This window comes from Candidatus Dependentiae bacterium (genome assembly GCA_003511165.1).
Taxonomy (GTDB): domain Bacteria; phylum Babelota; class Babeliae; order Babelales; family UBA12411; genus UBA12411.
Genome location: DOJW01000004.1, coordinates 1 through 204,037, shown reverse-complemented (window position 1 = coordinate 204,037; position 204,037 = coordinate 1). Strand labels below are relative to the sequence as shown.

The following is a 204,037-nucleotide window of genomic DNA, read 5'->3' as shown; positions in this document are numbered from 1 at the left end:
TAATTATCGAGTTCGCGTTAATTTATCAAAAATAGGAAAACAATTTATGAACTTAAAAACAAAATTTTTAATATTTTTGGCATTGATCGCTATTCCGATAGCAACACCTATCTGTACTAGCTGCGCAGATTATAAGCTAAGAATAGAGAACAATGGACAACAATCTGTCAAATCTATTAACAATGAATTTATAAAAACACTTCCAAACGCACAAAAGCAAAATATTATAAAAACAGAATCGTTAACATTACGCACAGAAAGCGGAATCGAATTTCCAACAATTTTTATCAATAACAACAGTTCCCATATTTTAGTCCTTGGGCAAGGATTTCCTGGTGGCAAAGAGTCAATGAAATCATTTATTGATTATCTTGGATCTGATTTTGACTATATTATTTTTGATTATCGATGGACACAAATATTTAAATTTATGTGCAAACCTTCTACTTTAATTCATCCTTTCCAAAAACTATTATGCGAAGAACAAGAAGAACTTTTTGCGATCGCAAAATATATTCGCTTAAAAGAAAGGGAAAGAAATCGTACTTATAAAGAAAGAATTGCTCTAGGAGAATGCTATAGTAATTTTGTCTTCGTTAAATCACAAGTTTTATCTCAACAACAAGGTAATGCTATTTTTACAAAATTGATTCTTGACAGCTGCTGGCTATCATTAAAAGATTTTGTAGACAGCATTTGTTTTGACCCTTATTTACCATGTTCACCACAAGAAGGAGGTACTCCTCTTTGGATAAAAAGGATTCTGACTTTAAAATGGATTCACGCTCCCATTTCCAAAATAGCGCGCTTACTAACCCCGCAAATTTCTATAAGTCCATATTTAGCTCAGCTTGAAAACATTCCTGTTTTGTTTATACATGGCACAAATGATTTGATGGTCCCGCGCAAACATTTTGACAAAATATGGGAAGATACCGCAACACACCAAAAAGCTGCCTTCATTACACCTCATGCTCACTCTGACAACTTCAAAAAAGAATCCCGCCATTTATATAAATATTTGGTTAAAACTTTTGCTTACTCTAATTTTGATGAATTTTACCAAAATGTTGAGGAAAATTCAGATTGATTTTTTATGTTTTACTATATTAAACAGCACAAAATCTTATACCTAAAATGCTTTTTTTTGTATAAATCCAATAGAAAAACACTATTTTTCATAGTTTTTCATACTATTTTACTTACACCATTTTTCTTCATTAACTAAAGCTAATATGCTCTTTTATATGGAAAAATAACCCCTAATTTATCAAAAGAGGAAACAAGCTTATGAATTTAAAGTTAAAAGTTTTTATATTTATGGCATTAATTGCCATACCATCAATATTTTTAGGCAAAAAAGTCTTTAGATATTTCACGTTTAACGAACTGCCAAAAATTAATGTTTTAGGCGTAGAAGAAAATAAGGTTTATAAAGACAAAATCAATTACGAAATACAAGCAATTTCTGACTATAAAATTGCACAAGTAAAAGCTAGTTTAAATAACACAAAATTAGAACCAACATCTTTTAGCAAAATTGGAGAAAATGTATATCAATCTCACTTTGAAATTGATACAAAAAATTTGGCCAATGAAAAATATTTGCTTGAAATATCAGCACAAGATTCTAGTTTTGCTAAAAACAAAGCTACTTCTTTTATGAATATCTTTGTGGACAATACTCCACTCTCTACAGCACTTGTAAAATCCGAGTTTAAATCAGAGCAAGGCAAAACAGTTAAAATCGAATTGAACTCAAACAAAAAACTTGCACAAGCAACTGCCAATATTTTTTCTAAACAATTTAATTTTGCACAGCAATCTGACAACTCAACAAATTATGTCTGCTTCATTCCAATTGATTGTGAAGAAGAAGTAAAAACACATTTACTAGCAGTTGATGTAATAGACTTACCAGGAAACAACAGTAAATTAGTAGGAAATATCGAAGTGCTAGCCGCACAATTTCCAAAGCAAGTAGGCTTTTCTGTTTCACAAGAAAAATTGATGGAAGAAAAACAAAAAGGAAATCCTGATCATTTCCTTGCAGAAACTTTGGTAAAAGCGATCGCAGAATCACCAAAAGAAAAACTATGGAAAACTGCTTTTGATTTACCTATGAATGTACAAAAAATTACCACTCCTTTTGGAGAGCGTAGACAAACTCCACAAAAAGGAAAATATCTTCATAAAGCTATAGATTTGATTAATTTCCCAAGGTCAACAGTTTGGGCAAGTAATGATGGAAAAGTGATCGTAAAAGATAGATTTTTCATGTCAGGAAACACCATCGTTTTAGACCATGGATGTGGGATATTTACTCTTTATTATCATTTAGACAGTTTCGCATCTGACATTTCTGTAGGTGACTTTGTAAAAAAAGGAAACCCAATCGGAAGACTTGGCAAAACAGGATATTCATCTGGATATCATTTGCACTGGGAAATGCGAATAAATAACGTTGCAGTTGATCCATTACAATGGGTAGAAAACAAATTTTAAACCAACTAATTTGAGCTAAGCAGAATTTGCTAAATTCATACCAAAAAGATGTACGTCTACCTTTTTACCGCGCAGCTGATGCATTCCTAAATCTGTAAACTTATTTTTTAAATCCACAGATAAAAAATCACAAATAGATTTTGATATCAATATTCTATGTTTTAAATCTTTTGCTAAACCTTCTAACCTGCTTGCAATATTCACAGCATCACCAACATAAGAATATTCAAAACGATCAACCGAACCAACCACCCCAGCTATCACTTTGCCAAAATTTATCCCACAGCGATTTAAAACTGATTTTCCGTCAGGAATTTTTACGATTGTAGCTATTTCACACATTTGAATAGCACATTGAATAATATTGTTCATAAATTCTTCTTTAGACTGTTTTTCATCAAATTCAAAAACAATCATAAGACCGTCACCCAAAAATTTGTTAACAATTCCTTTATGCTTATTAACAATCTCAACCATCTCATTAAAATAAGAATTTAAAAGCGCCAAAACATTCTTAGACCCTATTTTTTCACTAGTCTCTGTAAAACTGCAAATATCACAAAAAATCACGGCAGCTTCTATCAATTTACCTTTTCGAAGTTCATCCCAATCTTTATTTAAAATATTTTGCGTAGCTTCTTTACCGACCATACAGTTTAATAAAGATAAATCTGCACTTTGAAATACCAATTTATTTTCACATTTAAGTTGAAAATCATTTTTATTTGGAATTATAAATTTAATCTGCAAAAAGATAATTAAAGACAAAAATAAGAATTTTTTCACTTACCCCTCCCATACCGATATATTATTTTTAATTTATTAGAAGAATAGAGGTATTTTCAATGATTTCAAGACAAACTACCCAAAGATAATAAATCCTGATGAATTAATTTTAACTTTCTCATTTTTTATCACAAAAAATAATTAAAATATTGTTTTTAATAGTTCAACATTTTTAATAATACTTTGATTTGTCGATTTATCTTTTTTTATCTCAAAATAACAATCTTTAGTGTATTTTTTCACCACATCAGCATCGTGGCAAACAACCGTTATTATCAAATCGCTTGTTATTGCTAAATAATTTAGAAATGCAAAAACCATTTCGACATTTTGTTCATCAAGCGCTGCGCTAGGCTCATCTAACAATAAAATTTTACAACTCTTTTGCAAACTCATAATGATCGCTAAAATCTGCCGCTGTCCTCCGGAAAGCAATGAAACCTTTTTTTGTAAATCTAAATTAAATTTATCAAACAGATGATTATCAAACTTTTTTTGGCTTAACATTGCTAATTTTGGAAACATACCCACATTTGCAAGCCTCAAATTTTCTTCTACTGTCATATCTTTTGCAAGCATCAGGTCAAAATTTTGCGGAACCATTTTCGTATATTTTTTAAAAAATAACGGAAAGTTTTTATCTGTTACTAAATATTTCTGCTCCTCAAAATAAAAACTTGCATTCAGAGCATCTCCACAATTTAATTTTCCAAATAAAATTTTAAGCAACGTCGATTTACCCGAGCCGTTCGCACCTTTGATAAAATTCAATTTTTCAGTTTCAAATTCTACCTGCTGATTTTCAAAAAAATATTTTATTTGCCCTGCGAATTTAAAATATAAATTTTCAATTTTGAACTTCATAACTAAAACCCCAAATTATTTAACATTTTTTTAAAATTAACTTCATTGAATTTCAGATTCAAAAACAAAAAACATAAAATCAAAATTGCCTGCAGCATAGTAAAATACTTCGTATCAAAACCAAATTGCATCATTAATTGTTGGAGTAAAATGTAACTACATACCCCGAGTACAGGAACAAAAATCGAAACTCTTTTTTTGAATCGATTAAAAAAATTACCAAACAAAATAACAGCAATGCATAAAAGCGCGATCCCGCTACCCATACCAATATCAACAAAACCACTCGCCTGCACAATCAAAAAACCCGAAAGACCTGCAAGCGCATTACTCAAAATAATTCCTACAAAATAAACATACTTTTTAGAAATATTATAAAAACTAAAAAATTCGCCATTAATTCCAAAAACAACAAGACAATATCCAAGCGACGTTTTAAAAAATAAAAAACCAATCAAAATTAATAACATAAAAATCAAAAAACCAACTAAAAATTCTGGGTAATTTTGAAAAATTATTATTTTATTTATCACTAGATCTACAGATGCCAAAGAAATATTGCTGCAACCTAACACTATTTGATTTATTCCTTGAAACATACCGATAGTCAAAATAGCAGAAAGCATATGTGGTAATTTTAAAAAAATAGAAAGCGAACTCGAAATAAAACCTACAAGCGCGCCCCCAAGTAAACTAGCAAATATTACAAGCAGATATTTTAGTAAACTTTCGCCACCAAAGATCAAAGCAGTTTTCGATGCCAAAATGGCACCGAAAACATACGCAGCTTCTATACTCAAATCTGGAAGACGCATTAAAGAAATGCTTATATAACCTCCAACCATCAATGGAAAATATAGAAAAGAAAACTCGATCAAATTCATTAAAAAATTCATTATTTAACTCCCCTTTTAAATTATTTCGCTATTTTGCATAAGCAAAAACAGTTTTGCATCTAAAACAAGACCTTGCTGTGCAGCAACTTTAGAATTTATTTTTAATTTGAAACCTTCAGCAAGGCTACTTGGTATCTGTGATGGTTTTTTACCTTTTTGCAAGATTTCAACAGCTTTTTTGGCAGTCGAAACACCAATATTATATTCAGAAACACCAAATCCAATAGCCGCACCTTTTTCGACAGAATCAAGATCCGAAACAAGCAAGGTTATATTGTTGCGGTTGCACAATTTTATTAATGCATCAATTGCAGAAACAACCGTGTTATCTTTCAAAACAAAAACAACATCTACTTCATGCAGCGCACTAGAAATTTTTTCAAAAATTTCATTAGGACTAAAAACTTTTAACAATTTTAAATTCAAATTTTTTGCATTTGTAATCTGCTGTATTTCATTTTTTTGATCTTCCAAATCAGGATGGTAAACAAGTAAAATATTTTTAACATCCGGTTTTAACGCAAGTAAATATTCAATTTGTTTATCATTTGGAACAGAATCGAAAACCCCAGTAAAATTATTTCCTGAATTTTCTATAGACTTAATGATTCCTGCGTGCAAAGGATAGCTAACACCACTATAAACAACAGGTACATTTTTATTAATTTTTGCAGAAAATTCTTTCACAAGTTGCGCGGTAACAGTTGTAATCGGTACAATCAAATCATATTTTTCACTAATAACTTGTTTAGCCTGCATCATCATAAGCGAGCGATTTCCATTTCCGTTAAAAACATCAAATGAAAATTCTCCGCAATTAGCCTGCTTGATACTGTCAATAAAACCTTGTTTTATTTTTTCAAGAGATGGGTGAGAAACTGGAAGTAAAATCGCAATTTTACGTTTATTTGCGGATTCACTTGAAAACTGCGAATTCAAATTAACAAATAAAATTGCACAAGAAACAACAACGACATTAAAAAACAGACTTAAATATAACTTTTTCATAAGTTTTCCTTATAAATTAAAAATCAAAAATAGAGATCTAACCGCATAATCTGCAGTTAAAACAAAACCATCAACGGTTGAATAAACTAAAAAATGTAATGTGATAAAAAAAGATATTGAGGGCTTAAGCCCAAAGCCAAGAATTCAAAATTAAAGAAGAAATAAAGGAAAAACCAAAAGATAAACTTTGGTTATAAATTGAAAATTTATTTAAAAACGATAAATTCGGACATTTTTCTTTCATAAAAACCTCTTTTTTGAAAGAATCCTTAAAATAAACATAAGCTATGTTTACATTAAAAATATTTTGAAGTCAAACGGTGTGTTTTATTGAACGTCTACCATTATCTGCAAATATAATTTTTTGCTTAGATCGACAATTGAACCAGCCATTGGCTTTTGATCGATAACAAACAACTTTTCTTTTTCAAATCTTGATTCTTCACTTTTGAAAACAACATTTAAAGAAACATCATTTTTTTGAGCAAAATCTTCAATATCTGAAAGCTTGCTGTTTTTAAAATTTGGAATAATAACAACTGGATTACTACCCAAAGAAATGTAAAGAATCATTTCCTTACTTTCAATTCTTTCATTTGGGGATGGAAATTGAGCAAAGCAAGAATCTTTTGGATAAATTGAGGGAGAAGCTATAAGACGATATTTGATACCAAGCTCGTTTAGTTTTGATTGTACGTCAGATATATTTGCACCCAAGAAATTTGGACTTGTAGAAGTTCGATGTGTTTTAGCAATAGAAATAAAAATTGAATTATTTAACTGAACGAACATTCCAGGTGCTGGTTGCTGCTCTAAAACAATTCCTTGTTTAAAATCTGAACCTTCAACTTCTTTCAAAAGACGCATATTTAAACCGTTTTCAGATAAAATAGCTAAAGCTTCTTGGATACTTTTACCTACAACCGAAGGTGTAGAGATTTGCTTTTTGTGCAAAAGAAGTCGCAAGCCACTATACCCTAACAAAAAGGCAACAAAGGGAAGAAACCAGATATAACCATTTAAATTCTTAAAACGTATCATATTTATTCATCCAAAAATAAAAAACGTAAACATGTAAGCCGGATTCTGTACATTTTGTTTGATCAAAATGTGGTAACCATCTATCTAAGCGACATACCCATAGGTAACAGTAAGAACAGGAAACTTTGACCTACTTATTTTGTCTTGCTCCAGGCTGGGTTTACCGTAACAAACACATCACTGCATTTGACCGTGCGCTCTTACCACACGTTTTCACCCTTACCCAAAATAAATTGGGCGGTATATTTTCTGTGGCACTTTCCGTAGGATTACTCCTCCCTTAGTTGAAAAATCTCCTAAGGCGCCTATCCTGTTTGGAGTCCGGACTTTCCTCTCTTCGCCAAGTTTTTGCCTGACAAAAAGCGATTACCCTGTTTACGTATAAAATTTCTAAATATCAAAAAAACACACATTGAAATTATGTTAATAGATAAAACATACATTGTCGAATACCAAGGAACCATTTTATGAAGAATGCACTGTTTCACTAAAAAAATTTCTATAAAAAGTGCTAAAACCAGCAAAATATAATGAAAAACATTGAAATATATTAAAAACACCAATCTTATTAAATAAGCAAGCAAAATTATTGGAATAATATAAGAAAAAGCCAAACCAAAACGATCGTTTTGAATAAAATCTTCTAAAAGCAGAAAAATTATATAAAAATTGATTCTTCCAAAAAAACCAATTTTATAATCTTTTTTTAGTTGGTTAATGATAAATCCAACAAGCAAAAAATTGAAAATCCATTGATCAAAAATTGAAAGAGCTATTAAATCCATTAAAAAAAGAATAAATGAAATCATATCTACATATATTTAGGTTTATAATTTTGAATTTTTAAGTAAAGAGGCAAAAGTTGTGTGCTAATACCTTCTTTGTTTATCCATCGCTTCAAAGCAATTTCCCCAATAACTTTAGAACTAGCAACATCAATATTTTGCTGCTGTAAAATAGCCTTATTCTCTAAAACATTTGAAATTTGTTCTTTAAAAATTTCTACTCCATTTCCGCAAAACAAAAATTTATTTTGAGGAAAACTTTCTTTTAAAAATAGCAAAAACTGTTCAATGTTTTTGTATCCTTTTTCTACTTTACAAGAAATCTCATTATTTGAATTTATCTGGTAACCCCCGAAAAAAATATCGCCATTAAAAGCGTTCAAAATTGGAATTATCAAAACATCTTGTTGTAAATCATGTTTCTCTAAACATTCCGTAGCCAGAGCATCTAAACCATCAACGCCAATCAGCGAAATATTACTTGAAAAAGATATAGAATTTAAAGAACTTATTATGACTCGCAACGCGGTGAAAGACCCAGGTCCAATGTCGGCGGCAATAAAACTAATATCCGACAAAGATGTTAGATTTTCTTTTAATATTTGATCAACTAAAGAGAAAAAAAGAGAACTTGCTTTGATATCATCTTTTTGTATACAGCAACACAGTTTAGAATCTAAAAATAAACTTATTTCTAAACTTTTATAACTACCTTGAACGCTAATAAAATTTGTTTTCATTAATTTTAGTTATCATCGCGATACTTACTTTTTTGCCTTTGATAAAACAAACTGAAAGCATCTTCTTTTAATGTTTTTTCTTTTTTCTCGATTATCTTTCCACAATTCAAACACCGCCATCCCTCAAAATTTATAAAATGGCTGAAGAATGATTGTGTTATAAGCAAACCTCCACACTTAGGACACTTCATACTACCCTCTCTCCCAAAACCGGTTTTTTGAACAGTCCTTTTTTTAATTGTAAATATTTTTTTCTAGTTTTAAAAGAGCAAATTTTAAATGAATCTAAAAAAACAATATTATTATCGAATTTTCCAATGTAATATTTACAAAAAAATTTTTAAATTTAAAAAGAAAGTGATTTAAAATCTAAAAACGTCTGCAGTATAAATGCTGCTGCTATAGAATGTTCTTTTAATTTATCATCTACCCCTTTTTTTCTTCCTTCTATGCTGCCAGCTCTTTTACTACTAAGACGCTCATCCCACAAAACCCACTTAATTTCTCGTCCATTAATTTGCGCAAATATTGTCTCCAATTTCTCTTTCACTTGCACCGTCTTTTTCGTTTGATCGCTTTCATTTCCTTTTAATGTTTTAGGATAGCCAACAACTACCGTTGATATAGGCTCTGTTTTCAAAGCCTCTTCTAAAAATTTATTTAACATTTCTATTGATACAGTTTTGTAAGGCTTGCATGTCAAACCGATAGCATCTGAAAGAGCAGATCCTACCCATTTATCACCAATATCTAGCGCTAAAGTTTTCATATAATTTACTGCTGTTTTTGTTTCTTTGTAATTTTATACTACTTAAATAGTATATCATGATATAAAATCATTAATATTTTAAATAAAAGGATTATTAAGTGTTAGATTTTAAAAATTTATTAGTAACATGTCATACAGATTTTGTAGGTAAAAATTCAACTTTTGTAGCAATCAAAGGTTTTAAAACTGATGGTTTTGACTTTATAGAAGATGCTATTAAAAAAGGTGCAAAAGAAATAGTTTTTGATCAATCTAGAGATATTTCAAAAATTTCCTCCAAATATCCCTCTATTAAATTTTTACCAGTAGAAAATACACGCAAATCACTCGCGCTTATTGCAAGCGAAAGACTAGGTAATCCTCATAAAAAATTAAAGTTAATTGGTGTAACAGGAACAAAAGGTAAAACAACTACAACTTTTTTAATAGAACATTTATTACAAAAAATTGGTTTCAAAACCGCTCTTTTAGGTTCAATCAAAAACAAAATTTTACATAGCGAAGTCCAAAGTCCGCTTACAACATTAAACGCTGATATGCTACATGCATTTTTCCATGAATGTGTTACAAATAATGTCGATTATGTAGTTATGGAAGTATCTTCACATGCATTAAGCCTTGATCGCATTTACGGTGTAGAGTTTGATATTGCATGTTTTACCAATCTCGCACCAGAACATATGGATTTTTATAAAGATTTGAATGATTATTTTGAAGCGAAATCTATACTCTTTAATCAAATAAAACAAAATGGTCATGCCATAATAAATACTGATGATACTTTTGGTGAAAAATTGGCAATTATGTTAAACACAAAAAAGAATAAATTTTCAGTCAACACCTACGGACAAAAAAAACAAAATTTTTCAAATTTTCATCAGTTTACAATTCTACAAAACTCACTTGCCGGACTTAAGGTATCAATCGATCATAAAGAATTATTATCACCGCAACTTTTTGGCGAATTTAATGCCTACAATATGTTAATGGCAACTCTTGTAGGATTCACTATCAACAAAAACTTACAGTTAAATATCTTTGAAGATTTTAAGGGCGTACCAGGCAGACTACAAAAACATATTTTAAAAAATGGAGCTTTTGCATTCGTCGATTATGCACATAATCCTTCATCTTTTGAAGCAGTCCTAAAAGCGCTTCGTCCTCTATCAAAACACTTGATAGTCCTATTTGGATGCGGCGGAGATCGTGACAGAACCAAGCGACCGATGATGGGACAAATTACAGCTAAATATGCAGATGAAGTCATAATCACAAATGACAATCCAAGAACAGAAGATCCTCAAAATATCATTAGTGAGATATTACCAGGAATAGAAGGACTAATAAAATTAACTATAGAACCAGACCGTAAAAAAGCGATAGAAATAACAGCATCTAAATCAAACAAAAATACTGTAATCGCGCTACTTGGAAAAGGGCATGAAAATTATCAAATATTAGGCACGAAAAAAATACACTTTGATGATTTTGAAGAAATTTCGAAGTTTTAAATTAAATTTTAGAAAACTTTTTCAAATATCCCCTTTTTAAAATTTGCATTATTTGTAATACTTAACAGAATCTAAATTTAATAAAATTGCCCAGCACGGCAGTTTATAGCGGATAAATAAGTTCAACGTATTCATGTAGCAGGAGTTTTTATGAGTTTTGATTTATATTCATTGATATTTTTAGCGGTAACAATTCTAGGTGGAGTTGTAACTACAATTTTATTCAAAAATGTTTCAAAAACAAAAGTTGAAGACAAAAAAGCTGCGCACATAGCAGAAATTATAAGACTCGGAGCAATGACCTTCTTAAGACAAGAATATTCAATTCTTGCAGGCGTCATTTTGATCGCATTCATCACACTCACATATTTTTTTAGCGTTACAGCAGGATTTTCATACACAGCCGGAGCACTATTTTCAATGTTTGCAGGTTATATAGGTATGAAAGCAGCAACAGCAGCAAATGTAAGAACCGCTATCGCAGCCAAAGAAAAAGGTGAAAGAGCAGCTTTTTTCAACGCTCTTTTAGGTGGAGCCGTTATGGGATTCATCGTTGCAACTCTTGGTCTTGCTGGCCTTGGTGGATTATTTTATATATTTGTAGATAGTAAAGATTATTTGACTATTATTACCGCTTTTGGTGTCGGCGCAAGCTCAATCGCATTATTTGCTAGAGTTGGCGGTGGAATTTATACCAAAGCTGCAGATGTTGGAGCAGATCTAGTAGGAAAAGTTGAAATGGGTATTCCAGAAGACGATCCTAGAAATCCTGCAGTTATAGCTGACAACGTTGGAGATTGTGTAGGCGATACAGCCGGAATGGGCGCAGATATTTTCGAATCTTATGTTGGAGCTGCTATCGCAGCGATTCAAATCGCATTTTTCACTTTTCCAGGAAATTATTCATATATATCGTTACCAATAATGCTTTCAGCAATAGGCTTAGTATCGTCTCTTATCGGTTTAGTCGCTATATTCTTTCTTAGATCAAGTTTAGGAGTACTACTTCAAGCTGCAACTTACATTTCTATCGGAGTATTTACAGCCATTTCCTATTTCTACATTGCATATGCAGGAATAGATATGCATATCTTTGGCGCAATAGCTCTTGGCGGCCTACTTGGAATTATAGTCGGCGTTTTAACAAATCACTACACAAACGGATCTCCTATCAAAAGACTTGCAGCAGCGTCGCAATCTGGACCAGGAACAAACTTAATTTACGGATTATCTCTTGGTTTTGAATCTACAGTTGCTCCTGTAATGATAATGGGACTATGTATATATGTTGCATTCACATTTTTTGGCGGACTTTTTGGAGTTGCTATCACAGCAGTAGCTATGCTTTCGACTGTTGGAATAACAATGACAGTAGATGCATATGGACCAATTGCAGATAACGCAGGTGGCATTACTGAAATGGTTGGTTACGGTAAAGATGTAAGAAAAATTACCGACAAACTTGACTCTCTTGGTAACATGACCGCAGCTCTTGGAAAAGGATTTGCAATAAGTTCCGCAGCGCTTACAGCTCTTGCTATGTTCTCTGCATATTGTGAATCTGCACATATTTCAATTTTAGATTTAAAAGATCCTATGGTTATAACGGGCCTTTTCATTGGAGGCGCAATGCCATTTTTGGTCTCTGCTTTTACAATGCGATCAGTTGGTAACGCAGCCTGGAAAATGGTTGAAGAAGTTCGAAGACAATTTAGAGAAATTACAGGATTAATAGATGGTAAAGCTGAACCAGACTACAACCGATGTGTTGCAATCAGCACAAGATCAGCTCTTGTCGAAATGCTTCCAGTAGGAATCATAACCATCGCATCTCCAATTTTGATCAGAGTTCTTTTTGGATCTGCTGGCAAAATTGCTCTCGGTGGATTTTTAGCCGGTACAACTCTTTCTGGAGTTGCACTAGGGCTTATGATGACAAATACTGGCGGAGCATGGGATAATGCTAAAAAATATATTGAAGCTGGACATTTTGGCGGCAAAGGTGGAGATGCTCACAAAGCTGCCGTCATTGGTGACACTGTTGGTGATCCGTTCAAAGATACATCTGGACCATCACTTAATATTTTAATCAAATTGATTTCTGTTATTTCACTGCTCATCGCAGTTTTGTAATAAAATAATTTAAATAAAAATCGGGTAGAAAAAGCCTATATTTCAAGGCCTTTTTCTACCCGATTTTTATTTATAATTTAAACCATCAGATTTTTCGTCTTGATGCCAAATTTAATTCATCTTGGTATCTTTTTAATGCTACTAATTTATCCAGCTTTTCTAACATTGTTACCATTGATACTGCTTCCCTTGCAGATTGCAGTGCAATTGCTGCTTGTTGCAATATCATTGCCAATGCCATATCTTCATCTGCTCTAGTCTTATCTAATTTTGCCTTTAGTACCGCTTTTCGTTGTTCAACCTTGTCTTTATATGTTTTACTCGCTAATGAGCTTAACGCAAAACCCAAAACCATACTTGATAATGGTATACTGACTAAAGTTGTTGTTCTACTAATAGGTAGATAGTCAAGCATTTTAAGTGCTACTAAACCAGAAACGCACGCTCCTGAATATGCCCAAATAATTCGATTTTTATCTACAGCAATTAAATCTTTAAAACCCCAATTTTTTGTAGAATCTGAACAGCTTATACCCATATTGCAATTTGAAATAATTCCACTTAATACTAAGGCTAAAATTATCTTTTTAAACATGAAATTAATACCCCCAACAAATTTTATAAAATTAATAAGATTAAAATATAAAATTAAGTTAAACAGGCGATATTTTTTTGTAAAATGCCTAGTTCTTCTCTTTGATTTTTGTGTAAAAAGTAAGTTTTTAAGGATAATGATGAGTTTTAAATGTATTTCTATCTAATTTCTGTACTTTTTTATTTTATTTTCCAAATAAAATTTCATGGGAGATTTTAAATCTCCCATTTTTCATTTCTACAAACAAATCAAACTATTTACTTGCACAAACAAATTTCTTTATATTTCCCATATGCTTTTAACTCTTTTGGAAATTTTATTAAAAATTGGAGAATGTAACATGTTCAAAAATTCTAAACGCATTTATCTTTTTTTACTTATTCTATTTTTTTCAATATCAACTTTATTTTATTTAAAACATAAACAAGAAATATCTTTATTTATAGAACTAGGAATAGATTCATATAACACTTCTAAGGGCTTACACAAAATAAAAAAATTAAATAAACCAGTAGTTACTTTTTTCGGTGGATCGAGAATACCTAAAAATGATTTTTATTATATCCAAGCAGAAAAATTAGCATCGCTTCTCGCGGATAAAGGCTTTGTAATTATGTCAGGCGGCGGACCCGGAATAATGGAAGCTGCAAACTCTGGCGCTATAAAAAATATGAAAAACAAAGAAGAAATTCGTAGCATTTCTGCAAACTTACATTTGCTTACAAATTTTGAAAGATCATCTAATCCATCACAATTAAAATTTTTACATGATAAATTTTGGAGTAGAAAACTTTTATTAATAAATAATTCTAATGCCTTTATAGTTTTTCCAGGAGGAACTGGAACTATAAACGAGTTAAGCGAATTATTAGTTTTAATGGAAATAGGCGCATTAGCAAAAAAAACAATAATATTGTTTGATTCTAAATACTGGAAAAAATTTATTGATTGGATGAATTTTGCAAAAACAAAAAATTTAATCTCTCAAAAGGCTTTCGATTTGATTCTCATAAAAAACAACATAGAAGAAATATTTAATTGTTTAATAAAAGAAAACTCCCACTGATAAAAAATAAAAATAGGCAGAAAAATTTCTGCCTATTTTATTAATCTTATTTGCTGCAACATTGTTTATATTTTTTGCCCGATCCACAAGGACAGGGATCATTGCGTCCAATTTTGTCAGCCTGCCTTCTAACCACTTTAGCTTCAGGATTTTCTCCTTGGCCTTTATGAAAAGATTCAATATCTGCAAGCTCTCGACGTCTTTCTTGTTCTATTTCCTTAACATTTACAGCTTCTACATCTGTTTTCTTTAATCTAAAAATATGTTGTACAATGTCACCCTTGACCTGTTCCATCATTTTTTCAAAAGCATTAAAAGATTCTCGTTTGTATTCTACAAGTGGATTTTTTTGTGCATAACCACGAAGGTGAATTCCTTCTTTTAACTTATCTAATGTTTGCAAATGAAGTCGCCATTGTTGATCAATCGTTTGCAGCAAAATCCATTTTTCAATATCTTTTACTACATCTTCCGGATATGCACCCCGATATTGATCATATTGATAAAGCAAAAATTCTGATAATACAGTTTTTACCGCATCAACATTATTATTTTTAAAGTTTAAATTTTCAAATTCACCTTTTGAAATTCCAGTTAAATTTTCAAGTGATGTAAATAACTCATCCATAGATTCTTTTGCAATATTAGGACGAGGACAAAAAATAGCTATCGATGCATATAAAACATCCAATATCATCTCTTTAATCAATTCTTGCAAAGAATCTGATTCATCTAAAATATCGCGACGATATTCATAAACAACTTTTCGCTGTTGATTTAATACATCATCATATTCAAGAAGATTTTTTCGTATATCATAATTATGTTTTTCAACTTTTTCTTGTGCTTTTTCAATTCGCTTTGAAATGAACGGATGTTCTATACAATCACCCTTTTCCATACCAAAACGCATCATACGTTGTTTTAATTTTTCACCTGCAAATATTCTAATCAGATCATCTTCTAGCGAGATATAAAATTTGGAAGATCCAGGATCTCCCTGTCTTCCAGATCGACCACGAAGCTGATTATCAATTCTGCGACTTTCATGCCTCTCTGTTCCAATAATACGTAAACCACCAAGAGCATTAACACCTTCTCCAAGTTTTATATCTGTACCTCGGCCAGCCATATTAGTTGCTATTGTGACCTTTCCTCTATCTCCAGCTTCTTTAACAATATCAGCTTCACGAGCATGATTTTTTGCATTTAAAACATTATGAGGAACACCTGATTGCGTAAGCAAATAACTTAAATATTCGGATGTTTCAATAGCAATTGTACCTACCAAAACGGGTTGGCCTAGTTTATGACAACTTTTAATATCTGCAATAACAGCTTTAAATTTATCTTCTCTATCCAAATAAATCGCATCTGCTTCATCACGTCGAATCATCTGTCTGTGCGTTGGAATAGAAATAACGGCTAATTTATAAATATCATAAAACTCTGCAGCTTCTGTCATTGCCGTTCCTGTCATACCTGCAAGTTTTTTATAAATTCTAAAATAATTTTGTAGAGTAATAGATGCTAATGTTTGATTTTCTCTTTCAATTTTTACATTTTCTTTTGCTTCAAGCGCTTGATGAAGTCCATCGCTATATCTTCTACCAGCGAGTATTCGTCCGGTAAATTCATCAACAATTAAAACTTGCCCGTCTTTAACAACATAATCAACATCCCGCTTAAAAAGTGAATTTGCCTTTAAAGCTTGAGTAACATGATGAAGTATAAAAATATTTTCAGGAGCATATAAATTATGAATTCCTAAAACCTTCTCAACCTTATCATTTCCATCTTCTGTCAAATGTACAGATTTAGCTTTTTCATCAATCTCAAAATCTGTGTCGCGTTTAAGTTTTAAAACTGCATAATTTGCAGCTGCATACAAATCAGCACCCTTTTCGGATGAGCCAGAAATAATAAGAGGAGTTCTTGCTTCATCGATCAATATAGAATCTACCTCGTCAACAATTGCATAATGTAAATCACGTTGAGCATAGTCCGCAAGATTGAATTTCATATTATCGCGAAGATAGTCAAAACCAAACTCATTATTTGTTCCATAAGTAATATCTGCGTTGTATGCTTTTTTACGATCTTCATCGCTCATTTCATTTTGGATTACTCCAACCTCAAGACCAAGATGATTATAAATTGGACGCATCCATTCACTGTCACGCCTTGCAAGATAATCGTTTACCGTTACAAGATGGGCACCTTTTCCAGATAATGCATTTAAATAAAGAGGAAGTGTCGCGGCTAATGTTTTTCCCTCTCCTGTTTTCATTTCAGAAATTTTACCTTCATGGAGAACAACGCCACCAATAAGTTGTACATCAAAATGCCGCATATTTAATTTTCTATTACTAGTTTCTCGCACAAGAGCAAATGCCTCAGGTAAGATACTATCAATAGATTCTCCGCGCGAAATTCGCTCTCTAAATTCATTTGTTTTCGCAGTTAAATCAAGATCAGAAAGTGCCTGCATTTTTTCTTCAAGTAAATTTATTTTATGAACTAAAGGTTGAATTCTGTTTAATTCCCTTTGATTTTTTGTTCCAAATATTTTGGCTAAAATTCCAGCTATCATAATCTGGTTCCCCACTTATAAAAATATTTTATTTTAAATAAAATAAAGTAAAATTTAATTTCATTGCAGACTATACTTTAACATAAATCCAAAAGTTTATAATAGCCTTTTTCCGAAAACTAAAATACTCTTTTAAAGAGCAGTAAAGTTATAATAAAATTAAGGAGAAGTTAATGAATTTTGTTAGAAAAGTATATGATTGGATGGGTGAAAAAGTACATGCAAAATATTCTTTATTTTGGCTTTTGCTTTTAACATTTCTTGAATCATTCATTTTTCCAATTCCAACGGATCCCATGCTCATTTTGTACTGTATCGAAAAACCTAAAAAATCAATTTATTTTGCGGCTCTTTCCACATTAGTTTCAGTTGCTGGGGGTTTATTTGGATATTTTATTGGTGCTTTTATGTGGAACATTGTAGGACAATATATAATTAATTACATTATTTCTCCTGCAGCTTTTGAAGCAGCAAGAGCAAAATATGTAGCATATCAAATGTGGGCAGTATTAATCGCCGGATTCACGCCGGTTCCATATAAAGCAGTTACTCTTTCAGCCGGATTTTGTCACCTTCCAGTAACACCATTTATAATTTTTTCAATAATAGGAAGAGGTGGCAGATTTTTTCTGGTTGCAGGAGCAATTCAAATATGGGGTGCACAAATTAAAAATTTTATAGACAAACATTTCAACAAACTAGCTGTTTTATTTGTGTTTTTAGTCTTATTTTTTATTTGGCTAATTAAGTAAAATTTTTTAAAAATTTTTGAAATAAAAAAGAGCCTTTTTGGAAACTTCGTTTTCCTTGACATGCATATACCAGGTTGATACCATGTTGCAAGATTTAGAAAATTATGACGATAGTGTATAATAGAAATTAAGTTGTTCTTTAAATTTTCAAAACGTCCCTAAATGGACAATACCCATCTGGTATTGTTCGCCCCCCCAACCCTCCGACTTGTTCTAAGTTGGAGGGATTTTATTTGGAGCATTTTTCACAAATTATTTTGCTTGCTGGGCCTACAAAAATTTTCCCATCAACATCAAAAACACCCCGAACAAAATAACACCACAAATATTTTTTAGAAGGAGATTCTTGGAATAGATTTTCTTTAATTGGTTTGCGATTTATTGGAGTTTCATTTGCAAAACCATTTCTTGGAAATCTGTAAACATTATATCCAACGAGAATGACATTTTTTTTCACAAATTCATTTTTGGGATGGTTAGAATAATTAAATTCAATTTCATAAGAAGGTTCTAACTTTCCCCATTCTAAGACTCTTTTGGTATCAACAATCTGCAAACTCAAACACTTAATGGCTGGAAAATACAAACTATTGATATTTATATCTTGTTTTTTGTCCCTAAATACAAAAATATTTCTAGGTTTTCTTCCACAAGAAAAAAAAGTTCCAAAAACCAAAATTAATAAGGTAAATTTGTAAAAAATAAATTTATTCTGCATAAATTTATTTTTTCAAAAATGTAATTTTAAATTCTTGTGCATATTTTCTCAATGCTGACTGAGAAATTTGATCCAGATCTTGCGTCTTATTAATTTGCTCATAAACCTCAAAGTAAACTTCTCTAACATAACTTGCAAAAAGAATTGCAAATTTTTTAACATCTTCAAAACTTAAATCATCTAAAAAATTATCTTTCAATAAAAATAAGAAAATTGTTTGGTCAACAAAAGAGTAATGATCATGCACTGGTTGTTTTAAAAGCTCAATAGATCGCTTTCCCCTGTCCAAGATATGCTGACTTGTTTTATCAAGCTCGGAACCAAATTGAGCAAATGCGGCAATCGAATCATATTGCGCAAGCTCCAATTTCAAAGAACCACAAACCTTCCTCATTGCTTTTGTCTGAGCCGCGCCTCCAACTCTTGAAACTGATAGTCCAGTACTGATAGCTGGCCTTATTCCCATATTAAATAAATTTGTATCAAGCACAATTTGCCCATCTGTAATCGAAATCAAATTTGTTGGAATATATGCAGTCAAATCATCACCTTGGGTTTGAATAATTGGAATGGCGGTTAAAGAACCCCCTCCAAGCTCATCCGAAAGCTGACAAGACCTCTCTAAAAGTCTTGAATGTAAATAAAAAATATCTCCCGGGTATGCTTCTCGTCCAGGAGGTCGACGTAAAAGCAATGAAAGCTCTCTATATGCAATAGCATGATTAGTTAAGCTATCATAAATTATCAAAACATCTTTACCTTTATTCATCAAGTATTCACCAATCGTACATCCAACATATGGAGCAAGATATAAATTAACAGCTGTTTCTTTTGCATCAGCATCAATAACAATTGTATAATCCATAGCCCCATTACGCTCAAAAAGATCTACCATTTTAGCAGTACTTGATTGTTTATGTCCTATAGAAACATAAATACAGATAACATCTTTACCTTTTTGATTTAATACCATATCTAATGCTATTGTAGTTTTTCCTGTATTTCTATTTCCGACTAAAAGCTCTCTTTGCCCTTTACCAATAGGTATTAAAGCATCAATAAATGTTATACCCGTCTCAAAAGGACGGCTAACAGGTTTTCGCGCAACTATTCCAGGAGCGGTCTTTTCAATAGATACTTTTTCTGTATATTCTAATTCACCAATAGAATCTAAAGGTAATCCAGTTGCTCCTAAAACTCTGCCTACTAATTTTTCACCAACAGGAATTCGCAAAACGTTTCCAGTTCTTCTGGCAACTTCTTGTTCATAAACAGGAATATTATTGTCGAGCAAAACAACAGAAACAAAATCTTCATCTAAATCTAAAACAATTCCACTGCTACCCGATTCAAACTCTATTAACTCACCATACACCGCATTGGTAAGTCCATAAACTCTAGAGATTCCGTCCCCAACTTTTATAACTCTTCCAACCTCTTCCAATTTTTCTTGAGGTTCTGAACTCAAAGATTTTTCAAATAATGATATAAGATCGGTATCTTTTACACGCATGATAATCCCTTTTTAGAAATGATTTTTTTTGCCTCAATAAGCTCTTTTCTTATTGAACGCTCCCACAATAATGTAAGACTCTCCATTCTTAAACCAACGATTAAAGATGGATCCACAAGAAATTGCGTCAAAACCTTTTTATGTAAAAAATTATTTAAAGTTTTTTCAGCTATATCTTTTTCCGCTTGGGATAACGAGTGAGAGCTCATGATCTTAAAACTCTCAATGTTTTTAATTTTTTTATACTGATTCCAAATATTTTTTAAAACTAAATCTAAAATATCGATTCGACCCGACTTTAAAAGTAAAATGATTAAATTTTTTAAACATTCTTTTAATCCAAAAAACTTAATCATTTTTGACACTACAAATTCTTTTGTTTCAAACAAAATCCCTGGAATAGAAAGAGAGACATAAAAATACCCCCTGTCTTTTAAAAAAAATTCAAAATTCGAAATCTTTTGCATATCGTCAAGAGTCAATTGATCCGAATATAAATCCAAAAAAGCAACCGCATATTTTTTTGCTACAGAATTTTTACTTTCTATCATAATTTATTTTTTAAGTTTTAACTCCAGCTTTTTCATCAACTCTTGAAGTAAAACAGCACCCCTATCCCCTCCAAAATTTTCACTCATTTCTCTCTGAGCTTCAAAAACAGCAACAGGAACCACCTCTTGCTGCAATTTTGCTAAATATAACTCTTTTGATTGAAACTTTTTTTTCTCTATCAAATTATTTTTTAATATACCGTTTTCTTTTTCTAACTCTTTACTGCGTAATAAAACAGCATTATGCCACTTTTCAATTTTGTTTTCTAAAGAAATAAATTTAACATTTTGCTCTATTAGATCTTTTTCGACTTTACTTTTTAATCTTAAAAGACTTCCTAGCTTTTCCTCTAAAGCGCGCCAATGTTTTCTAGCAGCTCTGATTTCTTGAATTATTATTGGCAAAAGCATAGAGCGAAACAAATTAAAAATAACTATACAAAAAAGAAAGAATAAAGTTAGTTGAAAGGCGACATGTAATAAAAAATCATAATCAACGAACACGCGACACCTCTTTGATCAAAACATTTTTAAACTGCTTGATCGAATCCTCTACCTCTTTTTGGTTTCTTTGATATGTAACAAAAGTAGAAATTTTGACCGGTTCTTTTATCAATTCAACCGTTTTTGTATGCATTTTTTGTTGAAAATTAAAAAGTTTTAATTCTTTTTGTTGTTGCATTTCATCTATAACCTTTTCTTCCGTTTGCAAAGAAACAGTTAAAACTTTTTCTTTATTTTTTTTCTGCTCTAAAAAATTCAAAACAGGCCTAAAAACAAATTTATTCAACAATTGATAAGTAATTATAAAATTTATGATTTGAATGAAAATAGTGAAGTTAAATTCTATAAGAGTTTTTTCCATAACAATGGGCCTTTCTCTTCTTTAAAAAGGCAAAGGGTGAAGAGATGTTCGCATTTAACTTATGTTATAAAACTATCACCCTAAAAGAATCAATAATATTGCTATTACAAAACAATAAATAGCTGCAGATTCTATTATTCCTATAGCAACAAGCATTGTGCGCATTATTAATCCGGCGCTTTCAGGTTTCTTGGCTATAGATTCGCAAGCCTTTGCACCAACAAAACCCTGCCCCAAAGCTGGACCAAGCGCTCCTAACCCCATACATAATCCCGCGCCTAAAAGAGCCGCTACCCTGACCCAATTAATCACTTCTATAGCTTCAGACATTTCTTTCCTTCCTAAAATTTCAATCTCTTCTTTTACTAAAAATTTTCTTAGTTATTTAAAACATGATTATGAACGGTTGTCTAAACTTTTGTCAAATAGTCAGATGAATAAACTATAGTTATACAGCGAATAAACCATTTCATAACGAATAAGGTGCTAAATTAATAAGCTAGAGAGGAGATGTAAATTTAAGAATTAATATAACACCTTATTCTTATAGCAGTTTCAACCAAAATAAAATAAAGCGAATTTTGCATTAAAATCGAAGGTCATTATTTCAATCTTTATTTTATAGTACCAAAATTCCATTTGGTAAGAATAATTCTGTCATAAAAATAATCCTCCGCAATCTTACATATTAACAAATAAATTCATGCAACATCAAAACCTTCATTTATAAATAGATTTTACAAAAAAGAATGATTTGATTTAAATAAAATTTAAACGCAACAAGAAACAATGACAACAAAAAAAAGCACTAATATTTATTTTTTTTGAAGATAAACATAAGAAACCCATAAAAACCAGAAGGCAATAAGAGCATAAAAAAGTGAAACAATACTCACAAAATTAAAAAGAAATAAAATTGCAAAAATTGAATAATATATTGCAAAAACCGAGGTCATTAACAAAATTTTGTATTTGCTTAATTTTTTAGCCAAAAGAAAAGACGCTATATGATGCGGACTCCCTCTGTAAAAAGGAATCCCTAAAAAAGTTCTTATCAGAATTAACATGGTAACTTCACTAAGAGGAACTATTAAAATCAAAATAGGAACAAAAAAACCAAATTCATTTTTAGAACTCCAACAAAAAAGCAAGGGAACTGCTGCTAAAAACCCGCCTAAAAACAATGATCCGCAATCTCCCATATAGATCTTTGCCGAAGGTTTATTATAAATAAAAAAGACAAGCAGTGGGGCAATAAAAGTGATTAGCAATAAACTCAATAAATACTGCTTCATTAAAATAGCTATTACAAAAAAACTAGTTGCTGCAATTATCGCTAAAGAAGTAGATAAACCATCCATCACATCTACCAAATTAAAAGCGTTAATGATCAATAACATCCAAAATCCAGAAATAGCTAGACTCCAAAAATCAGAAAAAAATGCTTCTTTTAAAGACAGCCCGCCTCTTAAAAAACATATTACAGCTACAACTTGACCAATAAGTTTTTGCAATGGAGAAAAATTTATAAGATCATCAAAGAATCCTACAAATAAAATCAAAATACAACCAATAACTAGCCATAAAATAGAATTTTTAAATGGATAAAATAAGCCTAAAGTACAAATAAAGGAAACAAAAATCGCAATTCCACCAAGGTATGGTACACCTCCATCATGTTTTTTTATTTTCCCATCAGGAAAATCCATAATAGAATATTTGTAAGCAATCTTGGTAACGATTTTTATGAGATAAAAAGTGAAAATAAATGCAAAAACAAAAGATGCTATGTGAAGAATCAAAAAATTCATTCTAAACTCCCTTTTATACTGAAGATTTTAATCAAATTTTAATAAGATTAAAAAATAAAATTTCCTCTTCCTTGTTTAAAAAATCAAATGAAATATCTAAAAAATATATTTTTTTTAATAACTTAGGATCTAGCTCTGAAAAAAAATTACAGATTTTTACCCAGTCTTTTAGAGTTGTTATTACACCAAACGCATCTAGACTATCCGATATCTCTAATATCTTGATTACCTCTTGAATAGAATATTGATGATGATCTTCAAATTCTATCGATTTCACTAAATTAATTTTTGTTTTTTCTAGCGATCTGCAAAAACCACTAAAAGAGCCTATTCCGGCAAAAGCAACAAACCGCTTCGATTCAAAATCATCAATTAAAAATCTTTTCATTTCAGAATTCATAAAAAAACTTAAAGCATGTTTTCCAAAAAATATATTTTGTTTTTTTATTCCACGTTTTAGCTCTAAGCGTTTTTTATCATCAATTTCATCCGCATGTGTAAATATAATAATATCGGCACGATTTATATCTTTTTCACGCAGCGGGCCAGCAGGTAGACAATGATTATTGCCAAAAGGATTTCGAGCATCCAGCAAGAGTATTTCATAATCTTTTTTAAGAGCAAAATTTTGATATGCATCATCTAAAACTAAATAATTACATCCTAAATTATTTAGCAAATCCACCGATTTGCTACGATTTTTACCTATAACAACAGGAATCTTTAAAGAAGACGCTAGCATGAAAGCTTCATCGCCACAAAAATCCGATTTACAAAAAATATTATTGCCATCCGAAACTAAAAAACTTTTCCCTGTTTTTTCATTTTGGCTTTTGTATCCTCGCAAAAGAATAGCCCCTTTAGCTTTAATATTTTCAATCAAATATCTAGCCAAAACAGACTTTCCCGTGCCCCCACAAGAAATATTACCAATAGATATAACTTTGAAATTTGTTTTTAAAGGCTTTCCAAAATTTTTATTCCAAAAAATAAAACCTTGAAAAAATATTTTATAAAAAAATTCGAAAATAAATAAAAAATACAGAATTATTTTATTAAAAAAGGATAAAGACTTTTCATCTTTATCCCATAAATTAATAATTTTATTTTTTATACTAAAGAGTTTATTACTCAGATTTCTCCACAAAGCATTCAATGATATCATCTACTTGCCAATCTTGAAAATCATGACAGAAAAATGCAAACTCTAATCCTACACCGACTTCTTTTACGGTGTTTTTATCTTTTTGCAAGCTTACAATTTTGCCACCGCCAACAATTCTACCATTTCGTAAGCATTTAACATTTCCTTCTCTTACAAAAGAACCTTCTCTAACCCTAGCTCCTGTAATGAGACCTTTACCCTTTATATCAAAAACTTTAAGTACAACAGCGGATCCTGTTTTAACGTTGGTAATTTTAATTTTCTTCTTTGACTTTATAAGATTTTCTAGATACTCAACAAATTTATAAATTATTTGATGAAGCTCTATTTCCAAATGATTAAACCGCGCTAAAACAGCCGCGTTTCGTTCAACTTTTACATTCATCCCTATAAGAATTGACTGCGAATTTACAGACAAATCAACATCTTTTTCTGTAATATCCCCGACACTGCAATGAATTACACGAACTTGCGAAAAGTCACTTTTATCATATTTTTTTGATAATTCTTTTATCGTACCCAAAATGGCTTCTGATGTTCCAAAAGTATCACACTTGATAACTAAATTTATATTTTTTTCTTCAGTAGCAAATAAATCAACAGAAGGTGTTATTTGAACAGTTTGCGCACTCTTGTTTAAAATCAAATCTTTTTCTTTTTGATACTTTTCAAAAACAACTACTTCTAATTTTTCGCCCGAAGATGGAATTTTATCAAACCCAATTAATTTAACAGGAACCGACGGACCAACTTGACTTAAACGGTCTCCGGTTTCATTTATGATCAATCTTACTCTTCCAGAAGTCGATTCACCCAAAAAGTAATCCCCTACTTTCAAAGTTCCCTCGAGACCCATAACAGTTGCGACCGAACCATAACCTTTTTCAATGCTAGACTCTAAAACAAAAACTTTAGCAGGATTTGAAGGATATGCTTTTAAATCCATCATTTGAGCTTGCAAAACAATCATTTCTAAAAGCTCTTCGACGCCTTTTCCTGTTTTTGCAGAAATAGGAACCGCAACGGTAGTACCACCCCAGTCTTCAGTTGTTAATCCATACTGAACCAACTGTCTTTTTACTCTTTCTATATAAGTAACTGATTCAATTTTATCTATTTTGTTTATAGCTACAATAATAGGAACTTCTGCCGCTTGGGCACATTTAATAGCCTCAACTGTTTGCGGCATTATTCCATCATCTGCTGCAACTACTAAAACAACCAAATCTGTTATTTTAGCACCGCGACTTCTCATATGCGAAAAAGCCGCATGTCCAGGAGTGTCTAAAAAAACAACCTTTCCATGAGCAGAATCAACTTCATAAGCGCCTAGATGTTGAGTAATACCACCTTTTTCTTTTGCCGCAACGCGAGTCTTTCTAATAAAATCTAAAAGAGTTGTTTTTCCATGATCAACATGTCCCATAACTACAACAATCGGCCAGCGATTTACAGAGTCATTAGACTCTTTTATTTCAGATTTTAAAGAAAATTGAGCAGAATCAAATTTGTTTTTTAGAACAACATTTAAACCGAATTCTTTTGCAAGCGACGCTATTAAATCAGCAGAAAGCACAAAATTTCGATTATAAACCATACCCTTTTTCATCAAAGATAAAATCAAGTCGCCCGAAAGTTTTCCCATAAGATCTGCAGCTTCAAAAAGAGGCATATCTTTGTCTATAATAATATCTGTAAGCATCTTTTTCTTTTCAGGAAATACAGAATGTTTTTCTTCTTTTTGAAATTCCACTGTTTTTTTAACAACAGGTTGTTGAATTGGTGAAATTGGTTGAATTTTCAAAGGTTGTTCTTTTACTAAAGTCTTTTTAGGCTCAGGTTCTTTTTTTTCTTCAATTAAACTTGATTCAACAAGAGCTTTCTTTGATTTTGGCTTTTTTTCTAAGCCGGTTTGTGTTGTTTTAATTTTGTTATCTTTCAATTTTTTTTGTTCAATATCGTCTTGAGTAATATTTGAATTTTTACTTTTATTAAAATGATCTTGCAAATAAAGTAATGCATCTTCTTTTAAAACAGAAATGTGCAAATAAGGAGAAAATCCAGCTTTTTCCAAAAGTTGAATTAAATCTTTACTGGATAAACCCATTTGTTTCGCAAGCTCGTAAATACGCATAAAAATCCTAAATTTCTAAAATCTTTTTAATTAATCTTCGGTGTCGCTTTCAAGAAGCGAATCTTCTAGCTTGTTATCTTTTTCAGCATCAGAAGAAACTTGTTGTAAATTTATTTCAACCCCAGTTAACCTCGAAGCCAAGAGAATATTTCTTCCTAGCTTGCCTATAGCCAAAGATCGTTGGTCTTGAGCTAGCCAAACCATAGCTGTTCTATCATCAACAATCTCAACCTTATCCACCTCGGCAGGTTTCAATGAATTTTTTACAAGATTTTCAAGAGAATTATCCCATTGAATTACATCAATTTTTTCACCACTAAGCTCTTTTAAAATAGGCTTAATTCTAACACCATCGACACCCACACACGTTCCAACAGGGTCAATTTCTTTTCGGTGAGAGGCTACGGCTATTTTTGTTTTATATCCAGGAACTCTAACAATTTTCTTTATCTCAACAATTCCCTCAAAAATTTCAGGAATTTCTATTTCAAAAAGTTTTTTAACAAAATCCGCAGATGCGCGGTCTAAAATTAACTGATAATCGCTTCTTGGAGTTCTTAAAACTTCTGAAAGTAAAGCGCGAACGGGCACGCCCATTCTAAAAATCTCTCCTGGAATTACTCCGGAAAGAGGAAGTAACGTCATTACATCTCCAAGCTGTACGACATATCCGGAGCGCTCTTTTTTATGAACAATTCCGTTAACAATTGTATTTGCCTTGTCTTCAAACTCTGCAAAAACAGCATCTTGTTCAATTTTTCTAATTTTATTTGCGATAACTTGTCTTGCGACCAAAATTTCAATTCTGCCTATTTTTTCTTCAAATGGCACTTCTATTTCTTGGCCAACGGACGCTTCGGTGTTTATTTTTTTAGCTTTTTTTAGCAAGATTTGAGATTCTTCGCTTTGAACATCTTCAACAATTTGTTTTTTAGTGAAAACTTCAGGTTCTCTGGTTTTTTTATTAAAACTTACAGAAAATTCATATTGTGGAAATTTTTTATTGTATGCAGCAAGGATTCCTTCGCATACCGCTATTATAACTTTTTCTCTATCAAGTCCACGGTCTTCGACCAAACCTTCAATAACATCATCTAGTTTCACAGAATTATCTCTTTTTGTTTTAATAAACCCTAACAAATTACCTTAAGCTTCAAGTTTAGATCTTTTTTCAAAAAAGTGAAGCAACTTACTTTTTACTTCTGGTTTTCTTACTTTATTTTTGAGTTCTCTTAATTAACTTAATAGTTATATAAATATAAAGAACGTTGTTAGTGAGTATAGAGGTAAATTGTGGATAACTCAGTCGCAAAATCGAGTTTTATTTGATTACTAGAGGGGTTATGGGTTTGCGAGAATTGTGGATAACCTGTGGATAACTTGTGGATAAAGTGTGTATAAGTTATTTTTTAGTATAAATTAACACCTTCAATTCTGTTATTGAATCGCATTTTATAAAAACCGCCCAAAGCGCGCCATTTGGTTTTAGTTGATTAGATAGGTTGTTTCGAAAGGTTATCCACAAGTTATCCACAAGTTATCCACAAGTTATCCACAAGTTATCCACAATGATTATTTCCAGGTGAAATTATTTTTAATGATATTTTCATATAGAAATATTGCTAAGCTTTTCTATTATTTTTTGCATATCTTCCCATACTTTTCTCTTTTCTTCTGGATTGCGTAAAAGATAAGCAGGGTGATAAGTTGGCATAACTAAAATGTTATCAAATGTATGAAAATTTCCACGAGCTTTGCCGATGCGAATTTCTTCGCCGAGCAGTGCTTGAGTTGCGCAGCTGCCAAGTGTGCAAATTATTTGTGGTTTAATAATACTTATTTCTTTAAATAGATATAAATTTTTGCAAATTTGGCTTTCGGATGGAAGTGGGGTTCTGTTTTCTGGTGGGCGACATTTTACGACATTCGAGATATATACATCTTCTCGTTTTAATTTCATAGCTTCTATGATTTTTGTTAAAAGTTTTCCGGCGCGTCCGACGAATGGTTTTCCTTGAGCATCTTCATCTCTTCCTGGTCCTTCGCCAACAAACATTAATTTTGTGTTAATGTTTCCATATCCAAAAACTGTTTGAGTTCTTCCTTGTTTTGCTAGAGGACATTTTGTGCAAGTACTACATTTTATTGTAAGGTTGTTTAACTCTTCTCTCTTTTCGGAGGTTGTTAGTTTTGATGAAAATTGTATCTGCGATTCTTTTAATAAATTTTTTATTTGTTCCATTTTTTCCTTTTATTTATTTTGGTTTTGCATGAAAAATCCAAGTGCAAATGTAATTCCAAAGCTTAATTGAAAATCCACAAAAAATATCTGATACGGGTCTAACATTAATATTGTTAAACATATCAAAGTTAACATATGCAAAAAATTTGATCTTCTATTTATTAGTTTCCCTATCTCATAAGATAAAAAAATTAAAATAGCGCGTATAAATGTGATGCTTGGGTAGCTGAGTAGTGAATACGATATGCTAAAAAGTAATAAGAGAAGATGTTTTAGATAAAAAGATATTGGAAGCAATCCAATTAATATTTTCCAAGCAAAAATTAACATTGTTAAATGTATTCCTGCCCTTGCTAAGTAATGAGTTATTCCCCAGTAGTTATACATATGCCGCGTATGTTTTATATAAAAATAGTTTTCTTTTTTTTCGCCTAAAAAAATGCATGAATACATAGATATTGCGTGAGGTGATAATTTTTCTTTTATTGAATGCAAAAGATTAATTCTTTTTTGAGCTATCCATCTTTTAAATGAATACTCGGGTCTATTTAAAAGTTCATAATTTAATTCTTTTGGGAAAATGGTAGTCGCTATATCTTCTTTGACCAAATAGTCTTTGAAGGTTTGATTTTCTGATAAATTTCCTTTTATCTCGATTGGTTTTATTTCGATGTTGTTTATTTTTATAGAATCTGAAACTTCTAGATTCGAATCTTCTTTTAGATAAAGCAAAATATTAAAATTTTCATTTTTAAAATCAAAGTCGTTTTCTTCTTTAATTTTATTTATTTTTAGCTTTAATATTTCTTTTAAAAATGGAGATTGAATTGCTTGCTTGTCTTGTATTGTGCCAACCATTGTAACTGTTTTGCCATCGATTTTTTGGCAAATTTCTTCCATATCATCTATTTGTTTTTGGAAAAGATAAATTCCTGCAAATAAAAAGAAATAAAAAATAGAAAAATAAAATAATAGATCAAAAATTTTTGACTTTGTTTTAAATTTTGCAAAAAATGCAGTAACTAAAGATAAAACTGCTAAAAAAGAAAAAAGGGTTATATTTTGAAAGTTGTAACTTTTTTGTAACAATATTCCGATAATAAAACTTGTTAGTGGAAATAAAAGTGGAGGGACTTTATATTTTTTGTACATATGTGAAAATTGGGATTTTAAGTAGTTTTTATATTTTTAGTAACGAAGTAGTATAGCAATTATATTTTGAAAAGAAAGGAGATTTTTTTATGAAAATTAAGAAGATATCAGGACGAGAAATATTGGATTCTAGGGGTTTTCCTACTGTTGAGTGTAGTTTGAATTTGGAAGATGGACATAGCGTTATTGTTAGTGTTCCTTCAGGCGCGTCGACTGGAAAATATGAAGCTGTAGAGCTTCGCGATGGAGATCAAAATTGGTATTTTGGTAAAGGGGTAAAAAAGGCGATTAACAATTTAGAAAATAAAATTGCGCCACTTTTAGTTGGCAAAAATCCAGACTTTATCAAAATGGACCAAGAGATAATTAATCTTGATGGGACGGACAATAAATCCAGTTTAGGTGCAAACGCTACTCTTGCTGCGAGTATGGCTGTTGTAAGGGCGCAAGCGCATTGTGAAAAATTAGAACTTTTTGAGCTTGTCGCAAAATATTTTGGCGTGAAACCTTCAATTCCTGTTTGCATGTTTAATGTTTTGAATGGCGGAGTTCATGCAAATAACGGTATAAATTTTCAAGAATTTATGATTATTCCAACTGGTGAAAAAGATTTTTCTAAATCTTTAGAAAAAGTTGTAGTTGTTTATCAAACATTGAAAAAACTTTTGGTAAAAAAAGGATTTAATTCGAATTTGGGAGATGAAGGTGGATTTGCTCCTGTTTTTGCAAAAGGCGCAAAATTACCAGAAGAATTGGCTTTAGATTTTATTGTAGAAGCGATAAAATCTGCAAATTTAGAAGGCGAAATAAAAATAGGCTTGGATGTTGCAGCTTCACAATTTTTTGATGAAACAAATAATTTTTATGATTTTTATGGGAACAAATTTAGTGGTAAAGATTTAATCGATTTTTATGAAAACTTGTTAGCAAAATATCCTATAATTTCAATCGAAGATGGATTTGCAGAAGATGATTGGGCTACTTGGGAGAGTGCAACTAAAAAATTAGGTGGGAAAGTTCAATTGGTTGGGGATGATCTTTTCGTTACAAATCAAAAGCGAATTAAATATGGCGTTGAGCGTCATTGTGCAAATGCTGTTTTGATCAAGCCAAATCAAATTGGAACTGTTAGCGAAACTATTGAAACTATCAAATATTGCAAATCTATAAATTATAAAACGGTTATTTCACATCGCTCTGGAGAAACTATAGACACATTTATCGCGGATTTAGTTTTTGGATGTAATGGTGGGCAATTTAAATGTGGAGCTCCGGCAAGAGGTGAGCGTGTAGCAAAATATAATAGATTGTTGCAACTAGCTAGATGACGCTTTTTCGAGTGTTTTCACTTCAACTATTTCTTCTTCCTCTTGTTTTTCAAGCCTGCGCTCAATTCGTTTTTGTCGCTTGAGTTGTTTCTTTGGATCTGTAATTTTAGAAAATGTTGGATCCAAATCGATGAGCGTTTCTTGAGGAATATCTTTTGCATTTGTGAAATTTAAGACATCTTTTATATCTTCATCCTTTATTTCTGCAAGCGTTTTGAATCTTTCTTGAGAGGGATGGAACATCATTTTATCAATAGGATCTTTAGATAAAAGGAAATCTTCTTGGCGTTGGATTTGCAGTTTTGCATAATCGAGTTTTAATTGAGTATAGTCACAAGGTCTACCTTCAAATCGAGGTTTTATTAATGTTGGCCTTATGAAGATAAACAGATCCTTTTTTTCAATAGTAGCATCTTTATTTTTAAATAGATAACCAAGTATAGGAATAGCTTCTAGGGGACTTGTTTTATAAACATTGTTCTCTTTTTTATTTTGGCGTAATCCACCAACAACTAAAACCTCACCATCGCCTAGCGTTGATCTTGTTTCAATATTTCTATTTGTTCTAGCATTAAGATTGCCTGTAGAATCTTCGAATTCTGCTATATTGATTGTGATTTTTAAGTCTATTATTCCGTCTAAGTTTATGCGTGGAGTTAATTTAACCATAGTAGAAGCTTTTACAGGTTCAGTTTTTTGGACAGGCGTTGTTGAGCTGTAATCTATTTGTCCGTTTATTAATCTTTCTTCTTCAAAGTTGAAAATACCTTCTGTTTGATTTTTTATAACAAGATAAGGTTGTGATAATATTTGTGTAGTTTCATCTGTAAAGTAAGTTTTTATCATAGCGTATAAATTTCCGGTTCGACCTAGGGATAGGAAGTTTCCATCAGAAACTCCTAGAAATTTGTTTGTGTTTGGGGTGGATCCAACGGGAATATTTATCAAATTACGCATCCCGGACCATCCAGACCCAGCTTGTATATGTGCAGTCGCGAATTGAGCATGTTTAGATGAATTTTTGCTATGAATTTGTGCGCCAAGTTCTGCTTCTTTATCTACTCTTACATCTACAAAGAATACTTCTATAGCAACCTGTGGTTGGGGTTTGTCTATCTTGTCTATAAAATCTTCTATTCTTCGCCAGTCGTCTCTGTTGCAGGCAATGATTAATCTATTTCCAGATCCAATGCTTATTGTTGTTTTAGAGTCTCCTGAGCCAGATGTTTCTTGAGATTTTTCTGCGACTACATTAACATCTTCGAAATATTTTACTTGACCAACTATTAAGGTTTTAGAGTCTTTTGTTGGAGGAGAGACCATATCTTTGAGCAATGTTTCGATGGACGAGGCATCGACATATTTTAGTTCTTTGATGTGAAGTCTAGAGTTTGGAGATACTATGGATTTATCAAGATTTTTTTCTATAAAAGTTTTTACTGTTTTTAAGTTGTCAGAAGGCCCTAGTAATATCAGTCTGTTTAAGCGAGAATCGGGAATGATTTTTATAGCTTTAGAGAAGAAAGCAATTCTTTTTTGAGGTACCATGCGCATTATCTGCATAGCTTTTGCCTCTTGAGATTGGCCTAATATTTCATCATTAAATTTTTTTGCGATATCATCCGCATTTGCTTCTTGCAGTTGAATAATTTGTAAATCTTCTCGAAGTCCCCCTGTGTCGAGCTCTTTTATGATTTTCATTGCAGCTTTTATATTCAAACTAGATTCAGTAATCAAAAATGCATTTAAAGTTTGATTATCCATGTAGCTTCCAGGGGATAAAAATTTTTCGAGCAAAGGTGCAGCATCTGAAGATTTAATATTTTTAAATATATAAATATATCGAATTTGCGAATTATTATTTGGAAGAGTTTCTGGATCCGTGTCTATAAAATGAGGAAGAGGATTAGATTTGCTTAAATTGCTTGGAACAATTCTATATAAATTGTTTACATTTATGAGAGAAAAGTTGTTGGAGTCTAAAAGTGTTAATAAAACATTCCATGCTTGGGTAAGGGTCAAAGGGTCTCTGGTGGACATTGATACTTTGATATTGTCCAAATCTTTATGTGGAATAATATTTATATTTTTTTGATCAGCAATGTAGTTTAAAACTTCTTTGAGCGATGTGTCTTGCAAATTTAAATAAATGTTACCCTTTTCAGTTTCCTTTGGGGTAATATTTGCATTAATTATTTGTGGTTGCTCTTTTTTTTCAACATTGGTGGTTGAAGTTATTGTTTGGCTTAAATTTTCAATCGAAGAATTAGAAGGTGACGGTTGTTCCGATTTAAATTGAAGGTTAATCAGCATGGTTGAGAATATAGATAAATAAAAAATCTTTTTTATTTGTTTCATAATTTCTCCATTTTATCTTTTATCTACCTGTTTATATTTTAAAGTTCCTATCATTATATCAATAGAAAGTGTTTTGTTTTCTTCTCTTGTTATTTTTAAATTTTTTACATAGATATTATCTTTTTCTTCTAGCTCTTTAAGTATAGAAACAAGCTTTTCCATCGTTAAATTTTTGAAAGTTGCTTGCAGCGACGTTTCTTCCAGAAGGTCATTACCAGCGATAGATATTGTTGCAAATGTCCAATTGCCATCAGATTTTATTTTGTTTGATCTTGTAAAAGATTCAAAAAATCCTTTGATATCAAAATCTTGCAGAGAATCCAAATTTTTTTGTAGCTTTGATTTTTGATTTTCTACGTTTTGAAATTTGATAATTAATTTATTACTGTTTATAGCAGCTCTTTGAGCTGCTTGTATTTGGTTTATCAATGAGCTACTTTTACTTTGGATAAAGAAAAGCGCGCTGCCAATAATGAAAAGCAATACACCAATTAAAATTATTAAATATTTTTTAAAATTTTCTTGATCAAGTTGATTTATAAAATTTAAAATTTTTTCAATTAATTTACTTATCATTTTTTTATAAATTTTCTTTTTGTTTAAATGTTAATGTGAATTTAACTCTACCATCACCCTCATCTCCAAGATCACTATCAGAGGAAGCTAAATAAAGAAATTCGGAAATATTTTTTTCTGTAAGTTGTTGCTGAAACTTCGCAAAATCTTGGAAATCTTCACCTTCATTTTTTGACTTAAAGAATCCTATAACGTCTATTGTTGGTAAAATTTCTTGATTAACAGACATGTTCATTTCTTTGATTGTAATATTAAATTTTTCTCTATCTATGATTTTTACAAGCTCAGCTAAAACTTCGAGTGTTGGAAATTTTAATTTTTTCAAAAGTCCCCAGGAGTTTTCTTCTAATCCTATGATTTCGGACAGTTGTTTGTTTAAACCTCCTGTTACCACTCCTTTTTCATTCATAGTTTCCAGATTGGATGTTTTTAATGCTTTTTCTATTTTGTTTTTTAAAGATTTATCAGTCGTTTTTAGAGCTAGACTTAGTTGTTTATGGACTTCAGATGCTTTTTGATTTTCTAAGTTGCTTAACTTTGAGTAAAGGCTATAGATTTCAAAACTTCCATATGCTGCGATAAATATTGCTAATGATCCCAATAAGATCAATGCGGAATTGATTTGTTTGATAACCAAATTTTCTTGATAAATTTCGAAAAATTTTCTTCGTAAATTAAATTCGGGTTGGTTTGACGGTTGGAAAACAGCCCCTATAGCTATGGCATATTTTGACCAAGAGTCGGTAGGATTTTCTTTTTGGATCTTTTTATCAGATAGCAGTTTTTCTGCTTCTAAATATTCACATTTTGTTTGCAAAACATTGCTTGCGAAGTCGGTGAAATTTTTTATAGGATCGCTTGGCCAATTGAAAAGAATTTTTTCGATCTCTTTGTAGTAGCTTAATTTGGAAGCAAATGAGTTTAAAGTAAACTGTATATCATTTAAAAAAGATATAAGGTGTTTTTCTATTATTTGGCTTTGTGGGTTGTGATTGTTTGTGATAATCCCATTTTTTATTAACTCTTCCAAAATTTCATTTGGCTTTATATTTATTTCTTGGCTTATCGAATTAACAATCGATTGGATTCCTTTAGGTATATTTCTTATTAGTCGTAACTCTCCGTTTTGTAGAAAGGCTACTCTTGTTGAATATTGTTTTACATCTATGATGGCTGAGCCTAGTTTTAAATCTTTGTAATCAGGAATTTGTTGATAAAGATTGTATAAAGCAAATAAATCTATTGTGACTTTTGTAGCAGATATTCCTGCTTGCTCGTATATATTTATAATATCGCCTAGCTCTTCTTTCTGTATTGCTGCAACTAAAATCTGAGTTTCAAGATCTTCTTTTGATTGTTTTGTTATCCTAAAATCTAAAACAGATTCTTCGACGGGGAATGGGAGCATAGGAGCTATTTCATTTTCCAAAACAAGTCTTATTTTTTCAGGATTTTTGAGAGGAATTGTTAATTCTTTAAAAACTACACTTGAGGCTGGAATGGTGATATTAATTTCGTCATAAGAAGTTTTGATAGAACTAATTACTTTTTTTATAGCTTCGATAGCTCTTTCTTTGAAAGCTGAGATATCGCCTTCTGCAAGATATTCAGTTTTTAAATCTAATATTTCTGTTTTAGATCTTGATATAGAAATAATGGCTGCGCAGCATGCTTTTTCATCTAACGAAAAGGACAAAACCTTTTTTGGGATTAACTGCATTCCAAATATTTTTTCAGGTAAAAATATTTTAGCGATCATTGTGAATTATCCTTACTGTTTGTGGATTTTTCTTCAGATGCGATTTTTTGTTCTTTTTGTTCACGTTCTATATCTTTTTTATAAAGGCCGATGTCGAGTTCTTCTTCTTGTTCTGTTTTAGATCGATAGTAGAGATCGTTTTTGATATCTACAGTAACAGGTTGATATCTTGCATTTGCAAAATCATCCACTTTTCTAGCATATGTTTTTCTGTCTGGATTAAAGAACCACTCATTAAGCGGATCATGAGAGCTTTGAAGTTCTGAGGATTCTGCAAGAGCAGTTTTCGCTTCATGCATTTTCATTCTAGAATATAACTCTATACCGGCGGTTGTTCGAGGTTTGAGAATTGTAGGGCACATGAAAATCAAAACATTTTTTCTATCAAGTGTTTTTGATTTATTTTTGAACATCCATCCTATGACTGGTAAAGATCCTAAAAGAGGTTGTTGTTTTTTGGATTCTGTATTTTTGGATTTTACAAATCCTCCCAGCGCTAGCACTTGTCCATTTGCTATAGACGCGTGTGTTTTTAAATTTCTATTAGTTTTATTACTGGTTTCACCTATAAATTCATTATAAGAAATATCAATATCTAGATTTATAACTCCATCAACATTTATGAGAGGAGTTACTTTTACGGTCATATCAGCAGTGTCATCGGTTTGTCCAGAAACACCTTGACCTCCAGCTGCTGTTATTGTTGTTTGTGATGTTACTCGTTTGGTTTCACCGATTGTCAAAGAAGATTCGTATTTATTTGAAACAGTTAAAAATGGTCTTGCGACTATGCTAGTGTAAGTGATTGATTGAAGCATTTGGAAAATCATCCAAATATTATTTGTAGCTGCATTTCCAAATGTTAAAACAGAAGATCCTAATGATCCCGAAATATCATTTATTAAGTTACCAAGTAGAGATACTGGATTACCAGTAGAAAGACCATTGTCTGTTTTTAAAATAGTATTATTTATGCCCGTGCTTTGATATGCAGGATAATGTCCAAGGCTATTTTCTTTAGGATTTCTAACATGTCCACCGAGCATTTTGTTGTCTACCCTGTCGACAATGACTATCAATGTTTCGATTGCAACTTGAGGTTGAGGTTTGTCCAGTTCGCGAATTGTTTCCTTGAGCAAAAACCAATCTTTTTTATCAGGGCATGATGCTAAAACTCTGTTTCCTGTTTTATCGGCTCTTAAAGTTATATTTTTGAAATATTTTACACCGCTTCTTACTCCGCCAAACTTGGATGCTTGTTGTCCTGTGGGAGATTCTGGCTGAGTTAAAGCCTCTTTTAATAAATCAACTACTTGTTGCGCATCAATATATTTTAATTCATACACATGCAGAGGTGATTCTATTTCGTTTTCATATTTTTTATCTAAAATTTCTTTTATAAATTTTTCTATTTTGTCTACAGCATCTTGGCTGCCGAGCAAAATCAGAGAATTTGTTCGTTCGTCAGCTATTATTTTGGTACCAGAAGGAAAATATGAAGAAGAGTCGTCTTGGCGTTTTTGCCCAAACAGAAAACCGAGCTGCGCAAGTCTTGGATCTTCTTTTTTTCCATCCATCAAAGCATTTAAAAGATCTTTTACATCAGTTGCATTTGCTTGTTGCAGTGTGATAAAAGCATAAGTTTCTTTTTTATCAGTTTTATCTAACTCTTGAACGATTTTCATAGCGGATTTTATGTTGTAGGACTTATCGCTTAAGATAAGAGCATTAGCATTAGGAAATGTTAGTGCTACATGGGGATCTCCGAGCATTTTATCAACCCAAGGAATAACATCGTCAGCTCTAAGATTAGCAAGGAAAGAAATGTAGCGAATATTTTCATCACTATCGGGCAAACTTTCTGCAGCAACTCCAATATAAGCTGGGAGAGGTTGTGCAATTTTTTTATCTTTTGTGATTATTTTGAAAACTTCGCCAATCTTTACAATGCTAAAACCAGATAAATCAACGATAGTTTGTAAAATTCTCCAGGCTTGATCTTTAGAAATTGGTTCTCTGATTGTTAAAGATATTTTGTTTCCGGTTAACGTTTTGTCAGGAATGATATTTATTTTTTTTAATTCTGCTATGTAATCTATAAAATTTGTTAATTCTGCATTTTCAAAGTTTAGATAAATTTTATCATTGCTATTTTGATCCGTTGATTCTTTGACTGTTTCGTGTAAATTTTGTTTTGGAGTTTCTTTGATAATTTTGTCTACTTGATCGTTTTCGTTTATGCCTTTTACCATATTTGCGAGTTCATTTTCAATGATATTTTGTGCCATGATATCATTTTGTACAAATTTTTGATTTTCTACTGGATAGCTTGGTGAAGGGTTTTCGATTAAATTTTTACTTAAATCAAGGATATTTTTTCCCATAGCTTTTCGTGATCTAGCGTCAACAAAAGGGATTTGTAGCGAAAATAATAGTAAAAAATTTAAAAATTTAAAAATCTTATTCATGAATCAAAACCCTTTGTTAATAAATTCTCATATTTTTTTCTCTTAAGTTTAAATTCTCAAGATATCGCTGTCTTAAAAGCATATTCAATTCTTGCATATTTATTGGATGTACTTCTTGAAATTTTCTTTTTTGTTCGGAGCGCATTTGCTCTCGGCTCATTTGGAAAATGTATTGTGGCTTTTCTGGAGATGGTGATCCGAACTTTTGTATTTTTCTTTCAAGATAAGCGAGTTTATAATTTATTGTTAGATCTTGATTAGATCTTTTTAATTGAACTTTTATAATATCATTTAATTTTGCATGTGTTATGGCGTCAAAAACTTCATATCTATTTGCTGATGAAGTGACATTTAAATCATTTATAGAAATAATGACATCTTTTTCTTGAAGCCCCAACATTACTCCAACGTCATTGCTTGAAAATTTTCCGATTTGAACGCCGAAAGGTGATCCTTGAGAATAAATAGTTGCAGGATCAACCGCATCTAAAAATTGTCCTAATGTTTGTATTTTTTCTTTGAAACTGTTTGGATTTATAATGTAATTTGTTTCATTAACTTTTTTGATTATTCCGTCCCATCTTTCATTTTGTTGAGCATTTAAGAAATTATCTTCATTTCTTAAAAAGATAGATTCTTGTTGTGCATTGCTGCGTAAAATTATAACTTTTTCTTTATTGATTTTTATGATTTGACCATCTTTGATTTGGTCGTCTAAGTAGTAACTTAATTCTTTTCCTGTTTCATCTTCTAGCAGTACTACGCTTTTATCAGGATCGCTAGAATATAAAATTCCTTTTAATTTTATATCTAGTGGAGCTAAAAATTCTGGAGGTTTTATAGGAGGGATTGCTACCATTTTAGGAGGTTTTGGATCCGGTATTGGCCCAAACAATGGTTCTTCTTTAGGTTTTTCGGCAGCAGCATAAGTGTCAAATAAATCTTTTTTATAAATTTCTTCAAGAGAAATTTTTTCTTCGATTGGTTTTTCTACAATCTGTGAAATTTTTGCAGCAGGAATAAATTTTATGAACGGTGCTTGTTTTTTTACAACAAAAGAAACACCAAGTGTGATGATGAAAATCAAGAGCAACGAACTATTCAATTGCCAAAGTTGTTGCCTCATTTAAATTACCCTTCTTTTAAAATTTATATGAACAAAGCTACTCATTAAATATTTGCCATGTCAAGTAAAAAAATATTCGAAATTATATGACGCAAGAATGTTTTTTTGTTTTGAAAAATATATTATACATTTATTTTATTTAAAATGAATAATTCAAAAATGTAATTGAGAAAAATGCTTTGAAACATTATGAAATTTAACGGTTGACTATCGGGCCTTCTGTTAGTCCTCTGATAAATTGATAAATGTAAGGATTTTTACTTTCCCATATTGTTTTTGCATCGCCTACGAAAACTATTTTTCCACCATGTAACATTGCAACGCGATCTGCGTATTTGAAAATTTCTATATCATGAGAAATTACAATAGAAGTTGTTTTAAACTTTATTTGTGTTTGTTTGATAAGTTCGTGAATTAATCGAACAGTAATAGGGTCTAAACCTGTTGTAGGTTCATCGTAAATTATAATTTGTGGGTTCAACATTAATGTTCTTGCGAGCCCAACTCTTTTTTTCATTCCACCAGAAAGCTCATGTGGATATTTATATAAAGTATCTTCTGATAAACCAACATCTTTTATGCGCTTCAAAACTGTTAGCTTAACTTTTTCTAAATCTTCTTCATTTTCAATAGGTGATATACCAACATTTTCGAAAACATTTAAGGAGTCTAAAAGTGCTGCAAATTGAAAAACATAACCACATTTTTTATAAACTTTTTCGCGTTCATGTTTTGTTAATTTTGTTATATCTTCACCGTCTATGATTACTTGTCCGCTATCAGGTTTTATTAATCCGATTATTTGTTTCAATAAAACAGATTTACCTTCTCCTGATCTTCCTATGATCGCCAAAAATTCACCAGAATTTATTTGGAGGTTGACTCCATCGATAATTTTTTTTGCGCCGAAAGATTTTTTCAAATCTATGAGTTCTATCATTTTATTAACTTTTTAAAACATTAAAGCTGTTAAAATATAATCAGCGATGAATATTGAAAGACAGGCATAAACAACGCTTTGGGTTGTAGAGAGACCGACGCCTTTAGCGCCACCTTCTGTTGTGTATCCTTTGTAAGTTGCTATCCAAGATAAAATAAATCCAAAACATGCAGCTTTTATAAGTCCACTTGTTATATCAAACATTTCTGTATGTTGTTTTATCATGCGCATGTACATTTCAGAGTTTACATTAAGTAAATAAATCGAAACTATATATCCGGCAAGAATTCCAAACAAAGAGCAAAACATTGATAAAAAAGGCATTATAAAAGTTGTTGCAACTATTCTTGGGATCATTAAATATTGACTTACATTGATACATAGAGTTTGTAGCGCATCAATTTGTTCTGTGATTTTCATAGTTCCTATTTCTGCAGTCATAGCTGAACCTGCTCTGCCGGCTACCATTATTGATGATAAAACGGGACCAAATTCTCTAACCATTGATATGAAAACGATTGGTGAAATAAATTGTTCTCCGTTGAATCTGTGTAATGCGCTATAGGTATGATAAGCTAAAATACCTCCAACGCAGGCGCCAGTAAGCGCGACTACGCTCAGAGAATTTACTCCAATGTGATTGATTTGATATACAACTTTATTAATTTTTAATTTAGTTGTAAAAAATGAAATAAGAGTTTCATACAAAAAAATTCCTGCCAGCCCCATATTGTGACAGTATTCGATTGCAATTTCGCCAATGGAATCAACAAATTTTAATAGCATATTTAGCAACCTACGACCAAAGTGAAATTAAAAAAACTGGTTTAAGGTTAAACAAATTGTTTTTCAAAAGAAAGCTTTTTAAGATTTTTTTGTTTCAGTTGTTTCTGCTGGAATATCTGTGGGGTTTTGCTGCATTTGCTTAGGCATTTCTTTTGTTTCTGGAATTGCAGGGATTGTTTTTTGCATTGGTATTGAATAGTCACTGATGATAGATTTTTCTCTAGTGTGTGTTTTTAGCAATGCTAAACCCAAAGCCCCTAAAATAAAAATAGAACCTAATGTCCATGTTATTTTTTCAAAGAAATCTTGACCGCCAGATCCTCCAAACAACATTTGATTTCCGCCAAGACTACCAAGCCCCAAGTCACCTTTTCCTTTTTGTATGAAGATAAAAATTGCTAGAAAAAAGCAAACGATAATAAATAAAATCATTAAAAATGTCATCATAATTAATATTCCTTTTTATTTTATATTTTAATAATCAATTCCTATAAGATAACTCATTTTATTTTTTTAGTTTAGATATAATTTTTACAAAGGATTCAAACTCTAGACTTTTGTTCCCTATCAAAAATCCATCAATGAAGTTTATTTTTTTGATCATGTCGATTGAATCTTCGCTGACGCTTCCTCCGTAAAGTAATTTTACTTGGCTCATTGAGGCGTTTTTTTTACAGATATTAGCAAGCCATGCAAATACCACTTCAAGGTGTTTTTTGTCGGGAATATCTCCGGTACCTATTGACCAAGTTGGTTCATAAGATATGCAGGGAGTTAATGTTTTTTTTACGAAATTGGAGTTAAATAATTCGAGGACATGCTTTAGTTGTTCCTCTAATATTTTGAATGTTTGTTTTGTTTCAAACTGTTCTTTTGTCTCTCCAATGCACAATATTGGATTTATATCAAAATTTATCAAATGGAAAAATTTTTGTACGATTTCTTCGTCTTTTTCATTATTATATTTTCTTCTTTCGTTGTGTCCGATTATGCAAAAATCACATGAGATTTCATGCAAACATTCGGCAGATATTTGACCGGTATAACTGCCTTTAAGATGAGACGAACAGTCTTGGGATCCTATTTTTATACTTGTATCTTTGAATATTTTAATAAGGGGATATAATCCTAAAAAAGATGGACATAAAATTATAGAAACAGGCTCAGTTTCGGATATTTTTATTAAACTTTCTAAGTTGCTTGTGCAAAATGTTAAAGCATCATTGATGCATTTATTCATTTTCCAGTTAGATACGACAATGTATTTTTTATCCATTAGATTCACTTTGTAAATATTTTCTAACCATACAGCCTTGTTTTTTAATTTTTTCCATATTAACATTTTTGGTTTGTTAGTCCAATTTTAAATTTGGGATGCAATTTGTTTTAAATTTATGGTTAATTTTTTATTTCAAAAATATTTTTTCTTATGTAAATTAATGCATGCGTTTATTTTCTGAATAAAGTCTAAGAATATTAATAAAAAACAGAAGATAAAAAAGATAAGTTCTTTAAAAAGTTTTTAAGTTATAGGTTTGTTGTAATGGTAAAATTTAGTCTTAAAAAATTAGCATCTTTATTAGCTTTAATAAGTGTAAGCATTTTTTTAAAGCCAACACACAATGCAAATAGATATTTTCCTTTTCTAGAGAAAACTCCTACTTATCCAAAATACAAACGGCTTGCTTCTTTTGAAGCATCTGCATTTGTGTCATCATCTACTCGAGCATGGGGTTGGGGTGACGATAAGGTGATAGGAATTTATGATCTTACAAATAGATATGACTTGAAAAATGTTATAAATAGTTTGAAAGATTATACCGAAAAAATAGAAATGGGGACCTTTAAAAACCCATTTCTAGATGACTTTGTAGGTTCTGATAAATTTGTAGATAAATCTATTAAATATGATATAGCAGGTAAAGCTCGAGCTGAGGGTGGAATTTTTAATTTTGAGCAATATTTGCCTTGGAAAGGTTTATCTCTTGGAATTTGGTTTCCGATTATGAGAGTTTCATCTCACCAAAATTTTATTTTAAATGAAAACGATTCTGCTCTTGGTTTTCCTTTGCAAGATGGTGAAAAAATAGAGGTTGATAGAGTTAGAAGAAATGTTCATGCACAAATGGGATTTACAGGGCCAGATTATGTAGAAACTGGTGTTGGTGATTTAGATTTATATTTTAGATTGGGCGGTTCTTGGCCATATACTCATTTTATGCATAGTATAAATTTTAGTTTAAAAAGTGGTCTTATTATTCCAACTTCAAATACGAGAGAGGCTAATCAACCAGCGTCCATTCCTTTTATGGGAGATGGGCATGGCGGTGTTTATGTAGATGTTATGCCGGAGCTTGAATTTAGAGAAAATTGGAAATTTGGATTAATGCTTGGATTTTTACATCAGTTTGATAAACAAAAAGATACAAGAATGCCAAGTGGTGATGAACCAATGATTTTCAGCGCATTAAGAGGAAAGATGCGAGTTGAACCTGGTCTGCTTTTTAAATTTTCTCCTTATTTGGATATTTCAAATTTAGCAGATGGCTTAAATTTGCAACTTAGATGGACATATTTAAGGCATGAGCATGATGATTTATATGATGTTCGTCCGGAGTGGGAGAAGGCAAAGTTAGCATCAAATTTATTTCCTCAAGAAAGCTTTACAGAATGGAGAGCGAATTATTTGACATTCCAAGTGGCATATGATTCTTATGAAGCAATGAAGAAATGGCCTCTGAATCCGAAGTTCTTTGCAGTATTTGATTTTCCTTTCAATTGGATTGGTGGGAAGTACGTTCCCAAAAGTACTCAATTTACAATCGGGGCGGAGTTTAACTTTTAATTTACGGAATGTGTGATTTTTTAGTTGTGCGATGGAGTTTTTATGAAATTTTTTCCAGCAAAATTGTTTAGTTTTTTTTCAAATGATCTTGCGATAGATCTTGGGACGGCTAATACAGTTATTTATGTCAAAAATAAAGGTGTCGTTTTGAATCAGCCATCTGTGGTTGCTGTTAAAAATGGTACTAATGAAGTTTTGGCTGCCGGTTTTAAAGCAAAAGATATGCTTGGCAAAACACCAGAAAGTATTGTTGCATGTCGCCCTATGCGTGATGGTGTAATTGCAAATTTCGAGCTTACAGAAAGTATGCTTCGATATTTTATTAGAGAAGTTCACAATAATAGATCCAAGCTAGTTCGTCCTAGAATGATTATTGGAGTTCCATCAGGAATTACTCAAGTTGAACGCAGAGCGGTAGAAGATTCTGCAAGACAAGCTGGAGCAAGAGAAGTTTATACAATAATGGAGCCGATGGCTGCTGCAATAGGCGCCGGTTTGCCTGTTGAAGAACCTGCTGGAAATATGATTGTTGATATTGGTGGTGGAACTACAGAAGTTGCTATCATTTCGCTAAAAGATGTTGTTTACTGCAAGTCGGTTAGAGTTGGTGGCGATGAGATGGATCAAGCTATTGTTCAGTACATTAAGCGAAAATATAATTTGCTTATTGGTGAAAGAACCGCAGAACAAATTAAAATAAAAATAGGGAATGCTATTTTGGGAACAGAAACTAAATCGACAGAAGTTAAAGGACGAGATCTTGTTTCTGGTATTCCAAAAACAATTACTTTAACAGAGTCAGAGGTTTTTGAATCTTTATCAGAACCTATTTCCGTAATTATCGATGCTATAAGATCTGCTCTTGAAAATGCTCCTCCTGAACTATCTTCAGATTTAGTTGATAGAGGTATTATGATGTCTGGTGGGGGATCACAGCTTAAGAATCTGGATTTATTAGTTTCGAGAGTTACTGGTTTACCTGTCAAAATAGCAGAAAATGCTCTTTTAAGTGTGGTTTTAGGAGCTGGAAAAGTTTTGGATGAACTTGACACGTTCCGCGACGCGCTTATGAAATAACTTATTAGGGCAGCGCTCTAAATTTTAGAGCGCTGCCCTAATTTTTTTTTGTGGGGTATTTTTAGGATTTTTTATTCTGGGGGTTAAAAAAATGATTAAAAGTTTTTGTTCAAAATATTTTCAAAAAAATTTAGCACATGCATTTTCAAAAATATCTCTTAATCAAATTGCTTTGACGATTGCTTTATCTTGGATATATGCAATTTCTTCACAATTTATTATTCCGATCGGAATGGTTCCATTCACGCTTCAAGTATTTACGTGCGCTTTATTGCCTTTAGTTTTTGGATATTATGCTTTTTCAGCATATATTTTGTATCTTTTGCAAGGTGTTTTGGGTTTACCCTTTTTTTACCATGCAAATAGTGGCTTATTACATTTATTAGGTCCAACTGGTGGATTTTTAATTGGTTGGTTTTTTTCAATTTTTTTTATAGTGGTTAATAAAAATTGGGGTCAAAAATCTTTTATTTTAGCGTTTTTCAAGCTTTTTTTAGCTCAGATTTTGCTATTTTCTTTTGGTTTGTTACATTTATCGATGTATGTGAAGGGAAATAACCTTTTAAATATAGGGTTATATCCTTTTTTGGTGGGTGATTTTATAAAAATAATTGTAGCTGCTTTCATCGGTAGCAGAATTAATCGTTTAAAAAATTAAAAAATAAGAGTCTCTTGTGTTCAAGCGTAAATTATTAATTTTTAGTATTATCTTTCTGTTTATTTTTTCAGGTGCTGCTTTCTACATTTTAGAAGAAGAATGGGTAGATTTTTCTGTTCTTTCGCAACTTAAAAGCCATAACTCTTCTATGATTCTTGATGACGAAGGCAAGGTTCTTGCTTACTTTGAAAACGAGCGTCGAGAGTATGTTCCTTTTAACAAACTTCCTAAAATTTTGGTAAATGCATTTATCGCAGCAGAAGATCATAGTTTTTTTGATCATAATGGAATTTCTTTCAGAGGAATTTTACGCTCTGTTTGGGTTAATCTTAAAAGTGGTAGAAGATTGCAAGGTGCAAGTACAATCACACAGCAAGTAGCAAGATTATTATTTTTGAATAGCGAAAAAACTTTTTTGCGAAAATTTAGAGAAATTTTCCTTTCCGTTCAGCTTGAAAAACAACTTACAAAACAACAAATTTTTGAACTTTATGCAAACAACATTTATTTCGGTCGTGGAATCTATGGCGTTGAAGCTGCATGTAAAAGATTTTGGAATAAATCTGTAAATCAAATTGATATTGCACAGGCGGCGACGCTTGCTTCGGTTGCAAAATCTGCCCAATTTTATTCTCCATTAAATGACCTTGAAAAATCTAAAAAAAGAAGAAATTTGATTCTGCAAAGTATGAATTCGCTTGGAATGATTTCTCAAAAAGAGTTTGAATCTTCATGCAATGAACCTCTTGCTATTCATGGTTCTATGATTGGAGGACCAATGCGTCTTTATGTTCAGGAATGGGTAAGGATCTGGGCTGAGAATAAATGGGGAAAAGATTTTCTTGAAAATAAGGGAATAAAAATTTATACAACGCTTAATCGTCAAACTCAAGAAGCGGCAGAAAAATCTTTTGCAGAAATAATTCAGCAATGGCGAGGCTCTCTTGGTAATAATTTAAATGGTGGATTAGTTGCTGTAGAACCAAGCAGTGGCAGAATAAAAGCTTTTGTTGGGGGTTTGAGTTTTAGTGAATCACAGTATAACAGAGCATTTCAGGCTACTCGTCAAATGGGGTCATCATTTAAACCTTTAATTTATGCAGCGGCATTGCAAAGAGGTTTATCTATGAAAACTGTTTTTGTTGATGAACCAATTTCGATTGAAATGCCAAATGGTGATAATTATGAACCACGCAATTGGACACATAGGTTTGATGGTGCGATGACTCTCTTGAAAGCTCTTACAATATCAGACAATATTGTGGCGGTTAAAACTCTTTTAGAAGTTGGTTATAATCCTGTGATAGAGCTTGCAAAATCGTGCGGTCTAAATAAACAGCTTTTGCCATACCCTTCTCTTGCGCTAGGTATTTGTGAATCTACAGTTTTAGAAAATGTTGCAGCATTTAATATTTTTGCAAACAATGGGGTTTATGTTGAGCCATATTTTATAGAATCCGTGAAGGATGCAAGGGGTAAAGTTTTATGGCAATCATCAGATGCTCCTAAACATCGAGTATTGGATTCAAAAATTAATTCCAAAATGATGCATGCACTTTCCTGGAGAATGAGACGAGCAAAAACTCTTTATGGCAATTGGATAGATGCCGAATCGATTGGTAAAACTGGTTCTACAAATGATTCTACGACTAACTGGTTTGTTGGAGCTACTCCAGAGTTAACTACAGCTATTTATGTTGGAAGAGATGACGCAGTAGGTATGGGAAAAGATGTGTTTGGTAGTCAAACGTCATTTCCAATATGGTTGAATTTTTATAGACGTTTACAGTTTAAAGAGAAAAGTTTTTATGTTGATCCAGATCTGCATGAAGTTGCGATAAATTGGACAACGGGTCAAAACGCTAGTGATATGCAAGATCCTGATACAGCAACAATCTTAGAGTAAAAAAAGAGGCCGGTATAAAACCGGCCTCTTTTTTATCAAATTTATTTTATAATTTTAGTGTTATTTATTTTTAAGAGCAAGTTGTCCGCAAGCTCCGGAGACATCTTTGCCTTTGCTGCGGCGGACTGTTGTGACAAATCCTTTTGACCATAAATATTTTATAAACTTGTCTATTTGTTCTTCTGTCGACGGTTCATGATTGAAGCTCTTTGTAGGATTGAGCGGTATTAAATTGATTTTTACTTGTATTCCACTTAGTAAATAACCTAATTTTTGTGCATCAAGGAAGGTATCATTTACGTCTTTTATCATGATATATTCGATTGTTATAAAATCTCTTTTGCTTAATTCTATTCTTCTAAGAGTTGCTACCAATTCGCCAAGTGGATATTTTTGGTTGATTGGCATGAACTGTGAGCGTTTAGTATCATCGATAAAATGTAGAGATACTGCGACTCTTACTCTGAATTTTTCTATTAATTTTGCAATTTTGTCTGTTATTCCAGCGGTCGAAACTGTTATCTTTGTGTGAGGAAATTGGAAACCCCATTGGCTAATTAAAATCTCTATACTTTTTTCAACATTTATAAAGTTTAATAAAGGCTCTCCCATTCCCATGTAAACGATATTTGTAATCTTTTTTGCAAGATTTTTTTCTTTTATAAAATTTTGAATCGTTAAGATTTGGCCTAATATTTCACCAGCATCTAAATTTCTCACAAATCTCAAATCTGATCCGGTCGCACAAAATGCGCATTTTAAAGGACATCCTATCATGCAAGATACGCAAACTGTTGCACGGTCTTCTTGTAGCATAAGAACGGACTCTATAAACTGTTCGTCATGCGTTTTGAAAAGAAATTTGTAAGAATTGTCTATTTGAGATTCACTAATTTTGTGTATTTGCGGCATTTCTATTGTAAAAGTTTCTTTAATTTTTTCTTTTAGCGATTTTGAGACGTTTGACATCAAATCAACATCTAAAACATTTTTTTGATAAAGCCATTCACAAAGTTGTTTTGCTCTAAATGATGGTTCATTTAATTCGACAAATAATTTTTCAAATTCTGATAAAGTTAATCCAAATATATTTTTTTTCATAAAAACCTCTATTTTTCCATTATAAATCAAATAAAAAATAAACAAAGTGGATAGACTTTAAAACAAATTCTAAGTGAAAAACTATTCCAATTGTGTCTTATTAGTGCCGCTTTTGTAAATAGAATTTTATTGACAAAAGCTAGATTCTATTTAAATATGTGTTGTCGTTTACCTATCTAAGAATTTTCTGATCTCTTTAGATAAGCCTTTATTCTAGTAAAAAAAATAAATAATGCAAGGAGATTAAATGTTAAAAAACAGTACTAAAAAAGCGATCTGTTTTGGTCTATTTGGTGTTTCTTTACTCGCTGCAAGCGAGCCTGTAAAAAAAATTAAAAAAACCAATACTACAACGATTGAAAAAGAACGCGCAGAAGATACTTCTGGCGCAGGGTTGATCGAAAAAGGAAATTTATCTATCAAAAACGGAGATATAGAGCTTTCTTTTGGTGGTCGAACAAAAATAGAAACTTATCAAACAAAAAATGTTGTTTTATTAAATAAACATGTTCCAGATAGATTCAATTACTTTAAACAAACAGTAGATATGTCAGGCGACCTTACTTTTGGAAAAGAAAAGTACGGATATAAAGCTGTAGAAGTATTTACCAATCTTCGAGCAAAAGCTGTTTGGGGAGATAGTGGAAAAGCATTCTCTACTGTTGAAGAACCTATAAAAATTGACGGTTTAGATACAGTTGTTGGAGAGCACAGTCATAGAGCTTTAGTTCCTTTTATAGGACTTCGAGAGGGATGGTTACAATTTAGCCTTAATCCTCTTATGAAAAGCGAAGATGAAAGATTGCAATATCTTAAATTGGGTTTATTCCCATTTTCACTTGGTAGAGGGATTGCCTTGGGTGATATTTATGGTCCAGGAGGCAAGGAGTTTTTGGGAATTTCTTCTGGGTATAACACGGATCAATTCGCACCGGGTATTAATCTTTATGGCGATATCGTAAGAAACCGTTTGAGTTACGATTTGTACTATGCAAGGCTTGAGGAAAATTCAGACACTCTTTCAAAAACTTTTAACCATATCAAATCAAACGTTATAGGTAGAAAAGCTACTCCTTATAGAGGTTATGGAAAAGATAATGAGTTATTTGCAGCAAGATTCAAATGGAAAGCGGTTGATACTGGAAGCTTTGGAGTTTTAAATTTAGAACCATATTGGATGTACAACGAAGGTTCAGACAGATGGATAGAAACTGACGGTGATGGCAAAAGCGAATTAGGAGCAACGGGTCTTGGTTTTGAATATGCAAAAGGCGATTTTGAATTTGGAATGGAAGGCGCATTCAACTTTGGTCGCGAAACTGTTTATGCTATCGATAGGAATATTTTAGAACTTTCTACCAACTCTGATGGTGTAGTTGTTCGAAGATATAGCAAAGTTTTAACATCACAAGGTGGAAGTGCTGCTGTTGCAACAAGTGCTGTTCAATCTTCTGTGTCGATTAATACCGACTATGTTGATAGTGCATTTAATATGGCAAGCTCGGATGATTTGAGAGCTTTGAATAATTATCAATTTGCTCCGGGTCTTTGGAACGCAACAGACCGATATCGTCCTTCTTACAAAAATAAATATGTAGGCTGGATGTTTGTAGCAGATGCTGCTTATACATTTAAAAAACAAGATTTGAAAGCGGCGCTTGCTTATGGTTTTGCATCTGGTGATAAAAACCCTCATTTGCCTAAAAACTCTACAACAGAAAGAGACAAAAAATATAAAGGTTTTATAGGTATTCAAGAAGGTTATTCTGGATCTAGAGTGCCGAGCGTATTTGTTTTGGATTCTAGAAAGCTTAAGCGTCCTATGTCAATTCAGCCAAATGATAGAGAGGCTGGAGATGACGGCTCGTTTACAGATATGCAATATTTTGGTACAGGTTTGACATGGTTTCCGCTTGAACATGATATTAAAAAATGCATGATTCAAACTAACGTTTTAGGTTATTTTAAGAATTTCAAATCACACAAATATAATGCCACAACTGACGGTTATGATCCAAATCATTTTGCAAGCAGATTCCTTGGTGTTGAGTTGAACTTTAGAGTTAAGTATTTAATGCTTAAAAATTTAAACTTCTTCACCGATTTTGCAATTTTCTTGCCTGGAACATATTACAAAGATATGAAGGGTTTACCACTTCGAGGCGATGTATTTGCAAAACTTGATTTGAAAGATAAATCAGGAATAAATTCCGCAAACTATCGTTTGAGCAATAATACTGCTTATTTATTGAACGCAGGTATTGATTATAAATTTTAAAAAACATAGAAAAATAAAAAAGGGCGGAAATTTTTCCGCCCTTTTTTATTAGTTTATTTATTATAATAAGTTTAATAGCTCGGGATGTCTTGCCGTTATAATGTTTCGGCATTTATCAGCTTCTTCAAAAAATCTCTTTATCGCATATTCAAGTGATGCTCCTTCTGGGATTTGGCTTTCGTCCATCATAATATTTAAAGAGTTTTGGAGGGCTTTAATATATAAAATTGATTGCATTTCTTCTGGTGAAACACCATATAATACAGATTGTTCTATGCTTTTATCGCGAGCTTCTCTTTGAAGTCTTTCAAGAATGCCATTTACTTGTCTTTCGAGTTCAATGCGAGTTCTATCTTCCGCTTCTCTCAAGGCATCTGCGGCAACAAAAGGTCGTCCTGCTTGTGGCATAATTCGGAGAATTTCAGATGCTTCTACATGTCTTCTACATGTTGGACAAGTATGATGTCCTATTACCCATGGGTGTATACAATTAAAGTGAAAAAAGTGTGCACAAGGTAAAAATCCTAGCTCTTGTAATTCTGTTGCATTATCAGCGATCATAGCCACAGAACAAATTGGACATTCACGAACTTGTTCTCCTTTTACGTCGTCTTTTGTAACTCTAAGACGGTCCTGCAAGCGAGAAGGCATGGTGCCTGCTGTGACAACTCTTCTTGCCGCTATAACAGATTGCATAGCCATGGCTGAATCTGAAATACTTTGCATTTCGCGTGGCAATATAGATCTAGTTGGGTCTGATGGAGCTGCTTCTTCAAGCCTTTCCGGTCTTGGAGAGCTTGATGAAGAAGAGGCTGCTGCTTCTCGGCGCAAGCGCGCGCGTGGTGCCGGTGCTGGCATTTCTCGTGTATCAGAAGTATTTGGTAAGGTGGCATATTGTGTTGCGCTTGGGAACTCTATCAAATCACTAAAAGATTTGATGGCTGCTTCATCTCTGGGCTCTGTTGCTGACCCTTCTTCTCTTCTATAAAAAGAGCTTGATGAAGAAGAGGCTGCTGGCTCATGTTGTGGGGCGAATGCGCTCGATTCTGCGGTAGAATCTGGTTCGGATGGCATAACTGTTTCTGGTTGCTCAAAAAATAATACCTCGTGGATGTTTCGTGTAGCTTGTGAAGCTTGTTCTTTCATGTGAGTTATTTCATTTACTTGAGCTGGTGATAAAAAATTTGCTTCTAGGAGATTATTTATATCTGCTACTATAGAACCTAAATGGTTACTAATTATTTCAAATGCTCGAATATTACTTGTTCCTCTTATATTAAATAAACCTGATGCTATAATCTCCCAGTCAAGAACTGGGCCATCAAAAGAAAGATTGCAATTAATTAGGTTTAAGCCTGCAGCAATTCTGGCAAAATTACCCGTCAATTTTCTCCGGCTGATATCTAATAGATCGTTCTTTAAAAATCTTAAACCGTTATTTAGGCGATATATTGAATTCAAGTCTCCCCGTTCTGGTTCTCTTGAGAATCCGCATTCATCTTGGAGTGGTCCTCCCAAAATCATTGGTGCTTGCAATGAAAGTAAGGCGCAAGCCAAAAATATCCATTTTAATGTGTTTTTCATAAATATTTCCTTAATTAAAATTAAAATTCAAGATTAGCTTTAAGTTTTTCCAGGAGTATTATTAATAGTCTATATTAAAAAATTCAATTTGCAATACACTCCCGGGTCGCGTTAAAATTTAACGTTTTTTAATAAATATCCTTAAATAATAATAGTATTTTGTAAGAAAATACATTTTTTCATACAATTTATAAAATCCAAGAGATTTTGACTAAATTTTATTATTTTTCCCCAAAATATTGATATTTACAATCACCTTATTTCAAAAGACTTTAAAATTTTTTTATGTTATAAATTTTTATTGTTGGCGAAATTGAAAATTCAATTTTTGAGGAGTTAAAAAAATGCAATTTAAGCGTACATCTTATTGTGGAGAAGTTTGCGAAAAACTTCTTGGTAAAGAGGTTAATTTAGTAGGTTGGGTGAATACAAAAAGAGATCATGGTGGACTTGTTTTTGTCGACTTGCGAGATCGAACAGGTTTAGTTCAGTTGGTTTTTAATCCTCAAACACTCCCAAATAATATTTTTGATTTGGCACAAAGTTTAAAACATGAATATGTGATTTCTATAAAAGGCAAAGTAATAAACAGAGCTCCAAATTTGATTAACGAAAAGTTGAAAACTGGAAAATTAGAAGTCCAAGTTGATGAGTTATCTGTTTTGAGCTTGTCCAAACCCCTCCCATTTCAATTTGATAACATAGAAAAAGTTGATGAAGAGCTTCGCTTGAAATATCGATATTTAGATCTTAGATATCAAAAGCATCATGATATTATCAAACTTCGACATGATGCGATTTTCGCAATTCGTCAGTATATGAACGATCAAGGTTTTTACGAAATCGAAACTCCAATTTTATCCAAAAGTACATCAGAGGGCGCGCGCGACTTTTTGGTTCCTTCCCGTCTGATGCCAGGTACTTTTTATGCCCTACCCCAATCGCCTCAAGTTTATAAACAGATTCTTATGGCTAGCGGAATGGATAAATATTTCCAGATTGCTAGATGTTTTCGCGATGAAGATTTGAGAGCAAATCGTCAGCCAGAGTTTACTCAGCTTGATCTTGAGATGTCTTTTGTAGAAGAAAATGATGTTAAGGCTGTAGCTGAAGGAATAATTGCATCAATTTGGGAAAAAGTAAGAGGAATAAAAATACAACTTCCACTTGCGTCTATGACATTCGATGAAGCATTTGCAGGTTATGGCAATGATAAGCCGGATTTGAGATTTGGTATAAAAATCAATGATGTCACAGATGTTTTTGCAAACACTGATGTGAAGTTTTTAAAATCGGTTGTTGAAGGCGGAGGCAAAATTGGTGCGCTTGTTGTGAATGATAAAAAGTTTAGCCGCTCAGAGCTTGACCGATGGGTTGATTTTGCAACCTCTCAGCTAAAAGTTGCCGGCCTTGTATACATTCGCTTCAATGAAAATGGTGAGCCAGAATCTGCAATTTCTAAATTTTTGCCAAAAGATTTTTTAACTCAATTTAAAAATATTGTTTCTGAAGTTACAAAAGATTCCACAATTTTTATCATCGCAGGAAAATACAAAGATGCTTGGACTGCTCTTGGTAAATTACGACTTGAGTTTGGCAAAGCTTTTGATCTGATGGACGGGGAAAAATTTGCATTCACTTGGGTTGAACGGTTTCCAATGTTCGAGTGGAATGAAGAAGATAAGCGCTGGAAAACTGTTAACCACCCTTTTACTCAACCGCAAAAAGGTTGGGAAAATATGGAGCTTGAAGATATTAGATCTCGTTCTTATGATCTTGTATGTAATGGTGAAGAAATTGGTGGCGGAACAATTCGAATTTATGATAGCGAAGAACAGGCTAAAGTATTCAAAGTTATTGGAATGACACCAGAGGTTGCACAAAAAAGTTTTGGATTTTTGCTTGAAGCCCAGAACTTAGGTTTTCCTCCTCATGGTGGTTTAGGTTTTGGCATGGATCGAATAATTATGATACTTGCAAATACCAATTCAATTCGCGATGTTATTGCATTTCCAAAAACACAGACGGGAACATGTCTTTTGATGCAAACTCCATCAACTGTTGATGAAAAGCAATTAAAAGAGTTACATATCAAAAGTACTTTGAAACCAAAAGAATAAAAAGGAGTTTGATATGGATAAAATATACGCTCCATGGCGTGATTCTTATGTTGCGCAAGTAACTGGCGACAAAAATAAATTTACAGATGACAAATGTGTTTTTTGTGAAATTTTTAAGCAAAAAAATGATGAACAAAATTTTGTACTGCGCAGAACTGCTGATACTGTAACTGTGTTAAATCTTTATCCTTACAATGCGGGACATTTGATGGTTTTGCCGCTTGATCATAAAGCTCAGCTTTCAGATTTACCCCTTGATGTTCGATCTTTGATTATGGAAGAGACAAATTTAGCTGTTGAAATTATTAAAGTAGTTTTTAAACCAGAAGCTTTTAATATCGGTATAAATATGGGCAAAGTTAGTGGCGGTGGAATACCAACTCATATGCATGTTCACATAGTTCCAAGATGGAACGGCGATGCTAATTTTATAGCAGTAATTTTTGATACAAAACCGATTTCTTTTGATTTAAAAGATATTTATAAAAAATTAAAAGAAGAGTTTGATAAATATTAATTTAATACGAATTTAATAATTAAATTTAATAAAAAAATGAAAAATAATGTATCTGAAGATTATAAGATTATTTTAATAAGTATAATTCAAAAATATTTGCCATATTGCACCATATATCTATTTGGATCGCGCGCTAGGGGTACTAATCAATCTGGAGCAGATATAGATTTAGCCTTAGATAATAAGCAAAAAATTCCATTTGATACAATTTTATCAATTTATAATGATATTGATGAAACAACTATCCCCTTGTTTGTAGATATTGTGGATATAAATAGTGCTTCGCTTGATTTAAAAATGGAGATAGAAAAAGAGGGTATAAAATGGACGAATTAAAAATAAAATATAAAAATTTAGAAAGCGCTTTAAAATCATTGGGTAAAGCTTTTAATAATTTAGAGAAACTTGAATCGAAAAAAGATTCGCCCTCTTTGTTTTTGGAGTACAACGAATTATATAAATCTTTGCGCGATTCTTTGATTCAACGATTTGAATTTTCAGTGGATCTTTTTTGGAAATATTTAAAAAAATATTTAGAAAAAAGAGGAGTTCCAACTTTAGAAGTTAGTTCTCCTAAGCCGACTTTAAAAAGCGCATGTAAAGCAACTTTATTGACCGAGCAAGATACAGATGTTGCATTAAAAATGATTGATAGTAGAAATTTAACTTCTCATATGTACAAAGAAGAATTTGCAGAAATGTTGCTTCATCAAATTCCTAGTTATTATCAAATAATGAAAAAATATTCAGAAAAGTTATATCCAGATAAGTAAAAAATATAGTGTAAAAAAATAAGGGATCATAAAGATCCCTTTTATTATTTCTTAAAAACTAATTTTTTAATTTTCAAAACAGTTTCATCGATATAATCAGTTACTTTTGTAAGACCTATCATACGAAGTCCGAAATAAATGCAGATTAAACCAAGTCCAAGAATGATCGAATTTATTATAATTTCGCGTGAATTGATTATTAAAAATAGACCCAAAAGTAAGATCCCAATGCCGAGCAATAAGCTTTGATTTTTTCTCATCCAGATCAAAGATTTTGTATAAATTTCTTTTATATCCACCGTTTCTCCTTTTTTATTTTGAATATGTTTTTGCAATGGGTTATATGTCAAATAGAATATTACCAAAGAAAAACATTAAGAAACAAGAATAAAACTAAAAGATTAAAATATTTGTTTTTATGAAAGAAAATTTATTTTGAAAGCTTGTGGTTGGCTTTCACTTTTTGAAGATGTTTTTGAAGTTTACAAATTTATAAGAATGAAAAGATGTAAAGTTGTTTGAGTTGTTTATTGAGATTCCGATCAATATCAAAATGATACCAAGAATAAGTGCGATAAGTTTTAAAACTAAATCAGCAGCGAAGAAAAATATTACGAAAATTCCGGCTAAAATAAGTAAGAAACTTTTGATTTGATTGTTCATTTTTTAGATTTTATTTGGATTGTTTTTATTTTGGTACCCCCAAGGGGATTCGAACCCCTGTTACAGGAATGAAAGTCCTGTGTCCTAACCAACTAGACGATGGGGGCATTTATTTTAATTTTGGTGAGCCGCACAGGGATCGAACCTGTGACCCACAGCTTAAAAGGCTGTTGCTCTACCGACTGAGCTAGCGGCTCATGCCCGTTATTTGTGTATTTCAAAAATGTCACATGTAGACAACTCTACTGAAGATAGTTTTTCATGTCAAGAAAAAGCTTAATAAAAATGCGAGAATTATTATTTTAAATTCTAATTTGATGAGATAAAAAAAGGCTTGCGAAATTTCGCAAGCCTTTAAATTTTGATTAAAGTTGTTTTTAATGAATATCAAGCGATATAACAATTGCAGAACAGTTGTCGGTAGAATGTTTTTCGCGGCTCAATGCTTTATCAACTAAATCTTTTGCAATATTTTTACTTCCAGCTTGCGATTGTGCTAAGACAAATTGCGCAACTTCTTCATTTCTAAAGACGTCCCAAATTCCATCACAAGCTAAAACTATAAATTTGTCAGTTGGTTGTAATTGTACAGCAGTTACATTAGGGATAGGAGAAACTAAATATTTATTAATATCAATTGTACCATCACCTTGCACAGGTTTAAAAAAATAGTCTCCAAACGCCCTAGAAACCGCTAGATTACCATTAACTCTATTAGAAAACACGCATCCACCAGCTCCTTCAATTCTAGCTTGTTCTTCTGGATTATTGGGTTTATGATCTTTTGTGCTAAAATGGACTCCACCGTTTTCTGTTATTAAAATAGTTCTGCTATCTCCAAGATTTGCAAAATACGCAATTCTAGTTCTTTTATCAATAAAAACAGTAGTCGCACATGAACCTACATAACCAGCACCGTCTTCTATATGAGCATCAACTTGATGAATCATTTTATCTACTTCTAAAAATGCTGCTGAAATGTTTTCTTTGAATGTGCCAACTCTTATATTTTGAAGAATCTTCTCTTTTAAATTTTGTTTTAAATACTTAGCAACTTCGTCTCCGCCATGCCCATCATAAACAGCTGCAAAAATATACGTTTTTTCAGGGGAACAATCGGTATCAACCTCATCTTCCATGGTAAGCCTTATACCTCGCTTTGCAAAAGAAATAACTTGCGAACAAAGTACAGTCCCATCACCTACGTTTGGACTAACACCTGAATCGGCTACTGGTCTACTATCTTCAGGGCTTACTATAGGAGATTTAGACCTACATAATGAAGGATTATGGGTTATTCGTAAAGGGTTAAGGGTTATTGGTTGATTTAATGATTTCGTTACAGATGTTTTAGTAGTTATTGGTAGCGGTAAAGTAGATTCACTTTCAGGTTCTCCACAAGATGCAAAAAACAAAACTGAGCCAACAACTGTGGCAAGTAAAAAAAGTTTAGCAATATTTAATTTTTTCATATTTTTCATAAAATTACTTTCGTTAAAATGTTGTTATGATTTTAACCATTTTAAATGTAATTTGTTTTATTGCAAAGGGTCAACTATTCACAGATGGTTTTTCAGTAAAAACGTGGTTTTTAGTTCAAAATCTAATAAAAACACAAATTTATAGTTAAATTTCAATAAAATGTTAACAAAAGTGCGAAAATTTCTATTTGGCAATCAAGACCCCTTGTTTAGGTTGAAAATAGCTGTTAAGATAAGGCTTTTAGGATTATGACTTTTGGGGGCTTTTTTTATGGATATGATAAAGATTCGTGGTGCAAGGCATCACAACTTGAAAAACATAGATTTAGAGATTCCCAGAAACAAGCTTGTTGTGATAACAGGTGTTTCTGGATCTGGTAAATCTTCTCTAGCTTTTGACACACTTTATGCCGAAGGTCAAAGACGTTATGTCGAAAGTTTATCAAGCTATGCACGCCAATTTTTGGGCGTTATGGACAAACCTGATGTGGATTCTATAGAAGGTTTAAGCCCTGCTATTTCCATTGAACAAAAATCTGCTTCTAAAAATCCTCGAAGTACTGTTGGTACAACTACAGAAATTTATGATTATTTAAGACTTTTGTACGCACGAATTGGCAAGCCTCATTGTCCAAACTGCGGAGATTTAGTCCAAGCACAAACTATTGATGCGATCCTAAATAATATTATGCAGTTTGAAGGCAAAGAGATTGAGATATTGTCTCCAATCGTTCGTCAGAAAAAAGGAAGTTTTCAAAAAGTTTTTGAAGAACTTGATAAATCTGGATTTTCAACCGTTTTAGTTAACGGAACACAATATTTTTGCTCTGATACAATTGAGCTAGATAAAAATAAAAAACATGACATTTCAGTGATTGTGGATCAATTAGTTGTCAAAGATCGTGTGCAGATTTCAGATTCGATCCAAACCGCTCTTGCTCTTGCAAAAGGATATTTGCAAATTCGAATAAATTCTGGAAATAAAAAAATTGAAAAATTATATACCAATCATCTTGCATGTTTAAAGTGTGAGATTTTCCTACCAAATTTTGAGCCTCGAGATTTTTCGTTCAACTCTCCTTTTGGTGCTTGTGAAAACTGTAGTGGACTCGGCGCAAAATATAGCTTTGATGAAGATTTGGTTGTGCCTGATAAAACATTAGCTATCGCTGATGGTGCTATCAAAGGTTTGCGTGCAGCTCTTGGCGAAAATTTTAGAATTGAGCGAATTACTTCGATCAGCAGAATATGTGGATTCAATATTTTCCAGCCATTTAAAGAGATTGATAAAATAGTTCAAAAAATTATTTTGTATGGGCTTGATACAAACTTAGAAAAAGAACTTTTAAAAAAGAAACGTTTGAGTGCGAAAGAACTTAATTATTTATCTGGATATGAAGGTGTTATACCTATGCTTTTGCGACTTTATAACCAATCGGAAAAAGATTATCGCAAAAGAGATTTTGAAAATTATATGCGAAGCAATTTTTGCGAAATATGCCAAGGTAAACGTCTGAAGAAGGAAGTGCTTTCTGTTTTGGTTGGTGGCAAAAATATTATCGAAATTACAAATTTAGATATTTACTCTTCGCTCAAATTTTTCGAAGATTTAAAGCTTAATAAAACAGATTCAACTATTGCAGAACTTATTTTGAAAGAAATAAAAACAAGATTAACATTTCTGCAAGATGTTGGACTTGGGTATTTGAGTTTATCAAGAACTATGGAAACTTTATCTGGTGGGGAAGCACAACGAATAAGGCTTGCGACGCAAATTGGTTCCAACTTGATGGGTGTTATGTATGTTTTGGATGAACCGTCAATTGGTCTACACCAGCGTGATAATGCCAAACTTATCAATACTCTCAAAAGATTACGTGATCTTGGAAACAGTGTCATAGTTGTCGAACATGATGAAGAAACAATTTTGGAAGCAGATTTTGTTGTAGATATTGGTCCGGGTGCGGGTGTGCATGGCGGAAATCTGATTGCATTTGGTACGCCAAAAGATGTGCAAGATAACAAAAATAGTTTGACTGGAAAATATTTGAGTGGCGCTATAAAAATCGAAGGCAGCGATAAAAAACGACAGCCCAAAGATTTTTTTGAAATAATTGGCGCCAAAGAAAATAACTTAAAAAATATTAATGTTAAAATTCCGACAGAAGTTTTGGTTTGTGTAACCGGTGTTTCTGGTTCTGGTAAATCAACGCTTGTTAACGAAATTTTAGCAAAAACATTGTCACAAGAGTTTTATGGATCTAAAGATTTACCAGGTAAATGTGATGCTATAAAACATAATTTTAAAAATCTAGTAAATATTGATCAAATGCCTATAGGGCGAACTCCGCGCAGCAACCCTGCGACTTATGTAAAATTGTTCGATGACATTCGTAAACTTTTTGCATCTACCAAAGAGTCGCAAATAAGAGGCTACAGAGAAGGAAGATTTTCTTTCAATGTAAAAGGTGGAAGATGCGAAAAATGCCAAGGTGATGGAACGATATGCATGGAGATGCACTTTTTGCCAGACGTTTATGTGAAGTGTGAAGAATGCCAAGGTAAACGTTATAATCGCGAAACATTAGAAATTTTATACAAAGGCAAAAATATTCACCAAGTTTTGACAATGAATGTTGAAGAAGCGGTGAAATTTTTTGATTCGATCCCAAGTATCAAGCGAAAACTTCAAACATTGTTTGATGTAGGCCTTGGATATATTGAACTAGGTCAAAGTGCGACAACGCTTTCAGGTGGAGAGGCACAGCGAGTAAAACTAAGTAAAGAATTATCCAAAATTTCGACCAAAGATACGCTTTACATTCTCGATGAGCCAACAACAGGGCTTCATTTTGATGATGTGAACAAATTGCTCGGAGTGCTTAATCGACTTGTGAATAAAGGCGCAACATGCCTTGTTATAGAACATAACTTAGACATTATTAAAAATGCAGATTATGTGATTGATTTGGGACCAGAAGGTGGTCGTGGTGGTGGCGAAATAGTTGCATGTGGAACTCCTGATGAAATTGCGAAAAACAAAAAAAGTTTTACAGGTCAATTTCTTAAAAAAATATTACAAATAAAATAAGTGGATTATGGAGGTCATTTAAATTATGAAAAATATATTAAAAAAAATATTTTTGTGTCTTTTACTTATAACAAGTTTTTTATCAGCGGGTGGTAAGTTTGATGAATTTTCATATGAACAGTTAGAAAGCATGAAGCAAACATTGCAGCATGTAAAAGCGTTACATGAAAAAGTTTTTAAAGGTTGCTATGTTGGTCTTGAACATTTTACAAATAAAGATGGAGAATTTGACGATACAGAATTTAAAGCTGATTTAAGTTTTGTTACAGAACAGATGCATTGTGATGCAGAATTGAAAAAGATATGCAAAATTTGGAACATTATGCTCCTGCCTTTATATAAATATTTAGAAGGTAAGCAAAAAATTCTTACAGATTATAGCGTTCGAGAAGATTGGTTTAGGCTTCAGCCTAATTTAGAAAAAACTCAGAGAGATTATGAGCTCTTTTTTAGAAAAAGGAAGCAAGAAAACCCTGATGCAGATGAAACTCTTTCAGATGCTTGTGAGGTAATTTATAAAGGTTTTTTGGGGGTGGATTCTCCAATTGATACTTACAAAGAACATTGCAAAAGAGCGGAAAAAGAATTTTCAGAAAATGAAGCAAAAATGCAGATGGAAGAATCCTTAGCTGGAATGTTATTAAAAGCGAGCTCAGATAAACATGGCGCGGTGGCTGCAGTATCTGCTAGAGCTCGATTGCAAAGGAAATTGGTCGAAAAAAATAGAACAGTCGTTACCGAAATGACCGCGGATGGAACTTTTAGTCTTTTTAAAAGAGCTTTTCTTTTGTTGCGGGAGTGGAGTTTAAAACAAATTGAGGAAGAAGATAACTCATATTTAGAATTTTATAAAATTTTCTCGATTAAAAAACTTTCGCGTGAGGAAAGTTTTTCTCCTATAGAAAAATTAATGCGACTTCGCAGCGAAATTATTTTAGAGCAGGTTGTAAGAAGAAAACAGGCAGAAAAAGTTAAAGATATAAAATTTGTTCCTACAGATCCAAAAGTGTTAGAAAAGGAAAAAAGAGAAGAGCTAGATTCAGCTTTTAGACTTGCAAAAATCAGTGGAATATTCTCTGCACAACAAGAAGCGAATGTAGAACAATCTAAATTTCTTAAAATTTTTGATCCAAAAATGATTGAAAGAGAACATAATCCAATATCTTTTACGGATAGATTTTGTGATTGTGAATACTCAATAACTTTGTTTGACTTAAGAAAATACTTCCCTCAAGAAAAAAGATTTTTACCAATTCCAATTTTATCAAGGACATCTAGCTCTACAGTTATGAACTCTTCTCAAATTGAAGAGTATAGAGCAGATCGTTCTGCTACTTTAGCGCAAATAGATATGTATGGATGTAGAGTTCCTTGTATTAGGATTGATGATCAAATGGTTGAGCGAGCGGATTTATTGCATGCATTTTCAGACCAAGTTGATATAAATATCGAAAATTATGGAGTTTGCGAAAAATCTTGGGAGCAAGTTCTAAATGAAATAAGTCGAGACGTTTTAAGAATTTCTATTTTGGGAATCATTACTCTTCCTTCGCATGAACAAGTTTTGGGAATATTTGAATATTTAATAGATCCAACTATTAATGTTTGTTTCCATAGATGTTTTAAACCAATCAGAAGTTTAAATTTTGAAAGTCCTGAAAGTATAATTTTGTTAAATGCAATAAAAGATTGTTTAACAGATTTAAGAAATGCTCAAAAAAAAATAGATGGTGGAGCTTCAAGTTCCTCAGGGATTTCACTTTATGATATTTATTCAGAAGCTATAAGAACGTTGAATCCTGTTATTGCGGCAAAAAGTCAAAATTAAAAATAGAGAAAAATATTTATGAATAAATTTGAGTTAGTTAGCAATTTTAAACCTGCAGGCGATCAGCCAAAAGCTATTGAAAAATTAGCTGATGGATATGAAAAATATCCACTTCAAGTTTTGCATGGTATCACCGGAAGTGGTAAAACATTTACGATTGCTAATGTCGTAGCTCAGATAAATAAACCAACTTTGGTTTTAGTTCACAATAAAACTTTAGCTTTTCAACTTTACAGCGAACTCAAAGAACTTTTTCCAAAAAATCGTGTTGAATATTTTGTTTCATATTTCGATTACTACCAGCCTGAATCTTTTATCCCTGCGACAAACACTTATATCGAAAAAGATTCTAGAGTAAATAAGCAGATCGAACTTATGCGACTCAAAGCTACAGCATCTCTCATGACTCGAAATGATGTGATTATTGTTAGCAGCATTTCCTGTCTTTATGGCATAGGAAGTCCTTCGGATTGGAAAGCTATCGCTTTTGAAATTAAGGTCGGACAAACAATTGATCGTATGGAGTTTTTTAGAAAATTGGTAGCCTTGCAGTATGACCGAAATGATATTGCACTTGAGAGTGGACGCTTCCGCGTCAAAGGCAACACTGTGGATTTAATTTTGGGTTACGAAAAAAACATTGTACGTTTTAATTTTGTTGGAAATAAAATAGTTCGAATTGTGGAAATAGATGCAGTCAGTGGTAGTCCGATTGGCGCTTTAGAAAAAATAATGATATTCCCAGCGAGACATTATATTGTTCCCGAAGATCGAATTGAAGGAGCGTTAAAGTCTATCAAAAAAGAGTTGAAAGTTGCGGCTCCACTTTTGCCCGAGCTGGAAGGCAAGAGATTAATTCAGCGAACAAATTATGACATGGAGATGATAGTTGAAACCGGATATTGCAACGGAATTGAAAACTACTCTTCTCACTTTGAAAATCGAAAAATTGAAGACCCACCATTTTGTTTGCTCGATTTTTTCCCAAAAGATTTTTTGCTTGTTATCGATGAAAGTCACCAAACTCTTTCACAATCACACGCTATGTATTTTGGTGATAGATCACGCAAAAAAAATTTGGTAGAAAATGGTTTTAGGCTTCCAAGCGCTTATGGCAATCGCCCTTTGAAATTTGAAGAGTTCGAAAAATATTTCAATCATGTGGTTTGCATTTCTGCAACTCCTGCTGAATATGAGTTGCAACATGCTGGACAAATTGTTCAGCAATTTATTCGCCCTACAGGGTTGCTCGATCCTATTTTGGAAATAAGACCGGTCAAAAATCAAGTTGATGATTTGATAAATGAAGTTCAAAAATATGTTAAAAACAATCATCGTATTTTAGTAACAACTCTGACAAAGCAGATGGCAGAAGATTTGACAGAATATTTGAGCAAAGCTGGCGTCAAAGTGCGATATCTGCACAGCGAAATAGATTCGATACAGCGAACGGAAATTATAAGACAACTTCGTATCGGAGCTTTTGATGTTTTGGTTGGAATTAATTTACTACGTGAAGGTCTTGATATTCCGGAAGTTGCACTTGTTGGGGTTTTGGATGCGGATAAAGCAGGATTTTTGCGCGATGAGAAAAGCTTGATACAAACTATCGGGCGTGCTGCAAGAAACGCGGAAGGTAAAGTAATTTTGTATGCAGATAATATCACAGACTCGATCCGAAAAGCATATGATATTACAACAAAGCGAAGAGAAATGCAGGAAGCTTTTAACAAAGAAAATGGAATTACTCCAAAAACAATTTATAAAGCTATTCCAGAAAGCGAAATCAAAATCAAAACTGTTAAACATTTGGCAAAAGGTGATGTTGCAAGATATATTGCGGAGCTTGAAGGCGAAATGTATAAAGCTGCAGAGAATTTGGAATTTGAAAAAGCTATAGAAATTCGTGAACAAATAACTGTTTTAAAAAAGCAGAATGTAGATAAATGAAAAATGTAAAAGATTTTCCATCATCTCCAGGTGTGTACATTCACAAAGATGTACAAGGAGATATTATTTATGTCGGTAAGGCCAAAAATCTGCGTAAGAGAATTGCAAGTTATTTCAATGAAAGCCGACTTGATCCAAAAACAACAATTTTGGTTTCTAATATCAAATCTACAGATTACATAATTACCAATAATGAACTCGAAGCTCTTTTGCTTGAGAATCAATTAATCAAAAAACATAGACCAAAATATAATATTCAACTAAAAGATGCTGCCAAATATTTTTATATCAAAATTACTAAAGAAGATTTTCCACAGGTTTTGGTCGCGCGCAAAACAAACAAAAAGGATATTTTTTTCGGACCTTATACATCTTCAATCAGAGGATTTACCAAAATATTGCGAGATTATTTTAAGATACGAAGTTGTGGATTTATCATGCCCAAAAAATCATGCCTTTATAAAGATCTTGGTATCTGTAGCGCACCTTGTGTCGGAAAAATTTCAAAAGAAGATTATAAAAAAATAATTGATGATGTGATTCATTTTATCCGTCATGGAGATGAATCACTTTTGAGTGAATATCAAGAAAGAATGGAAACGCATTCAAAAAATTTAGAATTTGAAAAAGCTTTAGAGTTTAGAAATAAAATAAATTTATTGCATCGTTTATTGCAAAAACAATGTGTCGACTTGATCCATCGCAGTGACACCGACGCAATCGGTATCGCTACAATAAATAATAAATCATACATTTCTGTCTTGAGTACAAAAAATGGTGTTTTGCTAGAAAAAAATAATTTTACCTTTCTTACAAGCGACGACATTTTGAGCGAATTTTTAAAAATTTATTATACCCGCTACCCTGCTCCAGATGAAATTATAATTGATGGTGAATTTGATAGTGCCATCGAAAATTATTTACAAGAAATTTGGAACAAAAAAGTAACTATTAGCAATGCAAAATATGGTAGAAAACTGGAGCTCATAACTCTTGCGAAGAAAAATGCATACACACAAATAAATTGCCAAGATAATTGTTCAATCGAAATTAAAGAGATGCTTGCACTTGCTACCATTCCACACATTATAGACTGTTTTGATATTTCAAACTTTGGTGAAGATGTGATAGTTGGCGGTTGTGTGCAGTTCAAAGGTACGCAGCCCAACAAATCACAATATCAATATTTTAATATCAAAGGCGATTTCGGTCAGGATGATTTTCGAAGCATTCATGAGGTTGTAAAGCGACGTTACGCAAAATATTCACTTCCTGATTTACTTTTAATCGATGGAGGAAGTATACAAGTTGATTTTGCACAGAAAGCATTGAAGGAACTAAAACTCAACTGCCCAGTTATTGGTCTTGCAAAAAAAGAAGAAACAATCATATTTCCCGATGGTAAAAGTTTACGTCTCAATCTCAAAAAAGATGGTGCAAAACTTCTTATCAAAATTCGTGATTCTGTTCATAACTTTGTGATTGCACAAAGTCGCAAAGTTTTCAAAAAATCTTATAAACATTCAGCTCTTGATGATATTGTTGGAATTGGTGAAAGTACAAAATTTAAACTTTTGCAGTGTTTTGGCTCTGTAGAAGCCGTGCAGAAAACAAATTTAGAGCAACTTACTGATTGCATTGGAAAATCTAGGGCCGAAGTTGTTTATAAATTTTTTCATTAGAAGTTCCTCCTTATAAAGATTTAAGGATTTTGTTGTAAAGAGTTGTATTATTGGAATTTAAATTGAGAGTAGCATTTTGAAGAGATAATTTTGAAGCAATATCTGTGCTGCTTAGTAAAGCTTTGTAACGTCCATAAATTGAAAATCCAGTTACTAAAAATGTATCATCATGGCTAATTTTAAAATGAGCTAGACCTTCAGTACCATCCAAATTATCATAAGATATTGGAGTTAGTGTTTCACCATTGAATCTAAAAATATTTAGAGTTGCGCCATATGAAGCAAATATATAATTTGTTTTAAATGACCAGTCATATCTTTCGTACTGTTCTGTAAATGTAGTTACTAAAGATAAGCTTTCACCATCAAAATAATAAATTAGTCCTTGGGAATAATCTAATCTTGCGCGTATTAAATATTTACCGGTAGAGCTCCATTGAGCTGAATAACATTTAGCTCCTACTGAGTCATAGGTAGATGTTCTTTGTGTCGCTGTAGTTCCATCAAAATATAAAATTTTTAATGGATAAACGCCTGGGGTTTCAAAACCGTTTGCCCAAGCTAAATATTTACCATTAGGGGTCCAGTCTAGAGTATTATAATAAGCAGGATTAGTAGTATTCCAAGCATCGTTTTCAAAGCTAGTGATGAGATTTAATTCTGCACCATCAAAGCTATAAAATCTTAACCATTGGTGGTCGCCTGATTCAGTAGCAATATATCTACCATCAGGACTCCATCTGATATTGTAATTGCTTTCAGGAGAGGTGCTTGTTGCATCTGTAACAGTACTTACGCTGCATAACTCAGAAAGTAATGTTCCGTTAAAGGTATAAATGCGGACATTTTTTTTAGGAGATCCTGCATTTTCTCCCGACACCGCTAAATACTTTCCATCAGGGCTCCAATCGGCGCCAATTGATGTTACGTAACCATCGCCATATGTGCCGGATGTAATATAATCCATATTTTTATTATAAATTCTTACAGTATTAGGGTTTCCGTCTGGATGGTCAGCGGATGCGTATTTTACTAAAGCGTAATATTCGTTTGAAGAAGTAAGTGCATTATCTAAAGCATAACTGTATTCACTAAAATATTGTTTACTACTTATTTTCCCATTGAATAATGATAAAGTTTTACCATTGAAAAAATTTGTGCTTGTTAAGTCTAAATTTAAAAAATAATTATTTAGATCTAGGCTATTTATTATTTCAAAGTTTGCATTAGCATTTACGTTGATGGTTGCTTCTGTTGAAATATTAAGGCTATTAGGATCGCCATTATTAATTATTAATCCTGCATTATTAATATTTAATTTAGAATTGTTTTTAATTTGTAAAACACAATCTTCTGCGGAGAGGCTAACTCCAAGTTGCAGTGCATTCATAGTGTTGGTGGATGCATTATCTATCGTACAGTTTCCATCTATGATTAATTTTCCACCTACAAAAAGTGGTCCATTGTCGCTAGAAGTTGTTGAATTATAATTGATATAGTCAACTTTGAGGGTAGAATTTAGAAGATAAAGCGAAGAAAGAGAATTAGAAAAAGTAACAAGTTTGATATTTTTTTGCGGTGGCTGCATGACAAAAGTAGTATTGTTAAATTTGAAAGTAGCGCCGTCATCGATCAAAATATAATGTCCTTGCGTTGTGAATTTATTGTTGTTACTTCCGATAAGGCTATTGCCTTTGACGATCATTGAGCCTTGTGTCATTGTGTAGTCGCTGCTCAAATAAAGTTTTGCATTTTCCAAAATTAGTTGTGACGTAGAGTGGTGCATGATAATGTTGTTTGCTCGTATATTATTTACTTGTCCATTTTTAATTGTGTAACTGTCACCTTCGGGGATATAAATAGATTGGGTAGGAGTTAAGTCTAAAACTCTACCTGCAAGGTCGTAAACTATGGTTCCTGCGTTTAAAAATGAGTCGATAAATAACGTTGTTATGATTAGAAGCGAGGTGTGAATTTTTAATTTAAATTTTTTCATTAGACGCTCCTTTTTATAAAGTTCTTAAGGTTTTGTTGTAAAGAGTTGTATTATTGGAATTTAAATTGAGATTAGCATTTTGAAGAGATAATTTTGAAGCAATATCTGTGCTGCTTAGTAAAGCTTTATAGCGTGCAAGAATTGAAAATCCAATTACTAAAAATGTATCATCATGGCTAATTTTAAAACGAGATAAACCTTCAGTAGTATCAAAAACATTATAAGATATTGGAGTTAGGGCTTCACCATTGAATCTAAAAATATCTAGTTTACCGCCATATGAAGCAAAGATATGATTTGTTTTAAATGACCAGTCATATCTTTCGTACTGTTCTGTAAATGTGGTTACGAGAGATAAGTTTTCACCATCAAAATAATAAATTAGTCCTTGGGAATAATCTAATCTTGCGCGTGTTAAATATTTACCGGTAGAGCTCCATTGAGCTGAATAACATTTAGCTCCTACTGAGTCATAGGTAGATGTTCTTTGTGTTACTGTAGTTCCATCAAAATATAAAATTTTTAATGGATAAACGCCTGGGGTTTCAAAACCGTTTGCCCAAGCTAAATATTTACCATTGGGCGTCCAGTCTAGAGTATTATAATAAGCAGCAGTAGCAGTATTCCAAGCATCGTTTTCAAAGCTGGTGATGAGATTTAATTCTGCACCATCAAAGCTATAAAATCTTAACCATTGGTGGTCGCCTGATTCAGTAGCAATATATCTACCATCAGGACTCCATCTGATATTGTAATTGTTTTCAGGAGACGTACTTGATGCATCTGTAACAGTACTTACGCTGCATAACTCAGAAAGTAATGTTCCGTTAAAGGTATAAATGCGGACATTTTTTTTGGGGGATCCTGCATTTTCTCCCGACACCGCTAAATACTTTCCATCAGGGCTCCAATCGGCACCAATTGATGTTACGTAACCATCGCCATATGTGCCGGATGTAATATAATCCATATTTTTATTATAAATTCTTACAGTATTAGGGTTTGCGCCAAATCCTGGGGCGGCGTATCTTACTAAAGCGTAATATTCGTTTGAAGAAGTAAGTGCATTATCTAAAGCATAACTGTATTCATCAAACCATTGCTTACTACTTATTTTCCCATCGAATAATGATAAAGTTTTACCATTGAAAAAATTTGTGCTTGTTAAGTCTAAATTTAAAAAATAATTATTTAGATCTAGGCTATTTATTATTTCAAAGTTTGCATCAATATTTACGTTGATGGTTGCTTCTGTTGCAATATTGAGGCTATTAGGATCGCCATTATTAATTATTAATCCTGCATTATTAATATTTAATTTAGAATTGTTTTTAATTTGTAAAACACAATCTTCTGCGGAGAGGCTAACTCCAAGTTGCAGTGCATTCATAGTGTTGGTGGATGCATTATCTATCGTACAGTTTCCATCTATGATTAATTTTCCACCTACAAAAAGCGGTCCATTGTCGCTAGAAGTTGTTGAATTATAATTGATATAGTCAACTTTGAGGGTAGAATTTAGAAGATAAAGCGAAGAAAGAGAATTAGAAAAAGTAACAAGTTTGATATTTTTTTGAGGCGGCTGCATGACAAAATTTGTGTTGTTAAATTTTAACGTTGCGTTGTCATCGATCAAAATATAATGTCCTTGAGTTGTGAATTTATAATTATTACTTGCAATTTCACAATCTCCTTTGACGATCATGGATCCTTGAGTCATTGTGTAGTCGCTTCCCAAATAAAGTTTTGCATTTTCCAAAATTAGTTGTGATGTAGAGTCATGCATTATGATGCTGTTTGCAGTAACATTATTCACTTGTCCATTTGCTATTGTATAATCGGTACCGGCTGGGATATAAATAGATTGAGTGGATGTTAAATCTAAAATGTCCCCACCAAGATTGCGCACGATGGAGCCTGCATTCAAAAGAGAGTAGATAAATAACGTTGTAAAAAATAAAATCGAAAGATAAAAAGAGGATTTGGTTATCTTCATGAAATTTCCTTATACCGATTTAATAGTTTTATTCCAAAGCGAAATATTTTTATTTAACCCCAAAGTTGCATCTTGCAGCGATAAGTATGAAGTAATATTTGAATTATTTAAGGGATAAATGCTAAGTGCGTTCAGTTCAGGCGCTATTATCACATTCGTATTGCTATAATTATTCCTACAAGACGTCACGTCTAATCCTAAAATATTATTATGGGCTGTTGTTAATGTTGACCCGTTAAATTTCCACATTTTAAAATGTTTTGCAGTATCTGCTGCCATGACATAGCTGGATTTTGGGCACCAGTCTGTACTAAATACAACGTTTGATAAAGTATCATTTCCTACAAGCGTAAGTTGATTTCCATCAAAAAAATACAACTTTACGACACCACTTGTGCCGGTTCCACAAAATAAATATTTACCATTAGGGCTCCATGAAATTGAATAGCAATAAAAGGTTGCGTCTGTAATAGAACTTTTTAAAGTTAAGGTTGAACCATCAAAAGAATATATTCGAAGTGGTATATTGGGAACTGTGTCGCTATAGCTTCCAACTGCTAAATATTTGCCGTTTGGGCTCCATGCTACTTTTAAGATGGTAGTCTCATTACTTACTGTGGTAATTTGGTCTAAAGTTGTTCCATTAAATCCATAAATAGTTAAATAACGAGGAGTTCCAGTATATCCATCTGCAACAGCTAAATATTTTTCATCACGACTCCATGCGATGCTTCGTACATTGTTAGTAACGCCCTTATTACATCCAGCAATAGCAGAAAGTGAACCATTGAAACTATAAATCCGAGTGCTATAACTGCCTGTTCCTTTGTCGCCTCCTGCGGCAAGATATTTACCATCTGGGCTCCATTCAACGTCATATGTACTTGATGCAAAATTAGTAGAGGTAACAGAAGCTCCACTAAAATTAAAGACTCTGATAGTAACAGGGCTTCCATATATTTCGCTTGCTGTTGCTATAAATTGATTTGAAGTTGTTATCGAAATATATTGACAATCTATTCCAGCGGTAACTGTTTGAGTTGTACCGAGAGTATTATTAAACATAGATAAACTTGTACCTGTGAAAAAGTTTGTACTTGTAAAATTAAAATCTAAAGAAGAACTATCTAGATCCATTGAATTTAATACTTCGAAATTTGCACCGGAGTTTATATTTATTACCCCATTTCCACCGGAAAGGTCCAAGCTGTTTGTTGCAGCATTGTTGATGATCATTCCTGCATTGTTAATTGTAAGTTCTGATCCATCTTTAATTTGTAGAACACAATCTTCTGCAGTGAGGCTGACTCCAAGTTGGAGCGCATTCATAGTGTAAGTTGATGCATTATCGACTGTACAATTACCATCTATTATTAATTTGCCGCCAGCAAAAACTGGGCAATTGTCGCAAGAGATGGTCGAGCCGCCATCGATATAATCTACTTTTAAAGTCGAATCCAAAAGATACAAATTCGAAAGATTATTGCTAAAGATTACAAGATTTACATTTTTTTGAGTTGGTTGCATGACAAAAGTAGTATTGTTAAATTTGAGCGTTGCATTGTCATCGATCAAAATATAATGCCCTTGAGTTGTGAATTTATAATTATTACTTGCAATTTCACAATCGCCTTTTACAAGCATCGAGCCTTGAGTCATTGTGTAATCGTTATTTAAGCAAAGCGTAACATTTTGTAAAATTAATTGAGACGTAGAGTCATGCATGATGATGCTGTTTGCCAATATATTATTTACTTGTCCATTTTTTATGGTGTAACTGTCACCAGCGGGAATGTAAAAAGATTGGGTGGATGTTAGATCTAAAACTCCACCAGCAAGATTGTAAACAATGTTGCCTGCATTTAAAAGTGAGTAGATAAATAACGTTGTTATGATTAGAAGCGAGATGTAGATTTTTAAATTAAATTTTTTCATTAGAAGCTTCCTTTTTTTTCTAAAAATTTATTTAAAAGAGTGGAGGTAAAAGTTCCTTTAAGTCAATAATTTAATATTTAATTTTATAATTTATTTTTATCTTTGGTTTTAGTATTTCAATTCTGTTTTAACGTTTGTTTTTTAAATTTTCTTTTATCAAAGGTGCTGCCCGCACGGGCCAAGGGTGCTGAATTTGAGCACCCTTGGATCCCCAAAACAAAGAGGTTTCTTTGTAATCTCTCTACGCGCTAAACTCCTGCATCCCGTAAAACTGGACAGCAGCCAGCCCGCCATAACTTTAGTGAAGGCGGGTTCAAACAGATAGCGCTTATTTGGAATCCTACATTCTCATAAAGACGTTTTTCTAAATTTTTCAACAATTCAAATTTAGAAAAATATCGGAACGTTAATATAAATGTAAAAGTCTGATCCCGCGCAAAGATGTTCGTCTTGGAGTACGGAATTCTGTTTAATTTTAATTAAATAGAATTCCGTATCCCAAGGAGTATTGCGCGGTAAGGAAATCCAAAAGTGCTCTTTTGGTGCATGGAGGATGAAAGGAGGTTTTTGCGTCAAAATCTCCTTTCATCCTCTGCGGGAGCAGCTAGAAATAAAAAAATAGATGAAATAAACGGAAGAAGAATTAAACTAAATAAAATGATTTAAAAATATAAAATCCAAATTTTAAAAAAATAGGAATAATTTTTAAGAGATAACCCAATTAATTCAAACAAAAAAGGCAAGCTGATAAAAGCCTGCCTTTTTTGTTTTGTAGTTTTTAAAAAGAAAATAAATATTTACTTCTTTTTGTTCATCAATTCCCAGAACTCTTGATTTGTTTTTGTTTGCTTAATTTTGTCGATCAAAAATTCCATAGTTTCGACTGTGTTCATTGAGCTCAAGAACTTTCGCAGGACCCATGCTCTGTTAACAAAATCTTCGCCAAGAAGTAACTCTTCACGACGTGTACCAGATTCTTGTAAATCAAATGCAGGGTATACGCGTCTGTTAGAAAGTTTTCTGGAAAGATGGATTTCCATGTTTCCTGTACCTTTAAACTCTTCGAAAATAACATCATCCATTTTTGAGCCAGTTTCAACCAAAGCTGTTGCCAAAATAGTAAGAGATCCGCCCTCTTCCAAATTTCTAGCAGCTCCGAAAAATCGTTTTGGTCTTTGAAGCGCATTTGCGTCGATACCACCGGTCAAAACTTTGCCAGACGCAGGGGAAACTGTGTTGTAAGCTCTTGCAAGTCTTGTGATAGAATCTAGCAGAACCACTACATCGTATCCGCTTTCAACAAGTCGTTTTGCTTTTTCGATTACCATTTCAGCAACTTGAATATGTCTTGATGCAGATTCGTCGAAAGTTGAGCTAATGACTTCTGCTTTGACCGAACGTTGCATATCTGTTACTTCTTCTGGTCGTTCATCAATTAATAATATTATCAAAATTGCTTCTGGATGATTTTTGACAATGCTGTTTGCAATCTCTTTGAGAAGAATGGTTTTACCAGTTTTAGGAGGAGCAACGATAAGTCCTCTCTGTCCTTTACCGACTGGAGTTAAAATATCCATAATTCTTGTTGAGTATACAGTAGGCGAAAATTCTAAATTGAATCTTTCCTTAGGGAAAAGAGGTGTTAGATTTTCAAAAATTATTTTGTTTGCAGCTGCTAGTGGTGAAAGAAAATTTACGCTATCAATTCTTTGAATAGCGAAATATTTTTCTGATTCTTTAGGTTTGCGAATCATACCTTTGATAACATCTCCAGTTCTAAGTCCAAAACGTTTTATATGAATTGGTGAAACGTAGATATCATCTGGACCTGGCATATAATTGAATTTTGGTGATCTTAAAAAACCGAATCCATCAGGAAGTCTTTCTAAAACACCCTCTCCATAAATTTCTACTCGTTGGTCGGATTGAGATTCAAGAATTTTGAAAATAATTTCTTGTTTTTTCATTGAGCTAACATTTGGAATATTTAAGCTTTTCGCATATTCCGTTAGCTTCATTATTTCCATCTCTTTTAACTCTTGGACATTGATAGATTTTTTTACCCCATTATTTTCTGATTCCACTGTGTTATTTTCATCAGCTCCAATAATTTCTTGTGGAGTTTCTTTTATTTTATTTTCCAAATCTGATATCCCTTTTGTTTCGACAGATTTAACTTCTATTTTTTCCGCTTTTGTGGTTTTAGAATGATTAGGTGTTTTTTTATCGCTAGGAGTGTTCACATCATTAGATGTAGTTTCTTTTTTTTCGTCATTTAGTTTTTCTACAGACTCCGTAGATAAATTTGTTTTTGCCATAATAACCTTAGAATTGAATTAAACTTATACAATTGAAAACAACATAAATTAATTGATTTAAAAGAATACAGAAATTTTAATAACCCCCAAAAGGCCATCACAAAAGGTTGTTACACCTTTTGTGATAGTAGATATATTTTATTTGATTGATGAAGATGAGATTTCTGAAGATTTTGATTTGATTGCAAGCATAACTGGACTTGCAATGTAAATGGAAGAGTATGTTCCAACGATAATTCCGACGAACATAACAATTGCAAAACCTCTAAGAATTTCTCCTCCAAAAATTAAAATTGCAACGATAGTTAATAATGTTGCAAAACTTGTAAGTAATGTTCTATTAAGAGTTTGATTGATACTAATATTTGCTATTTCAAACTCTGACTTACCCTTCATCTTCTTAAAGTTCTCTCTGATTCTGCTGAAAATAATAATTGTGTCATGCAGAGAATAACCAAGAACTGATAAAACGGCAGCCATGACTGATATTGATATTTGTTCGCCTAAAAGCATGATGATAACCATAACTGCAAGTAAATCATGTATAAGCGATGCTACTGCGCCAACCCCAAAGCGATATTTTGAGCGAAGTGCAATGTAAAATAAAATTATCAAAAGAGCTAATATAACTGCGATGATTGCATTCGTTTTAATATCTTTACCGACTTCAGCACCAACTCTTGAAACACCTGATATTGTAACTTTATTAGATGTTATTTTTGCGTTAACATCATCCAAAAATTTGTGTTCAATATTGTCAGATGTGTCCTTTGTTCGAACTACGAATTCTTTGTATTTGTTTTCAGAATTTGCTGTTCCGATAGATTGGATAGACAAGTCTGTCCAGTGGCTACTGTCTAATGCAGATCTGAACTCGGAAATTTTGATAGGATTTTCAAAATTTACATTTAATTCAGTACCGCCTACAAAATCAATGTGATATTGAAACACATTTCCTGATTTGTAGTAATTATAACTGCCTACAACTATTCCAACTGCTAATAACAAAGCAGACCAAAAAACGAAAAAATAACGATATTTTAAGAAATCAATCATGAGCTACTCTCTATTTTTAATAAACATGACTATCATAACTACCTATTACAATTTGATTTAACATGAAGTTTTTGGATTTAATGAATTTTGGAAATTTAAGCTTCTAACTTTTCTAAGATTTTAACAAATTTTCTGCCTTTAAAACCGGAATAGTATTTTACAAAACCTGGTTTTATTGCAAAAAGTGTATCATCTTTTCCTCTTTTTACATTATTTCCTGGATTTACTTTTGTTCCTCTTTGTCTGACTAAAATTTCGCCGCAATTAACAAATTGGTTATCGAATCTTTTACAACCTAAACGTTTGCCTATACTATCGCGACCATTTGACGTAGAACCGCCGGATTTACTCGTTGCCATCGTAGCTCCCGATATAAAATCGTATTAAATGATTTAAATTAAACTTATACACTACTAAAAACATTTTGAATTTTTATTTCCATTAGAACAATGACTTTAAGAAGAGTAATGAATTATTAAGGGATTTCAAGCTGTTTTACCTTCTTTTTAGATGTTTTTCATTCTGCATGTTTATCCATCAAAAGTCAATTGCTAACAGTAGATTTAAAATAAAAATCAAAAAAAATCAAATATAACTTTTCAAAATATTCATAAAAATAACTTTTTTGTTAAAAAAACGCGATTTTTTATGATTTTGATACATCCTCCCAATTTTTTCCACTTCTGATTGCAACGGTAAGTGGAATTTCCCAGTCGACTACATTTTCCATACATTTTTGTACAATTTTTGTTACTTTATCCTCATTTTCTTTTGGGAGTTCGATGATAAGTTCATCGTGGATTTGAAGTAACATATTCGCATTAAGGTCATGCTTTTCTAGTTCTTGATCTATTTTTATCATCGCAAGTTTAATAATTTCTGCGGATGTTCCTTGCACTGGAGTATTAATTGTCACTCTTCTTGCTGCTTCATACACATGTTTATTTTGTTCATGCAAATCTGCAACATATCTTCTTTTGCCAAAAACTGTTTCTACATATCCTTTTTTTTTTGCTTCTTCGACAACTTTATCCATCCAAACAGCTACTTTGGGATATTGCTCAAAATATTTTGCGATATATATTTTTGCCTCGCTTGGTTTGATACCCAAATCTTTAGATAATCCAAAAGGTGTTAGTCCATAAATAATACTGAAGTTTATTCTTTTACCAATTTGTCTTTGCTCTTGTGTAACTTCATTCTCCCCTACTCCAAAAATTTGAGAAGCTGTTTGTGTGTGAATATCGCGGTATTCCAAAAATGCTTTTTGCAGCGCGTTGTCTTTTGTTAAATGTGCTAGTACTCGCAAATCAATCTGAGAATAATCGGCAGATATAAAAATATTACCTCTTCCCGCTTCAAATGCAGATCGGATTTTCATTCCATATCCTTCCGCTGCGGGAATATTTTGTAAATTTGGATTGTTGCTAGAAAGTCTTCCAGTTGCAACATCTGTTTGGTTGAATGTTGTATGAATTCTGTTTGTTTTTGGATTTATTACAAGTGGAAGCGGTTCTAAATATCCGCTTTTTAATTTGAACAGTTCACGATAGCGCAATATTAAACCTGGTATTGGATGAATTTTGCTTAACTCTTCGAGAACTTCTTGATCTGTTGAGCGACGTCCTTCGCGACTTTTTTTAACTACTGGAAGTTTTAGTGAATCAAAAAGCAAAACTTCAATCTGCTTTGGCGAATTTAGATTTATTTCTTTACCATGATGCTCAATGTTTGCCAAAATTTTAGCTTCGAGTTTGTTTAATTCTTTATTTAATTCTTTTGCTATTTCTTTTATTATTTCAACGTCAAGCTTGATTCCAGTGCGTTCCATTTTAAATAAAATCTGTGAAATTGGCATTTCGATATTTTCAAAAGCTTTTTTTAATGATGGCTCCGCTTTTAATTCTTTTTCCAAAAGCGGTTTTAGTTTAAATGTTTGAAGTGAATCATAAGCGCCATATTTAGCACCTATTGATAGCGGAACTTCTGCAAATGTTTTATATTTTTTATCCATTATGTCTGCAAATGTTGCCATTGGTTCATCTAAATATCTAAGAGATAAAATTTTAAGATTGATTTTTTCGCCTTCTTTTTTGAGTAGTGCCGCAGCGATTAATGAATCAAAAACTACTCCCTTAGTATCAACTCCAAATTGCCATAAAACTAATTCATCGAATTTGGCATGATGTAAAATTTTTTCTATTTTTTTGTTTTCAAGTATCGGCTTTAATTTTTCTAATACCATTTTTCTATCGAGTTGTTTTTCTTCGGTTTGATGCTTTAGCGGAATATAAAAAGCTTTTTTGTTGTCGAATGCAAATGAAATACCAACAAGGTCATCTTCTAGCGGTTTGAGGCCTGTCGTTTCTGTATCGAATGCAAAAGTTTCACAATTTTTTAAATCTTTAATTAAAGAATCAAGTTGATCTTCTTCTTGAACAACAATTAATTTCCACTCTTTTGTTTCCTTTTTTTCTCCACCGAATATTGAAAGTTGGCCTTCTTGGTTTTTTTTCGGCGTTTCATTTGGATTTTTAACACCTTTTAATAAACTTTCAAAATTTAATTTGGCAAAAAAATCATATGCATTGTTCCAGTTTTTGGCATCGAATTGCAGATCTTTTTCTTTAATGTGCGTTTTTATTATTTTCAGTGTAAAAAGCTTTTCACTTAAAAATGCCAAATCTTTTTGTTCGTGCAGTTTTTTTCTTAAGCTTTCGCTTTTTACTTTTTCTAAATTTTCGTAAAGATCATCTAGGCTTTTAAATTGCTCCGCTAGTTCTTGTGCGCCTTTTTTGCCGATTCCGCTTACACCTGGGATATTATCCGAAGCATCTCCTAAAATCGAATGGTACAAAATTGTTCTTTCTGGGGGGAAATTATTTATTTTTTGAAAATCATCTTTATCGATTACAATTCTTTTAAATGGATCAAAAACCAAAACTCTTTTATCAATCAGTTGTTGTAAATCTTTATCCGGTGAAACGATAATTGTTTCATGATCTTCGTTTTCTGCAGCGATTGATGCAATAAGATCATCGGCTTCATACCCCTCTTTGAATATCTGAGGCAATTTGATAATATCTGCAAATTCTACAATTAATTTTTTTTGTTCTATCAAATCAGAGGGTGCTTTTTGCCTTGTTGCTTTGTATTCTTCAAATATTTCGGAGCGGAACGTTTTGCCTTTTGTATCCCAAACTAGAACTATTTTTTGTGGGTTATAATCGTCAATTAATTTTTTTATCATTCGGCAAAATCCAAAAACCGCCTGTACCGTTAATCCTTTGGCTGTATGAAGAGGTTTTAGAGCATAAAATGCTCTGTATAAAAATGAAGATCCATCAATGAGAAAAATCGCATCTTTTTTTATTCTGTGCATAAAAACACCTTTCTAAAATTTTTATATTTCTCCACATTGTATTTAAGAAGAGTTTTAATGGCTATACTTTAAAAAATTTTAGATATATTTTTTGAAAGTTTTATTTAATTTTTTATAATTTCTAAATTAATCGATTTTGTCTTTTGAGTTTTTGTAACATATAAAAAATTTCCGAATAATTAAAAAAGGAGAAATTATGGAAAGAAAATTTTATGTTACAAAGATCAGTGGTGAAAAAGAGTTATTTTCTATAGCTAAATATCAAAGATCTCTAAGGCGAGCTGGATGCACTAACGAAATGTTAGAAATGATTATGGAAGATTTGCTACCAACATTTAAGGCAGGAATTTCGACCAAAGAAATTTATCAACAAACATGGAAATTTTTGAAAGAAAGAGATGAAAGGTCTGTTGCTGGAAGGTACAATTTAAAACAGGCGCTTTTAAAATTAGGCCCGAGCGGCTATCCATTTGAACATTTTGTAGCTTCGATTTTGAAAAAAGAGGGATACAAAGTTAATGTTGGTAGCACTGTAAATGGTTTTTGTGTAACTCATGAAGTTGATGTTCTTGCAGAAAGTGACCATCAGAAAGTTTTGGTTGAGTGCAAATTTCATAACAAACAAGAATATCGTTCTAATGTAAAAATTCCACTTTATGTAAAAGCTAGACTTGATGACGTAAATAAATATTTTGAAAAAGTAGATAAATCAAAAATGTTTTCAAAATGTTTTCTTGTAACTAACACAAAATTTACTTCTGATGCTATTGCGTATGGTGAATGTGTAGGTCTAAATCTAATATCTTGGGGTTATCCAAAAGATGGAAGTTTGGAACAATTGATCCAAAGAAATAAGCTGCATCCTATTACCTGTTTAAATCGATTGACCCAAAAAGAACTGAACCTATTGCTGCAAAATGGGATCGTTTTGTGTAGCGATTTAAAAGATAAATCACAAGAAATACAAAAGCTTGGATTGTCAAAAAGAAAAGCAGAATGGCTAGTTGCTCAAGGATGCGCGCTTGAGGGAATAAAATAAATATTTTTATTTAAAATGGAGAGTTGTTATGAATACAAAATGTGGCCATGAAATGAGTCACGCTGCTATGAAATCAAACGTACACTCAATGCATTCTATGCATACCTCGAATATGACATCAGATTTTTTTAAAAGGTTTATTGTTTCAATAATTTTTACAATTCCAATTTTACTTTTTTCTCCATGGTTCCAACAGTTACTTATTTTTACTATAGGAGTTTCTTTTGAAATACCTTATGAAGAATGGATTTTATTATTTTTTGCAACGATAGTTTATTTTTATGGTGGTTATCCTTTTTTGAAAGGACTCATTTCTGAGATAAGGTCTAAAAGTATTGGGATGATGACTCTTGTCGGAATAGCGATTTCAGTAAGCTACATTTATAGCTTTTTTGCCGTTTTTGGATTAACAGATCAAATGTTTTTCGAGGAACTTTCTACTTTGATTGTTGTTATGCTATTAGGGCATTACATAGAAATGAAAATAGCAATGAAATCTTTTGTGGCTGTAGAAAGCCTTGCTAAACTTTTACCTTCGACTGCGCATTTAATTGTCAGCGGAGATAAAATTGAAGATATAGGAATCCAAAAAATTAAACTCGGAGATAAAATTTTAATTCGTCCGGGCGAAAAAGTTCCCGCAGATGGTATAGTTTTTGAGGGATCTTCAGAAGTAAATGAATCGTTTTTGACGGGGGAGTCAAAGCTGGTATTAAAATCTATTGGAGATAAAGTTCTTGCTGGTGCTATAAATGAAAATGGTTTTTTAAAAATTGAAGTACAAAAAGAAGGTAAAAACTCTTATTTGTCACAGATAATAGATTTGGTTAATAAAACACTTACAAGTAAATCTAAAATTCAAAATTTGGCTGATAAAGTTGCTTTTATTTTAACAATTTTATCTTTAAGTTTTGGACTTTTAGCTTTTTTAATTTGGTTTGTTATACAAAATAATTTTTCATTTGCATTGCAACGTCTAGTTTCTGTGATGGTTGTATCATGTCCACATGCGCTTGGTTTAGCTATTCCTTTGGTAATATCCTCAATTATTTCGATTGCCGCTTTAAATGGTATTTTTATAAAAAATAAAGATGCGTTTGAAGGCGCTCATAAAGTAAACGCAATTATTTTTGATAAAACAGGAACATTAACTTATGGAAGATTATCGGTAGTAGAAGCAGTAAATATTTGGGGAGATCCGGATTTGAGTTTTATCAAATATGCAGCTGCATTAGAACAAAATGCAAAACATGGGAAAGCTTTAGCAATTTTACAAAAAGCTGAAAATTTAAATTTGGTTTTACCAAAAGTTTTTGAATTTAAACAAATACCAGGTAAAGGTGTTATTGGCAAAATAGAAGACAAGCTTTTTGCGATTGGTAATGCAAAATTAATGGAAGAAGATTTTAGTTTTAAAAATTTTGAACAAGATTTTATAAAAGCAAAACAATTATCAAAAGAAATTAATGAAAAAGGTAATAGTACTGTTTTTATAGCTCGAGAAGATAAATTTCTAGGACTTATAATATTTGAAGATGTTTTGCGAGAAGAGTCTTTTGACGTCTGTGAAAAACTTAAAAATTTAAAATATCAAATTTATATGGTTTCAGGTGATAGTGAAAATGTAACGAAAAACTTGGCTACAAAATTAGGAATAAACTATTTTGCAGAAATTTTACCTGATAAAAAGTCTGAAATAATTATGCAACTTCAAAAAGAGGGTAAAAAGGTTGCGATGGTTGGTGACGGTATCAATGATGCTCCCGCATTGGCTCAAGCCGATTTGGGAATTGCTATTGGAAGTGGGACTGAAATTGCAATAGAATCGGCAGATCTAATTTTGGTTAAAAATGATCTAACTAAAATTTTAGAAATATTTAGATTATCAAAATTGACAAAGAAGAAATTAATACAAAATTTATTTTGGGCTTTGGGTTATAACATGGTTGCTATGCCAATTGCAGCTGGAGTTTTGTATCATTTTGGAATAATGATAAATCCATCTGTGAGCGCAATATTTATGGCGGTAAGCGTAATAATAGTGTCCGTGAACTCAAAATTGATTTTTAAATAAAATTTATCTAAAAGCTAAACTTAGTTTTTTTGATTTTTCCGCAGCGACATCTTTTAACTGCGCATGTTTTTTATTTGTTAACCAAATTTTGCCTTTTGCATCTTCTGTTATTAAACCTGTTAACTCTAAAAGAACATGATTTTGCGAATATTTTTTTACAGCTTCTTCAAATTTTGCTTCAGCGGTAAAACTTTGAACGTATGATGAAGTTGCACTCCATGCTTTTTTGCCAACATTTTTAACTTTTTGTGTTACATCTTTAGTATTTTCTTCTTTTTTATTTTGCGGAGGCAAAACTTCTGCAAGATATATTTTTTGCAAACTGTTTTTCACGCTAAAAGCTAAAAAGTTACCTTCTTGAATAATCCATCCTGTAGCAATGATTTCTGTTTTTACGAGCTTGTAATCAGAAGAGGTTTCTATAATATTTTTTAGTGAACTTAAATTAAAATTAGTTTTTTTATTCAATTCTAAAGAAAGAGAAGAATGTTGATCGTCAATATTTACTGCTCTGACAGATTCCATTTTTAATAATTCGTTTGCGAGTAATTTATAGCAATGATGACATTTTAAATGTTTTAATTGGATCGAAATTTTTTCAATTTCACAGTTTAAATTAAATATTCCAAAAGTTAATGATATTAAAAATAAATATTTTTTTAACATTAAATTCTCCTATTTTGCTTTATTATACCTATATCGGAATAGGGTAATTCTAATAAAATTTGTTTTTTTTTATCTAGCGTAACTATAACATTCTCTTCCATTAGGCTTATAATTTTACCAAAACGAAATCGCACCTCAATAAAAGGCTTTCCGTTAGGTTTAACTTCAAGATGACGGCTTCTAGCTGCAATTATTTGATTTAGCTTAAAATTTTTACGGGTATTTTCCCATCGAATGTTTAATAATTCTTCTTGTGTTAAATTAAATCCTAAAAAATCTTGATAATCAAAATCGTTTAGTCTGTCATCATTGAGGTCTCCGACATCATAGCTAAGGGATGATGAGGTATTATCTGGATCTGGAAAAGGAGAAAAATTAAAATTCTGTTTTTTATCGCTTGATAACAAATTTGAAGTTAATAAACAAGATAAAGAGATAACTAATAAATTTTTATTGTGCATATTAAAGTCCTTTTAAATTAGGGTATTTTTAGATGCTTGGATTTTAACACAATAAAAAAAACTAGAAAATAAATTTTGTTTTAAATTATAGCCAACCAGGCGAAAATAATTTTGTAAGAACTTTGGCAACATTAGGTTTGGGAATGCTCGGATGCTCGGACGGAGTAGCTGGATTTTCTTTTGTATCTTTTGCTAAATACATATCCATTTTAGCTGCGCCCATTAAACCATCAATTTTTTGTAAGAATGGAGAATTATTCCATTTTGTTGTATCGCTTGTATCAAACCCTTTGAATTGTTCTGTATCGATGATTGTTATTTTACCACCGTTTGATGTAATGCGAATATTATCAAATGAAAAATCTTTATATCCGAATTTTTTGATTATTTCTTTTAGTTCTTTTAGTGCATGTCTGTCTATTTGGCTAAAAAGTGTTTCGCTTTCACCATCCGATAATATTTGTAGCTCTTCTGCAAATACCACATAGTTGTCATCATTTAGATCTTCGCTATGGGTTGGCAAATGATATAAATACTTTTTGGGAACCATAACATGTTTAAAATTTTTTCTTTTTATATAATCAGAAATTAAATTTACACCTACGACGCGACTAATATTTCTATTGTTTGCGGAAGCGTTTGTGGAAGTTGATAATGCCATTTTTAAAATAAATCCAGGCAAATCTGAGTGTCTGCAGATTATCTGAATATGATCGTGAACATTTTTTGTTTTTATGATTTTTAATTTGAGAAGTTCTTCCTTGAGCAAAGAATTTTTGGGCGAAAAATTTAAATTTGAATTGCTAAATTCTTTAGCTTTGCTTGTTAACTCCATAAGCAATTCTTTTTGTGCAAAAATTTTGTCTGCTTTTGATAATGTTTCTTGTGGAAGTCTATTTTGATTTACAAAATTTGCATGGTCCAAAGAAAGTTGACCTTTTAATATAGGCGCAACTGATACTGCAAAAATAAATGCTAATTTAAAATTTAATTTCATAAAAGTCCCCACCCTAAGAATAATTAAAGTTACTTTTTTAGGTTAAAGGAGAAGGTTTTTGTGTCAATTAAACTTGAAAAAAGCCTTTATTTAAGGAAAACTTACACTTATCCAGCGGTCTTTGTCTTCGATATCTTTATGAACCGAAACAGATGCCTTCGTATTAATAAAAATGTTTTTTACACTTATTCCTTGATTTTGCCCAATTTCAACTATCAATTGCGGGATTAATTTAGATTTTAGCTTTGATTCTGTTTTCAAATAGTAAATAGCTTCTTTTGCTATTTTTTTGTAGATTTCTAGGCCATTTTCTGGAGCAACTAGCGCATTGATATCTTCCCATGTTTTAACTTCTTCGCTTAAAGTGGCCCATTCTGTTTGAGAAATATAAGGAGGGTTGCTGACTATGAGATCGAATTTTATATTTTTATTTTTGAAATATTCGAAAAGATTAGATTGAACAAATTCTGCATTTTCAGTTTTATTATAAATTTTATTTTTTATTGAAAGTTCTATTGCTTTTGGGTTGATATCGCTGCCGAATATTTTGAAATTTGGAAATTCTTTTGCAATAGCAAGAGCAATGCATCCACTTCCGCAACACAAATCTAAAATTGTTAAATTTTTATCTTTTATAGTTTTTAATTTTTCGATTATCCAGCTTGTCCATTCTTCGGTTTCTGGACGTGGAATTAAAACTGGAGGAGCAACTTGGATTTGCACACTACAAAATGGGACGGAGCCTAAAATGTATTGAATTGGTTCTTTATCTTTCAATCGACGCTCTACCCATTTTTGTAAAATTTCATTTTGGGATTTGTGTAGAATTACTTTTTCTTGCACTAAAAGTTGTGTTTGAGTTTTTTCTAAAAGTTTTTCAAGGAGCCACCATGCTTCTTGAGTTGCAAGTGTTTCGTTTTTACAAATCATTATTAATTGGCTGCTTATTTTTTTTATAAGATCTAAAACTTTTATTTCCATTTATTCTCCAAAAAGGTTTTTTACATATTCCTCAGGGTTAAAACTTTTAACATCTTCAAGCTTTTCGCCAAAAGAAATATACAAAATGGGAAGTTTGAATTCTTTTGTTATTGAGAATATTATTCCACCCTTTCCTGTTCCATCAAGTTTTGTGAGGATTATTCCATCAATGTTTGTAGATTCATGAAAAATTTTAGCTTGTTGAAATGAATTTTGACCGAGCATCGCGTCGATTACAAGCCAAGAGTTTATTTGCTCATTAGGTAATTTTTTATTAATTATTTTTTTTATTTTTTCTAACTCTTTCATCAAGTTTACTTTTGTCTGGAGTCTTCCTGCTGTATCGATGATGATATGATCATATTTTTCTTCAACGAATTTGCCACATGCATCAAAAATCAATGATGCAGGATCTTGGTTTTCTTTGCCTGCAAAAACATCCACGTTTATTTTTTTTGCCCACTGTGTAAGCTGCTCTGTTGCTGCAGCTCTAAATGTGTCCCCTGCTACAAGCAATACTTTTTTGCCCTCTTCTTTTAATTGATGAGCAAATTTAGATGCAAATGTAGTTTTACCACTACCGTTAATACCGACAAGAAGTAAAACTTTGGGAGTTTCTTGCGAATTGGAATGTTCTTTGAGATGTAAAAGCAGTTGATTTTCGAGTTCTACTTTGATTTCAGCAACCGTTTTAATTTTTTGTTTTTTTAGATCTTGTTTTAGTTGCTCCATTATTTTATTAGTTGTAGCAACTCCAACATCAGAGGATATTAATAAGATTTCAAGCTCTTTTAGAAAGCTTTCATCGATTGTATCACGTGAAAAAAGTGAAATGGCTTTTTCTGTGAAAGAACTATAAATTTTTTTGAATTTTTCTTTTATAAAATTAAACATAAAGATCTCTTTTTTATTTAATAAATTTAATAACAAAAGGAAATTATAACATAGATAAAATTAAAATTTCAGCAGGGATAGATTATTCCTTATTTTTAAATATTTAAAAGGTATTGAGCGCGTCTTAAAAATAGCTTTAATCTTTTATAATCATTTCCTGTAAGCAAAGATAAAGTTTCATAAAATTTATCAATGTACTCTGGAGTTAAAATTTTATGCTTTGATAATTGTTTTAAGATTGTAAGCAAGAGTTCATCGAGGTTTGGAATTTCTTGTTCAAACCCAAAAAGTATGTACAAAAAATCGGGACGAGAATAAAAATCTAAAGTTAAACGGTCTGATGCAAAAGCAACAAAAGAGTGAATTTTGCAAGGTTTGATTGGAAGTTGGTAATAAAGAATTTGTGGAGATTCTGTCCTGTCTAAAAAACCTATTAATTGTACTTGAAATGTTGTTTTTAGAAGTTCAAAAATCTGAGGTTGCTCTACTTTGAGCGCTTCTTCTGTTTTTTGATAAGCAAAGGGATATCGAGAAGCATCTAGTGATCCTGTTTGAATTTGCGTTACAACTCCAAAATTTATTTGTTCATTTGTTTCGACTAAAACTAAAGACCCAAAGGATGGTAAATTGTCCCATTGCCAACATTGTGCGGTATAATTTGCAAGGGAACTTGCGACAATTTCTGCAAAAAATTTTTTATCGTTATCCATGAAATAATGTTCCAAAGGTTTTGGTTTATTAATGTTTTGAAGATACAAATTGATGGTAATAAATTAAGCCAGTTTTACGAATAAAACTGGCTTAATTTATTTTAATTTTGTGTTTTTATCAATGAAGCATATTTTTATGAATTATTTTGTCTATCTTCTGAGTATCTTGGATCAAGATGTCTAGTTCTAAATTGATTAATAGCCGCTGTTAAATCTAGGGGCGAAATGTGATTCATATTTGCTATACGAATTAACATAGCTGAATCGATTACATGCCCCATTTCTCTTTCATGTAGAAATATTGCATGGGCTAGAAGGTTTATTAAAGCATTGCGTTGAATAGTTTCTGCGTTTTGTTCCTGTTCTATTATTTCTTGTCTATGTCTGAAGGGAGATTCTTTTGCCATTAAGTTTTTGTTTGCTGATATTAAACTTAATATTCCTGTTGTAAGTAAAATTATTTTTTTAAACATATATTTCCTTGTTAATTAATTAATTAAACGTTTCTATTTATTCTTGTTTTTTTAAGACTGAGGAGCTGATTCGCTAGATGGAGAAGTAACTTCCTGCGAAGCTTTTATTTCGCTGGCTGCTATTGCTGCTGCGATCTCTCTGGAATCAATCTCATCTTGTTGTGAAACTGGATAAAATTCATACGTTTGCCTTGCGTCAATACCTTGAGATAAGGGAGGTGTTGATACGCAACGTCGCGATTGCAAAGACCGATTTATATCCCTTCTTGCTTTTAATGATTTTAAAAAACTTTGTCTTTGCAGAGCGTGATCTGCTTTTTTTAATGAAGGCATTAAGGGATTGTCTGTAGATGTTTTTATTTGGGGGACTATAATTGAAGTCAGCAATAATGCTATCAATTTAAATTTAGGTAACATAAATTAACTTTCGTTTTTTAATATTTATTATTTTAAATTAGATTTCTCTAACTAGTTAAATGATTATTCAAATTGTATTTATTATACCTTGAAAAAGAAGCTGCGTAAAATGCCCCTAAATTGGTAAAAAATGAAGATTAGCGATACAAATTTGGCAAAAAACACGAAATTTTATTTAAAATTCCTGGAAAACATAAAAAAAAGAGGAGATTTAAATCTCCTCTTTTTTTTAAATAAACTAATTGTTTTTTAAATTTATTTACCTTGGTAAATGATTTCGACGAAGTTTCATTGATTGTTTTGTGTGTTTGTATTTACCAATATTACATGTGGCTATTTCCAATTCTTCGACAATATCTGATGCGGAGTTTCGGATAAATCTTACAAGGTATGTTGTTGCTTTTTCTTTTCTTATTATTTTAGCAAAAACATATTCGGTTTCAGCTTCCCAATCATCACTTTCTGAATCTATAGGAATTAAAACTATTTCTTGAAAATCAAATGTATTTTCAGGTAAAAAATTATAAACAATAACTTTATTGCCTTTTACAACATATTTATGTTCTGCGTGTAAATTAAAAACTGTTAAAAAACTAAAAAATGCTACTAAAAGAACTTTATTTTTGAACATATATTTCCTTATTTTCTTATAATTATAAAACAAAAAAAGAAGCTATGTTTTAGCTTCTTTTTATATCAATATTCTCATTTAATTTTATGGCGGGGCTGACGAGACTCGAACTCGCGACCTTCCGCGTGACAGGCGGACGCTCTAACCAAACTGAGCTACAGCCCCAAAAAAATGGCTCCTCGAGCAGGATTCGAACCTGCGACCCAACGATTAACAGTCGTTTGCTCTACCAACTGAGCTATCGAGGAATAAACTTTAAATTTGGTGGGCGAAACAGGATTCGAACCTGTGACCCCCTGCTTGTAAGGCAGATGCTCTAACCAGCTGAGCTATTCGCCCTAAACATTTATAGGGCCAAATTTTGGAGAATAAAAATTTCAAGATAAGTTGAATCTTAAATAAAAAGATCGAATAAGTCAAAATGTTTTTTGAAGCGGTTAAAAAATTTGTTAGTGCGAAATTTATTCAAAATTTTTTGAACCCAAAAAACGTGTAAAAATTTATTTCAAGTTAAAACAAAATTTCTAAATGCTTGCTGATTGAGCTGCTAATAAATTTTGTCGCTTTTGGCTCAATAAATAATAAAAATATTATCTTGCAGGATGTGGGAAAAAACATTTAAAATAGCATCCTCATAGCTAAAAAATTTTAAAAATAAAACTAAAAAAAATGAAAAAAGTCTTTAAACTAAAGGGAGCTTTTTATGAAAGCTAAGATCGCAAAAGTTTGCACATCTTTCATTGATGTTCCAGATAAAATTTCTGTAGCCGTTTATTTTGCTGGTTGTTCCATCCGGTGCAAAGGATGCCAAAATAAGGTTTTGTGGGAGCAATCTAGCGGAGAAGATGTTTTGCTTGAGGATTTGCTTAGTAAGGTTCAAGGAAATCCACTAGCAGAATATCTTGTTTTTTTAGGAGGGGAGCCAACTGATCAAATGGGATTTTTGATCGAATTTTGTAAAAAAGAGAAGAGTTTTAAAAAAGCACTTTACACAGGGAGGGAGTTTGAAGTGTTACCAGGGGAGCTGGTTAAAGAATTAGATTTTATAGTTTGTGGGCCTTTTAAAACTGAAGAGTTTGTAGAAGGTAGGTTTCCAGCATCAAAAAATCAAAGAGTTTTTAGAAAGGAAAATGGATCATGGAGTTGCATAACATTTTGAAAAGTGTATCACCAGATTTTTTGGAACTTTATAACAGTACAGATAAATTTTTGCTAAAAGAAGAAGGTATTGCTGTTGAAAATTTAGATGTTTTTTCTATGGCAGACAAGTATGCAAATGAGCAACTAGTTGATATGTCAATCGACAGTAATGCTAATGCGCATGAAGGTAAAGCTTATGGAAATTATATCATGGAAATTTCTAAGGGGTGGTTAAAATTATTAGGCTATTACCGCCTGTATGAACAGTTAAAAAAAGATTATTCGCAAGAAAGAGCTAAAGAGCTTTTGACTTCTATTTTAAATGGAGATTTATATTTTCATGATAGTACATCAATAGAAATTCCTTATTGTTGGGCATATTCGACATATTTTATGTTATCACAAGGATGCCGTTGGGGACAGTTAGAGTCTTTACCTGCACATAATAGAAAATCTTTTCTTGATCAGGTAAAAGAGGTTACCATAGAACTTGCACAAGAACTTGCAGGAGCTGTTGCCATTGGAGATATATTTATTAATTATTCCTACTTTGTAAAAAGAGAAGGTTTAGATTTATCTGATCCTGTTGCAAGAAAATCTATAGAAAATGATTTTCAATCACTTGTTCACACATTAAATAAAAAGCTAAGACCATCTTTTCAGTCCCCATTTTCAAACATTTCAATATTTGATAGACCAAACTTAGAATATCTTTTTGGAGAATCACGTTTTCCAGATGGCTCTGCTCCAGATTTTGATTTGATAGAAGGATTACAGAAAATATTCTGTGATTGGTTCAAAAAAGGAGATCCAACATCAGGTTTACCTTATAGATTTCCTGTTGTTACTTTAAATCTGCGCATTAGTGAAGATCGTCAAATTTTAGATCAAAAATCTTTCGAATATTTTTCTCAGATAAATTTGGAAAAAGGTTGTTTTAATATTTACATATCTTCAGGCAATAAAGTTGCAAGCTGCTGTCGTTTGGTAAATGATTTTGATTTAGCGGGTTGCGATAGCTTTGGAAACGGAGGTCTTTCCTTGGGTTCTCATAGAGTTGTTACTGTAAACTTGGCCCGTCTTGGTTTCATAGCAAAAACCTTTGATGAACTTGTATTTTTATCTAGAAAAAAAATGGAAGAAGCGCGGGATATACTTCTTTCACATCGAAGATTACTTAAAGACAGAATTGATAAGGGTATGATTAATTTTGTTAAAAGGGGAATTGTTTTCGAAGAAAGGTTGTTTAGTACATTTGGAATTAACGGAGTTTATGAAAGTTTAGAACTTTTAGGATATTCTCTTTTGACACAAAAGGGTAAAGATCTTGCAAAATTTTTGCTTGAAGATATTAGAAATTTTTCGCTTGAATCAAATAAACAGTTCAAAGTTCCTTTCAACATCGAACAGGTTCCTGCTGAAAGTTTGGCTATAAAATTTGCAATCAAAGATGCTTATCTTTATGGAATGAACTACAAAATTTATTCAAACCAATTTATTCCACTATCAGTTGATTGTGATATTGCCGACAGAATAGCAATTGATGGTTGTATGTCAAAAAGTTTGACCGGCGGTGGAATTTCTCACATCAATGTTGGTGAAAAATTAACCTCTGTTGATCAAATGAAAAAGTTAATATTGTATGCTGTTAAGTCTGGATGTGAACACTTTGCTGTAAATTATAATTTTGCTGTATGTACAAACAAACATGTTACTGTAAGTGGAAACTCCAAAGTTTGTTCTATTTGTGGAGCTGAAATAATAAATAATTATACTCGCATTATTGGTTATTTTGTACCCGTTTCCTCGTGGAACAAAGGTAGACGAACGGAACATCAAACTAGAGTTTTCAAATCTGAAAATGAAGTAAATGAGAACATAAGTCATTTTGATTTATTTTCTAAAATTGAAAAAAATAATACAGTAACGTTTTAAATAAAAAAAGCGGGTTTATCTATTTTAGTACGCCCGCTTTTTTATTATTAATTTAGGAGACTTATGTCAAAAACTGAATCTAAAAAACCAAAATATGATTTAATCTACGGGCCTCATGCTATTGGTGAAATGTTAAAAGCAAAAAAACGCAAACTGATCTCAATTTACACAACAAAACCTCTTCCAAAATCTTGGGAGCGAATAAAAAAATATTTGCCTCAATCTATTCCAAACATTCAATATATTTCTAAAGATGCGTTAACTAGAATGGCTGGAAGTGATGATCATAATGGAATCATAGCGCTTACTACTCCAGCTCGATTTGCTTCTAAAATGTTCAATCCAAAAGAAAGACCTTTCATTTTACTTCTTGATGCTATCCAAGATGTTAGAAATTTGGGAGCCATTTTACGTTCTGCTTATTGTGTTGGAATCACAAGTGTTGTTTTATGTAGAAAAGGTGGCGCGGAATTAACTCCTGCTGTATATAAAACATCTGCTGGGCTTGCAGAGTATCTTGATATTTATTTTGCACCTTCAATCAATTTCGCTGTAAATGAGATAAAAAATGCAGGATATAATTTATATTTAGCTGTTTTGCAAAATGGTAAAAATGCTCTTGAAGTTGAATATAAAAAGCCAGCTTGTTTGGTAATTGGTAATGAAGAGGTTGGAATATCTAAAGAAGCGCAAAAAAGCGGTTCTTTGATAACTTTGCCTCAAAGCCGTGCCGATGTTTCATTTAATGCATCAGTCGCAGCCGGTATTTTGATGTTTAATATTTTTAACAAAATGAAATAATATGAGATAACTTTTTTCTATTTTAAATTTTTATTTTCATAATATATTGCAATATATTCATTTATTTTTTTATTTTATCCTTGATAAAATGTCATTTATTTTTCTTTAAAATTTGGTAGAAATTATGAAAAATATTTTTTCAAGGTTAATTTTGTTATCGCTTCTTACGCTTCTTTCGTATAGATGTTTTTGTTTATTTAAAAAAGTTTATTTTAAAGTAGCAACCCCCGCGGAGATTCAATTTGAGATCAAAGATTTTTATTCTTCAAAATTTAAAAAGGATGCAGAAGATCTTTTTACAGTATATTTAGATAATCAAAAAAAAGATGAATTTAATCCTGATGCTTTTAGTAAGTTATTGAGTGAAAAAATTCCTGTTTTTAAAAGTCTAAATTGGGATTTGGATTTGCATAAAGTTGCAAAAATAGAAATTTGCGGTTGTCTACCTAAGTTCGTTGTTAATCAAAATTTTATTATTGCAGAAAATTGTAAAGTTTTTCCAAAAGAATATTTTGAACAGTTTGATAATTCAAAACTTAAAGAATTAACTGTTTCTCCAAAATATTGCAAAGGTGAAATTCCTGAATGTTTTTATCAGTTTTTGCAAAAGATTCCATCACCGATTTGGGAAGAGTACACTATTAATTATGAAAAGCCGACTTTTATTAAGCTATCTGGGATCGTAAAAAAGTTTGAAATTATTGTAGATGAAAAGGCTGTTTTTGATAAAACAAAGCTGACCAAACTTGAAGATATTTACCAAGATGTAGAAAATAGAAAATTGCTAAAAAAAAGCTTAAAAAGTGGCACCAAAAAGTTGGCTTTTGATCTTAGGTTTGATAATAGAATTTTGGTGAGCAGATCTGTTTAGTAGGGGGAGGTTGTGATGAGAAAAAAATTATTAAATAAACATTGGGTTGGTATTGATGTTGGAACTTCTAAAATTTGTGTTTTGATTGCAGGTTTAGATCACAATGGAAATATTGAAATATTGGGGATAGGCCAGCATCCATCTGTCGGTTTAAAAAAGGGTGTTGTTGTTGATATAAATTCAACAATTAAATCAATAAAAAAAGCTGTTGAATCTGCGGAAAATATGGCGGGAATAAAAGTCGATTCTGCGGTTGTCGGAATTTCTGGTGGACATATTCAAGCAATAAATTCTCAAGGTGTTGTTGCAATAAAACATGGTGATGTGTCGCAATATGATATTGACAGAGTGATTGATGCAGCTAAGGCTGTGGCTATTCCGCAAGATCGTGAAATTCTTCATATTTTGCCTCAATATTTTAAAATTGATGGACAAGAACTTATAAAAGATTCTATGGGCATGAAAGGCATTAGACTCGAAGCGCAGGTGCATATAATTACAGGTTCCATTTCTTCTGCAAGCAACTTGATAAAATGTTGTGAAGACGCAGGAATCTCTGTCGAAGATATTGTTTTAGAAACTATAGCATCGGCAGATGCAACTTTGAGCGAAGACGAGCGAGAGCTCGGTGTTGGAATGGTTGATATCGGAGCTGGAACTAGTGATTTTGCAATTTATAAAGATGGTAAAATTTTACATTCCAAGGTTGTTCCTGTTGCAGGAAATCATTTTACTCGAGATTTAGCTATAGCTTTTAGAATTCCTCTTGAAACTGCTGAATTTATAAAAAGAAAATACGGAGCAGTAAGTTATAAAAATGTTTTAGGGTTAATAGATAATGCAATAAAAGTTGATGTAGGGCCTGATCTTGTTAAACAGATAAAAACTACAGACATTTGTGATATTTTGATGCCTCGCGCTGAGGAAATGTTGGAATTTATTTTTGATGAAATTATCAAATTTAATCTTAAAAGATTTATGCCATTTGGTTTAGTTTTGACAGGCGGTGGAAGTATGCTTTCAGGCATGAAGGAACTTGCAGAAAATATGTTTGGAATGCCTGTTCGAATTGGATTTCCTCAAAATAATATAAAAACTTCTGGTTTAGAATTCGTTCCAGATTTATTAAAGAGTCCTATTTATTCAACCGGATACGGGTTGCTTTTGTATGCATCAAAAGATAAAGATTTGACACTTGCAAAAAGCATGAATGAAAAAGGGGCTTCTAAAGTTTTTAAACGGATGAAATCTTGGATTTACGATCTTTTTTGATCGATTTTAAAAAGAGGAGAGGATTGTGATAGAACTACACGTAGAGGAACAAAATATTCCAAGAGCTAAAATAAAGGTTCTTGGAGTTGGTGGTGGCGGCGGAAATGCTGTAAATTATATGGTTGAAAGTGATTTGGAAAATGTGGATTTTATTATTGCAAATACAGATGCTCAAGCATTGAACAATTCGCCGGTGGAAAACAAAATTCAGATAGGAGCCAAAGTTACAAAAGGTCTTGGCGCAGGTGCAAATCCTGACATTGGTCGTAGATCGGCCGAAGAAGATATCGAAAATATTGTTAAGCAAATTTCAAATTCTGATATTTTATTTTTAACAGCAGGAATGGGTGGTGGTACCGGAACTGGCGCAACTCCTGTGATTGCAAAGGCTGCAAAAGAACTTGGTGTTTTGACTGTAGCCGTTGTGACGAAACCTTTTGTTTTCGAGGGTAAACGCAGAATGAAACAAGCAGAGGCTGCTATTGAAGAATTGAAAAAAGAAGTTGATACGATGCTTGTGATCCCAAATCAAAAATTACTTTCTTTGGTTGATTCATCTATTTCCATGCTAAATGCTTTTGCGATGGTTAACGACGTTTTAACGCAAGCCGTAAAATGCGTAGCAGATATAATTGTAAAATCAGGACATATAAATGTGGATTTTGCAGATATAAAAGCGATCATGAAGGGAATGGGAATGGCTATCATGGGAACGGGCAGATGCAGTGGCGAAGATAGAGCCACAAAAGCAGCCCTTGACGCAATTAGCTCGCCTCTTCTTGAAGGAATAAGTGTAGACGGAGCTAAAGGTGTACTTATAAATATTACTGGAAGTTCTAATTTGTCTTTGCAAGAGATCCATGATGCAGCAAATGTTATTTATGACAGAGCGAGCGAAGATGCAAATATTATTTTAGGTTCAGTCATTGATGATTCTATGGGCGATGAGGTTTTGGTTACAATTATAGCAACAGGGGTAGATACATTTGTAGAAAAAGAGACTTTATCTTCTATAAAAATTGCATCTCCAGTGCAAGAAAAAGTACACGCCCCAAAATCAGATATTGCTATGGAATTTATCAAACATCATGATAAATTAGAGGAAGTTTCGCAACCTGCTGTTATTGAAAATAAAGAGATACAGATGACATCAGCAGTTGAAGAAATTGACATGCTTGATATGGATGATATAGATACTCCAACTTTTTTGCGTAAGAAAAATAATGATAAAATGGAGCTTGGTTGAAAGGTGAAATGCTTTTAGATTTAGATTTTGCAGAAATATATTTTGGTGATAATGAATTTCAAATAAATATAGAAGGGGCAGACAAAAAGTTGCCCCTTCTTCTTGAACAATTGATGACAGAGGTTAATGCAAAAAAGCTTTTGTTTTTAAATCAAACACATGGAATAGATTTTACGATTATTGATGAAAATTTTATTTTTGAAACTTCGATAAATTTTCGAAAAATTGATGGTGATATAATAATTACAAATCAAAGGAATATAGCGATTGGTGTTTTGACGGCAGATTGCTTGCCTGTTGTAATTTTGGATAAAAAAAATAAAGTTGTGGCGGTAGTTCACTCTGGATGGAAAGGTTCTGTTTTGAATGCAAATGCAATAGCTATTCAGCAGATGCGGAAACAATTTGGTACGCAGTTAAACGATTTACAAATTTATTTTGGTCCCGCTGCAAAAAATTGTTGTTATGAAGTGCAGCAAGATTTTATAGAAAAAAATAAAACATTAAGCATTGAAAAGTTTCTTATAAATCGAGATAAAAAAATATTTTTTGATTTGATTGATTTTAATAAAAAGAATTTGTATAAAATTGGAATCTTAGAAAAGCAGATTAATGATTCAAACTGTTTTTGTACAATTTGCGACACAATATTTTGTTCTTTTCGACGAGAAAAGGATTTCTATCGACAAGCCACGATTGTGGCATTAAAGTAAGAGGCTTCAAATATTCTTTAAACCATTTAGAAGCTTCTTACTTTAACTTTTTTATTCTCCATTTTTAAAAAAATCATCCTCTATGAATATGGCTAGTTTACTTAGGGTTTCTTCTGAAGGGTTTATGAAAGATTTTATTTTATTTCCCCCTAAGTAAAATATTTGAGCGGGCTTTGTTGTTCTAGCTAACGCTTGGAAGTCGAAATTTACTTTTGGAAAATAGTAGGTCAGAACAGCATAAATATTGAAGTAAGAAGTAATCTTCTTGGAATAAACCAAAGGATATCTAATTCGATCGGTTTGATAAAAAATTCCAAAATTTTTTGTTTTTAATTTATCTAATTTAAAATCTAAATGTTTCATATATTTTTTTACTTCTAACGCTAAATCTATTTGATTTACATCTAACCTAAAATTTTTACAAAAATTGTGCATGTCATTTACAATTAATTTTATTTGATTTTGAATAATTGGATTATTTGGAACATTTTGATTAAAGGTTTTGGTATAACAATGGATTTCCGCAGGTGTTGTTACAATTACAAAGTCTATCAATTTATACGAAGGATACTCTGGTATATCTTTAAATTTTCTTCCAGCTATTTTAGTGACATAATTATTAAATTTTTCTCCATTGGAACCATTTATTCCAGGATTTTTAAAAATGGATAAATTAATGAAATAATCATGGTTCATAATTTTTTTTCTTGTTACAAATTCTGTATGTTGTACTGGCTCATCTGCCAATATTAAAATATTGGGATGCTTAGGGGAGATTTTTTTCAAGTGTAAAATATATTCGTTTGCATTTGCGAATTTTGAAATTGTAATATTATTTTGTTCATAATTGGGTATAGACACTGTTAATTGTTGAATTTGTTGCTGGAAATTAGTTACATAATTAGTTGCTGGACCAAGTATGGCTTCTACAGCAGGGTTTATTTTGTAGCTTGGATCAATAACAATGATGTTTAATTTTATGTAGCCCATTTTTATTAATGTTGCGACTATCAAATATTCGAGTAATAATTCTCCCGATGCAAGCGAACATATTGTTAAAACTAAACTTTCATTTGGTCTGAAATGAGTTGTTATTTGTTCTAAAATTTCTTCCACAAATAATATTCTTACTGGAGATGTTGCATTTGGGCAGTCGCACCAATTTAAATTTTTTATTCTGGCTATGTCTTTAATCAAATTTTTTGTAAGGGAATTTTGCACCAGTTTTGCGATTATTTCTTGTGATGCTGAAGCCATTTTTTCTTTTAACCCTAAATAGGTTTGAGGAAATTGATAATCTTGTCCAAATTCGCTTTTGATTTCATTTTCTACGTTTACAAAAATGTGATTAATTGTTTGTGCTGATACTTGCACCGAATTAATACTAAAAAATGCAAAAAAGGTTATAAGAATTTTTAAATATAATCTTTTAAAATTAAACATATTTATCCCTTTATTTGATTAAACATAATATAATTATTTTATATCTTTAATTTACCAATAGTCAATTTAATTAAAAATAATTATAAATTTTTATCACAAGTAATGAAAAAAATAAAACTTTGTTTTTTAAAGATTCTTTGTTAAAGTTTGTAAAATTTTGGCTTTGATATTTCTATTTTTTAAGAGGAGAAGATCATGGTAGAAGAGATAAAACTTTGGCCCAAAAAGTTAAAAGAAGGGCTTGATATAGCTCATAATTTTCATTTTGCTAATTCTACAAAATTGCCCAAGAAAATTAATAAAATAGTTTTTTGTGGAATGGGCGGGTCAGGAATTGCTGGTCGAATTTTAAAATCCTTTTTTGATAAAAAAAGTAAAATTCCAACATTTGCGATTAATTCTTCAGTTTTACCAAATTTTGTTGATAGCGAGACATTGGCGATAGTTATTTCTTATTCTGGAAATACTTGGGAAACGGTAGGGGTTTTAAACTCGTTAGTAAATAAATTTGTGCCTACAATAGTTCTTGCTAATGGCGGTAAGGTGGCAGAAATTGCCGAAAATAAAAATTTACCGTTTATTCTTTTACCTCAAAGTAAAACCCCTCGATCAGCTTTAGGTAATTTTTTAGGTATTTTGTTAGGGTTATTCGATTTGATGGGTTTGCTTGATGGTGGCAAACAAGCAGTTGTGGCATTTGAGAAAATAGCACAGATTTATACTCCTAAATTTGATAATAAATCATGTTTTGAAGATTTTTTAAATTATGTTGGAAGTGATGACTTTTTACAAATTTGGGGTTTAGAAGGGGACTGTGAATCGGCTGCATATAGAGCCCAAACTCAATTTAATGAAAATAGCAAAGTTCAGGCTATTGCTTTATCTTTTCCAGAGTTGACACACAATTTGGTTGTTGGGTTTTCAAAATTTGAGAAAAAACCTAAAATTTTGATGTTTTCCACTGAATTTTTACCTGGCAATCTTGAAATAGCTTTAATTTCAACAGTTGAGCTACTAAAGGACAAGGGAATCTCCCTTTACAAACCGCAGATTTTGGGGGATACTTGGGAGGAACAATTATTTTACATAATTTTGTGGGCTGATTTTGCATCTTATTATCTTGCTTTACACAGAAACGTTGATGCATATCCAGTTAAGATCATCGAAGAATTAAAAAATAAATATAAAGTAAACGGTATTAAGTGAGGTTTTGCATGAAAAAAGATATTCACCCAACAACTCATAAAGTTTTAGCACAATGTGTTTGTGGCAACGCTTTTGAAACATATTCTACAAAAGAATCTATCAGAGTTGATATTTGCTCAAGCTGCCACCCATTCTGCACAGGAACTCAAAAGTTTATCGACGAAGCTGGAAGAATTGAAAAATTCCAAAATCGTTATAACAAAAAAACTAAAAAATAAATTAATAAGTTTTAGCGGAACATTTTCAAATGTTTTTGATTTGTTCCGCTTTTTTAATTTGAGAGATTATGAATTGGGAACAGATCAAAAAAGAATATGAAGAAATTCTCCAAAAACTGTCTTCTTCAAGTTTAGATAATAAAGAGAGAGGTAGACTTCAAAAGTTATCCAGTTTATTTTCTACAGCCATTGAAAAACACGGTCAATTAGTTCATATCGAACAATCTCTAAATGATCTCAAAAAAGATTTAGACACTATCTCCTCAGATGTAGACCTTCTAACTATGTATAAAGAAGAGATAATTCAAAAAGAAAAAACTATTTCATTGTTACAGTCAGAGCTTGAAGATTTACTTTATCCAGCAGATGAAAAAGATTCTGCATCAGTATTTATCGAAATTCGCGCGGGTGCTGGTGGTCAAGAAGCTGCATTGTTCGCATCAGATCTTTTTAAAATGTACTCCAATTATGCATTAACCAAAAGATGGGACGTTTCTATCGCTGATAGCAGTACTACCGATCTTGGTGGTTTCAAAGAAATAATTATTTATATCAAGGGCAAAAATGTTTATAAATATTTGAAATTTGAAGCCGGTGTCCATCGTGTTCAGCGCGTTCCTCGGACTGAAACTGCAGGAAGAATCCATACGTCGACAGTTACTGTTGCAGTTTTACCTGAAGTTGAGGAAGTTGATGTTAGCATCGATCCAAAAGATTTAAGAATAGATGTTTTTAGATCCAGCGGTGCTGGAGGTCAGCATGTTAATACCACAGATTCAGCTGTTCGTATTACTCATATTCCATCTGGTGTTGTTGTAAGTTGTCAGGATGAGCGTTCACAAATCAAAAATCGTGCTAAGGGAATGAAAATTTTACAAGCGCGACTTTATGATTTTGAAAAACAAAAAAAACAATCAGAACTTAGTGTGCAACGTAAAACTATGATAGGAACAGGTGAGCGAAGCGAAAAAATTCGTACTTACAATTTTCCTCAAAATAGAATCACCGATCATCGAATCGATTTAACTTTGAAAAAATTAGATGTTGTAATTGAGGGTGATCTTGACGATTTGATAAATCCATTAGTTGCTTGGGAATTTGAAGAACGCAAAAAGCAAGGATCACTAATTAAACTCGTTTAGTTAAAAAATTTTTGTACTCTAAATAAAAATAGCAGTAGAAATTCTACTGCTATTTTTTATATTAATATTTTAAATTAATCAAATTAATACATTCCACCAGGCATTCCACCCATTGCACCTGGATTCATAGCTGGTTTATCTTCGGGAATGTCACAGATGATTGTTTCTGTTGTTAATAACAATCCAGCAATTGATGCTGCGTGTTGTAGAGCAGATCTTGAAACTTTTGCAGGATCTACAATTCCGTTTTTGATCATATCTACGAACTGTTCTGTCCTAGCATCAAATCCAAAATTCATATCAGGATTGTTTTTTATTTTGTCCACGATGACAGATGGTTCTGCACCTGCGTTGGATACAATTATTCTAAGCGGTTCTTCAAGAGCTCTTGTAACAATTCTGATACCTGCTTTTTGTTCATCGCTTAAGTTTTTGAGATTTTCGAGAGATTTTTGCGCACGAAGGAGAGCAACTCCGCCACCAGGTACTATTCCTTCTTCGACAGCTGCTCGAGTTGCGTGCAATGCATCTTCGACTCTATCTTTTTTTTCTTTCATTTCTGTTTCTGTTGCTGCGCCAACTTTGATGATAGCAACTCCGCCAGAAATTTTTGCAAGTCTTGTTTGTAATTTTTCTTTGTCATAATCAGATGTAGATTTTTCAATTTCTGCTTTGATTTGTGCAACTCGTGCGGCGATTTCTTTTTGAGCGCCTTTTCCATCAACGATTGTGCAGTTGTCTTTTGTAATGATTACTTTTTTAGCGGAACCAAGATCGCTGAATGTAACATTTTCAAGTTTTACGCCAAGCTCTTCTGATACAACTTTTCCACCTGTTAGGATAGAAATATCTTGAAGCATAGCTTTTCGTCTATCACCAAATTCTGGAGCTTTGATTGCTGAGACTTTGATGGTGCCGCGCATTTTGTTTACAACTAATGTTGCAAGTGCTTCGCCTTCAATGTCTTCTGCTATGATAAATAGTGATGCACCCTGCTTTGCGATTTGTTCAAGTATCGGAAGCAAATCTTTCATGCTTGTTACTTTTTTATCGCAAATTAAAATAGCAGGATTATCAAGAACAGATTCCATTTTTTCTGCATCAGTTACAAAATATGGAGATAAGTAACCTCTATCAAATTGCATACCTTCTACAGTTTCAAGTTCGCTTTCCATTCCTTTAGCTTCTTCAACCGTTATAACTCCATCGCGACCTACTTTTTCCATAGCGTCTGCGATTAGGTTACCAATAGATGTATCAGAATTTGCTGAAATGGTTGCAACTTGCGCGATTTCAGTTTTGCTTTTGATAGGTTTTGCAATTCTTTTGATTTCTTCGATAACAATTTCAACAGCTTTATCGATTCCTCTTTTGATTTCGATTGCGCTTGCGCCTGTTACAACGCTTTTTAGACCTTCTCGATAAATTGCTTGTGTGAGTACGGTTGCTGTTGTTGTTCCGTCTCCTGCGATATCAGCTGTTTTTGAAGCAACTTCTCTTACTGCTTGTGCGCCGATATTTTCAAATTTATCTTTTAGTTCGATCTCTTTTGCAACTGTTACACCGTCTTTGGTGATTATTGGAGAGCCGAATGATTTTTCGATAGCAACGTTACGACCCTTGGGTCCGAGCGTGACTTTTACAGCGTCTCCGAGAGTATTTACGCCGATTAAAATTTTGGATCTTGCTTCGTCACCGAATAAAATTTGTTTTGCCATATTTTTCTCCTAAAAATTATTTTGAAAAAATTAACTTACAATACCTAAAATTTCTTCTTCTTTAAGTATTAGATATTCTTGACCTTCTAATTTGATTTCTGTGCCAGAATATTTTCCAAAAATGATTTTATCGCCAACTTTGACTGTCAGAGCCTTAATTGAACCGTCGTTTGTTATTTTGCCATTTCCGATTGCTTTTACTTCTGCGATTTGTGTTTTTTCTTTTGCTGTATCTGGGATTATGATGCCACTTGAAGTTGTTTCTTCATCTTCGATTCTTTGAACCAAAACTCTGTCGTATAAAGGACTTATTTTTTTTGCCATTTTATAGACCCCTTTCTAAAATTTTTAAGATTTATTTAGTTTAATACTTAAAATATTATAACCGTTCATCAAGAAAAATTATAAGTTAAAAATATAAAAATTCAATATATTTTTGTTTTGGTGTTTTAAGATTTAAAATAAAGGTAAAAGAAGAGGGCGCAATTTCAATATCTGAGTCCGATCTTATAAGATAATTTAACTGAAGTTGTATTAAATTAAATAAGTAAATATGACTAAAATAAAATTTTTGATTTATATAGAATAATTTTTTAGAATTGCTCGGATAAAAAAACTTCTTTTTTGAACTTGTAACTTTTTACTTTTATAGAGGCGAGCTCTTATAGAGTACTCAAAGTATGAGATTGGTCAAATTTAAAGTTGTTTTTTCAAAGAGAAAATTTATTCAACGTTGTGGTTTGCTTTTTTTCAATTCGAATTATTCTACTCCGCCAGAAAACCTCAAGGCTTTTAGATTGGTGATGCATGGCGAGTAGAACCCTTCGTAGCTCCATGAGAGCGAAGTAGGGTTGGCTTCGAAGAATTACGCGTGATACACGCTTCATTTACCGATGCAGAAATTTTTGAATACAGAATCTAATGTTTGTTCGTTTATATTTTTGCCTGTTAGTTGTGATAATGTTTCCAAAATATCTTTTAAATTCATGGCTGCTATTTCGTATCCTTCGTATTTTTCAAAGATATTAACGAAAGTTTCTTTTAGTTTGTTTTCGATATTTGTTAATGTTTCAAAATGACGCTTGTTAAGGAGATATGGTGAATTGAATTGTTTAAATATGATGTTAATTTTTTCTTGTATTTTATTTTCAAGTTCTTTTATGCCTGCGTTTGTGATTGCGGATACTTTGATAGGGTCGATATTAACATTAAGTATGGAAATAATTTGTTTTGCAGAATTTTGTTGTAAATCGATTTTATTTAATACCAAAATTATTTTTTCGCGATATTTTTCTAAAGCTTCTTTGTATGATTCTATCTGCTCTTGCGAAAGTTTATCTACAGCAGAAATAATCAAAAGCAAAATATCTGCACTGCATGCTTCTTGCAAAGATCGTTCTATTCCTTGTTGCTCAATCAAGTTTTCCGTTTTGCGCAAACCCGCTGTATCTATAAATGTCCAAAAATTTCCATCTTTGCATACTCCCGCTTCGACGCTGTCACGAGTTGTTCCTGCAACATCAGTAACGATTGATCTTTCTTTTTTGATCAATGCATTGAACAAAGTAGACTTACCTACATTCACGCTTCCGAGAAGTGATATGCGCAAGCCTTCTTTTATTTGCAATGAATGAGAATAATTTTCTTTTATTTTTTCTAATTTTTTAAAAATTAAATCAAATTGATTTTTTATTATTTGATCAAATTGGACATCACGTTGTTCTTCATCCAGAAATTCAAAACTAGCTTCTACAAGTGCAAGTAATTTTGTTATTTCTTCTTCAATTTCTTTGATAAAAGATGAAAGGGAGCCTTTTAATTGTTCAAGCGATTTTTTTAAAACGACTTCATTTTGTGCAGCTATAAGTTCGTTTATAGATTCAGCTTGGATCAAATCTATTTTACCATTTAAAAATGCTCTTTTGGAAAATTCGCCATTTTCTGCTGCGCGTGCACCATTTGAAATGCATAGTTCAATTATTTTTTTAATGATGAAAGGATTGTTATGACAGCTTATTTCTATACAATCTTGTCCAGTAAATGTTTTTGGGGCTTTCATCAAAAAGAATAGAACATCATCGATGATACTGTTTGATGTGTGATCGAATATTTTGCCGAAATGGATTGTATGAGTTTTTTGATTAGATAAAAGTTTATTGTTTTGCAATTTTGAAATTTTATCTACGATTTCAACCACACCATTTCCGCTTAAACGGATAATAGCTAATGCGCCTGCTCCGACTGGGGAGCAAAGTGCAACTATTGGTTCTTCATCTTTTGTCAAAAAACTCATTATCCCTAACTTCTAATAGATGTTATGGCAAGTCTGTGACCGCCAAATTTGCGTTTGTATTTTCTTTTTAAAAATTGCATTAACAAAAATGCAAATCCGGAAAAAAGTAAACGTTCGTTATTTACATTTTCTATTACAGGTTTGTCAAAAATGATTTTTAATAAATGTTGATTTACAGAAACCGTAAATGTTGATTTGAGATTCATTAGATTGACCAACTCGGTTATCCAATTATTTACGTCTTTTACTAAATCGTTATTCCATTTGCCATAAGCAAATGCTGCGGAATCATTTTGTGATGAGTTTGAATTTTGTTTTTCTTCACCTTGATATTGTTGTTTTTTGTAAGGTGCCTGAGCTGGCACTGGTTTATTATCTTTAAACTTTTGTGCATTACCTGGCAGTACGCTTGACTTATCTGTATTGATGTAAGCTTTGGGTTGTGATTTATTTGTAGATTTAGAAAATACGTTGAAGTCATATGATAGAGAGACGACAGCCATTTTTTTTACAAATCCGAAGAAATTTTTTTCTTCTTTGCTAAAAACTTTGACATTAAATTCTTTTGGCTCTCCAGCTTTTTGCCATGCTTTGGCAACCGCTTTAGCTATTGAAGAATCTTCTTGTAGAATCGATTTCATTTGTTAAATCCTTTGGTCAAATTCAAATTTGAGGGTTAAAAATATTTTTAAATAATAAAAGTTAAAAAATAAGTTATTTAAAAATCATAAATTAATAAAAAACAAAAACAGGCTCGAAAAGTAAATGAAAATATAAAAAAATAGGTAAAAAATAAGAAAAATGAATTTACTTTTCTCTAAAAAATGTACCAGAATTACTTTTCGATTACAACAGGGAAAATTAAGTAAAATTTTGGAGCGGGAAACGGGATTTGAACCCGCGACCCTTGCCTTGGCAAGGCAATGCTCTACCACTGAGCTATTCCCGCATAAAAATTCAAAGAAGATGTCCCAAATTTATCTTTAAAAGATCCGGTTGTCAAACAAAATTTTGGAGCGGGAAACGGGGGTTGAACCCGCGGCCCTTGCCTTGGGAAGGCAATGCTCTACCACTGAGCTATTCCCGCACAAATTTATAGAGAAAACTTTAGATTAATTTTTGGTAGATGTAAACAGTAAAAAGGGGCGATGTTTAAATCGCCCCTTTTTACTGTTAGTTTTGTGACCTATTTATCTTGCGAATAAAGATCGAGTTCTATTTAAATCTCTAACTGCTTATTCGCCTGAAATTTCGATTGATCTAGAAATTTGTCCAGGAATTGATTCAGAAACAAAGCCTTCTGCTTTAAGTTTTTGTTTTAACTCTGCCGGAAGAGAGTCAAAAATACTTTTAAATTTTGGTTCAGAATCTAAATTTATAGGTCGTTCTTTGCAAGCATTAATAAATAGTGCTTGTTGGAGGGTTATTCTTTTAGGTATAAAAACTCTGTAAGTATTATCTTCTAATCTAGTAAAAATTACACCGTTAGAAGCTGAAGCTTTTGTAATAGTATGTCCTGCTATTTCTAAAGGTTGAGGACTAGATAAACTCTTGTCAGGATTTATAGTCAAAATTTTGTAAGTATTATCTTCTAATTTAGCAGTAATTACACCGTTAGAAGCTGAAGCTTTTGTAATAGTATGTCCCGCTATTTCTAAAGGTTGTAGGCTATTGTCAGGATTAATAGTCAAAATTCTGTAAGTAAAATCGTCTAATGTAGCAACAATTACACCGTTAGAAGCTGAAGCATCTATAATAGTATGTCCCGCTATTTCTAGAGGTTGTAGGCTTTTGTCAGGATTTATAACCCAAACTCTGTTAGCATTATCTTCTAATCGAACCGTCATTACACCGTCATAAATATTAGCATATAGAAAAGTATGTCCCGCTATTTCTAAAGGTTGTAGGTCATTGTCAGGATTTATAACCCAAACTCTGTCAGTATTATCGTCTAATTTAGCAACAATTACACCATTTTCAGCTGAAGCATATTGAATAGTATGTCCCTCTATTTCTAAAGGTTGAGGACTAGATAAACTATTGTCAGTATTTATAGTCCAATATCTATAGGTATTATCTTCTAATTTAGCAACAATTACACCGTTAGTAGATGTAGCTTTTCTAATAGTATGTCCCTCTATTTCTAAAGGTTGAGGACTAGATAAACTCTTGTTAGGATTTATAGTCAAAATTTTGTAAGTATTATCTTCTAATTTAGCAATAATTAGACCGTTAGAAGCTGAAGCATATTGAATAGTATGTCCCTCTATTTCTAAAGGTTGAGGACTAGATAAACTCTTGTCAGGATTAATAGTCAAAATTTTGTAAGTATTATCTTCTAATCTAGTAAAAATTACACCGTTAGAAGCTGAAGCAAATTCAATAGTATGTCCTGCTATTTCTAAAGGTTGTAGGCTATTGTCAGGATTAATAGTCAAAATTCTGTAAGTATTATCGTTTAATGTAGCAACAATTACACCGTTAGAAGATGTAGCTTCTATAATAGTATGTCCCGCTATTTCTAGAGGTTGTAGGCTATTGTCAGGATTAATAGTCCAATATCTGTAAGTATTATCTTCTAATTGAGCAACAATTACACCGTTATTAAATTTAACACATTTGATAGTATGTCCCGCTATTTCTAAATCGTTAAGGAAGCAGCAAAAATTAGAATTTTTTGTAAGTTGCTTCAATAAATCATGTGGTAAAAAATTTGTTGCAGTATTGAATTCTTCAGATTCAATAAAAGATTCGGGATTTTGTCTAAAACTTTCAATTAATTCTGTAGAGTTACTTATTTGTTTAATTGTTTCATTAAGTATTTGTGGAATATCTAAGAAGTTAACAGCAAGTAAAAGTTGCCTTTGTTGCTGTAATGAATAGCTCATAATTTTTGCAGTTAGTTCTGTTCGGGCAGTTTCTATTTCTTCTTTTGTAGATTCAGGATCATTTATTATTTTGACGTTTGGTAATAAAAGTTCAATTAGTCTCCATTGCTCAGATGTTATTTCAGGTAGAAGAATAGGGTCAGAGTTTATTGTCAAATTAGAAGCATCTAACATACTGTTAATCATTTTAGAACATGTTAAAAGTTCTAACTTTAATGTAATGATCTGATCATCAGAAGTTTTTATAGAAATTGATTTGTTCTGAATAAAATGTTGAGCTGTAAATTCCTCGAGGTTCTTAAGTTTCAAAGCTTGAGTAATTAACCTGAGATCTTTTAAATCATCTGGAGATCGTCTTGAAATATCTCCTTTTATTTGATTTTGTAAGGTTTGTATTTGTTCATTTTTTGTTTTAATTCCTTTTTCTGCGTCATTTTTCCTTTTGATTTGCGCGCGATCAATTGCTATCAAAGAAGTTGCGTGTTGCAGCATGTTTTCGAAGATGTGTAATTCTTTTTTTGCTTCTTCAATTTGAATTAGTGTATCTAAAATAAAAGTAGCTTTTGAAAATTGTTCGAAAGAGAAGGGAGCTTCATCAAAATAAAAGAATGGTTTATAACGATCATCAATTGTATGTTGTTCCCTTACAAGATGTCTATCAGGACCAACTTTTGTAAATGTAATTGTGATTGCCTTACTAAAAGTTGCAATCAAAACAGATCCAAGCAATGCGAATTTAACGATTTTTGACATATTTTTCATAAATAACTCCATTTCTTTATATTTATACGCTAATTGAATTTATAGTATAAACAATCATAGCTTAATAAATTATAATTGCAACAGGGGGGGTGCCGAAATTGGGTGTTTTTGATGTATTTTAACGTGAGTTCGATAATTAAAAAACATTAAAAAGCGGTGAATTTATACCCTTTTTCGTCATCCTTGCGAAAGCTAGGATCCATACTTTCCCAACTTATTTTGATAAGCTAATAATGAATTAATTTACTTTCATAAATTATTTTAACACTTTATATACTCTATTTTATTTTGAAATTCGCTGATGGATCCTAGCTTTCGCAAGGATGACAAAATAGGACATTTTGCTGCATCACTAAAAAATATTTAATTATCAAGTTCGCGTTATTTTAAATTTATTAGAACAGATTTTGCTGATTTTCTTTGATTTTTTCGAAATTTTTGAGAAATGAATCGCGGTGAATAATTGATTTTGGGGTTTGATTTTAAGAAAGTGAAGGATTTTTTTAGAGAAATTTGGTTGCGGGGGCTGGATTTGAACCAGCGACCTTTGGGTTATGAGCCCAACGAGCTACCAGGCTGCTCTACCCCGCGACGTATTAATTTCGAAAGTAATGTCAGAGTATAGTCAATTTTTATACGTGTCAAATTAATTTGCGGCATTTTTAAAATATTTTCATTTAGATTACACTATAAAATCGTTGTTTCTATGTTTTGCTACAAATTTAAAAAAGTTATAAAAATGAAAATTGCAGTTCTTGTTTCCGGTGGGGTCGATAGTTCCGTTGTCTTAAAGCTTTTAAAAGATCAAGGACATGACTTAACCGCATTTTATTTAAAGATTTGGCTTGAGGATGAGCTTTCATATCTTGGAAGTTGTCCTTGGGAAGAAGATTTACAGTATGTTACTGATCTTTGCCAAATGTTAAACGTTCCATTGCAAGTTGTTTCTATGCAAAAAGAATACCATGAAAAAGTCGTTGCTTATACTATAGCAGAAGTTGCTGCTGGTAGAACTCCAAATCCTGATGTTTTGTGTAATCAGCATATTAAGTTTGGTATTTTCTACGACAAAATCGGTAAAGATTTTGACAAAGTCGCAACTGGGCATTACGCACAAATCGAAGAAATTGATGGAAAATATTTTCTAAAGCGATCGCCTGATCAAATTAAAGATCAAACATATTTTTTATGTAATTTATCTCAAACTCAACTATCCAAAGCGATTTTTCCCATAGGTCATCTTGAAAAAAGTGAAGTTCGTTCTCTTGCAGAGCGATTTAACTTGCCAACCAAAGCAAGGAAGGATAGCCAAGGAATATGTTTTTTGGGCAAATTCGATTTTCGCGATTTCCTAGCGCATCACCTTGGTGAAAAAGAGGGTAATATTTTAGAATTTGGTACAAATAAACTGCTGGGTCATCATAAAGGCCATTGGTTCTACACAATTGGGCAGAGACAAGGTATTTGTCTTTCTGCGGGACCATGGTATGTGGTTGCAAAAGAGCCTGCTCAAAATATTATTTATGTTTCAAACCATTATGAACAAATTGATGATTTGCGACTTTCTTTCGAAGTTGAAAAATTTAATTGGTTTGAAGGAAAAAATCCAAGCAAAAAAGATTTGCTTGTAAAAGTGCGTCACCGCTCGATTCCAAAGCAGTGTTCTTTAAATTTCATTAATGCAAATTTGGCAGAAGTTATTTTATCACAAAAAGATCAAGGAATTGCATCAGGTCAGTTTGCAACATTTTATGATGGTGAAATTTGTTTGGGTGGTGGAGTAATAAAATAGCCTCGGAAATTTATTAAATTTCCGAGGCTTCTGTTAGTTTGTGATTTTGTTTCTTTTATTTTTTATACATCATCTGATAATGGGATATCTTGAAGATCTAATGTTTTAGGAAAAAACATTGGAATATTAAAATGGTAGCTTTGTTCCCTGATCTTACAAGCAATTCTCAAAATATTTTGATCAGTTAAGAAGTTTACACCTTGAATTGTTGCTTCATCATTTAGAATGTTTATTTGTTTTTCTAAATAAAAAAATTGATCTACTGGATGTTTTTCAAATATTAATAAAATTGAGGCCCTTTCTTGCGCGATTGGTGAAAGAGTAACTAACAGTATAGAATTACCATTTCTTAATTCAACATTGTTAATTTGGTGAGTAACGTTTATTGGCCTTGATTTAGGGGTGGTATCTGGGTTGTTAACAAAGGCAATTTCTTCTAATATGTTCAAATTTCCATAGTTTGTGCGTGCATGTTCAACGCTTAAAAATTGTTCTAAATCAATACTTATTTTTTGTGCTGTTGTATAGTTAGTGTGAGGGAGACGTGAAATCCTTAGTGTTGGTTCAAAAAAAGTAGATTCATATATTTCTAAACATAAATCTTTAAATTCTACTAAAGTATTTGGATTATCAGGGTTTATGTAACACATGCGATTTGTAGGGCTTCCATCATTCTCTGATATTGTATAAAAATCTCCAACGCAATGAATTTGACTAGCGATTGTTAATGTAAATAAGCTAAATAATAATGATATTTTTTTCATAAAAATATTTCCTTAGTTTTTAAATTAAAAAATTAAAATATTGACCTAATAAAAAATGAATTAATGCACCAAGTGCAAGAAATGGACCAAATGGAATTGGTGTATTTTTTCCTTGCTTTGTAAACAATAGATAACAAACGCCAATTAGGAGTCCTATTGTTGAACTAATCATCAAAGTAGTCCAAACTCCAAAAATTCCTAGAAATGAACCTATAAGCGCAAGCATCTCTGCATCGCCTATTCCAAGTCCATTTTTGCCTGTGAAAAATTTGAAAATTTTTGCGGTTAAAAACAAAATTAAATATCCAGATGTTGCTCCAATTAAACTTTCTAAAAAAGATATTTCTAAAAAGTTAAAAAATGAAAAAATAAATCCGACAGGTACAAGCCAAAGGGTGAAGCATTGTGGAATAATGAGCGCTTCAAGGTCTGTTCTTGTTGCTGCGATTAGCGCTCCAAAAAATATAGAGTATGCAAAAAATGATTTTATAGATTGAATTGCAAATACAAAATTTGAAGATTCAAAAAATAATGAAATACCAAAAAATTTTATAAAAACTAAAAGTAAAACTGTGGTTGTTAAAGCTTCGATGAAAGGGTAAAGCGGAGAAATATTTTTTTTGCAGTTACGACACTTGCCTCTAAGAAAGATCCAAGAAATTAGAGGAATATTATCATACCAAGTGATTATATTTTCACAATTAGGGCAAAATGAACGTGCTTTGAGGATTGATTTATCAAATGCGATTCGAAATGCGAGCATGTTAATAAAAGAGCCAATACAAAGAAAAATTAAAATTAAAAAAATGAAAAAAAACATTTTATTTTTTAATTCCAGCTTTTAGAAGATCGTGAATATGAATCAATCCGATTACTTTTTTTTGATTTTCGACAACAACTAAGCTTGTGATATTAATATTTTCCATTTTGATCAAAGCGTCGTATGCAAGCTCATCCGGAGAAATAGTTTTGGGGAATGGCGTCATAATTTCAAATGCTTTTTTTTCAAAAACTAAATTTCCAAGTTCGCATGCGCGTCGTAAATCTCCATCAGTTATTATCCCAAGTAGATTTTTGTGATCATCAACGACGATCCCAACTCCAAGCTTTTTTTTGGTGATTGTTAAAATAAAATTTTGAAAAGGCGCATCTTTTGCGATGAATGGTAAATTTGAATCGGGATGCATGAGCGATTTAACTTTAAGAAGAAGATTTTTGCCAAGCGATCCGCCAGGATGAAACTTTGCGAAATCATTTTTTGTAAAACCTTTTATTTTACTTGTTGCCACTGCAAGTGCATCACCAAATGCAAGCATAATTGTAGAACTGCTTGTAGGTGCTAAATTCATCTCACAAGCTTCTCGTGCAAATGGAAGTTGAACAACTAAACCGGAATGATTTGAAAGTGAGCCGCTAGAACAGCAGATTAGGGCTGTATCATTTCCTTGTGATGATAACACTTGTAAAACTTGTTCGAGTTCGACACCGCTACCGCTTTTGGATAAAGCTATGAAAAGGTCGGAAGATTGTAACATTCCAAGATCGCCATGCAGTGCGTCTGCGGGATGAATAAAAGTGGAAGGAATGCCAAGACTTGCAAATGTAGCGACTATTTTTCGTCCTATCAATCCCGATTTTCCCATTCCGCTGAAAACTACTCGTCCATTGCAGCACAATATTTTTTCTGTTAAATTTACCGCTTCTTGTGGAAAATTGTTTGCAACATTTGCGATGGCAAGCGATTCTTCTTTTAGTACGAAAATAATATCGTTTTTGATTTCTTCAAGTATTAGTGGAGAAATTAAAGCGTTTTTTTTAGAATTTTTTTTGGATAAAGAGATGTTTTGCACGATATTTTTCTTTGAATTTTAAATCTATTTATTTTATTTGTCGTTTTGCAATTTACTATCTGCTTGTTTTGCTTTATCTAAAAGTTCTTCAATTTTTCTACTCTTCTCCAATATCTCGTCATACTTAAAAAGTAAATCTGGTGTGAAGCGAGATTGTCTAGATTTTGATAACGCTTTTCGCACTGAGGGTTTATATAATGTTAAAACTTTTAAAGCATTATCAAAGACTTCTTTTGACGGTGCTTCAAAATACACAAAACACATTCCTTCTCCTTCAGAAAACTCTACTCTTGAAGGTCTAATAGAAATTAGGAGCGGCTCATTTTGTGAAATTGTAAAGATAAGGTTTGAAAGCTCGCGCAAAAAAAACGATTTTCGTCGTTCTTTTTTTATCACACTCAAATTTTTATTGTGCATTTGATTTAATCGTTTAACGCAGCCTTAATGAGATTATTTTTGATAGCTCTCATGAGACGTTTTCTTCTTTTTTGTGTTTGTGGTTCAAAATAAACTTGTCGTTTCATATCTCGAACTACACCTTCTCGTTCAATTCTTTTCTTTAATTGTTTGAGAGCTCTTTCGATGTTTCCGTCTACTTTTATTGCGATGTTAAAAGATTTTGACATTAAAATCTACCTCTTTCTAAGGAAAGTGATTATAAAAAATTTATTAATTCAATGTTTAATTTATAGGGTAAAACCTATATTTTGTCAAAAAATATCCCAAAACCGTCTTTTTTTTAAAAAGAGAATCTAAAACCGCCCATTAAGGTTAGAGTTCTTAATATTCTATTGCCTGTAATTGGAAATTGAATTGCGCCTCCGAATGCAAGCTCCGGTGTTATATCATAGTCCATTCCAAAGTTTATCATTTGGCTAGTCCATTCGGATTCTTTTTCGGCTTGAACAGGTCTAAATGCCGCAGCTTTTGTAGCATCTGATTCATTTAATTGGATGGTATCTTGTTCTTTTCGGGAATAAATGTAGTTAAAATACATCGAAAGTTTATCTAGGAAATAGTGTGAGGAAAAACCAGTATTAAATTTCCATGCAGTTCCGAGCCGTTTCCTTACAGTTGTTTTCCAAGGGAAAATGCCAAGTTGAGTAGAGTTAGGTGAGATTTGCGTATCTCCTGCGGATGGCATTCTATAATTTCCGATAGTTTTATGTCCGAAGAATGTTACGCCACCCCCAACACTAACCATAATTGTTTCTGGGAAGTCAAAGTTGATTGCGCCTTCGGCTGTGTAACCCATAAATCCATCATTTCCTGTTGGAATTGAAAAGGCCATGTCTTGATCCTTTTTGGATCCTGAAGGTAGCCACATTCCTATAGCAAGAAATGGTTTGACTATCACAGCACTGTGACCATTTTCATCGTCCATTCCAAACGCGTCGTAATAACTTAATTCAATATGTGTATCTTCTAGTGTTGTTTTGTTTACTTTATTAATGTTTAAACCTATTTCATCCATGATTTGATTTCGCTTGCTATCAACCATCAAATAAGTATCTGTTACCATCATATCTGAATAGGTATAGCCATAAGAACTGTAGGATCCGTCAGCGGAAACATTAAAGGTCATATCATTAAATGTTGGTGTTTGTTTATAGTTTGTTAATCCTCCACGGATTGTGAAGGCGAATTTGCTGAATTTTATTTGAAGTTTTCCTCGAATTCCAAATTTTTCATGTTGCAGTGGGATTGAAAAATAACCCAAGTTTCCAGACGTATCTGTAAAAGTAGGTTCTACAAAACTTTTGGAAGTTGCTGGAGGAACAAGGTTTGTTAACGCATCGTACATTGTTGGATGTGATCCATCATTTAAGGAGTGATTTGGAGATGCTTGATAACCTTGGAGTAATCCGATCATATTCCAACGACCATTTCGATCGCCGCAAGGCACTTTGGAGCCGGATCCGTTTTTTGCGCCAGATGCGTGTTGATAATATGGCAAAATATCGATGCTACAGACCTGTTCCTTTTTATTATCGACATGCGGGGACTGTCCCTTTTTTTTATCGCTGTATTTCTCGATGTAAGGTATATGACCTGCGATTTCATGGAAGATAGCGGGATCATGATAAATTGCTGCTGGAGCAGTTGCAAAAGTATCTTTATTAAAAATAAATAACGATAAAATTAGCGGAATAAGTTTTATTTTAGTTTTGAGAGAAGTCTTCATTACATTCCTTTTTTACTAAAAATTAGAATAATACTTTTTCGAATATATATAAAAATATCAGTCAATTGTAGATTGGCAAGAAAATATACTCTTTAGCTAATATTTTTAACTAGTTTTAAAAGATGAAAATAAAATATTTTTTAAATTTTTTTGTATGGATTATTAATTATTTTCCAAATTTCATCCGAAAATAAAACTAATGATTCTTCCATGTATTTTTCTACGATTTCAAATTGTTCTTCTTTATATTTAAATTTTGTTGTTTGGAATACATCACCGTTTGTTTTTTTTGCTTTGTTATAAAAATACAGTATTGTTGGTTTTCCATATGGAACCTGTTGTGAGGCTTTTTCTCCATAAAAGATTTTCATTGTTGTTGCAACATTTAAATTATTAGATTTTTTTGTAAAAGATTGTGGCTTTTTTAAAGATGTGAATTGGATATAATTTTTTTTCAAATACCTTGCGACTTTTTGCAGTTCGGTAAATTTTCCATCAGTGCAACCATCTGATGAATCGCAGATAAAAATTATTTGGCAAGATCTTCTTATAAGAGGTATTAGAGGTATATTAGATATAAATCCTCCGTCCTTGATTAACAAATAATCTTCTTTGGATAAATAATTATTTTGTCCTTTACCAAAGTTTGGAATTAGTGGAGGCATAACGCTGCCATAGTTTACAGAGTTAACAACCTCTTTCCAGATGGTTGATAAAGTTTTTTGTTCTTTTTTGATTTTGCTATTAACTTTTTCTTTTAAAAATTTAACGACATCTGTTGGGTTTACACTGTAAGCACTTCCAAATAGCGCCATAAAAAAGTCTATATTGTGTGGATGCGAAAATTCTTTTTCTAGTGATTTTTCTAAATTATCCATAGAACATCCGCAGTTTAAAAAATCACTCCAGATGCAGCATGGAGAAACATCCGCCATTTCATAAAAGTTTTTGTGAAACCAAGGTAAACAAAAGATAGATGTATATTTTGATAGATTGAGAGCTGCGGTGCAGATAGGAAATGGAAAGGATGTTGGGTCTTGTGGTAATAGTTGTGAATATTTTGTATTGGATAGTTCTTTGTTCGTGTGAAATACTTGGTTTGCGATAAGTTTACCCCAAGTGTCAATTGCGCGAATTTTTTCTGAAAAAATATCATTTAAGATGTCATCATCTATAAATGAATGTTGCAAATTTTGTTTTAAATTATTTTTTATTTTGGTCAATGAATCCATGTCGGATGACGTTTTGTTTGCTAGGAGATAACACAATGACCATGTTGATCCAGATAGCGCTGTAAAATAACTAGTTGTATCGAGAATGCCTATTCTCTTTGCGCCCAAAATAAATCCTAGGGTTGAAATGGCTGCTCTGTTTCCACCCCCGCTGCAAGCAATACCTATCATTGGAATATTTGGGTGATTTTGTTTTATATAATTTTGTCTTATTGAGTTGTATTGTGCTTCAACTTGGCATATTGCGCATAATAAATTTTTAGAGTTAAAAGCTATTAAAGAACAGCAAATAAGAATTTTGAAAATTTTATTCATTTAATCTCCTTTTTATTTTGATTTTGATTTTTACAATTGTTATAAACTCAACTGTTTTATTGCAATAATTTAAAAAATAAATTTAAAATTGTTCTCATAAAACTAAAAAAATTTAAATTTATAAAAAGAGAAAAATGTGAATACAAAATTCATGAAAATGGCAATCGAAAAAGCTTACGAAGGTATCAAGTCGGGCAATACACCTTTTGGCGCATGTATAGTCAAAGATGAAAATATAATTAGTTGTGAACATAACATTGTTTGGCAAAGTACAGATATAACTGCGCATGCAGAGATAAATGCGATTCGCGTTGCTTGTAAAAAATTAAATTCTATAGATTTGTCAGGATGCAGTATTTATTCCACATGTGAGCCTTGCCCTATGTGTTTTAGCGCTTGCCACTGGGCCAAAATTGATAAGATAATTTTTGGAACCGAAATTAAAGATGCACAAATTATTGGTTTTAATGAATTAACAGTTTCAAACGATCAGATGAAATCAATTGGCAAAAGTAAGATTGAAATTGTAAAACATTTTATGTATGACGAAAATTTGAAGTTGTTTAAAGATTGGGCCGCGCTGAAGAACAAAAAAGTTTATTGAGGTTTTTATGATTCTTGAAAAGCATTTGGAATATATTCTATTTCCATTTTTGTTTCATTGTAGATGATAGTTGCTACATCAAATCTGCAAATCTTATCATAAATGTTATTTTCGACAATGTAGCGCTTTGCTGTAGCGATAATCTTTTTTTGTTTGCTGTGTGTGACGACGGATGCGATTTGGAAATATAGATTTTTTCTGGTTTTTACTTCTATGAATGCTACGACATCTTCTTTTTGTGCGATGATATCGATTTCTCCAAATCGTGTTCTAAAATTCTGTTCCAAGATTTTAAAACCTTTATTTTCAAGAAATTTGGCGACATAGTTTTCGCCGCAAAAGCCTAGTTTTTTGGAATCATTCATTAGAAAATAAATTCGTCTTTCTTCTTCTCAACTAAGTTTTGAGCCATTGCAACATACTGAGAGTTTACAAAGCGATTGTTTAGTTGTTGAAGCTTTTCTTGCTCGAGTTCTTTGTTGTGTTCATGGTGAGCAAGTTTTAGCTCGAGATACAAAATTTGAGGTTCTAGATCTTTATGCTTTTTTGTGTGCACTTCTTTGAGATAATCGAGTCTTGCTTGTGCTGACTTGTACATTCCACGTCTTACATAAAAGTTGTAAACAAATATTTCATGGTCGATTAGCATTTTTTCGCATGTGAATTTGATATCGCGGATTTCTTTTGAAAATTTTTCCGACTTTTCATAAAGAGCTAAATATTTTTCACTTTTTTTGAGAGCTTTTTTCACATTTGTTTGGTCATGGTTGACGCCATATGTTTGGCGGAATTTACATAAAATTCCTCGATAGTTTGCAAACTCTGCAAGTTGATCGGAAGGATTATTTTTGTAATATTTTTTGTAGCATTGATACGCGGCTTCGTACTCTTTTTTATCAAAATATATGTTTGCCAACGCTAATTTATAATCTTTTAGGTTAGGTGCGTCTGGGTACTCTTCCATCATTTGTTCCAAAACTTCGATAGCTTCGGAGCGCTTTTTTTTACTTATTAAGTTTTCAGCACGAGTTTTTAATGATTCGAATGATGTTGTTTCATGTTTATGTTTTTTCACGCAAGAAAATAAGCCTAAAACCATTACTAGCGAAATTAGGTGAAAAATGCTTCTTTTTTTGATAAACATTTTGGTCTCCAAAAAGTTACTTTGAATAAATTTTTAATAGGATTAGCTTAGCAAGATTTTAGGATTCGTAAAATAAAGAAATTTTTAACCAATTTTGGTATTAACTTTATGGTTTGGAATGTACAAATTTGTACAAAAAAATGAGTATTTATGAGTGAAATAGGATAAAAATCAGATTTTTAGAAATTTTAAAATCATTAGCATTAAGATCCATGTTGATTCACTAGCGAATACTCCCGACCAAAATGGGTAGAATTTTTCCAATTCTTGTTTAAACAGATTTTTTGTCACAATGGCGCTAAGACCGCCTATGATTAAACCAATCGAAAGACCATTGGGCATCAAAATTCCGCAAAGTACCATTGTAGGGTTGATTTTTGCAAATTTTAAAATTAATCCAAAAACGATACCCAAAAATACGGTAGTGAAGTTAAAAAATGAAGTTTTGATCAAAAGCGCACGAGCCATCGCTTTGTATGCGAAAAGTTCTGGGGTGCCAAGTTGAAAATTATTGAATATTGCCCAGAAAAATGCGCCAATTACAAGTGATGTTATTATAAGGCCTGCCCATTGATACTTTTGGATTTTTCTAAATTTGATATTGCAAAGTTCTCCGATTTTATAGTCGAAAAGCAAATCAGAAGCTGCGGCTGCACAGACATTGAAAAATACACATAGTATTGTTATTTGGAAAAAGGTTAGATCAAAAAACATTATGGTTGGCAGCATGACGAATGTTGCAAATCTTCCAAATGGAACTAACCCAACTTTGCCGCCCATCCAGCTGATTTGATACGTAGCTAATATTGTTAACAAAATTATGAAAACTTGTGCGCCAAATGAAAATTTTAGATAAGAGAAAAAGATAAAAGTTGCTAGTAAGATTAAGATAGGTTCAAGTTTGAGCAACTTGGATTGTTTTAATTTTTCTAATGAAAAGGCAAAATAATTGTTAGATGAAAGTTTTTTAAGATTTAAAAACTTGAAAAGTATTTGAGGTACTTTGGTCAAAATTATAATAGCTTCAGTTAAAATTAATCCGCTGCAAAAAGCCATATTAAAAGAGTTTTGTGATTGAATTTGCAAAAAACCAAAAGAGATTGACTGAATATGCAAATTTAAAGGGTTTAAAACAAAATATTTTGAAAATATTCCAACTATTAATGGAACAGCAATGGTTGTCCCGCTCATGAATCCAACAGCCCAAAGGGTAGGACCAAGGAATAGATTTAACGCGAATTCAGTTCCCAAAAAAGATTGAAAAGGGTAAATGGTAACAGGGAAAATGCTTTTAAATTTGAATAATCCATCTCTTAGAAGACAAAAAATAGAAGTAATCAAAAATCCCCAAAATAAACTTGCTGTTTGTTTTACTTTGTCTTTGGTATTAATGATTTTGTAGATCATATGGCTGACTGGAAATTGAAGATTTTCTTTGTAAATTAATCGCTCGCTAAATATTCGTGCGAGGTTTATTCCAAGTCCGCCTGCAATTAAACAGGTGATTGCGATGAAGATGCAAAATTTTATAGGTGATTTGAGCAAATGGTGAAAGTCAATTGGATTTAAAAAATATAACATTGGAAGTGTAAAACCTAAACCTGTTGCGACTATTCCTCCAATTGAACCTGTTGTTTGCGTCAAAATAATTTTTTCAGTCATTTTTTCTTGAGATATTTTACTTCTAATTATTTTGAGGATGAAGCTTGAAATGAGTACTAGCGTAGGAGCTATCCAAGGTCCAGATCCGGTTGCCATGGAAACATATGCAAGTATGCAGCAAGATATGACGGTAAAAAACGAGCCCAGCGTTACAACTATTAAATCCATCTAAAAACCTTGATTTATTATTTTAATAAATAACATGTTGCATACTATCAAAAACTGTTCCGTGAGTAAAATGCCTACCCCCCTGCTTACAAATCTGTTTTAATTTAGTATGCTTCGAGCATAAATTTATAAAACTTTTTTCCCTTCACCCCTGAAAGGATTTTATGTCTAAAGATGTAGTCTTTAAACCTTCTGAAAAATTATCCAAAAAGGCTTGGATAGATTCGCTCGAAAAATATAAAGAATTATATAATTATTCTATAAAAAATCCTGACGAATTTTGGGGTAAAATCTCACATCAGCTTTCATGGTTTAAAAATTGGGACAAGGTTAAAAGTGGAAGCTTTTTAGATGTAGATTTTAAGTTTTATGAAGGCGGCAAATTAAACGCATCTTATAACTGTTTAGATAGGCATATTGAAAAAGGATTTGGAGATCAAACTGCAATTGTTTGGCAAGGTAACGGCGAAAACGAAGTAATTATTTACACTTACAAACAGTTGCTTGCTGAAGTCGAAAAATTTGCAAATGTTTTAAAAAAGTTTGGAGTGCAAAAAGGAGATAGAGTTTGTCTTTATATGCAGATGATTCCTCAGCTTGCGATAGCAACACTTGCGTGCAGCCGAATTGGCGCTGTGCACTCAATAGTTTTTGGCGCATTTAGCGCAGAAGCACTCAAAGATAGGATAAATGATGCGACTTGCAAAATTGTTGTAACGCAAAATTATGCAGTTCGTGGTGCAAAGCAAAATATTGCTATGAAAGAAAATGTCGATAAAGCGTTGCATGATACACCATCTGTAGAAACAGTGATTGTTGTCAATAGAAACGGACAAGATGTTGCCATGGAAAATGGACGAGATTTTTGGTGGCATGAAGAAATGGAGAAAGCAGAAGAGCATTGTGCTCCTGAAATTATGGATGCGGAAGATTCTCTGTTTATTCTTTACACATCAGGTTCTACTGGAAAACCAAAAGGTGTGCAACATACAACTGGTGGATATTTAGTTTATGCATCTTACACTCATCAAATGGTTTTTGACTATCATCCTGGCGAGATTTACTGGTGCACTGCAGATCTCGGTTGGATCACAGGACATTCATATGTTTTGTATGGCCCGCTAGTTAATCGTGCAACAACCATAATGTTTGAAGGAACATTAAATTATCCTGACTTTGGACGTTACTGGTCAATTATCGAAAAGTTCAAAGTAAATAAATTTTATACTTCGCCAACAGCGCTTCGTTCTTTGATGAAAGAAGGCGATAGTTTTCCACAAAAATATGATTTATCATCACTACAAATTTTGGGATCTGTTGGAGAGCCGATTAAAGAACCAGAGTGGTATTGGTATTACAATGTTATAGGCAAAGGTAATTGTCCGATAATGGACACTTGGTGGCAGACTGAAAATGGTGGATTTTTGATTTCACCATTTCCTGGAGCAACCCCTCTAAAACCTGGATCTGCAACATTTCCGTTTTTGGGTATTGAGCCTGCTTTGGTTAATGAAAATGGAGAAGAAATAAAGGAGCCAAATAGTTCTGGATATCTTGTGATAAAAAATCCATGGCCGGGTATTACAAGAACATTATATGGTGATCATGAGCGCTTTAAAAAGACATATTTTGAAAAGTTTCCAGGGTATTATTTGAGTGGTGATGAAGCTTATAGGGATGAAGATGGATATTTTTGGATAGTTGGTAGGGTTGATGATGTTTTGAATGTTTCAGGCCATCGAATTGGTACTGCTGAAGTCGAAAATGCTATCGGCAAAACTATCGGTGTTGCAGAAGCGGCCGTTGTCGGTTGTCCTCATGAAATTAAAGGTGAGAGTATTCATGCATATGTTATTCTGATGACAGAGATTTCTGGAAGTGATGAAATGTGCAAAAGTATTTTAATTTCTGTGACAGAGCATATCGGACCACATGCAAAGCCGGATAAAATATTTTTTGTAGAAAGTTTACCAAAAACTCGCTCTGGCAAAATTATGCGTCGTATTTTGCGTAATATGTCGCTTGGTAAAACCGAATTTGGTGATATTTCTACACTAGAAGATTCATCTTTGCTCGGTAAAAAATAAAAGATTAAAAGAGAAGAGACAAAATTTTATTTTTGTCTCTTCTCTTTTAAATACTTTTATTGGGCTAAAGCTTCATCTAAAATTTTTTGAATTTCTTGGAATTGTAGATTTGTTAAGGTTGTAAGTTTTTGCGAAATTAATTTTTGTATTTCAAATTTAATATAGTCATTTGTAACTGTAGGAAGAGCGCCTTTAATCCACTGATAAAAATTTATAAAAAATGGGTAAAACTCAGGATCTTGTGGAATTGGTTTAGCTAAAATAATTTTGATTATTTCAAATTTATTATAGCCATCTGTAACAGTAGGAAGAGTGTCTTTAATCCACTGATAAAAATTTATAAAAAATGGATTAAACTCAGGATCTTGTGGAATTGGTTTAGCTAAAATATTTCCGATTATTTCAAATTTATTATAGTCATTTGTAACGGTAGGAAGAGCGCCTTTAATCCACTGATAAAAATTTATAAAAAATGGATTAAACTCAGGATCTTGTGGAATTGGTTTAGCTAAAATAATTTTGATTATTTCAAATTTATAGTCATTTGTAATATAAGGAAGAGTACCTTTGATCCACTGATAAAAATTTATAAAAGTTGATTTAAACTCAGCATCTTGTGGAATTGGTTTTACTAAAATATTTCTGATTATTGAACCTTTAGCATCTTTAAGTGTACTGGAAGGAAGCGTATTTTTGATCCACTTATAAACTTCAGGATTAGAATGATTAAATGGTTGTTTTAATAGAGCGGAAATAATACTGCATTTGGAAGTATCTGTAAGATTTTTGAAAATCTCTAAAGAAGGATAAAAAACTTTAAAAATATGAAATTCTACGTTATCCCAAAAGGCGTTTTGAGAATATTCGTCATTAGGTATTTTACTGTAAATATTTCTAATAAGATTGATTTTAATTTCATCAGAAATTTTCGAGTCTTTAACTAAAATTTTTACTAATTTAATTGTATTTTCAGGTATTCTTAGATTTTGCATGAAATATGAAAAATATTTATAAAGTAAAGGTACATCTAATTTTAGGCCATCTAACCCTCCAAATAAATTTAAGAAAAAGACTAATTTTAAATCTTGATAAGGATTAGTAGTAAATTTTTGTGACTTAAAAAAATCAAAAGATTTTAGAGAAAAGAGATTTTCTGCTTTAGGAGGATATTCCATTACAAATTCTTCAGGATAAAATATCCATTTAATAATTAATTCTGTTGCTTTTTTTTGAATAGTAATATTTAAAGTAAGATTTTTGTCATTAGTATTTGGATCTTGATTAGGTTCTATATCAGTTATTTTTACTTTATCTAGAGTAAATTTATTTTTAAGACTTTCTAATTTTGCTTTTGAATTTTCTCCATCTAATTTACCAACTAAATGTTGAATAACAAGGAGCATATTTTTAAGTCCAACGTCAATTTCGCACTTCTTATAGGCATATTGAACATCCTCAAGGTTTGAAACGACACGAGCCAGACTATTATGAGCTTGTTGGGTATAAATATTACTTAAGTCATGAGTTTTAAAAAAATCTATTAACTGCTGTTTTGCACCGATTTGTTCTAAAATAGAGGTATCAAAATTTCTAGTTTGAGGATCAAAAATTAGAGCAATAAAAAGGTTTAAAAGAGAAGTTTCGGCGCAATCAGGGAAAACAGTTTCTCGGACAAGAGTCGCTAAGCTCATAGTAACTGCATCAGGAAGAAGATTTTCAAAAACATGAAAACCCAAATAAGAGATAGCTAAATTTTCAAGATTGTTAATATCAGGAGATATTGATTTTGTAAGATTAAAATATTTTGTTTGATCAAATCCTTGAGCATTCATATTTTGTTGCATTATCGAAATAAACTGTTCTTTTGTTAAAGAGGTTTGTCCCAATTTAGAATTAATGTTGTTATTAAATAAAATAGATTTATTATTCAAAGTTGAATAAATACCCCAGAGAAGATCGATAAAATCGTTAGGATGATTAGATTTTTTCCAATGCAAAGCCAGTAAAATATAAGTTGTTAAGTAAGTAGGGTATATGTGATTTTCTTCTTGAATAGCTTTGATCAAAGAATCTATAAAAGAAGTTTTGAATTTTTGATATGCAGGATCTGCAATTATATCACGTTTTGAGACTTCATCCTTTTTTAACTTAGTTAATAATCCGATTTTTACTTTTAAGGGATCAATTTTACTTTTTATTAGAAGCTTTGATTCTCTCGCAATGAGATCTTTTTTGGATTGAATCCATCTTTTTTTTAAATTTGGATCTTTTAATTCACTTTTTAACTTAGTTATTTTTGCATCTTGAGCTATTAAACTTTCAACATTATCCAAAACAAGAGACATTTCTTTTTTGGTTTTTTTTATTGCATTATCAAAGTATTGTTTAAGTCCTTCTTTAATTTTAAGAGTGTTATTTAATTCGAAAGCTACAATAAAGCTGTCTAATTCAGTTTTTAAAATTTGAGGATTACTTCTATGATTTTCGATAATTCCAATTAATATGCCAATGTCTTGCGGCTCAAAGTGACTTGCAATTTTAGTAGGTAAATATGTTGCATCGAAAGTTACATTATCGTGATGTAAAAAGAATAGTTCTTGAGCCAGTTTAACCATTCCATGATTTTGGTTTCCGTAACGGTAAAGATTTTCTAAAAAAGGAGAGTGCCACAAGATAGCACCCCATGTTGGTGATAAATGGTTACTTTCGGCAGGCAAGACAGAGTTTTCAGGTTTAAAAACATTTTGAAAAGTTTTGATATAAGTTACTGATAGTTCGCCTGAAATGGTTGTTGAAATAAAACAAAATAACAATAAAAATTTTATAACTATTTTATTCATCTAATCTCTCCCAATTTTATAAAATACAAGATGTTTTAGATTATTTTTGGGAGAGCAAAAAAGTCAATGAATTACTGCAAAAGAAAAAGTATGCGATTTAAAAAATTTAGTTTTTGATTGAATAGTTTTAAAAACCTTCTTTTTCAATTTCGAAAGCCAAATCTTTTCCAGCGGTTTTTATGATTTTGCCATTTTGCATTACATGAACAAATTGACAATCAAGGTAATGCAAAATTCTTGGATAATGTGTGATTATTAAAAAAGAAATGGATGGATTTTCACTTTTGATTTTTAAAAGATTTTCACAGACATTTTTGAGTGCATCGACATCGAGTCCAGAGTCTATCTCATCTAGAATAATTAACTTTGGGTTGAGCAGTGAAATTTGCAAAATTTCCGCGACTTTTTTTTCTCCGCCAGAAAATCCAAAATTTAAAGGCCGGTTTAAGAACTCTTCTTTGATTTTGAGGGATTTGCATTTTATATCTAAAAGCTCTTTAAATGTTTTTAGATCAACTTTTTTTTCTTTATTGATGTTGTTATAGATTGTATAAAGAAAATCGAATAGGGTAATGCCTTCTATCTCATAAGGCATTTGAAATGCGAGTAAAATTCCAAGTTTTGCACGTTTGTCCGCAGATAGATTATTTATTTCTTGATTTGCAAACTTTATAGATCCTTTTTCAATTTTATATTTAGGACTTCCCGCGATCGTGAATGCAAGTGAACTTTTGCCACTTCCATTTGGACCCATGATGGTATGAATTTCGCCTGGTTTAATTTCTAAATTAATTCCATTTAAAATTTTTTTATCTTCAACGCAGACATTTAAATCTTTTATAATTAGCCCCAAATTCATCCGGTTTTCCCTCTTATTTAAGAACATTTTGCATGAAGAAAATATATATAAATTTATAAAAAATTAGTAGGTAATTGTTTATTTAGTTTTGTTTAATTTTCGTCTTTTTAAAATTATGTAAATAATTATCAGTAAAATTGCAAAAATTCCAATTATGTATGCACTGTTATGTAGTATTGAACCTAGGGTAGCATTTACGGTTTTTCTCGTTACTGGTAAAACAGATGCCAGTTTGGAGGCTAAAATAGCTAATTTATGTTTTAAAAGATAATTAACTGAAAAAGCAAAACTGAAAATTATAGCAATGGATGGAATAAGAACTAAAAAAAGAGGTTTGGTTAGATATCTGGCGTTTAAAGAAGGCCATTTTCCAATATTGCAAATTAATACAATCAACAAGCCCAAAATTAAACTAGTTAAGACAATACTTAAATTATTAAAAGGTAATCCTGTATTGAACGTATGTTGTCCAGAAAAAAATAATGGCAATGGTGCAAAAATTGGTGGAATTGGTAGAAATAGTGGAAAAAAGAAGTGTTTCTTTTTGGTAATTGCTTCCAAGATAAAAAACTTTGATACGATAAAATTGCTTATGTAGCAGTAGAAAATTATAGAAATAAATGACATTAAAAATATTTTGATTGCTTCTAATATTTTTTTATTTTTTGTATCCATCATTCCCCCCAATTTTAATACAAAAATTTTCTAAAAAATTAAGATAGAATTTTTATTGGATTTACTGGATGATTTTTAAAAAGAACTTCAAAATGAAGGTGATCTCCATTTCTGCCCATCACAAATCCAGTATTCCCAACATAAGCTATTAAATCACCTTTTTTTACCACCGCGCCAGGTTTCACAAGAATTTTGTGCAAATGAGCATAGCGACTTTTGAAGTTTTTATTATGTTTGATAAGGACCATGTTTCCATAAGCATTTGCTTTTGCTGCAATTTCAACTTCTCCTCTTGCAGATGCAAAAACAGGAGTCCATTTTGGTGCTGCGAGATCTATGCCTGCGTGCACCCTGCCGCGAGCCCTCATGCTGCCGAAAGGACTACTAATGTAATATCTACCTTTAAGAGGCCAGTTGAATATTTGTTTTCTTTTTAGATATTCAGCAAATCGTGAAAAAGTTATTTTTGCAGGATTTTTTATCGTAATTGAATTTAAAGCTTGGTTTTGTTGATTTTCTAGAGGTTGAATATTTGAAGAAGTATTTGGGGTTTTTAAAGAAATATCGCTTACGGCATGTTTATTTAAGATAAGTAAGTCGTTAGGATTAGCTTTAGATTTGAGGCTTGTTTTCCGCGCTGAATATTTTTTTCTCAGGGAGCGAACTTTTAGTTTTCGATGTTTTGTTGTTTTTGAAATTTTTTTTGTGATAGTAGAATGTTTTTTATGTGATCGATGAGAGTGAAATGCTTTTAGATAAGATATCTGCAAAGTACAACATAAAATCAAAAAACATTTGGTAATTAAGCTCCCTGAGTTTTTCATCATTTAGCCTTTTTTTAAAAGGTTTTTATTTTTATTTATCATCTCCAAGGGAGTTACCTACGACTCCACCTACAGTACCGCCTGCTACTGCTCCAACTGCAGCGCCAACACCGTCACCGGCTAATGCTCCTATACCGGCACCAGCGGCTGCTCCTATAAGTACTCCACCGACTGTTTTTTCTTTCTTTGTGCATCCAGAAAAAACAACTGCAGATGCGCCTAAAAGTGTTAAACAAGCAACTGCTTTGATAAGATTTTTTTTCATATCTCTCCTTTGCTTTTTTGTTATAAAGGTTATATACAATTATTGATCTTTTGTCACTATGTTTATTCTTGTTGACTATTTTAAGTTTATTAGATGAATCACATAGAAGAAATATTTTGCAGGTTTTTCATCTTATTTGTGCTAAAACAGTTCTTATTTTTATTTGATTTTTAATAAAATTATTTAATTGAGCAATTTATTAAAGATGACAAAATTTGATTTTGCTCTAAAACTCTTTGTTGTTTTAAAATTTTTACTTGTCTTACAGCGATAATTATTCCAACAATTGTCATAAGTAGAAAAAGCATTGTAAATAAAGCTTTTTTTTTCTTTTTCAAAATATGTTTTAAATAGAAAAATGCAAAAAACCATAAAACCAATAAAATTATTTGAAAATAAAAAATTGGAAAGTGAAAAAAATAAGATAATCCTGCTTTTTTATACCATATTTCACACGTGCAAGGTGTTGAAATAATAAAGGATAAAAGTAGGGAAAGTTTAACGATTTTACTTTTGTATATGTTTGTTAAACCAGCTACGAATTTTGTTACTAAATTCTTCTTCTGTTTCATTTTCTTTCACAAAAATTGGAGTTCCTATAGTTATTTTAATATCGCTTGCTCGTGGATCTAAAAGAAGGCTATTTTTTTTCATAATTTCATTTGCACCCAAAATAGCTACAGGGATTACGGGACGGTTTAATTTTTTTGCAAGCAAGTAAAAGCCTCCCAAAAATTCTCCTAATTTGCCATCAGTGGATCTTGTTCCCTCTGGAAAAAGTAAGACACTTAAATTGTATTTTTGAGCGAGCTTGTAGGCCCTAATTAGAGCTTGTGTTGATTGTTTTGGATTTTCTTTATTTATAAGAGCGTGCATTCTTTGTAAAAGTTTTCCAAAAAGTGGAATTTTTGCATAAGATTGTTTGCTGATCCAAATATGTGGATGTTTTCCAACTACATATTCTGCTAATGGAATATCTAAAGCGGAAGCGTGGTTCATCACAAAAATGGCAGGGTGTTTATAAAAATCTGGAAGATCTTCTTTTTCTTTTTTTATTTTTACTACTAAAAATGCAAAAAAGACTAAAAGGCTGTTCCATTGATTAGTGAAGAAAAAATAAAGTTTTTTGTGTCTTTTATTTTCGGGAAGATAGGAGATGAGTAAGCATAATGGCAAATAAAATGAAGTTACGATGAACCAGAAAATGTATGTTCTTATTGTTTTGTATGTTTTTATCATTTGAAAAATAATTTGTGATTAGCGTGTTTGATTTTGAGATAAAAGGTTGTTATCAGGGAAATAAATATTATCGACGCAGCAGATAGAATAATGAATTCTAAGCTACCCAAAACAAAATTGGTTAAAATATTAATGATGTAAGGAGATTTTTTGAAAATTATTGTTGGTAGTTGGATTGTTTTAAAAAAGCCATATCCAAATAATCCAATTAATCCGATAGAAAAAAATAAAGGATAATAATAAAAGACCATTTTAAAAGAATTTATTATTGAGGTAAAAATGTTTCCAAAGTTGCCATCCGAATCAAGTTGAAATAGAGATGCTGTGATAATTAATGGTGCTAAAATAACAAAAAGGGCAAAGATAAACAGTCTTAAAAAAGAGCAACATAAATAATTTCTAATCAAATGTGGGACAAACATAAATGCGATTAAAATTATATTTAAACAAAAACTTGGAAATTTTTTTAAATTTTTTACCAAATAAGAATTGTCTTTAATGTTAACGGATGGTCTTGACAGAAGAAGAATGAGAAAGAAAAAGAAAATGCTGGGGATAAAAAGTATGAAAAATTTGAAAAATAGATTTAAGTTAATTTTGAAAACATCTTTTATATATTCAATTGAGTACAAAAAAATTAAAAAAAGATAAAGGCTTTGGAAGTTTTTTAGCAAGGTTTGCCATGATTTTACGAAAGAATTTATTGTGATTAGTAAGCTAATTTTTAAATCTGACCATTTATAAAATTCAAAAGAATTTTTAAAACAAGAGGTTACTGAATTTAAATTATCCATAATTATTAAAATCTCTTAACGTTTACCAAAACTTTGTAAACAAATAATTAAAATTTTATTTTTTGATGATAACATATGAAAATCAATCTTATTGTTAAACATCTTAGGATTTTTTTTATTAAAAATCAAAACATTGCTTTTTTGATTGATGAATTTATGAAATTTATTTTGAAAAAGCGTAAAAAAGTGCAATTAATTATTTTTGTTTGACATTTAGAAAATATTATTATTAATCTGAAATTAGTTAAGTTGCGTAATAACTTACATATTTTTTACAAGTGAATAATATTAAGTGTTTAAATTTAGGTATTAAAAAACGAAAAATAGATAAGAATATGGCAAGAAAAGGTCAAAAATTATTAATAGTTGAGTCTCCCGCCAAAATTAAAACAATCTCCAAGTTTTTGGGAGATGATTTTGCTATTACATCCACTTTCGGTCATATCAAAGATTTGCCACCAAAGTCACTTGGAATAGATATAAAAAAGAAAAAAGATCATTTTGTATTTGATATTGAATATGAAACTATCAAAGATAAAGAAAAAGTTATTAATGATATTAATAGACTTGCAAAGAATGCAGAAGAGGTTTATTTGGCAACAGATCCTGATCGGGAAGGGGAAATAATATCTTGGCATGTTGAGCAAGAAATCGAAAAAATTATCAAAGACAAAGATAAAATTTATCGAATAACATTCAACGAAATAACAAAACCTGCAATTTTAGAAGCTATAAATAATAAATCAGTTGTAGATGTCAAAAAGGTAAATGCGCAGCAAGCTCGAAGAGTTTTAGACCGACTTGTTGGTTATGAAGTATCTCCAATTTTGTGGAGAAAAATCAAAAAAGGTTTATCTGCTGGAAGAGTACAGTCTGTTGCTCTTTATCTGATTTGCGATCGCGAAGAAAAAGTTGTTAGTTTTAAGCCTGAAGAATATTGGTCTATTCATGGTCTTTTCCAGACCAAAGAAGCTTCGATTTTGGCTGAACTTGTAAAGATTAGTAACAAAAATATCAAAGTAAGCAGTAAGGCTGAAGCTGATAAAATATTAGAAGAGTTAAAAAAACAAAGTTACGTTGTAACGGATGTTACGGAAAAGAAGCGTTCCAAAAGCCCGCTTCCTCCATTTATGACTAGTACATTGCAGCAGGCTGCTTTTAATTTACTTGGTTTTTCTGTTGATAAAACTATGTTATTAGCCCAAAAACTTTATGAAGGTATTCCTCTCTCTGATCCAAGCAAACCAGAGGCTTTGATCACTTATATGCGTACCGATTCCTTGCGAATTTCAGATACTGCGATCAAGGCAGCAAGAGAATATCTTGAAGAAGAATTTGGAAAAGATTATTTACCAAAAACTCCAAATGTTTATTCCAAAAAAGCAGCGCAAGATGCGCACGAAGCTGTTCGTCCTGTTGATATAAACATTTCCCCTGAATTTGTTAAAAAATATTTACCGCCAGCTGAAGCAAAACTTTATGAATTAATTTGGAAACGTTTTGTCGCTTCACAAATGACTCCTGCAGAATATATGCAGCGCCAGGTTTCAATCGAAGGTGGAAAGTATTTATTTAGAGTTACAGGTTCGACGTTACTTTTTGATGGTTATTTAAAAGTATATCAAGCAGATGATGAAGAAGAAAAAGATGAAACATCTGTAAAAATTCCAAAAGAAATCGAAAAAAATAAATCACTAGATCTTTCCAAAATAGATCCAAAACAACATTTTACCCAGCCGCCGGCTCGTTATACTGAAGCTTCGCTTGTTAAAGAGATGGAGAAGCTTGGAATTGGTCGACCAAGTACATATGCGGCTACTCTCTCTACGATTCAAAAAAGAGATTATGTAACAAAAGATAAAAAAAGATTTGTTCCTACAGAGCTTGGTAAGACTGTAAGTAAAATGCTTGTAGAAAATTTGCCAGATATTATGAATGTTAAGTTCACAGCAAAAATGGAAGAAGATCTTGATAAAATAGCTCAAGGTGAAATTGAGCGAGATATTGTTTTAGAAATTTTCTATGAAAATTTTGTCAAAGATTTAAAGACTTTCGGTGGTGAAGCTGCTACCAAAAAATCTGTGGAAACAGATCTTGAATGTCCTAAATGCAAAAGCAAATTGGTTATTCGATTTGGAAAAGCAGGAGAATTTTTGGGATGCAGTAAATATCCTGAATGTTCTTTTACTTCCAATTTCATTAGAAATGCAACGGATGGAAGTTTGCAATTAGTTCAAACTCAAGAAGAAGTTGTGTCTGATATAAAATGTCCACAGTGCGGCCGAAATCTTATCCAAAAGTTTGGAAAATACGGTCCATTTTTAACATGTCCTGGTTATCCAGAATGTAAGTATATTCATCAAGAATCACTAGGTTTCCCATGTCCTTTGTGCAAAGGTAAAATTTTAAAGCGCAAATGGAAGGGTGGATCTTTCTGGGGTTGTGGCAACTATCCAAAATGTAAATTTGCGATCTTTGGCGAAGTTGAAGAAGAGAAATGTCCAAAATGTGGCGCCTTGTATCTTTTGGTCAAAAAAGATAAAGAAGGTAACGTTACATTAAGTTGTGCAACTCAAGGCTGCGATTTTTCAAAAAAAATCTAAAAAACTGAATTGCATCAAAAAATAGAAAGTTCTTTGAGCTTTTTTTCAACTATATTGTGATCGTTGCAAACTATTCCATCAATACCTAATAATTTTCCAGCACGAATATTTTCTTCTAGATCATCAATGAAAATCGATTCTTCTGCTTTTAAATCATATTTTGAAAGTAAAGTTTGATATATTTCAGGCTCGGGTTTGATTTTATTTACTTGATAAGAAATTACAGCTCCGTCAATACGATTGAAAAACTCATATTGTGATGCTGCTTTTTCATAAAGATCTTTAGGATAATTGGAAAGCAAATAAACTTTATACCCTTTGGTTTGTGCTAGATTTAGCCAATTTACTCCTTGTTCTATTGGTTGAAGATAGCTTGGTAACATTTCTAAAAAATCTAGAAAATATTGTTTTTCCTTTTTTGATGTATAAAGTTTAGCCAGTTCTTGTTGAGTTGTGGTACCACGGTCATAATCAGACCAATTTTTTGTTCCGAAGGCTTTGAAAATATTACGTGATTCATCTTCATTTATTTTATTTATTTTGAGCATATCCGTAATAAATTTTTCTGGATTCCATTGTATTAATACCTTACCTAAATCGAAGATAATATTACGATATTTTATGTGAGGTTTATTTGCGGGTGTTATTTGTAGGTTTATCATTGTTAACTCCAGATTCTTTTAAAAATATAGATTTTAGTAACTTCTGTTTTTTAGAATAAACGTAAATTTTATAATAATTCAAAATAAAAAAGGAAAATAGTGAATTATAAAAAATTAATTTTTAAATTTTTACTTGGTTGTTTATTTGTAAGTTTGATAGCTTTTACATTTTTTGTTTATCAATTTTTTAAGATGCAAAAACAGATTGATACCAACTTGCAAAAGAGCATTTCCAAAGAGATGGATTATGCAACTAATTATATTAGTAATCATTTCCAAAAATTTAAAAAATTAGTTTCAGATTTTAGACAAATAATCGATAAGAAAAAACTTTTGAGCGAAAAAGAGTTATACAATTTGATTGAGGATACTGTTAAGAAAAATCAAGATTTGCACGGTCTTGTACTAGCTTATGAGCCGGGTATTTTTGAAAAAAAAGATAGATTTTCAATTTTTATTATACGATCAGATAATCTTATAGAGCCGCGACCTATACAATACGATTACACTCTTCCTCGAGATAAAAAAAAGGGAATAACAAGTTGGTATTATTATCCAATCAATTTTGGTCCATCGTTAACAGAACCTTACTGGGGAACAGCTATAAAGGGACATGTGATAGCTTATGGAGAACCCCTTTATGCTCCAAATCCGCTAAAAGATGCTAAGCCAATTGGTGCTATTTCTGCCTTGCATAGACTTGATAATGTGCGTTCAATGGTAAATAATTTGTCGCTTGGTAAGCGTGGATATGCATTTGTCATTTCTGAAATTGATGGGAAGTTTGCATCGCATCCTATTGAGGAATATTACAGAAATGATAAATCTATTTTTGATGTTGCTAAAGAGCGAAAAAATAAAGATCTTGAAAGAGTTGGTTATGAGATTTTGAAAAATAAGCAGGGTAAAACTTCTTTTGTTAATGAAAAGACAGGCCAAAAAGCGATTATTTATTATAAACCTATTCCGCAAACAAATTTGATACTGTGTGTTGTCGCTATTCAAGATGAAGTATGGTCTCAATATAACGATTTTCTAAGAAAATACAGGGTTTTATTAATAGCATTTTTAATATTGTTTTTGTTTTTTTTAATTTTTATTTTAACTAAAAGTTATCTAGGAAGTTTATTAAATCTGTCTATTGCTTCTATTTTAGCCTCTATTCTTTTAATTGTAGGAATTATCTCTCTGTGGCATATACAAAGAAAATACGGTCAAGAAAAAAATTTACAAAATATAGTGGTTTTGGATAAGAACACAATTGATAATGTTATCAAATCTTCTAAAGAAGAAATTAAAGATAATTCCCCACTTTATTTAGTTAAAACAGGAATCTTAATAAGATCGATTGAATCTTCTTTTTCTACAAATGATGTTCAACTTAGTGGTTTTGTTTGGCAAAAATATCCTTTGTTGAGCGGACGGGAGATACAACGTGATTTTATTATTAATGAGTGTGATAGATACGATGAAAAAAGAATTATTCATACTGAGAAAAATTCAAAAGAAGAATTGATAGTTTGGAGATTTAACGGAGTTTTTGATAGTGATCAGGCTTTGACGGTAGCTTATCCTTTAGATAAATATAAAATTGTGTTAACGATTGATCATCCATCCTTAGATAAAAATATTTTGTTTATTCCCGATTTAGAAGGATATCAGTTTATTAATCCTCAATCATTACCTGGAATTAATGTCGAAGATTTTTCACAAATATGGAATATAGAAAAAAGTTATTTTTCGTTTAAACCTATTGATTTGAAAGCTAATCTTGGGGTTGAGCAACCAAAGCAAAATGTTAGAAGATATCTTTTAGATTTTTCTATTTCGGCAACAAGAAATATTGTTGATCCTCTTATAATGTATTTTTTACCGCTTTTAGTTTCTCTATTGCTTTTATTTATAAATTTATTAGCTGTAAGAAAAGAAAATATAATAACGAATATAACTTTAATATCTGGAATTTTTGTTGGTTTGATATTTGCGCATTCTGCTCTTCGAAGATCATTTTTCCCCTCTGGCATATTTTATTTAGAATATTTTTACATTATTCCTTATTTGGTAATTGTTTTGTTACTGGTAGATATGATTTTTTATGCGCAGAAATATAAAATAGCTTTTATATCATATAAAAATAATTTGCTTGTCAAAGTGTTTTTCTGGCCAGCGTTTTTATTAATAATGTTTTTAATTTCAGTATTTATTTTTTACTAAAATTGTTATTTTAAAAATTATTTTTTATATAGATTTTTATCGCAATAAGGATGTTTTATGAATTTAAAAGATTTTGGAAAATTATTTTTGATTTTGTTTGTTATAGTGTTATCTGCTTGTGGTAATCAAAAGCAAGATTATGATATTTCTTATAAACCAAAATGGAAAGCTAAATTTGATTTAAAATCTACTAAAGCTATTAATGAATATGATGCGATTGTGGTTGGAAGTGGAATCGGTGGTTTAACAAGTGCTTCCTTGCTGGCCAAAGAAGGCTTTAAAGTTTTAGTTTTGGAGCAATCACATCAGATTGGTGGATTTAGCTCTTCTTACGGTAGAGATGAATTTACTTTTGGAACAGGTGGCGAAGATGTTAGCGGATTGTGGGAACGTGGTTCTGTTACATATTTGTTGAAACAATTAAATCTTAGAAAAGATGATCTTTTTGTAAAACATACAAGAGAATATATTTTAAATGGTGAAAAATTAGTTCTTCCAAATGATTACGAAGGCTTTGTTAAGTATCTTTACGCAAGATTTCCAAGTGAATCTGAAAATATAAAACTGTTTTTTGCACAAGCAAAGGCGGCTTACGAAGAAATTAATGATCCTTTAGTTTTTGAATTTTATGGCATTCGATTGGATAAAGAACAACTTGTAGAGTTGTTTGGAAAAGAAAAGATGCAGTCTTTATCTTCTGGTCAAAATATATCTAAGTGGATGAATAAAAATTATCAACAAAAATTGGACGAATTTTTTAAAGATGAAAATTTAAAAGCATTTTTAAAATCACTTCTTGGATATTTAGGATTAGAAGCGGATAAAACACCCGCCCTTACTGCTTTGCTAGCAAATTTGAGCTATTTTATATTTGGTGGGTATTATCCAAAAGGCGGTCCTGGGGGTTTTGCTCTAGCTCTTAAAAAATTGATTGAAAGTCATGGTGGAGTTGTTTTAGCTGATCATAAAGTTGATAAAGTTTTGATAAAAGATAAAACGGTAGAAGGTGTTTGTGTTGGTGATAAGATTTTCAAATCTTCGATTGTGATTGCGAATGCAAATGCTAAAACTTTATTTTTGAATTTGGTTGACTCCAAAGAGTTTTCAGACAAATTCATTTTAGATATTAAAAATCTTAAAATGTCGACATCAGCATTTGTGGTTCATTTGGGTCTTGATATGGATTTGTCTAAGATTCCAGCAAGCCTTGTTGTAAGTTTGGATAATGGGTTATATATGCTTATTAGTACCAATGTAGATAAGTCATTAGCGCCTGCTAATAAATCTGTTGTTACGCTAATTAAATTGATAGATTACAAAGATTTTCATTCTTCAAAAAGTCCTGAGTATACAGAGTTAAAAGAAAAAACGGCAAATCAGCTAATAGCTAAAGCAGAAACTATCATTCCAAATTTAAGCAAAAAGATTCTTGTGCGTGATATTTCGACGCCTTACACTTTTGAAAGATATACTTCTATGCCTGAAGGTGCGATATATGCTTTTGATAGGTCAAAAAATAAGAATGTTCCTTATTTTAAATCGCCAATTGAAGGTTTATATTTGGCAAGTGCTTCAGCTAAGGCAGGTGGAATTGAAGCGGTCGTGATTGCAGGTATTTGGTGCAAACATGATATTTTGAATTGGAAGCGATAATTTATCTTAATTTTTACCACTTTTAAAAGTCTAAAAAGCCTTTATAATTAGGAATATTTTTTATTCTTAAATAAGGGCTTTTTTATGATTTTAAAGAAAACTAACACTTTTTTAATAATTTTACTGTTTTTTGGGTTTTTACCGTTATCAAAAATAGAGGCAGGTTTAGGTGATTTGCCAGATGAGCTTTTGGCTTCGGTTTTAAGTGAAACTATTGATAAAGATGTGCCTAGGGCTTATGAATTAAGAAGAGTTTGTAGGCGATGGGATTATAATTTAACTCAACATTCTCAAATGTTTGTAATTCCGGGAGTAGATTTATTACCGGGTGGACAGGTTTGTAAAGTTCGACCTTGGGATGATGAAAAATTAAATGCATTAGAAATAAGATTCCCATATTTAGAGAGTATAAGTCTAAATTATTTTATGATGTTTTCTCCACAAAATCTTGAACGTTTTTTTACTGATAGGCCTATATGGAGAAATGTTGAATTAAATTGTTCTTTGAGTAAAGGCGATCGTTGGGAAGCTATATTAAAAGGTTTGAAAATTAATTTAAAAAGAAATAAGGATATTTTAAGTTATTCTTTAAATCTTACAATCGGAGGTTTATCAAAAGCCATAGTTCCCGTATTCCTTGCGAGTGAAATTTATAAATCTGAAAACTTGGTATTAAGTTTGGGTCTTGAAATAACAAAAGAACAGCTTCAGCCTTTGGTTGGGAACCAAAATATTGAGGAGTTTGATTTTTGTGGTAGAACGAATTTGGCCTTGGAGGATGTAGCTACTTTTGTTAATTCTCTGCCAAATTTGAAATCTTTAGGTTTTAGATTTACTATTCCAAAAATTTTGCAAGAATTTTCAAAAAACAAAGAATTATGTAAAAGATTGGGGCGATTAGAATTGAGTAATACATCTGAATATCCAGAAGATTTTTTAATTAATTTTTTACAAAGTTGTCCAAATCTCAAAACTTTATCTATTCCAGGTTCAAATATTTCGGGTTCTGCATTATTAACATTATTAACGATTTGTCCATTAATTCAGGCTTTGGATATATCCCAGAATCCAAATTTATCATCAGAATTTATTGCTGAATTTATTCGAATGGCAAAAAATCTGAGAGCTATCAAAATAGATGGTTGTAATGTCACTCGTGAACAAGTGGGCATGCTTAGAGAACAATTGGAACATATTTTTATTGCATGGCAATCTCCGCTGCGAAGAACTGTTAGGAGATATCCTTTTGAAGGTACTGTTTGGGCATCCGTAGGTGGGATTTATGCTTGAAAAATATGATGTGATTATTGTTGGTGGTGGACATGCCGGTTGTGAAGCAGCATACGTTGCTGCTAATTTGGGATCAAAAACATTACTTGTAACAATAAAAAAAGATCGAATAGCCTGGTGTCCATGCAATCCATCGATAGGTGGACTGGGTAAAGGTCACATTGTTTATGAAATCGCAGCTTTTAATGGTTTGATGCCAAAACTTTGTAGTAAATCACATTTGCAAGCACGAATGTTAAATACTAGCAAGGGTCCAGCTGTACAAGGACTACGAGTTCAAGTTGATAAATTTAAATATTCAAAATTGGCGCAAGAAATTTTATCTCAAACTAAAAATTTAGAAATATTTCAAGGAGAAGTTGCTTCGCTTTTATTTGAAAAACTAGAAAATAAAAATAAAGTGATCGGTATTAAAGTAGCATCTGGCGAAGAATTTTTTGCAAAATCTGTCGTTGTCACTGTTGGTACATTTTTGAATGGAACTGTTCATATCGGTTTAAAAAATCACAGTTCTGGGAGAGAGGGTGAACCGGCTGCAACATTTTTGACAGGTTCGTTGCAAGAAATTTTGGGCATAAAACTTGGAAGATTAAAAACAGGAACACCTCCAAGGCTTTTGAAATCATCACTTGATTACTCAAAATTTGATCAGCACGAATCTCATCAACTAGACTTTCTTTATGAATTTGATGGTGTGCAAAGCGAAGAAAAAGTTTCATGTTTTGTAACTGCCACAAATGAAAGTACTCACGAAATTATTCGAAGCAATTTCGCACGATCAGCTAGATTTGGTGGTGCTATCACAGGAATTGGACCAAGATATTGTCCTTCGATCGAAGACAAAGTTGCAAGATTTCCAGATCGCAAAACACATCATGTTTTTGTTGAGCCTGAAGGTTTAGAAAGTGATGAAGTTTATCCAGCTGGTCTTTCAACATCTTTGCCGCTTGATGTTCAAATTGATTATATTCGTAGTATCAAAGGTTTTGAAAATGCAGAAATTGCGCGCGCCGGATACGCAATCGAATATGATTTTTTGCCGCCAACAAATTTAAAACATTCGCTTGAAGCAAAAAATGTAGAAAATTTATTTTTTGCAGGACAAATAAATGGAACAACCGGATACGAAGAAGCAGCTGGCCAAGGATTGGTCGCTGCGATAAATGCGCATTTAAAAGTTAATAATAAAGACCCTTTTATTTTAAATCGTAATGAAAGTTATATTGGCGTTATGATTGATGATCTTGTGACTATCGGTATTGATGAGCCTTATCGAATGTTTACATCGCGCGCTGAACGTAGACTTCTTTTGCGACAAGATAATACATTTTTGCGACTAATGCCTCATGCAAGAGATTTGGGATTAATTAGTGATGAAATGTATGAACAATTTTTGAGAGAAAAAAATATCATTCAAAAATCTGTTGAACTTATAAAATCAGTAAATCGAAATGATGAACTGTATAAATCATTTTTTGTTATAGAGTTTACAGATGAGATAAAACAGCGGGCAAAAGAACTGCTTGCAGAAAAATTATTACAAAATAATTTGGAGTATCAATATTTATTAAATAGCAGAGTTTTGCTCAATATCCATGCAGAGATAAAATACGAAGGTTATTTGCAACGCGAAGTTCGTGAAGTTGAAAAAGCTTCTCGATATCAAAGTTTACACATTCCACAAAATTTTGATTACAAAGATTTACCTGGATTATGTGTCGAGCTACAACAAAAATTAACAAAATTTAAACCTGCAAATATTGCTCAAGCACAGCTCATTCCTGGTATGACTCCAGCTGCAATATCACTTCTCATATTTCAAATTCGCATTTGCGAAAAAATTAAAACAAATTTATTTTATTAATCATTTTACAAGGATTGGAAAATCGTATGAAAAACAAACGTTTAATTATATTTGCTTTTGCGGCCGCGATTGCAACACCATGTTTTGTAGTAGGTAGACCAGATGCAGAGGTGCTTAAAGAGTTTAGGGAAACAATTGCAACTGTTAGAGAAAGAAAGTACATGGAATACGGAGATTATACAAAATTGATGGAGCTGATTGGCGAATTGGAGGCAGATCCGCTGTCTGATTATTTAGGATGTTTGGCAAGACTTCAATTGGCCGAATTAGAAAGAGAGTTACGTAATAGGTAATTGCTAAATCTGAATATCGAATAAAAAGAGGCTCGAAAATTTCCGAGCCTCTTTTTATTGTTTATAAAATTTTGTTATTTGTTTTCGTTTTTAATTTTCTCAAAGACTTCGTTAAATGTTTTTGCAAATGTATCAAGATTTTCTATTTCTTTTACCATCGCTTCTACAATGATAAGTTTTTTATTCATATTTTTGTTGAAGACATCAGCTTCACCTAAAATTGCTTGGAAATTAATTTCTTTTGAGTCTTCTAGATCATCAATTAATATGGTTCCAAAATGATCAAATATATTTTGTTGGATTTTGATAAGTTCAGGATTATTTTTTACCATTTCAGTAATTAGATCATATTTGTTATCTGAAATTTCTGGATATACAGGTAATATGTGATTGTAATAATCGCATAATTCTTCTTTTAACTGGTCGATTAAATCATTACAAATAATACCGCAGTTTTTTGTAGTTATATGTTCTTCTATCCAAGATAGATAACTTTGTAGTTTTTCTATTCTTTCAGTAGATAAGAATTTTTTGAATTTTTCTACCGCTTGTTTTAGTGTTTGAATATATTTTTTTATTGTTTCAAATTGTTTTTCGTTTGCGATAGCATACTTTGATTGATCGTAATCTTTTAGATATGTTTCTAATTCGTTTATATCTTTTTCTAAATCAGATATTCGATCTTGATCTTCCAAATCATGATTCATTTCTCTTACTGTTGCATAAATTGTTTTCATATTTTTGAAAAGCTCGATGCTAAGTTTTAGAGATTCAATGTTTATATCGATAGTTTTATCTTCTCGTTTTGCTAGTTCGTCGATTTTTAATCCGACATTTTTCATGACAGGAAGTGTTAAAAACTTTTCGCTATAAAGTTTATATAAAGAGGCAAAATCTTCTTTTGCGGTTTTGTATGTAACTCCTCTTTCGCGCATTCCAAGTATCCAAAAAATTTGATCATAAACATAATGGGTTAAAGCTTTTAGATTTTCTAAGACTCTATCTACTGTTTGAGGATTTAAATCATTTTCCGCAGATTTGAAAAATTTATTTATTTCTTCACAGCTTTCTTTATTTGCATTTAAATTTTTGAACACGGTTGCAAGTTCTTCTCGTAGCTGTTCTATTAATTGTTTTATTTGGTCCAGTTGACTCGATGTTGCCGGGGTTATATTTGTTTTAGACTGTTCTTGAGTTGTGCAACATTCTTTTTCACATGTGTCTTGGCTGTAAATCTGAGGTGCAATTAAGGCAAGTGAAATTATTAAAGATTGGATTTTTATTTTCATTTTTACTCCTTTATGTTTAATGAAAAATAACAAACAAAAACATGTTACTGCATGAGTTTTAAAAACTCAAATTAAAAAAGTTTGGTTGATAATTTTTTACATAAAAGAAAATGAAATAGATTTAACCTTTTCTTGCGCATCTTTAATAATTGATGAATCAAATCCCTGATTTTTTAAAACATCTAAAGCGATGTGTTGCTCTGATTTACCAAATTCTAATTTATACGGATAAGAAATTATTTTTTCATCTATATCTTTGATAACAGAAACTTTGTAGTTTTGGAAATTAGTAGTTTCATCTTCGAGCATTGTTAATAAATCAAAATGTGTAGCGATCAGGCAGATGCTTTGTGAAAAACTTCCTAAATGCTTTGCGACGCTGTGTGCGGCAGCCGATCCTTCGATTGGCGACGTGCCGTTGAATACTTCGTCGAACACTGAAAAGCTAAATTCTTTGGGTTTAGAGCTTTTGATTGAATCTATCAATTTTTGTGCACGCAAAACTTCTGCTTTGAATAATGAATTTCCGGCTCCGATGTCATCTGTGATGTTTAAGTATGTTGAGATATTTACAAAAGGAGTGAAGCACATATTTTTTGCAGGAGCAATTCCGCAGGTTTGTGCAAGCCAAATTGATAAAGTTAAAGATTTTAATACAGTTGATTTTCCACCTTCATTTGGACCGGTGAGAATGACATTTGATCTTTGGTTGTTAATTCCAAGTTCTATCGAATTTGGTACAGCTTTCTTTGGATCTAAAATTGGATGCCAAAAATCATTAAGTTCGATAAAAGGAGTTGTTGAATTTTCTACATATTGTGGAAATGTAAAAGAAACAGGTTTATCTTCAAATTCTTTTACAAGTGTTGCAAGAGAAACGTAAACATCAATTCTTGCTGTTGCTACGATTGCTTTTTTATACTCATCTTTTAAATTTTTCATTAAACCATAGGCTTTGAATACTGCCCCATGGTTACAGAATATTGAGCCAGGTTTATTGAAAGTAGATTGTTGAAACAAACTGAGCGTATCTTGAAGTGTTGATGCATGTTTTTCATTGTTATCAAAAAATTTTAGAAGCGGTTTAAACTCTTCGAACTCTGCTAAAATTGGATTTTTATTGCAGCATTCTTGTAGCTTTTTGATACCGTCTGTGACTTTTGCTAAATGATACATATATTCTTGAAGTAGTTGTTCAAATTTTATTTTCCCATAAACCCAGTCAAAATGATTTGTGAGTTCAGTAGCGCTCCATACCCCTGCACCTAATATTAATGACGATTGAACATATTTATTTTGTAACAGCTGTAAAAGTATGGCTGACTGTGGAATTTTTGTTTGTACAAATTTAAGACATTCTATAAGAATTCCTCTGTCGAAGTTTTTGTAATCATAAGTAATTTTGCGCAGCCATGCTGGACTATCAATGACTCCTGTGAGGTTTAATGTTCCATAAGAAATAAATACTGTTATTAAAAAAACATCTAGAGCGAAATACCGTAAGCGATTGGCATTAGCCAAACTATTTTTGATCAAAAGAGCTACTTGTGAATCATTTAATTTTTTAGTTAAAACATTATTGAAGAATGCATCATTCGCGTTGTGTTCTAACTCATCGTGACCCAAAAATGCGAGTAAGAAGTTTTCGGAAGAGGCGATTTGAGCAAGTGCATTTTTACAATCTTTTGCAACTTGCGGATTAGCAATGAAAAATTTTATTAGTTCTTGTCGCTTTTTTAATAATTTTGTATCGGCTGTTGGATTAGACAACATTTCATAAAAACTGATTTTACCAATTTCAGTTTCTTCTCGACTAAGTGAGTTTGCTGTATATTTGCTTAAATCTTTTTTGCCACGAAATAAGTCTAAGTCTTCCCAAAGCGTTGAGTTATCATGGTCGACTTTTAAAGAATTAGTTTTTTCATATTTGTTGAAAAACTCAAAACCCATATTGCGTTTAACACTAGAAGATGGATGTGAAATATGTTCTTTTAAATGATTTACATATTCAAGCATGGTATGAGTTTCCCAGGAACTGTCTTCTCTTGGAAAAGATTTCATGTTGATGTCACAAATTTTTTGAGCGAGGGTTGGAATTTCATCTTCTGAAAATAAAGGGGTGAAAATGTTTGCTAAAAATATTAAAAGTAAAATCTGCTTTTTCATTTATATCCGATTTCTAAATAGGTTTTGATCAAGTTTTACTTTATTCTAACAAACAAAAAAGGCTTGGCAAATTTGCCAAGCCTTAAATTTCTTCTAGGATAAAACTTTAGCTAAATCGCCAAGTTTTAAATTCTCTGAGAATTAATTTATTTTTTTGCCATCCAAGAGCCTTCTGGTTGTTCTTCAACTGAAACAACTGAAAGAACAGCAGCTGCAGGGATCATTTTCTTTTCGCCGACAAGGTGTGGGAATACTTCGCCACCTTCTTTATTTTGTTCCATTTTTGCTGTTAAGCCTTTTTCTGTGAGTAATTTTTCATCAAGTTCAAGGATTACGATATCTTTTTGGCCATTGAAGAACTTTTTAAGAACGTTTTCTACTTGTGTGCCTTTTGCTGCATGAATAAATTCTTTGTCCATTTCAAGTAGTTTTACGCTGTCATCAGCATTTTCTTTGTTGAAGTTTACTGCAGGAACAACTTTGTAAAGAGCATCAGCTTTTAAAACTTCTGATAATGCTACTGGTTTTTGTTCTGCTACTTGTGTTGTTTCTTCTTGTTTAACTTCTTCTTTTTTGTTGCCGCATGAAGGTGCTAAAACCAATGTTGCTGCTATTAATGACATGTATAATGCTTTATTCATAAGAATCGGATCCTTTCTTTCTTATCGTTTCTTTATTTTGTTTTGACTTTCACGATTTCACTTCATCGAAATCTAGTAAGTCATTGTTGTTAATTTTAACCCTAAAGTGAAATAATAAACTTTTATTACCCTTTAGAATTAACATTATATTTAAGAAAAAAAAATTAGTAAGTACTTTTTTTAAAAAAAATTCAAAATTGATAATTTTTTACGAGTTAACTTCTAATTTTGTTAATCCTTTTTCTTTGCTTTTATTAAACATAAAAATGAATACTAAAACTATGATAATTAAACAAATTATATTTAGTTGAAAACTTTTAATCAGATGGCTTATATATTCTTTTCCGTGAACAAAAGCTCTTACGCTTTCAAATGCATGATACATAGGAACATATTTTGCGATAGCTATAACTTTTGGAGGTAAGATTGATGCAGAATAATATGCGCCGCTAAATGGAACGAAAAACCACGCTAGGGCAAATGCTAAAGTTTCTGCTTTTTTTCCCCAAGTAACTAAAATGGTTGAAGTCAAAAATCCTAATGCACATCCAGAAATTAAAAGTGAAATTATTACGGGGATTAAAAATAGTCCTAATGATAAAACATTAAATCCAAAAAGTAAGAAAACTAAAGCGCAACCTATTACAAAATTGATTAAGGCTCCGATTGTACCAAGAATTATACAAGCAATTAACCATTCAATGATTGTTAGAGGTGTAGAAAAAATTGCTACAAAATTATAGTCATAAAATTCTCTCATCAAAGATAGAGAAATCATTAAAGTTGCTCTTACAACTATGTACCAAAGCGTTAGGTTTGCAAGCAAAACTGTAACATTGAGAGGGTCGCCTCCCTGTTGCATTTGCATGTATCTTCCTAAAAATCCAAATAGCAAAATGTCTAAAAGCGTCCAATAAAAGAAATTGAAAACTTCAAATCCATCTTTAAGAATTAAAATATGTCTATAAACTATGGCACATACTCTTTTAAATTTAAATTTCATTAATGATCCTTTATTTACAAAGTTGATTTAGTTTGCTTGTTTTTTAACAAGTGATAAAAAATAATCTTCTAATGTTGGTTTATCTATAGAAATCTGGGTATAAATGATTTTAAGTTGAGCTAGCGCTGTAAGAAGTTGCGAAATTTTGTGCTCGTCTATTTCGATTTCAATATGTCTTCCTTCAATTTTATATTTTAAATTTTGTTCGAGTGCATAATTTTCTGTTCTTTTTAAACCATCTCCAACCATTAATTGAACTCGAGCTATTGAAATTGTCGCTGCAAGAATTTCTGGAGTATTATTTGCTATGATTTCTCCATTACGCAAAACAAGTATACGATCGCAAAGCTCTGCTACTTCTGTCATGTTGTGCGAAGTTATGAGGATAGAAGTTCCATTTTTTTTATTTTCTTTGAGAATAAATTCGCGAGCATTTTTTGCACTTACTGGATCGAGCGCAGCCGTTGGTTCATCAAGTAGTACAATTTTAGGGTTGACCATAAATGTTTTGGCGAGCAAAGCAGATGTTGTTTGGCCTGCTGAAAGAGATGTGCATTCTTTGTTTTCCAGATGTTTGATATTAAATATTTGCAAGTATTGTTCTGCTTTTTCTTTTAATTCAGAAAATTTTAAACTATAAAGCATTCCCTGCATATAAAGAGATTGTTTTACCGTTAGAGAGCTTGGAAGTTTCATATATCCACTTGCATATGAAATATGTTGTAAAATTTGCCTATTTTTAGAGAGATCTTTATCAAAAAATTTAATCGATCCGCTTGTTGGTTTTAAAACGCTTAAAAGCATTTGAATGGTTGTTGTTTTTCCAGCTCCGTTTGGCCCAAGAAATCCTAAAATTTCTCCTTGTTTTAATTCAAAAGAAATATTGTTAACGGCATTAAAAACTTTTTTATTTTGTTTAAAACCAAAGAAATTTTTGGGATAAAATTTCTTTGTAAGATTTTCGACAATTAATGGATTTGAAAACATTAAAATTCCTTAAATTTGAAACGGTTCCATTTTATAGATGCTTTTTAATTTAATTTATAAAAATAAACAGGGGAAGCAGAAGACCAACTCATCGCAAGATTTTTTTCCTGTTGTAAAACAAATTGTTTATTTGCAGGAAGTTGTTTTAATGTAACAACTTTTAGTCCTTTTTTACATGAGGAAAGTTTTTTTGTGATTTTTTTCATCAAATCTTCTGAGAAGCATGTTGAACACATAAAGACTACAGTAACATCTTTTAGGTCTGCTTCAAGAATATTTTGTTTATAAAATTTTAATATTTTACCACCTTTGTTTGATATTAATTGTTTTCTTTCAAGAAGTGTCTTTATTTCTTGAGCTTGTTTGACTCTGCTTTCAGATAATTCTATTCCGATACTTTTTTTTACAGGAGTTGTAAGCCGTACTTGCACGCATACTTTTCCTATTCCGCATCCCAGATCACAAAAAATATCTTTTTTTGTCATTTTCAAATCTTTTATGATTGTTTCTAGAGATTCATATGTGATTTCGCCATAAGTTGGAGCTCCGCCTTGATTTGTAATTTTTTCATATTCTTTTGGGCTAATGTTAAATCCATTTTTATTTAAATATAGTTTTTCAATTTTTTGTTTTATTGGATTTATTGTTTGTTGTTTTGTTTTGCAAATTACAGAGTTTGAAACCATAAGTGAGCAAACTAAGATTAAAATTAGGCTTTTTTTCATTGTTTTCCTATCCTTATTATCATTTTTAATGACTTCTATTATTTGAAAATAATGTTTTTTGGCAAGTTTTGTGAAGTAATGTTTGGATTTTGTGTATAGTTTATTACCTTAGGGCATTAATTTTTGCGAATTCTTATAAAATTCTCTAACATATTACTTATTAAAATTTGCAACGAAATGTTTTTGTTTAAGTTTAAAAGGGTTTTTGATGGATAAAAAATTATTTTTGACGTTAGTGTTATCTTCGATGACGGTTATATTTTTGCAATATTTTTTACATAGGAACGACTCAAAAGATACGGCAGTGGTAGAAAATGTTCAGCCGGGACAAGGTGTTAGAATTCCTTCAAAAGAAGAGCAGCTAAAGCCGCTGAATAAAGAAATAGATTTTATAGATAAAAAAATTACGGTTCAAGAAATTGTGACTCCTGTTGAGACAGAGCTTTATAAAATTGCATTTTCAAGCTTTGGCGGCGTGATCTCTTCGGTCGAGTACAATAAAAGACCGGGCAAAGAAAATAAGGCTTTAAAATCTGTTTACCCTAAAGATTTTTTTCAAAGAGAAGAAAGTTGCTTGCTTTTAGCTTTGGACGAAAAGACTCCATATTTCTACAAGCTTGAAAATAAACAGGATTTACAAGATAAAATAAATGTTTCGTATGTTGCAGAATCTGAAAATTGGATCATTAAGAAAATTTACTCTGTTTCTAAAAAGGTTTATCAAATCGATTTGAATTTGGAATTCACCCCAAAAAGTACAAATATAAACCCAATCAAACCAAGACTTTTTTTTCCAGCTCCATTTTTAAATGAATTATCAAATGATTCAAATAATGGTTTTTATTTAGATTCTGTTAAAAAATCTCTTAAGAAATTTACATCCACAAAGGAAAGTGAAGCCGACAGTGCATGGATTATGCCTGAAATATTTGGCTCTGAAGATAGATACTTTGCTCATGCGCTTGTAGGGGACACAGAGCATTTTACTCAAAGAGCTTATTATAAAAATTTGAATAACAATTTATTTTCAATTTTAGAAGGTGCACAAGTTAAAGAAAAAACAACTTGGAATCTTTCCTTTTATTTTGGGCCTAAAGATATTGAAGATTTAGCAGCTGTTGATAGTCGATTAGAAAGTTTACTTGATTTTGGTTGGTTCTCATGGCTTTGCAAATTTATTTTAAAATTACTTTCTTGGATTTATGGACTTGTTCATAACTATGGTCTTGCAATTATTCTCCTTGCTATTTTGATAAAAATTCCTCTTTTGCCTCTTACGATGAAAAGTGCGAATGTTATGGAAAAATATCAAAGATTTCAGCCACAAATATCAAGAATCAGAGAAAAATTTAAAGGCGATATGAAGCGTCAACAAGAAGAGATTATGAGATTTCATAAAGAAAATAATCTCTCACCAACAGGACAACTTGCAGGATGTTTACCATTACTTCTCGATTTACCTATTATGATGGCTTTATATAAAGTACTTGCGAACTATATGGATTTATACCAAGCGCCATTCTTTGGATGGATCGTGGATTTGTCTTCAAAAGATCCTTATTATGTTTTGCCAATTTTGATGGGAATTTCTATGATTTGGCAACAAAAGATGACTCCAGTCTCTGATGACAAACAAAAGATTATGATGTGGTTTATGTCAATATTTGTAACAGTTCTTTTTGCAAATTTTGCAGCCGGATTAGTTTTATATTGGCTTACAAAGAATATTCTTGGAGTCGGTGAAACTTACTTAAGAAAAATGTATTTTAGAGCAAGTTAAAAATGTTAAAAGGGTTACCGTCGCTTGAGCGGCTTGTCCGAAGTTTACAAAATATTCCATATTTAGCTTCCAAAAATGTTTATCGTGTTGCGATGCATCTGATGGAATCTAATGAAAAAGATTTGGAAAGATTTTGTAATCTTATTTTGGATGCCAAGCATAAAGTTAAAAAATGTCAGAATTGTTTTAATTGGTGTGAAGACGGTAATCTTTGTTTGATTTGCGCAGCGACCAAAAGAGATAAAGATATGATTTGCGTTGTGGAATCATGGCATGAGCTTGCAGCGATAGAAAAAGCTGGCGGTTACAATGGTGTTTACCATGTTTTGGGTGGGGTTTTATCGCCGCTTGAAGGAATAGGTCCAAGTGATTTGACAATTGATTTTTTGGTAAAAAGAATTTTGCAGTCAAATATTACAGAATTGATTTTGGCAACAAACCCAACACCAGAAGGCGAAGCTACTGCAAATTATATTGCTTCCAAGTTACAAGTATCAAATTTGAAGATTTCGAGACTTGCTAGCGGTGTTCCAATTGGTTCAAATTTAGAAAATATGGATCGAGTTACAATCTATAAGGCATTATCTTGCAGAAGGCCATTTTGAAACGTTTATTTATTTATTCGTTTTTACTATTTTCGTTTTATGTATCACAATCAAAAGCTGTGGTTCGGGATGTTGTCGAATCTTTTAGAGTAGTACGAATTAACAGTGTCTCTCAGAGAATCATAAGTTTAAATAAAATAATTTTTGAAGAAAATGTTGAAGTTTTGGTTGATCAAAATGTTCATATTTGGGCTGATCGTGTAGAGGCTGATAAAGAAAAGCAATTCATAGAGGCGACCGCCGCTCCTTTTGGTTTTGTGAAGCTTGAAACTCCTGACTTTTTAATGCTTGCAGATAAAATTTATCTAGATTTGGATAAAAAAACTGGTTATGCGGATAATGTAAAAATTCAAATGGATCAGCGATATATCTCGGCAAAAAAAGCAGAAAAAAGAGATGAGTTTACCTGGAAGCTTTCAGATTTAGTTTACACACCTTGTGATCACCCTAGTCCACATTGGCATTTGCATGCAGATGAAGCAAAGTTGTATAAATATGTGATTAAAGGTAAGGGAATATCTTTAAGGGTAAAGAATATTCCAGTTTTTTTAATTCCTAAAATAGTTATTCCTGCTCAAGCACAATCAAAATCTGGATTTTTAGTTCCTAAATTTACTTTGGATAAGAAGTTGGGTTTTGGTTTAACTCAAGAATATTATTGGGAAATTAGACCAAGAATGGATACGACCTTAGGGGTTAACTGGAAAAATAAAAAGGGATATGTTTTTTACGACGAGTTTAGATGGGGTAGAAACAATGATGACTACACCTTAGTTAATACAAAATTTGCAAAAGAATATCAGGCTTATGTAGAAGAAGATTTTAAAATAATTTCAAAAGATGAATGGCGAACATCTATTCAGGCTAAACATTTTCAACCTTTAAAATTTAAAAATTTTAAAATAGATAATTTAGTTAATGTAGACTTTGGCTCCGACAAGAGGATAGGGTATGATTTTTTAGGCTTACCTGATTCGGTTGAAGATAAATTTTATAACTCTTTTATAAGTCGATGGCATAGTAAAAATAATGGACTTATTTTTGCAAAGGTTGATCGTGATAAAGTTTTTAGAGAAGATTTTACATTTTCTAATACAAGTAAATTCGAGCTTGATGAGCGTATGGTTCGGTCGAGGGTTCCTCATTTTGAATGGAATTCAAATTTTTATTCCTTGAGCAAATTTGCAAAATATAAACATGATTTATTTGTTGATTATGCAAATTTATCAAGAAAAATAATTTTTAAGACAATTGTAGGTAATGATGTTGTTTCGTCGTATGAACCTGTTCCTTTTGAAAATTTTTCAACATTACGTTTGTTTTATGAAGGCGTTCTTGAAAATTATTTAAAATTTAAAAGAAATATCATTCGTATTGCTCTTTCTCCTAATATTCAGTTTAGAAGTAAATCAAATTATATTACACCATATGTTAGCACTAATAGATCTGCTTATAGTGAAATTAGATTGGATGATCAATGTGCGGCGAGAGCTCTTTTGCAAGGTGATGCTGAATGGGCTTTTCCAGAATTTACCAAAATTGGTACCAAGAGCGAAAATGATTTCTTTTTTCAGCCAGTTTTAACTTACAAATTTATTCCTAAAATCAAGCAAGATGATTGGGGATTTATCGATGAATGGGATAGAATTTATCCGAACAATAAAATAGGGCTAGAACTTAGAAATAACTGGTATTTTAGAAAGGGTTGTGCGGGCTTAACTTTGGGGCAAGCGTATGACTTTTATAAGAGTCCAGATCTTTTTTATCTTGATAGGGCAATAGGACAAAATCACTTGATGCCTTTTAAGGTTGATTTTTCTTACGAATATGATTTTTTTCGTTTTAATTTACTACAGCAATATGATATGCATAATTTTACGATATTTGATAATGAGGCTGAAGCTTCAATAAATTTTAAAAATTTTGATGCACATGTTGGTTGGGTATTTCAAAGCAGAAAAGAACAGGTTATTCGTCAATTGCTTTCTAATGTGCCATCCTTTTATCTTTTTGGTTTTAGTATGCAGGCTAACAAGGCGATGAGAATATCTTATGAAGGTCAATTTTTTTCTCCTGAAAATTCTTTAATTTCTTTGTTTCAAAATATAAATGCTTTATGTCATCGTTTAGATGTAAAGTTAAATGGACATTGTTGGGGCATTTCGTTTGGTTTGCAAGAAAAACGTTATAGACAACAGGGAATTGTGAGAAGTGAAAGAGGGTTTGTTTTTTCATTTAAATTAGAATCCCTAGGGTCTTTTGGAGGAAGGTTTAAACCTGAAACTAAAATCATAGAAGCGCCAGAAGATTATTATTAAAAAATAAATTTATTTTTGGAGGTCATATGACAAAGCCGGAAAAAAGCTTTTTTTGTTTTAAAGAAAGGCGTAAAAGAGTAATTGAAATATTAAAAGAAAAATGTCTCGAACTTCAAAATGGAGTAGCGATATTTTTTGCTGATTTTGAAAATGATAGACATTTATTTCGCCAGCATAGCTCTTTTTATTATTTAACAGGCTTGAATGAACCAGGAGCGGTTTTACTTTTGTATTTTGATGGTAGAGAGATTTTATATTTGCCAAATTATAGCGCAAAAAGAGAGCAATGGGTTTCCTCTATAAATGATTCGAAGATTGCTGATTTTAGTGAAGTAAAACAATTAGGTAAGCCTTGCATAGGGTATTCACTGAATCCGCTATTCTCTGCTGATGAGTATGAAAACTTACTTTCAGATTTATATGTCTTTTTGAAAAAAGATGATATTGGTGTTTTTGCAATATTAAACACTTTGAATCATAAAAATTTATTTCCAGTTTATTGTTTTAGATTTTTAGTTTCGAAGCTTGATCATTTGAAGGATATTTCTTTTGATCTTTCGCCTATTATTGAGCGAATGCGAAACATAAAGGAAAAATGTGAAGTTTTAGAGATTCAAAAAGCTATTAGTGTTACATCTCTTGCCCACCAAGCAGTAGCAAGGTTAATCATGCCGGATATTTATGAGTCTGATGTTCAAGCCGTGATTGAATCTGTTTTTATTTCAAAAGGATTAAATGCAGCATTTCCTAGTATTGTTGCAAGTGGTAAAAATTCTACGATTTTGCATTATACAAGTAAAAGTGAAAAGCTAAAAAAAGGGGACTTGGTTGTTGTCGATATCGGCGCTGAAGCTGGAAATTATGCTGCAGACTTAACTAGAACTTATCCGGTTAATGGCAAATTTAGTGTACGGCAAAAAGAAGTTTATAGTATTGTGTTAGATGCTCAAAAATATATTAAATCTATTGCACGAGCAGGAATGTATCTAAATAATCCAAATGAGCCTGATAAATCGCTGCAGCATTTAGCGGTTAGATTTTTTGAAGAATATGGGTTGGGGCAATATTTTGTGCACGGAATAGGTCATTTTTTAGGGCTTGATGTGCATGATGTTGGTAGCGCCTCTGTGCCTTTAGTATTTGGAAATGTTATTACTATAGAGCCAGGGATTTATATACCTCAAGAAAATATAGGAATCCGGATTGAAGATGATTTTTTAATCGTTGAAGATGGTTCTATTTGTTTGAGCGAAAATTTGCAACGAAATGTAGATGAAATAGAAGAAATGGTGAATAAGAAAGAAAAATTGTGAGGTGAGTTATGACTGAAAAAAATTTGTTAGAACAGTTTTCAAAGTTAAATACCAATTTTATTGTGGTGACTGGAGGAGTTTGTTCCTCGATTGGTAAAGGGATTTTAGTTTCATCAATCGGAACATTGCTCAAAAATTGTGGTAAAAATATTTCAATAGTTAAAATGGATCCTTATTTAAACGTTGATCCTGGAACTATGTCACCGCTTGTTCACGGTGAAGTATTTGTTACGCAAGATGGTGCTGAGACAGATATGGATCTTGGGCATTATGAGCGTACTCTTGGTATCCAATTGACAAAAGAGTCCTCAGTTTCTGCGGGGCAAATTTTTCAAGAAGTTTTGGATAAAGAGAGAGCTGGTTATTTTCTTGGTAAATGTATACAGCTGGTACCTCATGTAGTTGATGCTATCAAAGGTAGAATTTTATCTTTAGCTTTAAAAACAAAACCAGATTATTTACTTATAGAAATAGGTGGTACGGTTGGAGATATCGAGGGAGAAGTTTTTTTAGAAGCTATTAGACAATTGCGACTTGAAGTTGGATATGATCGTTTTTTGCATGCACATTTAAGTTATGTTCCTTATTTAGAATGGGCTAATGAGTTTAAAACAAAACCAACTCAGCATAGTATTATGTTTTTGAAAAAAGCGGGCATTGTTCCAGATGCTATATTTTTACGAGTTGATAAAGATATCGATGTTAAATCTTTGAAAAAATTATCTTTAATGTGTGGTGTAAGCGAAGATTTGATTTTTACAGTACCGACAAGAAAGCCCGTATTTAGGTTATTTTTAGAATTAAATGAGCAAAAATTAGCAGAAAAAATTCAACAAAAATTTCAAATTTCAAAAATAAAAAAAGCAAATTTAAGCTGCTGGGAAAATCTTGTTGCGAAAATTGTAAAAAAGAAAAAGACGTTAAAAATAGGGTTTGTAGCGAAATATGTTGGTATTAGTGATCCTTATATAAGTATCATCGAAGCGTTAAATGCTGCTGCATTAAATTGTGATCGCGATATTGAAATAGTTGTTTTAGATGCGGAAAAAATAGAACAAGCTGGAAGTTATAAAAAGGCTATATCTCTTTTCAAAGGAGTAGATGGAATTCTAGTTCCTGGTGGTTTTGACAATCGCGGCGTGGAAGGAAAGATTTATGCAGCTCGATTTGCCCGAGAAAACAATCTTCCATATTTTGGTATTTGCCTTGGAATGCAAATAATGATCATAGAGTTTGCAAGGAATGTTTTGAAGTTAAAAGATGCAAATAGTGAAGAGTTTGAACTTTCTTGTAAAAATCCAGTTATAGAACTGCTTGAAGACCAAACTTTTGTAACATCGAAGGGCGGGTCTATGCGACTTGGCGCATTTCCTTGTCATTTGAAATCTAAAACAAAGGCGGCGAATGCTTATGCCGTAGAAACTGTTTTAGAAAGACATAGGCATAGATATGAATTTAATAATAAGTTCAAAAAGGAATTTGAAAATAACGGAATGGTTTTTTCGGGAATTTACAAAAATAAAAATTTGGTCGAGATTTCGGAATTAAAAGACCATAAATTTATGCTTGGTGTTCAATTCCATCCTGAATTCTTATCTTCCTATCTAAAGCCGCATCCTTTATTTGTTGCTTTTATAGAGTCGATGATTGAAAAACGGGCTCAAAAATGAGTTTTTTGAGAGGAATGTTGTTTTTATAATTGACCCATTGAGTTTTTTGTTTTAAAATCAGAAAATCTTTAGAAAATTAGGAGTATATTTATACCTTTTAATTTTTATTCTTTTTAGAGATTTTATTAAATATTATCAAGCTTGAAAGTATGGTTAGTAGGTGCTTTTATGGATATGAACAAAAGTTTTATAGTAAAAAAAGAAAATCGTGATCCTCAATGGCGAGTAATCGATGCCTCTGGTAGAGTTTTAGGAAGACTTGCAACAGAAATTGCAGATATTCTTAGAGGTAAAGATAAACCAGAATATACTCCTCATGTTGATTGTGGTGATTACGTTATAGTTACCAATTGTGAGAAGATTGTTTTAACCGGTAACAAATGGGATGGTAAAATATATTCTCATTACACAGGCTACAGAAGTGGGTTGAAAGAATTTACAGCTGAAGCGTTTATGAAGAAGGATCCTACAAAACTTATCGAACTTGCAGTTAAGAGAATGCTTCCTAAAAATAAGTTAAATAGACAGATTTTTAGCAAGCTAAAAGTATATGCAGGAAAAGAGCATCCTCATGAAGGACAAGTTTCTGTACCAGCAAAATAAAACAATTAAAAGTTTTAAAAAAGGCAGTTCAAGCGAACTGCCTTTTTTCTTTGTTGTTTAAATAAATTTTTTGAGCTTTTTGCAAAATAAATTTTGGAGAGTTATTTTAGTTTATTGTTTTCAATATTTAGTAAAATTTTCATTGTATTTTATCGTTTTGAAAATTTATTAGGTTAAATAAAAAAATGGAAATAAGTCAAAAAACTATTAAAGAAGAATTATCTTTTGACGGGATAGGGGTTCATTCTGGTTTGAGTTGTAAGGTTACTTTAAAACCAGCAAATGAAAATAGTGGGATAATTTTTAGAAATATAAAATATCCAAATGTTAAAATAGAGGTTGGTAAAGTTTGTCCTGATAATTCTCAATATTCAACATCTTTAAGTTCTAGTGAATGGCGAATTGGAACGATAGAACATCTTCTTGCGGCTGTGACTTGCTTGCAAATAGATAATTTGATGATAGAAGTGGATGGTGAGGAAATTCCTATTTTAGATGGAAGTTCTTTTCCTTTTATTAAAGAGATTTTGAGAGTTGGCATAGATGTTCAAAATGCTAAAAAAAACTTTTTAACTCCAAGAAAAATGCTTTATTTTGAAGATTTGCAGCATGAACGAGAACTTATTTTTTCACCTGCTCAAAAGTATTTTTGCTTGAATGAAAAAGATGGAAGCGTGCTTGAGAAGTTTGATAAAAATTTATACATAGATTATAAAGCTGAATTTGAAAATCCCGTTTTGGGTGCAGCGGAGATTAACTGTTGTTTAACTCAAGATTTGTTTATAAATGAAATTTCACCTGCTAGAACATTTGGATTTTTAGAGCAATTACCTTTTATGCAACAAAATGGTCTAGCCAAAGGTGCATCCCTTGAAAATACCGTAGTTATAACAAAAAATGGTTATGTAAATGAGCGTAGATTCGAGGATGAATTTGTTAGACACAAATTATTGGATCTTCTTGGGGATTTATCCTTAACCGGTTTTAAATTGGCTGGAAAGATAAAAGCTAAGCGAACTGGGCATAACTTTAACCGTAAAATTGTAGAACATTATTTAAAAAATCCAAGTGATTGGATGTTGATTTAAGACAGGTAATTTTAAAACAAAAGGGCTGCGAATTTCGCAGCCCTTTTTGTTTTTATCTTTTTATCAGATACAAAATGTCGTTATAAGTTATGTACAGGAATGTCAGTAAAAGTAAAAATATTGAACCTATGCTTATGTAATTTTTAATATTTATAGGTATTTCTTTACCAATAATAGCTTCAATGGTTGTGAATAATATTTGTCCGCCGTCAAGAACCGGAAGGGGTATCAAATTCATTATTGCAAGACTTATGCTAATTATTGCTAAAAACATGAAAAGGTAGAAAAATCCTTTTTGTGCGAATTTTACAGTTTCAGAAATTATTAAAACAGGGCCGCCAGCACCTTTTAGTGATTTATTTTTAAACATTTGTGTAAGAGAATATACGGTTACGTAAATATATTGGTTGGTGGTATAGATTCCTTTTTTTATAGCTTCGAGTGGTGCAAATCTTTCTTTTTCTTCTGCAAAACCGAAGTTAAAAATTACTCCCAATTTTGGTTTTTCTTTATTTGAGAGGTCGAATTGTACTTTGAACTCTTTTAATTCGTTGTTTCTTAAGACTGTTAAAATTACGTTTGTATATTTTCCGCTTAAGATTTTTTCTCTTTCTATTTTGAGTAGCTCAGGATTTTCTTTGATATTGGATTCGCCTATTTTTATTAGTTTGTCTCCAGCAAGAATTCCAGCGGTTGCAGCTGGGCAAGTTTTTTCAACTTCTTGGATAAAAATTTCTGATTTGGGGAAGCCTATCATAAATATGAAAATGAAGACTAAATATGCGAAAAGAAGATTAAAAGTTACTCCGCCGGCGAGTACAAATAGTTTTTGCCAGTATGGTTTTGATTTAAAGGCGCCATCTCCCTCTTCTTGAGAGTGTTTTTGCTCACCTTGTCCGGGTTCTGCTAGGCCTGCGATTTCTACATAGCCGCCGAGAGGAAGTGCTGAAAGCTTAAAGTTTGTAGTACCAATCTTTTTTTGAAAAATAGTAGGACCCATTCCGATAGAAAAAGTGGGGGTGGATATACCGAATGCTTTGCAGAATAAAAAGTGGCCTAATTCATGAACTATTATTAAAAGCCCAAAACCGATAATTGCGTATAAAACGGGGAATGCTTTGGTTGCCGACGATAGAATCATATATTTCCTTTTTCGCTAAAAACTAATAAAAATGCAATTTTAAGACTTTTTTAGTATACATTTTACGTGGTTGAAATGGCAAGAATTGAGTTTGATAAAAAATAATATTTGAAAATTCATTTTGAGGACGATTTTTTAGTTTTAATTTTTCAAATAGTCGATTGAATAAAGTTTTTGTTATAAATACAACGATTTTGTTAAGCTTTTGCCTGAACTTGGGGGATTTAATTTTTATTAAGAAATGTGAAGCGGAAAATTTTAAAGATATTTTTTACTTGAAAAAAGTTAGAAAAAATATATCCTAATCTTGTTATTATTAACTTTATATAAGCCTAAATTTCTTAAATATTAATATTTAGCTTAGTACTAATGAACAAATTTAGCGTAAATTTTTCGAGAAAATTTTAATTTTATTAATCAGTTTTAAAATTAGGACTTTAGAGTATGCCTACAGTTAATCAACTTATCCGTGGTTCTAGAACCAAAGTTAGCTCAGACACAAAGGCCCCTGCATTAAAAAGTTGCCCTCAAAGAAGAGGAACTTGCATAAGGGTTTACACCGTTACACCAAAGAAACCAAACTCTGCTTTGCGTAAAGTTGCCCGTGTAAAATTAACAACTGGAAGAGAAGTAACTGCATACATCCCAGGAGAGGGTCATAACTTGCAAGAACACTCAGTTGTTTTGATAAGAGGGGGAAGAGTAAAGGATTTACCAGGTGTAAGATATCACATAATTAGAGGTACTTTGGACTCAGCTGGAGTCGAGGCAAGAACTCAAAGTCGTTCTTTGTACGGTGCCAAGAGAAAGAAGGGAACTAAATAATGCCAAGACGTAAGTCGGTTAATATAACAAGAGAAATCGGAGTTGATCCTCGATTTAAATCTGAAGTCGTCCAAAAATTTATCAATGTAATAATGGAACGTGGAAAAAAAGATTTAGCACGTTCTATAGTTTATGGAGCTTTTGACGTTATTGCTAAAAAAACTAACAGCGATGACAAAAAAGCTTTTATTATTTTTGAAAAAGCTATCGATCAAGTAAGACCTTTGGTTGAAGTTAAACCTAGAAGAGTTGGTGGCGGTGTTTACCAAATTCCTGTAGAAGTTCGAACTGCAAGAGCTTTAGCTTTATCTTTTAGATGGATTAAATCATCGGCTCAAGCAAGAAGCGATAAAAGCATGAGCGAGAAGTTAGCGGCGGAGTTGTTAGAAGCTTCAGAGGGAAGAGGAAATGCCATTAAGAAAAAATTAGAAGTTCACAAAATGGCAGAATCAAATAGAGCTTTCTCTCACTATGCTTGGTAAATTAGAATTTTGTATTATCTAATGAGATGTAAATTATGAGTAATGATTATTTAAAAAAATATAGAAATATCGGAATTATGGCGCATATTGACGCTGGAAAAACTACGGTGTCAGAGCGAATTCTTTATTACACTGGTATTTCTCACAAAATTGGTGAAGTCCATGAAGGCGAAGCTACAATGGACTGGATGGAGCAGGAGCAAGAAAGAGGAATTACTATTACCTCGGCTGCTACTACATGTTTTTGGAAAGATTATAGAATAAATCTTATAGATACACCCGGTCACGTAGATTTTACAATAGAAGTTGAGCGATCATTGCGAGTTCTTGACGGTGCTGTTGCTGTATTTTGTGGTGTTGGTGGTGTTGAGCCTCAATCTGAAACTGTTTGGCGACAAGCGGATCGATATCATGTTCCAAGAATAGCTTTTGTAAATAAAATGGATAGAATTGGGGCCGATTATTTTTCAGTTGTTCAAGAGATAGATGAAAAATTGAGCGGGGATCCTCTTCCTATGCAAATTCCTGTTGGCCAAGAAGAGAATTTCAAAGGGATTGTCGATGTTGTTTCTAAGAAAATGGCAACATTTGATGAAGCGTCCAAGGGAGCTATTGTTAATTGGGTTGAAGTTCCTGCAGATCTAAAAGAAAAAACTGACAAAATGTATATCGATATTGTTGAAAGAGCTTGCGATTTTGATGATAATTTGGCTGAGAAATATCTTAATGGTGAAGCGATTTCTACTGACGAAGTAAAAGAGGCGCTTAGAAAAGGTGTTTGCGATCAAAAGTTAACGTTAGTATTTTGTGGTTCTGCTTTTAAAAACAAAGGCGTTCAGTTATTGCTTGATGCGGTTGTTGCTTATTTACCATCACCTCTTGAAATACCTCCTATGAAAGGTATTGACGCGGATACTAAGGAAGAAGTTTCTTTTAATCCAGATCCAGACGGTCCCTTTTGCGCTTTAGCATTTAAGATTATGACAGATCCTTTTGTTGGTTCTTTAACATTTGCAAGAATTTATTCTGGTAAGTTAGAGGCTGGTTCTTACATTATGAATACTTCTAAAAATAAAAAAGAACGAGTAACTCGCTTAGTTAAAATGCATGCAAATAAAAGAGAAGACGCTGCAGATTCAAAAGCGGGAGATATTATTGCGATTGTAGGATTAAAAGATACTACAACGGGTGATACTTTATGCGGGGAAGATGATAGATCAGTTCATTTAGAGTCTATTGTATTTCCAGAACCAGTTGTAAGTATTGCTATTGAACCTAAAGAGCGAGGTGGTTATGAAAAACTTGTCTTGTCTCTTAGAAAAATGATGCAAGAAGATCCTTCTTTTAGATATTCATACAACGAAGAAACAGGGCAAACCGTTATTTCCGGAATGGGCGAGTTGCACTTAGAGATTATAGTGGATCGTCTCAAAAGAGAGCATAAAGTTGAATCAGTTGTTGGAAAACCTCAAGTTGCCTTCAAGGAAACTATTCAAAAATCTATCAAATCTGAAGGTAAATACATTAAACAGTCCGGTGGACGCGGGCAATATGGCCATGTTTGGCTTGAGATTTCACCTCAAGAACGAGGTGCGGGATGTATTTTTGAAAATAAAATTGTAGGTGGGTCTGTTCCAAGAGAATATATACCTGGAATTGAAAAGGGTGTAGTAGAGGCTGAAACTTCAGGAATTCTAGCAGGGTTCCCTGTAGTTGATGTAAAAGTTGTTGTTTATGATGGATCTTACCATGATGTTGATTCTTCAGAAATGGCATTTAAAATAGCAGCATCTATGGCTTTGAGGGATGGAATGGCAAAAGCGTCTCCGGTATTGCTTGAGCCTATAATGAGAGTCGAAGCGTTGACTCCAGAGGAGGCAATGGGCGACGTAATTGGAGATTTAAACTCCAGAAGAGGAAGAATTTTAGGTATGGAATCTAAAAAGGGAATCCAGGTAATAAGGGCAGAGGTTCCATTATCTGAAATGTTTGGTTATACTACTGCATTGCGATCGTTAACCAAAGGAAGAGCTTCATCTTCGATGGAATTCTTTGCTTACAGAGAAGTTCCTAAAAATGTACAAGATGAGATTGTAAATAAAAAATAGAAAGTAAATTTCAAGTTAAGAATTGATAATTTCGGAAGGAATTGGAATGGCAAAAGGCGTTTTTGTGAGAAATAAAACTCACGTAAATATAGGAACAATTGGTCACGTTGATCATGGAAAAACAACCTTGACAGCTGCTATCACTACAGTTTTGTCTAAAAGCGGAACATCTGTAGCTGTACCATTTGATCAAATTGATAAGGCTCCAGAAGAAAGAGAACGTGGTATTACAATATCAGCTTCTCACGTTGAATATGAAACAGCAAAAAGACACTATGCTCACGTAGATTGTCCAGGTCACGCTGATTATGTTAAAAACATGATTACAGGAGCTGCTCAGATGGATGGAGCTATTTTGGTAGTTTCTGCTGCTGATGGAGCAATGCCTCAAACAAGAGAACATATTTTGCTTGCTAGACAAGTTGGTGTTCCATATATTGTTGTTTTCTTAAACAAAGTTGATATGGTTGACGATCCAGATCTTGTAGATTTAGTTGAAGATGAAATAAGAGAATTATTAAGCAAATATAACTTCCCAGGCAAAGATATTCCTGTAATAAGGGGATCAGCTCTTAAGGCATTGGAAGGCGATACAAGTGAAATAGGTTCAAAAGCCATTGAAAAACTTATGGAAGCTGTAGATTCATATATTCCAGATCCAAAAAGAGATTCAGATAAAGCATTTTTAATGCCAATTGAAGACGTTTTTTCAATTTCAGGTCGTGGAACAGTTGTAACCGGAAGAATTGAATCTGGTAAAATTAAGGTTGGTCAAGATGTTGAGATCGTCGGACTCGGACCTACAATGAAAACAACAGTTACAGGCGTTGAAATGTTCCAAAAAACCCTTGATGAAGGTCAAGCTGGTGACAACGTTGGTTTGTTGGTTCGTGGTATCAAAAAAGAAGAAGTCAATAGAGGACAAGTTCTTGCAACTATCGGATCAATCAAGCCTCATAAGAAATTTAAAGCTCAGGTTGTTACATTAAGCAAAGAAGAAGGTGGCCGTCATAGCCCATTCTTTAATGGTTATAGACCTCAATTTTATTTCAGAACTACAGATGTCACGGGAGTAATTACTCTTCCTGAAGGTCGAGAAATGGTCATGCCAGGAGATGATGTTCTGTTAATAATTGAACTTATTTCTCCAATTGCTATGGAAAAAGAGCTTAAATTTGCAGTGCGCGAAGGTGGAAGAACAGTTGGTGCGGGTGTTGTAACAGAAATAATCGAATAGTTGTATAAAATGAAAAAACAGAAAATAAGATTAACTTTAAAATCTTATGATCATCGACTGTTAGACGGCGCTGTAAAACAAATAGTTTTAGCGGTAAAAAGAACAGGTTCTAATTTAGTAGGACCTGTTCCTATGCCTAATAGAAAACAAATTTTTACAGTTTTGCGATCTCCTCACGTCGATAAAAAATCTCGAGAACAGTTTGAGATTATTACTCATAAGAGAGTTTTAGATATAGTTTCTCCAACAGAACAAACAATGGATGCTCTGATGAAATTAAATATTTCAGCAGGAGTTGACGTTGAAATTAAGTAAGAGAGGGTCAATTTTATGCTAAAAGGTTTAATTGGTGAAAAAATAGGAATGACCCAAATTTTCGATCAGAATAAAAAAGTTGTACCTGTATCAGTAATATATTTTTCAGATTGGGTTGTTACGCAACTTAAATCTGTTAAAAAAGATGGTTATTCTGCTGTGCAGGTGGGTAAATTAAAAAAGAAATACTTAGAAAATAAGTTTTCTGAAAATTGGCTCTCTAATAAAAAAGAATATTTTTCTAAAGTTAGAGAAGTTTCGATAGACCAAGAAAGCGAAAATAAAGTAGTTATTGGCCAAAAATTAGATTTATCCAATGTTTCTTTATCTGAAGGCGAAATCATCAATGTAGCGGGAACCTCAATCGGTAAAGGTTTTCAGGGTGTTGTTAAACGATGGGGATTTGCCGGTGGGCCAGCAAGTCACGGTTCAATGTTTCATCGTGCTCCCGGAGCAATTGGACACATGAGAACTCAGGGAGAGGTTATAAAGGGTAAGAAATTACCAGGACAGCTTGGATCTCGAAGATTTACAGTAAGAAAATTGAAGATAGTTCGAATTGATAAAAATATCGGATGTTTATATATTAAGGGCTCTGTTCCAGGTAAAAAGAATACTTTATTAGAAATTTCTAAACAAGGGTAATGGCAATGGAAGTAATTTCAGTATTTAATGCCGATGGGCAAAAGCAAGGAAATTTGGATTTGGGATTTGACCTTCCTAAAAGGGAAATTTCAACTAAAGCTTATTCTTTAGCAATAAGATCGTTGCTTATTAATTGGAGACAAGGAACAGTAGCTTGTAAAGATAGAAGCGAGGTTGCTTTTTCCGGTAAAAAACCATGGAAGCAAAAAGGTACAGGTCGAGCTCGAGCAGGAACAGCCAGTTCTCCTCTTTGGAGAAAAGGTGGAGTTATTTTTGGACCTCAACCAAGAACCAGAAAATTAAAACTTTCTGCTAATCAAAAAGTTGTGGCTTTTAATAACATTTTTTATTCAATGCTTGAAGGTGATAAGATAAAATGTGTGGATTTTTCAAGTAATGAGACAAATCCAAAAACTAAAGATGTTTATAAAATTTTGAAAAATTTAAATTTGCACAAAGATAAAACAGTTATCTTTTTAGATTTTAATGATTCTAAAAGTTTTTCATCTTTCAGAAATATTCCTAACGTAAATATTTTATTTTTTGATCAACCTAATGCATTTGATCTTACATGTGTTAAAAATTGGGTATTTCTTAAAAAAGATTCAGACTTATTTAAAAGCATGGTTGCAAAATGGAATTGAATATTTTTGATGTTATCAAAGGTACTATTAGTACCACAAAGAGCCTAGAGCAAAGGCGAACCTTGGGGAAAATAACTTTCTTGGTTAATAATGCAGCTAACAAAATTTTGGTTAGAGATGCTGTAAAAAAAATATGGAAAGTTGAAGTAGATACGGTTCGAATTATTAATTTACATGGAAAAAACAAAACATCTGGTCGAAGATCTTTTGTTTCATCTGATGTCAAGAAAGCTATTGTTACTTTGAAAAAAGGTTACAAAATTGATTTAGGAGATCAATTTGAAACAATGGGCTTGAAGAAAGAAGAAAATCTTTCAAAAGGTAAGGAATAATTATGGCGATTATATCTAGAAAACCAGAAAATCCATCTTTAAGAGCCCAGCAGTTTATTTCTACAAAGCATTTGACCAAAAAGGATCCAGAAAAAAGTTTGGTAACAGCGTTACCTAAAACTGGCGGACGAAATGCGTACGGAAGAATTACTGTTAGACATCGTGGCGGTGGAGCTAAAAGAAAATACAGAATAATTGATTTTAAAAGAATTCATAGAGATATTAGCGGGTCTGTAATTGCTTTGGAATATGATCCAAACAGAAACGTTTCTATAGCTTTAGTTGTTTACAAAAATGGTGCTAAAAGCTATATTTTATCACCAGATGGATTGAAAGTTGGCAGCGAAGTAATGGCAAGTGTTGATGCAGAAGCCAAGGTTGGATATTCTTTACCATTAAGAAAAATACCCGTAGGGTTTTTTGTTCATAATGTTGAATTGTATGCAGGAAGAGGCGGAAAATTTGCACGTAGCGCAGGAACCTCGGTTCAATTAATGGCTAAAGAAGGTGAATTCGCAATTTTAAAAATGCCTTCAAGTGAAATTCGAAAAATTTCTTTAAATTGTTGGGCAACTATCGGAATATTGTCTAACGCAGATTATAGAAATATTACATTAGGAAAAGCAGGCAGAACAAGACATTTGGGATTCAGACCTGCTGTTCGAGGTATGGCTATGAATCCAGTAGATCACCCTCATGGTGGTGGAGAAGGTAGATCTAAATCAGGATCACACCCAGTTACTCCTTGGGGAAAATGTTGTAAGGGTATGCGAACAAGAAAAAGAAGCAATGATGCTATTATTAGACGTCGTAAACCGTAGTAATGTTCTGTTAGAAAGACAAAGGATTAATATATTATGGCAAGGTCGTTAAAAAAAGGCCCTTATGTATCACCTAAATTACAAGAAAAAATAGATAAAGTAAGATCTTCCGGAAAAAAAGAAATGATAAAAACTTGGGCTAGATCCAGTGTTATCACTCCGGAGTTTGTTGGCCTAACTATTGCGGTTCATGATGGGAAAAAATTTAATCCCATTTTCATAACTGAAAATATGGTAGGACATTCATTAGGTGAATTTTCTTTTACAAGAACTTTTAGGGTACACAGTGGACAACGTAAAGCGGCTGCTGTTACAGAATCTAAATAATTTAGGATGGGAAAAATATGCTGTTTAGGGCTAGTAGTAGATATGTTAGAGTTTCTCCTTATAAATTGAGACTATATGCAGATGTAGTTAGGGGAAATTCTGTAGACAAAGCTTTGGCTTGGCTTAAGATGTGCAGAGTTAAAATGGTAGAACCAGTTGAAAAACTTGTTTACTCAGCTTATTCAAATGCAAAGAATCTTCAAAAAGATATTGGTATGGAGAATCTTTACATTAAAGAAATAGTGGTTGATCAAGGGCCTATTATTAAATATTCTAAACCATCTGCAATGGGACGAGCTGCGGCGCAAAGAAAAAGATTAAGTCACATAAAAATAGTATTAGAAAGTAAGTAAAATTTCATAAACTCTTTATTTGAGGTGATTTGTGGGACAGAAGGTACATCCTTTAGGATTTAGATTAGGAGTATACGAAGATTGGCAAGCTCATTGGTTTGCTAAAAAAGGATCTTATGGAGTTGGATTGCTTGAAGATATAAAAATGAGAAATTTTCTTCTTGCTAATCTTGATAGATCCGAAATTGCGAAAATTGTTATTGATAAAGCAGGGGATAACGTAAAAATTGTTTTATTTTCTGGTCGCCCTGGAAGCGTTATCGGTAAAAAAGGACAAGGTATTTTGCAGCTTAGAGACGCAATGTATAAGGAATTCAATAAACAAGTTGATATTTCTGTTCAAGAAATAAAAGTTCCTGAAGCAAATGCTCAATTGGTTGCTATAAGCATCGCAGAACAGTTAGAAAAAAGAGCAAATGTTAAAAAATTGATGAAAAAAGCCGGGTTTGCAGCTATAAAAAGCGGAACTAAAGGTATTAAAATTTGTTGCTCTGGAAGATTGGGCGGTGCTGAAATTGCGCGAATAGAGTGGTTGAAATTGGGTTCCATTCCTTTGCATACATTAAGATCCCACATTGAATATGCTTGTGCAGAAGCTAAAACTACTTACGGATTAATAGGTGTTAAAGTTTGGATTTGTAAAGGCGAATATTAATAAGGTAGAGAAACGTCATGTTAATGCCGAAAAAAACTAAATTTAGAAAATCCCAAAGAGGTAGAATGACTGGACTTTCAAAAGGAGCGCGTGAGCTTGCTTTTGGAGATTTTGGGTTGGTTGCGGTAGAGCCTGCATGGGTAACAGCGCGACAAATAGAAGCTTCCCGTGTATCTATTTCTAGAAGGCTTAAAAAAGGTGGAGATTTATTTATTAGGGTATTTCCTGATAAACCAATTTCTAAAAAACCAGCTGAAACTAGAATGGGAAAGGGAAAAGGAAATCCAGAGGTTTGGGTAGCGGTTGTTAAAAGAGGTCGAATTTTATTCGAGTTAAAAGGGTTATCAGAAAGCGAGGCTAAGGAAGCTTTAAATCAGGTTTCCTATAAACTTCCTATGAAGACTAAATTTATTAGAAAAGAAGCAACTGTTGTAGAAGAAGTTAAAAATTAGGAAGTGAATAAAGGTTTTACTTTATGAATAAAACAGATTTAACAACTCTAGATAATAAAGCTCTAATATTAGAAGTAGAGCAATTGAAAAAAGAATATTTTAATTTGAAGTTAAATGTTTCAACTACGTCTGTAAAAGATTACTCACAATTTAAGAAACTTAAAAGACGCATAGCTCGAGCTTTAACTTTGATAAAACAACAAAAAAATAATAATAGCTAAATTAGCTTGGTGGGTATATCAAATGGCAGAACTTGAAGCAATAAAAATAAATGAATCTAAGAAGATGGAAGGCGAAGTAGTCTCAGATAAAATGGATAAGACCATTGTTGTTGAGGTTACAAGAACATTAAAACATCCTGTGTTGGGAAAAGTTATTAAGCGTTCCAAGAAATACAAGGTTCATGATGAAAAGAATAGTGCAAAAGTCGGAAATTGGGTTGAATTTGCAGAATGCAGACCTTTATCAAAGACCAAGCATATGGTTTTATGCAAAATAATTCGTAGTTCTAACTAATAAAGTTTGGGCATAGATTATGGTACAAAAACAAACAAAACTCAATGTTGCAGATAACTCAGGTGCAAAAAGCGTTATGGTTATCGGAGTTCCTGGTGGAACAAACAAACGATTTGCTTATTTGGGAGATATTATAAAAATCGCAGTTAAAAGCGCGATTCCCGGCGGCACTGTTAAAAAAGGTGAAGTTTGGGATGCAGTTATTGTTCGTACAAGAAAAGAATTTAGAAGAGAAGATGGAAGTTATATTCGTTTTGATGATAATGCGGCTGTGATTTTAGATAAAGCAGGGCAAATGATTGGAACACGAATTTCAGGTCCAGTTGCAAGAGAATTAAGATCTGGTGGTTATTCGAAAATAATTTCTTTAGCTCCCGAAGTTTTATAAATTTTGCAGTGAGGAAGATAATGCTAAGTAGAATTAAAAAGGATGACTTGGTTGTTGTTCTATCAGGTAAAGATAAGGGCAAAGAAGGTCGAGTTATCGATATTGACACAAAAAAGGATGCAGTATTAGTAAAAAATATTGCAATAGTAACTCGGCATGTTAAAGCTAAAAGATCAGGTGAAAAAGGCGGAATTATCAAAGAAGAAGCTTATATTCCTCTTTGCAGAGTAATGCCGGTTTGTTCTTCGTGTAAAAAGTCTTGTCGCATGCAAGTAAAAATTAAAGAAGATAAAAACAAAGTTCGAGTATGTCATCGATGTAAAGAAGAATTTTAATCGAGTTTTAAGGAAATAATATGGCTATGCGATTAGAAGAAATATATAAAACAAAATTAAAACCAGCTCTTCAAAAAGAATTAAACTTAAGCAATGAAATGGAAGTTCCTAAGGTTAATAAAATTGTTTTGAATACTGGTATTAAAGAATCTGTATCAGATGCAAAAGCTGTAGCGGCTGTAAAAGAAGTTATAGGATTAATTGCTGGACAAGCAGGTCTAACAACTTATGCAAAAAAATCTGTTGCGGGATTTAAATTAAAAGAAGGATCGGCAATAGGAGTAAAAGTTACTCTTAGGGGCCAAAGAATGTATAACTTTTTGGATAAGCTAATTAATTTGGCATTGCCTCGAAACAAGGATTTCCAAGGTGTTAAAGTAAGTTTCGATGGAAATGGAAATTATAATTTGGGAATAAAAGATTGGATGATATTTCCAGAAGTTGATTATGACAAAGTAGAAATATCCAGAGGTTTAAATATTACAATTGAAACTTCTTCTAAGAATGATAAGCATGTTTATGCTTTATTGAAAAGCTTTAATATGCCGTTTCAAAAGGTTAAGGAATAAGTTATGGCAAAGAAAAGTCTCATAGAAAAAGCAAATAAAGAACCAAAATTTTCTACAAGAAAAAGAAATCGTTGCAAATTGTGTGGAAGGCCACGTGGTTTTATGAGAATGTTTATGTTGTGCAGGCTTTGTTTTAGAAAATATGCCTTGCAAGGTTTATTGCCAGGTGTTAAAAAAGCAAGTTGGTAAGAAATTTGATTTTACGAGGAAAAAATGTCAATAGATTCGATCGGTGATTTTTTAACTATAATCAGAAACGGAATAAGAGCTACCAAGCGTTCTGTTACTGCTCCTTTTTCAAATGAAAAATTGGGAATTGCTCAAGTTTTGAAAGAAGAAGGTTTTATAAAAGATTTTCAAAAAATAGAAGACGAAAATAAAAAAAGTCTTTTAAAAGTTTATTTAAAATATGTTGATGGCGAATCTGTAATCCATGAAATAGTTCGTATTAGCAAGCCAGGTAAACGTACTTATGAAGGTGTTAGTAAAATGCGATCTGTCATAGGTGGTCTTGGAGTTGCTATTTTAACAACAAATCTTGGAATAGTTGCAGATAAAAAAGCTAAAGAATTGTCAGTTGGTGGCGAAGTTATTTGTCACGTTTGGTAAAAGGTAAAAGCAATGTCAAAAATTGGCAGAAAACCGATATTATTAAATTCTGTGAAAGTTGAAATTAAAGATAATGTAATTTCTTTAAGTGCAACAAAAGGTAAAATTACTCATGTTCTTCCTGCTTCATTAAACATTAAACATGAAAAAGGCACCTTGATTTTGGGTGTAAACGGTAAGATGGACAAAGACGCAAAAATGAATTGGGGATTACACAGAGCTTTACTCGCTAATGAAATTAAGGGTATAGACACTGGATTTGAAGAAAATATAAAAATAGTTGGCTTGGGATTTAAAGCACAAATAACAGGCAAAAAAATGATATTTTCTTTGGGTTACAGCCATAAAATTGATTTTGAAATTCCAGTTGGTGTAGAAATTACAGTTGATAAAACAGGACAACTTTTAAATGTTAAAGCTGGTGATAAAAGATTGCTTGGACAAACTTGTGATACAATAAGGTCTTTTAGACCGGTTGAACCTTATAAAGGGACTGGAATTATTAGAGAAAATGAATTTGTTATTAGAAAAGCTGGAAAATCTAAAACAGCTGCATAATTAAGTTTGGTATCTAAAAGGGAAAATTTGTGAGCTACGAGAAAAAACTGAAAATAAGAGCTAAAAGAAGAAAGTTTAGAGTAAAAAATTCTTTTGTAAGTAGAGGTATACTTCCAAGAGTATCAGTTTTTAGAAGTTTAAATCAGATTTATGCTCAAATAATTGATGATAGCACTCATTCAACTTTGGCTAGTTTTTCTTCCTTGGTTTTGAAAGAAAAAGGAACAAAGGCTGAAATAGCAAAAAAGGTTGGAATTGAATTAGGTAAAATAGCTAAATCTAAATCCGTCGAAAAAGTTTTTTTTGATCGTGGTAAATATGCTTATCATGGAAGAGTTGCTGCTTTGGCTGATGGATTAAGAGAAAGTGGCTTGAATTTTTAAAATATATAGTTTTGATAGATATAAAATATTTTTAAGAGTAAGTAGATTAGGATACATTTATGGCAGAAGCTAAAAAGAAATTGCCACAGACAACTGAAGAATTAGTTGAAAAGGTTCTGAAGGTTCGTAGAGTTGCTAAAGTTATTACCGGTGGAAGAAGATTTGCTTTTTCTGCATTAGTTGTGGTTGGTAATAATTCAGGATCTGTTGGCATGGCTCAAGGTAAAAGTAGAGATGTTTCTCTCGCTATCGCAAAAGCTGTTAAAAAAGCTAAAGAGAGTATGATAGAAATTCCTCTTTATAAAACAACAGTCCCTTTTGGGATTATTGGAAAACATGGAGCTAGCAAGGTCGTTATAAGATCTGCATCAAAAGGTACTGGCGTAATTGCTGGGGGAGCTGTTAGAGCAGTTATGGAAGCTGTTGGGGTAAAAGATATTTTAACCAAATCAATAGGTTCTAAAAATCCTACTAATGTTGTTAAGGCAACAATAGATGCTTTATTGAAACTTAGAGCTGCAAAAAAAATTGCATATTTGCGTGGTAAAACTGTAAAAGAAATGATCGGAGTAAAAAATGATGCAGTTGAACAAGTTAAATAAATTAAAAAAAGATAGAAAAGTAGTAGGACGAGGTGGAGATTTGGGTGGTACTTCCACAAGAGGTCACAAAGGTCAAAAAGCAAGATCTGGCGCACATGTAAAAGCTTTCTTCGAGGGTGGACAAATGCCTATTTCACGAAGATTGCCTAAAAGAGGTTTTGTTAATGCTTTTAAGAAGGAAGTATGTTGCGTTAACATTTGTGATTTAGAATTAAAATTTAATTCTGGAGAGATAGTAAATCTAGTTTCACTGACAGAAAAAGGGCTTGTTAAGGGACGATCAAAATCAATGGCAATTAAAATTTTGGGTAAGGGAACCCTTTCTAAAAAATTAGTTGTTCATGCTGATATGTTTAGTAAGTCGGCCATTGAAGCTATAGAAAAATCTGGCGGTGCCGTTAATTTAATTAAGGAGAATTCTAGTGGTAGTTCTGCTTCGTAACTTTAAAAACGTCTTTTTAGTTTCTGAGTTAAGAAAAAAAGTACTTTTTACGTTAGGGATATTGGCTTTATGTCGATTTGGAGCACATATACCTATTCCTGGAATCGATGAAGTTCGATTACTCCAATTTATGAATAATGCAGCGAGTGGTTTTTTGGGGTATTTGAATTTGATTTCAGGGGGAGCTTTAACTAGATTTTCTATATTCGCATTGGGAATTTCGCCTTACATCACAGCTTCTATTATGATGCAAGTTTTAACGATGGTTGTACCATCGCTTGAAGCGCTTCATAAAGAAGGTGATTATGGTCGAAGAATAATTAATCAGTATACAAGATATTTAACATTGCTTTTAAGTTTGATACAAAGTTTTTGGCTTATTTTGTACGCAGAAAATCAAAATCTTGCTATAGCTCCAGGATGGAGTTTTAGATTAACAGGAATGTTGGTTATGTCTGTTGGCGCATTATTTGTCATGTGGCTTGGAGAGCAAATAGGAGCTCATGGAATAGGAAACGGAAGTTCCATGATCATTTTCGGTGGAATTGTTGCCGATCTTCCTGGGGCAATATGGCGTGTTATTAGTGATATTAGACTTGGACAATTTGAACCTCTTTTAGGATTGTTGCTTATAGCAATTACTATTGCAGTTACTGCATGTGTTATTTTCTTAGAAAAAGGTGAAAGAAAAATTCCAGTTCAATATGCAAGAAGAATTGTCGGGAATAAAATATATAGTGCGCAAAGCTCCTATATTCCATTTAGATTGAACACGGCAAACGTAATTCCAGTTATTTTTGCAGGGTCAATTATAACTTTACCAATGATGCTTTCTAATTTATTAGCAAAAAAGTTTCAATTTTTTTCAGGTTTATCAGAATGGGTAACTCCACGTGGTTTGATTTACGATGTTTTGATGGTGTTTTTAATTATTTTCTTTGCATATTTTTATACTGCGGTAATTATAAATCCAGAAGAATTGTCTGAAAATTTGAAAAAATCGGGTGGCTTTGTTCCTGGTATAAGACCCGGAAGAAAAACAGCTGAATTTTTTAATTATGTTTTGACAAGAGTTTGCTTCCCAGGTGCTATTTATTTAGCAACTTTAGTAATATTGCCGGATATTTTAGCGGCTATTTTTCATTTTCCAGCATTATTTGGTGGAACCGGTTTATTAATTACAGTTGGCGTTGCAATGGATACATCAGCTCAAGTTGAATCATATTTGATAGAAAGGCGATATGAAGGATTTTTATCAACTGGAAGATTAAGAACTCGCTACGGAAGATAAATTTTAGATATAAGGTTGTATGATAGTTATAAAGAATAAGCAAGCGATTGATAAAATGCGAACAGCTGGTAAGTTGCTTGCTGAAATTATGGAAAAAGTAAAAATTATCATAGAACCAGGAATCGATAGTTTTGAAATAGATTTTTTTATAGAAAAGAACATGCATGAAGTTGGTTTAAAACCTGTTTGTAAGGGATATGCTGGTTATAAACACGCAACATGTATTTCAATTAATGATGTTGTGATTCATGGGGTTCCTTCAAAAAATATCATTTTAAAAACTGGAGATTTGATAAAAATTGATGTAGTTGGGGCTTATAAAAATTATTGTGCAGATCTTACAAGATCATATTTCGTAGGAAATGTGTCAGAATCTGTAAAAAAAATAGTAGAAATATCTCAAAAAGCATTAGACAGTGGAATTTTAGAAGTTCAAATCGGAAAAAAAGTTTCAGATATTTCTAAAACAATTGAAAAGATAGTTAAAGATGAAGGTTTTGAAATAGTTCGCAATTTTGCAGGTCATGGGATTGGAAAAAATATTCATGAGTTGCCTGAAATTCCTAATTTTTATCAAAAGGGGAATAGTGATACTGTTTTAAGACCTGGAATGACATTTGCAATTGAGCCTATGATTACAGAAAAAGGTTATGAAATTTTTATAGAATCTGATGGATGGACTGTGAAAACTTTAGATGGGGGGCTGGCGGGGCATGTTGAAGATACTATTTTGGTTACTGAAAGTGGACCGGAAATTCTTACCCGTTTATAAAACAAAGGAATAATTAGTTTATGATGAAAACTAAGGAAGATATAATAAAAGTTGAAGGTATTGTAGAAGAAACGTTGCCTAATGCAAAATTTCGGGTAAAATTAGAAAACGGGCATTTGGTTTTGGCTCATATTTCAGGTAAAATGCGAATGAACTACATAAAACTTGTTGAAGGGGACAAAGTTTTAATTGAAATTTCAACTTATGACCTGACTAAGGGCAGAATAGTATCAAGACTCAGTAAAAATAAGCAAATTGAAAACATTGAAAATCTGTAAAAATTAAAAATTTCATGTTTTTTTAATTAAATTTTGTAATTTTTTATTTATTTAGCGTTTTGGGAAAGACATATGAAAGTAAGAACATCAATAAAGAAAATGTGCGCAGATTGTAAAATTGTGAAAAGAAACGGTGTTGTTAGGGTTATTTGTAAGAAAAATCCTAGACATAAACAACGACAAGGTTAAGAGATAAAGGTTTTTTATTTATGAATTCAATTAAAGTATTGGGTTGGAGGAGTTAATGGCTCGTATATCAGGTATATATCTCCCTAAAGATAAAAGAATAGAAGTTGCTTTGACTTATATTTATGGAATAGGTTTAAAGTTGTCTAAAGATATCTTAAAAGAAACCGGCGTAAATCCAGATAAAAGAGTTTACGATTTGACGGATGAAGAGGCTTCTATTATTCAAAGAAAAATAACCAATGATTATACTATTGGTGGTGATTTGAAAAAAGAGATCACTTTGAATATTAAACGACTTCAAGAAATTGGATCTTATCGGGGACATAGACATAAAAAATCGCTTCCAGTTAGAGGCCAAAGAACGAAAACAAATGCAAGAACAAGAAAAGGTCCAAGAAAAGCTGGATCAGCAGTTGCTCTTAAAAAAGCTCCAACTAAGAAATAAAAGTTAGAATGTTTAAAGTAACGGAAAGTTATTATGGCATATAAAAAGAAGACTAAAAATAAAGCGTTAAAAGTTGAGATGGCTTTAGTACATGTTAAAGCTACTTTCAATAATACACTAGTTTCAGCAACGACTATGAGTGGTGACGTTATAACACGAGCAAGCGCAGGCCAGCTAAGTTTTAAGGGTGCCAGAAAAGGAACTCCTTTTGCGGCTACTCAAATTGCTAATAAAGTTGCAAAAGATTTAGTTGATTTAGGCGTTAGAACTGTTGAAGTTAATATGCAAGGTCCTGGATCTGGAAGAGATGCTGTTGTAAGAGCATTGCAATCTACAGGATTAGCAGTAACAGTTTTGAGAGATGTAACTCCATTGCCTCACAATGGTTGCAGACCTCCAAAGAAACGTAGAGTATAATTTAAAGTATTTTAATAGAAACAACTTAATTTTAAATACAGGATTGATATGGGAATCAAGACTTCATTTTATAAAAAATTTCGCCAGTTAGAAATCTGCCCAAAGGTTGGTTGCAGAGTTCTAGAGCGCAGACCAACTTCTCCAGGAGAGCATGGAAGAAAAATTGGCACAAAGAAGCTTTCAGAGTATGGTGTTCAGCTTCGTGAAAAACAAAGATTGCGACTTATTTATGGACTAAGAGAACGTCAATTCCATAAATTTTTTGAGATGGCATCAAAGCATAAAGGTGTTACCGGAGAAACATTGCTTTCTTATTTGGAAAGACGAATTGATAATGTTGTTTATAGATTGAAAATGACAACATCAAGAAATCAATCACGACAATTAGTTGTTCATGGACATGTTTTAGTAAATGGCAAAAGAGTAAAATCTCCTTCTTGCTTAGTAAAAGTTGGCGATGTTATTTCATTAACAGGAAGTTCTCTTGCAAAAGAAGCTTTTGTCAAAAATGTTATCGAAAAAAGAATGGCTCTTGCTATAAAAGTTCCAGACTGGCTTGAATTAAACAAAAAAGATCATAAAGGAACTGTTCTAAGAGATCCTGTTCGCGATGATATTAAAGATAAGATCGAAGAACACTTAATTGTTGAATTGTATTCTAAGTAATATTGAAATTAAAAGAAGTTTTTACTTCTTTTTTAGAGGCAGAATTGTGTTAGTAATTTTTTGATATGGGGGTATGGATGCAAAACAAAACGTATAAAGCGTTGACTTTGCCTACTTTGAAATGGGATACCAAAAAATCTTCAGATACATATGGTGAGTTAGTAGTTCAACCGTTAGAGCCAGGCTTTGGAACAACGCTTGGAAATGCTCTGAGAAGAACTTTGCTTGCTGCTATCGAAGGATCTGCGGTAACTGCAGTGATAATTAAGGGCGTAAATAATGAGTTTTCTGTTATCGATGGTGTGATTGAAGATGTTTTAAATATTTTATTGAATATTAAAGGCGTTGTAATAAAAAATCACACAGGTTTGCCTGGTAAAATGCATCTTTCTGTAAAAAGAGAAGGCGCTGTAACCGTTGCAGATATTGTGGCAGATAGTCATCTTGAACCTTTAAATAAAGAACATGTTTTAGCTCATTTAGCAGTTGACGGTGAATTGGATATCGAATTCTTTGTTCATTCAGGAAGAGGATATCAAATAGCACAATGGCCGCTTGGTGAATCTATTCAAGAAGATGGTAAAATTTATCTTGATGCAGCATTCTCACCAATATCAAGAGTAGAATACAAAGTAGAAAAAACACGTGTTGGGCAAGCTATTGATTATGATAAATTAATTTTATCTGTTTCATCAAATGGTGTAATTTCTCCTCAAGATGCTGTTTATTACGCAACATCTGTTTTAAGAACTCAATTAGAACATTTCTTGTCTGCTCCAGAGATTCAATTTAATGAAATCTCCAAAGTAGAAGAAAAAGTTGAAGAAGTTGTAAGTGGTGATGTCCAAAACAGTCCAACAAAAGGCCTTCCAGTCGAATTATTTCTCAAACCAATTGAAGAACTTGAATTCTCTGTTCGAGCTCACAACTGCCTTGTAAGTGCCGGTGTAAAAAGAGTTATCGATTTAGTAAATTTAACAGAAGAAGAACTTTTAAAAGTTAAAAACTTTGGAAGAAAGTCTCTAAAAGAAGTAAGAGAAATTCTTAAAGCATTCAACTTGGGTCTTGGAATGAATGTAAAAGAGTTGGATTTGAAAAAAGTTATTAAAGAACAAGAAGGTGCATTAAAGTCATGAATCATCAATATGGAAGAAGAAAGCTTAACGTAAAGCCTTCTCATCGGAAGGCAATGATAAGAAACCAAATTATACATTTTATAAATTATGGTTGCTTACAGACTACAAAACCTAGAATTGCAGAAGTTAGAAGTGTTTCTGAAAAGCTTATAACAATTGCAAGAGAAGGTTGGAATTTTAATACAATAAGGCGTATTAAAAAACATTTACCTTATGACAATAAAGCTGTAGAAAAACTTATAAAAGAAATAGCTCCTAAATATGTTGACCGTCCAGGTGGATATACAAGGGTGATTCCTTTGGGAAGAAGATCTAGCGATACAGCTTTTGTTGCAAGACTTGAGTGGGTATAAATAAAATACAAAGTAAAAAGGGCACTTGAAAAAGTGCCCTTTTTTATTGCTCATTTTGAAAGTTATTTTTGAATAATTTGATTATAAGAATGTTCCAATTTTTTTATTGTGATAGAAGGTAAATAGTTTTCGGATACAAGTTTATAAGCATTTTCACCGAATTTTGCTACTAATTCTTTATTGTCTAAAAAAAGTTTAATTTTGTTTGCAAGGTCGTTTGCATTATCATTTTCAAATAATAATCCTGTTTGATTATTTAGAATTACATTTTCAGCGCCAGTGGTAGTTGCTCCAATGGATGCTTTTTTCATAAGCGCGGCTTCTAATAAAACGATTCCAAACGCTTCCTGCTTGCTTGGTAAAATTTTAAAATCAGAATAAAACAAAATTTCTGCAGTTAAGCTGGAAAACCCAACAAAATAAGCAAATTTTTCAAGTTTTAAAGCAGAAACAAGTTTTTGACATTCTTCAAAATATTCACCTTTATTGTTTCCCACAAAGATAATTTGCAATGGTTTATTGTTTTTATAAATAAGTTTTTGCATAGCTTTTAGCAAAATAGTTTGATTTTTGTTTTTTGCTACATTTGCGATACAAACTGCAAAAGGGATATTCGGTTCTAATTCAATATCGAAATGTTTTTTGAAGAAATCTTCTTTTGAAAGTGATAACGATTTATCAAAGTTTAAAAAAGGTTGAGCATTGAAAAATGGAGGCAAAAATTCGACTATTTTTATATTTTTTACTCTTTGTTTAATTAGTTCTTTTATTGGCTTGCTTCCGGCAAAAACAGCCGCCAAATTTTTTAGGTACTTAGGCCTGATTCTACTAAAATCATGCTGAGATAAAAGCACCGGGATATTTAATTTTTTACCAGCTTTTTTAGCTGCAATTATCTCTTTCCAAGAGTTGCAATGAATAATATTTATATCATTTTCATTGCAAACCTTTAGGATGTTTTTTGTAAGTCCCCAAAATCGTTGTTTTTTAAAAATTCTTTTTGAGAAAATAGAATAGTGTGCGATCTTAAGATTTTTTAGTTGTTGCTGCATTCCGCTGTTTTGCGATACCAAAATTGATGTTTTAAATCCGTTTTCAATCAAATTGTTGTAGAGGTTAATCGTTGCAACTTCTCGACCTCCAAAACCGATTTCGGAGCAAATGACTAAGATATTTGGTTTTTGGGGATTAAGAGTTTTTTTGTTTCGAGAGTTAGAAATTTGCACAAATTCGATTTTGCAAAGGGTTTGATATTTTTTTAGTAAGAAAATTAAAAAAACTGAGAGGCTGAAAATAGATGATATTAATATTATCATTAAAGCCTTTCAAACAGTGTTTCGATTATTTTGGTAGCCCCAAGGGGAATCGAACCCCTATTTCTGCCGTGAGAGGGCAATGTCCTAACCGTTAGACGATGGGGCCAAAACATGTTAAGAATATTACAAGATAAGTTGGATAATATCAAGTTTGGGAACTATTTAAATTTTTGTTTTTTTGCGTTAAAATTGGTGTTTATTTGCGATATTTGCTATTAAAGTATAATGTTTTGTTTGAGTTTTAAATTTCTTCGGATAGGGGATTGAATAATTTGAAAAAGTTTAAAGATTTTTGGATGAGGGGTTCGAGCAAGAAAGTAGCGACTAAAGATATAAAATCCTGTTCTACCCATACTTGTAGTATGCATCCAGATGGTCAGCATTTGCACCATTCTCTTAGATCAGAAATTGCTTGCCATTTTCCATATGCAGTATTTTCCGTTTCGATTAGTATGATCATTTTGGGTCTATTAACTTCTATTCCTATTTCAAATTTAACTGCGCATAAGCTTTTTCATAATTTTCACTTTTTACATATTGTTTTTTCCGCTACCGGTGTGATTTTGACTTTTACTAGGTATTCAGTGAGCATTTTTGGGGGACTGTTAGCTGGTATTTTAATTCCAGCGGTTTTTTGTACCATGTCTGATTCTTTACTTCCTTATTTAGGTGGAACATATCTTGGAATTGATATGAAATTTCATTGGTGTTTTATTTCGCACTTGGATGTGGTTTTACCTTTTTTAGTTATTGGAATAATAAATGGTTATGTTTTAAGCAGACATTTTGGTACTTTGAAAATTTTTTATTCAAAAGGTTCACATTTTTTGCATATATTTATAAGCGCAATGGCGTCAATTTTATATCTAGTTAGTTATGGTTTTTCTGACTGGGGAAAATATATTAGTTTCGTATTTGTTTATTTAATATTTGCTGTATTGATACCATGTACAATTGCGGATTTGGTTTTACCGGCAATGTTCGCGAAAAAAATGAAGAAAAATTAATTAAATAGGGCAAGGATTTATTTTGGATACTATGAAAAAAATTAGAATAGAAAATGTTTCAAAATCATTCCATGGCGATTTAATACTAGACAATTTAAATCTGGAAATTCCTTCAGGGAAATTTTTTTCTTTGCTCGGTCCCAGCGGGTGCGGCAAAACTACATTGCTTCGATTAATTGGTGGATTTGAACCTGTAGATAGTGGCAAAATTTATTTAGGTGATGAAGATATTACCAATCAACCTATTTTTAAAAGGCGAGTAAATACAGTTTTTCAACAATATGCATTATTTCCACATCTTTCTGTTTTTGAAAACGTTGCATATGGTTTGCGTGTAAAAAAAATGAAAGAATCGGATATTAAAAGCAAAGTAATGCATACGCTTTCGCTTGTTCGTCTTGCGGGTCATGAATTCAAAAATATTAATAATTTATCTGGTGGGCAACAGCAACGAGTTGCTCTTGCAAGGGCTATCGTTAATGAGCCGGATGTTTTGCTTTTAGATGAACCTCTTGCCGCTCTTGATTTCAATCTAAGAGAGCAAATGCTTATTGAATTGTTAGATTTGCAACATAATTTTGGAACAACATTTATTTATGTAACACATGATCAATCAGAAGCTTTAACAGTTGCTGATGGCATTGCAATTTTTAATAAAAATGGAAGAATTGAGCAAATTGGAACGCCAAAAGAAATTTATGAGTTTCCTGCTTCGCGATTTGTTGCAACATTTGTAGGCAATACTAATATTATTGAAGGGATTCTTCATGTTAGAGATAATCTTGTATGGCTTGAGGTAGAAAATTTAGGAAGTCTATTTTTGGATGTTCCAAATAAAAAAAGTTGGTTTATTTCTGGTAGAAGAATATTTTTAAGTTTGCGTCCTGAAAAAATATTGATAAGCAAGAAAGAAAAAGAAGGATTTTCTAATCATTTAACAGGAAAAGTTATTAACGTTGTTTATCAGGGTAGATTTACTCAATATCAGGTGCGTCTTAAGAATGGAAAACTATTAACAGTTTTTGAACAGAATGAAGAACATTTTCCTCAAGAAGATATTCTTGCAAATGATAAAGTTCATTTATATTTTCAAAAAGAAAACGTTATTTTGTTGGAGAGATGATGGGCTTTTTAAAAAGAATTCTCCAAGAGGAGTATCCTTATCTGTTAGCATTTCCTGCCATTATATGGCAGATTTTCTTTTTGTATATTCCTCTTTTAGTTATTTTCATTTTTAGTTTTAGAGATTATTCAGAAAGTTATGGATTTATCGGATGGACGTTTTCTCATTATGAAAGAATATTAAAACCTATTTATTTACACGTTGTTTTCAATTCTTTTTATCTAGCGTTTGCAACCGCTGTGATTTGTATGTTTATAGCGTATCCTGTTGCTTATTTTCTGGCTTTTCGAGTAAGAAGATTAAAAATGTTTTTTCTTTTTTTACTAGTTCTTCCTTCATGGACAAATATTATTGTGGAAGTTTATGCATGGTTTTTTTTACTTGAAAAAAGGGGATTGATAAGTAGAGTTTTGTATTCTTTGAATATTATTTCACAGCCACTTCATATGGTTAATAATACTTTTTCTGTTTTGCTTGGTATGATTTACTGTTTTTTGCCATTTATGATTTTGCCTATTTATATAATTTTAGAAAAAACTGATAGAAAATTATTTGAAGCGTCTGCAGATCTTGGCGCAAGTAAATTTGTTACTTTTAGAAGAGTTATATTTCCTCTTTCACTTCCTGGTATGTATACAGGTTTTTTACTTGTATTTGTTCCTGCTTTTGGTGAATTCGCTGTCCCAGCGCTACTGGGTGGAGCAAAAAAAGCTTTTTGGGGAACGGTGATTGTTGATAAATTTTTGCTTTTGCGAGAGTGGGAAACTGGATTTGCATTTGCATCAGCAGGTATTTTGTTCTTACTTTTGTTTTTTTTATTTGTTTATGTATTTGTTTTAATTTCAAAAAAAATATTTAAAAATCGCTTCAGCATGAGAATAGAAGAATGAATAATAAAAAATGGTTTGCAAAAATAGTACATGTTTTATTTGTTTTTTTTGTTTATGCATTTTTATATTTGCCAATTTTTGTTTTGGTAATATTTTCTTTTAATGATTCATCTGTTCCTTTTGCATGGTCAGGCTTTTCGCTTCGTTGGTTTAAAGCTTTATGGTCTACACCCGATTTATTACAGGCTTTGAAAACATCTTTAATTGTAGCTTCTGTTTCTACTTTTTTGAGTGTAACGCTAGGTTCTTTTTTGGTGGTTGCAAGTAAATGGTGGCGTCCGTTTTTTTTATTTAATATTTTTCATACAAACATTATTTTACCTGAAATTATTTTGGCTATTGGATTACTATCGTTGTTTACCTTTTTAAAAATTCCGCTTGGTTATGGCAGTTTGATTGCAGGGCATGCTCTGATAGGTCTTGGTTTTGTAGTGCCTATAATTAGAGCGAGATTTATAGAATTGGACCCGACTCTTACGGAGGCCTCTGCGGATTTAGGGGCGTTACCGTTACACACTTTTAGAAAAATTGTAATACCTTTACTCGCACCTTCTATGATAGCTTCTGCTTTTTTAGTTTTTACACTTTCACTAGATGATTTTTTTATTGCGTTTTTTTGTTCCGGAGAAAAAATTCAAACATTATCCGTGTATGTTTATTCAATGGTGCGCAAGGGAATCGATCCGCGAATTAATGCTATTTCAACAATTTTGCTTGCTGTAAGTAGTTTGTTTGTTTTAGCGCTATGTTTATTTAAAGTTTTAGACCAGGTGTTTGGACATGATGTGGAATAAATTTATTTGGGAAAAATTAAATTTGGCATCTATTTTTATCCGTTTTTTTATTTTCTCCTTTATTTTCTTTTTGCTTTTATTTTGTCTGTATTCTCCTCGTATAATTAATTATTTTTATAGAAATGAAAGATCAATACATGTGCTTACTTTTACTGATATGATTTCGCAAGAATCAGTGAAAAAGTTTGAGGAACAAACCGGTATAAAAGTTCATGTGACGTATTTTGAATCAAATGATGAATTGCTTGCAAAGTTAAAAATAGATAAAGGCGCAGGTTATGACCTGTTAATAACTACAGATTATATGATAGAGTCTTTGATCAAGTTTAATCTACTTAAGTCATTAAATATTTCTAAGATTTCAAATTTTGAACAAATTGATAAACGATTTATTAATCGATATTTTGATCCACAAAATAAATATTCAGTACCTCATTCATGGTCTATTTTTGGACTTGCTTATAAAAAAGAATCTTTTGACAAAGTTATGCAAGATCCTACCTGGGGGCTTATTTTTGATCCAGAAAATTGGGAAAAATATAAAATAGCTATGCCATCAGATCCTCGTGAAATTCTTTTTTTAACATCCTTATATCTTTTTGGAAAGCCGATCGAGCAGAGCAAAAATCAACTGAAAGAGATAAGAGATCTTTTGATAAAGCAGCGGAAATATGTAGAGAGTTATTCAAGTGAAAAGATAGATTATTTTTTGTATGCAGGCATTGTTCCTGTAGTCCCTTGTGAAAGTTTATTTTTTAGAAAGATGTTGATCAATAATCCTAAAATGAAAGATGAATTTGCATTTATTATTCCAAAAGAGGGATCGTTGTTAACGATTGAAAATTTAGCTATTTTAGAAAAGTCTCAAAAAGAAGAGTTGACATATAAATTTATAGATTATTTAGTAAGTTCTACTGTTAATGCGATGAATTCAAATGATTTTGGATTTAATCCTGTAAATAAGGTTTCTTATGAATTGATAGATAAAAGTGTTTTTCAAAATAAGTCATTTTTTCCATCGGAAGAAATGTTTAAAAAATTGGATACGTTGCATAATGATATCCCTTTAGATGTTTTAGATGAATTGTGGTTGTCTATAAGAATCTCATGAAATTTTAAAAAAGATATAAAAGATAAAGAGTGGAGCATAAGGAATTTTGTATGAATAAATTTAAAAAGATTTTTGAAAAGTGGAATGAAAAATATTTTTCTAATAAATCTCGGTTTACTTCGCGAATAGATTATTGGAAAAAACATAAAAAAGAAGATTTAATTTCTAAATCTTCAAAGATGATTGAAGAGTTAGATTTGCTATCAGTTTCGTTGAAAAAAGATTTCGAAAGTTTGAGCAAAATAACTCCTGAACTTAAAAAGAAAGTAAAAAGATTTAGAAAAGTTTATAAAGAATTAAATGAAATAACAAAACCGGAGTGGAGACAGTGGTTAGAAGCTTTGGCTACTGCTTTGGTGGTTATTTTTATATTAAGAAATTTTGTTTTTGGTCTTTATCAAGTTCCTTCCGGATCAGCAGAAGTTAATCTTTTAGTAGGTGATCGTGTTTGGGGAAATAATATGGCTTATAGCTTTGGAAGGAAACCTCAGCGTGGTGATCTTGTTATGTTTTCATCCCAAACTTTCAAATTTGATCAAAGTAATAAATTGAAATATTGGTGGCAAAAATATGTTGGGTTACCTATTCCAATTGTTGGTTTAGAAGCTGGACCTGATAATATTGTAAAAAGAGTTGTCGGATTGCCAGGGGATACTATCGAAGGAAAGATTGAAAATGGTAAAACAGTTGTTTATGTAAATGGTAAAAAACTTGATGAGCCTTATGTTAATAAATATCCGCTAATTGTGCTTGAAAAAGCGTCTGGATTTTTTGATTTTGATAGAATTGGATTATTACCAGTTCCTGCATTTTTACGTTATAGATCAGATCCAATAGGTTATTCGTTTGACCCTTCAAAAGATCTGTTAGAGCAACCTTTTTATCGTATGCATTCTGAAGAAGTTGTTTTGAAGCCTGGCTCTACATCTGCTTGGGTTCTTATGCCATTTACTCCTACAATTGAACGTAATGGTAAAAACGTTGATATTTTTGGTCCAATGGTTGTTCCTCAAGGTAAATATTGGATGATGGGTGATAATAGAAAAAATAGTTATGACAGCCGATTTTGGGGATTTTTGGATGCAGATCGAATTTATGGCAGAGCAAGCTTTGTGGTATATTCGATTGATAGTTTAGAATCTTTTTGGTTTTTTGATTTTATAAAACATCCAATTGATTTGTGGACAAAATTTATTCGATGGAACAGAATTTTAAAGAATTTAAAATCAGAGCCAGCAAAGATGTTAGAGCCAGTCGTTATGGCAACAGCAAAATAATTATTTAGGAAGTTTTTATGAACAAAAATAAATTTTATGTTACAACTCCCATTTATTATGTTAATTCCAAACCACATATTGGTACCTTGTATTCAACTCTTTTAGCAGATGTTTCTGCGCGCTTTAATAGACTTCTTGGTAAGAAGGTTTTTTTCTTAACCGGTACAGATGAACATGGTCAAAAAGTTGCTGAAAAGGCTGCAGAGAATAAAATGCAGCCAAAGGAATTTGTTGACAAAATAGTTGTTGATTTCAAAAAAATGTGGGAACTCTACGAAATAGATTATGACAAATTTATTCGTACAACGGATAATCAGCACCAAGAAATGGTGACACAGTGGATTAAGAATCTTTATGAAAAAGGTGACATTTATAAATCTGTTTACAGCGGTTTGTATTGTGTTCCCTGTGAAACGTTTGTCACGCTAGAAAAAGCAACAGATGAAAAAGTTTGTCCTTCTTGTAAAAGAGAGTTAAGAGAATTATCCGAAGAAAATTATTTTTTTAGACTTTCTGCATATCAAGATAGATTGCTCGAGTTTTATAAACAAAATCCAGAATTTATAACTCCAAAAGAAAAACTTAATGAAGTTATTTCATTTGTTAGCGGCGGTTTACAAGATTTGAGCATTTCACGCAAAGGCGTGACTTGGGGAATTCCTTTCCCTCTTGAAAGTGGACAAACGGTTTATGTTTGGGCTGATGCATTAAATAATTATTTAAGTGCAGTTGGATATTTATCATCAAATAAACAGCAGCAAGAAGATTTTGATTTTTGGTGGCCTGCAAATGTTCAAGTAATGGGAAAAGATATTTTACGATTTCATGCTGTTTATTGGCCCGCTTTTTTGATGGCTTCAGGTTTATCAATGCCTAAAAAATTATTGGTCCATGGTTATATTTTGTCTGGTGAAAATAAAATGTCCAAATCTCTTGGAAATGCTGTTGATCCACAAGAATTAGCGTCAAAATATGGTGTGGAGCAAGTTCGATATTATTTACTAAAAAGTGTCTCCGTAAATCAAGATAGCCAATTTAGTATTGAGGATTTAGAAGGCCGTATTTCTTCAGATTTGGCGAATAATCTCGGAAATCTTTTGAGTAGAACTACAGTACTTGCAATTAATAATGGATTTTCGGAAATTAATTCACCAGAAGTTTTTGATCCAGCATCTGAAATACTAAAAATAAAAAGCGAAGAAATGTTTAAAGAATATTGTGATGAATTAAATCATTATCAATATCACATTGCGCTTTCAAAATTGTGGACATTTATTTCGCAAGTAAATGCATATTTCAATGATCGCAAGCCTTGGGAATCTGTTAAAAAAAATAAAGATGAGTTTGAGGAAACGATAGCTGTTGTTTGCAATTCACTTTATTCAGTTGCACATTTGCTTTGGCCTGTAATGCCAAAAAAGATGGAAGAGTTGATTTCTTGCATAGGGCATAAAATTGATTTGACTATAAACAATGAAGAGATTTTGCGAAAAAATATCTGGGACAAAAATTTTAAAATAACAAAACCTAAAGAAGCTCTTTTTGAGAGGCCTGCAGAAAAAAGTGAAGCAGCCGTGGACGTTAAAAAAGAATCTTCTAAAAAAGAAAAGGTTGAAGGTGTTGCAACTGTGGATGAAATCGGGATTGAAGATTTTGCAAAAGTTCAACTTTGTGTTGGCGAAATTTTATCATGTGAAGTTATTGACGGTTCAGATAAGCTTTATAAGCTTGAAGTAGACTTTGGATCTTTAGGCAAAAAGCAAATTTTATCAGGTGTTCGTCAATACTTTACGCCGACTGATTTGATTGGTAAAAAAGGTGTTTATGTTTTGAACCTAAAGCCACGCAAGATGCTTGGATTTGAGTCACAAGGTATGATGCTTTTTGCAAAAGATGATAAATCCATGACATTTGTAACTGTTGGATCAGAAATCAAAAATGGTACACGTCTTTCATAAAGGAATTTAATATGAAAAAAATATTAACTGTTTGTTGTGCGTTGTTGAGCTTATCATTTATATCAAAAATTGAAGCTTATCCACCAGTGTTGATGACTGCATTTGATGCTTCTGTGCAAAATAAAGATTCAAAATATTTGGATAAGTGGATTTCAGAAAATCCGGCCTTTATTTTTGAAGCGTATGATGTAGAAAATGGTTTTTTTGTAGATGCGAATTCTTTTTTAGGCTCAGTGATGTATGAGTACAAAAATGTAAGGCTCCCTCAAAGAGGCTGTGGTTATGCGGGGTATATTTTTGGAAGCTCAGCACATTTTATTGTGCGATTTAATTTTGTGGCGAGATTGTTGGTAAATGATTTAGATAAAGCAAAAAAAGATATTACATCATTAATAAGCGATATAGATGAGAGTTTGATTTCTCTTGCCGCAAATGAAGTTTCATATTTAGATTATCTACTTTGTAAAGTTTTACGTCATGCTATTTCTAATCAATTACGAATTTTAGAAGCTATTAGAAGATAAAACTAAGTAAAAATCATATTTTTAGTAAAAAACCTTTAAAAGAGGCGGTTTTTAATTAAATCGCCTCTTTTTTTATTCAAATTTAATAAAAAATCGATTAAAATAGTTCTTTATTTTAGCGGTTGATTTATTTTTATTTTCAATTAGAATATAACAATCATCCAGCGTTTAAATATCAAAATTTGTTAAATTTGGGGGTTATTTATGAAAAAAGGTTTTAAATTATTAACTTTTGCATTTCTTGCATTAATTTCCGTTTCCAATTTGTTTTGTGAGCATCATGCAATTTTTGATGCGATAGAAAAAGCTAGTTATAGCAAAGTTCTTTTGGTATTGGAAAGAGAGCCTGAATCTGTAAATTTTGTTGATGAAAATGGAGTTTCGCCTTTATTTAAATTATGTGATTTATATGGTTCGGAAGAGGATTTTGATAGACGTAAAAAATTAAAAAATATTTTTAGATATATAGTTAAATATACAGATGTGAATGTAAATTCAGTTTTAGAAACAGCGCCAAAATTTTCAATTTTACAATATGCTATTGATAAAGATATTTCATATTCTTTAATTGAATTATTGGTAAAAAAGGGCGCAGATATTTCTTATGTAAATTTATCTGGAAATTCTGTATTGGATATAGCAGAAAAAAATTATTTAAAGGAAAAAGTAGTTTTAGATGCGCTTCGGAAAGAAATTAATTCTCATAAAAATAAAATAAAAAAAATTAGGGATATGGAATGTTCTAAATATTGTGGATATTCATTAGAAGATTTAATACAACAACGAGAAAAACATCAATTTCATTTAGAAGAGCATCTAAGTTTCCCTTTTGATTGTCAGCGTAAAATTGTCCACGATTTATTAAAAATGATGAATTTATTTCACTACCTAAATCCTAAATTCATAAAAATGGAAGGTTATTTATGAAAAAGTATTTTAAATTATTAACATTTTTGTTTTTTTCAATATTAGGCGCGTCGAATTTATTTGGAGTGCATCATGTAATTTTTGATACTTTAGTTTTGGCGGATTTTGAAGGAATTAAAACATTGATAAGGCAAGATTGTACATGTGTAAATTGTATTGATGAAAAAGGTGTTACTCCTTTGTTTAAATTGTGTGATATATATGGTTCGGAAGAGGATTTTAATAGACGTAAAAATTTAGAAAAAATATTTTTATATTTTTTACAGAGTACGGATGCAGATGTAAATTTTATTGAACCGAATATTCCCAATTTTTCAGTTTTACAATGTGCAGTGCAAAATGATCTTTCATATGATTCCATTGCATCATTAATTGAAAAAGGGGCAAGGGTTTCTTATATAAATTCTTTTGGAGATTCAGTTTTAAATGTTGCTGAGAATAAGCTATGTGCTGTTTTAATCATTTATCGGCCGTTGAAGTTATCAATAAAATATCATCAAGAAAATATTTTAAAATTAACACCATCAAGTTATCTTCCTAGCTTTTTGAGAGTGCTTGAATATAACGAAAAATGTTTAATAGATCTTCAATCTGAATTTGCAACCCAAAGTGTAGTGTTAAATAAATTTGAAACCCTAATTTCTTTGATTCAGAAGAGTCTTAGATCAGAAGCTTAATAAAATTATTTATGAAAAAAAGTTTAAAACTATTAATATTTTTATCAATACTTGGGAGTGCTTTTAGCATATTTGCAGAACATCATGAAATCTTTGATGTGGTAGAAAATGCAGATTATGAGCGAATTAAACTTTTGGTTGAAGAAGATCCTGAATCTGTAAATTTTGTCGATGAAAGAGGTGTAAATCCTTTATTTAAATTATGTGAGAGATTAGGCGACGAAGAAGATTTAGATAAGCGTGAAATTTTAGAAAAAATTTTTAAATTTTTAATCTTGTATGTTGTGGTAGATGTAAACGTAGTTGAAACAAGATTACCTGGTTTTTCTGTTTTGCAGGTAGCAGTATATAAAAATATTCCACATCATTTGGTTAAGTTATTAGTTAATAATGGAGCGGATGTTTCTTATGTTAACTCCTTTGGGGATTCGATTTTAGATACTGCAATTATTAAATATAACGCCATTGAAATGCCTTATTTTAAAGAGTTGGGAAAAACATATAACTATTTAATGAAGGTGGATGCTAAATTTACAGAAAAATTTTTAGATGAATTTCAAGAAAAAATAGATTTGCAATCTGAAGTTATAGAAAATTTAAAGAATACAATAACGTTTCTAAAAAGTAGGGGGGCTACTTCTATGGAACTTATTCAATAATATGAAGTTAGAATTCAATTAAATTAAAAATAAGTTGGGGGAATACCATGAAAAAGTATTTTAAATTATTAACATTTTTGTTTTTTTCAATATTAGGGGAATCTAATTTATTGGGTGTGCATCATGCGATTTTTGATGCTATCAAAGCAGGCAATCTTGAATTTGTTAGATTTTTGGTTAGTTTAAATCCAAGTTGTATAGATGAAAAAGATGAAAAATTTTTTTTACCGTTGCAAAGAGCTTGTGAAAGAGTTGATTTGTTTACAATAGCAGAATTTCTTTTAGAAAAAGGTTCTATAATTACTAGCTCAGTATTGTTTGCTTGTAATAAACCAATTCGAGAATTAAATGAAACAATCGGTTATTATGAGAAAAGCCCTGGAGTATTAGATCCGGAATCTCCAGATGCAAGGATTGCATGCGATATAAAGATGACAGAATTAAGACAGAAATTAATTTCATGGCAAAGATTATCAAGCAACGTTAAATATCAATTGCATCAAGCTGGCGAACTTGACGGATATTATTAATAAATATTAGTTATGATACAAAAAAAGTGGGTTTTTTGAGTTTTTTGCACATTATCCTGTCTAGCAGATGATTTATTTGCAGAATCATTTAAAATGGATCTAAAGCGTTTATAAGAAATGCTAAAAGAGTTTAACTTAGTGGTGAAATAATGAATTTTAAGAAAATTAGATCAGATTTTCCTATTTTTGGTAAAAAAGGTGCTCCAAAAGAGTTAATTTACCTTGATAGTGCTGCGACTTCACAAAAGCCGATTTCTGTTATTGATGCAATTACCGATTTTTATAAAAATTCTAACTCGAATGTTCATCGCGGAATTTATGATTTAAGTGAGCAAAATACTGCTAAATTTGAAGCAACTCGAGAAAAAGTAGCGAAATTCATCAATGCTGATTCTAAAGAAATTATTTTCACTTATGGTGCGACCGATTCTATAAATTTTGTAGCTCAAACTTGGGCAAGGCAAAATCTCTCAAAAGGTGATGAAATTTTACTTTCACCAACGGAACATGTTTCCAATTTTCTTCCATGGCAAGTTATTTCAAAAGATTTAGGCGTTTCAATAAAATATTTTCCTTTCGATTCCAATAATTTTGTTGTTGGCTTTGAGCAAAAAGAAGAAGAATTAAATTTAGATAATATTGGTGTTTATGGTGAGCTTGATGAGCAAAAAATAGTAGTACCAAAGTTAGATTATGATTTTTGGAAAAAAGTTATTTCAAATAAAACCAAATTAATTGCTTTTGCTCCTTATTCTAATGTGATAGGTCCAATTTTTGATTTTGAAAATTTTGTATTCGAAGATTTTATCAAAAGAGTAAGAGAAGTTGGTGCCAAAATTTTAATTGATGCTTCGCAGATGATTGCTCATTGCAAAGTCGATGTGCAGAAATGGGGAGCTGACTTTTTAGCATTTTCATCTCATAAACTGTTAGGTCCAACAGGTGTTGGTATTTTATATATCAAAAAAGATTTACATGATTCTATAGAACCTTTCAGATTTGGTGGATCAATGGTTTACAGTGCAGATGTTAAAAAATCGATATGGAAAGAAGCGCCTCATAAATTTGAAGCAGGAACTCCTCCGATCGCAGGTGTGATTGGTTTAGGTGCAGCTTTGGATTATATAAATTCCAATATAGATTTCAATGCATTAAAGGAACATGAAGCGAAGCTTTGTAGTAAACTTTTAGATGGTCTTGAATCTATCAAAGACATTGAAATTTTAGGAAATAAAAATTTGATTAGAAAAGATGGGCATCTTGTAAGTTTCAATATTAAAGGAATCCATCCTCACGATATAGCAGCTTACCTTGATATGCGTGGAATAATGGTGAGAGCTGGAAATCACTGTGCTCAACCTTTTATGAATATGCTAGGCAAAGATTCTTCTTTGCGTGTAAGTTTTTATCTTTATAATAATTTGGAAGAAGTTGACTTGTTATTATTGACTTTGAATGAAGCGATCAATTCTTTAAAGAAAGATTAAACTTGTGAGCATGCAGATTTATCAAAAAGAATTAATGGATCATTTTAAAAATCCTAAAAATTGTGGTCATTTAGAAAATCCAGATTTTAAAGTAGCGGATGAAAATCCTTCTTGTGGAGACAAAGTCTCAATCGAAGGTAAAATACAAGATGATTTGATTTGCGATTTAAAATTTGTTTCTAGTGGTTGCGTCTTGAGCCAAGCTTCGGCATCAATTCTTACTGAAATGTGTAAAAATAAAAAAATATCTGAAGTTTTAAATATTTCACCTGAAACCTTTATCAAAGAGGTTGGTATCACTCTTGGTCCCAATCGTATCAAATGTGCACTTCTTCCTCTCGTTGTTTTAAAAAAAGGTTTAGCGCCTTTTAACAATTCAAATAGTAGATAAATACTTGTTATTTTCATTTTCAATTTTTAAACCTTAAGCTATTATTGCTGTGCAATTAATTACTTTTTTGAAAGGTTTAAAAAATGATTTCAATTCGTTTATCAGAAAATTCATTTTGGGAAAACAGAGCAGAGGGATATTTTTTCCTGCTTGAAGAAAATTTTTCTATCTCACCAAATTTGAAAGTTATCGAAAAAGATTGTTATCCGCATTTAAGTGAAATTTTGAAAAAACATAAATTTGAAGGTAAATGTGGTCAAAGTTTTGTTTTGAGTGGTCTTAGAGCTGGAGAACTTGTTCAGTTTGTTTTTGTAGGAATAGGAAAAATTGATATCTCTTGGGATAAAAAACTTGATCATTTACGCAAAGCAATTGATAAACTTGTTAAAACAATGAAAAATTTAGAAATCAAATCTGGAGTTTTATCCATTCCTTACATGCATGAGCGAAAAGATCTAAAAATTTCTGAAATTGTTAAGCAGATTGCAGTTTCCGCTCAAATCGCAAATTATGAATTTACAGCGTTTAAAGCAGATAAAAAAGAAGAGTTTAGTGGCGAAATTATTTTGACCAACGGCGAAAAAGAAGTTTTGGCAGAAGAAAAAGCGTTGATCGAAGAGTTTTTGTTTCAAGGTATGACTATCGGCAAAGCTATGAATATGGCACGTCATTGGGCGGATACTCCACCCAATGTTTTGACCCCAACTGTTTTTGCAAAAGAGGTCGAAGCATTAGCAAAATCTGCAAATTTGAAATATAGCGTTTTCGGACGAGATAAAGCGATCGAGCTTGGAATGGGTGGATTTGCTTGTGTTGATGCTGGTTCAGATCAAGATGGAAAATTTATAATTGTTGAGTACAAATCGGATGTGAAAAATGCATCACTTATTGGTTTGGTTGGAAAAGGTGTAACATTCGATTCTGGTGGAATTAGTCTAAAACCATCTGCTGGTATGACTGGTATGAAATATGATATGTGTGGTGCTGCAGCTGTTATGGCAACGATCAAAGCAATTTCTGAAATTAAACCAGATGTTGATGTTGTTGTGGTTGCGCCTGTTGTAGAAAATATGCCAAGTGGTAAAAGTAGTCGACAGGATGATATTGTCACATTTATGAATGGTAAAACTGCAGAGATTAAAAGTACTGATGCAGAAGGTAGATTAATACTTGCAGATGCACTTTGTTATTTGCAAAAATTTTATAAACCAACTGTTATTATTGATATTGCAACTTTGACAAAAGCTGTTGAAATAGCGTTGGGACATTTTTATGCTGGTTTATTGAGTCGAGATGAAAAATTAGTAAAAGAGTTAGAAATTGCAGGTCAAATAACAGGTGATAAGGTATGGCAACTTCCTCTCGATGATGAATATAAACCTGCAATAGAATCTGATTTTGCAGATCTTTCAAATACTGGTAAATCAACTTATGGAGCAGGAACGATCACAGCGGGACTATTTTTAGAAAATTTTGTAGATAAAAATATTCCGTGGGCACATTTGGATATTGCTGGAGTCGCTAGTGATGTTCCAGGTATCAAAGGTGCGAGCGGAGCTGGTATTAGATTGCTTGTAGAGTATATTTTGAAACATCAATAAAAAGTAAAATAATAAAAAAGGGCGGAAAATATTTTCCGCCCTTTTTTATTATTGTTGTTTTAGATTATTCAAAAATTTAATTACTTGATCTATCATCTCATCAAATTGTGTTTCATGTTTTTCTGTATCAAAATCTAGTTCATTATCAATTGTTAGAACTTTAAATGAGTTTTTAGAATCCATTAACCACTGTTCATGTTTATCATGAAGTGATTGTATGTATGCAAAAGGTGTTACTGTTTCTTCAGGTCTTCCTCTTGATGCAATTCGTTTCATAGCCGTTTGAGGAGAGCATCTTAAATAAATTACATTTTTAATTTTTAAATTTTGAGTCACAGTTTGAAATAGTGGTTTTGATAGAGAGTAAATTTCTTCTTCAAAATCTGAAATATTATTATCAATTTTTATTGCCGGGATAAATATTTTTTGATCGGAATAAATCGATCTTTCTGTGATGATGAAATCTACTTTTGTTTGCGCTGCTTGCATAATTGCGTCTAGTTTGGTAAAAAACGCTGCTGTTTGTATAGTGTATGCCCATCTGGGGGTGTTTTTATAAAAATTGCCTAGTAAATTTTCGCCTTTTTCATCTTTTATATTTAACCATTTATTTACAGGTTCCGGAATAAAAGCGGCGTTGATATTTTTGCCTTTAAGTTTTGATTCTAGCACCTTGAAAAAGGTTGTTTTTCCAGCTCCTGCATTACCTTCAATAGAAACTAAAATCATACTATTTTCCTTTTTAAATTTGTTTTGCATTAATGTGTATAAATTTATCATTTTTGAAAGTTTAAGTCACAAAAAAAGAGATCGATGTTTTCGATCTCTTTTTATTTTATATTTTTATAAAATTATTTATTTAGCTTGAAGACGACGCGCTGGCTGATTGTTCTATCCCTTCAATAAATTCATTTGATACTTCGACGTAAATTCCAGATTCTGCTTTAGTTGCATTTTTTAATTTTAGAATAGGAGCTATATCTAAAATAGTTGTTCTTCTTTCCGTTTTGTATTTAATTAAAATATCGAGATCTTCTTTTTTTGTTGCCTCTCTTATAGATTTTAAAATTACTTCAGGAGAGTAAGGTGAATTATTTAAAGCAATATTATGTTCACGATCTAATTGAATAAAATAAAGAATAGGAAATGCTGATGTGATAGTTATTATCCCATTTTCATTTTTCAAAAATACTTCTAAATAAATATTATATTGTGCATCGAACGAAATATATTTACTTTCACTAGATGCTATTTTATGTAGATTGAAGCTATTTCTTACAGATTCTATTACATCTCTTTTAGACATGCGTTGAGGAAAAAATGTAGAAAATTTACCATTGGGGCACTCTCCGCTAACATGGTGATACGCGCAAAATACCTGTGTTATAGGATTTTCTTCTTTAGTTTCTGGCAGAATAAGTGTTTCTTTATCCCCTAGAAAGTGAAACCCTGATTGATGTTGCATTTCAAAAATATGGCGGTAATCGATGATTAAATTATTTAGATTCTTTCTTAAATTTATGGGGAGTCTTTGATTTAATTCAACACAGGCGGAAATTATATTTTGAAGAAATCTGTTTTTTTGAACAATATCAAACCAAGTTATTTCATCGTTGTTTTTTATGAATCTTAAAAATTCTGCCATTAAATTTAAAATTGCAATTTTTTCATTTTCTTCTTGTGTAGACCTTATTAAAAGAGTTATTTCTTGGGATTTGCGACGATCTATTTTTTTTATAATAGGATGATTTAGTATCGGTGATTCCATTGGCGAAAAAGGCGGTCTCATTTGCTGTTCTGGGGGCAAGGGCATGAAGCTGAAACCTACAGAGCTAGAGCCTGATCCCGGAGTTAGGGGTAATTCTTTTAGAGCATCTAATATTTGTTTTAGTTTTTCAGAGGGAGCGGTATCATCTTCATCTTCCAATTCAGCAAAAGGATCTGCTTGTTGATCTAAAAATTTTTGTCTTGAATGGGAAGCGGTAGTAAGACTTTTTTTAATGCGTGTACGTTTTGCATGTGATTCCGGTGGAGCTGCTGCTAATGATGATGATGATGATGAACTGCTTGCGACGCTATTGCTTATTCTTTTTTTATGTAAGGTTTTGCTTTTAGCGTCATCTTCATCTAGTGAGTCTTTTGAGAGATAAGCAAATGTGCCTTTCGAAAATTTTGCAACATCAGATTTTTTTGCAGTAGTGAAACCAATAGGTCCTGCTGTAGGAGTATCTTCATCTGAAAGTTGATCGCCGTCTTCGGCTTCTTTTTTCTTTTTGAGCTTATGATGAGTTGTAGTTTTAGGAGGGAATAAAAAGGATGCTTTTGGAATATTTCCAGGAGCCCCAAAAGTGAGTTTTACCGCGGGATCACCATCTTCGCTAAATTGTTCAGAATCATCTTTTTCTGAAGAGCTTTCATCGCTATCCATAGGTAATGCGATATGACCTTTTCTTGGTGTTTTTCTACTTTTTGGAGTTTCATCTTTTTTAGATTCAGGAGTGTCTGGTGGAGTGTCTGGCGGAGTAGCTTTTAGCAAAAAATCTGTAGAAATAAAAATTAAAACTGAAAATGTAATAAATTTGAAAAATTTCTTAAAATTCATAAAAATCCTTTTATTGAAGAAGATTATTTGATACTTCGACGTAAATTCCAGATTCTGCTTTGGTTAAATTTTTATTTTTTAGAATAGATGCTAGATCTAAAATAGTTGTTTCTCTATCTGTTTTATATCTTGTAAAGAAATCAATATTATTTTTTGCTTCTCGTATAGCTGTTGAAATTTGTCCTTTAGAGAATGGATGGTTAGGAGAATTACTTCCATTTTCTATAAAATAAAGAATGGGAAATGCAGATGTGATAGTTATTATTCCATTTTCATTTTTCAAAAATACTTCTAAATAAATCTGATATTTTAAGTTGAATGCAATATACTTGCTTTCACCGAATGCTATTTTGAGTTGGTAGAAACTTTGTCTTACAGATTCGATAACATCAGCGTGTGTCATATGCTGTGGGAAAAATGTAGAAAATTTACCATGAGGACATGCTTTGTTTGCATGGTGATGAGCACAAAATACATGTGATTGTGTATCTTCTTCTATTGTATCTTGCATGACTACTAAATCTTGTTTATCTGCTAAAAAGTGAAAACCTGCTTGATGTCTAGTATCGAATCTAAAAATATGATCACAATTGATAGTTAAATTATGAAAATTAACTCTTAAATCGTTTGGTAATGCTTCATTTAATTCAACGCAAGCGGAAATTATATCTCTAAGAAATTTATTTGCTTGAACAATCACAAACCATAGTTCTTCATCATTTTGTTTTATGGAGTTAAAAAGAGCTGCCATTTCATTTAAAATTTCAACAATTTCTTTCTCGTATTTTGCAGAATTTATAATAAAAATGATTTGTTTAGAGTTTGTTGAATCTAGTCCGGCAAGGAAAGGATGAGTGTTTGCTGGTTGAGCATTAGTGTTATTATTTGAATTTCCAAAATAGTTAGGGCTTTGACTTCTACTTCTTGGCGAATTTGTTTTTTTAAATTTGAATAATTCGTCTTTAAGTCTTTCGATTAGTGTTAAATGTGGTTTCTTCTGTTGTTTGTCCAAATCTAATTCGAAAAGTGTGTTATTTGAGTCGTCGTTAAGTAATGATCTGGATTGATGAGTTGTTCCCCCTTTTTTATTTTTAGGTCCTGTTTGTGGAGTAGATTGTAAAATAAAATTTGTAGAAACAAATATTAAAACCAAAAAACTGAAAAATTTCTTAAAATTCATAAAAATCCTTTATTTTCGCTATTTATTTTGATATTTATTAGTTTCCCAGTTTCGATGGGAAAAATCAAATGGGTTGACGGTAAAAAGGCTTATTTTAGCGTTTTTTCTAATGTTTTTCTTTTTAAATGGAAATTGTTTATTATAAAATAATAGGAATCGCAAAATTTATAGTTTTTGTGGGGGATTTGTGGATATTCAGAAATTAGCGTTTATATTTTCTTGGTTGTTTAATTTTACTTATCTTATCTTGTTTTTCTTTCAAATTATTTATGTTTTCAAGAAAAAGTCAGTTGAAGGCATAAGTTCTTTAATGTTCATATTTTTGTTTGGGGCTTATTTAACTTTTGCTTATCAAACATTTCTTTTTAACTTGCCAATTTCATACAAAATTTTGATTCCAATTTTATTGCTGGAAATGTTAATTTTGCTTATACAATTTTTTATGTTCGATCAAACGCGGAAAAAGTTTTTTATGAACTTTTTCCTGAGTGTTGGTTTGATTAATTTTGCACTATTGCCTTTAGTTTTTTATCTTCCCGGGCTTGTTGGAACAATCACTGGTTGGTTTACGATTTTGTTTGGTGCGCTTGCACAAATTCCACAAATTTTAAAAATTTATAAAGATAAATCTTCAGATGGTTTATCAAATCATTTTATGCATATTTTAGGTGTAGCTTCTGTTTTAGAATTTATTACTTCAATGGCTTTGGATCTGCCTTTATTTTTAAAGATTAATGGCGCTAGAGTTTTGGTTGTTTATCTTATTTTTTATACAACTTTTCGATACTTCAAAAAATAATTTTTAGGAAGTTTGTGCTTGACCATTTAAAATTGCTTGCGAAATTTTCATCTATTAATTCTAAATTGTTTCCAAATAATTTAGACCAGGTTGAGATTGCTAAAAATATTTGGGATAAGATCAGTCAGGATTCGACTTTTGCTCTGAAGGTTGAAAATAGCAAAAGCTCTTTTCTTTTGCCCCGTTGGAGTGAAAAATTAAATAAAACATACAAAATTGAATCTACTTTAAAAGATTATTCTGTTTTAGCAATCGATGGATCTCAAATTTATCCTGATCGCAACTCTGTAGGGAGTAATTGTTTTTTAATTAATGTGGGTGGAATTTTTTTAAAATATGGCAAAAATAGTAGCGAAGCAAAATTTTTTTGTGAACCAGAGGTTTGTCTTTTTGAAGATTTTTCATTTAGCGATGGAGTGGTTGGTACAAAAGATTTTGTAGATTTTAAGCGTGAAGAGAGTGAATTTAAATTTTCGTTTGAACAATCGGTAGTTTATAAACCAGCAGTTGTTTTGTTTGATGGAACGTTAATATTTTGGCATTTGGAGGGAAGCGCTCCAGATTTGAAACAAACTTTTTTGGATATGTATATTTCTTATTTAGATAAATTTTATGAAAATCAAACATTGATAGCTGGGTACATTAGTTATCCAAAGAGTAAGGAGCTTGTTAATTTGTTAAAGATTGGTTTGTGTCAGTTCATTGCTGCAAATTGCATAGAATGTCATAAATCATTTCAGTCTTTTCCGTGTAAGCAAGTTGATAAATTAATCGATACTTCAATAACTAAATTTTTTGTAAACAAATATGAACGTACTATTTTGTTTGAAAGCCAGTCGAATATAATGTCAGATTATCCAAAGCATCTTAAAATTTTCTTTTTTTATTTGGATGTTGGTGCAGAAGTTGTTCGCATCGAAGTGCCAGCATGGATAGCAAAAGATGGAAAAAAAATAGATTTGATTTGTCAGATGATTTTGGATCAAGTATCAAAAGGAAATGGATATCCGATCTCTATCGCAGAGGCACATGAACAAGCTGTTGTTAAATCTGCAGATCGTGAATTTTTTTATCACCAAATATCTAAGATTGGTATTGAGAAAAATGTTTCTTTAATCTCTTCGCAGAAAAGCATCAAGAAAAAAGGTCTAGGTTTTTAAGCTTTGGGTAAAAATCCTAGCGGTTGTTCGTGCGATTTTTTTGGATCTAAATAATCAGGATGATTTACAGGTTTAAATTTTTCAGTTTTTTTGTCTTGAAAATCAAAAGGGCTATAAGGTCTGAACAGTTCTTCTTTTCTAGATTTATCTTTAGACTTTTTATCTAAATCTCCATAAGAAGGGATATAACCATTTGATGTAGGCGAAGATGTATCAAGATTTTTATTATCATTTTTTTTGTCATCTTTATCTGGTTTAGAGTATTGTGTTGCTATTTGAGGTTTTGCGTCGATAGATTCTTCTTTTGGGCGTTTTTCTACTGTTGCTTCAGGCTTTAAAGATGAACCTTTTGCTTCTTGTTTATCTAAATTTTCTTTGTTAGCAACTTCTTCTTTTTTAGGTTCTTCAACTTTAGGTTTTTCATCATTAGGTTTTGGTTCTTCAACTTTAGGTTTTTGTTTAGGTTTTGATGTCGATAATTTTTTTTCATTTATATTTTCATCTCCAAAAAGCCAAGATAGACCAAGATCCTCATTCTGAGGTGTTGCAAATAAAGATGGATCATAATTTACATCATCTCCAAATAGCCATCCAAGTAAACTTGGATCAAATTTTGGATGTGGTGTTTTTAATAAATATCGATGGATAATTCCAGGTTGTTGATGTGCGCTTTTTGGTAAAAGAGCTAGTCCCTGTCCATTACCGGGTAATATACCCGGTTTTGTTTCAGGCGTTGCTCCAGGATTTAGTCCTGTTCCCGGCGCAGTTATTGAACTTGAACTTATTACCGGTACAAAAGTAATCGCAGGAGTATTTATAGTTGCTGGTGGATTTGATGAGACATTAGTAGGTTTAAGATAGGTTCTAGGTTTTGCAGTTAAACCTGTAGCTGGAGAAGTTGGGATATTTAATCCTTTATTTTCGTTGAAAAGCGAAGCAAGACCCAAATCTTCATATGGTATTAAATGAGCTGCTGGCGAGGTTGCAGGAACAGTTGGAGTAACTGTTGGTAAAACAGGTTTTGGTTGTTCTGCGATAATAACAGCGGCTTTTTGTTGAGCCTCTAATTCTTTTTCTAATCTTTTTAGTTGATCAGATCTTTTTTCAAATTTTTCTTTTACAACACGTTCAGGTATTTGAGGCGCTATTGCTGGTGGAAAATCTGTAGGATCTAAGGTTAATACTCCTGTGTGAGGCTGTTGTAGTTGTTGAACAGCTTCTTTTGCATCGGGTAATGTTCTTCTTATTAAAGTTGAACTTGAATCGACAATAGATGATTTTGGATTTTGTAACCCAGAATTTGGTCGCGTTGCGCTAGGAGTTTTTGGAACAGCAGTCGTAGGTGCAGAAACATTTGCGGTAGAAGCAGGTAAAGCAGGTTTTTGTTCTGCAATGATATCAGCGGCTTTTTGTTGAACTTCTAATTCTTTGTCTAATTTTTTTAGATGTTCTGATCTTGTTTCAAATTTTTCTTTTGCAATATGAGTAGGCGCTTGAGGAGCTAATGCTGGTGGAAATTCTTTAGTATCTAAGTTTAATACTCCTGCGTGAGGCAGTGATTCAAATTTTGGTTTTTTATCAACTAAAATTCCCAATCCTTTTTTTGTTTCAGGTACTAATAATTGCAATCCCATTGGTTTTTGGGTTGGTTTAATATTGGCGTCAGATTGTTGTGCTACTGGTATTTTCAGTGTATCTGAAGTTTGTGCGGGATTTAGAGGTGTTTGAAAAAGAGTTCCAACTTTTAATGATTGGATATTTTGTCCAAATGTTGATTGAGGTGTAAAGCTTCTTATTTGTGGAGCAAATCCCAAAATATTAGGAGATTGAATAAGTTGCGCTCTAAGCGATTCGCTTGATTTATCCCAAATTGCTGAAATAATTTCTGAGCGTGATTCTGGGTTTAATCCTGCACCTAATCTAGGAATAATTTGTTCTAAAGCATTTATTTGTTGAGCATTGATAGATTGTTGTTGGAGCATACTTGCAATTTGTGCGGGCAAATTTGCAGGAAGGCCACCAAAAAGTGATAAAAATGAAAAACTAAGCAATGATAAAATTGCTAATTTTTTTCTTGAAAATTGATTTATTTTGCTAAAAATTGAGTTTTTCATGAAATAACCTCCAAAAACATCATTTTTACTTAATTATTTATATAAAGTTAATGATAACAACTTTAAAATCAAACGGCAATATTTATTACAAATATGCAATTTTTATATGATATTTAATTATAAAATAGTATTTTTGTTTGAGATAATGAATAATATTTAGATTATTTAACCCAATATTTTGCTTGCAATGATGCAGTAAATTGAAATTCCGATGATATCCATTAATGTTGCGAGAAATGGAGCTGCTGCGTGCGCAGGATCGATATTTAATCGCTCTAGAAGTAAAGGTAGTAGTGTGCCTAAAAAGATTGAAACAACTACTATAGCTGAAAGCGAAATACTTATTACAACCGCCGCTATCAGATTGTGTCTTGTGAGATAAACTCGCTCAAAACCTATAACAGCCAAAAAAAGTGCGATTATGATAGCAACTCTAAATTCGCGGAACAAAACTTTCAGGCCATTTTTACGATGAATTTCACCGGTTGAAAGTCCACGAATGACAAGCGCACCGGATTGGTTTCCCGCGTTTCCGCCTGTTCCGATCAACATATTTAAGAAAAAGAATAATATCGCATTTTGAGTAATTAATTTTTCATAACTCGAGAGAACAAAGCTTGATGCACTTTGTAAAATTAAAAGAGTGATAAGCCAAAAGCTTCTCTGCCAAATGAGCCTCCAAAATGGCGTTTGAAAATATGTTTGGTCGACTGATCCCAGTCCTGACATTTTATAAACGTCTTCGCTAGCCTCTTCTTCTATAACATCCATACTTTCATCCGCTGTGATTATTCCAAGGAAATTGTTTTCATTGTCAACTACTGGTACGGAAAGCAAGTCATAGTGTTTCATCTGGTTTGCAACTATCTCTTGGTCTTCATGCACATTTATTATGAGTTCATTTTGATGGAAAATATCTGAAATCAGTGTTTGCGGTTTGTTTAAAACGAGATCTTCGATTTTTATGTACCCTGTGAGTTTGTTGTTGCGATCTGTGATATAAATTCGATCTACGTATTCTTGATCTGTACTCAAGCGTTGCATAAGCGCAACACCTTGTTTGATAGAAATATCTTGGGAGAGTGTGAATATTTCGCTGTTCATTATTCCACCGGCAGATTTGGGATCAAAATTTAATAGCGAAATAACCTGTTTTCGGTGTTCTTTTTGCAAAAGTCGCAAATATTCTTTTACCTGTTCATCTGACAATAGGTCAAAAAGATCGGTAACGGCAGACGCGGTCATTTCTTGTAATATTTCTGCAGCAAAAGGTTTTTCGAGCTTAAAGAGCAGATTTGATTGATTTTCAAGGGAAAGTTTTTCGAATACATTGCCGGTTAAATCTTTTGAAAATTTCTTTAGGAATGTTATTTGTGTTTCTTCATCAAATTGTTCTAAAAATGATGCAATGTCAGCAGGGTGAAGTTTTACAAAATTTTGCCAGGTTGTGGTGGATTGGAAGGTTTCATTTTTTAAAACCTCTTCTAAATTATTTTCAATTTGAAGAAGTATATTTTTAACAGTATTAATTGTCCCACTCCCTTGATTTTGGTATTAATTAAAAACAACCTTTTGCTTTTATTTTACATAATAATAAAATGAATGCAAAAGCTAAGTTTTAAATCAAAATAAATATATAAAAAAGCGGTAATTTTCAATATGGAAAAAATAATTAAAATAATTTGTGACCAAGATTTTGCTCAAAAAGAGCAGCCTCGCCTTGATAGTTACTTAGCAAATAATTTAGAAGATTATTCACGCTCTTATTTGCAAGGGCTTATTGATGATGGTAATGTCTCGATGAATGGCAAAGTAGCTAAAAAATCTAGTCTTGTGGTAAAAAAGGGTGATGAAATTATTGTTTCTATTCCTCCTGCCAAACAGTATGATTTGACTCCGCAAAAAGTAGATTTCGAAATAATTGATATTCAAGAAGATTTTATAATCATTAATAAACCGGCCGGTTTGATTGTTCATCCAGCAAATAGTTGCAGCGAAGAAGTTACTTTGGTGCATGGGCTTATGTACTCTTTTGCAGAATTTGCACAATTTGATCCATCTGAGCGACCTGGAATAGTTCACCGCTTGGACAAAGACACATCAGGTTTAATGATAATCGCTCGAAACCAAATATCTCAAAGTAAATTTGCAGCAATGTTTAAAAATCGAGAAATTCACAAAAATTATTTGGCTGTTGTTTCTGGTCATCCGGATAAAAGTGGAAAAATTGATTATCCCATCGGGCGGCATGCAACAATTCCTACCAAAATGTCACATGTTGGTATTTGTAGCCGCGATGCATTAACTTTTTTCGAAGTTGTAGAATATTTAAAAGAGACGACAGTAGTTTCTGTAAAAATTGTTACCGGAAGAACTCATCAAATACGTGTTCATTTTGCAGCCATTGGTCATGGGCTGATTGGTGACAAATTATATGGTATTAATTCGAAATTGATTGCACGACAGGCTTTACACTCTTGGAAGTTATCATTTTGTTATGGCGGCAAAGAATATTTCTACGAAGCAACTATTCCATCGGATATTAAATCGTTGATTGATAGTTTAGATAAATAAAAAAGAGAGGAAATTTTCCTCTCTTTTTTATTTTGAATTTTTAAGAATATTTTATAAGATTGTGCAACAACCACTTTGTTTTTTATGAACTACTGGTACAAAGTAGTTATGACCAAGATCTAAACTGTGCAAAGTTTGTATAAGTAGTTTTAATTCTCTTGATGACATATCGATTTGCACATTTGTGCCACTTTCGTAATTAACGCGAACTCGATAATTA

General features: G+C 31.9%; 188 protein-coding genes, 9 tRNA genes, 1 other RNA gene and 1 pseudogene. 99 read left to right on the top strand and 100 right to left on the bottom strand.

What is annotated here, in order from left to right; translation table 11 throughout:
• Positions 1-46 precede the first annotated feature (46 nt).
• Both DEA20_02700 and DEA20_02695 read left to right on the top strand, forming a co-directional pair.
• Positions 47-1,090, top strand: coding sequence for a hypothetical protein (locus DEA20_02700; protein ID HBS48083.1), 1,044 nt, complete (start codon positions 47-49; stop codon positions 1,088-1,090).
• A gap of 200 nt (positions 1,091-1,290) precedes the next feature.
• Positions 1,291-2,505 carry a hypothetical protein gene (locus tag DEA20_02695; protein ID HBS48082.1) on the top strand — a complete coding sequence of 405 codons (1,215 nt, stop codon included), beginning with the start codon at positions 1,291-1,293 and terminating at the stop codon, positions 2,503-2,505.
• A 15-nt stretch (positions 2,506-2,520) separates the two neighbouring features.
• Here the strand turns inward: DEA20_02695 and DEA20_02690 are convergent, their stop codons facing one another.
• The 9 genes from DEA20_02690 to DEA20_02650 form a co-directional block, all read right to left on the bottom strand.
• Positions 2,521-3,291 carry a hypothetical protein gene (locus tag DEA20_02690; protein HBS48081.1) on the bottom strand — a complete coding sequence of 257 codons (771 nt, stop codon included), beginning with the start codon at positions 3,289-3,291 and terminating at the stop codon, positions 2,521-2,523.
• Between the two features lie 141 nt (positions 3,292-3,432).
• Positions 3,433-4,155, bottom strand: coding sequence for a hypothetical protein (locus DEA20_02685; protein ID HBS48080.1), 723 nt, complete (start codon positions 4,153-4,155; stop codon positions 3,433-3,435).
• Between the two features lie 2 nt (positions 4,156-4,157).
• Positions 4,158-5,051, bottom strand: a complete 894-nt coding sequence (locus DEA20_02680; protein ID HBS48079.1) for a hypothetical protein — start codon at positions 5,049-5,051, stop codon at positions 4,158-4,160.
• Between the two features lie 15 nt (positions 5,052-5,066).
• Positions 5,067-6,059 carry a hypothetical protein gene (locus DEA20_02675; GenBank protein ID HBS48078.1) on the bottom strand — a complete coding sequence of 331 codons (993 nt, stop codon included), beginning with the start codon at positions 6,057-6,059 and terminating at the stop codon, positions 5,067-5,069.
• Between the two features lie 327 nt (positions 6,060-6,386).
• The gene (locus DEA20_02670; GenBank protein ID HBS48077.1) at positions 6,387-7,100 is read right to left on the bottom strand and encodes a hypothetical protein; all 714 of its coding nucleotides are present in this window, start codon (positions 7,098-7,100) and stop codon (positions 6,387-6,389) included.
• Between the two features lie 18 nt (positions 7,101-7,118).
• An RNA gene (rnpB, locus tag DEA20_02665) (RNase P RNA component class A) lies at positions 7,119-7,482 on the bottom strand.
• A 429-nt stretch (positions 7,483-7,911) separates the two neighbouring features.
• Positions 7,912-8,625: a tRNA (adenosine(37)-N6)-threonylcarbamoyltransferase complex dimerization subunit type 1 TsaB gene (gene tsaB / locus DEA20_02660; protein HBS48076.1), complete on the bottom strand. Its 714-nt coding sequence runs from the start codon at positions 8,623-8,625 to the stop codon at positions 7,912-7,914.
• 5 nt (positions 8,626-8,630) lie between these two features.
• Positions 8,631-8,816 carry a hypothetical protein gene (locus DEA20_02655; protein ID HBS48075.1) on the bottom strand — a complete coding sequence of 62 codons (186 nt, stop codon included), beginning with the start codon at positions 8,814-8,816 and terminating at the stop codon, positions 8,631-8,633.
• A 155-nt stretch (positions 8,817-8,971) separates the two neighbouring features.
• Positions 8,972-9,394 carry a Holliday junction resolvase RuvX gene (locus tag DEA20_02650; GenBank protein ID HBS48074.1) on the bottom strand — a complete coding sequence of 141 codons (423 nt, stop codon included), beginning with the start codon at positions 9,392-9,394 and terminating at the stop codon, positions 8,972-8,974.
• A gap of 98 nt (positions 9,395-9,492) precedes the next feature.
• Here DEA20_02650 and DEA20_02645 point away from each other — a divergent pair, with 98 nt between their 5' ends.
• Positions 9,493-10,905: a UDP-N-acetylmuramoyl-L-alanyl-D-glutamate--2,6-diaminopimelate ligase gene (locus DEA20_02645; GenBank protein HBS48073.1), complete on the top strand. Its 1,413-nt coding sequence runs from the start codon at positions 9,493-9,495 to the stop codon at positions 10,903-10,905.
• A gap of 150 nt (positions 10,906-11,055) precedes the next feature.
• Positions 11,056-13,038, top strand: a complete 1,983-nt coding sequence (locus tag DEA20_02640; protein HBS48072.1) for a sodium-translocating pyrophosphatase — start codon at positions 11,056-11,058, stop codon at positions 13,036-13,038.
• An 85-nt stretch (positions 13,039-13,123) separates the two neighbouring features.
• Here DEA20_02640 and DEA20_02635 read toward each other — a convergent pair whose 3' ends face one another.
• Positions 13,124-13,633, bottom strand: a complete 510-nt coding sequence (locus tag DEA20_02635) for a hypothetical protein (GenBank protein HBS48071.1) — start codon at positions 13,631-13,633, stop codon at positions 13,124-13,126.
• A gap of 205 nt (positions 13,634-13,838) precedes the next feature.
• On the opposite strand from DEA20_02635, the gene DEA20_02630 reads away from it, so the two are divergent.
• The gene (locus tag DEA20_02630; GenBank protein ID HBS48070.1) at positions 13,839-14,699 is read left to right on the top strand and encodes a TIGR00730 family Rossman fold protein; all 861 of its coding nucleotides are present in this window, start codon (positions 13,839-13,841) and stop codon (positions 14,697-14,699) included.
• A gap of 46 nt (positions 14,700-14,745) precedes the next feature.
• Here the strand turns inward: DEA20_02630 and DEA20_02625 are convergent, their stop codons facing one another.
• Positions 14,746-17,292: a preprotein translocase subunit SecA gene (locus DEA20_02625; protein ID HBS48069.1), complete on the bottom strand. Its 2,547-nt coding sequence runs from the start codon at positions 17,290-17,292 to the stop codon at positions 14,746-14,748.
• Positions 17,293-17,465: 173 nt separating this feature from the next.
• On the opposite strand from DEA20_02625, the gene DEA20_02620 reads away from it, so the two are divergent.
• Positions 17,466-18,044, top strand: coding sequence for a cytochrome B (locus DEA20_02620; protein HBS48068.1), 579 nt, complete (start codon positions 17,466-17,468; stop codon positions 18,042-18,044).
• 229 nt (positions 18,045-18,273) lie between these two features.
• On the opposite strand, the gene DEA20_02615 is transcribed toward DEA20_02620, so the two are convergent.
• From DEA20_02615 to DEA20_02560, 12 genes are all read right to left on the bottom strand, one after another.
• Positions 18,274-18,762 carry a hypothetical protein gene (locus DEA20_02615; protein ID HBS48067.1) on the bottom strand — a complete coding sequence of 163 codons (489 nt, stop codon included), beginning with the start codon at positions 18,760-18,762 and terminating at the stop codon, positions 18,274-18,276.
• A gap of 4 nt (positions 18,763-18,766) precedes the next feature.
• A complete protein-coding gene (locus tag DEA20_02610) occupies positions 18,767-20,275 on the bottom strand; it encodes a F0F1 ATP synthase subunit alpha (protein HBS48066.1) in 1,509 nt (502 codons plus the stop codon).
• Entirely contained in the window at positions 20,266-20,826 is a 561-nt protein-coding gene (locus DEA20_02605) for a hypothetical protein (protein HBS48065.1), read from the bottom strand. Before DEA20_02605 ends, DEA20_02610 begins: the two co-directional genes overlap by 10 nt.
• 3 nt (positions 20,827-20,829) lie before the next feature.
• The gene (locus DEA20_02600; protein ID HBS48064.1) at positions 20,830-21,330 is read right to left on the bottom strand and encodes a hypothetical protein; all 501 of its coding nucleotides are present in this window, start codon (positions 21,328-21,330) and stop codon (positions 20,830-20,832) included.
• Positions 21,320-21,691 carry a hypothetical protein gene (locus DEA20_02595; GenBank protein ID HBS48063.1) on the bottom strand — a complete coding sequence of 124 codons (372 nt, stop codon included), beginning with the start codon at positions 21,689-21,691 and terminating at the stop codon, positions 21,320-21,322. Before DEA20_02595 ends, DEA20_02600 begins: the two co-directional genes overlap by 11 nt.
• Positions 21,692-21,766: 75 nt before the next feature.
• Positions 21,767-22,021, bottom strand: a complete 255-nt coding sequence (gene atpE, locus DEA20_02590) for an ATP synthase F0 subunit C (protein HBS48062.1) — start codon at positions 22,019-22,021, stop codon at positions 21,767-21,769.
• A gap of 485 nt (positions 22,022-22,506) precedes the next feature.
• The gene (locus DEA20_02585; GenBank protein ID HBS48061.1) at positions 22,507-23,502 is read right to left on the bottom strand and encodes a hypothetical protein; all 996 of its coding nucleotides are present in this window, start codon (positions 23,500-23,502) and stop codon (positions 22,507-22,509) included.
• A gap of 31 nt (positions 23,503-23,533) precedes the next feature.
• On the bottom strand, positions 23,534-24,667 hold the full coding sequence (gene lpxK, locus DEA20_02580) for a tetraacyldisaccharide 4'-kinase (GenBank protein HBS48060.1): 1,134 nt from the start codon (positions 24,665-24,667) through the stop codon (positions 23,534-23,536).
• Positions 24,630-26,801: a translation initiation factor IF-2 gene (locus DEA20_02575; GenBank protein ID HBS48059.1), complete on the bottom strand. Its 2,172-nt coding sequence runs from the start codon at positions 26,799-26,801 to the stop codon at positions 24,630-24,632. Before DEA20_02575 ends, lpxK begins: the two co-directional genes overlap by 38 nt.
• 30 nt (positions 26,802-26,831) lie before the next feature.
• On the bottom strand, positions 26,832-27,941 hold the full coding sequence (nusA, locus tag DEA20_02570) for a transcription termination factor NusA (protein ID HBS48058.1): 1,110 nt from the start codon (positions 27,939-27,941) through the stop codon (positions 26,832-26,834).
• Positions 27,942-28,407: 466 nt separating this feature from the next.
• A complete protein-coding gene (locus DEA20_02565) occupies positions 28,408-29,043 on the bottom strand; it encodes a uracil-DNA glycosylase (protein ID HBS48057.1) in 636 nt (211 codons plus the stop codon).
• Positions 29,044-29,052: 9 nt separating this feature from the next.
• The gene (locus tag DEA20_02560) at positions 29,053-30,195 is read right to left on the bottom strand and encodes a hypothetical protein (protein HBS48056.1); all 1,143 of its coding nucleotides are present in this window, start codon (positions 30,193-30,195) and stop codon (positions 29,053-29,055) included.
• 89 nt (positions 30,196-30,284) lie between these two features.
• Between DEA20_02560 and DEA20_02555 the strand changes: the two genes are divergently transcribed.
• Positions 30,285-31,523: a phosphopyruvate hydratase gene (locus tag DEA20_02555; protein ID HBS48055.1), complete on the top strand. Its 1,239-nt coding sequence runs from the start codon at positions 30,285-30,287 to the stop codon at positions 31,521-31,523.
• On the opposite strand, the gene DEA20_02550 is transcribed toward DEA20_02555, so the two are convergent.
• From DEA20_02550 to DEA20_02510, 9 genes are all read right to left on the bottom strand, one after another.
• On the bottom strand, positions 31,512-33,881 hold the full coding sequence (locus DEA20_02550; protein ID HBS48054.1) for a hypothetical protein: 2,370 nt from the start codon (positions 33,879-33,881) through the stop codon (positions 31,512-31,514). The two genes, DEA20_02555 and DEA20_02550, sit on opposite strands and share 12 nt — an antisense overlap.
• 12 nt (positions 33,882-33,893) lie before the next feature.
• Complete coding sequence (locus DEA20_02545) at positions 33,894-34,457, bottom strand: hypothetical protein (protein ID HBS48053.1); 564 nt, start codon at positions 34,455-34,457, stop codon at positions 33,894-33,896.
• Between the two features lie 4 nt (positions 34,458-34,461).
• Complete coding sequence (locus DEA20_02540; GenBank protein ID HBS48052.1) at positions 34,462-36,216, bottom strand: hypothetical protein; 1,755 nt, start codon at positions 36,214-36,216, stop codon at positions 34,462-34,464.
• On the bottom strand, positions 36,213-38,684 hold the full coding sequence (locus DEA20_02535) for a hypothetical protein (GenBank protein HBS48051.1): 2,472 nt from the start codon (positions 38,682-38,684) through the stop codon (positions 36,213-36,215). Before DEA20_02535 ends, DEA20_02540 begins: the two co-directional genes overlap by 4 nt.
• 16 nt (positions 38,685-38,700) lie before the next feature.
• On the bottom strand, positions 38,701-39,810 hold the full coding sequence (locus DEA20_02530; GenBank protein HBS48050.1) for a hypothetical protein: 1,110 nt from the start codon (positions 39,808-39,810) through the stop codon (positions 38,701-38,703).
• Between the two features lie 196 nt (positions 39,811-40,006).
• Complete coding sequence (locus DEA20_02525; protein ID HBS48049.1) at positions 40,007-40,750, bottom strand: ABC transporter ATP-binding protein; 744 nt, start codon at positions 40,748-40,750, stop codon at positions 40,007-40,009.
• 12 nt (positions 40,751-40,762) lie between these two features.
• Positions 40,763-41,536: an ABC transporter permease gene (locus DEA20_02520; protein HBS48048.1), complete on the bottom strand. Its 774-nt coding sequence runs from the start codon at positions 41,534-41,536 to the stop codon at positions 40,763-40,765.
• A gap of 78 nt (positions 41,537-41,614) precedes the next feature.
• Positions 41,615-41,983 carry a preprotein translocase subunit SecG gene (secG, locus tag DEA20_02515; protein ID HBS48047.1) on the bottom strand — a complete coding sequence of 123 codons (369 nt, stop codon included), beginning with the start codon at positions 41,981-41,983 and terminating at the stop codon, positions 41,615-41,617.
• 58 nt (positions 41,984-42,041) lie between these two features.
• Complete coding sequence (locus tag DEA20_02510; GenBank protein HBS48046.1) at positions 42,042-42,878, bottom strand: hypothetical protein; 837 nt, start codon at positions 42,876-42,878, stop codon at positions 42,042-42,044.
• Between the two features lie 201 nt (positions 42,879-43,079).
• On the opposite strand from DEA20_02510, the gene DEA20_02505 reads away from it, so the two are divergent.
• The 4 genes from DEA20_02505 to DEA20_02490 all read left to right on the top strand — a co-directional run bounded on the left by DEA20_02505 (position 43,080) and on the right by DEA20_02490 (position 48,022).
• Positions 43,080-44,381 carry a hypothetical protein gene (locus tag DEA20_02505; protein ID HBS48045.1) on the top strand — a complete coding sequence of 434 codons (1,302 nt, stop codon included), beginning with the start codon at positions 43,080-43,082 and terminating at the stop codon, positions 44,379-44,381.
• A 42-nt stretch (positions 44,382-44,423) separates the two neighbouring features.
• Positions 44,424-45,458, top strand: a complete 1,035-nt coding sequence (locus tag DEA20_02500; protein HBS48044.1) for a rod shape-determining protein — start codon at positions 44,424-44,426, stop codon at positions 45,456-45,458.
• Positions 45,459-45,549: 91 nt separating this feature from the next.
• A complete protein-coding gene (locus DEA20_02495; GenBank protein ID HBS48043.1) occupies positions 45,550-46,116 on the top strand; it encodes a hypothetical protein in 567 nt (188 codons plus the stop codon).
• 16 nt (positions 46,117-46,132) lie between these two features.
• Positions 46,133-48,022 (top strand): hypothetical protein, encoded by a 1,890-nt coding sequence (locus tag DEA20_02490; GenBank protein HBS48042.1) that lies wholly within the window; start codon positions 46,133-46,135, stop codon positions 48,020-48,022.
• A gap of 60 nt (positions 48,023-48,082) precedes the next feature.
• Here the strand turns inward: DEA20_02490 and rlmN are convergent, their stop codons facing one another.
• Positions 48,083-49,123 (bottom strand): 23S rRNA (adenine(2503)-C(2))-methyltransferase RlmN, encoded by a 1,041-nt coding sequence (rlmN, locus tag DEA20_02485; protein HBS48041.1) that lies wholly within the window; start codon positions 49,121-49,123, stop codon positions 48,083-48,085.
• A gap of 247 nt (positions 49,124-49,370) precedes the next feature.
• Between rlmN and DEA20_02480 the strand changes: the two genes are divergently transcribed.
• On the top strand, positions 49,371-51,401 hold the full coding sequence (locus DEA20_02480) for a hypothetical protein (GenBank protein ID HBS48040.1): 2,031 nt from the start codon (positions 49,371-49,373) through the stop codon (positions 51,399-51,401).
• A gap of 60 nt (positions 51,402-51,461) precedes the next feature.
• On the opposite strand, the gene DEA20_02475 is transcribed toward DEA20_02480, so the two are convergent.
• Positions 51,462-52,985, bottom strand: a complete 1,524-nt coding sequence (locus DEA20_02475; GenBank protein HBS48039.1) for a hypothetical protein — start codon at positions 52,983-52,985, stop codon at positions 51,462-51,464.
• A gap of 344 nt (positions 52,986-53,329) precedes the next feature.
• On the opposite strand from DEA20_02475, the gene DEA20_02470 reads away from it, so the two are divergent.
• Genes DEA20_02470 through DEA20_02455 form a run of 4 tightly spaced genes read left to right on the top strand, consistent with a single transcriptional unit; the run spans position 53,330 to position 56,395 of the window.
• Complete coding sequence (locus tag DEA20_02470; GenBank protein HBS48038.1) at positions 53,330-55,105, top strand: aspartate--tRNA ligase; 1,776 nt, start codon at positions 53,330-53,332, stop codon at positions 55,103-55,105.
• A 13-nt stretch (positions 55,106-55,118) separates the two neighbouring features.
• Positions 55,119-55,622, top strand: a complete 504-nt coding sequence (locus DEA20_02465; protein ID HBS48037.1) for an HIT family hydrolase — start codon at positions 55,119-55,121, stop codon at positions 55,620-55,622.
• Positions 55,623-55,658: 36 nt separating this feature from the next.
• Positions 55,659-55,958, top strand: coding sequence for a hypothetical protein (locus DEA20_02460; protein ID HBS48036.1), 300 nt, complete (start codon positions 55,659-55,661; stop codon positions 55,956-55,958).
• Positions 55,946-56,395: a hypothetical protein gene (locus tag DEA20_02455; GenBank protein HBS48035.1), complete on the top strand. Its 450-nt coding sequence runs from the start codon at positions 55,946-55,948 to the stop codon at positions 56,393-56,395. Before DEA20_02460 ends, DEA20_02455 begins: the two co-directional genes overlap by 13 nt.
• 44 nt (positions 56,396-56,439) lie before the next feature.
• Here the strand turns inward: DEA20_02455 and DEA20_02450 are convergent, their stop codons facing one another.
• The 5 genes from DEA20_02450 to DEA20_02430 form a co-directional block, all read right to left on the bottom strand.
• Positions 56,440-56,694, bottom strand: a complete 255-nt coding sequence (locus tag DEA20_02450) for a hypothetical protein (protein HBS48034.1) — start codon at positions 56,692-56,694, stop codon at positions 56,440-56,442.
• Positions 56,695-56,851: 157 nt separating this feature from the next.
• Positions 56,852-57,058 (bottom strand): hypothetical protein, encoded by a 207-nt coding sequence (locus DEA20_02445; GenBank protein ID HBS48033.1) that lies wholly within the window; start codon positions 57,056-57,058, stop codon positions 56,852-56,854.
• A gap of 31 nt (positions 57,059-57,089) precedes the next feature.
• Positions 57,090-57,165, bottom strand: a tRNA-Glu gene (locus DEA20_02440).
• Positions 57,166-57,179: 14 nt separating this feature from the next.
• Positions 57,180-57,255: transfer RNA gene (locus tag DEA20_02435), tRNA-Lys, on the bottom strand.
• Between the two features lie 180 nt (positions 57,256-57,435).
• Complete coding sequence (locus tag DEA20_02430) at positions 57,436-58,197, bottom strand: hypothetical protein (protein ID HBS48032.1); 762 nt, start codon at positions 58,195-58,197, stop codon at positions 57,436-57,438.
• A 613-nt stretch (positions 58,198-58,810) separates the two neighbouring features.
• On the opposite strand from DEA20_02430, the gene DEA20_02425 reads away from it, so the two are divergent.
• Genes DEA20_02425 through uvrC form a run of 4 tightly spaced genes read left to right on the top strand, consistent with a single transcriptional unit; the run spans position 58,811 to position 67,090 of the window.
• Positions 58,811-61,630 (top strand): hypothetical protein, encoded by a 2,820-nt coding sequence (locus tag DEA20_02425; protein ID HBS48031.1) that lies wholly within the window; start codon positions 58,811-58,813, stop codon positions 61,628-61,630.
• Positions 61,631-61,655: 25 nt separating this feature from the next.
• Positions 61,656-63,458: a hypothetical protein gene (locus DEA20_02420; protein HBS48030.1), complete on the top strand. Its 1,803-nt coding sequence runs from the start codon at positions 61,656-61,658 to the stop codon at positions 63,456-63,458.
• A gap of 18 nt (positions 63,459-63,476) precedes the next feature.
• Entirely contained in the window at positions 63,477-65,408 is a 1,932-nt protein-coding gene (locus DEA20_02415) for an excinuclease ABC subunit B (protein ID HBS48029.1), read from the top strand.
• Positions 65,405-67,090 carry an excinuclease ABC subunit C gene (gene uvrC, locus DEA20_02410; protein ID HBS48028.1) on the top strand — a complete coding sequence of 562 codons (1,686 nt, stop codon included), beginning with the start codon at positions 65,405-65,407 and terminating at the stop codon, positions 67,088-67,090. Before DEA20_02415 ends, uvrC begins: the two co-directional genes overlap by 4 nt.
• A gap of 10 nt (positions 67,091-67,100) precedes the next feature.
• Here uvrC and DEA20_02405 read toward each other — a convergent pair whose 3' ends face one another.
• The 7 genes from DEA20_02405 to DEA20_02375 all read right to left on the bottom strand — a co-directional run bounded on the left by DEA20_02405 (position 67,101) and on the right by DEA20_02375 (position 79,773).
• Entirely contained in the window at positions 67,101-69,086 is a 1,986-nt protein-coding gene (locus DEA20_02405) for a hypothetical protein (GenBank protein HBS48027.1), read from the bottom strand.
• 13 nt (positions 69,087-69,099) lie between these two features.
• Positions 69,100-71,082 carry a hypothetical protein gene (locus tag DEA20_02400; protein HBS48026.1) on the bottom strand — a complete coding sequence of 661 codons (1,983 nt, stop codon included), beginning with the start codon at positions 71,080-71,082 and terminating at the stop codon, positions 69,100-69,102.
• A gap of 9 nt (positions 71,083-71,091) precedes the next feature.
• The gene (locus DEA20_02395) at positions 71,092-73,017 is read right to left on the bottom strand and encodes a hypothetical protein (protein HBS48025.1); all 1,926 of its coding nucleotides are present in this window, start codon (positions 73,015-73,017) and stop codon (positions 71,092-71,094) included.
• A gap of 797 nt (positions 73,018-73,814) precedes the next feature.
• Complete coding sequence (locus DEA20_02390) at positions 73,815-75,335, bottom strand: transcription termination factor Rho (protein HBS48024.1); 1,521 nt, start codon at positions 75,333-75,335, stop codon at positions 73,815-73,817.
• 138 nt (positions 75,336-75,473) lie between these two features.
• Positions 75,474-76,391, bottom strand: a complete 918-nt coding sequence (gene secF, locus DEA20_02385) for a protein translocase subunit SecF (GenBank protein ID HBS48023.1) — start codon at positions 76,389-76,391, stop codon at positions 75,474-75,476.
• Between the two features lie 95 nt (positions 76,392-76,486).
• Positions 76,487-76,750 (bottom strand): 50S ribosomal protein L27, encoded by a 264-nt coding sequence (locus tag DEA20_02380; protein HBS48022.1) that lies wholly within the window; start codon positions 76,748-76,750, stop codon positions 76,487-76,489.
• Positions 76,751-77,037: 287 nt separating this feature from the next.
• The gene (locus DEA20_02375; GenBank protein HBS48021.1) at positions 77,038-79,773 is read right to left on the bottom strand and encodes a DNA polymerase I; all 2,736 of its coding nucleotides are present in this window, start codon (positions 79,771-79,773) and stop codon (positions 77,038-77,040) included.
• A gap of 196 nt (positions 79,774-79,969) precedes the next feature.
• On the opposite strand from DEA20_02375, the gene DEA20_02370 reads away from it, so the two are divergent.
• Both DEA20_02370 and DEA20_02365 read left to right on the top strand, forming a co-directional pair.
• Positions 79,970-80,812 (top strand): ATPase, encoded by an 843-nt coding sequence (locus DEA20_02370; protein HBS48020.1) that lies wholly within the window; start codon positions 79,970-79,972, stop codon positions 80,810-80,812.
• A gap of 28 nt (positions 80,813-80,840) precedes the next feature.
• Positions 80,841-82,886, top strand: a complete 2,046-nt coding sequence (locus tag DEA20_02365) for a heavy metal translocating P-type ATPase (protein HBS48019.1) — start codon at positions 80,841-80,843, stop codon at positions 82,884-82,886.
• 3 nt (positions 82,887-82,889) lie between these two features.
• Here DEA20_02365 and DEA20_02360 read toward each other — a convergent pair whose 3' ends face one another.
• From DEA20_02360 to DEA20_02305, 12 genes are all read right to left on the bottom strand, one after another.
• The gene (locus DEA20_02360; GenBank protein HBS48018.1) at positions 82,890-83,552 is read right to left on the bottom strand and encodes a hypothetical protein; all 663 of its coding nucleotides are present in this window, start codon (positions 83,550-83,552) and stop codon (positions 82,890-82,892) included.
• Entirely contained in the window at positions 83,552-84,013 is a 462-nt protein-coding gene (locus DEA20_02355) for a hypothetical protein (GenBank protein HBS48017.1), read from the bottom strand. The genes DEA20_02360 and DEA20_02355 overlap by 1 nt, the downstream gene beginning before the upstream one ends.
• Positions 84,014-84,098: 85 nt before the next feature.
• On the bottom strand, positions 84,099-85,010 hold the full coding sequence (locus DEA20_02350; protein HBS48016.1) for a hypothetical protein: 912 nt from the start codon (positions 85,008-85,010) through the stop codon (positions 84,099-84,101).
• Positions 85,011-85,100: 90 nt separating this feature from the next.
• Positions 85,101-85,991 carry a peptide chain release factor N(5)-glutamine methyltransferase gene (prmC, locus tag DEA20_02345; GenBank protein HBS48015.1) on the bottom strand — a complete coding sequence of 297 codons (891 nt, stop codon included), beginning with the start codon at positions 85,989-85,991 and terminating at the stop codon, positions 85,101-85,103.
• The gene (locus tag DEA20_02340) at positions 85,992-86,885 is read right to left on the bottom strand and encodes a signal recognition particle-docking protein FtsY (GenBank protein HBS48014.1); all 894 of its coding nucleotides are present in this window, start codon (positions 86,883-86,885) and stop codon (positions 85,992-85,994) included.
• 95 nt (positions 86,886-86,980) lie between these two features.
• Entirely contained in the window at positions 86,981-87,595 is a 615-nt protein-coding gene (locus DEA20_02335; protein ID HBS48013.1) for a hypothetical protein, read from the bottom strand.
• A 134-nt stretch (positions 87,596-87,729) separates the two neighbouring features.
• The gene (locus DEA20_02330; GenBank protein HBS48012.1) at positions 87,730-88,068 is read right to left on the bottom strand and encodes a hypothetical protein; all 339 of its coding nucleotides are present in this window, start codon (positions 88,066-88,068) and stop codon (positions 87,730-87,732) included.
• 51 nt (positions 88,069-88,119) lie between these two features.
• Positions 88,120-88,485, bottom strand: a complete 366-nt coding sequence (locus tag DEA20_02325; GenBank protein HBS48011.1) for a hypothetical protein — start codon at positions 88,483-88,485, stop codon at positions 88,120-88,122.
• Between the two features lie 259 nt (positions 88,486-88,744).
• Positions 88,745-89,116, bottom strand: coding sequence for a hypothetical protein (locus tag DEA20_02320; GenBank protein HBS48010.1), 372 nt, complete (start codon positions 89,114-89,116; stop codon positions 88,745-88,747).
• Between the two features lie 87 nt (positions 89,117-89,203).
• A tRNA-Asp gene (locus DEA20_02315) sits at positions 89,204-89,281 on the bottom strand.
• A gap of 7 nt (positions 89,282-89,288) precedes the next feature.
• Positions 89,289-89,364: transfer RNA gene (locus DEA20_02310), tRNA-Asn, on the bottom strand.
• A 14-nt stretch (positions 89,365-89,378) separates the two neighbouring features.
• Positions 89,379-89,455, bottom strand: a tRNA-Val gene (locus DEA20_02305).
• 364 nt (positions 89,456-89,819) lie between these two features.
• On the opposite strand from DEA20_02305, the gene DEA20_02300 reads away from it, so the two are divergent.
• From DEA20_02300 to pgeF, 7 genes are all read left to right on the top strand, one after another.
• Positions 89,820-90,275 (top strand): hypothetical protein, encoded by a 456-nt coding sequence (locus DEA20_02300; protein HBS48009.1) that lies wholly within the window; start codon positions 89,820-89,822, stop codon positions 90,273-90,275.
• Positions 90,254-92,191, top strand: a complete 1,938-nt coding sequence (locus DEA20_02295) for an anaerobic ribonucleoside-triphosphate reductase (GenBank protein HBS48008.1) — start codon at positions 90,254-90,256, stop codon at positions 92,189-92,191. Before DEA20_02300 ends, DEA20_02295 begins: the two co-directional genes overlap by 22 nt.
• Before the next feature lie 63 nt (positions 92,192-92,254).
• Entirely contained in the window at positions 92,255-92,992 is a 738-nt protein-coding gene (locus DEA20_02290) for a hypothetical protein (GenBank protein HBS48007.1), read from the top strand.
• 124 nt (positions 92,993-93,116) lie between these two features.
• Positions 93,117-93,863, top strand: a complete 747-nt coding sequence (locus DEA20_02285) for a hypothetical protein (GenBank protein ID HBS48006.1) — start codon at positions 93,117-93,119, stop codon at positions 93,861-93,863.
• 15 nt (positions 93,864-93,878) lie between these two features.
• Positions 93,879-95,135 (top strand): cell division protein FtsA, encoded by a 1,257-nt coding sequence (ftsA, locus tag DEA20_02280; protein ID HBS48005.1) that lies wholly within the window; start codon positions 93,879-93,881, stop codon positions 95,133-95,135.
• Positions 95,136-95,163: 28 nt separating this feature from the next.
• Positions 95,164-96,381 (top strand): cell division protein FtsZ, encoded by a 1,218-nt coding sequence (locus DEA20_02275; GenBank protein HBS48004.1) that lies wholly within the window; start codon positions 95,164-95,166, stop codon positions 96,379-96,381.
• Positions 96,378-97,094 carry a peptidoglycan editing factor PgeF gene (gene pgeF, locus DEA20_02270; protein HBS48003.1) on the top strand — a complete coding sequence of 239 codons (717 nt, stop codon included), beginning with the start codon at positions 96,378-96,380 and terminating at the stop codon, positions 97,092-97,094. The genes DEA20_02275 and pgeF overlap by 4 nt, the downstream gene beginning before the upstream one ends.
• Before the next feature lie 51 nt (positions 97,095-97,145).
• Here the strand turns inward: pgeF and DEA20_02265 are convergent, their stop codons facing one another.
• Positions 97,146-98,537: a hypothetical protein gene (locus tag DEA20_02265; protein HBS48002.1), complete on the bottom strand. Its 1,392-nt coding sequence runs from the start codon at positions 98,535-98,537 to the stop codon at positions 97,146-97,148.
• 195 nt (positions 98,538-98,732) lie between these two features.
• Here DEA20_02265 and DEA20_02260 point away from each other — a divergent pair, with 195 nt between their 5' ends.
• From DEA20_02260 to DEA20_02250, 3 genes are all read left to right on the top strand, one after another.
• Positions 98,733-99,743 (top strand): hypothetical protein, encoded by a 1,011-nt coding sequence (locus tag DEA20_02260; GenBank protein HBS48001.1) that lies wholly within the window; start codon positions 98,733-98,735, stop codon positions 99,741-99,743.
• A gap of 8 nt (positions 99,744-99,751) precedes the next feature.
• On the top strand, positions 99,752-99,961 hold the full coding sequence (locus DEA20_02255) for a 50S ribosomal protein L31 (GenBank protein HBS48000.1): 210 nt from the start codon (positions 99,752-99,754) through the stop codon (positions 99,959-99,961).
• 68 nt (positions 99,962-100,029) lie between these two features.
• Complete coding sequence (locus DEA20_02250) at positions 100,030-101,103, top strand: peptide chain release factor 1 (protein ID HBS47999.1); 1,074 nt, start codon at positions 100,030-100,032, stop codon at positions 101,101-101,103.
• A gap of 83 nt (positions 101,104-101,186) precedes the next feature.
• On the opposite strand, the gene groL is transcribed toward DEA20_02250, so the two are convergent.
• From groL to DEA20_02210, 8 genes are all read right to left on the bottom strand, one after another.
• On the bottom strand, positions 101,187-102,821 hold the full coding sequence (gene groL, locus DEA20_02245) for a chaperonin GroEL (protein HBS47998.1): 1,635 nt from the start codon (positions 102,819-102,821) through the stop codon (positions 101,187-101,189).
• Positions 102,822-102,851: 30 nt separating this feature from the next.
• On the bottom strand, positions 102,852-103,145 hold the full coding sequence (locus tag DEA20_02240) for a co-chaperone GroES (protein HBS47997.1): 294 nt from the start codon (positions 103,143-103,145) through the stop codon (positions 102,852-102,854).
• 559 nt (positions 103,146-103,704) lie between these two features.
• Entirely contained in the window at positions 103,705-105,114 is a 1,410-nt protein-coding gene (gene trmE, locus DEA20_02235) for a tRNA uridine-5-carboxymethylaminomethyl(34) synthesis GTPase MnmE (GenBank protein HBS47996.1), read from the bottom strand.
• 5 nt (positions 105,115-105,119) lie between these two features.
• The gene (locus DEA20_02230) at positions 105,120-105,755 is read right to left on the bottom strand and encodes a hypothetical protein (GenBank protein HBS47995.1); all 636 of its coding nucleotides are present in this window, start codon (positions 105,753-105,755) and stop codon (positions 105,120-105,122) included.
• Between the two features lie 233 nt (positions 105,756-105,988).
• Positions 105,989-106,063 (bottom strand) — tRNA-Gly (locus DEA20_02225).
• Between the two features lie 63 nt (positions 106,064-106,126).
• Positions 106,127-106,201 (bottom strand) — tRNA-Gly (locus tag DEA20_02220).
• 148 nt (positions 106,202-106,349) lie between these two features.
• Positions 106,350-108,764 (bottom strand): hypothetical protein, encoded by a 2,415-nt coding sequence (locus tag DEA20_02215; GenBank protein HBS47994.1) that lies wholly within the window; start codon positions 108,762-108,764, stop codon positions 106,350-106,352.
• A gap of 514 nt (positions 108,765-109,278) precedes the next feature.
• Positions 109,279-109,355: transfer RNA gene (locus DEA20_02210), tRNA-Met, on the bottom strand.
• A 148-nt stretch (positions 109,356-109,503) separates the two neighbouring features.
• Here DEA20_02210 and mnmA point away from each other — a divergent pair.
• Positions 109,504-110,556, top strand: a complete 1,053-nt coding sequence (gene mnmA, locus DEA20_02205) for a tRNA 2-thiouridine(34) synthase MnmA (GenBank protein HBS47993.1) — start codon at positions 109,504-109,506, stop codon at positions 110,554-110,556.
• A 62-nt stretch (positions 110,557-110,618) separates the two neighbouring features.
• On the opposite strand, the gene DEA20_02200 is transcribed toward mnmA, so the two are convergent.
• From DEA20_02200 to DEA20_02170, 7 genes are all read right to left on the bottom strand, one after another.
• Positions 110,619-111,320 carry a hypothetical protein gene (locus DEA20_02200; GenBank protein ID HBS47992.1) on the bottom strand — a complete coding sequence of 234 codons (702 nt, stop codon included), beginning with the start codon at positions 111,318-111,320 and terminating at the stop codon, positions 110,619-110,621.
• 19 nt (positions 111,321-111,339) lie between these two features.
• The gene (locus DEA20_02195; protein ID HBS47991.1) at positions 111,340-112,140 is read right to left on the bottom strand and encodes a hypothetical protein; all 801 of its coding nucleotides are present in this window, start codon (positions 112,138-112,140) and stop codon (positions 111,340-111,342) included.
• 1 nt (position 112,141) lies between these two features.
• Positions 112,142-113,170: a D-arabinose 5-phosphate isomerase gene (locus tag DEA20_02190; GenBank protein ID HBS47990.1), complete on the bottom strand. Its 1,029-nt coding sequence runs from the start codon at positions 113,168-113,170 to the stop codon at positions 112,142-112,144.
• 33 nt (positions 113,171-113,203) lie between these two features.
• Positions 113,204-113,587, bottom strand: coding sequence for a hypothetical protein (locus DEA20_02185; GenBank protein HBS47989.1), 384 nt, complete (start codon positions 113,585-113,587; stop codon positions 113,204-113,206).
• Positions 113,588-113,592: 5 nt separating this feature from the next.
• Positions 113,593-113,796, bottom strand: a complete 204-nt coding sequence (gene rpsU / locus DEA20_02180; GenBank protein ID HBS47988.1) for a 30S ribosomal protein S21 — start codon at positions 113,794-113,796, stop codon at positions 113,593-113,595.
• 113 nt (positions 113,797-113,909) lie between these two features.
• Positions 113,910-115,355: a hypothetical protein gene (locus DEA20_02175; protein HBS47987.1), complete on the bottom strand. Its 1,446-nt coding sequence runs from the start codon at positions 115,353-115,355 to the stop codon at positions 113,910-113,912.
• 140 nt (positions 115,356-115,495) lie between these two features.
• Positions 115,496-116,902 carry a hypothetical protein gene (locus DEA20_02170; GenBank protein HBS47986.1) on the bottom strand — a complete coding sequence of 469 codons (1,407 nt, stop codon included), beginning with the start codon at positions 116,900-116,902 and terminating at the stop codon, positions 115,496-115,498.
• Between the two features lie 151 nt (positions 116,903-117,053).
• Between DEA20_02170 and DEA20_02165 the strand changes: the two genes are divergently transcribed.
• Entirely contained in the window at positions 117,054-117,506 is a 453-nt protein-coding gene (locus tag DEA20_02165; GenBank protein ID HBS47985.1) for a nucleoside deaminase, read from the top strand.
• A 5-nt stretch (positions 117,507-117,511) separates the two neighbouring features.
• On the opposite strand, the gene DEA20_02160 is transcribed toward DEA20_02165, so the two are convergent.
• The 3 genes from DEA20_02160 to DEA20_02150 form a co-directional block, all read right to left on the bottom strand.
• Positions 117,512-117,871 (bottom strand): YraN family protein, encoded by a 360-nt coding sequence (locus tag DEA20_02160; GenBank protein ID HBS47984.1) that lies wholly within the window; start codon positions 117,869-117,871, stop codon positions 117,512-117,514.
• Positions 117,871-118,650: a hypothetical protein gene (locus DEA20_02155; protein ID HBS47983.1), complete on the bottom strand. Its 780-nt coding sequence runs from the start codon at positions 118,648-118,650 to the stop codon at positions 117,871-117,873. The genes DEA20_02160 and DEA20_02155 overlap by 1 nt, the downstream gene beginning before the upstream one ends.
• A gap of 171 nt (positions 118,651-118,821) precedes the next feature.
• Positions 118,822-120,480, bottom strand: a complete 1,659-nt coding sequence (locus DEA20_02150; GenBank protein ID HBS47982.1) for a hypothetical protein — start codon at positions 120,478-120,480, stop codon at positions 118,822-118,824.
• A 164-nt stretch (positions 120,481-120,644) separates the two neighbouring features.
• Between DEA20_02150 and acs the strand changes: the two genes are divergently transcribed.
• Positions 120,645-122,567 (top strand): acetate--CoA ligase, encoded by a 1,923-nt coding sequence (gene acs, locus DEA20_02145; protein ID HBS47981.1) that lies wholly within the window; start codon positions 120,645-120,647, stop codon positions 122,565-122,567.
• Between the two features lie 56 nt (positions 122,568-122,623).
• Here the strand turns inward: acs and DEA20_02140 are convergent, their stop codons facing one another.
• The 8 genes from DEA20_02140 to DEA20_02105 all read right to left on the bottom strand — a co-directional run bounded on the left by DEA20_02140 (position 122,624) and on the right by DEA20_02105 (position 130,063).
• Positions 122,624-125,407, bottom strand: coding sequence for a hypothetical protein (locus DEA20_02140; GenBank protein HBS47980.1), 2,784 nt, complete (start codon positions 125,405-125,407; stop codon positions 122,624-122,626).
• A gap of 127 nt (positions 125,408-125,534) precedes the next feature.
• Positions 125,535-126,266 (bottom strand): Fe-S cluster assembly ATPase SufC, encoded by a 732-nt coding sequence (gene sufC, locus DEA20_02135; GenBank protein ID HBS47979.1) that lies wholly within the window; start codon positions 126,264-126,266, stop codon positions 125,535-125,537.
• A 78-nt stretch (positions 126,267-126,344) separates the two neighbouring features.
• The gene (locus tag DEA20_02130; GenBank protein ID HBS47978.1) at positions 126,345-126,941 is read right to left on the bottom strand and encodes a hypothetical protein; all 597 of its coding nucleotides are present in this window, start codon (positions 126,939-126,941) and stop codon (positions 126,345-126,347) included.
• 38 nt (positions 126,942-126,979) lie between these two features.
• Positions 126,980-127,768: a hypothetical protein gene (locus tag DEA20_02125; protein HBS47977.1), complete on the bottom strand. Its 789-nt coding sequence runs from the start codon at positions 127,766-127,768 to the stop codon at positions 126,980-126,982.
• 28 nt (positions 127,769-127,796) lie between these two features.
• Positions 127,797-128,030, bottom strand: a complete 234-nt coding sequence (locus tag DEA20_02120) for a hypothetical protein (protein HBS47976.1) — start codon at positions 128,028-128,030, stop codon at positions 127,797-127,799.
• Between the two features lie 179 nt (positions 128,031-128,209).
• The gene (locus DEA20_02115) at positions 128,210-128,602 is read right to left on the bottom strand and encodes a hypothetical protein (GenBank protein HBS47975.1); all 393 of its coding nucleotides are present in this window, start codon (positions 128,600-128,602) and stop codon (positions 128,210-128,212) included.
• Positions 128,538-129,269 carry a hypothetical protein gene (locus DEA20_02110; protein HBS47974.1) on the bottom strand — a complete coding sequence of 244 codons (732 nt, stop codon included), beginning with the start codon at positions 129,267-129,269 and terminating at the stop codon, positions 128,538-128,540. Before DEA20_02110 ends, DEA20_02115 begins: the two co-directional genes overlap by 65 nt.
• Positions 129,266-130,063, bottom strand: coding sequence for a hypothetical protein (locus DEA20_02105; GenBank protein HBS47973.1), 798 nt, complete (start codon positions 130,061-130,063; stop codon positions 129,266-129,268). The genes DEA20_02110 and DEA20_02105 overlap by 4 nt, the downstream gene beginning before the upstream one ends.
• A 335-nt stretch (positions 130,064-130,398) precedes the next feature.
• Here DEA20_02105 and DEA20_02100 point away from each other — a divergent pair, with 335 nt between their 5' ends.
• Positions 130,399-132,666, top strand: coding sequence for a type I DNA topoisomerase (locus tag DEA20_02100; GenBank protein HBS47972.1), 2,268 nt, complete (start codon positions 130,399-130,401; stop codon positions 132,664-132,666).
• Positions 132,667-132,680: 14 nt separating this feature from the next.
• Here the strand turns inward: DEA20_02100 and DEA20_02095 are convergent, their stop codons facing one another.
• Positions 132,681-133,328, bottom strand: a complete 648-nt coding sequence (locus tag DEA20_02095; protein ID HBS47971.1) for an HAD family phosphatase — start codon at positions 133,326-133,328, stop codon at positions 132,681-132,683.
• Between the two features lie 99 nt (positions 133,329-133,427).
• On the opposite strand from DEA20_02095, the gene DEA20_02090 reads away from it, so the two are divergent.
• The 5 genes from DEA20_02090 to DEA20_02070 all read left to right on the top strand — a co-directional run bounded on the left by DEA20_02090 (position 133,428) and on the right by DEA20_02070 (position 140,642).
• On the top strand, positions 133,428-135,542 hold the full coding sequence (locus DEA20_02090; GenBank protein ID HBS47970.1) for a hypothetical protein: 2,115 nt from the start codon (positions 133,428-133,430) through the stop codon (positions 135,540-135,542).
• Between the two features lie 57 nt (positions 135,543-135,599).
• On the top strand, positions 135,600-137,195 hold the full coding sequence (locus DEA20_02085) for an all-trans-retinol 13,14-reductase (GenBank protein HBS47969.1): 1,596 nt from the start codon (positions 135,600-135,602) through the stop codon (positions 137,193-137,195).
• Positions 137,196-137,279: 84 nt separating this feature from the next.
• Complete coding sequence (locus DEA20_02080; protein HBS47968.1) at positions 137,280-138,485, top strand: hypothetical protein; 1,206 nt, start codon at positions 137,280-137,282, stop codon at positions 138,483-138,485.
• Entirely contained in the window at positions 138,478-140,349 is a 1,872-nt protein-coding gene (gene gidA, locus DEA20_02075; protein ID HBS47967.1) for a tRNA uridine-5-carboxymethylaminomethyl(34) synthesis enzyme MnmG, read from the top strand. Before DEA20_02080 ends, gidA begins: the two co-directional genes overlap by 8 nt.
• 26 nt (positions 140,350-140,375) lie before the next feature.
• Positions 140,376-140,642, top strand: a complete 267-nt coding sequence (locus DEA20_02070) for a hypothetical protein (GenBank protein ID HBS47966.1) — start codon at positions 140,376-140,378, stop codon at positions 140,640-140,642.
• Between the two features lie 74 nt (positions 140,643-140,716).
• Here DEA20_02070 and DEA20_02065 read toward each other — a convergent pair whose 3' ends face one another.
• The 6 genes from DEA20_02065 to DEA20_02040 all read right to left on the bottom strand — a co-directional run bounded on the left by DEA20_02065 (position 140,717) and on the right by DEA20_02040 (position 147,453).
• The gene (locus DEA20_02065; GenBank protein ID HBS47965.1) at positions 140,717-141,931 is read right to left on the bottom strand and encodes a hypothetical protein; all 1,215 of its coding nucleotides are present in this window, start codon (positions 141,929-141,931) and stop codon (positions 140,717-140,719) included.
• A 96-nt stretch (positions 141,932-142,027) separates the two neighbouring features.
• Complete coding sequence (locus DEA20_02060; protein HBS47964.1) at positions 142,028-144,097, bottom strand: hypothetical protein; 2,070 nt, start codon at positions 144,095-144,097, stop codon at positions 142,028-142,030.
• A 146-nt stretch (positions 144,098-144,243) separates the two neighbouring features.
• Positions 144,244-144,738 carry a hypothetical protein gene (locus DEA20_02055; GenBank protein HBS47963.1) on the bottom strand — a complete coding sequence of 165 codons (495 nt, stop codon included), beginning with the start codon at positions 144,736-144,738 and terminating at the stop codon, positions 144,244-144,246.
• Positions 144,739-144,946: 208 nt separating this feature from the next.
• The gene (locus tag DEA20_02050) at positions 144,947-145,741 is read right to left on the bottom strand and encodes a hypothetical protein (protein HBS47962.1); all 795 of its coding nucleotides are present in this window, start codon (positions 145,739-145,741) and stop codon (positions 144,947-144,949) included.
• Positions 145,742-145,768: 27 nt separating this feature from the next.
• Positions 145,769-146,728, bottom strand: coding sequence for an ABC transporter ATP-binding protein (locus tag DEA20_02045; protein HBS47961.1), 960 nt, complete (start codon positions 146,726-146,728; stop codon positions 145,769-145,771).
• A gap of 44 nt (positions 146,729-146,772) precedes the next feature.
• Entirely contained in the window at positions 146,773-147,453 is a 681-nt protein-coding gene (locus DEA20_02040) for a hypothetical protein (GenBank protein HBS47960.1), read from the bottom strand.
• Positions 147,454-147,661: 208 nt separating this feature from the next.
• On the opposite strand from DEA20_02040, the gene DEA20_02035 reads away from it, so the two are divergent.
• From DEA20_02035 to DEA20_02005, 7 genes are all read left to right on the top strand, one after another.
• Positions 147,662-149,233: a hypothetical protein gene (locus DEA20_02035; protein HBS47959.1), complete on the top strand. Its 1,572-nt coding sequence runs from the start codon at positions 147,662-147,664 to the stop codon at positions 149,231-149,233.
• Positions 149,234-149,235: 2 nt separating this feature from the next.
• Positions 149,236-149,838, top strand: a complete 603-nt coding sequence (locus DEA20_02030) for a recombination protein RecR (protein ID HBS47958.1) — start codon at positions 149,236-149,238, stop codon at positions 149,836-149,838.
• Positions 149,835-152,156, top strand: coding sequence for a hypothetical protein (locus DEA20_02025; GenBank protein ID HBS47957.1), 2,322 nt, complete (start codon positions 149,835-149,837; stop codon positions 152,154-152,156). The genes DEA20_02030 and DEA20_02025 overlap by 4 nt, the downstream gene beginning before the upstream one ends.
• 26 nt (positions 152,157-152,182) lie before the next feature.
• On the top strand, positions 152,183-153,469 hold the full coding sequence (locus DEA20_02020) for a hypothetical protein (GenBank protein HBS47956.1): 1,287 nt from the start codon (positions 152,183-152,185) through the stop codon (positions 153,467-153,469).
• Between the two features lie 8 nt (positions 153,470-153,477).
• Positions 153,478-155,139, top strand: a complete 1,662-nt coding sequence (locus DEA20_02015; protein ID HBS47955.1) for a CTP synthase — start codon at positions 153,478-153,480, stop codon at positions 155,137-155,139.
• A 174-nt stretch (positions 155,140-155,313) separates the two neighbouring features.
• Positions 155,314-155,742 carry a 50S ribosomal protein L13 gene (locus DEA20_02010; GenBank protein HBS47954.1) on the top strand — a complete coding sequence of 143 codons (429 nt, stop codon included), beginning with the start codon at positions 155,314-155,316 and terminating at the stop codon, positions 155,740-155,742.
• Between the two features lie 185 nt (positions 155,743-155,927).
• Entirely contained in the window at positions 155,928-156,830 is a 903-nt protein-coding gene (locus DEA20_02005) for a hypothetical protein (protein HBS47953.1), read from the top strand.
• 52 nt (positions 156,831-156,882) lie between these two features.
• Here DEA20_02005 and DEA20_02000 read toward each other — a convergent pair whose 3' ends face one another.
• Positions 156,883-157,971: a hypothetical protein gene (locus tag DEA20_02000; protein ID HBS47952.1), complete on the bottom strand. Its 1,089-nt coding sequence runs from the start codon at positions 157,969-157,971 to the stop codon at positions 156,883-156,885.
• Positions 157,972-158,415: 444 nt separating this feature from the next.
• On the opposite strand from DEA20_02000, the gene DEA20_01995 reads away from it, so the two are divergent.
• The 33 genes from DEA20_01995 to rplQ all read left to right on the top strand — a co-directional run bounded on the left by DEA20_01995 (position 158,416) and on the right by rplQ (position 177,116).
• Positions 158,416-158,796, top strand: a complete 381-nt coding sequence (locus tag DEA20_01995) for a 30S ribosomal protein S12 (GenBank protein ID HBS47951.1) — start codon at positions 158,416-158,418, stop codon at positions 158,794-158,796.
• Complete coding sequence (locus tag DEA20_01990; protein ID HBS47950.1) at positions 158,796-159,278, top strand: 30S ribosomal protein S7; 483 nt, start codon at positions 158,796-158,798, stop codon at positions 159,276-159,278. The genes DEA20_01995 and DEA20_01990 overlap by 1 nt, the downstream gene beginning before the upstream one ends.
• Positions 159,279-159,313: 35 nt before the next feature.
• Positions 159,314-161,386, top strand: a complete 2,073-nt coding sequence (fusA, locus tag DEA20_01985; protein HBS47949.1) for an elongation factor G — start codon at positions 159,314-159,316, stop codon at positions 161,384-161,386.
• A gap of 46 nt (positions 161,387-161,432) precedes the next feature.
• Positions 161,433-162,623: an elongation factor Tu gene (tuf, locus tag DEA20_01980; protein ID HBS47948.1), complete on the top strand. Its 1,191-nt coding sequence runs from the start codon at positions 161,433-161,435 to the stop codon at positions 162,621-162,623.
• Between the two features lie 9 nt (positions 162,624-162,632).
• Positions 162,633-162,938 carry a 30S ribosomal protein S10 gene (locus DEA20_01975; GenBank protein HBS47947.1) on the top strand — a complete coding sequence of 102 codons (306 nt, stop codon included), beginning with the start codon at positions 162,633-162,635 and terminating at the stop codon, positions 162,936-162,938.
• Positions 162,939-162,953: 15 nt separating this feature from the next.
• Positions 162,954-163,583, top strand: a complete 630-nt coding sequence (rplC, locus tag DEA20_01970) for a 50S ribosomal protein L3 (protein HBS47946.1) — start codon at positions 162,954-162,956, stop codon at positions 163,581-163,583.
• On the top strand, positions 163,583-164,227 hold the full coding sequence (gene rplD / locus DEA20_01965) for a 50S ribosomal protein L4 (GenBank protein ID HBS47945.1): 645 nt from the start codon (positions 163,583-163,585) through the stop codon (positions 164,225-164,227). The genes rplC and rplD overlap by 1 nt, the downstream gene beginning before the upstream one ends.
• Positions 164,218-164,559 (top strand): 50S ribosomal protein L23, encoded by a 342-nt coding sequence (gene rplW, locus DEA20_01960; GenBank protein ID HBS47944.1) that lies wholly within the window; start codon positions 164,218-164,220, stop codon positions 164,557-164,559. The genes rplD and rplW overlap by 10 nt, the downstream gene beginning before the upstream one ends.
• A 2-nt stretch (positions 164,560-164,561) precedes the next feature.
• Positions 164,562-165,380, top strand: coding sequence for a 50S ribosomal protein L2 (locus tag DEA20_01955; GenBank protein ID HBS47943.1), 819 nt, complete (start codon positions 164,562-164,564; stop codon positions 165,378-165,380).
• Positions 165,381-165,416: 36 nt separating this feature from the next.
• Positions 165,417-165,707, top strand: coding sequence for a 30S ribosomal protein S19 (locus DEA20_01950; protein ID HBS47942.1), 291 nt, complete (start codon positions 165,417-165,419; stop codon positions 165,705-165,707).
• A gap of 17 nt (positions 165,708-165,724) precedes the next feature.
• Positions 165,725-166,060 carry a 50S ribosomal protein L22 gene (locus DEA20_01945; protein ID HBS47941.1) on the top strand — a complete coding sequence of 112 codons (336 nt, stop codon included), beginning with the start codon at positions 165,725-165,727 and terminating at the stop codon, positions 166,058-166,060.
• Between the two features lie 31 nt (positions 166,061-166,091).
• Complete coding sequence (locus tag DEA20_01940; GenBank protein HBS47940.1) at positions 166,092-166,715, top strand: 30S ribosomal protein S3; 624 nt, start codon at positions 166,092-166,094, stop codon at positions 166,713-166,715.
• Between the two features lie 17 nt (positions 166,716-166,732).
• A complete protein-coding gene (locus DEA20_01935; GenBank protein HBS47939.1) occupies positions 166,733-167,167 on the top strand; it encodes a 50S ribosomal protein L16 in 435 nt (144 codons plus the stop codon).
• Positions 167,168-167,190: 23 nt separating this feature from the next.
• Positions 167,191-167,388: a 50S ribosomal protein L29 gene (gene rpmC / locus DEA20_01930; protein ID HBS47938.1), complete on the top strand. Its 198-nt coding sequence runs from the start codon at positions 167,191-167,193 to the stop codon at positions 167,386-167,388.
• A gap of 22 nt (positions 167,389-167,410) precedes the next feature.
• The gene (locus DEA20_01925) at positions 167,411-167,683 is read left to right on the top strand and encodes a 30S ribosomal protein S17 (protein ID HBS47937.1); all 273 of its coding nucleotides are present in this window, start codon (positions 167,411-167,413) and stop codon (positions 167,681-167,683) included.
• 19 nt (positions 167,684-167,702) lie between these two features.
• Positions 167,703-168,071 carry a 50S ribosomal protein L14 gene (locus DEA20_01920; GenBank protein ID HBS47936.1) on the top strand — a complete coding sequence of 123 codons (369 nt, stop codon included), beginning with the start codon at positions 167,703-167,705 and terminating at the stop codon, positions 168,069-168,071.
• A 20-nt stretch (positions 168,072-168,091) separates the two neighbouring features.
• Positions 168,092-168,406, top strand: a complete 315-nt coding sequence (locus tag DEA20_01915) for a 50S ribosomal protein L24 (GenBank protein ID HBS47935.1) — start codon at positions 168,092-168,094, stop codon at positions 168,404-168,406.
• Between the two features lie 20 nt (positions 168,407-168,426).
• A complete protein-coding gene (locus DEA20_01910; GenBank protein HBS47934.1) occupies positions 168,427-168,975 on the top strand; it encodes a 50S ribosomal protein L5 in 549 nt (182 codons plus the stop codon).
• Positions 168,976-168,978: 3 nt separating this feature from the next.
• Positions 168,979-169,164 (top strand): type Z 30S ribosomal protein S14, encoded by a 186-nt coding sequence (locus DEA20_01905; GenBank protein HBS47933.1) that lies wholly within the window; start codon positions 168,979-168,981, stop codon positions 169,162-169,164.
• Between the two features lie 24 nt (positions 169,165-169,188).
• Positions 169,189-169,584, top strand: a complete 396-nt coding sequence (locus tag DEA20_01900; GenBank protein HBS47932.1) for a 30S ribosomal protein S8 — start codon at positions 169,189-169,191, stop codon at positions 169,582-169,584.
• A 12-nt stretch (positions 169,585-169,596) separates the two neighbouring features.
• Positions 169,597-170,142, top strand: coding sequence for a 50S ribosomal protein L6 (locus tag DEA20_01895; GenBank protein ID HBS47931.1), 546 nt, complete (start codon positions 169,597-169,599; stop codon positions 170,140-170,142).
• A 29-nt stretch (positions 170,143-170,171) separates the two neighbouring features.
• On the top strand, positions 170,172-170,525 hold the full coding sequence (locus tag DEA20_01890; GenBank protein HBS47930.1) for a 50S ribosomal protein L18: 354 nt from the start codon (positions 170,172-170,174) through the stop codon (positions 170,523-170,525).
• Positions 170,526-170,584: 59 nt separating this feature from the next.
• Entirely contained in the window at positions 170,585-171,127 is a 543-nt protein-coding gene (locus DEA20_01885; GenBank protein HBS47929.1) for a 30S ribosomal protein S5, read from the top strand.
• Positions 171,105-171,569, top strand: a complete 465-nt coding sequence (locus DEA20_01880; GenBank protein HBS47928.1) for a 50S ribosomal protein L15 — start codon at positions 171,105-171,107, stop codon at positions 171,567-171,569. Before DEA20_01885 ends, DEA20_01880 begins: the two co-directional genes overlap by 23 nt.
• Positions 171,544-172,860: a preprotein translocase subunit SecY gene (locus tag DEA20_01875; protein ID HBS47927.1), complete on the top strand. Its 1,317-nt coding sequence runs from the start codon at positions 171,544-171,546 to the stop codon at positions 172,858-172,860. Before DEA20_01880 ends, DEA20_01875 begins: the two co-directional genes overlap by 26 nt.
• 19 nt (positions 172,861-172,879) lie before the next feature.
• Positions 172,880-173,632, top strand: a complete 753-nt coding sequence (map, locus tag DEA20_01870) for a type I methionyl aminopeptidase (protein ID HBS47926.1) — start codon at positions 172,880-172,882, stop codon at positions 173,630-173,632.
• Between the two features lie 23 nt (positions 173,633-173,655).
• Positions 173,656-173,910, top strand: coding sequence for a translation initiation factor IF-1 (locus DEA20_01865; GenBank protein ID HBS47925.1), 255 nt, complete (start codon positions 173,656-173,658; stop codon positions 173,908-173,910).
• Between the two features lie 72 nt (positions 173,911-173,982).
• Complete coding sequence (locus DEA20_01860) at positions 173,983-174,099, top strand: 50S ribosomal protein L36 (GenBank protein HBS47924.1); 117 nt, start codon at positions 173,983-173,985, stop codon at positions 174,097-174,099.
• 55 nt (positions 174,100-174,154) lie between these two features.
• Positions 174,155-174,544: a 30S ribosomal protein S13 gene (locus tag DEA20_01855; protein HBS47923.1), complete on the top strand. Its 390-nt coding sequence runs from the start codon at positions 174,155-174,157 to the stop codon at positions 174,542-174,544.
• A gap of 33 nt (positions 174,545-174,577) precedes the next feature.
• A complete protein-coding gene (locus DEA20_01850) occupies positions 174,578-174,961 on the top strand; it encodes a 30S ribosomal protein S11 (GenBank protein HBS47922.1) in 384 nt (127 codons plus the stop codon).
• A gap of 48 nt (positions 174,962-175,009) precedes the next feature.
• Positions 175,010-175,627 (top strand): 30S ribosomal protein S4, encoded by a 618-nt coding sequence (locus DEA20_01845; GenBank protein HBS47921.1) that lies wholly within the window; start codon positions 175,010-175,012, stop codon positions 175,625-175,627.
• Between the two features lie 65 nt (positions 175,628-175,692).
• Positions 175,693-176,763 (top strand): DNA-directed RNA polymerase subunit alpha, encoded by a 1,071-nt coding sequence (locus DEA20_01840; protein ID HBS47920.1) that lies wholly within the window; start codon positions 175,693-175,695, stop codon positions 176,761-176,763.
• Positions 176,760-177,116 carry a 50S ribosomal protein L17 gene (gene rplQ / locus DEA20_01835; protein ID HBS47919.1) on the top strand — a complete coding sequence of 119 codons (357 nt, stop codon included), beginning with the start codon at positions 176,760-176,762 and terminating at the stop codon, positions 177,114-177,116. The genes DEA20_01840 and rplQ overlap by 4 nt, the downstream gene beginning before the upstream one ends.
• A 62-nt stretch (positions 177,117-177,178) precedes the next feature.
• Here the strand turns inward: rplQ and DEA20_01830 are convergent, their stop codons facing one another.
• Together DEA20_01830 and DEA20_01825 are read right to left on the bottom strand one after the other, a co-directional pair.
• Positions 177,179-178,432 (bottom strand): hypothetical protein, encoded by a 1,254-nt coding sequence (locus tag DEA20_01830; GenBank protein HBS47918.1) that lies wholly within the window; start codon positions 178,430-178,432, stop codon positions 177,179-177,181.
• A 31-nt stretch (positions 178,433-178,463) separates the two neighbouring features.
• A tRNA-Glu gene (locus DEA20_01825) sits at positions 178,464-178,538 on the bottom strand.
• A 190-nt stretch (positions 178,539-178,728) separates the two neighbouring features.
• Here DEA20_01825 and DEA20_01820 point away from each other — a divergent pair.
• The 15 genes from DEA20_01820 (at position 178,729) to DEA20_01750 (ending at position 193,388) form a co-directional block, all read left to right on the top strand.
• Positions 178,729-179,439, top strand: coding sequence for a hypothetical protein (locus DEA20_01820; protein HBS47917.1), 711 nt, complete (start codon positions 178,729-178,731; stop codon positions 179,437-179,439).
• 31 nt (positions 179,440-179,470) lie between these two features.
• Positions 179,471-180,562 (top strand): spermidine/putrescine ABC transporter ATP-binding protein, encoded by a 1,092-nt coding sequence (locus DEA20_01815; GenBank protein ID HBS47916.1) that lies wholly within the window; start codon positions 179,471-179,473, stop codon positions 180,560-180,562.
• The gene (locus tag DEA20_01810; protein ID HBS47915.1) at positions 180,559-181,452 is read left to right on the top strand and encodes a spermidine/putrescine ABC transporter permease; all 894 of its coding nucleotides are present in this window, start codon (positions 180,559-180,561) and stop codon (positions 181,450-181,452) included. The genes DEA20_01815 and DEA20_01810 overlap by 4 nt, the downstream gene beginning before the upstream one ends.
• A complete protein-coding gene (locus DEA20_01805; protein HBS47914.1) occupies positions 181,449-182,246 on the top strand; it encodes a hypothetical protein in 798 nt (265 codons plus the stop codon). The genes DEA20_01810 and DEA20_01805 overlap by 4 nt, the downstream gene beginning before the upstream one ends.
• The gene (locus DEA20_01800; GenBank protein HBS47913.1) at positions 182,233-183,357 is read left to right on the top strand and encodes a hypothetical protein; all 1,125 of its coding nucleotides are present in this window, start codon (positions 182,233-182,235) and stop codon (positions 183,355-183,357) included. Before DEA20_01805 ends, DEA20_01800 begins: the two co-directional genes overlap by 14 nt.
• Before the next feature lie 50 nt (positions 183,358-183,407).
• Positions 183,408-184,634, top strand: a complete 1,227-nt coding sequence (locus DEA20_01795) for a hypothetical protein (protein HBS47912.1) — start codon at positions 183,408-183,410, stop codon at positions 184,632-184,634.
• Positions 184,635-184,651: 17 nt separating this feature from the next.
• Positions 184,652-186,592 (top strand): methionine--tRNA ligase, encoded by a 1,941-nt coding sequence (locus DEA20_01790; GenBank protein HBS47911.1) that lies wholly within the window; start codon positions 184,652-184,654, stop codon positions 186,590-186,592.
• Positions 186,593-186,603: 11 nt separating this feature from the next.
• Positions 186,604-187,116, top strand: a complete 513-nt coding sequence (locus tag DEA20_01785) for a hypothetical protein (GenBank protein HBS47910.1) — start codon at positions 186,604-186,606, stop codon at positions 187,114-187,116.
• Positions 187,117-187,320: 204 nt separating this feature from the next.
• A complete protein-coding gene (locus DEA20_01780) occupies positions 187,321-188,043 on the top strand; it encodes a hypothetical protein (protein ID HBS47909.1) in 723 nt (240 codons plus the stop codon).
• Complete coding sequence (locus DEA20_01775) at positions 188,040-188,720, top strand: hypothetical protein (GenBank protein ID HBS47908.1); 681 nt, start codon at positions 188,040-188,042, stop codon at positions 188,718-188,720. Before DEA20_01780 ends, DEA20_01775 begins: the two co-directional genes overlap by 4 nt.
• Positions 188,721-188,731: 11 nt before the next feature.
• Positions 188,732-189,379, top strand: coding sequence for a hypothetical protein (locus DEA20_01770; GenBank protein HBS47907.1), 648 nt, complete (start codon positions 188,732-188,734; stop codon positions 189,377-189,379).
• Between the two features lie 47 nt (positions 189,380-189,426).
• Positions 189,427-189,909, top strand: coding sequence for a hypothetical protein (locus DEA20_01765; protein HBS47906.1), 483 nt, complete (start codon positions 189,427-189,429; stop codon positions 189,907-189,909).
• Between the two features lie 149 nt (positions 189,910-190,058).
• Positions 190,059-191,396 carry a cysteine desulfurase gene (locus DEA20_01760; protein ID HBS47905.1) on the top strand — a complete coding sequence of 446 codons (1,338 nt, stop codon included), beginning with the start codon at positions 190,059-190,061 and terminating at the stop codon, positions 191,394-191,396.
• A 4-nt stretch (positions 191,397-191,400) separates the two neighbouring features.
• Positions 191,401-191,787 carry a Fe-S cluster protein gene (locus DEA20_01755; GenBank protein HBS47904.1) on the top strand — a complete coding sequence of 129 codons (387 nt, stop codon included), beginning with the start codon at positions 191,401-191,403 and terminating at the stop codon, positions 191,785-191,787.
• Between the two features lie 83 nt (positions 191,788-191,870).
• Complete coding sequence (locus DEA20_01750) at positions 191,871-193,388, top strand: leucyl aminopeptidase (GenBank protein HBS47903.1); 1,518 nt, start codon at positions 191,871-191,873, stop codon at positions 193,386-193,388.
• A 48-nt stretch (positions 193,389-193,436) separates the two neighbouring features.
• Here the strand turns inward: DEA20_01750 and DEA20_01745 are convergent, their stop codons facing one another.
• The 3 genes from DEA20_01745 to DEA20_01735 all read right to left on the bottom strand — a co-directional run bounded on the left by DEA20_01745 (position 193,437) and on the right by DEA20_01735 (position 197,170).
• On the bottom strand, positions 193,437-194,168 hold the full coding sequence (locus tag DEA20_01745) for a hypothetical protein (protein ID HBS47902.1): 732 nt from the start codon (positions 194,166-194,168) through the stop codon (positions 193,437-193,439).
• A 79-nt stretch (positions 194,169-194,247) separates the two neighbouring features.
• Positions 194,248-195,990 carry a hypothetical protein gene (locus tag DEA20_01740; GenBank protein HBS47901.1) on the bottom strand — a complete coding sequence of 581 codons (1,743 nt, stop codon included), beginning with the start codon at positions 195,988-195,990 and terminating at the stop codon, positions 194,248-194,250.
• Positions 195,991-196,000: 10 nt separating this feature from the next.
• Complete coding sequence (locus DEA20_01735) at positions 196,001-197,170, bottom strand: hypothetical protein (protein ID HBS47900.1); 1,170 nt, start codon at positions 197,168-197,170, stop codon at positions 196,001-196,003.
• Between the two features lie 163 nt (positions 197,171-197,333).
• Here DEA20_01735 and DEA20_01730 point away from each other — a divergent pair, with 163 nt between their 5' ends.
• Together DEA20_01730 and DEA20_01725 are read left to right on the top strand one after the other, a co-directional pair.
• Positions 197,334-197,969 carry a hypothetical protein gene (locus tag DEA20_01730; GenBank protein ID HBS47899.1) on the top strand — a complete coding sequence of 212 codons (636 nt, stop codon included), beginning with the start codon at positions 197,334-197,336 and terminating at the stop codon, positions 197,967-197,969.
• Positions 197,954-199,129 (top strand): hypothetical protein, encoded by a 1,176-nt coding sequence (locus DEA20_01725; GenBank protein HBS47898.1) that lies wholly within the window; start codon positions 197,954-197,956, stop codon positions 199,127-199,129. Before DEA20_01730 ends, DEA20_01725 begins: the two co-directional genes overlap by 16 nt.
• A 386-nt stretch (positions 199,130-199,515) precedes the next feature.
• On the opposite strand, the pseudogene DEA20_01720 reads toward DEA20_01725, so the two are convergent.
• Positions 199,516-199,596: pseudogene (locus tag DEA20_01720) on the bottom strand (ATP-dependent Zn protease).
• 1,812 nt (positions 199,597-201,408) lie between these two features.
• Entirely contained in the window at positions 201,409-202,773 is a 1,365-nt protein-coding gene (gene mgtE, locus DEA20_01715; protein HBS47897.1) for a magnesium transporter, read from the bottom strand.
• Positions 202,774-202,902: 129 nt separating this feature from the next.
• On the opposite strand from mgtE, the gene DEA20_01710 reads away from it, so the two are divergent.
• Positions 202,903-203,817, top strand: coding sequence for an RNA pseudouridine synthase (locus DEA20_01710; protein HBS47896.1), 915 nt, complete (start codon positions 202,903-202,905; stop codon positions 203,815-203,817).
• The last annotated feature ends 220 nt before the right edge of the window (positions 203,818-204,037 follow it).

Excerpts from the sequence above, each read along its gene's own strand:
- DEA20_02700 (HBS48083.1), top strand. The coding sequence starts at position 47 with ATGAACTTAAAAACAAAATTTTTAATATTTTTGGCATTGATCGCTATT.
- DEA20_02695 (HBS48082.1), top strand. The coding sequence starts at position 1,291 with ATGAATTTAAAGTTAAAAGTTTTTATATTTATGGCATTAATTGCCATA.
- DEA20_02685 (HBS48080.1), bottom strand. The coding sequence starts at position 4,155 with ATGAAGTTCAAAATTGAAAATTTATATTTTAAATTCGCAGGGCAAATA.
- DEA20_02680 (HBS48079.1), bottom strand. The coding sequence starts at position 5,051 with ATGAATTTTTTAATGAATTTGATCGAGTTTTCTTTTCTATATTTTCCA.
- DEA20_02675 (HBS48078.1), bottom strand. The coding sequence starts at position 6,059 with ATGAAAAAGTTATATTTAAGTCTGTTTTTTAATGTCGTTGTTGTTTCT.
- DEA20_02670 (HBS48077.1), bottom strand. The coding sequence starts at position 7,100 with ATGATACGTTTTAAGAATTTAAATGGTTATATCTGGTTTCTTCCCTTT.
- tsaB (HBS48076.1), bottom strand. The coding sequence starts at position 8,625 with ATGAAAACAAATTTTATTAGCGTTCAAGGTAGTTATAAAAGTTTAGAA.
- DEA20_02655 (HBS48075.1), bottom strand. The coding sequence starts at position 8,816 with ATGAAGTGTCCTAAGTGTGGAGGTTTGCTTATAACACAATCATTCTTC.
- DEA20_02650 (HBS48074.1), bottom strand. The coding sequence starts at position 9,394 with ATGAAAACTTTAGCGCTAGATATTGGTGATAAATGGGTAGGATCTGCT.
- DEA20_02640 (HBS48072.1), top strand. The coding sequence starts at position 11,056 with ATGAGTTTTGATTTATATTCATTGATATTTTTAGCGGTAACAATTCTA.
- DEA20_02635 (HBS48071.1), bottom strand. The coding sequence starts at position 13,633 with ATGTTTAAAAAGATAATTTTAGCCTTAGTATTAAGTGGAATTATTTCA.
- DEA20_02630 (HBS48070.1), top strand. The coding sequence starts at position 13,839 with ATGGGAGATTTTAAATCTCCCATTTTTCATTTCTACAAACAAATCAAA.
- DEA20_02625 (HBS48069.1), bottom strand. The coding sequence starts at position 17,292 with ATGATAGCTGGAATTTTAGCCAAAATATTTGGAACAAAAAATCAAAGG.
- DEA20_02620 (HBS48068.1), top strand. The coding sequence starts at position 17,466 with ATGAATTTTGTTAGAAAAGTATATGATTGGATGGGTGAAAAAGTACAT.
- DEA20_02615 (HBS48067.1), bottom strand. The coding sequence starts at position 18,762 with ATGCAGAATAAATTTATTTTTTACAAATTTACCTTATTAATTTTGGTT.
- DEA20_02610 (HBS48066.1), bottom strand. The coding sequence starts at position 20,275 with ATGCGTGTAAAAGATACCGATCTTATATCATTATTTGAAAAATCTTTG.
- DEA20_02605 (HBS48065.1), bottom strand. The coding sequence starts at position 20,826 with ATGATAGAAAGTAAAAATTCTGTAGCAAAAAAATATGCGGTTGCTTTT.
- DEA20_02595 (HBS48063.1), bottom strand. The coding sequence starts at position 21,691 with ATGGAAAAAACTCTTATAGAATTTAACTTCACTATTTTCATTCAAATC.
- atpE (HBS48062.1), bottom strand. The coding sequence starts at position 22,021 with ATGTCTGAAGCTATAGAAGTGATTAATTGGGTCAGGGTAGCGGCTCTT.
- DEA20_02585 (HBS48061.1), bottom strand. The coding sequence starts at position 23,502 with ATGAATTTTTTGATTCTTCACATAGCATCTTTTGTTTTTGCATTTATT.
- lpxK (HBS48060.1), bottom strand. The coding sequence starts at position 24,667 with ATGATATCATTGAATGCTTTGTGGAGAAATCTGAGTAATAAACTCTTT.
- DEA20_02575 (HBS48059.1), bottom strand. The coding sequence starts at position 26,801 with ATGCGTATTTACGAGCTTGCGAAACAAATGGGTTTATCCAGTAAAGAT.
- DEA20_02565 (HBS48057.1), bottom strand. The coding sequence starts at position 29,043 with ATGGAACAAATAAAAAATTTATTAAAAGAATCGCAGATACAATTTTCA.
- DEA20_02560 (HBS48056.1), bottom strand. The coding sequence starts at position 30,195 with ATGTACAAAAAATATAAAGTCCCTCCACTTTTATTTCCACTAACAAGT.
- DEA20_02555 (HBS48055.1), top strand. The coding sequence starts at position 30,285 with ATGAAAATTAAGAAGATATCAGGACGAGAAATATTGGATTCTAGGGGT.
- DEA20_02550 (HBS48054.1), bottom strand. The coding sequence starts at position 33,881 with ATGAAACAAATAAAAAAGATTTTTTATTTATCTATATTCTCAACCATG.
- DEA20_02545 (HBS48053.1), bottom strand. The coding sequence starts at position 34,457 with ATGATAAGTAAATTAATTGAAAAAATTTTAAATTTTATAAATCAACTT.
- DEA20_02540 (HBS48052.1), bottom strand. The coding sequence starts at position 36,216 with ATGATCGCTAAAATATTTTTACCTGAAAAAATATTTGGAATGCAGTTA.
- DEA20_02535 (HBS48051.1), bottom strand. The coding sequence starts at position 38,684 with ATGAATAAGATTTTTAAATTTTTAAATTTTTTACTATTATTTTCGCTA.
- DEA20_02530 (HBS48050.1), bottom strand. The coding sequence starts at position 39,810 with ATGAGGCAACAACTTTGGCAATTGAATAGTTCGTTGCTCTTGATTTTC.
- DEA20_02525 (HBS48049.1), bottom strand. The coding sequence starts at position 40,750 with ATGATAGAACTCATAGATTTGAAAAAATCTTTCGGCGCAAAAAAAATT.
- DEA20_02520 (HBS48048.1), bottom strand. The coding sequence starts at position 41,536 with ATGCTATTAAAATTTGTTGATTCCATTGGCGAAATTGCAATCGAATAC.
- secG (HBS48047.1), bottom strand. The coding sequence starts at position 41,983 with ATGATGACATTTTTAATGATTTTATTTATTATCGTTTGCTTTTTTCTA.
- DEA20_02510 (HBS48046.1), bottom strand. The coding sequence starts at position 42,878 with ATGTTAATATGGAAAAAATTAAAAAACAAGGCTGTATGGTTAGAAAAT.
- DEA20_02505 (HBS48045.1), top strand. The coding sequence starts at position 43,080 with ATGGTAAAATTTAGTCTTAAAAAATTAGCATCTTTATTAGCTTTAATA.
- DEA20_02500 (HBS48044.1), top strand. The coding sequence starts at position 44,424 with ATGAAATTTTTTCCAGCAAAATTGTTTAGTTTTTTTTCAAATGATCTT.
- DEA20_02495 (HBS48043.1), top strand. The coding sequence starts at position 45,550 with ATGATTAAAAGTTTTTGTTCAAAATATTTTCAAAAAAATTTAGCACAT.
- rlmN (HBS48041.1), bottom strand. The coding sequence starts at position 49,123 with ATGAAAAAAAATATATTTGGATTAACTTTATCAGAATTTGAAAAATTA.
- DEA20_02480 (HBS48040.1), top strand. The coding sequence starts at position 49,371 with ATGTTAAAAAACAGTACTAAAAAAGCGATCTGTTTTGGTCTATTTGGT.
- DEA20_02475 (HBS48039.1), bottom strand. The coding sequence starts at position 52,985 with ATGAAAAACACATTAAAATGGATATTTTTGGCTTGCGCCTTACTTTCA.
- DEA20_02470 (HBS48038.1), top strand. The coding sequence starts at position 53,330 with ATGCAATTTAAGCGTACATCTTATTGTGGAGAAGTTTGCGAAAAACTT.
- DEA20_02465 (HBS48037.1), top strand. The coding sequence starts at position 55,119 with ATGGATAAAATATACGCTCCATGGCGTGATTCTTATGTTGCGCAAGTA.
- DEA20_02460 (HBS48036.1), top strand. The coding sequence starts at position 55,659 with ATGAAAAATAATGTATCTGAAGATTATAAGATTATTTTAATAAGTATA.
- DEA20_02455 (HBS48035.1), top strand. The coding sequence starts at position 55,946 with ATGGACGAATTAAAAATAAAATATAAAAATTTAGAAAGCGCTTTAAAA.
- DEA20_02445 (HBS48033.1), bottom strand. The coding sequence starts at position 57,058 with ATGAACAATCAAATCAAAAGTTTCTTACTTATTTTAGCCGGAATTTTC.
- DEA20_02430 (HBS48032.1), bottom strand. The coding sequence starts at position 58,197 with ATGGAAGATGAGGTTGATACCGATTGTTCCCCTGAAAAAACGTATATT.
- DEA20_02425 (HBS48031.1), top strand. The coding sequence starts at position 58,811 with ATGGATATGATAAAGATTCGTGGTGCAAGGCATCACAACTTGAAAAAC.
- DEA20_02420 (HBS48030.1), top strand. The coding sequence starts at position 61,656 with ATGAAAAATATATTAAAAAAAATATTTTTGTGTCTTTTACTTATAACA.
- DEA20_02415 (HBS48029.1), top strand. The coding sequence starts at position 63,477 with ATGAATAAATTTGAGTTAGTTAGCAATTTTAAACCTGCAGGCGATCAG.
- uvrC (HBS48028.1), top strand. The coding sequence starts at position 65,405 with ATGAAAAATGTAAAAGATTTTCCATCATCTCCAGGTGTGTACATTCAC.
- DEA20_02405 (HBS48027.1), bottom strand. The coding sequence starts at position 69,086 with ATGAAAAAATTTAAATTAAAAATTCACACCTCGCTTCTAATCATAACA.
- DEA20_02400 (HBS48026.1), bottom strand. The coding sequence starts at position 71,082 with ATGAAGATAACCAAATCCTCTTTTTATCTTTCGATTTTATTTTTTACA.
- DEA20_02395 (HBS48025.1), bottom strand. The coding sequence starts at position 73,017 with ATGAAAAAATTTAATTTAAAAATCTACATCTCGCTTCTAATCATAACA.
- DEA20_02390 (HBS48024.1), bottom strand. The coding sequence starts at position 75,335 with ATGGCAAAAACAAATTTATCTACGGAGTCTGTAGAAAAACTAAATGAC.
- secF (HBS48023.1), bottom strand. The coding sequence starts at position 76,391 with ATGATTGATTTCTTAAAATATCGTTATTTTTTCGTTTTTTGGTCTGCT.
- DEA20_02380 (HBS48022.1), bottom strand. The coding sequence starts at position 76,750 with ATGGCAACGAGTAAATCCGGCGGTTCTACGTCAAATGGTCGCGATAGT.
- DEA20_02375 (HBS48021.1), bottom strand. The coding sequence starts at position 79,773 with ATGCACAGAATAAAAAAAGATGCGATTTTTCTCATTGATGGATCTTCA.
- DEA20_02370 (HBS48020.1), top strand. The coding sequence starts at position 79,970 with ATGGAAAGAAAATTTTATGTTACAAAGATCAGTGGTGAAAAAGAGTTA.
- DEA20_02365 (HBS48019.1), top strand. The coding sequence starts at position 80,841 with ATGAATACAAAATGTGGCCATGAAATGAGTCACGCTGCTATGAAATCA.
- DEA20_02360 (HBS48018.1), bottom strand. The coding sequence starts at position 83,552 with ATGTTAAAAAAATATTTATTTTTAATATCATTAACTTTTGGAATATTT.
- DEA20_02355 (HBS48017.1), bottom strand. The coding sequence starts at position 84,013 with ATGCACAATAAAAATTTATTAGTTATCTCTTTATCTTGTTTATTAACT.
- DEA20_02350 (HBS48016.1), bottom strand. The coding sequence starts at position 85,010 with ATGAAATTAAATTTTAAATTAGCATTTATTTTTGCAGTATCAGTTGCG.
- prmC (HBS48015.1), bottom strand. The coding sequence starts at position 85,991 with ATGGAAATAAAAGTTTTAGATCTTATAAAAAAAATAAGCAGCCAATTA.
- DEA20_02340 (HBS48014.1), bottom strand. The coding sequence starts at position 86,885 with ATGTTTAATTTTATAAAAGAAAAATTCAAAAAAATTTATAGTTCTTTC.
- DEA20_02335 (HBS48013.1), bottom strand. The coding sequence starts at position 87,595 with ATGGATAACGATAAAAAATTTTTTGCAGAAATTGTCGCAAGTTCCCTT.
- DEA20_02330 (HBS48012.1), bottom strand. The coding sequence starts at position 88,068 with ATGTTTAAAAAAATAATTTTACTTACAACAGGAATATTAAGTTTAATA.
- DEA20_02325 (HBS48011.1), bottom strand. The coding sequence starts at position 88,485 with ATGTTACCTAAATTTAAATTGATAGCATTATTGCTGACTTCAATTATA.
- DEA20_02320 (HBS48010.1), bottom strand. The coding sequence starts at position 89,116 with ATGTTCAAAAATAAAGTTCTTTTAGTAGCATTTTTTAGTTTTTTAACA.
- DEA20_02300 (HBS48009.1), top strand. The coding sequence starts at position 89,820 with ATGAAAGCTAAGATCGCAAAAGTTTGCACATCTTTCATTGATGTTCCA.
- DEA20_02295 (HBS48008.1), top strand. The coding sequence starts at position 90,254 with ATGGAGTTGCATAACATTTTGAAAAGTGTATCACCAGATTTTTTGGAA.
- DEA20_02290 (HBS48007.1), top strand. The coding sequence starts at position 92,255 with ATGTCAAAAACTGAATCTAAAAAACCAAAATATGATTTAATCTACGGG.
- DEA20_02285 (HBS48006.1), top strand. The coding sequence starts at position 93,117 with ATGAAAAATATTTTTTCAAGGTTAATTTTGTTATCGCTTCTTACGCTT.
- ftsA (HBS48005.1), top strand. The coding sequence starts at position 93,879 with ATGAGAAAAAAATTATTAAATAAACATTGGGTTGGTATTGATGTTGGA.
- DEA20_02265 (HBS48002.1), bottom strand. The coding sequence starts at position 98,537 with ATGTTTAATTTTAAAAGATTATATTTAAAAATTCTTATAACCTTTTTT.
- DEA20_02260 (HBS48001.1), top strand. The coding sequence starts at position 98,733 with ATGGTAGAAGAGATAAAACTTTGGCCCAAAAAGTTAAAAGAAGGGCTT.
- DEA20_02255 (HBS48000.1), top strand. The coding sequence starts at position 99,752 with ATGAAAAAAGATATTCACCCAACAACTCATAAAGTTTTAGCACAATGT.
- DEA20_02250 (HBS47999.1), top strand. The coding sequence starts at position 100,030 with ATGAATTGGGAACAGATCAAAAAAGAATATGAAGAAATTCTCCAAAAA.
- groL (HBS47998.1), bottom strand. The coding sequence starts at position 102,821 with ATGGCAAAACAAATTTTATTCGGTGACGAAGCAAGATCCAAAATTTTA.
- DEA20_02240 (HBS47997.1), bottom strand. The coding sequence starts at position 103,145 with ATGGCAAAAAAAATAAGTCCTTTATACGACAGAGTTTTGGTTCAAAGA.
- trmE (HBS47996.1), bottom strand. The coding sequence starts at position 105,114 with ATGAGTTTTTTGACAAAAGATGAAGAACCAATAGTTGCACTTTGCTCC.
- DEA20_02230 (HBS47995.1), bottom strand. The coding sequence starts at position 105,755 with ATGAAATCGATTCTACAAGAAGATTCTTCAATAGCTAAAGCGGTTGCC.
- DEA20_02215 (HBS47994.1), bottom strand. The coding sequence starts at position 108,764 with ATGAAAAATATGTCAAAAATCGTTAAATTCGCATTGCTTGGATCTGTT.
- mnmA (HBS47993.1), top strand. The coding sequence starts at position 109,504 with ATGAAAATTGCAGTTCTTGTTTCCGGTGGGGTCGATAGTTCCGTTGTC.
- DEA20_02200 (HBS47992.1), bottom strand. The coding sequence starts at position 111,320 with ATGAAAAAAATATCATTATTATTTAGCTTATTTACATTAACAATCGCT.
- DEA20_02195 (HBS47991.1), bottom strand. The coding sequence starts at position 112,140 with ATGTTTTTTTTCATTTTTTTAATTTTAATTTTTCTTTGTATTGGCTCT.
- DEA20_02185 (HBS47989.1), bottom strand. The coding sequence starts at position 113,587 with ATGCACAATAAAAATTTGAGTGTGATAAAAAAAGAACGACGAAAATCG.
- rpsU (HBS47988.1), bottom strand. The coding sequence starts at position 113,796 with ATGTCAAAATCTTTTAACATCGCAATAAAAGTAGACGGAAACATCGAA.
- DEA20_02175 (HBS47987.1), bottom strand. The coding sequence starts at position 115,355 with ATGAAGACTTCTCTCAAAACTAAAATAAAACTTATTCCGCTAATTTTA.
- DEA20_02170 (HBS47986.1), bottom strand. The coding sequence starts at position 116,902 with ATGAATAAAATTTTCAAAATTCTTATTTGCTGTTCTTTAATAGCTTTT.
- DEA20_02165 (HBS47985.1), top strand. The coding sequence starts at position 117,054 with ATGAAAATGGCAATCGAAAAAGCTTACGAAGGTATCAAGTCGGGCAAT.
- DEA20_02160 (HBS47984.1), bottom strand. The coding sequence starts at position 117,871 with ATGAATGATTCCAAAAAACTAGGCTTTTGCGGCGAAAACTATGTCGCC.
- DEA20_02155 (HBS47983.1), bottom strand. The coding sequence starts at position 118,650 with ATGTTTATCAAAAAAAGAAGCATTTTTCACCTAATTTCGCTAGTAATG.
- DEA20_02150 (HBS47982.1), bottom strand. The coding sequence starts at position 120,480 with ATGGATTTAATAGTTGTAACGCTGGGCTCGTTTTTTACCGTCATATCT.
- acs (HBS47981.1), top strand. The coding sequence starts at position 120,645 with ATGTCTAAAGATGTAGTCTTTAAACCTTCTGAAAAATTATCCAAAAAG.
- DEA20_02140 (HBS47980.1), bottom strand. The coding sequence starts at position 125,407 with ATGAATAAAATAGTTATAAAATTTTTATTGTTATTTTGTTTTATTTCA.
- sufC (HBS47979.1), bottom strand. The coding sequence starts at position 126,266 with ATGAATTTGGGGCTAATTATAAAAGATTTAAATGTCTGCGTTGAAGAT.
- DEA20_02130 (HBS47978.1), bottom strand. The coding sequence starts at position 126,941 with ATGGATACAAAAAATAAAAAAATATTAGAAGCAATCAAAATATTTTTA.
- DEA20_02125 (HBS47977.1), bottom strand. The coding sequence starts at position 127,768 with ATGATGAAAAACTCAGGGAGCTTAATTACCAAATGTTTTTTGATTTTA.
- DEA20_02120 (HBS47976.1), bottom strand. The coding sequence starts at position 128,030 with ATGAAAAAAAATCTTATCAAAGCAGTTGCTTGTTTAACACTTTTAGGC.
- DEA20_02115 (HBS47975.1), bottom strand. The coding sequence starts at position 128,602 with ATGAAACAGAAGAAGAATTTAGTAACAAAATTCGTAGCTGGTTTAACA.
- DEA20_02110 (HBS47974.1), bottom strand. The coding sequence starts at position 129,269 with ATGATAAAAACATACAAAACAATAAGAACATACATTTTCTGGTTCATC.
- DEA20_02105 (HBS47973.1), bottom strand. The coding sequence starts at position 130,063 with ATGGATAATTTAAATTCAGTAACCTCTTGTTTTAAAAATTCTTTTGAA.
- DEA20_02100 (HBS47972.1), top strand. The coding sequence starts at position 130,399 with ATGGCAAGAAAAGGTCAAAAATTATTAATAGTTGAGTCTCCCGCCAAA.
- DEA20_02095 (HBS47971.1), bottom strand. The coding sequence starts at position 133,328 with ATGATAAACCTACAAATAACACCCGCAAATAAACCTCACATAAAATAT.
- DEA20_02085 (HBS47969.1), top strand. The coding sequence starts at position 135,600 with ATGAATTTAAAAGATTTTGGAAAATTATTTTTGATTTTGTTTGTTATA.
- DEA20_02080 (HBS47968.1), top strand. The coding sequence starts at position 137,280 with ATGATTTTAAAGAAAACTAACACTTTTTTAATAATTTTACTGTTTTTT.
- gidA (HBS47967.1), top strand. The coding sequence starts at position 138,478 with ATGCTTGAAAAATATGATGTGATTATTGTTGGTGGTGGACATGCCGGT.
- DEA20_02070 (HBS47966.1), top strand. The coding sequence starts at position 140,376 with ATGAAAAACAAACGTTTAATTATATTTGCTTTTGCGGCCGCGATTGCA.
- DEA20_02065 (HBS47965.1), bottom strand. The coding sequence starts at position 141,931 with ATGAAAATAAAAATCCAATCTTTAATAATTTCACTTGCCTTAATTGCA.
- DEA20_02060 (HBS47964.1), bottom strand. The coding sequence starts at position 144,097 with ATGAAAAAGCAGATTTTACTTTTAATATTTTTAGCAAACATTTTCACC.
- DEA20_02055 (HBS47963.1), bottom strand. The coding sequence starts at position 144,738 with ATGAATAAAGCATTATACATGTCATTAATAGCAGCAACATTGGTTTTA.
- DEA20_02050 (HBS47962.1), bottom strand. The coding sequence starts at position 145,741 with ATGAAATTTAAATTTAAAAGAGTATGTGCCATAGTTTATAGACATATT.
- DEA20_02045 (HBS47961.1), bottom strand. The coding sequence starts at position 146,728 with ATGTTTTCAAATCCATTAATTGTCGAAAATCTTACAAAGAAATTTTAT.
- DEA20_02040 (HBS47960.1), bottom strand. The coding sequence starts at position 147,453 with ATGAAAAAAAGCCTAATTTTAATCTTAGTTTGCTCACTTATGGTTTCA.
- DEA20_02035 (HBS47959.1), top strand. The coding sequence starts at position 147,662 with ATGGATAAAAAATTATTTTTGACGTTAGTGTTATCTTCGATGACGGTT.
- DEA20_02030 (HBS47958.1), top strand. The coding sequence starts at position 149,236 with ATGTTAAAAGGGTTACCGTCGCTTGAGCGGCTTGTCCGAAGTTTACAA.
- DEA20_02020 (HBS47956.1), top strand. The coding sequence starts at position 152,183 with ATGACAAAGCCGGAAAAAAGCTTTTTTTGTTTTAAAGAAAGGCGTAAA.
- DEA20_02015 (HBS47955.1), top strand. The coding sequence starts at position 153,478 with ATGACTGAAAAAAATTTGTTAGAACAGTTTTCAAAGTTAAATACCAAT.
- DEA20_02010 (HBS47954.1), top strand. The coding sequence starts at position 155,314 with ATGAACAAAAGTTTTATAGTAAAAAAAGAAAATCGTGATCCTCAATGG.
- DEA20_02005 (HBS47953.1), top strand. The coding sequence starts at position 155,928 with ATGGAAATAAGTCAAAAAACTATTAAAGAAGAATTATCTTTTGACGGG.
- DEA20_02000 (HBS47952.1), bottom strand. The coding sequence starts at position 157,971 with ATGATTCTATCGTCGGCAACCAAAGCATTCCCCGTTTTATACGCAATT.
- DEA20_01995 (HBS47951.1), top strand. The coding sequence starts at position 158,416 with ATGCCTACAGTTAATCAACTTATCCGTGGTTCTAGAACCAAAGTTAGC.
- DEA20_01990 (HBS47950.1), top strand. The coding sequence starts at position 158,796 with ATGCCAAGACGTAAGTCGGTTAATATAACAAGAGAAATCGGAGTTGAT.
- fusA (HBS47949.1), top strand. The coding sequence starts at position 159,314 with ATGAGTAATGATTATTTAAAAAAATATAGAAATATCGGAATTATGGCG.
- tuf (HBS47948.1), top strand. The coding sequence starts at position 161,433 with ATGGCAAAAGGCGTTTTTGTGAGAAATAAAACTCACGTAAATATAGGA.
- DEA20_01975 (HBS47947.1), top strand. The coding sequence starts at position 162,633 with ATGAAAAAACAGAAAATAAGATTAACTTTAAAATCTTATGATCATCGA.
- rplC (HBS47946.1), top strand. The coding sequence starts at position 162,954 with ATGCTAAAAGGTTTAATTGGTGAAAAAATAGGAATGACCCAAATTTTC.
- rplD (HBS47945.1), top strand. The coding sequence starts at position 163,583 with ATGGCAATGGAAGTAATTTCAGTATTTAATGCCGATGGGCAAAAGCAA.
- rplW (HBS47944.1), top strand. The coding sequence starts at position 164,218 with ATGGAATTGAATATTTTTGATGTTATCAAAGGTACTATTAGTACCACA.
- DEA20_01955 (HBS47943.1), top strand. The coding sequence starts at position 164,562 with ATGGCGATTATATCTAGAAAACCAGAAAATCCATCTTTAAGAGCCCAG.
- DEA20_01950 (HBS47942.1), top strand. The coding sequence starts at position 165,417 with ATGGCAAGGTCGTTAAAAAAAGGCCCTTATGTATCACCTAAATTACAA.
- DEA20_01945 (HBS47941.1), top strand. The coding sequence starts at position 165,725 with ATGCTGTTTAGGGCTAGTAGTAGATATGTTAGAGTTTCTCCTTATAAA.
- DEA20_01935 (HBS47939.1), top strand. The coding sequence starts at position 166,733 with ATGTTAATGCCGAAAAAAACTAAATTTAGAAAATCCCAAAGAGGTAGA.
- rpmC (HBS47938.1), top strand. The coding sequence starts at position 167,191 with ATGAATAAAACAGATTTAACAACTCTAGATAATAAAGCTCTAATATTA.
- DEA20_01925 (HBS47937.1), top strand. The coding sequence starts at position 167,411 with ATGGCAGAACTTGAAGCAATAAAAATAAATGAATCTAAGAAGATGGAA.
- DEA20_01920 (HBS47936.1), top strand. The coding sequence starts at position 167,703 with ATGGTACAAAAACAAACAAAACTCAATGTTGCAGATAACTCAGGTGCA.
- DEA20_01915 (HBS47935.1), top strand. The coding sequence starts at position 168,092 with ATGCTAAGTAGAATTAAAAAGGATGACTTGGTTGTTGTTCTATCAGGT.
- DEA20_01910 (HBS47934.1), top strand. The coding sequence starts at position 168,427 with ATGGCTATGCGATTAGAAGAAATATATAAAACAAAATTAAAACCAGCT.
- DEA20_01905 (HBS47933.1), top strand. The coding sequence starts at position 168,979 with ATGGCAAAGAAAAGTCTCATAGAAAAAGCAAATAAAGAACCAAAATTT.
- DEA20_01900 (HBS47932.1), top strand. The coding sequence starts at position 169,189 with ATGTCAATAGATTCGATCGGTGATTTTTTAACTATAATCAGAAACGGA.
- DEA20_01895 (HBS47931.1), top strand. The coding sequence starts at position 169,597 with ATGTCAAAAATTGGCAGAAAACCGATATTATTAAATTCTGTGAAAGTT.
- DEA20_01885 (HBS47929.1), top strand. The coding sequence starts at position 170,585 with ATGGCAGAAGCTAAAAAGAAATTGCCACAGACAACTGAAGAATTAGTT.
- DEA20_01880 (HBS47928.1), top strand. The coding sequence starts at position 171,105 with ATGCAGTTGAACAAGTTAAATAAATTAAAAAAAGATAGAAAAGTAGTA.
- map (HBS47926.1), top strand. The coding sequence starts at position 172,880 with ATGATAGTTATAAAGAATAAGCAAGCGATTGATAAAATGCGAACAGCT.
- DEA20_01865 (HBS47925.1), top strand. The coding sequence starts at position 173,656 with ATGAAAACTAAGGAAGATATAATAAAAGTTGAAGGTATTGTAGAAGAA.
- DEA20_01860 (HBS47924.1), top strand. The coding sequence starts at position 173,983 with ATGAAAGTAAGAACATCAATAAAGAAAATGTGCGCAGATTGTAAAATT.
- DEA20_01855 (HBS47923.1), top strand. The coding sequence starts at position 174,155 with ATGGCTCGTATATCAGGTATATATCTCCCTAAAGATAAAAGAATAGAA.
- DEA20_01850 (HBS47922.1), top strand. The coding sequence starts at position 174,578 with ATGGCATATAAAAAGAAGACTAAAAATAAAGCGTTAAAAGTTGAGATG.
- DEA20_01845 (HBS47921.1), top strand. The coding sequence starts at position 175,010 with ATGGGAATCAAGACTTCATTTTATAAAAAATTTCGCCAGTTAGAAATC.
- DEA20_01840 (HBS47920.1), top strand. The coding sequence starts at position 175,693 with ATGGGGGTATGGATGCAAAACAAAACGTATAAAGCGTTGACTTTGCCT.
- rplQ (HBS47919.1), top strand. The coding sequence starts at position 176,760 with ATGAATCATCAATATGGAAGAAGAAAGCTTAACGTAAAGCCTTCTCAT.
- DEA20_01830 (HBS47918.1), bottom strand. The coding sequence starts at position 178,432 with ATGATAATATTAATATCATCTATTTTCAGCCTCTCAGTTTTTTTAATT.
- DEA20_01820 (HBS47917.1), top strand. The coding sequence starts at position 178,729 with ATGAGGGGTTCGAGCAAGAAAGTAGCGACTAAAGATATAAAATCCTGT.
- DEA20_01815 (HBS47916.1), top strand. The coding sequence starts at position 179,471 with ATGAAAAAAATTAGAATAGAAAATGTTTCAAAATCATTCCATGGCGAT.
- DEA20_01810 (HBS47915.1), top strand. The coding sequence starts at position 180,559 with ATGATGGGCTTTTTAAAAAGAATTCTCCAAGAGGAGTATCCTTATCTG.
- DEA20_01805 (HBS47914.1), top strand. The coding sequence starts at position 181,449 with ATGAATAATAAAAAATGGTTTGCAAAAATAGTACATGTTTTATTTGTT.
- DEA20_01800 (HBS47913.1), top strand. The coding sequence starts at position 182,233 with ATGATGTGGAATAAATTTATTTGGGAAAAATTAAATTTGGCATCTATT.
- DEA20_01795 (HBS47912.1), top strand. The coding sequence starts at position 183,408 with ATGAATAAATTTAAAAAGATTTTTGAAAAGTGGAATGAAAAATATTTT.
- DEA20_01790 (HBS47911.1), top strand. The coding sequence starts at position 184,652 with ATGAACAAAAATAAATTTTATGTTACAACTCCCATTTATTATGTTAAT.
- DEA20_01785 (HBS47910.1), top strand. The coding sequence starts at position 186,604 with ATGAAAAAAATATTAACTGTTTGTTGTGCGTTGTTGAGCTTATCATTT.
- DEA20_01780 (HBS47909.1), top strand. The coding sequence starts at position 187,321 with ATGAAAAAAGGTTTTAAATTATTAACTTTTGCATTTCTTGCATTAATT.
- DEA20_01775 (HBS47908.1), top strand. The coding sequence starts at position 188,040 with ATGAAAAAGTATTTTAAATTATTAACATTTTTGTTTTTTTCAATATTA.
- DEA20_01770 (HBS47907.1), top strand. The coding sequence starts at position 188,732 with ATGAAAAAAAGTTTAAAACTATTAATATTTTTATCAATACTTGGGAGT.
- DEA20_01765 (HBS47906.1), top strand. The coding sequence starts at position 189,427 with ATGAAAAAGTATTTTAAATTATTAACATTTTTGTTTTTTTCAATATTA.
- DEA20_01760 (HBS47905.1), top strand. The coding sequence starts at position 190,059 with ATGAATTTTAAGAAAATTAGATCAGATTTTCCTATTTTTGGTAAAAAA.
- DEA20_01750 (HBS47903.1), top strand. The coding sequence starts at position 191,871 with ATGATTTCAATTCGTTTATCAGAAAATTCATTTTGGGAAAACAGAGCA.
- DEA20_01745 (HBS47902.1), bottom strand. The coding sequence starts at position 194,168 with ATGATAAATTTATACACATTAATGCAAAACAAATTTAAAAAGGAAAAT.
- DEA20_01740 (HBS47901.1), bottom strand. The coding sequence starts at position 195,990 with ATGAATTTTAAGAAATTTTTCAAATTTATTACATTTTCAGTTTTAATT.
- DEA20_01735 (HBS47900.1), bottom strand. The coding sequence starts at position 197,170 with ATGAATTTTAAGAAATTTTTCAGTTTTTTGGTTTTAATATTTGTTTCT.
- DEA20_01710 (HBS47896.1), top strand. The coding sequence starts at position 202,903 with ATGGAAAAAATAATTAAAATAATTTGTGACCAAGATTTTGCTCAAAAA.